This window comes from Pseudomonas sp. MCal1 (genome assembly GCF_026341415.1).
Taxonomy (GTDB): Bacteria; Pseudomonadota; Gammaproteobacteria; order Pseudomonadales; family Pseudomonadaceae; genus Aquipseudomonas.
In genome coordinates this window covers 115344-340795 of the sequence record NZ_JAKUMP010000003.1, presented here as the reverse complement: position 1 = coordinate 340795, position 225452 = coordinate 115344, and the positions used below count along the sequence as shown (strand labels likewise).

General features: G+C 59.6%; 224 protein-coding genes, 1 tRNA gene and 4 pseudogenes (2 of these 229 cut by a window edge). 119 read left to right on the top strand and 110 right to left on the bottom strand.

Going from position 1 to position 225452, the window contains the following annotated elements; translation table 11 throughout:
- Positions 1-3979, top strand: partial view of a trifunctional serine/threonine-protein kinase/ATP-binding protein/sensor histidine kinase gene (locus MKZ87_RS07515; protein ID WP_266200588.1) — the 3' portion only. Its footprint begins 1148 nt before the window's first position; only the last 3979 of its 5127 coding nucleotides appear in the window; its start codon lies off the left edge, out of view; the stop codon is at positions 3977-3979.
- An 84-nt stretch (positions 3980-4063) separates the two neighbouring features.
- Here MKZ87_RS07515 and MKZ87_RS07510 read toward each other — a convergent pair whose 3' ends face one another.
- The 3 genes from MKZ87_RS07510 to MKZ87_RS07500 form a co-directional block, all read right to left on the bottom strand.
- On the bottom strand, positions 4064-5266 hold the full coding sequence (locus MKZ87_RS07510; RefSeq protein ID WP_266200546.1) for an NAD(P)/FAD-dependent oxidoreductase: 1203 nt from the start codon (positions 5264-5266) through the stop codon (positions 4064-4066).
- A 221-nt stretch (positions 5267-5487) separates the two neighbouring features.
- A complete protein-coding gene (locus tag MKZ87_RS07505) occupies positions 5488-5862 on the bottom strand; it encodes a response regulator transcription factor (protein WP_170929793.1) in 375 nt (124 codons plus the stop codon).
- A 148-nt stretch (positions 5863-6010) separates the two neighbouring features.
- Entirely contained in the window at positions 6011-7030 is a 1020-nt protein-coding gene (locus MKZ87_RS07500; protein ID WP_085703865.1) for a GlxA family transcriptional regulator, read from the bottom strand.
- Positions 7031-7296: 266 nt separating this feature from the next.
- Between MKZ87_RS07500 and MKZ87_RS07495 the strand changes: the two genes are divergently transcribed.
- Positions 7297-8247: an MBL fold metallo-hydrolase gene (locus MKZ87_RS07495; RefSeq protein WP_085700783.1), complete on the top strand. Its 951-nt coding sequence runs from the start codon at positions 7297-7299 to the stop codon at positions 8245-8247.
- Between the two features lie 144 nt (positions 8248-8391).
- Here MKZ87_RS07495 and MKZ87_RS07490 read toward each other — a convergent pair whose 3' ends face one another.
- From MKZ87_RS07490 to MKZ87_RS07470, 5 genes are all read right to left on the bottom strand, one after another.
- Positions 8392-8766 carry a response regulator gene (locus tag MKZ87_RS07490; protein WP_227235393.1) on the bottom strand — a complete coding sequence of 125 codons (375 nt, stop codon included), beginning with the start codon at positions 8764-8766 and terminating at the stop codon, positions 8392-8394.
- Positions 8767-8892: 126 nt separating this feature from the next.
- The gene (locus MKZ87_RS07485) at positions 8893-9417 is read right to left on the bottom strand and encodes a hypothetical protein (RefSeq protein ID WP_266200545.1); all 525 of its coding nucleotides are present in this window, start codon (positions 9415-9417) and stop codon (positions 8893-8895) included.
- Positions 9418-9432: 15 nt separating this feature from the next.
- Positions 9433-10143, bottom strand: a complete 711-nt coding sequence (locus tag MKZ87_RS07480) for an AraC family transcriptional regulator (RefSeq protein WP_085700780.1) — start codon at positions 10141-10143, stop codon at positions 9433-9435.
- Positions 10144-10190: 47 nt separating this feature from the next.
- Positions 10191-11651: an ATP-binding protein gene (locus tag MKZ87_RS07475; RefSeq protein ID WP_266200544.1), complete on the bottom strand. Its 1461-nt coding sequence runs from the start codon at positions 11649-11651 to the stop codon at positions 10191-10193.
- Positions 11652-12009: 358 nt separating this feature from the next.
- A complete protein-coding gene (locus MKZ87_RS07470) occupies positions 12010-12657 on the bottom strand; it encodes a response regulator transcription factor (RefSeq protein WP_085700778.1) in 648 nt (215 codons plus the stop codon).
- Between the two features lie 416 nt (positions 12658-13073).
- Here MKZ87_RS07470 and MKZ87_RS07465 point away from each other — a divergent pair, with 416 nt between their 5' ends.
- Entirely contained in the window at positions 13074-14048 is a 975-nt protein-coding gene (locus MKZ87_RS07465; RefSeq protein WP_266200543.1) for a LysR family transcriptional regulator, read from the top strand.
- Positions 14049-14158: 110 nt separating this feature from the next.
- Here MKZ87_RS07465 and MKZ87_RS07460 read toward each other — a convergent pair whose 3' ends face one another.
- From MKZ87_RS07460 to MKZ87_RS07450, 3 genes are all read right to left on the bottom strand, one after another.
- Positions 14159-14977 carry an alpha/beta fold hydrolase gene (locus MKZ87_RS07460; protein ID WP_218191833.1) on the bottom strand — a complete coding sequence of 273 codons (819 nt, stop codon included), beginning with the start codon at positions 14975-14977 and terminating at the stop codon, positions 14159-14161.
- Positions 14978-15322: 345 nt separating this feature from the next.
- The gene (locus MKZ87_RS07455) at positions 15323-17497 is read right to left on the bottom strand and encodes a TonB-dependent siderophore receptor (protein WP_266200542.1); all 2175 of its coding nucleotides are present in this window, start codon (positions 17495-17497) and stop codon (positions 15323-15325) included.
- Between the two features lie 182 nt (positions 17498-17679).
- The gene (locus tag MKZ87_RS07450) at positions 17680-18099 is read right to left on the bottom strand and encodes an organic hydroperoxide resistance protein (protein ID WP_266200541.1); all 420 of its coding nucleotides are present in this window, start codon (positions 18097-18099) and stop codon (positions 17680-17682) included.
- Between the two features lie 142 nt (positions 18100-18241).
- Here MKZ87_RS07450 and MKZ87_RS07445 point away from each other — a divergent pair, with 142 nt between their 5' ends.
- Positions 18242-18526, top strand: coding sequence for a hypothetical protein (locus MKZ87_RS07445; RefSeq protein WP_227235398.1), 285 nt, complete (start codon positions 18242-18244; stop codon positions 18524-18526).
- Between the two features lie 129 nt (positions 18527-18655).
- Here MKZ87_RS07445 and MKZ87_RS07440 read toward each other — a convergent pair whose 3' ends face one another.
- Genes MKZ87_RS07440 through MKZ87_RS07430 form a run of 3 tightly spaced genes read right to left on the bottom strand, consistent with a single transcriptional unit; the run spans position 18656 to position 20358 of the window.
- Positions 18656-19309 (bottom strand): hypothetical protein, encoded by a 654-nt coding sequence (locus MKZ87_RS07440; protein ID WP_266200540.1) that lies wholly within the window; start codon positions 19307-19309, stop codon positions 18656-18658.
- Complete coding sequence (locus MKZ87_RS07435) at positions 19230-19472, bottom strand: chorismate mutase (RefSeq protein ID WP_266200539.1); 243 nt, start codon at positions 19470-19472, stop codon at positions 19230-19232. The genes MKZ87_RS07440 and MKZ87_RS07435 overlap by 80 nt, the downstream gene beginning before the upstream one ends.
- A 34-nt stretch (positions 19473-19506) precedes the next feature.
- Entirely contained in the window at positions 19507-20358 is an 852-nt protein-coding gene (locus MKZ87_RS07430; protein WP_085703870.1) for an NAD(P)-dependent oxidoreductase, read from the bottom strand.
- Positions 20359-20476: 118 nt separating this feature from the next.
- Between MKZ87_RS07430 and MKZ87_RS07425 the strand changes: the two genes are divergently transcribed.
- The gene (locus tag MKZ87_RS07425) at positions 20477-21337 is read left to right on the top strand and encodes a LysR family transcriptional regulator (RefSeq protein ID WP_266200538.1); all 861 of its coding nucleotides are present in this window, start codon (positions 20477-20479) and stop codon (positions 21335-21337) included.
- A 34-nt stretch (positions 21338-21371) separates the two neighbouring features.
- Here the strand turns inward: MKZ87_RS07425 and MKZ87_RS07420 are convergent, their stop codons facing one another.
- A complete protein-coding gene (locus MKZ87_RS07420) occupies positions 21372-22796 on the bottom strand; it encodes an MFS transporter (protein WP_085703872.1) in 1425 nt (474 codons plus the stop codon).
- Between the two features lie 123 nt (positions 22797-22919).
- Between MKZ87_RS07420 and MKZ87_RS07415 the strand changes: the two genes are divergently transcribed.
- Positions 22920-23186: a hypothetical protein gene (locus MKZ87_RS07415; protein WP_085703873.1), complete on the top strand. Its 267-nt coding sequence runs from the start codon at positions 22920-22922 to the stop codon at positions 23184-23186.
- A 214-nt stretch (positions 23187-23400) separates the two neighbouring features.
- Here the strand turns inward: MKZ87_RS07415 and MKZ87_RS07410 are convergent, their stop codons facing one another.
- From MKZ87_RS07410 to MKZ87_RS07400, 3 genes are read right to left on the bottom strand one after another with little or no spacing between them, the layout of a single operon-like run.
- Complete coding sequence (locus MKZ87_RS07410) at positions 23401-24408, bottom strand: NAD(P)H-quinone oxidoreductase (protein ID WP_085703874.1); 1008 nt, start codon at positions 24406-24408, stop codon at positions 23401-23403.
- A complete protein-coding gene (locus tag MKZ87_RS07405) occupies positions 24409-24741 on the bottom strand; it encodes a carboxymuconolactone decarboxylase family protein (RefSeq protein WP_085700766.1) in 333 nt (110 codons plus the stop codon).
- A gap of 11 nt (positions 24742-24752) precedes the next feature.
- Positions 24753-26189: an NAD-dependent succinate-semialdehyde dehydrogenase gene (locus MKZ87_RS07400; RefSeq protein WP_085700765.1), complete on the bottom strand. Its 1437-nt coding sequence runs from the start codon at positions 26187-26189 to the stop codon at positions 24753-24755.
- Between the two features lie 221 nt (positions 26190-26410).
- Here MKZ87_RS07400 and MKZ87_RS07395 point away from each other — a divergent pair, with 221 nt between their 5' ends.
- On the top strand, positions 26411-27337 hold the full coding sequence (locus tag MKZ87_RS07395) for a LysR family transcriptional regulator (protein WP_085700764.1): 927 nt from the start codon (positions 26411-26413) through the stop codon (positions 27335-27337).
- Between the two features lie 294 nt (positions 27338-27631).
- On the opposite strand, the gene MKZ87_RS07390 is transcribed toward MKZ87_RS07395, so the two are convergent.
- Positions 27632-27763 carry a hypothetical protein gene (locus tag MKZ87_RS07390; protein ID WP_256574784.1) on the bottom strand — a complete coding sequence of 44 codons (132 nt, stop codon included), beginning with the start codon at positions 27761-27763 and terminating at the stop codon, positions 27632-27634.
- A 151-nt stretch (positions 27764-27914) separates the two neighbouring features.
- On the opposite strand from MKZ87_RS07390, the gene MKZ87_RS07385 reads away from it, so the two are divergent.
- Both MKZ87_RS07385 and MKZ87_RS07375 read left to right on the top strand, forming a co-directional pair.
- On the top strand, positions 27915-28175 hold the full coding sequence (locus MKZ87_RS07385) for a hypothetical protein (RefSeq protein ID WP_085700763.1): 261 nt from the start codon (positions 27915-27917) through the stop codon (positions 28173-28175).
- A 488-nt stretch (positions 28176-28663) separates the two neighbouring features.
- Positions 28664-28908, top strand: a pseudogene (locus tag MKZ87_RS07375) (hypothetical protein); the annotation flags it as partial.
- 555 nt (positions 28909-29463) lie between these two features.
- On the opposite strand, the gene MKZ87_RS07370 reads toward MKZ87_RS07375, so the two are convergent.
- The 7 genes from MKZ87_RS07370 to MKZ87_RS07340 form a co-directional block, all read right to left on the bottom strand.
- Positions 29464-29913: a carboxymuconolactone decarboxylase family protein gene (locus MKZ87_RS07370; protein WP_039772212.1), complete on the bottom strand. Its 450-nt coding sequence runs from the start codon at positions 29911-29913 to the stop codon at positions 29464-29466.
- 236 nt (positions 29914-30149) lie between these two features.
- Entirely contained in the window at positions 30150-31199 is a 1050-nt protein-coding gene (locus MKZ87_RS07365; RefSeq protein WP_039772213.1) for a tyrosine-type recombinase/integrase, read from the bottom strand.
- 1 nt (position 31200) lies between these two features.
- The gene (locus MKZ87_RS07360; protein ID WP_266200537.1) at positions 31201-31443 is read right to left on the bottom strand and encodes a DUF4224 domain-containing protein; all 243 of its coding nucleotides are present in this window, start codon (positions 31441-31443) and stop codon (positions 31201-31203) included.
- A gap of 49 nt (positions 31444-31492) precedes the next feature.
- Positions 31493-31810: a hypothetical protein gene (locus MKZ87_RS07355; protein WP_266200536.1), complete on the bottom strand. Its 318-nt coding sequence runs from the start codon at positions 31808-31810 to the stop codon at positions 31493-31495.
- Positions 31807-32169 carry a hypothetical protein gene (locus tag MKZ87_RS07350; protein ID WP_266200535.1) on the bottom strand — a complete coding sequence of 121 codons (363 nt, stop codon included), beginning with the start codon at positions 32167-32169 and terminating at the stop codon, positions 31807-31809. Before MKZ87_RS07350 ends, MKZ87_RS07355 begins: the two co-directional genes overlap by 4 nt.
- 49 nt (positions 32170-32218) lie before the next feature.
- Positions 32219-32488 (bottom strand): ead/Ea22-like family protein, encoded by a 270-nt coding sequence (locus MKZ87_RS07345; protein ID WP_266200534.1) that lies wholly within the window; start codon positions 32486-32488, stop codon positions 32219-32221.
- Positions 32489-32561: 73 nt separating this feature from the next.
- A complete protein-coding gene (locus tag MKZ87_RS07340) occupies positions 32562-33221 on the bottom strand; it encodes a hypothetical protein (RefSeq protein WP_266200533.1) in 660 nt (219 codons plus the stop codon).
- A 40-nt stretch (positions 33222-33261) separates the two neighbouring features.
- On the opposite strand from MKZ87_RS07340, the gene MKZ87_RS07335 reads away from it, so the two are divergent.
- On the top strand, positions 33262-33930 hold the full coding sequence (locus MKZ87_RS07335) for a hypothetical protein (protein WP_266200532.1): 669 nt from the start codon (positions 33262-33264) through the stop codon (positions 33928-33930).
- Positions 33931-33936: 6 nt separating this feature from the next.
- Here MKZ87_RS07335 and MKZ87_RS07330 read toward each other — a convergent pair whose 3' ends face one another.
- A complete protein-coding gene (locus MKZ87_RS07330) occupies positions 33937-34521 on the bottom strand; it encodes a hypothetical protein (RefSeq protein WP_266200531.1) in 585 nt (194 codons plus the stop codon).
- Positions 34522-34624: 103 nt separating this feature from the next.
- On the opposite strand from MKZ87_RS07330, the gene MKZ87_RS07325 reads away from it, so the two are divergent.
- The gene (locus MKZ87_RS07325; RefSeq protein ID WP_266200530.1) at positions 34625-35266 is read left to right on the top strand and encodes a hypothetical protein; all 642 of its coding nucleotides are present in this window, start codon (positions 34625-34627) and stop codon (positions 35264-35266) included.
- Positions 35267-35278: 12 nt separating this feature from the next.
- Here MKZ87_RS07325 and MKZ87_RS07320 read toward each other — a convergent pair whose 3' ends face one another.
- Positions 35279-36202, bottom strand: coding sequence for a DNA cytosine methyltransferase (locus MKZ87_RS07320; RefSeq protein ID WP_266200529.1), 924 nt, complete (start codon positions 36200-36202; stop codon positions 35279-35281).
- A gap of 73 nt (positions 36203-36275) precedes the next feature.
- Between MKZ87_RS07320 and MKZ87_RS07315 the strand changes: the two genes are divergently transcribed.
- From MKZ87_RS07315 to MKZ87_RS07305, 3 genes are all read left to right on the top strand, one after another.
- Entirely contained in the window at positions 36276-37019 is a 744-nt protein-coding gene (locus tag MKZ87_RS07315; protein ID WP_266200528.1) for a hypothetical protein, read from the top strand.
- Between the two features lie 114 nt (positions 37020-37133).
- Positions 37134-37322: a hypothetical protein gene (locus MKZ87_RS07310; RefSeq protein ID WP_266200527.1), complete on the top strand. Its 189-nt coding sequence runs from the start codon at positions 37134-37136 to the stop codon at positions 37320-37322.
- A 9-nt stretch (positions 37323-37331) separates the two neighbouring features.
- Entirely contained in the window at positions 37332-37658 is a 327-nt protein-coding gene (locus MKZ87_RS07305) for a hypothetical protein (protein ID WP_266200526.1), read from the top strand.
- A 6-nt stretch (positions 37659-37664) separates the two neighbouring features.
- On the opposite strand, the gene MKZ87_RS07300 is transcribed toward MKZ87_RS07305, so the two are convergent.
- Entirely contained in the window at positions 37665-38066 is a 402-nt protein-coding gene (locus MKZ87_RS07300; RefSeq protein WP_266200525.1) for a hypothetical protein, read from the bottom strand.
- A 121-nt stretch (positions 38067-38187) separates the two neighbouring features.
- Between MKZ87_RS07300 and MKZ87_RS07295 the strand changes: the two genes are divergently transcribed.
- Positions 38188-38625 carry a hypothetical protein gene (locus tag MKZ87_RS07295; RefSeq protein ID WP_266200524.1) on the top strand — a complete coding sequence of 146 codons (438 nt, stop codon included), beginning with the start codon at positions 38188-38190 and terminating at the stop codon, positions 38623-38625.
- A gap of 3 nt (positions 38626-38628) precedes the next feature.
- Here MKZ87_RS07295 and MKZ87_RS07290 read toward each other — a convergent pair whose 3' ends face one another.
- The 9 genes from MKZ87_RS07290 to MKZ87_RS07250 all read right to left on the bottom strand — a co-directional run bounded on the left by MKZ87_RS07290 (position 38629) and on the right by MKZ87_RS07250 (position 44456).
- Positions 38629-38943, bottom strand: coding sequence for a hypothetical protein (locus tag MKZ87_RS07290; protein WP_266200523.1), 315 nt, complete (start codon positions 38941-38943; stop codon positions 38629-38631).
- Between the two features lie 81 nt (positions 38944-39024).
- The gene (locus MKZ87_RS07285) at positions 39025-39546 is read right to left on the bottom strand and encodes a hypothetical protein (protein ID WP_266200522.1); all 522 of its coding nucleotides are present in this window, start codon (positions 39544-39546) and stop codon (positions 39025-39027) included.
- Positions 39543-41171, bottom strand: coding sequence for a YqaJ viral recombinase family protein (locus MKZ87_RS07280; RefSeq protein ID WP_266200521.1), 1629 nt, complete (start codon positions 41169-41171; stop codon positions 39543-39545). The genes MKZ87_RS07285 and MKZ87_RS07280 overlap by 4 nt, the downstream gene beginning before the upstream one ends.
- Complete coding sequence (locus tag MKZ87_RS07275; RefSeq protein ID WP_266200520.1) at positions 41168-42055, bottom strand: RecT family recombinase; 888 nt, start codon at positions 42053-42055, stop codon at positions 41168-41170. The genes MKZ87_RS07280 and MKZ87_RS07275 overlap by 4 nt, the downstream gene beginning before the upstream one ends.
- A 156-nt stretch (positions 42056-42211) precedes the next feature.
- Positions 42212-42406, bottom strand: coding sequence for a hypothetical protein (locus MKZ87_RS07270; RefSeq protein ID WP_266200519.1), 195 nt, complete (start codon positions 42404-42406; stop codon positions 42212-42214).
- Complete coding sequence (locus MKZ87_RS07265) at positions 42403-42594, bottom strand: hypothetical protein (protein WP_266200518.1); 192 nt, start codon at positions 42592-42594, stop codon at positions 42403-42405. Before MKZ87_RS07265 ends, MKZ87_RS07270 begins: the two co-directional genes overlap by 4 nt.
- The gene (locus MKZ87_RS07260; protein WP_039772248.1) at positions 42591-42995 is read right to left on the bottom strand and encodes a hypothetical protein; all 405 of its coding nucleotides are present in this window, start codon (positions 42993-42995) and stop codon (positions 42591-42593) included. Before MKZ87_RS07260 ends, MKZ87_RS07265 begins: the two co-directional genes overlap by 4 nt.
- 190 nt (positions 42996-43185) lie before the next feature.
- The gene (locus MKZ87_RS07255; protein ID WP_266200517.1) at positions 43186-43320 is read right to left on the bottom strand and encodes a hypothetical protein; all 135 of its coding nucleotides are present in this window, start codon (positions 43318-43320) and stop codon (positions 43186-43188) included.
- A 572-nt stretch (positions 43321-43892) separates the two neighbouring features.
- Entirely contained in the window at positions 43893-44456 is a 564-nt protein-coding gene (locus MKZ87_RS07250) for a superinfection immunity protein (protein WP_266200516.1), read from the bottom strand.
- A 163-nt stretch (positions 44457-44619) separates the two neighbouring features.
- Between MKZ87_RS07250 and MKZ87_RS07245 the strand changes: the two genes are divergently transcribed.
- On the top strand, positions 44620-44841 hold the full coding sequence (locus tag MKZ87_RS07245; RefSeq protein ID WP_266200515.1) for a hypothetical protein: 222 nt from the start codon (positions 44620-44622) through the stop codon (positions 44839-44841).
- A 172-nt stretch (positions 44842-45013) separates the two neighbouring features.
- On the opposite strand, the gene MKZ87_RS07240 is transcribed toward MKZ87_RS07245, so the two are convergent.
- From MKZ87_RS07240 to MKZ87_RS07225, 4 genes are all read right to left on the bottom strand, one after another.
- Positions 45014-46237, bottom strand: coding sequence for a hypothetical protein (locus tag MKZ87_RS07240; protein ID WP_266200514.1), 1224 nt, complete (start codon positions 46235-46237; stop codon positions 45014-45016).
- A gap of 3 nt (positions 46238-46240) precedes the next feature.
- On the bottom strand, positions 46241-47368 hold the full coding sequence (locus MKZ87_RS07235; RefSeq protein ID WP_266200513.1) for a nucleoid-associated protein: 1128 nt from the start codon (positions 47366-47368) through the stop codon (positions 46241-46243).
- A 405-nt stretch (positions 47369-47773) separates the two neighbouring features.
- The gene (locus MKZ87_RS07230; protein WP_266200512.1) at positions 47774-48115 is read right to left on the bottom strand and encodes a hypothetical protein; all 342 of its coding nucleotides are present in this window, start codon (positions 48113-48115) and stop codon (positions 47774-47776) included.
- 72 nt (positions 48116-48187) lie between these two features.
- Positions 48188-48976 carry a LexA family transcriptional regulator gene (locus tag MKZ87_RS07225; RefSeq protein WP_266200587.1) on the bottom strand — a complete coding sequence of 263 codons (789 nt, stop codon included), beginning with the start codon at positions 48974-48976 and terminating at the stop codon, positions 48188-48190.
- A gap of 116 nt (positions 48977-49092) precedes the next feature.
- Here MKZ87_RS07225 and MKZ87_RS07220 point away from each other — a divergent pair, with 116 nt between their 5' ends.
- The 13 genes and pseudogenes from MKZ87_RS07220 to MKZ87_RS07165 all read left to right on the top strand — a co-directional run bounded on the left by MKZ87_RS07220 (position 49093) and on the right by MKZ87_RS07165 (position 55732).
- Positions 49093-49296, top strand: a complete 204-nt coding sequence (locus MKZ87_RS07220; protein WP_266200511.1) for a Cro/CI family transcriptional regulator — start codon at positions 49093-49095, stop codon at positions 49294-49296.
- A gap of 81 nt (positions 49297-49377) precedes the next feature.
- Positions 49378-49800 (top strand): phage regulatory CII family protein, encoded by a 423-nt coding sequence (locus MKZ87_RS07215; protein ID WP_266200510.1) that lies wholly within the window; start codon positions 49378-49380, stop codon positions 49798-49800.
- A 179-nt stretch (positions 49801-49979) separates the two neighbouring features.
- Positions 49980-50289, top strand: a pseudogene (locus tag MKZ87_RS07210) (phage replication protein); the annotation flags it as partial.
- Positions 50290-50291: 2 nt separating this feature from the next.
- Positions 50292-50579, top strand: coding sequence for an HNH endonuclease (locus MKZ87_RS07205; RefSeq protein ID WP_266200586.1), 288 nt, complete (start codon positions 50292-50294; stop codon positions 50577-50579).
- Positions 50576-51502 carry a helix-turn-helix domain-containing protein gene (locus MKZ87_RS07200; protein WP_266200509.1) on the top strand — a complete coding sequence of 309 codons (927 nt, stop codon included), beginning with the start codon at positions 50576-50578 and terminating at the stop codon, positions 51500-51502. Before MKZ87_RS07205 ends, MKZ87_RS07200 begins: the two co-directional genes overlap by 4 nt.
- Positions 51489-52286, top strand: coding sequence for a hypothetical protein (locus tag MKZ87_RS07195; RefSeq protein WP_266200508.1), 798 nt, complete (start codon positions 51489-51491; stop codon positions 52284-52286). Before MKZ87_RS07200 ends, MKZ87_RS07195 begins: the two co-directional genes overlap by 14 nt.
- Complete coding sequence (locus MKZ87_RS07190; RefSeq protein WP_266200507.1) at positions 52283-52510, top strand: hypothetical protein; 228 nt, start codon at positions 52283-52285, stop codon at positions 52508-52510. Before MKZ87_RS07195 ends, MKZ87_RS07190 begins: the two co-directional genes overlap by 4 nt.
- On the top strand, positions 52503-52973 hold the full coding sequence (locus tag MKZ87_RS07185) for a hypothetical protein (RefSeq protein ID WP_266200506.1): 471 nt from the start codon (positions 52503-52505) through the stop codon (positions 52971-52973). Before MKZ87_RS07190 ends, MKZ87_RS07185 begins: the two co-directional genes overlap by 8 nt.
- Positions 52970-53575 carry a recombination protein NinG gene (locus MKZ87_RS07180; RefSeq protein WP_266200505.1) on the top strand — a complete coding sequence of 202 codons (606 nt, stop codon included), beginning with the start codon at positions 52970-52972 and terminating at the stop codon, positions 53573-53575. Before MKZ87_RS07185 ends, MKZ87_RS07180 begins: the two co-directional genes overlap by 4 nt.
- The gene (locus MKZ87_RS07175) at positions 53572-54243 is read left to right on the top strand and encodes a hypothetical protein (protein WP_266200504.1); all 672 of its coding nucleotides are present in this window, start codon (positions 53572-53574) and stop codon (positions 54241-54243) included. The genes MKZ87_RS07180 and MKZ87_RS07175 overlap by 4 nt, the downstream gene beginning before the upstream one ends.
- Before the next feature lie 197 nt (positions 54244-54440).
- Entirely contained in the window at positions 54441-54704 is a 264-nt protein-coding gene (locus MKZ87_RS28980) for a DUF2513 domain-containing protein (protein ID WP_416383545.1), read from the top strand.
- 2 nt (positions 54705-54706) lie between these two features.
- Complete coding sequence (locus MKZ87_RS07170) at positions 54707-55405, top strand: DUF1983 domain-containing protein (RefSeq protein ID WP_266200503.1); 699 nt, start codon at positions 54707-54709, stop codon at positions 55403-55405.
- A gap of 117 nt (positions 55406-55522) precedes the next feature.
- Entirely contained in the window at positions 55523-55732 is a 210-nt protein-coding gene (locus tag MKZ87_RS07165) for a hypothetical protein (protein WP_266200502.1), read from the top strand.
- Here MKZ87_RS07165 and MKZ87_RS07160 read toward each other — a convergent pair.
- Entirely contained in the window at positions 55709-56005 is a 297-nt protein-coding gene (locus MKZ87_RS07160) for a hypothetical protein (RefSeq protein ID WP_266200501.1), read from the bottom strand. The genes MKZ87_RS07165 and MKZ87_RS07160 overlap by 24 nt on opposite strands.
- A 108-nt stretch (positions 56006-56113) precedes the next feature.
- Between MKZ87_RS07160 and MKZ87_RS07155 the strand changes: the two genes are divergently transcribed.
- On the top strand, positions 56114-56446 hold the full coding sequence (locus tag MKZ87_RS07155; RefSeq protein WP_266200500.1) for a phage holin, lambda family: 333 nt from the start codon (positions 56114-56116) through the stop codon (positions 56444-56446).
- A gap of 235 nt (positions 56447-56681) precedes the next feature.
- Complete coding sequence (locus MKZ87_RS07150; protein WP_266200499.1) at positions 56682-56936, top strand: hypothetical protein; 255 nt, start codon at positions 56682-56684, stop codon at positions 56934-56936.
- A gap of 48 nt (positions 56937-56984) precedes the next feature.
- Here the strand turns inward: MKZ87_RS07150 and MKZ87_RS07145 are convergent, their stop codons facing one another.
- Positions 56985-57266, bottom strand: coding sequence for a hypothetical protein (locus MKZ87_RS07145; RefSeq protein WP_266200498.1), 282 nt, complete (start codon positions 57264-57266; stop codon positions 56985-56987).
- A gap of 140 nt (positions 57267-57406) precedes the next feature.
- On the opposite strand from MKZ87_RS07145, the gene MKZ87_RS07140 reads away from it, so the two are divergent.
- The 22 genes from MKZ87_RS07140 to MKZ87_RS07035 all read left to right on the top strand — a co-directional run bounded on the left by MKZ87_RS07140 (position 57407) and on the right by MKZ87_RS07035 (position 74526).
- On the top strand, positions 57407-58027 hold the full coding sequence (locus tag MKZ87_RS07140) for a putative metallopeptidase (RefSeq protein ID WP_266200497.1): 621 nt from the start codon (positions 57407-57409) through the stop codon (positions 58025-58027).
- Positions 58028-58057: 30 nt separating this feature from the next.
- On the top strand, positions 58058-58534 hold the full coding sequence (locus tag MKZ87_RS07135; protein ID WP_266200496.1) for a DUF2280 domain-containing protein: 477 nt from the start codon (positions 58058-58060) through the stop codon (positions 58532-58534).
- Positions 58509-59828: a terminase large subunit domain-containing protein gene (locus tag MKZ87_RS07130; protein ID WP_266200495.1), complete on the top strand. Its 1320-nt coding sequence runs from the start codon at positions 58509-58511 to the stop codon at positions 59826-59828. The genes MKZ87_RS07135 and MKZ87_RS07130 overlap by 26 nt, the downstream gene beginning before the upstream one ends.
- Positions 59828-61288 (top strand): DUF4055 domain-containing protein, encoded by a 1461-nt coding sequence (locus MKZ87_RS07125; protein WP_266200494.1) that lies wholly within the window; start codon positions 59828-59830, stop codon positions 61286-61288. The genes MKZ87_RS07130 and MKZ87_RS07125 overlap by 1 nt, the downstream gene beginning before the upstream one ends.
- Positions 61206-62318 (top strand): minor capsid protein, encoded by a 1113-nt coding sequence (locus tag MKZ87_RS07120; RefSeq protein ID WP_266200493.1) that lies wholly within the window; start codon positions 61206-61208, stop codon positions 62316-62318. The genes MKZ87_RS07125 and MKZ87_RS07120 overlap by 83 nt, the downstream gene beginning before the upstream one ends.
- An 8-nt stretch (positions 62319-62326) precedes the next feature.
- The gene (locus MKZ87_RS07115) at positions 62327-62815 is read left to right on the top strand and encodes a DnaT-like ssDNA-binding protein (protein ID WP_266200492.1); all 489 of its coding nucleotides are present in this window, start codon (positions 62327-62329) and stop codon (positions 62813-62815) included.
- A gap of 40 nt (positions 62816-62855) precedes the next feature.
- The gene (locus MKZ87_RS07110; protein WP_162803819.1) at positions 62856-63662 is read left to right on the top strand and encodes a hypothetical protein; all 807 of its coding nucleotides are present in this window, start codon (positions 62856-62858) and stop codon (positions 63660-63662) included.
- 95 nt (positions 63663-63757) lie between these two features.
- Positions 63758-64531, top strand: a complete 774-nt coding sequence (locus MKZ87_RS07105; RefSeq protein ID WP_115077733.1) for a hypothetical protein — start codon at positions 63758-63760, stop codon at positions 64529-64531.
- Positions 64532-64534: 3 nt separating this feature from the next.
- A complete protein-coding gene (locus tag MKZ87_RS07100; RefSeq protein ID WP_103485001.1) occupies positions 64535-65512 on the top strand; it encodes a major capsid protein in 978 nt (325 codons plus the stop codon).
- Positions 65513-65565: 53 nt separating this feature from the next.
- On the top strand, positions 65566-65871 hold the full coding sequence (locus MKZ87_RS07095) for a HeH/LEM domain-containing protein (RefSeq protein WP_234205104.1): 306 nt from the start codon (positions 65566-65568) through the stop codon (positions 65869-65871).
- A gap of 10 nt (positions 65872-65881) precedes the next feature.
- Positions 65882-66259 carry a hypothetical protein gene (locus MKZ87_RS07090; RefSeq protein ID WP_266200491.1) on the top strand — a complete coding sequence of 126 codons (378 nt, stop codon included), beginning with the start codon at positions 65882-65884 and terminating at the stop codon, positions 66257-66259.
- 2 nt (positions 66260-66261) lie between these two features.
- Entirely contained in the window at positions 66262-66651 is a 390-nt protein-coding gene (locus tag MKZ87_RS07085) for a hypothetical protein (protein WP_234206611.1), read from the top strand.
- 1 nt (position 66652) lies between these two features.
- The gene (locus MKZ87_RS07080) at positions 66653-67306 is read left to right on the top strand and encodes a hypothetical protein (protein ID WP_266200490.1); all 654 of its coding nucleotides are present in this window, start codon (positions 66653-66655) and stop codon (positions 67304-67306) included.
- Entirely contained in the window at positions 67303-67719 is a 417-nt protein-coding gene (locus MKZ87_RS07075) for a phage tail terminator-like protein (protein ID WP_266200489.1), read from the top strand. The genes MKZ87_RS07080 and MKZ87_RS07075 overlap by 4 nt, the downstream gene beginning before the upstream one ends.
- A gap of 70 nt (positions 67720-67789) precedes the next feature.
- Positions 67790-68446 carry a phage tail protein gene (locus tag MKZ87_RS07070; RefSeq protein WP_266200488.1) on the top strand — a complete coding sequence of 219 codons (657 nt, stop codon included), beginning with the start codon at positions 67790-67792 and terminating at the stop codon, positions 68444-68446.
- A gap of 9 nt (positions 68447-68455) precedes the next feature.
- Positions 68456-68836 (top strand): phage tail assembly chaperone, encoded by a 381-nt coding sequence (locus MKZ87_RS07065; RefSeq protein WP_266200487.1) that lies wholly within the window; start codon positions 68456-68458, stop codon positions 68834-68836.
- Between the two features lie 14 nt (positions 68837-68850).
- Positions 68851-69153: a DUF1799 domain-containing protein gene (locus MKZ87_RS07060; RefSeq protein ID WP_416383547.1), complete on the top strand. Its 303-nt coding sequence runs from the start codon at positions 68851-68853 to the stop codon at positions 69151-69153.
- On the top strand, positions 69150-72392 hold the full coding sequence (locus tag MKZ87_RS07055; RefSeq protein WP_266200486.1) for a phage tail tape measure protein: 3243 nt from the start codon (positions 69150-69152) through the stop codon (positions 72390-72392). The genes MKZ87_RS07060 and MKZ87_RS07055 overlap by 4 nt, the downstream gene beginning before the upstream one ends.
- Positions 72392-72730 carry a phage tail protein gene (locus tag MKZ87_RS07050; protein ID WP_115077743.1) on the top strand — a complete coding sequence of 113 codons (339 nt, stop codon included), beginning with the start codon at positions 72392-72394 and terminating at the stop codon, positions 72728-72730. Before MKZ87_RS07055 ends, MKZ87_RS07050 begins: the two co-directional genes overlap by 1 nt.
- A gap of 9 nt (positions 72731-72739) precedes the next feature.
- Positions 72740-73489 (top strand): phage minor tail protein L, encoded by a 750-nt coding sequence (locus tag MKZ87_RS07045; protein ID WP_227235427.1) that lies wholly within the window; start codon positions 72740-72742, stop codon positions 73487-73489.
- Position 73490: 1 nt separating this feature from the next.
- A complete protein-coding gene (locus tag MKZ87_RS07040; protein WP_266200485.1) occupies positions 73491-74255 on the top strand; it encodes a C40 family peptidase in 765 nt (254 codons plus the stop codon).
- 25 nt (positions 74256-74280) lie between these two features.
- Positions 74281-74526 carry a hypothetical protein gene (locus MKZ87_RS07035; RefSeq protein ID WP_234205112.1) on the top strand — a complete coding sequence of 82 codons (246 nt, stop codon included), beginning with the start codon at positions 74281-74283 and terminating at the stop codon, positions 74524-74526.
- A gap of 286 nt (positions 74527-74812) precedes the next feature.
- Here MKZ87_RS07035 and MKZ87_RS07030 read toward each other — a convergent pair whose 3' ends face one another.
- On the bottom strand, positions 74813-75349 hold the full coding sequence (locus tag MKZ87_RS07030) for a hypothetical protein (protein WP_266200484.1): 537 nt from the start codon (positions 75347-75349) through the stop codon (positions 74813-74815).
- Between the two features lie 163 nt (positions 75350-75512).
- Between MKZ87_RS07030 and MKZ87_RS07025 the strand changes: the two genes are divergently transcribed.
- From MKZ87_RS07025 to MKZ87_RS06990, 8 genes are all read left to right on the top strand, one after another.
- Complete coding sequence (locus tag MKZ87_RS07025) at positions 75513-76100, top strand: hypothetical protein (protein WP_266200483.1); 588 nt, start codon at positions 75513-75515, stop codon at positions 76098-76100.
- Positions 76101-76199: 99 nt separating this feature from the next.
- Complete coding sequence (locus tag MKZ87_RS07020; RefSeq protein ID WP_266200482.1) at positions 76200-76622, top strand: hypothetical protein; 423 nt, start codon at positions 76200-76202, stop codon at positions 76620-76622.
- A 42-nt stretch (positions 76623-76664) separates the two neighbouring features.
- Positions 76665-77273 (top strand): tail assembly protein, encoded by a 609-nt coding sequence (locus tag MKZ87_RS07015; RefSeq protein WP_266200481.1) that lies wholly within the window; start codon positions 76665-76667, stop codon positions 77271-77273.
- Between the two features lie 58 nt (positions 77274-77331).
- On the top strand, positions 77332-80895 hold the full coding sequence (locus tag MKZ87_RS07010; protein ID WP_266200480.1) for a host specificity protein J: 3564 nt from the start codon (positions 77332-77334) through the stop codon (positions 80893-80895).
- A 15-nt stretch (positions 80896-80910) separates the two neighbouring features.
- Positions 80911-81216: a hypothetical protein gene (locus MKZ87_RS07005; protein WP_234205116.1), complete on the top strand. Its 306-nt coding sequence runs from the start codon at positions 80911-80913 to the stop codon at positions 81214-81216.
- A complete protein-coding gene (locus MKZ87_RS07000) occupies positions 81213-81899 on the top strand; it encodes a hypothetical protein (RefSeq protein WP_234206615.1) in 687 nt (228 codons plus the stop codon). Before MKZ87_RS07005 ends, MKZ87_RS07000 begins: the two co-directional genes overlap by 4 nt.
- A gap of 20 nt (positions 81900-81919) precedes the next feature.
- Positions 81920-83104 carry a hypothetical protein gene (locus MKZ87_RS06995; RefSeq protein ID WP_266200479.1) on the top strand — a complete coding sequence of 395 codons (1185 nt, stop codon included), beginning with the start codon at positions 81920-81922 and terminating at the stop codon, positions 83102-83104.
- Between the two features lie 3 nt (positions 83105-83107).
- Positions 83108-83443: a tail fiber assembly protein gene (locus tag MKZ87_RS06990; protein ID WP_266200478.1), complete on the top strand. Its 336-nt coding sequence runs from the start codon at positions 83108-83110 to the stop codon at positions 83441-83443.
- Here the strand turns inward: MKZ87_RS06990 and MKZ87_RS06985 are convergent.
- Complete coding sequence (locus tag MKZ87_RS06985; protein WP_266200477.1) at positions 83433-84539, bottom strand: acyltransferase family protein; 1107 nt, start codon at positions 84537-84539, stop codon at positions 83433-83435. The genes MKZ87_RS06990 and MKZ87_RS06985 overlap by 11 nt on opposite strands.
- Before the next feature lie 103 nt (positions 84540-84642).
- On the opposite strand from MKZ87_RS06985, the gene MKZ87_RS06980 reads away from it, so the two are divergent.
- From MKZ87_RS06980 to MKZ87_RS06970, 3 genes are all read left to right on the top strand, one after another.
- Positions 84643-85068 carry a cell wall hydrolase gene (locus MKZ87_RS06980; RefSeq protein WP_266200476.1) on the top strand — a complete coding sequence of 142 codons (426 nt, stop codon included), beginning with the start codon at positions 84643-84645 and terminating at the stop codon, positions 85066-85068.
- On the top strand, positions 85068-85604 hold the full coding sequence (locus MKZ87_RS06975) for a lysis system i-spanin subunit Rz (protein ID WP_266200475.1): 537 nt from the start codon (positions 85068-85070) through the stop codon (positions 85602-85604). The genes MKZ87_RS06980 and MKZ87_RS06975 overlap by 1 nt, the downstream gene beginning before the upstream one ends.
- 134 nt (positions 85605-85738) lie before the next feature.
- Positions 85739-85936: a hypothetical protein gene (locus tag MKZ87_RS06970; protein WP_266200474.1), complete on the top strand. Its 198-nt coding sequence runs from the start codon at positions 85739-85741 to the stop codon at positions 85934-85936.
- Positions 85937-85979: 43 nt separating this feature from the next.
- Here MKZ87_RS06970 and MKZ87_RS06965 read toward each other — a convergent pair.
- From MKZ87_RS06965 to MKZ87_RS06950, 4 genes and pseudogenes are all read right to left on the bottom strand, one after another.
- Positions 85980-86660 (bottom strand): annotated as a pseudogene (locus MKZ87_RS06965) (SOS response-associated peptidase family protein).
- A 51-nt stretch (positions 86661-86711) separates the two neighbouring features.
- The gene (locus MKZ87_RS06960; protein ID WP_266200473.1) at positions 86712-87077 is read right to left on the bottom strand and encodes a hypothetical protein; all 366 of its coding nucleotides are present in this window, start codon (positions 87075-87077) and stop codon (positions 86712-86714) included.
- Positions 87078-87443: 366 nt separating this feature from the next.
- Positions 87444-87653, bottom strand: a complete 210-nt coding sequence (locus MKZ87_RS06955) for a hypothetical protein (RefSeq protein ID WP_266200472.1) — start codon at positions 87651-87653, stop codon at positions 87444-87446.
- A gap of 209 nt (positions 87654-87862) precedes the next feature.
- A tRNA-Ser gene (locus MKZ87_RS06950) sits at positions 87863-87950 on the bottom strand.
- Between the two features lie 122 nt (positions 87951-88072).
- On the opposite strand from MKZ87_RS06950, the gene MKZ87_RS06945 reads away from it, so the two are divergent.
- Complete coding sequence (locus MKZ87_RS06945; RefSeq protein WP_007955123.1) at positions 88073-88744, top strand: Bax inhibitor-1/YccA family protein; 672 nt, start codon at positions 88073-88075, stop codon at positions 88742-88744.
- 72 nt (positions 88745-88816) lie between these two features.
- On the opposite strand, the gene MKZ87_RS06940 is transcribed toward MKZ87_RS06945, so the two are convergent.
- Together MKZ87_RS06940 and MKZ87_RS06935 are read right to left on the bottom strand one after the other, a co-directional pair.
- Positions 88817-89143, bottom strand: coding sequence for a YceK/YidQ family lipoprotein (locus MKZ87_RS06940; protein ID WP_085703955.1), 327 nt, complete (start codon positions 89141-89143; stop codon positions 88817-88819).
- A gap of 39 nt (positions 89144-89182) precedes the next feature.
- The gene (locus tag MKZ87_RS06935; RefSeq protein WP_085700731.1) at positions 89183-89620 is read right to left on the bottom strand and encodes an Lrp/AsnC family transcriptional regulator; all 438 of its coding nucleotides are present in this window, start codon (positions 89618-89620) and stop codon (positions 89183-89185) included.
- A 137-nt stretch (positions 89621-89757) separates the two neighbouring features.
- Between MKZ87_RS06935 and MKZ87_RS06930 the strand changes: the two genes are divergently transcribed.
- On the top strand, positions 89758-90651 hold the full coding sequence (locus MKZ87_RS06930) for a DMT family transporter (protein ID WP_266200471.1): 894 nt from the start codon (positions 89758-89760) through the stop codon (positions 90649-90651).
- A gap of 3 nt (positions 90652-90654) precedes the next feature.
- On the opposite strand, the gene MKZ87_RS06925 is transcribed toward MKZ87_RS06930, so the two are convergent.
- Positions 90655-91695: an FUSC family protein gene (locus MKZ87_RS06925; RefSeq protein ID WP_266200584.1), complete on the bottom strand. Its 1041-nt coding sequence runs from the start codon at positions 91693-91695 to the stop codon at positions 90655-90657.
- 46 nt (positions 91696-91741) lie between these two features.
- Positions 91742-93367, bottom strand: a complete 1626-nt coding sequence (locus tag MKZ87_RS06920; protein ID WP_266200470.1) for an NADP-dependent glyceraldehyde-3-phosphate dehydrogenase — start codon at positions 93365-93367, stop codon at positions 91742-91744.
- A gap of 337 nt (positions 93368-93704) precedes the next feature.
- Between MKZ87_RS06920 and MKZ87_RS06915 the strand changes: the two genes are divergently transcribed.
- The 13 genes from MKZ87_RS06915 to MKZ87_RS06855 all read left to right on the top strand — a co-directional run bounded on the left by MKZ87_RS06915 (position 93705) and on the right by MKZ87_RS06855 (position 107143).
- Positions 93705-94058: a c-type cytochrome gene (locus tag MKZ87_RS06915; protein WP_227235443.1), complete on the top strand. Its 354-nt coding sequence runs from the start codon at positions 93705-93707 to the stop codon at positions 94056-94058.
- A 76-nt stretch (positions 94059-94134) separates the two neighbouring features.
- Positions 94135-95463 carry a D-arabinono-1,4-lactone oxidase gene (locus MKZ87_RS06910; protein ID WP_266200583.1) on the top strand — a complete coding sequence of 443 codons (1329 nt, stop codon included), beginning with the start codon at positions 94135-94137 and terminating at the stop codon, positions 95461-95463.
- A gap of 74 nt (positions 95464-95537) precedes the next feature.
- A complete protein-coding gene (locus MKZ87_RS06905) occupies positions 95538-96746 on the top strand; it encodes a DSD1 family PLP-dependent enzyme (RefSeq protein WP_266200582.1) in 1209 nt (402 codons plus the stop codon).
- 186 nt (positions 96747-96932) lie between these two features.
- Positions 96933-97559, top strand: a complete 627-nt coding sequence (locus MKZ87_RS06900) for a transposase (RefSeq protein WP_085703965.1) — start codon at positions 96933-96935, stop codon at positions 97557-97559.
- Positions 97560-97614: 55 nt separating this feature from the next.
- Positions 97615-99210, top strand: a complete 1596-nt coding sequence (locus MKZ87_RS06895; RefSeq protein WP_266200469.1) for a ShlB/FhaC/HecB family hemolysin secretion/activation protein — start codon at positions 97615-97617, stop codon at positions 99208-99210.
- A gap of 14 nt (positions 99211-99224) precedes the next feature.
- The gene (locus tag MKZ87_RS06890) at positions 99225-101024 is read left to right on the top strand and encodes a DUF2341 domain-containing protein (protein WP_234205138.1); all 1800 of its coding nucleotides are present in this window, start codon (positions 99225-99227) and stop codon (positions 101022-101024) included.
- An 11-nt stretch (positions 101025-101035) separates the two neighbouring features.
- Positions 101036-101461: an ExbD/TolR family protein gene (locus MKZ87_RS06885; protein ID WP_007955109.1), complete on the top strand. Its 426-nt coding sequence runs from the start codon at positions 101036-101038 to the stop codon at positions 101459-101461.
- Between the two features lie 3 nt (positions 101462-101464).
- Positions 101465-102169 (top strand): energy transducer TonB family protein, encoded by a 705-nt coding sequence (locus tag MKZ87_RS06880; RefSeq protein WP_234205140.1) that lies wholly within the window; start codon positions 101465-101467, stop codon positions 102167-102169.
- A gap of 39 nt (positions 102170-102208) precedes the next feature.
- Positions 102209-103906: a putative porin gene (locus MKZ87_RS06875; protein ID WP_234205143.1), complete on the top strand. Its 1698-nt coding sequence runs from the start codon at positions 102209-102211 to the stop codon at positions 103904-103906.
- A 17-nt stretch (positions 103907-103923) separates the two neighbouring features.
- Positions 103924-104553 carry a DNA repair protein gene (locus tag MKZ87_RS06870; protein WP_085700719.1) on the top strand — a complete coding sequence of 210 codons (630 nt, stop codon included), beginning with the start codon at positions 103924-103926 and terminating at the stop codon, positions 104551-104553.
- Between the two features lie 29 nt (positions 104554-104582).
- Positions 104583-105050 carry a YbjN domain-containing protein gene (locus MKZ87_RS06865; protein WP_085703970.1) on the top strand — a complete coding sequence of 156 codons (468 nt, stop codon included), beginning with the start codon at positions 104583-104585 and terminating at the stop codon, positions 105048-105050.
- Positions 105051-105061: 11 nt separating this feature from the next.
- Positions 105062-105994, top strand: coding sequence for a peptidylprolyl isomerase (locus MKZ87_RS06860; protein ID WP_416383546.1), 933 nt, complete (start codon positions 105062-105064; stop codon positions 105992-105994).
- 171 nt (positions 105995-106165) lie between these two features.
- Complete coding sequence (locus MKZ87_RS06855; protein WP_234205147.1) at positions 106166-107143, top strand: LysR family transcriptional regulator; 978 nt, start codon at positions 106166-106168, stop codon at positions 107141-107143.
- A 154-nt stretch (positions 107144-107297) separates the two neighbouring features.
- Here the strand turns inward: MKZ87_RS06855 and MKZ87_RS06850 are convergent, their stop codons facing one another.
- Entirely contained in the window at positions 107298-107669 is a 372-nt protein-coding gene (locus MKZ87_RS06850; RefSeq protein WP_234205149.1) for a DUF6124 family protein, read from the bottom strand.
- Between the two features lie 380 nt (positions 107670-108049).
- Here MKZ87_RS06850 and MKZ87_RS06845 point away from each other — a divergent pair, with 380 nt between their 5' ends.
- On the top strand, positions 108050-108568 hold the full coding sequence (locus MKZ87_RS06845) for a GNAT family N-acetyltransferase (RefSeq protein ID WP_085700714.1): 519 nt from the start codon (positions 108050-108052) through the stop codon (positions 108566-108568).
- Between the two features lie 66 nt (positions 108569-108634).
- Here MKZ87_RS06845 and MKZ87_RS06840 read toward each other — a convergent pair whose 3' ends face one another.
- Both MKZ87_RS06840 and ccoN read right to left on the bottom strand, forming a co-directional pair.
- On the bottom strand, positions 108635-108856 hold the full coding sequence (locus MKZ87_RS06840) for a cbb3-type cytochrome c oxidase subunit 3 (RefSeq protein ID WP_266200468.1): 222 nt from the start codon (positions 108854-108856) through the stop codon (positions 108635-108637).
- Positions 108857-108871: 15 nt separating this feature from the next.
- Positions 108872-110299: a cytochrome-c oxidase, cbb3-type subunit I gene (gene ccoN / locus MKZ87_RS06835; protein WP_266200467.1), complete on the bottom strand. Its 1428-nt coding sequence runs from the start codon at positions 110297-110299 to the stop codon at positions 108872-108874.
- A 319-nt stretch (positions 110300-110618) separates the two neighbouring features.
- Between ccoN and MKZ87_RS06830 the strand changes: the two genes are divergently transcribed.
- The 4 genes from MKZ87_RS06830 to MKZ87_RS06815 all read left to right on the top strand — a co-directional run bounded on the left by MKZ87_RS06830 (position 110619) and on the right by MKZ87_RS06815 (position 114700).
- On the top strand, positions 110619-112292 hold the full coding sequence (locus tag MKZ87_RS06830) for a nitrite/sulfite reductase (RefSeq protein WP_266200466.1): 1674 nt from the start codon (positions 110619-110621) through the stop codon (positions 112290-112292).
- Positions 112289-112768, top strand: a complete 480-nt coding sequence (locus MKZ87_RS06825; RefSeq protein ID WP_266200465.1) for a DUF934 domain-containing protein — start codon at positions 112289-112291, stop codon at positions 112766-112768. The genes MKZ87_RS06830 and MKZ87_RS06825 overlap by 4 nt, the downstream gene beginning before the upstream one ends.
- A 129-nt stretch (positions 112769-112897) precedes the next feature.
- Entirely contained in the window at positions 112898-113872 is a 975-nt protein-coding gene (locus tag MKZ87_RS06820; protein ID WP_234205153.1) for a hypothetical protein, read from the top strand.
- Between the two features lie 156 nt (positions 113873-114028).
- Positions 114029-114700 carry a DUF3313 domain-containing protein gene (locus MKZ87_RS06815; RefSeq protein ID WP_207986093.1) on the top strand — a complete coding sequence of 224 codons (672 nt, stop codon included), beginning with the start codon at positions 114029-114031 and terminating at the stop codon, positions 114698-114700.
- Positions 114701-114749: 49 nt separating this feature from the next.
- On the opposite strand, the gene MKZ87_RS06810 is transcribed toward MKZ87_RS06815, so the two are convergent.
- The 3 genes from MKZ87_RS06810 to MKZ87_RS06800 form a co-directional block, all read right to left on the bottom strand.
- Positions 114750-115745, bottom strand: coding sequence for a DUF3829 domain-containing protein (locus MKZ87_RS06810; protein ID WP_266200464.1), 996 nt, complete (start codon positions 115743-115745; stop codon positions 114750-114752).
- Positions 115742-117400 (bottom strand): J domain-containing protein, encoded by a 1659-nt coding sequence (locus tag MKZ87_RS06805; protein WP_266200463.1) that lies wholly within the window; start codon positions 117398-117400, stop codon positions 115742-115744. Before MKZ87_RS06805 ends, MKZ87_RS06810 begins: the two co-directional genes overlap by 4 nt.
- A 148-nt stretch (positions 117401-117548) precedes the next feature.
- Positions 117549-117974, bottom strand: coding sequence for a YciI family protein (locus tag MKZ87_RS06800; protein ID WP_074690904.1), 426 nt, complete (start codon positions 117972-117974; stop codon positions 117549-117551).
- A gap of 270 nt (positions 117975-118244) precedes the next feature.
- Here MKZ87_RS06800 and tpx point away from each other — a divergent pair, with 270 nt between their 5' ends.
- The 7 genes from tpx to MKZ87_RS06765 all read left to right on the top strand — a co-directional run bounded on the left by tpx (position 118245) and on the right by MKZ87_RS06765 (position 131129).
- Entirely contained in the window at positions 118245-118745 is a 501-nt protein-coding gene (gene tpx, locus MKZ87_RS06795) for a thiol peroxidase (protein ID WP_266200462.1), read from the top strand.
- A gap of 187 nt (positions 118746-118932) precedes the next feature.
- Positions 118933-120240 (top strand): MdtA/MuxA family multidrug efflux RND transporter periplasmic adaptor subunit, encoded by a 1308-nt coding sequence (locus MKZ87_RS06790; protein WP_266200461.1) that lies wholly within the window; start codon positions 118933-118935, stop codon positions 120238-120240.
- The gene (locus tag MKZ87_RS06785) at positions 120237-123341 is read left to right on the top strand and encodes an MdtB/MuxB family multidrug efflux RND transporter permease subunit (protein ID WP_266200460.1); all 3105 of its coding nucleotides are present in this window, start codon (positions 120237-120239) and stop codon (positions 123339-123341) included. The genes MKZ87_RS06790 and MKZ87_RS06785 overlap by 4 nt, the downstream gene beginning before the upstream one ends.
- On the top strand, positions 123338-126445 hold the full coding sequence (locus tag MKZ87_RS06780) for an efflux RND transporter permease subunit (protein WP_234205163.1): 3108 nt from the start codon (positions 123338-123340) through the stop codon (positions 126443-126445). The genes MKZ87_RS06785 and MKZ87_RS06780 overlap by 4 nt, the downstream gene beginning before the upstream one ends.
- Entirely contained in the window at positions 126442-127911 is a 1470-nt protein-coding gene (locus MKZ87_RS06775) for an efflux transporter outer membrane subunit (RefSeq protein ID WP_085700701.1), read from the top strand. Before MKZ87_RS06780 ends, MKZ87_RS06775 begins: the two co-directional genes overlap by 4 nt.
- 304 nt (positions 127912-128215) lie before the next feature.
- Complete coding sequence (locus MKZ87_RS06770) at positions 128216-130297, top strand: putative bifunctional diguanylate cyclase/phosphodiesterase (protein ID WP_085700700.1); 2082 nt, start codon at positions 128216-128218, stop codon at positions 130295-130297.
- Positions 130298-130382: 85 nt separating this feature from the next.
- Complete coding sequence (locus MKZ87_RS06765; RefSeq protein ID WP_085700699.1) at positions 130383-131129, top strand: SDR family oxidoreductase; 747 nt, start codon at positions 130383-130385, stop codon at positions 131127-131129.
- Between the two features lie 130 nt (positions 131130-131259).
- Here the strand turns inward: MKZ87_RS06765 and mapR are convergent, their stop codons facing one another.
- The 3 genes from mapR to MKZ87_RS06750 all read right to left on the bottom strand — a co-directional run bounded on the left by mapR (position 131260) and on the right by MKZ87_RS06750 (position 134676).
- A complete protein-coding gene (gene mapR / locus MKZ87_RS06760; protein WP_039772397.1) occupies positions 131260-132669 on the bottom strand; it encodes a GntR family transcriptional regulator MpaR in 1410 nt (469 codons plus the stop codon).
- A 132-nt stretch (positions 132670-132801) separates the two neighbouring features.
- A complete protein-coding gene (gene ccoG / locus MKZ87_RS06755) occupies positions 132802-134232 on the bottom strand; it encodes a cytochrome c oxidase accessory protein CcoG (RefSeq protein ID WP_266200459.1) in 1431 nt (476 codons plus the stop codon).
- Between the two features lie 195 nt (positions 134233-134427).
- Positions 134428-134676: a DUF3203 family protein gene (locus MKZ87_RS06750; RefSeq protein ID WP_085700697.1), complete on the bottom strand. Its 249-nt coding sequence runs from the start codon at positions 134674-134676 to the stop codon at positions 134428-134430.
- Between the two features lie 122 nt (positions 134677-134798).
- On the opposite strand from MKZ87_RS06750, the gene MKZ87_RS06745 reads away from it, so the two are divergent.
- Positions 134799-135335, top strand: a complete 537-nt coding sequence (locus MKZ87_RS06745) for an MgtC/SapB family protein (RefSeq protein WP_085700696.1) — start codon at positions 134799-134801, stop codon at positions 135333-135335.
- On the opposite strand, the gene MKZ87_RS06740 is transcribed toward MKZ87_RS06745, so the two are convergent.
- Positions 135336-135494: a hypothetical protein gene (locus tag MKZ87_RS06740; protein WP_007952133.1), complete on the bottom strand. Its 159-nt coding sequence runs from the start codon at positions 135492-135494 to the stop codon at positions 135336-135338. It abuts the gene before it with no gap.
- A 218-nt stretch (positions 135495-135712) separates the two neighbouring features.
- Between MKZ87_RS06740 and MKZ87_RS06735 the strand changes: the two genes are divergently transcribed.
- From MKZ87_RS06735 to glgB, 3 genes are all read left to right on the top strand, one after another.
- Positions 135713-137710 carry an alpha-1,4-glucan--maltose-1-phosphate maltosyltransferase gene (locus MKZ87_RS06735; protein ID WP_085704001.1) on the top strand — a complete coding sequence of 666 codons (1998 nt, stop codon included), beginning with the start codon at positions 135713-135715 and terminating at the stop codon, positions 137708-137710.
- Between the two features lie 167 nt (positions 137711-137877).
- Positions 137878-141219: a maltose alpha-D-glucosyltransferase gene (gene treS / locus MKZ87_RS06730; RefSeq protein ID WP_085704004.1), complete on the top strand. Its 3342-nt coding sequence runs from the start codon at positions 137878-137880 to the stop codon at positions 141217-141219.
- A gap of 2 nt (positions 141220-141221) precedes the next feature.
- Complete coding sequence (glgB, locus tag MKZ87_RS06725) at positions 141222-143462, top strand: 1,4-alpha-glucan branching protein GlgB (protein ID WP_085704006.1); 2241 nt, start codon at positions 141222-141224, stop codon at positions 143460-143462.
- A 193-nt stretch (positions 143463-143655) separates the two neighbouring features.
- On the opposite strand, the gene MKZ87_RS06720 is transcribed toward glgB, so the two are convergent.
- From MKZ87_RS06720 to glgA, 14 genes are all read right to left on the bottom strand, one after another.
- Positions 143656-144726: an autotransporter outer membrane beta-barrel domain-containing protein gene (locus MKZ87_RS06720; protein WP_085704009.1), complete on the bottom strand. Its 1071-nt coding sequence runs from the start codon at positions 144724-144726 to the stop codon at positions 143656-143658.
- A 323-nt stretch (positions 144727-145049) separates the two neighbouring features.
- Positions 145050-147638: an autotransporter outer membrane beta-barrel domain-containing protein gene (locus MKZ87_RS06715; protein ID WP_266200458.1), complete on the bottom strand. Its 2589-nt coding sequence runs from the start codon at positions 147636-147638 to the stop codon at positions 145050-145052.
- A gap of 127 nt (positions 147639-147765) precedes the next feature.
- Complete coding sequence (locus tag MKZ87_RS06710) at positions 147766-148563, bottom strand: endonuclease/exonuclease/phosphatase family protein (RefSeq protein WP_085704053.1); 798 nt, start codon at positions 148561-148563, stop codon at positions 147766-147768.
- Positions 148564-148654: 91 nt separating this feature from the next.
- Positions 148655-149416 carry a PIG-L deacetylase family protein gene (locus MKZ87_RS06705; protein ID WP_085700689.1) on the bottom strand — a complete coding sequence of 254 codons (762 nt, stop codon included), beginning with the start codon at positions 149414-149416 and terminating at the stop codon, positions 148655-148657.
- A 183-nt stretch (positions 149417-149599) separates the two neighbouring features.
- Positions 149600-150259, bottom strand: coding sequence for a glycosyltransferase (locus MKZ87_RS06700; protein WP_085700688.1), 660 nt, complete (start codon positions 150257-150259; stop codon positions 149600-149602).
- Entirely contained in the window at positions 150256-150855 is a 600-nt protein-coding gene (locus tag MKZ87_RS06695) for an SAM-dependent methyltransferase (RefSeq protein WP_266200457.1), read from the bottom strand. Before MKZ87_RS06695 ends, MKZ87_RS06700 begins: the two co-directional genes overlap by 4 nt.
- Positions 150852-151610: a PIG-L deacetylase family protein gene (locus MKZ87_RS06690; RefSeq protein WP_266200581.1), complete on the bottom strand. Its 759-nt coding sequence runs from the start codon at positions 151608-151610 to the stop codon at positions 150852-150854. The genes MKZ87_RS06695 and MKZ87_RS06690 overlap by 4 nt, the downstream gene beginning before the upstream one ends.
- Entirely contained in the window at positions 151607-152605 is a 999-nt protein-coding gene (locus MKZ87_RS06685) for an acyl-CoA dehydrogenase family protein (RefSeq protein WP_266200456.1), read from the bottom strand. Before MKZ87_RS06685 ends, MKZ87_RS06690 begins: the two co-directional genes overlap by 4 nt.
- Position 152606: 1 nt before the next feature.
- The gene (gene glgX / locus MKZ87_RS06680; protein ID WP_085700684.1) at positions 152607-154766 is read right to left on the bottom strand and encodes a glycogen debranching protein GlgX; all 2160 of its coding nucleotides are present in this window, start codon (positions 154764-154766) and stop codon (positions 152607-152609) included.
- Positions 154767-154874: 108 nt separating this feature from the next.
- On the bottom strand, positions 154875-155207 hold the full coding sequence (locus MKZ87_RS06675) for a DUF2934 domain-containing protein (protein ID WP_085700683.1): 333 nt from the start codon (positions 155205-155207) through the stop codon (positions 154875-154877).
- Positions 155208-155236: 29 nt separating this feature from the next.
- Positions 155237-158011, bottom strand: coding sequence for a malto-oligosyltrehalose synthase (locus MKZ87_RS06670; protein WP_266200455.1), 2775 nt, complete (start codon positions 158009-158011; stop codon positions 155237-155239).
- Positions 158008-160086 (bottom strand): 4-alpha-glucanotransferase, encoded by a 2079-nt coding sequence (gene malQ, locus MKZ87_RS06665; protein ID WP_266200454.1) that lies wholly within the window; start codon positions 160084-160086, stop codon positions 158008-158010. The genes MKZ87_RS06670 and malQ overlap by 4 nt, the downstream gene beginning before the upstream one ends.
- Complete coding sequence (gene treZ, locus MKZ87_RS06660; RefSeq protein WP_266200453.1) at positions 160083-161885, bottom strand: malto-oligosyltrehalose trehalohydrolase; 1803 nt, start codon at positions 161883-161885, stop codon at positions 160083-160085. Before treZ ends, malQ begins: the two co-directional genes overlap by 4 nt.
- Positions 161886-161902: 17 nt before the next feature.
- Positions 161903-163489 carry a glycogen synthase GlgA gene (glgA, locus tag MKZ87_RS06655; protein ID WP_085704028.1) on the bottom strand — a complete coding sequence of 529 codons (1587 nt, stop codon included), beginning with the start codon at positions 163487-163489 and terminating at the stop codon, positions 161903-161905.
- Between the two features lie 636 nt (positions 163490-164125).
- On the opposite strand from glgA, the gene MKZ87_RS06645 reads away from it, so the two are divergent.
- From MKZ87_RS06645 to MKZ87_RS06620, 6 genes are all read left to right on the top strand, one after another.
- Positions 164126-167689: a toxin VasX gene (locus tag MKZ87_RS06645; protein ID WP_323873468.1), complete on the top strand. Its 3564-nt coding sequence runs from the start codon at positions 164126-164128 to the stop codon at positions 167687-167689.
- Complete coding sequence (locus tag MKZ87_RS06640; RefSeq protein ID WP_266200452.1) at positions 167670-168797, top strand: hypothetical protein; 1128 nt, start codon at positions 167670-167672, stop codon at positions 168795-168797. The genes MKZ87_RS06645 and MKZ87_RS06640 overlap by 20 nt, the downstream gene beginning before the upstream one ends.
- A complete protein-coding gene (locus MKZ87_RS06635) occupies positions 168794-169039 on the top strand; it encodes a hypothetical protein (RefSeq protein WP_139834842.1) in 246 nt (81 codons plus the stop codon). The genes MKZ87_RS06640 and MKZ87_RS06635 overlap by 4 nt, the downstream gene beginning before the upstream one ends.
- Positions 169029-170159 carry a hypothetical protein gene (locus MKZ87_RS06630; protein WP_266200451.1) on the top strand — a complete coding sequence of 377 codons (1131 nt, stop codon included), beginning with the start codon at positions 169029-169031 and terminating at the stop codon, positions 170157-170159. Before MKZ87_RS06635 ends, MKZ87_RS06630 begins: the two co-directional genes overlap by 11 nt.
- The gene (locus MKZ87_RS06625) at positions 170156-170401 is read left to right on the top strand and encodes a hypothetical protein (protein WP_139834841.1); all 246 of its coding nucleotides are present in this window, start codon (positions 170156-170158) and stop codon (positions 170399-170401) included. Before MKZ87_RS06630 ends, MKZ87_RS06625 begins: the two co-directional genes overlap by 4 nt.
- 370 nt (positions 170402-170771) lie before the next feature.
- Positions 170772-171521, top strand: a complete 750-nt coding sequence (locus tag MKZ87_RS06620) for a hypothetical protein (protein WP_266200450.1) — start codon at positions 170772-170774, stop codon at positions 171519-171521.
- Positions 171522-171555: 34 nt separating this feature from the next.
- Here the strand turns inward: MKZ87_RS06620 and MKZ87_RS06615 are convergent, their stop codons facing one another.
- From MKZ87_RS06615 to MKZ87_RS06595, 5 genes are all read right to left on the bottom strand, one after another.
- Entirely contained in the window at positions 171556-172536 is a 981-nt protein-coding gene (locus MKZ87_RS06615) for a D-2-hydroxyacid dehydrogenase family protein (protein WP_266200449.1), read from the bottom strand.
- 13 nt (positions 172537-172549) lie between these two features.
- The gene (locus MKZ87_RS06610; protein WP_085703074.1) at positions 172550-173575 is read right to left on the bottom strand and encodes an alpha/beta fold hydrolase; all 1026 of its coding nucleotides are present in this window, start codon (positions 173573-173575) and stop codon (positions 172550-172552) included.
- A gap of 85 nt (positions 173576-173660) precedes the next feature.
- Positions 173661-174095, bottom strand: a complete 435-nt coding sequence (locus MKZ87_RS06605; protein WP_227235473.1) for a YqaA family protein — start codon at positions 174093-174095, stop codon at positions 173661-173663.
- Positions 174095-174541: a DUF411 domain-containing protein gene (locus MKZ87_RS06600; RefSeq protein ID WP_266200448.1), complete on the bottom strand. Its 447-nt coding sequence runs from the start codon at positions 174539-174541 to the stop codon at positions 174095-174097. The genes MKZ87_RS06605 and MKZ87_RS06600 overlap by 1 nt, the downstream gene beginning before the upstream one ends.
- A 164-nt stretch (positions 174542-174705) precedes the next feature.
- Complete coding sequence (locus MKZ87_RS06595) at positions 174706-176697, bottom strand: methyl-accepting chemotaxis protein (protein ID WP_085696421.1); 1992 nt, start codon at positions 176695-176697, stop codon at positions 174706-174708.
- A 382-nt stretch (positions 176698-177079) separates the two neighbouring features.
- Here MKZ87_RS06595 and MKZ87_RS06590 point away from each other — a divergent pair, with 382 nt between their 5' ends.
- The gene (locus tag MKZ87_RS06590) at positions 177080-177613 is read left to right on the top strand and encodes a hypothetical protein (RefSeq protein WP_085696420.1); all 534 of its coding nucleotides are present in this window, start codon (positions 177080-177082) and stop codon (positions 177611-177613) included.
- A 53-nt stretch (positions 177614-177666) separates the two neighbouring features.
- Here MKZ87_RS06590 and MKZ87_RS06585 read toward each other — a convergent pair whose 3' ends face one another.
- The 6 genes from MKZ87_RS06585 to MKZ87_RS06560 all read right to left on the bottom strand — a co-directional run bounded on the left by MKZ87_RS06585 (position 177667) and on the right by MKZ87_RS06560 (position 185128).
- Positions 177667-178611, bottom strand: a complete 945-nt coding sequence (locus tag MKZ87_RS06585) for a GNAT family N-acetyltransferase (protein WP_266200447.1) — start codon at positions 178609-178611, stop codon at positions 177667-177669.
- The gene (locus MKZ87_RS06580) at positions 178611-179900 is read right to left on the bottom strand and encodes a phenylacetate--CoA ligase family protein (RefSeq protein WP_266200446.1); all 1290 of its coding nucleotides are present in this window, start codon (positions 179898-179900) and stop codon (positions 178611-178613) included. The genes MKZ87_RS06585 and MKZ87_RS06580 overlap by 1 nt, the downstream gene beginning before the upstream one ends.
- Positions 179884-182334: an aldehyde dehydrogenase family protein gene (locus MKZ87_RS06575; RefSeq protein ID WP_266200445.1), complete on the bottom strand. Its 2451-nt coding sequence runs from the start codon at positions 182332-182334 to the stop codon at positions 179884-179886. Before MKZ87_RS06575 ends, MKZ87_RS06580 begins: the two co-directional genes overlap by 17 nt.
- Position 182335: 1 nt before the next feature.
- On the bottom strand, positions 182336-183466 hold the full coding sequence (locus MKZ87_RS06570; protein ID WP_085696413.1) for an acyl-protein synthase: 1131 nt from the start codon (positions 183464-183466) through the stop codon (positions 182336-182338).
- 15 nt (positions 183467-183481) lie between these two features.
- A complete protein-coding gene (locus MKZ87_RS06565) occupies positions 183482-184729 on the bottom strand; it encodes an MFS transporter (protein WP_266200444.1) in 1248 nt (415 codons plus the stop codon).
- 261 nt (positions 184730-184990) lie between these two features.
- Entirely contained in the window at positions 184991-185128 is a 138-nt protein-coding gene (locus MKZ87_RS06560; RefSeq protein ID WP_181457857.1) for a hypothetical protein, read from the bottom strand.
- Between the two features lie 157 nt (positions 185129-185285).
- Between MKZ87_RS06560 and MKZ87_RS06555 the strand changes: the two genes are divergently transcribed.
- Positions 185286-185474: a hypothetical protein gene (locus tag MKZ87_RS06555; RefSeq protein WP_007957552.1), complete on the top strand. Its 189-nt coding sequence runs from the start codon at positions 185286-185288 to the stop codon at positions 185472-185474.
- A gap of 18 nt (positions 185475-185492) precedes the next feature.
- On the opposite strand, the gene MKZ87_RS06550 is transcribed toward MKZ87_RS06555, so the two are convergent.
- On the bottom strand, positions 185493-185870 hold the full coding sequence (locus MKZ87_RS06550; protein ID WP_085703067.1) for a fe2+ zn2+ uptake regulation protein: 378 nt from the start codon (positions 185868-185870) through the stop codon (positions 185493-185495).
- A 293-nt stretch (positions 185871-186163) separates the two neighbouring features.
- On the opposite strand from MKZ87_RS06550, the gene MKZ87_RS06545 reads away from it, so the two are divergent.
- Complete coding sequence (locus tag MKZ87_RS06545) at positions 186164-188506, top strand: acylase (protein ID WP_266200443.1); 2343 nt, start codon at positions 186164-186166, stop codon at positions 188504-188506.
- A gap of 61 nt (positions 188507-188567) precedes the next feature.
- On the opposite strand, the gene MKZ87_RS06540 is transcribed toward MKZ87_RS06545, so the two are convergent.
- A complete protein-coding gene (locus tag MKZ87_RS06540) occupies positions 188568-189569 on the bottom strand; it encodes a FecR family protein (RefSeq protein WP_085703065.1) in 1002 nt (333 codons plus the stop codon).
- 154 nt (positions 189570-189723) lie between these two features.
- Between MKZ87_RS06540 and MKZ87_RS06535 the strand changes: the two genes are divergently transcribed.
- The gene (locus MKZ87_RS06535; RefSeq protein WP_007957544.1) at positions 189724-189993 is read left to right on the top strand and encodes a PepSY domain-containing protein; all 270 of its coding nucleotides are present in this window, start codon (positions 189724-189726) and stop codon (positions 189991-189993) included.
- 54 nt (positions 189994-190047) lie between these two features.
- Here the strand turns inward: MKZ87_RS06535 and MKZ87_RS06530 are convergent, their stop codons facing one another.
- Positions 190048-194856, bottom strand: a complete 4809-nt coding sequence (locus MKZ87_RS06530) for a dermonecrotic toxin domain-containing protein (RefSeq protein WP_266200442.1) — start codon at positions 194854-194856, stop codon at positions 190048-190050.
- 191 nt (positions 194857-195047) lie between these two features.
- On the opposite strand from MKZ87_RS06530, the gene MKZ87_RS06525 reads away from it, so the two are divergent.
- Positions 195048-196079 (top strand): Ldh family oxidoreductase, encoded by a 1032-nt coding sequence (locus tag MKZ87_RS06525; protein ID WP_266200441.1) that lies wholly within the window; start codon positions 195048-195050, stop codon positions 196077-196079.
- 57 nt (positions 196080-196136) lie between these two features.
- Here the strand turns inward: MKZ87_RS06525 and MKZ87_RS06520 are convergent, their stop codons facing one another.
- Complete coding sequence (locus MKZ87_RS06520; RefSeq protein WP_085696402.1) at positions 196137-196454, bottom strand: DUF883 family protein; 318 nt, start codon at positions 196452-196454, stop codon at positions 196137-196139.
- 153 nt (positions 196455-196607) lie between these two features.
- Here MKZ87_RS06520 and MKZ87_RS06515 point away from each other — a divergent pair, with 153 nt between their 5' ends.
- Positions 196608-196862: a hypothetical protein gene (locus MKZ87_RS06515; protein ID WP_007957535.1), complete on the top strand. Its 255-nt coding sequence runs from the start codon at positions 196608-196610 to the stop codon at positions 196860-196862.
- On the opposite strand, the gene MKZ87_RS06510 is transcribed toward MKZ87_RS06515, so the two are convergent.
- Complete coding sequence (locus MKZ87_RS06510; RefSeq protein WP_085696400.1) at positions 196863-197777, bottom strand: LysR family transcriptional regulator; 915 nt, start codon at positions 197775-197777, stop codon at positions 196863-196865. It abuts the gene before it with no gap.
- 84 nt (positions 197778-197861) lie between these two features.
- Here MKZ87_RS06510 and MKZ87_RS06505 point away from each other — a divergent pair, with 84 nt between their 5' ends.
- Positions 197862-198785 carry a carbon-nitrogen hydrolase family protein gene (locus tag MKZ87_RS06505; protein ID WP_227235480.1) on the top strand — a complete coding sequence of 308 codons (924 nt, stop codon included), beginning with the start codon at positions 197862-197864 and terminating at the stop codon, positions 198783-198785.
- On the opposite strand, the gene MKZ87_RS06500 is transcribed toward MKZ87_RS06505, so the two are convergent.
- The 4 genes from MKZ87_RS06500 to MKZ87_RS06485 form a co-directional block, all read right to left on the bottom strand.
- Positions 198775-199329 carry a GNAT family N-acetyltransferase gene (locus MKZ87_RS06500; RefSeq protein WP_085703061.1) on the bottom strand — a complete coding sequence of 185 codons (555 nt, stop codon included), beginning with the start codon at positions 199327-199329 and terminating at the stop codon, positions 198775-198777. The genes MKZ87_RS06505 and MKZ87_RS06500 overlap by 11 nt on opposite strands.
- A gap of 52 nt (positions 199330-199381) precedes the next feature.
- The gene (locus MKZ87_RS06495; protein WP_266200440.1) at positions 199382-199855 is read right to left on the bottom strand and encodes an LEA type 2 family protein; all 474 of its coding nucleotides are present in this window, start codon (positions 199853-199855) and stop codon (positions 199382-199384) included.
- Between the two features lie 69 nt (positions 199856-199924).
- Positions 199925-201391: a nucleobase:cation symporter-2 family protein gene (locus tag MKZ87_RS06490; RefSeq protein WP_266200439.1), complete on the bottom strand. Its 1467-nt coding sequence runs from the start codon at positions 201389-201391 to the stop codon at positions 199925-199927.
- Positions 201392-201533: 142 nt separating this feature from the next.
- Positions 201534-202433, bottom strand: coding sequence for a LysR family transcriptional regulator (locus MKZ87_RS06485; RefSeq protein WP_266200438.1), 900 nt, complete (start codon positions 202431-202433; stop codon positions 201534-201536).
- Between the two features lie 99 nt (positions 202434-202532).
- On the opposite strand from MKZ87_RS06485, the gene MKZ87_RS06480 reads away from it, so the two are divergent.
- The 7 genes and pseudogenes from MKZ87_RS06480 to MKZ87_RS06450 all read left to right on the top strand — a co-directional run.
- Positions 202533-203624: a polyamine ABC transporter substrate-binding protein gene (locus MKZ87_RS06480; protein ID WP_085703086.1), complete on the top strand. Its 1092-nt coding sequence runs from the start codon at positions 202533-202535 to the stop codon at positions 203622-203624.
- A gap of 28 nt (positions 203625-203652) precedes the next feature.
- Positions 203653-204612, top strand: coding sequence for an agmatinase (gene speB, locus MKZ87_RS06475; protein ID WP_085696390.1), 960 nt, complete (start codon positions 203653-203655; stop codon positions 204610-204612).
- 88 nt (positions 204613-204700) lie between these two features.
- Positions 204701-205417: a helix-turn-helix transcriptional regulator gene (locus MKZ87_RS06470; RefSeq protein WP_085683779.1), complete on the top strand. Its 717-nt coding sequence runs from the start codon at positions 204701-204703 to the stop codon at positions 205415-205417.
- Positions 205418-205468: 51 nt separating this feature from the next.
- Positions 205469-205810 (top strand): nuclear transport factor 2 family protein, encoded by a 342-nt coding sequence (locus MKZ87_RS06465; protein WP_085696381.1) that lies wholly within the window; start codon positions 205469-205471, stop codon positions 205808-205810.
- Positions 205811-205832: 22 nt separating this feature from the next.
- Positions 205833-206951 (top strand): cell division protein ZapE, encoded by a 1119-nt coding sequence (gene zapE / locus MKZ87_RS06460; protein ID WP_266200437.1) that lies wholly within the window; start codon positions 205833-205835, stop codon positions 206949-206951.
- A gap of 18 nt (positions 206952-206969) precedes the next feature.
- Positions 206970-207551 carry a DinB family protein gene (locus MKZ87_RS06455; RefSeq protein WP_085703056.1) on the top strand — a complete coding sequence of 194 codons (582 nt, stop codon included), beginning with the start codon at positions 206970-206972 and terminating at the stop codon, positions 207549-207551.
- A 26-nt stretch (positions 207552-207577) separates the two neighbouring features.
- Positions 207578-207673: pseudogene (locus MKZ87_RS06450) on the top strand (GNAT family N-acetyltransferase); the annotation flags it as partial.
- An 84-nt stretch (positions 207674-207757) separates the two neighbouring features.
- Here the strand turns inward: MKZ87_RS06450 and MKZ87_RS06445 are convergent.
- The 4 genes from MKZ87_RS06445 to MKZ87_RS06430 all read right to left on the bottom strand — a co-directional run bounded on the left by MKZ87_RS06445 (position 207758) and on the right by MKZ87_RS06430 (position 212686).
- The gene (locus MKZ87_RS06445) at positions 207758-207964 is read right to left on the bottom strand and encodes a hypothetical protein (RefSeq protein WP_085696375.1); all 207 of its coding nucleotides are present in this window, start codon (positions 207962-207964) and stop codon (positions 207758-207760) included.
- 184 nt (positions 207965-208148) lie between these two features.
- The gene (locus tag MKZ87_RS06440; protein WP_227235486.1) at positions 208149-210395 is read right to left on the bottom strand and encodes a TonB-dependent siderophore receptor; all 2247 of its coding nucleotides are present in this window, start codon (positions 210393-210395) and stop codon (positions 208149-208151) included.
- A 146-nt stretch (positions 210396-210541) separates the two neighbouring features.
- Positions 210542-212290 (bottom strand): phosphoethanolamine transferase CptA, encoded by a 1749-nt coding sequence (locus tag MKZ87_RS06435; protein WP_085703054.1) that lies wholly within the window; start codon positions 212288-212290, stop codon positions 210542-210544.
- Positions 212291-212503: 213 nt separating this feature from the next.
- Positions 212504-212686 carry a DUF6026 family protein gene (locus MKZ87_RS06430; RefSeq protein WP_007957508.1) on the bottom strand — a complete coding sequence of 61 codons (183 nt, stop codon included), beginning with the start codon at positions 212684-212686 and terminating at the stop codon, positions 212504-212506.
- 274 nt (positions 212687-212960) lie between these two features.
- On the opposite strand from MKZ87_RS06430, the gene gnd reads away from it, so the two are divergent.
- The 3 genes from gnd to MKZ87_RS06415 are packed head-to-tail and all read left to right on the top strand — an operon-like array spanning position 212961 to position 216267.
- The gene (gnd, locus tag MKZ87_RS06425; protein WP_085696368.1) at positions 212961-213941 is read left to right on the top strand and encodes a phosphogluconate dehydrogenase (NAD(+)-dependent, decarboxylating); all 981 of its coding nucleotides are present in this window, start codon (positions 212961-212963) and stop codon (positions 213939-213941) included.
- Positions 213938-215461 (top strand): glucose-6-phosphate dehydrogenase, encoded by a 1524-nt coding sequence (zwf, locus tag MKZ87_RS06420; RefSeq protein WP_266200436.1) that lies wholly within the window; start codon positions 213938-213940, stop codon positions 215459-215461. The genes gnd and zwf overlap by 4 nt, the downstream gene beginning before the upstream one ends.
- Positions 215458-216267 (top strand): HAD family hydrolase, encoded by an 810-nt coding sequence (locus MKZ87_RS06415; protein WP_266200435.1) that lies wholly within the window; start codon positions 215458-215460, stop codon positions 216265-216267. Before zwf ends, MKZ87_RS06415 begins: the two co-directional genes overlap by 4 nt.
- A 45-nt stretch (positions 216268-216312) precedes the next feature.
- Here MKZ87_RS06415 and nhaB read toward each other — a convergent pair whose 3' ends face one another.
- The 3 genes from nhaB to MKZ87_RS06400 all read right to left on the bottom strand — a co-directional run bounded on the left by nhaB (position 216313) and on the right by MKZ87_RS06400 (position 219731).
- Positions 216313-217815: a sodium/proton antiporter NhaB gene (gene nhaB, locus MKZ87_RS06410; protein WP_085696362.1), complete on the bottom strand. Its 1503-nt coding sequence runs from the start codon at positions 217813-217815 to the stop codon at positions 216313-216315.
- A 74-nt stretch (positions 217816-217889) separates the two neighbouring features.
- The gene (locus MKZ87_RS06405; RefSeq protein WP_085696360.1) at positions 217890-219179 is read right to left on the bottom strand and encodes a hypothetical protein; all 1290 of its coding nucleotides are present in this window, start codon (positions 219177-219179) and stop codon (positions 217890-217892) included.
- A gap of 285 nt (positions 219180-219464) precedes the next feature.
- Entirely contained in the window at positions 219465-219731 is a 267-nt protein-coding gene (locus tag MKZ87_RS06400) for a hypothetical protein (protein ID WP_011334006.1), read from the bottom strand.
- 345 nt (positions 219732-220076) lie between these two features.
- On the opposite strand from MKZ87_RS06400, the gene MKZ87_RS06395 reads away from it, so the two are divergent.
- Positions 220077-221402 (top strand): sigma-54 dependent transcriptional regulator, encoded by a 1326-nt coding sequence (locus MKZ87_RS06395; RefSeq protein WP_085696359.1) that lies wholly within the window; start codon positions 220077-220079, stop codon positions 221400-221402.
- Between the two features lie 80 nt (positions 221403-221482).
- Here the strand turns inward: MKZ87_RS06395 and MKZ87_RS06390 are convergent, their stop codons facing one another.
- The 5 genes from MKZ87_RS06390 to MKZ87_RS06370 form a co-directional block, all read right to left on the bottom strand.
- Positions 221483-222787 (bottom strand): transporter, encoded by a 1305-nt coding sequence (locus MKZ87_RS06390; protein WP_085696358.1) that lies wholly within the window; start codon positions 222785-222787, stop codon positions 221483-221485.
- A gap of 45 nt (positions 222788-222832) precedes the next feature.
- A complete protein-coding gene (locus tag MKZ87_RS06385) occupies positions 222833-223579 on the bottom strand; it encodes a hypothetical protein (RefSeq protein WP_085696357.1) in 747 nt (248 codons plus the stop codon).
- 43 nt (positions 223580-223622) lie between these two features.
- The gene (locus MKZ87_RS06380; protein WP_085696355.1) at positions 223623-224303 is read right to left on the bottom strand and encodes a C39 family peptidase; all 681 of its coding nucleotides are present in this window, start codon (positions 224301-224303) and stop codon (positions 223623-223625) included.
- Between the two features lie 63 nt (positions 224304-224366).
- Positions 224367-225380 (bottom strand): heme utilization protein, encoded by a 1014-nt coding sequence (locus tag MKZ87_RS06375; RefSeq protein WP_085696352.1) that lies wholly within the window; start codon positions 225378-225380, stop codon positions 224367-224369.
- Between the two features lie 71 nt (positions 225381-225451).
- On the bottom strand, position 225452 holds a 1-nt sliver of the coding sequence (locus tag MKZ87_RS06370; RefSeq protein WP_085703049.1) for an adhesin. 572 nt of this gene lie beyond the right edge of the window; only 1 of the gene's 573 nt is visible here; its start codon lies off the right edge, out of view; its stop codon straddles the right edge of the window (only 1 of its three bases is visible, at position 225452).

Sequence of the window (225452 nt, the reverse complement as noted above, 5' to 3'; positions counted from 1 at the left end):
GCGCAACGCGCTGCGACAAGCGCTGGGCGCCGAGGCGCGGCTGGTGAGCGACCTGATTCCGGAGCTGAAACTGATCATCGGCGATACGCCGCCGGTAGCAGACCTGGAGCCGCCACAGGCGCAACGCCGGTTCTTGCAGGTATTGCGACGGTTTATCGGCGTGTTTGCCCGCGCCGAACATCCACTTGTGCTGTTTCTGGATGATTTGCAATGGCTGGATGTCGCGACACTCAATTGGCTGGAGGAACTGCTGACGCATTCCCACTTGCAGCACTTGATGCTGATCGGCGCTTACCGCAGCAATGAGGTGGATGCCTCGCATCCGTTGACCACCCGGTTGAGCGCCATCAAAGCGGCTGGGGGGCGGGTACATGAGATCACCCTGTTGCCGCTGGCCCGATCGCACATCGAGCAGTTGATCGCCGAGTCATCGCGCTCCGAGCCGTCGTACATCGCGCCGCTCGCGCAGCTGATTCTGGACAAGACGCAGGGCAATCCTTTCTTCGTCATTCAGTTCCTGCAAACCCTGGTCGAACAGGATCTGCTGACTTTCGATCATGACCGCCGGCAATGGGTCTGGGACGCACAGCGCATACACACCAGGGGCTACACCGACAATGTGGTCGACCTGATGCTCGACAAGATGGCACGGCTGCCCGCTGAAACGCAGCAGGCGTTGCAGCAACTGGCGTGCCTGGGCAACCTCGCCGATGTCGCCTCCCTGTCTACCGTTCTGGACTTGCCTGTCGCACAGGTTCACGGGGTGTTGTGGCCGGCGGTTCGTCATGAATTGATCACGCGTCAGGACAGCGCCTATGGGTTTGTTCATGATCGTGTCCAGGAAGCGGCGTATCTGCTGATTGATGAGGCTGCCCGAGCGCAGCATCACCTGCGGATCGGACGTTCGCTGGTGGAAAAGACGCCGGCAGACAAGCATGCAGAAAAGATTTTCGAGATGGTCGGCCAACTCAATCGAGGTGCCGCGCTGATGAATCGACAACAGGAGCGCGAACACCTGTCGCAATTGAACCTGCTGGCGGGCGAACGGGCCAGAGCGTCAACGGCCTATGCTTCGGCGCTGACGTACTTCGCCCAGGGCGCAGCGCTGCTGGGCGAGGGCGGCTGGGAACATCAGCGTGAGTTGATGTTTGCGCTGGAGTCCGGCCGGGCCTTTTGCGAATTCCTTACCCGCCAGTTGGGGAGCGCCGAAGCGCGTCTGCGGCAATTGTCACGCCGTGCGCAGACGCTGATCGAACGCACCCGGGTCGCCTGCCTGCAAGCGGATCTCTACCTGGTTCTGAATCAGAGCGACAACGCGGTGACGGTCTGCCTGGCTTTCCTGCGTTATCTGGGGATCGAGTGGTCGCCTCATCCCGATGACGACGAGGTGCGTGACGAATACCGGCAGATCGGGCAAAGGCTCGGCGAGCGTCCTATCGAAGCATTGATCGATCTGCCGCCCATGGTGGATGAAACCGCGCTTGCCACTCTTGAAGCCCTGACCAAGCTGATCGTTGCAGCGGTCCATATGGACGGCAATCTTCCAGGCCTGGCCATGTGCCGGGCGATCAACCTGAGCATTGAATACGGCAACAGCGATGCTTCGTGCGTGGCCTATGCCAACGTGTCGCGGATCGCCGGGCGGCGGTTCGCGGACTATCCGGCCGGCGTGGCGTTCGCCGAGCTGGGCTGTCGACTGGTCGAACGGCGCGATCTGGAACGCTATCAGGCACGTACGCAACTGGCGTTCTGGTTGTTTGCCAAACGCTGGGCTCAACCGATACGAACCTGCCTTGAGCCTTTGGCCCGTATATTTGAAGTGGCGAACCGCACTGGTGATCTGCCGATTGCCGCGTTTACCGGCAACAGCCGGGTCTCCAACCTGTTGGCCACCGGCGAACCCCTGGCCGAATTGCATGAGGAGGCCGAGCGCGGGTTGGCTTACGCCAGAAAAATCGGGTTCGGCGTGGTCATCGACTTCATCGAAACGCAGTTGGCGTTTATCCGGATGCTCCGGGGCCAGACGCCAACTTTCGGCAGCATCGGCCCGGGCGCATTTGCCGAGCGCCACTGCGAGGATCACCAGACCTCATTGGTTGCCATTTGCTGGCACTGGATTCGCACCTTGCAGGCCTGTTATTTCGCCGGCCACTACGAAGCAGCGGCAGAGGCCGGCGCCGCCGCTCGACAATTGCTCAGGTCATCGCACTCGTTTCTTGAGGAAGCCGAATATTGCTTCTACCAGGCCTTGACCCTCGCTGCCCTGTGCAGCACCAGGCCCGCCGGTGAACGGCAGGCGCAACTCGACGTCATCACCGCGCAACACCGGCAATTGCAGGTCTGGGCCGAACTCTGCCCGGACAATTTCGCCAGCCACGCCGCATTGCTGGCGGGTGAAATTGCCCGTCTGGAGGGCCGGCTGCCAGAGGCCGAGCATTGCTTCGAACACGCAATCGAATCAGCTCAGCGCAGCGGCTTCCTGCATATCGAAGCGCTGGCCAACGAGCTCGCCGCGCGTTTCTATGAAAACCGCGGGCTGCACAAGATTGCCCGGGTCTATCTTCAGGATGCGCGCTACGGCTATCAGCGCTGGGGCGCCGAGGGCAAAGTGCGACAACTGGAAGCCGAGCACACGTTCCTGCGGGTCGAAAAACCGCTGCCCGGTCCCACCAGTACCATCGCCACGCCGGTGGAGCACCTGGATCTTGCGACCGTGTTAAAGGTGTCGCAAGCGGCCTCCAGTGAAATCGTCCTCGAAAAGCTGATCGACATGATCATGCGCACCGCAATCGAACAGGCCGGCGCGCAGCGTGGCGTGCTGATCCTGACGGAGCAGGGCGAGCAGCGGATCGTCGCCGAGGCGATCACTCGTGATGACGCGACGCAACTGGATCTGCGCGATGCGCCGGTGGCTGCGAGGCTGTTGCCGGAGTCGGTCCTGAACCAGGTGCTGCGCACTCAGGAAAACCTGGTACTGGCTGATGCCTTGGCCGAACCATCGTTCGCGGCCGACCCGTATGTTCGCCAGCATCGTGTGCGCTCTGTACTCTGCCTGCCGTTGCTCAATCAGGCGAAACTGATTGGCGTGCTGTATCTGGAAAACAACCTGACTTCGCGGGTGTTCAGCCCCTCACGGATCGCCTCGCTGAGGCTGATCGCCTCACAGGCGGCGATCTCGCTGGTCAATGCACGCCTGTACCGCGATGTCGCCGAGCGCGAGGTCAAAAGCCGCGAGAGCGAGCAGCGTTATCGCGAGATACAGGCTGAGCTGGCCCATGCCTGCCGCGTCGCGACCATGGGGCAACTCGCGGCCTCGATTGCCCATGAAGTCAGCCAGCCGCTGGCCTCGACACTCGCCAGCGCCCAGGCAGCGCTGCGCTGGTCGGGTGCGGCGCCACCGAACCTCGAAGAAACCCGCCTGTGCCTGGAGCGGATCGTCAGGGATGCCCATCGGGGCAGTGAGGTGCTGGATCGTATTCGCGGGCTGATTCGCAAGGCCCCTCAGCCAAAGGAGCCGGTCAACCTCAATGAGGTGATTGGCGAAGTCATCGAGATCACCCGGAGCCAGGCGCAGAAGGCCGGGGTTTCGGTCGAGGCGCAGATGGTGGCCGGTTTGCCACGGGTCGATGGCGACCGGGTCGAGCTGCAGCAAGTGGTGCTCAATCTGGTGATGAACGCACTGGAAGCCATGAGCGGTGCAGGTGTCGTCAAAGGGGAGCTGCGCATCCGCACGCAAACCAATGAAGCGGGGCAGGTGTGGGTGTGTGTCAGCGATTCGGGGCCGGGGTTCGGCGCGCATTCGATCGGGCAGCTGTTTACGCCGTTCTACACCACCAAACCCACGGGGCTGGGCATGGGGCTGTCGATCTGCCGTTCGATCATCGAGACCCATGGCGGTCAATTGTGGATCGAGGCCAATCAGCCGTGCGGTGCCGTCGTGCAGTTTGTCTTGCCGGCCGATCCCGTTCTGCTTCCGTGAGCAGAAAAAAAGCGCCCGCCAAAAAAACCGTGGCGGGCGCCTGGGAATGCGCGCAGCAGTAGAGAAGGGTCAAGCGTCGCGGGATCAGGCCACCGGAATCAACGGGTCGGCAGCGGCCAGTGCGGTTGCACGATCGGCGGCCGGCGGGTAGATCCAAACGGTATTGATCTGAGTCTTGAGGTCTTTGGCTTCTTGCCCGACCAGTTTCAATTGACGGTCCCAGCCCTCGGTGAACACGGCGCCCCAGGCGCCGAGGTCAAGGCAGGTCACGTACTTGGGCTGGCTGTAGGTTATCGGCGCGACACCGATCAGGTCAGCCGCCACATTGTTGCCGGCATAACGGCCCAGGCTGATCGCATGCTGGCAGGACATCGCGGCGTAGTTTCCGAGATCATCCGTGGCGGCATAAGCGACGTCGCCGGCAGCGAAGACATCCACATGCCCCAGCACTTTCAAGTGGCCGTCGACGTGCAGGCGCCCTTGCGGATCACGGCTGCCCGGCACCTGTTCGGTGAGCGGGCTGGCGCGGAAACCAACGGTCCAGACGACGGTGCTGGATTCGATACGTTGGCCGTCGGCCAGGGTCACGCCGCCGGCATCGACCGAGGCGACCGAGGCGTCGACTATCCATTCGATGCCCAGCTCCCTGGAAGCTTCCACGATGGAAGGGCGAATGCCTTCACCCAACGTCGCGGCGATTTGCGGCGAACGATCCACTACGATGACTCTGATCGGCGCATCGTCACCCAGAGCGGCACGCAGGCGGGCGGGCATTTCGGTGGCGGTTTCGATCCCGGTAAAACCACCACCGGCGACCACCACGGTATTTCGCGCAGCGCTCGACGGCTGGTTCTTCAAGGATTTGATATGGGCTTCGAGGCGGGCGGCTTCTTCTATCTGGTCGACATCGAAAGCGTGTTCGATCATGCCTTTGAGCGGTGGGCGAATCACGCGACTGCCGGCGGCCAATACCAGCCGGTCATAGTTCAGCTTGCCTTGCGCGCCGAAGGCATCGCTGTAGGTCACCTGCTTGCTTTGGGTGTCGATGTTGTCGGCGATGCCTTTGACGAATCTCACGCCGACCGCATCGAACAGTTCACCCAGCGGCGCCTTCATGTTGTGGACGTCCGGCTCGTAGAAGCGTGGGCGGATACGCAGTTCTGCCTGGGGCGCGAGGACGGTGATCTGCACGTCGTTACGATCATGCTGGTCCAGCAGACGTGCGGCGCTCAAGGCGCTCCAGACTCCACCAAACCCTGCGCCTATCACTAAAATGTGCTGTTTCATCGGATGACTCCTGAGAAATTCTGATCGTTGAACGACTTGACTGTTCACGCGTGACCGTCTCCCGGTCTGCACGAAGCAGGTTGTTGTGAGCAACCGCAGAACCGGTTCGATTCGCTGGAGAAAATGCTATCGAGGAAGGCGCGGCGGAACACTTCTACATAGGGTCAGCGCCGACATGCTTAGGTGTGAGGCGGGTATACACAGGTATAGGAAGAGGGCATTCAAACGGTGCGATTGAACGCGCTTTCGATGCAGGTGATGAGTTCGCCGCAGGGAAAGGGTTTCGGGAAGTAGGCGAGCGGCTCGGGAAATGCTGCGTTGACCTTTGGCGGTGGGCCCTGGTAGCCAGTGATGAAAATGATCGGGATGCGCAGGCCTCGGGCGCACAGTGCGTCGTACATCTGGATGCCGGACAGTCCGGGCATCTGGATATCCGAGATGATGCAGCCGGGGCGGGGCGGTGCGGTCATCGCCAGAAAAGCCTCGGCGTTCGGGTACAGCCGCACGCTGTAGCCGTGAGAGCGCAACAGGCTGTCCAGCGCCATGCGCACGGATTCATCATCATCGACAACCGAAACAACAGCGGTGTGGGACATTGCTTTACCAGGGCTGATCTCGGGTAGCCCGTCGAGGACGCCCGCCATTGCCGCACGATACGCCGCTCGATCCGGCGGCGTACTTATACGTGTGTATAGCGACAGTATTTGAACGCCTGCGAGCCCGATGCCCTTGCGGTGTGTGGCGTCAGCGCGAGAACCGGCTGCGGTATTCCCGAGGCGAGACCGAGAGATGACGGTAGAAGGTGTCGCGCATGCGTTCTTCGTCGCCGAACCCGCACAACTGCGCGATCTGGTCGATGTTGCGCTGGGAGTCTTCGAGCATCCGTCGCGCCGCTTCCAGGCGAAACAGCTCAAGCGCCTTCGCCGGTGTGCGACCGGTCTTGCGTTTGTAGACCCGGGCGAAATTGCGCGGGCTCATCTGTGCCTGTCGGGCCAGGGTTTCGACGTTCAGGCCCGTGTCGCCGAGGTTTTCGCTGATCCACAGGTGCAGTTCGTCGAAGCTGCCGCGGTCGTCGATCTGTGATTGCAGCAACTGGCTGAACTGCGCCTGACCGCCGGGCCGCTTGAGAAAAACCACCAGCTCCCGCGCGACCTGTAGAGCTATGGCCCTGCCGCAATCGGCTTCGACCAGTGCCAGCGCCATGTCGATTCCGGTGGTGACCCCGGCGGAAGTCCAGACCTTGCCTTGCTGGATGTAGATCGCATCAAGATCGACATCGACACTGGGAAAACCACCCTTGAGCATGTCGCACATCCCCCAGTGGGTGGTCGCGCGCAACCCTTCCAGCAGCCCGGCCTGGGCCAGCAGAAAGGTGCCGCTGCACACCGAGGCGGTGCGTCCCGCCTTAACCGACGCCGCGCGCAACCAGTCCACCAGCGCAACGTTGTCGAGCATGGCCTGCCGGATGTTCGGTGCACCGGGCACGATCAGGGTATCTATCGCGGTTTCGTCAAAGGTGTTCAGTGGGACGGTGTTGACCGCCAGCCCTTCGGCGGTGGCAATCAATCCACCGGCGAGGCTTGCGGTGTGCATCGCGTAGCCAGGCAGGCCGCGTTCGGCCCTGGCTTTGGACGCTGCCCAGAACACGGTCTGTGCGCCGGTCAGGTCCAGCAAGCCCATTTGCGGATAGGCCAGGAACACCAGCGTGCGCGGCTGCGCGAGCAGACAGGTGAGTGGGTCGGGGTGATGAAAAATTGAGTTCATGACGGCTTTGAGGGCTTGGTGACCGCCAGTTTTCGACGATCCGGTGTGCCCTAGTGTCCGCGTTTGCGGGCGCCAGCGCGAATATACATTGGTATGGGACGCAGCCACTTCAGCGCCGGCCGTACTCGCTCGATCCGGCGCAATCCCTATACCCGCGTATGGTATTGGTCGTCAGGGTCGCGATGCACACTCGCTTTCAAGGAGCTTTATGCCGCTCTTGCGGCATTGCTCCGAGCAATTTCGACTCAGCCAACAGGAAAGCGACCATGTCTACCTATCTGAATCACTCCCAACAAACCCACTCAGCCACCAGCCTGCCATTCACCTCGAATTTCGGCCAGGCTCAGGAGCTGGTGCCTTCGCGCTACGCACTGCAGGTCGGCGACATCGACGTGGTGGTGATCAGCGATGGCGTTCTGCCGCTGCCGACCTCGACCATGTCGACCAATGCTGACCCGCAGGCTCGTGCCGCCTGGTTCAAGGACATGTTTCTGGGGCCGGACGCGTTCGACTGGGCACTCAACGTGCTGGTGGTGCGCAGCGGCGAGCAGATCATCCTGGTCGACGCCGGACTGGGCGGGCAGTTTCCCGGCTTTCCCCGGGCCGGCCAGCTGCCGAAACGGCTGGAAGCGGCCGGCATTGATCTGGCAGCCGTGACCGACATCGTGATCACGCACATGCACATGGACCATGTCGGCGGCCTGCTGGTCGACGAAGTGAAGAGCCGGCTGCGTCCGGATGTGCGGATCCATGTTTCAGCGAAAGAAGTCGAGTTCTGGGAAACTCCGGACTTCACCCAGACCGAGATGCCGGCGCCGGTGCCTGACGTTCTGCGCGCGACAGCCAATCAGTTCATCAACGATTACCGCAGCCGGGTGCGCACTTTCGACGATGAATACGAGGTGGCGCCGGGCGTGCTGGTGAAGCTGACCGGTGGGCATACGCCGGGCCACAGCATTGTTTACGTCAACTCCGGCGGTGAACGCCTGACCTTTGCCGGCGATGCCTTGTTTCCGGTGGCCTTCGAACACCCGGAATGGCACAACGGCTTCGAGCATGACCCTGAAGAATCGGTGCGGGTGCGCGTGCGTCTGATGCGCGAGGCGGCGGCGAGCGGTGAGTGGTTTGTCGCCACGCACCTGCCGTTCCCTTCGGTGGGCCGAGTAGCGGTCGATGGTGACGCGTTCCGCTGGATTGCAGCGTTCTGGGATTACTGATCGGCTGTTGGCGGCCCGGCTGCATTCGGCCGGCCTCGCTAAAAATCAGGCCCCGCAGGTGATGAGCTTGCGGGGCCTTTTTTTGCTTTGAGGTTTATCGAACGGGCAGCGGCAGCTCTGCATCGCCTTGTTCGAGGGGGCCGCTCAACGTCGGCGCATCAGGGCCTGTTCGATGCAGGCCAGCAGTGCGTCGGTATGGAACGGTTTGGAGAAATAGCCCTCCGGCGTCTTCACACGGCTGCTGAACTCAGGGGGCAGGCCCGGCTTGCCGGTGATGAAGATAGTCGGAATGTGGATCTTCCTGGCCGCCAGCGCCTCGTACATTTCGACCCCGCACATGCCGGGCATCTGAATGTCGGAGATCAGGCACCCGGTCTGCTCTGGCGCGCTTGATTCAAGAAAAGCAAACGCGCTGGTGAACGTCTTGACTGTATAACCGCAAGACCGCAACAAGCTGTCCAGTGAAACCAGAACAAGTTCGTCATCATCGACAACTGAAATAATAGCTGAGTTGAACATGGGGAAACCTTGCGTCTTTGCGGGTGGCTGTAGCGCCCGCCATACTTGCAAGATACGCCTTCAAAAGTTGTGGAATAGTATACGTGGGTATGTTTGGTCGGTTTTTTTGTTAGTTGCGACAGTTAATTAATGTTCAGCAAACAAGTGGTTGTTGATTAACGAAAGAAAGTACCCGTTATGCCGAATGCAGGCTTCAAAAAGTTGTCGGCTGGCGTAGTCGTTATTGGCAATTGCACTGGCGCGACAGTCGCGGAACAAGGCGTCGGCGGCCCCGAGCCGGCGTATGGCGCGATCAATGCCTTTCAGGCAGTCGGCGAAACACAACGGTTCTGCCGCGTCATTGAGGCGGTATAGCGCGTCAGGCTGGGCATGGCCACCCAGATCCGTGATGCCGGTGACGAGAAAGTCGGCGTATCGGGTATTGGCATTCAGCAACCTGCGCAACAGTGTCTGCACCGGTAAGAAGCTGACGGTGCGCAATGTCTGCTGGCTGTGTTTGAGTCGCGCCAGAATATTCAGCGTAGCGCCAAGAGTCTGCGTCAACGCGTCGATGATCTCCACGCGCTCAGCGGTGCATAGCGATGTGTGCTTGCCGTAGCGGCTGACGCAGGGCGGGTGACTGACCAAGAGCAGTTTGTGCGGTGCGTTCATGACCACCGTCTCCAGCTAGCGCTCGAGCGCGATTGAATGTTGTGAGTGCAACAGCGGACTCCACTGTTCCTGGTTGTCCGGGCGCCGGTAGTAAACGACCATACGCCGGGCGACCTGCATGGCCACATCACGGCCGTTGTCGGCCTCGACCAGTGCCAGTGCAAGATCGATTCCCGCGCTGACCCCGGCCGAAGTCCACACCGATGCCTGGCGAACGAAGATGGCTTCGCGATCCAGTTCGACCTTTGGAAACAGCCGCTCGAACGTGTCAGCCATCAGCCAGTGTGTCGCCACGCGCAGGCCGTCGAGCAGTCCCGCCTGAGCCAGGAAAAATGCGCCGCTGCATACCGACGTTGTACGGCTGGCCGTGGCTGACGTGACGCGCAACCAGTCCACCAGCGGCGCGTTGTCGAGCATGGCCTGGCGAATGGATGCCGAGCCCGGAACGATCAGCGTATTGATCGGCTCGCCGCTTAGCTCATCCAGCCGCCGGGTTTGCACCACCAGGCCTTCGCCGGTCTGCACCGGCCCGCCATGCAGGCTTGCGGTGTGCAAGGCGTAACCGGGCAAGCCGAGTTGCGCCAGTCTGCAGCTTGCCGCCCATAAGACGGTCTGGGCACCGGTCAGATCCAGCAGGCCCATTTGCGGATACGCCACGAAAACCACGGTTCGTTCTCGTAGCGGATTTTCGGATTCAGGGTCGGGGTTTGTGCGTTGAGTAGACAATGCGGATCTCCATATCGCCGGCCGGCGACGTCAGGGGTGGATGACAGTCATTGATCGTGTTGGGGCGCCGCCAAGGGAATTGCAAATACGAACTGCGTACCGACGCCCTCGGTACTGTTGACCCAGATGCGCCCGCCGTGGAATTCAATGATCGACCGGCAAATGGAGAGGCCCATTCCGAGGCCGGTCGGTTTGGTCGTGAAGAACGGGTCGAACAGCGAAGGCAGGATGTCTGCGGCAATACCGACGCCGGAATCGGCGATTTCAAGCACAGCCTCGTTGTGCAAAATCGAGGTGTTGATCCGTAGTGTCCGGGCTCGTTCTTGCACGTTGGCCATGGCCTGGCAGGCGTTGATGATCAGATTGATGATGACTTGCTGCAGTTGCACACGATCGCCTTTGATCAGGGCGCCGCGAGTGCCCAGTTGTGCGTGCGGGCGAACCTCGTGAAAGCAGATGTCGTGTTGCATCAGCGTCAGCGAGTCACTGACGATCTCGTCAAACACTTCGACATTGCGCTGCACCTCGCTGTGGCGCGACAAGGCCCGGATACAGGCGATGACGTCGGAGACCCTGACCGAGTTTTGAATGATCCGGTCCAGCGAACGGCGTGCTTCTTCCAGATTGGGCTCGGGACGGTTGATCCAGCGTTTGCAGGATTCGCCGCTGGTAATGACCGCTGCCAGCGGCTGATTGATTTCGTGGGCGATGGAGGCTGCCAGTTCGCCCATGGAGGTCAGGCGTGTGACGTGGGCGAGGGTGGCTTGCGAGTGAAACAGCGCCTCTTCGGACTGTTTGCTGGCGGTGACTTCCATCAGCGCGCCGGCGTATTGCGTGCGCCCGCGATGCCTGGGCAAAGGGCTGGCGATCATCTGCACATGCTTGATCCGACCATCCGGCATGACCAGTCGATGCTCGGCTTCGATGAGCTCCTGGCGGCGCGCAAATTGGTCCAGCACCTGATCGATCACCGGTAGATCATCGGGATGGGTGCGTGACTTGACCAGGGCGAGAGTCGGAGTGACGTTCGGTGGGTACTCGAAAATGCGTGAGGATTCTTCCGACCAGGACAAGGACACGCTGACCTTTTTATCGATGATGAAACCGATGCTGCCGGTGTGGCTGAGTTTCTGTGCGCCGAGAAAGAAGGCTTCCTTGCGCCGCAACGTTTCAGTGGCGCGTTTACTGCGCAGCGCCAACAGGGAAATGGTCGTCAGCGCGATCACGCACCTGACGAATCCGGCGATGCTCCTGTGATCGCGATAGCCTTGGTCGATCAGGAAGTCGGCCGTCAGGAGCGTGAGGCAACCCAGCGCAACGGCCAGGAATACCGGAACCGGGAAGATGTTCGCGGACATGAACACCAGCGTGATATAGAACAACGTCGGCGCAACGTCCAGATCAAGGTAAGCGTTGGTGATATAGATCATGCTGCCGACTGCAATGGCGGCAAGCCAGGCGAAAGCGTCTGAGCAAAGAAGTTGTGCGCGACGTTTGATGATAGACATTTATTCTTCCAGATTTTTGCTATCGGACGGCAGGTCGTGTTCTCTCGATGAAACAGGCAAATGCTATGAAGGGCGTATTAATGAAGAGGTTGAAAAGTCTGAACTTTTTTTCAGGCATGACCGTTGTTGGCGACTGTCTGTCATTCACCAATCGTTGTATTGATTAATATTGATTTGAATAAAGATGTTATTCGAAGACTTATTCTCTGGCATCGCTGCATTGGGTCAATCGAAGTATGACTACGTATGAACGGGATATACCTAAGTGTTAGTTGTGCCGAGTTTTTCGGTGCCTTGCCTGATGGCACAAACATGCGCCATCCCGGCCCCTTGAGCCGTCCCGTTCTGGTTCATGTGGTCACCGATTGACAGGCTGCGCCGCGATGACCTCGGCCATGCGCACCAGATCGGCAAATGAGCGCGCGCCCATCTTGCGCATGGCCTGGCCTCGGTGGATTTTCACGGTGATTTCGCTGAGGCCGATCTCCCCGGCGATCTGCTTGTTCATCAGGCCTGAGGCTGCCAGCGCCATGACCGTCTGCTCACGGGGTGTCAGCGTCCCGTGGCGCGCGCGCAGTTCATCGGCATGTCGCCCGGATTCGCGACGTTGCCTGTCTCGCGAATGTGCGGCGCAGACAGCATCGATCAGGTCCTGCTCGCGAAACGGTTTGGTCAGGAAGTCCACCGCGCCGGCTTTCATGGCGCGCACGGTCATGGCGATATCGCCGTGCCCGGTGATGAACACGATCGGCACGTTGATGCCGGCAGCGGCCAGTTCATTCTGGAAATCCAGCCCGCTGCTGCCTTGCAGGCGCACGTCGAGTACCAGACAACTGACGGTGTCGGGACGTTGATGTTTCATGAACTCGGCGACCGAACCGAACAGTTCGACTTTAAGGCCAATGGAGCGCAACAGGCTGCCGAGGGATTCACGCAGCGCTGCATCGTCGTCGACGATGAATACCACTGGCTCGCTGGGGTTATTGCTGATGGGATTGTTGTTCATTGCTTTTTTCCCAAGAGGTTGTGACGTTGTGGAGCTCGTCGTGGTATCGGTGAAGCCCCATCAAAAATATGCCTATCCCTCGGCCCGGGTACCTGTGTTTGCTCTTTCGAGTGTATGCCCGACCAAAGACACGGTCACGCCGCAGGTTTGGGCGGGGAGCAGATAAACGGTTCAGCATCGTAGAGGGGCAACACTCCGTCAGCTAGGACAAAAAACCCGAAAAAACGGCCATCGCAGCGGTCTATTCGCAGCCCGATGCAGCTGTCAGGTTCAAACGGTTCATACGCAAGTATCAAAACACTCACCTTACGCATGATCTCGCTGTCCCCAAGTACCACAGACGCCCGGCAGGCACGCCCTTAACCTTTACCTGCTCTCCGTCGATCTCAATGGCCGCGTGCCGGGTGGTGAACTTCATGAACAGAAATGATCTCCGTCGTGTCGACATCCATCTGCTGGTGGTCTTCGAGACGCTGATGCATGAGCGCAATGTCAGCCGGGTCGGCGAGAAGCTGTTTCTCGGCCAACCGACCATCAGTGCGGCGCTTGGGCGTTTGCGCGTGCTTTTCGACGATCCCTTGTTCGTGCGCGCGGGGAGGGTGATGGAGCCGACTGCACGGGCCGAGGAAATTTTCGCCAATCTGACGCCGGCGCTGGATGGCGTGGTCGCGGCGTTGAGCCGTTGCCAGCCGTTTGATCCGGGCACCAGCGAAGCGACCTTTCAAGTTGGCCTGTCCGACGATGTCGAATACGCGCTTCTTCCTCGACTGTTACGCCAGCTTCGTATCGAGGCGCCGAACATTGCATTGGTGGTGCTGCGGGTCAATGAGCAGCAGATGGCGCAGCGGCTGTTCAATGGCGAGATCGCTCTGGGGATCAGCCCTACGCTCGATCTGCCAGCCAACGCGCGACGCAAGAGTCTGCGATTGATCCGGCCGATGCTTTTGCGCTCGGACACTCGGCCGGGCATGCTGGCACTCGATGAATTCTGCGAGCGACCGCATGCCATCGTGTCGTCCATGGGCAAGGTCAAGGATGACACCGACCATGCCCTGGATCTGCTGGGGCGTCGGCGCAAAGTGGTGCTGGCGGTGCCGCAGTTCAGCGCCTTGCCAAGACTGTTGGCGCAAAGCGACATGCTGGTCATCGTGCCGGATTATGTGGCGAAGGCCATGGCCTCCGTGGAGGATATCAGGGCCGAACCGGCCCCTCTGTTACTGCCATCGCGGGAGCTTTCCATGGTCTGGCGCGCGGCTGCGCACAACGATTGTGCTCAACGTTGGCTGCGTTCGCGTTGCCAGGCGTTTTTTGGCACACCGCTTGAGTTGCAGGTAGTGCCCAGGTTGCGCCAGGCGTTGCCCCTCGATCAGACGTTGACGATCGCCCGGTAGGAAATGGCAATGGCTGTGTCAATCGCCCAATAAAAAAGCTCCGACTGGGTCGGAGCTTTTCTTTTTAGAGGGTCGTACGTGATTTGTCGTGAGGACGCGGCCCCGGAACATCACGCATTGATAAACGCCAGAAGGTCTGCGTTGATGGTGTCGCCGTTCGTGGTGCACATACCATGGGGCTGGCCGGGATAGGTTTTCAGCGTGCCGTGCTTGAGCAGTTTGATGGACAGATGGGCCGAATTCGCGATGGGCACGATCTGGTCATCTTCGCCGTGCAACACCAGAGTCGGCACCTCGATGTTTTTCAGGTCATCGGTGAAATCGGTTTCGGAGAACGCGCTGATGCAGTCGTACTGCGCCTTGATCCCGCCGTTCATGCCCTGACGCCACCAGTTTTCGACAATCGCTTCAGACACCTTGGCGCCGGGACGATTGAAACCGTAGAAAGGCCCGCTCGGGAAGTCACGATAAAACTGGCTGCGGTTCTGCGCGAGTGCTTTGCGCAATCCGTCAAACACATCCATCGCGAGGCCACCGGGATTTTTTGCGGTGCGCAGCATGATGGGGGGCACGGCACCGATCAGCACGGCCTTGGCCACCCGCCCGCGTCCATGACGCGCCACGTAGCGTGCCACTTCACCGCCGCCGGTGGAGTGGCCGATGTGGACGGCGTTGCGGATGTTCAGGTGCGCCATCAACTCGGCAACGTCGGCGGCGTAGGTGTCCATGTCGTTGCCACTGGCCGTCTGGGAAGATCGCCCATGGCCACGTCGGTCATGGGCGATGACGCGGAAGCCCTTGCCGAGGAAAAACAACATTTGCGCATCCCAGTCATCACTGGAAAGGGGCCAGCCGTGGTGGAACACGATCGGCTGCCCTTGACCCCAGTCCTTGTAGAAAATTTGCGTGCCATCCTTGACGGTGAACATTCCCGAGCCACTGCCGTTGCCGGCGCTTTTGCTGACCCCTGACGCGGAAGTCGGTGTCTGCTGTGTGGCCAGCGCCGGCAATGCCATCGCCAGGGTTGCGGCCATGGCCCCGGTCGTGATCAAGCCACGACGCGTGGTCCCGTTTTTCTCGTCAGTCATTTTGAACACCCATTGAGTTGTTTAAGTCGCACAGGCGGCAAGGGCTGCTGCCTTGGCCGAAGGCAATCTTTGGGCAAAGGAGAGCCGCTGAAAACCAGACATGGGTTTTCGAAATTAACGCTTTGGTATGTAGGGCGTGGCGGGAGGAATCCTGGCGGGGTTGGCGCGTCCCTGCGCCAGAACAAATCAGAAGCTGTACTTGGCCGTCAACATCATGTTGCGCGGGGTGCCGTAGCTGTCGCCGCCGTAACTGACGGAATTGGCGATGGCGGAATAGTACTTGCGGTCGAAGATGTTGTTGGCGTTGAGTTGCAGATCGAGGTTCTCATTGACCCGGTAGCCGGCCATCAGGTCGGTCACGGCGTACGCACCTTGCTTGAGGCGGTAGTTGCCGCCATCGAGCAGTTCGATGTCGTTGTACATGCGGCTCTGCCAGGAAATGTTGCCGCCCACGCGCAGTTTTTCCAGCGGGCCCTGGAAGTCGTAGCGGGTGGTCAGTTTGAACAGGTGTTCCGGCGTGTCAGTGTCGAACTGCTTGTTCACGTTCTGCGGATTCGCTTCGTCCTTGATGGTATGCGTGCGGGCGTAGGTGTAGCCGCCGCCGATCTGCCAGTTGTCGGTGAGCGCGCCTTGCAGTTCCAGGTCGATACCCTGGCTGCGAATTTCGCCGGAGGCTTCATAGCAGGACGACTGCGGGCAGTTCGGCACGAACACCTGCACTGCGCGGTTTTCCTGATCGACCCGGAATACGGCGAGGCTGGCATTCAGCGCGCCGCCCAGGTATTCGCCCTTGATGCCGACCTCGTAGTTCTTGCCCACGATCGGTTTGACCGGGCTGCCGGAGGTGTCCTTGTTGCTTTGCGGCGTGAAGATGTCGCTGTAGCTGGCGTAGATCGAGTGATGGTCGTCCAGTTCGTAGATCAGGCCGGCATAACGGGTTACGTTGCGGGTGACCTTGTAGTCGCCGTCGCCATCACGGTTGTCGTAGTCGTACCAGTCCAGACGTCCGCCGAGGATCAGCTTCAGCGGGTCAGCCAGGCTCAGGCGGGTGGTCAGGTACACGCCGTCCTGAGTCGTGACTTCACGCGTGTTGTTGGTGTGGACGAAGTCCGGCTTGCCGGCGTTGATCGGCCAGTTGGTGTCGTACGGCGAATAGTTGTGGGTGGTCAGGTCGTAGATGCGTTTGCTGGCGCCGACCACCAATTCATGGCTACGTCCGAAGGCCTCGAACGGGCCGCTGAAGAAGGCGTCCAGACCGGCCTGGTTTTCATCGGCCCTTGACTGGTAAACCGTGCGGGCCAGGGTGTTGTTGACCCAGCGCGACTGGTACGAACCGGAGAACAGCGCGTCCTGTTCGGAGTAGTTGGCATTGACCTGCAGCTTCCAGTCATTGGCCAGTTGCTGCCGGATCTCGGCGAAGACGGTGTTGATCTCCTGATCCTTGTTCTCCCAATAGGTGCCGGGGTTGTAGGAGCGCGGCAGATCGAGGTGATGACCGTCGAGACCGATCATCGACGAGCCCCAGAAGTAGTTGGTTTTGTCTTTCTGGTTGGAGAAACCGAAGGTCAGCGTGGTGTCATCGCTCAGGTCGGCTTCGGTGACGGCGTAGAACAGGTTGTGTCGCTCGCCCACGTCATCGATGAAACTGTTGGCGTCGCGATAGGACGTGACCACCCGGCCGCGCAGGGTGCCGCTGTCATTGAGTGGGCTGGAAGCATCGAGTTCGCCGCGATAGTTGTCCCACGTCCCGGCAGCGCCGGTGAGGGTGACACGCTGCTCGGCCAATGGCCGTTTACGGACCAGGTTGATCGCTGCCGAAGGGTTGCCGGAACCGGTGACCAGACCGGTCGCGCCCCGAACGACCTCGACCCGATCAAACATCGCCAGATTCGGCTGGGAGCCGACGTTCACGCCGTTGTAGCCGCTCGGAATGCCGTCGTACATCAGGTTGTCGATGTCGAAACCCCGGGCTTTGTAGGACTGCCGGCCGGGGCCGTCGGAGTAGTTGAGGAACAGCCCCGGCGTGGCGTTGACCACGTCATTGATGCTGGTCATCGCCTGATCGTCCATGCGCTGGCGGGTGATCACGGTGACGGCCTGCGGCGTTTCGCGCAGGGTCAACGGCAGTTTGGTGGCGGTGGCCATAGTGCCGGTGGTATAGGAGTCGGAGCCTTCGGTGGTGCTGCCCAGTTGGGTGGAAGTGATGGCGGTTGCGCCGAGTTCGAGGGTGGCGGGTGGAGCGGTGTCCTGCGTCTCGCGCGTTTCATCGGCCAGCGCCGGCGTCATGACCGCCATGCAGATGGCCATGGACAGAAGGTTGCGTGACGGGGTGAAACGATGCTGCGAGGTAGGACGCGACATGAAATTTCCCTGATTTTAAATAGCAAATAAAGAGCAGTTGAGAATCATTGCCAATAATTGTGTCAGGGTTTTTTACAGCGACAAAGCGATTCGTGAAAAAAATGTGAAATCGCGTTCGCGAAAAAACAAAACGCCCGAGGCACTGCCCCGGGCGTTTGAGGATGAAACCGGCGTGACCTGTTTCAGATCAGGCGCAGGGTGACATCGATATTGCCGTGAGTGGCCTTGGAGTAGGGGCAAGTCTGGTGCGCGGCTTCCATCAGCGCCTGGGCGACCGAAGGCTCCAGCCCCGGCAGGCTGACATTCAAACGGGCCCGCAGGAAAAACGCATCGCCGGTCTTGCCCAGATCGATTTCGGTTTCTACCGCCACATCAACCGGCAGTTTGAGCTTCAGCGAAGTGGCCGCTTTGCCCATGGCGCCGATGAAGCAGGCTGACCAACCTGCCGCCAGCAGTTGTTCCGGGTTGGTGCCGCTGCCGTGCGAACCGGGTGGTGACAGTTTGATGTCCAGATTGCCGTCCGAACTGCGCGAAGCGCCATCGCGGCCGCCGGTTGTGCGGGTCTTGCCGGTGTACAGCACGGTGTCGATTTGATTGATCATGAATTGCTCTGCCTGAGTGAGTGAGGGAGTCGGAACGTCAGGTTCCGATGGCCCACACTTTTGCATCGGCATGTACCTGGGATGTGTCGTGCCAAGGGAGGTTATGTATCGTTGTGTAGCCCCAGGCCCGGCAGCCTGGGAAATGGATTTGCTGGAGTGGTTGCGGGCAGTGTTTCGAGTGCTCGCAGATCCTGGCCCTGAGCACCAGCAACTACTCGAAACCCCGGATAAAACTGCGCTCGTCGAAGCGGAGGTGTATCGATGGTACAACCTCTTTTTTCCGTGGTCGCGCGGCGTGGCTTCCCAATCGGAGGGCGCCATAAAACCTTTGTACGACGCATTGGCCATGCGCCTCGACCCGGCCTCGCCGTCGGGAATCTCGTGGATTTACGTGCATGAAAGCGAGCACGAGAGCTCCTTTGCCTAAGGTGCTCGATTACCCGGTCGCGGTGTTCAGCGCCGCGACCGGCTTGCTTGGCGTTCCCCTGCCGGGCAGCCCCGTCAACTGTCGTCGCGAACCGGGATAAGCGCGAACCCCAGCAGATTTCCTGGCTCGTCAGTTCGTGTCGTCATCACCTTGAAAAATCTCTGCGTAAAGTCGCGCGACTGTAGGGGTAAGGTTATGAGCGGAAGGAATCAGAAAGTCGGCGTGTGGGGCGAGGCGTTTTACATAGATGACTTCGTAAATCCTGCGCACGATTCCGGGCGCTGTTTCTTCCTGATCGAGGCCTGGCATTATCCCAACGGCCTTGTAACCGGCTTGCTCCAGTGCTTGTTGCATATACGGCGTGCGGGTTGTTGCCATGCCATAGATCAGCCCCGCACCGATGAACCTGCCGATTTTTTCTCCCAGGTCCTGGGCGGCAACGGCCAGACTGGCTTGCCTATGCGGTTTGGCTACCGCGCCGACCCTCCCGAAAATAACGTCAGCACCGTCAATTTTTTCCCACGTGGCGATAGCGACAATCTCATCGTTCTGGCGGACGACTATGGCGATTATTCTTGGCTCCGGATCGTCTTCGAGCACCACGTTGTCTGCGTAGAACTGCGGGTCCAGAAATGGGCTTCCCAACCCCACCGAAATGGAGGGAAACCATGCGCGGAAAAAATCTGTCGCGACATTGATCTCCTCACGTTTCAGGTAATCCCAACTGTAGCTGGAGGGTAAATCGGTAAAGCTGCGAATTTGCTCGATCGTTGGCCATTTCATGCGGTTCTGCTCGTCTGATTGCTTCGATAAGTGGCGCCGGGGTCAGGCCCACCTCATCGGTACAGCGAAACCGTTCCGCGAGCAGGTGGATGAGGGCGGCGTCGATATTGTCGATGGTTTTCCTGAATGTTGTGAGTTGACGCGCGATGTCGAAGTTTTCCATGAATGACCTCGTGGCAGGTGTTCGAAAGAGCTTCTCAATGATTCGTCTGCTGAGCGAAAACCGACCAGTCCTTGTCGCCATGCCCCCGGGCTACCGCCGACGTCATTTTCAATCGCACGGCATCCGCCGCTGGCAGTTCCAGCCCCTTAAGACGACCCGCATCGATCGCCAGATTTATATCCTTGAGGCCAAGCGACAGTTTGAAACCCGGTTCAAAATTGCTGCTGACGATGTTCCGCCCGTAGCGTTGATAACTGGGGCAGGCGAACAGGGTCTGGGTCATGAGATTGATGAAAATCGAAGGACTCAGTCCGTGGCGTTGAACGAGTCCGCTGGCTTCGCCCAGCGACTGGATGGCTTGGGTGATCATCATGTTGCCGGCGATTTTCGCGATACAGGCCTGTTCAGGTTGGTCGCCCAGATACCAGGTGTTTTTCCCGAGCAGGTCGAACAGCGGTTGGACGGCCGAGACCGCTGCCTGCGATCCGGCCGCCAGGATATTCAGCTCGCCCTTGGCCGCCACGGCAGGCACCCCGAAGACCGGTGCCGCGATCAATGGCATGCCGACGGCGTCATGTTCGCGCTGCAACTCCAACATCAGCGAAGGCGACAAGGTCGACATCACGACATGCACGCAAGCTTTGTCTGCAGTTTCCAGAGCAGCGCTGGAGAGCAGCACTTGTCTGACGGCGGCATCATCGGCCAGAAGAGTGACGACCACCTCTTGCTGGAACGCCGAGGCCGGCGATTCGAGAACGCTGATGCCTTCAAGATCCTTGATCGCCGCGTAACTGCGGTTCCATGCAGAGACGTGATGGCCAGCGCGGACGAGCAGTGGAATGATCGCTCTGCCCATGCTTCCCACTCCGATAAAACCAATCTTCATTTGCAGTCTCCGGTTGGTATTCGACGACGGTGAATGCAGACAAGTATGTCGGGCACGGGATTGCTACGGCACTGCCATTGCTGCACTCTCACTGTTCATTTTTGTACGGGGGCAGAGCATGGACTGGAGTGATGTGCGGGTCTTTCTCGCGATTGCCCGAAGCGGGTCATTGGGCGCCGCCGCCAAGCTGTTGGGGGGCAGCCATCCGACCGTGGGGCGGCGCTTGCAGGTGTTGGAACAGTCCAGTGGCCAGCCCGTTTTCCTGCGTACCAACCAGGGTCTGGTCCTGACCGAAAGCGGAGAAAAGCTGCTCAGCCTCGCGCAGGAAATGGAGCAAAGTGCGTTGGCCATCGAAAGACGCCTGGCGGGGGACAGCACACAGCCCGAAGGTGTGTTGCGCATTTCCTGCGCGGACTGGTTCGCCTGTTATGTGCTGGCCCCGGTGCTGAGTGAACTGGTCCGGCGCTATCCGTTGATCGTGCCTGAGGTGATCGCCGGGCATCGATTGTTTGACCTGGCTCGCCGCGACGCCGACATCGCGTTTCGAATCGTTCCGTTCACCGAGCCCAATATCGTGCACCGCAAGCTGATCTCCCTGACTTACGGGTTATACGCAGCCGTTGGATCTGCTGACCCTGAGCCACAGGGCGACGGGCTGGGGCTGATCACCATGAGTGTTGCCCAGTCCCATTATCCCGATGTGCAGTGGCTGCAGCAGCGTTACCCTCTGGCGCGTACCGTGTTTACCAGTAGCAGCCGCACAGTCCAGGCGCAAATGTGCGCGCAGGGGCAGGGCGTCGCGGTATTGCCCCGCGCGTTGGGCGACAGGTTGACAGCGTTGCGACTGATCGATTCGGATGAACCACCCCCAGGCCGCGACATTTGGATGGGCTACCACCAGGACATGCGCCAGATGGACAGTCTGCGCGCGCTTGCCGACCTGGCCTCCGTCATGATCGGCACTCAGGCAGGCGGTTGATTCACGCTGCCGGCTGCATGGCCACCGTTTGGGGCTATGCAGCAGGTTGACGTGCCAGCGTCAGGCTCAGTCCTGCGCCTGCCGCCAGACAGGCCGCGATGCACAGTATGGCGACGGTGAAGGCGTGGGTGACGGCCGCCGCATCCGTGTTCGTGCCCAGAAGCGTGTAAAAGATGCCACCGATGATCGCCACGCTCAGCGACGTGCTGATTTGCAAGGTGGAACTGGTGATGCCCGCAATCATGCCGGAATACGCCGGTGCCACGCGTCCCGTGATCATGCGCATCAATGTCGGAACGGCAAGTCCTTGTCCGAAGCCGATCAGAAAGAGAATCACGGCAAGGGACAGCGCAGAGGGCGTGACGGCCGTCGGTGTGTGCGCCACGAGCCAGGCCAACAGCACAAAACCCAGCACTTCGAGCGCCATTCCGAAGGGATTCACATAAGACCCCAGCAAACGCCGGAACTGATGGGTGGCGAGCGGACCCAGCAAGAAACCGGCGCCGAATGGCAGAAAGACCAGGCCTGCACTGAGTGGGCTCGTATGCAGGGCTCCCTGTAAATAAATGGAAAACAACAGGAAGAACACGCCGATCGCGTAGAAGGTCAGCGCGACCAGCAATGCGCGACCCAGCCCGGGCGCACGCAGTGCAGCAGGGCTCAGCAACGGCGCGCCTTGCGCCTGATACAACCGGGTTTCGTAGCGCCAGAACAGCCAGGCCAGCAGTGGCGCCGCTGCCAGCGACAGCCAGGCCCACAACGGCCAGCCTGCTTCACGTCCCTCGATCAGTGGAACGATCAGCGCCGCAAGCGTCACCATCGACAACAGCGTTCCTCCCAGATCCAGCTTGCTGGGCTGGGGGGCGCGGGTTTCCTTGACCACAGGGATGGCGATCAGGATGACCAGCAACGCAATCGGTAGATTCACCAGAAATATCGCCCGCCAGCCCAGGTTCATCAGATTGAGCGAAATCAGAATCCCGCCAAGCGCCTGGCCGATTACCGACGCCAAGCCAAACACCGCGCCATACAGGCTCAGCGCCAAGGCCTTTTCGGACTCCGGAAATATCGCCTGCACTGAGGCGAGTGCCTGAGGCGCCATGATGGCTGCCGTCACGCCTTGCAGCGAGCGTCCGGCGATCAACACCCAGGGTGACTCGGCGACACCGCAGATCAGTGAGGCAACAGCAAAACCAATCAGGCCAACGAAGAACATTTTCATGCGACCAAAGATGTCCCCAAGGCGTCCGCCGGTGATCAGTGTCACGGCATAAAGGGCTGCATACGAAGAGATGATCAACTGTTCAGCGGAGGAGGCTGTGCCCAGCGATTGCTGAATCGAGGGCAGCGCTACGTTGACGATAAAAAAATCCAGCGGCGGCAAGAATGCACCGACCAACAATATGGCGAACATCAGCCAGCGCCGCGGTTCCGCCAGAGCTACTTCTTTGTGAGGCATAAGGTCTCCTTTCTGGAACCCTTCGGTTCCGGAATATTCTCGATTGCGGGTCATGCTTTTAATCAGCTGACCTCAATCTAAACGATCATCCCTTCGCTGACGCCTCACATAAATGAACGGCCAATGTTCATTTATGGCAGTGCCGCTGCGCGCCTGACTCCTCGCAAAATGGCCGCACTTTGGTTCCAGTCGAGCCATACAACCGAGATTGAGGAGTCAGTTATGTCAGGTAAATTCGCTGATCAGGTTGCCGTCGTTACCGGCGCGTCCACCGGGATCGGGTTTGCGATTGCACTCGCACTCGGATGCTCTTTGATAATCTTGCCGCGTGTACCTTCAATGGCGAAAAAAGCGCTATCTGCTCTGATGTTATTGGCACAGGGGGACTGAATGCGTTCGCCATTGCAGTGGCTCTCTCGCCTATAACCACCACTTGGGCACCGACCGAGATTGTTCGAGCGCCACTGCGTTCGCCTGGAATAAGGGCTTTTCGCCGTCGCAATCCCTCTTCAGCCGATTAGGAGCGCACTGCTCAGAGGTGTTCCCCACACCCGTTGAAGGTGCCCATCAAGGGCACCGTTTTTCAGCTATATCCCCCCTGTGGTCATACTTGAATCAAGTCTTCAGGTCGCATCGTCAAAATGATTTTCCCGACGTTCCGGGAAGATTCCATCCGGCGGTGAGCATCGGCAGCCCTTGAGAGCGCAAACGTGCTGTCGACAACCGGCTCAAGGCTTCCGGCACCCTCGAAGCGATCAAGCCAGTGCTCGCGGAAACGCTTGATCATCGCGTGCTTCTCCGGCTGCGTGCGCGACTTCATGACCGTACCGATGATTTGCAAGTGGCGGTAAAGGATGTTCTCCAGTGCCACCGTGACGTTCCCGCCACCGGCGAGAATCCCGACCTGAACCAAGCGACCGCCCCGTGCAAGGGATGCAATATTGCGGGCGAAGTAGGGTTCTCCGATAAAGTCGATGATCACATCGACGCCGCGACCCTGGGTTTTGTCGGCGATCACTTCAGCGAAGTCCTGCGTCTTATAATCGATCGCCACGTCAGCGCCCAAATGCTCGACACGCGCCAACTTGCTGCCTTCGGTTGTCGCATACACCGTGGCGCCGGTGGCGTAAGCCAACTGCACAGCGGCAGACCCGACGCCGCCAGCGGCCGCGTGAATCAACACTGAATCGCCAGCCTTGAGCCGAGCCAGATGCATCATTGCTTCATGGGCCGTGACGAAGACCTCGGGAATGGCTGCCGCGTGTACATAATCAAGCTGCGCGGGGATGTGCATGGCCATGCGGTAATCGACGCGGGCCAACTCGGCGTAGGCACCGCCGCCGACCACGCCCATGACTCGATCTCCTACCTCGAACCCTGTAACCGCACTCCCTTTGCCGATCACTTCGCCGGCGATTTCCAGGCCGATGATCAGGGAGTCACCGAAGTTCGGATGGCCGTACCCACCGGTCCGGTGAGTCAGGTCCGCACGGTTCACCCCGGCGGCATAGACACGCACCAGCAGGTCGTCAGGACGGACTTCAGGATTGGCGACCTCTACTAATTCCAGGACGTCTGGCGCACCAAACTGCTTGATGTTGATGGCTTTCATTCAATTGTTCTCCGTTTCGCTGAACGTGGCGTTGGCGATCGCCGATGCGGTAATGGCGCCAGGCAAGCCCACATAGAAAGCCAGGTGCGTGATCGCTGCTTCCATTTCGTCGCGGGTCACTCCGTTGCCAGCCGCCCGGCGCAAGTGGGCAGGCAACTCTTCCGAGTGACCACCGGCTATCAAGGCCGCCACGGTGATCAGGCTACGGTCGCGCGGGGACAGCGCCGGGTCACTCCAGATCTGCGGATAAAGCGTCGAGTCGACGAATTGCGACAGCTTCGGCGTGAACGCGCGCGCTGCTTCGCGAGGGCTGCTGAAATCGAGCTTGGACATGGGCGAGTTCCTTAAACCTGGCTGATGAATTTGTGGGTGAGATAGTGCTCGATGCCTTCAATGCCGCCTTCGGAGCCGTGACCGCTTTCTTTCATGCCGCCGAACGGGAGCTCGGTTGCGACGATGCGATATTGGTTGATGCCGATCATCCCGGCCTCCAATCCGTCAGCGACATCAATGGCCGTGCGCGCGTTGGAGGTGAACGCGTAGGCCGAGAGTCCGTAGGGCAGGCGGTTGGCTTCCTGCAGCCCATCGGCCAGTTCATCGAACGGCATCAGTACGGCAATGGGGCCGAAGGGTTCTTCGTGCATGACGCGGGCGTTCATCGGCACATCTGCCAGAACCGTGGGTTGGAAGAAGTAGCCTTCGCCTGACAAGGCTTCACCACCGACCAATACCCGTGCACCTTTCTCGACGGCATCGGCGACCAGTTCTTCCATTTTTGCCAATTGCCTTGGGTTGGCCAGGGGGCCGACCTGAGTGTCCGGATGCAGGCCGTCACCGATCCTCAGGGCTTCGGTCGCCGCGACAAAATGATCGACGAAGGCTTGATAGGCGCCACGCTGGATCAGAAACCGAGTGGATGAAATGCACACCTGCCCGGTGCCGCGAAAGCGGTTGGCGACGCCTTCGATAGCGGCTTTTTCAATGTCGGCATCCTCGAACACCAGCACCGGTCCGTGCCCCCCCAGTTCAAGGGTGATGGGCTTGACGCCTTCAGCAGCTCGCGCAGACAGCAAACGACCGATGGGCACCGAACCGGTGAAGGTCACTTTGCGAATGACCGGCGAGGCGATCAGATGGCTGGACACTTGGTCCGGTACGCCAAAGACCACTTGCAACACACCCTTGGGCAATCCTGCATCGTCGAGTGCACGCGCCAGGGCCAACGCTGTGGAGGGACTTTCTTCACCAGGTTTGAGAATGACGCTGCAACCGGCGGCCAGCGCTGCCGAGAGCTTGCGTGCCGGGGTAATGGCCGGAAAATTCCACGGTGTAAATGCGGCCACTGGGCCGATAGCCTGGCGTTTGACCAGTTGCAATACGCCTGGCCGGTTGGCCGGGACCACACGGCCATCGATACGCCGTGCGCTTTCGGCGAACCATTCGAAATACTCTGCCGCGCGGGTCACTTCATCCAGGCTTTCACCCAGCGGTTTACCTTCCTCCAGGGTCATCTGCGCGGCAATCTGCGGTGCACGTTCGAGGATCAGGTCGGCGGCACGCTTGAGGATCCTGGCGCGTTGGTCAGGTACGGTCTGGCGCCACTGCTCGAAGCTCAGGCGAGTCACTTCCAAGGCGTGATCAAGATCGCCTGCGGTGGCAAGTGGGACGCGCCCGATTTCCCGGCCGGTAGCCGGGTTAACGACGGCGGCAGTATCGCGCCCGTCGGCACTGATCCATTCACCCCCGATGAAAAGATAAAGCGGATCGTAGGAAATCTTCATGATGTGCCCTTCAGTTGGTTGTCGGAGATTCGTATCAAACCCGGCGCCTGTTCAGGCGGCCTGTGCAACCAAGTCTATGGAAGGAGCGCCCATCGATTTAGACGGGCCAGAGGGAATGATTGTTGTCGCCAGAGGTAATATCGAGCCTCGGGCCGAACGTGTAGCATCCGGAAAAAATGCGCCTTATCACGGGTGAGCGTCAGATCTACAGGAAGGTCGCGATGGATAAGCTTTCGAACATGTCGGTGTACATAAAGGTTGTCGAGATGGGCAGTTTCACGGCCGTGGCCAATCATCTGGACTCAACGGTCGGTAACGTATCGCGTGCGGTCTCTGCGCTGGAAAACGTGCTCGATACGCGCCTGTTGCAGCGCTCGACCCGACGCCTCTCGGTCACCGATGCGGGGCGACGGTTCTACGAGCGCTGCACGAAAATTCTGGCTGACCTGGAGAGTGCCGAAGCCGAAGCCAGCAATGCCGCGCTGGAGCCTCGGGGAACACTGAGGGTACATTGCGTCCCTGGACTGGCTCGGCATCTGGTCACCGGGGCTGTACTGGAATACCGCCAGCAATTTCCTGAAGTGACCGTGGATTTATTGCTCTCGCAACGCATGCCTAACCTGTTGGAAGACCAACTGGATGTCTCGATTCTGATCGCCCGCGCGCTCCCCGATTCGGCGTATGTCAGCCAGAAGATCGGTGTCAGCCATTGTGTGCTGGTGGCGTCGCCAGATTACCTGGCACGGCATGCGGCCCCGCAGACGCCTGAAGATCTGCGCGATCACCAGTGTCTGTTGTTAAGTACCGTGGACTATGTGCGGGATGAGTGGCAGCTAAAGAGCAAAGCGGGGGACGCGACATTTGTCCCGACAGGGCCAAGTTTCAGCGTCAACGATATGGATGCAATGGCGCATGCCATTCGAGAGGGTGCGGGGATTGGCTTGCTGGCCGGGTTCACGGCCATCGACGATTTGCGTTCCGGCAAGCTCATGCGGGTTTTGCCTGACTACCATACTTATGAGCGCAACGTGTACGCCGTCTATACCTCCCGGCAGTTTGTCGATGCGAAAATCACCCGGTTTATTGAAGCGCTGAAAGATCGTGTTGGCAGTCAGCTGGCAGCCACGGCCAAAGAACTTATCGATTGAAATGCCGCAGGGCAGAAAGTGATTTGCGCCTCGATGAACAACGCTTCGAGGCGCAATGATCGGCGAACAGGTTGCTTTCCTTGGCTGCGTGGCGGCACGACTGCGCATACATCTGGCACCGGGTCTTCAGAGATGACCTTACGGCCCTGTCCTCTACAGACCGCACTCTACAAGGGGCCTGCTTTGAGTTATGGAACGGACGTCGCTCACATCGCTGATCTCTGACGCGCATTTGGGCGAATGTCGCAAAACTGGAATTCCCCGATCCGGTCGGCGAGCGGCTCGTCACCTTTCTCAAGCGCTTCCAGTTTTGCTTTTTCCCGCGCCGCGTCCCGATGCTTCGAAGTCGGGCATGTCGGGGTGCTGGTACATCCCGTTTTCATCGCGCACAACCGGGGCCGGCTGAATCAGTTTTATCGTTTCCATGGGCGAGCTCGTCCTTGACGCTATAACGGCTGACTGTGAAGGAGAGGGGGATTTCTCTTTCGTATCTAACCTATAGGGTTAGTGCCATACTGATTTCATAGGAATAGCGGCTCGTAATTCCGAGCCAGCCCTAATCGGTTAGCGTGTCCTAATGAAGGCTTATGATGATTTTCGCTTCAAATCCCATCAACATCTGATCGATCTGGAAGCCACAACAAATCATCTGATGATGCTGGTCGTGTCAGATGAGATGACCGGCAAAATTTGGGAGGATGCGCTGAGCAGGCAAAAGTGTTCCTACGCAGCCTGGATCGCGTTTGCAGACAGCCTGACGTGTCCAGACGTGCCAGCCATCGACGAAGAACTTATCGATGAGTCTTCCAGCAATAATTTCTTAAAACCCACTCAGTAAGAGTTTTCGCGCTGATGAGTTCATCTTGTTCATAGGATGCGGAATGTAATGTGATGCATACTCGATCACCGAAATTGGAGATCAGAAATGCGCACACGTGGAAGCGTTTATTGGGGTTGGGCCAATCCCGAGATCCATTTTCGAAACAAGGATGAAATACTCCCGGGCGGGAAGCTGGTAAACGTGCAAGTTCGCACGTCCAAAACTGGCGACGTTCAGCTGTTTCTGGGGGTATACGGGCAAGCCGGCACCATGCTCCTGGAGGAGGGTTTCGATTCCCGACCGGGCGAAACGATGACCGGTGCAATGGCATGGGGGTTCGAGCGAGCTAAAGAGTTCGTCGCAATGATGAGCCAAACCGCACCAGCACTTGGATCTGAAAGCCTTCCTCGCAGACGATCGCGTCAAGCCATTTGAACCTCTTACGTCACTGCTGCGGATGCGCCTGATTCAGGCGGCATCCCGCTGCGGTTGCTCTTGACGGAGCGCCTGCTGAAGCGCGAGGACGATTCGCCCAAGGTAGGCGTAGTCGTGGATTCGACGTCAACGTTGCCGGCAGCCTGACGCCTGAATGGCGGGTAATAGGGAAAACGTGCTGCGCTCAGGCTCGCGGCTGATGAACATCCCGAATAACAGCTTCAACCTTCGGAATATCGAAGTGAAAAACCTGTTCGACGCGTTTGGCAACATCTATGGCTGTCCGGGGGCGCCGCGAACCGTGCAAAGACGGTAATACCTACATCTTGTACCGTGCAGCGCTGGTAGACGCCTCACCTGCCGCGTTATTGCAGCAGGTGAGGCAATTTGCGCCGGCTGTAGCGGTCGCATACGCAGCACTGATTTGTGGGCGGATCTGATAAACCGCTGAGCAAGTTGCGGAAACTGGCGAAAAGATGTGGAAATGATCCTTAGACAGAGGAGAATTTTTCCTGAAAGCCAGAAACGACAAAGCCCTGAATAATCAGGGCTTTGTCGTATCAAATATGGCGGAGGCGATGGGATTCGAACTCATGGACCTGTTACAGTCGACGGTTTTCAAGACCGATATAGCGACGTAATCAGACTGCGGCTTGTAGCGATTTTCCGTCCCATTACTTTCACTTTTTAGCATCGCTACAGACCGCATTCTACAAGGGGCCTGCCTCGAGTTATGGAACGGATTTTTTGGCTATTTCGATGGTTTGGTTATGGCATCGATCCGACGGTAAGGCCGGCCAATGATGTCGACTTTGGCATGAAACAGCAGCAAACTTGTCTCACCAGGCAATCGGGATTGTCTGAAGAGTGATTAAGCCTTCGCAGATGGCTTCAGCCTGAAAGTGACACCCATACGGTTGAATGCATTCATGGCGGCAATTGTCGCGGTCAAATCGACTAGATCTTTAGCCGCGAATACGGCGGAGGCAGCCGCATATGCGTCGTCGGATACGTGAGTTTCTCCAACCCGAGTCACTTCTTCAGCCCAAGCCAGCGCAGCACGCTCCTGATCGGAAAATAAATATGCTGCTTCGTGCCAGACTGGAACCATAAGGACTTTATCTACCGACATGTACTCTTTGATTAGATCGCGAGAGTGCAAATCTATGCAATAAGCGCAGCCGTTGAGCTGTGATACCCGAAGAAACACCAAGTGAATTATTGAAGGCGGCAGGTCAGTACCCGTGGTGACGTAATGATGCAAACCGGTCATGGCTTTTGCTGCACCAGGAGATACTTCGAACCAATTTTCGCGAGACATTTGAACTCCTCAAGATTGGGTAAATAGACAAGCTAAGCTTTTGAAAGAGCTTATTTTGTTGACTCTAAAGGCTATGCTCGGCGGGGTGTAGATCCAATTTTATTATTTTTTATTAGTCCATTTTTGAATGGCGGGGGGATCCCCGGGAGTCGCGTGAGTCCGCCACCGATACTTATCAGAGGAACAGACCGAATTCTAAAAGGGGCTTGCTTTGAGCTATGGAGCCGATTTTCGGACTATTTTGATGGTTTCGCGATCGCCCCGACGCGACGGTAAACCCGCTCGGTGATGTCCCCTTTCGTGTGCCCGAGCAACAGGCTTGCGTCGCCGACATCGCTGATCTCCGACGCGGCCTTGGGGCGAATGTCGCGGAACTGGAATTCCACGATCCGGCTGGCGAGCAGCTCGTCACCTTTCTCAAGCGCTTCCATTTTTGCTTTTTCCCGAGCCGCGTCCCAGCGCTTCCTGAGCATCGTGGCCGTCATCCGTTTACCGCTCCGGTTGATGATCAGGTAACTCGAAAGGTGCTGGGCATTTCGCTCTGTGATTGCCGCGATCAGCTTGCCCAGACTGTTTAATTCCCCGCCGGTCGTGATCTGGATTCGAAGCTTCTTTTGAGTCTTGTTTTGCTGAACGGTCAGATACCCGCCTTCAACATCATCCTTCCTCATGACCAGCACGTCTGCCGGCCTCTGACCGGTCAGATATGCCAGGTCCATCGCTTCTTTCAGTTCTTGAGCTGCCTTCTTGTACACCGCCTCCCAAACCACATCATTCGCGTAATAGTCCCTCGGCGTTTCCTTGTTCTTGCGCACGCCCTGACAGGGGTTTTCCTTTGTCGTCAGGCCCCACTCCCGGGCAATGTTGAAAATGTGGGAGAGGGTAGCGATCTCGCGGTTGGCCCTGACCTTTGCCGATCGGGCGTCACGATAGCCGGCAATCGTTGCCGGCGTGATCGAGTCAATCGGCGCGCTATCGAACATCGGCCGCAACTGTTTGATCTCTGCCAGGTTGTCCTTCTGCGTGCGCGGCGCCTTCTTGGGTACCACGTCGCGGATGTACCGATCGAAGATGCCTTTCATGGTGCGCAGATCGATCGGCTTTTCCTTGGCTTCCAGCTCGGCCCATTTCAACCGGGCTTTGTCGAGATCCTTGCCCAGCGGTATGTCTTTTCCGAGCAGGTCGCGGTAGTAGTAGGCCGTCCAGATGGTGCCGTTCTTGCGTTTGCGGGATCGTTTGTACATCCGTGGTGGCAGGTGGTGGTGCTCGGTCTTGCGGGGGCGCATATCAGTTCACTCGCGAGAAGTCTGGCGTCCATGCCGGCGCGGCCGGCGGTGGGTTCGGGTCGGCAATGGTAGGGCTGATCATGCCCAGCTTCATGCGGGCGTACATACGGCCCACCAGCGGGCGCTTGCCCCGGCTTTCGACAAACACCCACTGGCGGTCAATCAGCCAGCGGCGTTGGTAGGCCCTGGCCTTGTAGCCGGTGAGTTCGGCCAGCTCCTCGTCGGAGAGGATTTCAGTTCCCATGGGATTCTCCACGCCGCCGGCGGCGGCAGGCTGTTGAGTAGGGGGGGGATTACTGCTGGATGAGTTCGGCGGGCACCTCCACCGTGGCGCCGCGCTTGGCGAAGATCACGGCGCGGAACACGGCGATAGCTCGGGTTTCGCCGATCTGGCGGTTGAACGGGTCGTTTGTCATGTCGGCCAGCCACAGGTGCCGGTGGCCAGCGTCGACCCAGACGCCGTACTTCTCGATCAGCTGCTCGGCGTCGGGCAGGGCGAAGAGGTCCAACTGTCCCGCCACCGGCTGCTGGTCAGCCTCGATCGCGTTGATTGCCCAGTCCATCGCCGGGCTGGCCAGTTCCTCGGTGCGGATGCTGACTACGCGACTCATCGCGGGCGCCACTTGGCTAGCTCGGCCGCTTCACAGTCGGCCGCCAGCTTCAGCAGATTTCGCGTGGTCGGTCTGAAGTTTCCAGTGTCCGGGCAATCCTCAAAACGGTGTCCGGCCGGGAATAAACCGAAAGGCCCACCCCATTCCCAGTTCATCTTCCAGTCTTCCCACACGGTGTAGGCATCTTGGCCTTCGCCCCAGTAGTCCAGGCCGCCGCCAACGCTTGGGTAGTGGCTGACGCGGACACCCTGCTCGTAAGCGCGTTCTGAAATATCCTCATCAATCCAAGCATCGCGATACAGCGCTGGATGAATCAGTACCAGACGCTTGCTGAGTTTTTTCTCGATTCTAGCTTTCATCGCCACGGCCCCTTGTAGATGAGGTAGGCCATGTAGAGCGGGGCGAAGATCATAGTAGGTGCGCTCCTGCTTCGAGTAGGCCGTCGCGCTCTTCGCGCAATGCTTCGTTTTCGGCGATCAGTGCCAGCACTGCGGCTGGGTTGGCGGCGGCAATGAATGCCGCGTTCTTCAAGTTGTCCGGCCCCTGGCAATCGACAATCACAAAGCCACTGTTCAGCTGGTCGCTTTCTGCCGACATGACCTGTCGCTGGCCATCGGTGCACCACTTGCCTTTTGTGGCAGCCTCGGCCAGTTGTTTCAGTTTTGAATGGACGATCATCCGATCACCGCCTTTATGGTCAGGGCCAATGGAAGCCAGAAGAAGAGTAAGTTGCCGGCGACACAGGAAAGGATCATGGCGTCACCCGCTTGAACTCGACGACCCACACCCACGGGTTGGCGTCCCAGTCGCCGCCGGTGGATTTCCAGAGATTGCGAAAGGCCGAGACTGCGTCGGTTCCGGAAACGCTGAACTGCTGGTGGGAGCCTGGTGGGTATCTGTGGTCGACGTGATTCCAGTAGGTTTTCCCGTCTTTCACTCCTTCCCAGACCAGGCCTTCGTCGACTGCCTGGCCTTCGCTGATGTCCTGCAACCGCTCGACGCGCACGTCGGTGATCTCCAGCAGGATGCGGCAGGCCCAGCGGGGCATGTGGATGCTCGGTTTCCAAACTGGCTGATCGGCCTCATACGGGGTCAGCCCATCGGCGGCGTAAACCAATGTTCCGTCGTCGCGCGCCTCGCTGACATCCAAGTCATCCGGCTTGAGATAAGGGCCGCGCATCACGTCGTCGTGGTCGCAGTACCAGGTCTCGCGCACCCACAGCCGTTCGCCGATATGCCCAAAGGGGCAAAGCCCATTCGCGGTATGCACCACGAACTCCGGCACAAATTCTTCCAGCCATTTCAGGGCTGCCCCTTTCACCGGTCGCCGCGTTACCGTCTTCCTGCCATCCAGAATGGCGCGCACCATCGGCGCCGAGAACAGGATCCGGCGTTCTTTTATTTCAGACATGAGAGTATTCTCCAATGCATTACTGCGGAAGGACGGATATATGGGGAACGTTTTTGGTGAGCGCTGGTTAATATTCTTTTATTGCTTGTTGCTGTTTTTTTCTGGTTGTGTGTTCGGCTTTATCTTCACGAAAGATACTCAGCTTGGCTTCATTGCTTTCCTGAGCGCAATATCAAGTATTGCTACGGTAGGAGCCGCTATAACCGCGGTTTTTGCATTGCGCTCTTGGAAGGCGCAATTCCAGCTTCAAAAAAAATACGATGCGGTTATCGCAGTGAGAGGCTTTTTGCACGGCGCAACTCATCCCCGTATCTATTTGGCTAGCTTGTCGAATCACCTTGCCGAATATCTCCGATCTCGCAATGACAGGGCTTTGGCAGATGATTTTCCTGAAGAAGATCAAAGGAATTGGTTCAACCATGTTTCCGAGTTTGGTAAAGCTTGGGATGTGATGATGGTTCTTCTATCTAAATCCGAGTTAGAACAGTTCGATTGCTCTCCCACTATCCTTGGTGACATGGTGAGGGTCGCCAAGGACGCCATGATCGAAATAACATTTGGTGAGAAAGATATTAATAACTTAGATCGTGAAGACAAGAAATTGATCGGACTTCAAAATATAAATCGTGTGCACTCGATCAAAATCGAAAGCGCTTATTCGGATATGGAAAAGCAAAGCAGGACTCTTCTTGGGAAACTTGCTTCATAAACCGTATCAATCATCTGTCTCTGTGTAGGTGCGCCAAGGCACCTTCACGCCGTTTACGAGGAATCCCCAGTCACCGCGCCACTTGCTGGTGATGAAGAGGGTGAAGACGCCGCCGGGGGATACCTGGTCGATGCGGTGATATTCGCCGTGGTTGAGGCGGGCGGTGTCGCCTGGCTGGCGTTCGATGTACTCGGTGGCCTGGAAGGCAGCGTCGGACGACTGGCGCAGCTCGGAGGCTTTCATCAGCAGCTGGTGAAGTACCGGATCATCTGGCTGAAGCAGGCGCTGCTCCGTGTACCAGCCGCGCAGGATGATCGTGCGGGCGTTCCACGGGTGATCGTGCAGATCCCGGTCGTTGCCCTCGCGCAGGATGTGGTGGATCCGGAACGACCACGGGCACCACCAGTTCGCCGGCTTGTGCGTCTCCAGGCTGTACGGGTTGAAAAGCCACCAGCGGCCCATGTACATCTCGGTGCCATCGGCGGACATGATGTGCTGGTACGGGGTCAGCTTGGCGCGGGCGATGAGCCAGTCGGCGATTGCGGGGCGCGCGAGTAACTTGGCGAGCATTCGCCAGAAGAGGTTCAGCATAGATGGCGTCCTATGCCGGGGCATGCCCGGGCGGTGGAGGGGGGGTGGCTATTTGCTATGAAGGTGGGTAGGGTCTTTAACTAAACTTTATAAGGAGAGAGTGTTGGATAAAAGGCTTTTAAATCGAATAGTTCACAACTCAATTTGGGCACTGTGGACTATTTTTATCGTGGGAGCTTCACTTTGGTTGCTCGTAGGTTCGGTCGCATATTGGGTTCGAAAAGGATGGCTGCCCGCTGACTCGGCTGGCTGGGCGCAAGCAATCGGCGCTTTTGTTGCGATCGTTGTAGCTTTAGCCCTTCCTTATTTTCAGAATCGACAACAGCAAAGAGAGCGTCGTGAATCGAATCGCAGTGCTCGATTAGAAAGCTTCAATGCAACCTACGCACTTATGGATCATATGGAAGGGTTGTACAAGCGGCTAGAGGCATATACAGAAGTTCGACATTCTGCGTTCGGCAATCGTATCCGGGGAGAAAAAACGGATTCCTTGCTGCACGAGCTAAATCAAGCTGCAGCCATGCTTAGAGAGATACCGGTCACGGCCATTTCGAATCAGATGGTTATATTTGTCATAGGTCTACGGGAGGTAGCAAATTTTGGTGAGTTTGTAAGTGGGACTATTCATAATCCAATGTTAGACCCTCTCGACATTCATGGCATTCGCAATAAGGTATTAGCTAACCGTCAGTTAATAATGCGTTGGATGAATGAGCTGGATGAACTTGAAGAAGACGTGAGATGAATTCTCCACTCCTTAAGCGGCCGCCTTTAACGCCTCGATGATCCGCTGCCCGGCGAGCGGCGGTACGGCGTTTCCTGTCATGTGCATGGTCAGCTTGTGGTTGTCCGGACGGAGCGTGTCCTTCGGGAACGACTGTGCGGCCATAGCTTCGTCAGCGCTGATCATCCGCATCATGTCGCCGTTGACTACGGCCCATCGATCCAGCGTCGTGATGGTTCCGATCGGGCGATCAAGGCTGCGGCCGGTGAGGCCGGAGCCAGAACCGTAATAGGGCATCACGAAACGATCCCCGAATCGCTCGCGACCATTCTTCACTCGGGTCAATGTTGACGCGGCGCGGCCTGGCTTGTTGATCGGTGACCACTTGCCTGCGTCGAAGTCGATAATCTCGCGAGCGGGCACGTGCTGGTGTCGCGGTAGTTGCAGGTGCAGAGGCGCCTTGCTGCGCGAGCAGACCATGAACAGCCGCACCCGGTGCTGTGGGACGCCGAGATCTGCGCAGTCCACAATGTGCGGAGCGAGTGAGTAGCCCAAACGCTGCATTGCGTCAGCCCATGCCGGGTACAGAATCCAGTCCATGAACTCCGGTACGTTCTCGATCACCGCGAACTCCGGCCGGTTGACCTCGGCGTTCTGCACCGGTGCCCAGGCTGTCGAGCGCGAGTTGTCGTGCTGAGGATTGCCGGCAGCCTTGCCGCGTGCCTTCGTGTGGCCTTGGCAGCACGGCGAGGCGAGCATCACATCGTGCTTCGGCACGTCCGCCCAGTTCGCCTGATGCAGATCCTGACAGGCGTGGATGGTGTCCGGGTTATTCCGCGTGTGCCATTCGACAGCCTCGGGCCAGTGATTTGCAGCCCAGAGAACGTTCAGGCCGGCGTTGCGGCCGCCCTTTGTCCATCCTCCAAACCCGGCGAACAAGTCGATTGCTGATTGCATAGGGGATCCTCGTCGGCTGGCGTGAGTGGTAGAAGTGAGATAGCTTTGCGCGATTATCTTGGACGGAACCGATATGAAGCGATTGTGCGCCTGGTGGGAAGAAACAGTTTGTTGGTGGAAATCTAAAAAAGTCGAATGGTATGCGGGTTATGGAACCATCATTTATATCGGCATCATAGTTTTGGTGATTGCTGCGAATCTCGATGAATTGTTTAAGTTAAAGTTAAATGAATTGGGGGACTTTTTGGCTGGAGCTTTTGGCCCAGTTGGATTTCTCTGGTTGGTTCTCGGCTTTCTACAGCAGGGGCGTGAGCTAAAGCTAAGCTCTGATGCGCTTCGGCTGCAAGCCGAGGAACTTAAGAATTCTGTAGAGCAACAATCAATAATGGCTTCTGCGGCTTTAAAGCAGATTGAGTCACAATCGTTAGCTTTCGATCTTCAGTTGCAAGAGCGTGAAAGATCAATGTCTGCGTATTTTTCGTTTGATTTTGTCGATGATCCACATGGCAATTTTCCGAATATGGCTCACCTGAAAATGACAAACTACGGTGGCTGGGCACATCATGTTTATCTACAATTTTCGCCAGCGATTGGTCCATCTGGGCGATCGTACTATCCTTTTTTTCGACCGGAGCAAAGCAGAACCATCAGCGTTTATTTTGAAGGGGTAGAGCCTGGGCATAAGCAGGGTGAGTGTAAGATCGAGTATGTAGGAAACGATAGAAAAGCAAGGACGGCTATATTCAGTTATGAGGCGATTCCTGAGAAGCGTTGGATTTTCGTTAAGACTCCTTACGAAACCAATAACGACTGGTAGGGTTTTTTGGCGCCAACTCCCCAGGTTTTATTTTTTTGTGTAGATCCTCGCCGGCTGGCGTGATTCGTAGAAGTGGTTTATTTATCTGCAATCTCACACTGGCAGGAGGCCGACATGAGACTGCAGAGCGATGTAGATGCGCTGGCGGCGATCGAAGAGGACGCCAAGGCAATGCTGAAACGGATAGGACTGCCAGACGACGCAGTGAAGCTGGAGATGGCCGTGTTCCTTCGGGAGGTGATCGACCTGGCCAGCTACATGGAGTCGGCGCATCGAGTCGTTGAGCCGCCGAATTTCGTCTGAGCTGGCGCATTGACTGCCATTGCGGTATTTGTGTTCGGCCCAGCATGGGGCCATATCAAGGAGATTTCCGTGGACTGCGCACAAGTAGCAAATGTCGCGTCGCTTTTCGTTGGACTGGCTTCCGCAGGATTCTGGGTGATTGCGGCGATCGTAAAAGCACCTGTACCGCCAGAGTTCAAGGGGATGCCAGATGGCGACTACTGGAAGTGCGCGGTGATTGACGGTGGTGAGCTTTTTGGGACGCTACGCTTACAGTCAAAGTGGAACAGTAGAGCGGCATTTGCAGCGGCGGCAACAGTCTTGCTCCAGATTGCAGCCAGCGTGCTCAGTACTTGAGTGCCGTCAGGCGCGCCGAACTTTGAAATGAAGCATCGCCCTGATGCTATGGCAGTAATCTTGAAGCCTCTCATAGGCCTTGTATTTGGCCTGGCTTCGAGTGGCCGCCCAAACCCTGACCAGATCTTCACGGGCTTCCCGGCTCCAGTCGAGGTCATCCCAATCATGATTGAACGCTAGGACCAACCACTCCTTGAGCGGCAGCGATTCCGCCATCTCGCCATACTGCATTTCATGGGTTGGGTGATAGTTGCTGATTCGCTTCTTCGGATCTTCGTCCAGCACCACGCCGATGTAATGGCCGCGATCGGCCAGGATGACGCCGGGCTTCCCGTAGGCGCTGACGCGGCGGCGGACTTCGGCGGGCACCTGATAGTGCTGCCGGACGTATGCGCAGTTGTGGGTCATGGTGCTCTCCAATGCAGGCGCCGCCCTCCGTGACCGGATACGCGGCATGGTGGCAAATTAGTGGTGCATAAGTTAAAAAGTCATCTTCTCGTCCGACAGCGGACTTATTCGGAGCAGTGCTATGGACTTCACGCGAGACCCAGAAAACTTCATCACTTACATCGCGCAAGTAAAACGAGACTGGACTCGTGCATCTTCCGAATTCTTAGGCCTTGTAGATCATTGGCAGGATCTGTCTTTGAATCATTTTGCGGGCATGACAGCTATATCTGCGAAGGAACGCAGTATTGAAGGAGAGGTACTCGGCAAGCAGTTTTCTATTGAGCTAAGCCCGATCTCTGTTGATAAAGCTGGTTTCGCTGAGGCGGTCCTGTTTTTGCACAAAAATGGAGGGGCGAAATCAGAACTGGGTCGATTCAATGTCCGACGTGACGGATCAATTTTCAACAGCGACGGTTCTCTTCTGCTTGACTCGGATATAAACGGTTACAGCTACAGAATATTTTCTACTGTTCTGCAAGCGGTAATCGAGGCACCTGTCCCTGTTGACTCGAAGTAGTCATCAACTTTCCTCAATAGGCTTACGAATTGCCTCACGTTGGTAAGCGAGTTTCAATTTCCGCGATACGTTTTCAGGAATCACGTATTCGTGTCGCGGCGGGGTGAGCAGGGGAAGGGCGCCGCCCGGGCCAAGGCCGTGCAGGTGGTGAATCATCAACGTCATCGCCTCGCCCGGCTCCTCGATGCCGCTCCAAGCCATCAGATCAGCAAGTGCTTGGCGCGTAGCTGGCAGGGTGTGGAACCGAACCTCTACTTCGCCGCGGCTCTTCCTCTTCGCCGCGGCTTTCTCTGAGCGTTCCGCATTGCTCTTGGCCATGGCCTACCTCTTCAATTCCGCTGGCCGGCAAGTCCAGCCAGGTCTGTCGGCAGCGCGTGGCCGCCCGGATGGTGGTTCGTTTCATCGAAATGCGGACTTCAGCTTCGGATAGTCGATCTTGTGATCCCGGACAATCCGGTCGAGCATGTTGTAACTGATTGCCAGAGCCTTGCAGCACTGGCTCCGGTTCATGCCGCCGGCGATGCAATCCTTGATCTGTACGACCAGTCGAGCCTCCAGTTCAGGCGTGGTTTTGTTCGGCACGGTGCCGATCTTCTGCCGCACCTGGAACTTGATGGCGTGCTTCGAGGCGATCGCTTTCAGCGTGGCCAGGGCGATTCCCTCCCGCTCGCAAATCTCGTTTCGGGTCAGCGTCTTGGCCATTTCGCGGATCCGCGCAACGCGTGCAGTCGTTTCATCCTTCACCTTCGGTCGCTGAAAGCTTGGCGGATGCTTTCGCTCAGAGGTGCTGGTGAACTTGATCGGGGCGGGTTTTGGCACATCGATCTTTCCGCCGGCCGCTAGGAACTGGGCGATTTGCTCGGAGAGCTCGCTGGCGTCCTGGCGCCGCTGTTCGACGTCGTTGAGGTGGTTGCTGATCATGCGGCCACCTTGACCAGCTTCACGCCGGCCATGCTGAACTTGGCGCCCTGAGCGGCCACCAGAGCATCAAGCTTTTCCCAATCCACGGTCAGCACCGAAATCGGAGCGTGGCCACCAGCGACGGCATGGATTAGCGCTTCCAGATCGAAGACTTCAGCCTGCAGGTTTACCAGCGCCGCAGTGGTGGTTGCTGGCTTCGCGGCAGACTGAACCGGCGCAGCGACTGTCACCGGTGCCGGGCTTGCGACCGGCGCGGGTTCGACCGGTGGCTTGGCTTTCGACTTGGCTTCAATTCGTTGAAGCTCCTGTTGGCGGATCTGCTCGCGCTGGGCTTCGGCTTTCTGCTCCTCGGCCTTCTGATGCTCAGAGATGCGCACCTTGATCAACGCGACCAGGTCGTCGTTCGCCTTCATCACCAGCTGTTGCACATCGTTGAAGAGGAACATGTAATCGGCGGCAAGCTCAGCCAGGCTGGCCAAGTTACTCCGGATGCCGTCACCGATCTGGCTGGCGGATACCTTCGCCCTGGCCAGTTCGGAGTCGGCAGAGTCACGCAGGCTGCTGATCGTTTTCTTGCCCTTGATGGCTCCGGCTAAATCCGCAGGCACCGCCGGCATTCGCGCCTTGCCGCTCAGTGAAGCGTTGATCTGGTCTATGTGGGCCTGCAGCGCTTTCGCTGCATCCATGACGATGTCTTCACGGATGCTCAGCTTGCGGGCCTTCACCAGCTTGTCGAGCATCAGGCGCTTGGCGCGGGCTTCAGCGCTGATCTCGTCGATGGTGCGGAACAGTGCGTCAATGCTTTCGGTTTGGCTCAGGGCGTGCTGCTTGGCCGCTTCCAGGCGCTCTTCGACATCGCCGCACCACTTGACCGCTTTCTCTGCGTCGGCAAAGTGCTGATCCGTTTCCAGCTCGGTGTTGATCGAGCCAAAGACAGCGAGCGAGTGAGCCTTGAACTGCTCAAGGTTGCTCGCCGTCACCATGCCGGTCACTTCGATGCGCAGCGCTGGCAAGGATTCCGGCGTTTTACCAACGGCCTCCGGCACAACCTCGGCGGGAGTAAAGTCCTGCAAATCGGCTTGAAACTGTTTCCAGCCTGCGACGAGTGTTGCGGCACGACCCGGGACCGGCGTGTACTCCGTCGAGACGAAGTTTTCTTCGGTGCCGTCGGAGCAGACGAAGATTACTTTCTCGGCGCCGCTCACCAGCAGTTGCTGTTCGAGCTGCCAGTAGTAGTGCGGGTCGAGGCTGCCGGCGCGAACGTCAGCAGCGAGCTGCTCATTCCACATCTTGTGTTCGAAAAGCACGTCGCCAAGGATCGTGCAGCCATCGAGGGATGCGAGCAGATCATCTTCGGTGCCGACCACCGGAAACAGATCTTCGCCGATACGCGCCTCGAGTATGGGGCGGGCCAGAGCTTCCGCTTCGTGGCCTTTATCGAACAGGTTTTTCTGCACCCACCACGATATGTCTCGGTCGAGACCGGTCTTCTTCGCGTGCAGCAGCTCGGTGCGCTTCATCTGTTTCGATGCACCCATCATTGCCGGCGCTTCGGAGGCGGTGAAGTAGTTGGCGCGGAGCGCATGCCAGGCTTCGGAGCCCTGAGCGACATTGTGGATTTTCATTCTTTGTCTCCTTCAATTGGCGCGAGCGCTTTGATCTTGGCGATCTGCTCTTCGCTCAGGGTGAATTTGCTGCTGACGGTTGCGATCAGGTGATCAGGAGCGGAGCGTCCGGCGTCGACCGCGGTTTGCCATTTGGGCAGGTTTTCCGCGAGCTTCTCGTCGGGGTAGGGCGGAAGTTCAGCTGGTGCCGCGCCACGCGCCGGTGACACGTCACGAATGGTTGGTGCGGTTTCTTCCAGCTCATCCGGGCTGTACACGCCGAGGATTACGTCCGGGCAATAGAGGCGCGACCAGCGCTTGGTAGCGAGGTACGCCAGTTGCTGGCGAGGGTCATCAGCCCAAAGTGTGCTGTTACGGGTGCGAGCTTGGGCAAGCAGCAGCTCAAGTACCCGAGGCTCGTCTTCTCCCCGGAAAGTTGCCCAAACTTTCACGCCCAGGCCTTGCTCGTCCTCCAGCTTCCAGCCAGGAACGCGGTACTCGCCTTTGTCGCCGTTCTTGATGGTGAACTGGCCGATCACCTTCTCCCACGCGCCGAACCACTCGTAGTGCAGGCGATCCAGCACCGGTGCGCAGGTGGTGATCACTGCATTCACCAGTTGCGCCTCGTAGCCCAGCACGCCATTGACCAAATGCGTTTTCTGCGCCACGGCGAACGGGTTCATCTTCCACTGCATCGATTGCATGACGACCGCCAGACAATCCGCCGGGTTGCCGTTGAAGTGCTTCGGCAGCGTGGCGCGGCCGGTGGCCATGACTTCGGCCAGGCGCATCATCTTGTCCAGGCTGTCGCCGTCCAACACCAGAGCGCTGGTGCTGGTTGCAGCGTGCGGAAGAACGTGGAGGTTTCGGTCGTGCGCCACCGGCGACACACTTTGAGCGGACATGACTGTTCCTTGCCGCGCTGGGCGCAGCGATTGAATGCTTGGTTTATTGAGTGATGCGATCGGCGAGGGCGCTGAGCAGCATCAGGAAGGTGAAAACGCCAATGGCGGAGAAAGAACCGCGCCGAATTAGCACGCGACGGGCAAGCTGGCGACCGGTCACGGCCGAACCTTCACAGCGATCCGTTTGCCCTTCATGGACGGCGCCAAGCGTTGCGGGAGATTCGAAACCAACTCATCGCGCTTGCGACCGATCACCTCGTTGAAAGGAAGACCGAAGCCGAGCAGGGCGATCTTGTGTTCGATGTCCTCCAGTTGCTCATCAATCAGCGATTTAACCGGTGCCGTACTCATGTCGTCTCCTTGCGCTGCTGACAGACGTCGCGCAGCCGTTCGCAGTAGTGGTTGAACTCGTCAATGGTGATGGCGCCGTCGGTGAAGAGGCGGGTGATCAGCTCCTGTACGAGCAGCCCTGTCTCCTCATGGGCGAAGGGAGCGGTGACACCATCAAGTGCTTTGTCGATCAGAATGTGCGGGCTCAAAAGCCACACTCCTGCTCGACGCGATCGCTTTCGCGCTTGGCATCGCGGTACTCGTTGGCGTGCACCGCGACCAGGTCGCCAGCCAATGTTCGAATGATCAGCGGATCACCGCCGACGGCTTCGACGGCCCAGGTGTGCAAGATCCCGCCATCGCCGCGCCGGACCAGCTCGATAAGGATTTTCTCGATACAGCGGTCTGGGTCTGGATTAGCAGCCATGTGATCCGCCAGCGCTTCCGGCAGGTGATCAGCGTTGACCAGAACCTTGCTTCGTCCCACCGGATTCGGCGCTTCGATATGGCGCCGGCGCAGCAGATCGTCGACCGACTCGGTCAACCATTCCTGGCCAGCCTCTGTATCGAGAAAATCGTCTTCCGGGATGAGCTTGCGTAGAGCTGACATGGTCGCCTCCAGGGTGGCGGAGTGTTGATCCAACAAAACTCGGATGCACTCATCCGCTCCGCTGGTTGCCGTTGGGCGCGGAGGAGAGTGCATTCGGGTGGGTGTCGTAGGGGATGGGGAGAAAAACGGTGTAGCGGGGCAGTGGGGCCGACGGTGGAGTCTTAGTCCGAGCCGCCGGCAAAGAGCATGGTCACTCTACGGTGCAGATCCAGCGGTGGTTATGCCGGTATGGTGCGCGGGTAAAGTGGACATCTGAAACCAGGTTCATGCCTCGCTCTTGCAGCGCTTCGGTCAGTTGTACGAGTGTCTCTGCTTGGATAGTCATTGCTGTCACCTCGTCAGATTTACTGCGTTCATAATTCTTGACCGAGCGGGCAAGTTGCTAATTCATTTTTTCTACTTCGGCGATTGTTCAATCCATACCGCAGAGCGCTCCCTGACTGTCCCCTTCATCTGATATTTAGGGCAAGGAGAGCTCTGCGCTATGGATTGATGCCGCTTCAGAAAAGCGGCATCAATAACTCTTTGGGAATTGCTCGCGCCTCCTACCAGGTCATTCGCCAGTTCGGTCAACACCTCGTCCGCCGTCGCAGTTCTGCGCGTTGGTAGCCTTTCGGGGCTATCGGATCGCCGGTCGCCAGTAGTGGCAGCGCGATTTTGTTCACCTGACTTCTTCTCGCCCCACAGGTGTGGCCGGGGCTGACCTCCCAGCGTGAGCCGGGTAATCGTTTATGGCGCGGATTGTTAAAGAGCGGCGCGGCTTTCGCTGCTGGGCCGTTGCTGTCTCGGCTTGCGAATAAAAGTAGCAGTGCTGCTATTTAAAGTAAATAGCGCTGCTAATAATAAATTCTGCGGGCGTAAAAAAGCCCGCGCATGGCGGGCTTGGGAAAAGCGGGTTCAGTCGAGAATTGGCGGGTATTTCCCGCTTACGGAATCGCGGTACATGATTTCACTGAAAAGCCTTGGCTCATTCCGTAGGAGCGCTGAGGCTTGTTTGGCTTCGTCCTTCGTTTCAAAAGGGCCGGCTCCAATTGCCGCGCCAATCATTGGAACCACAGGAAGTCCGAGCGCCTTGATCGCCTCGATGGTGCTTAGCTGCTCTGCACCTGCCTTGCAGGGTACGGATGCGACCCATCCGTTCCGGAGACGCGGAGCCTGAATAGCTTCAACATCTGCACCGCAGTGCTTGCACTTGATGGCTGCGCTCTTGATCGTTTCGGCGCAGAAAGGGCAGGCTCGCTCGGCGGTAGCACCGACTCCTAGAGCCAAACTGTTTTTCGGTTTTTCTGTGTTTGCGGAGGAAGCCCAAACCAATGCGACAACCCATCCTAGAAACGTCCAGCCAAGGAAAAGATTGACCAGGAAAATCGACGTTCCGTTGAGGTGCTTCCGACTTGAGGCAACAAACGTGGGCAGGAAATAGATGACGAAGCCAACCATCAGAAACAGAAAGCCAGCCATAGGACTTCCACTATCCATATCGTAAAACCTGATCCATTGAGGGAGACGCGGATTTTACCATTCGTGGCCGAGCGCCACCATCTTCTGCACCGTCAGTCGCCGACATCGAACCGCCACGTAACGTGCGGCCTCTACCGACTCACAGATCATTAGGTGAATCGCCATGAGAGTCGAAGAGAAACAGAAAGCACTGTCTGCCTGGCGCAAGTTGCTGGAGGAGCCCGAGCTCAGGATGGATGTAGAAGAGCAGTATGATGAGCTGCTCAAGATGGCAGACGCGATGGAGCAGGAAGGGCTGATTACTGCAGGAGAGTGGCGTCAGCTGGTCAGAGAGGCTGGTACGAGGTTCGCTCAAGCCACTGAAGGGCTTGAACGCGGAACGTAGGAGGGGGGGGCGCAGGAAGCTCTTGCCCCGGGCTGGACTATATGTTGGCGGGCTCCGAAGGATATTTGATGCCAGACCACAATATTAGATCAAGTGGTTGATGTGGGAGAAAAGTTAGCGGGTCGAGATTGCGAACCGCGGGTGAAAAGCGAAAGTATCCGCCAGTTGCAGGTTAGCTCGAATGGAAATTGAGCAGTAGCCACTCGTGCCAATACTGAGCGTAATGTTCCATGAGAAATATTAAGGCACCCATAAATGGTGCTAGCGAAAGGACAGCGAAAACGACGATTGTTGATGACACAACAAATTTCTGACGATTAATATTTTTCTGTGCGCTTTTTATAAGGTTTTGTAGATTTCGTGGGTAGGTTGTTATTGATTTTGTAAGGTTTTCGAAAGATATCGAAAGGCTGCTATTCAGTCGCTGAATATTTAAGAGTTGATTTACAAGAATTCCAATTAGAATGATCGAAGCCGTCATTAGTCCTAATACTGTTACAGTTATTTCGACTAGACTCGTAGCTTTGTATAAAGTGACGAGTGCTATCAGTGACACTGGGAGGGCTAGCATTTTTCCTGCGATGTCACTAAAAGCAGAGCTAAGTTTTGTGCCGTAATCGAGCTCGGCTTGTGCAAATTCTTTTCTGACTTTTTCGAACGAAAATGAATGTATGTAGATCTGAAAATTTTGCCAGTAACTATCCAGTATAAAATCCCATCGCTCCAGCAGAGACATGAATCTGCTCGTTTGGCCCTCTGGTAGCGCATCTAGCGCTTCGCATATCGCGCCATTTAGTATGGCGCGCCGCTCCTCCAGATGAATTCTCCCCTTGTTTTCTTCGCTGGCCAGGCTGCCAATCAAGGAGGTTTTCTTGATATCGATTTCAAGTATTTCGGGCGAAATCTTGGTGTCCAGGACTGTCGTTTTTGGCGGTTTATTATTCCCGGTTGAAGTTGAAAAAACCAAGCTATAGGATGATGTCTGTATATGCTCTGATACTGCGACCTTTGTGAGGTCTTTTATGAGCTTGCACACCTTAAGTATTTGTTCATTCTTCGTGTTAATAACACCTTCACTGGACGACCAGTCATCTGATATTATGTAAAAGTTAGTAAGAGGGTTCCCACAGCCGAGCGAAGGTGTTTTCTGGACTAGTGCAGTAAAATCGATGAAAAAAGAGTTTTCACCGGAAGATATCGGTGTGAATTCGAAGCTCGTAAGTCCGGGCCTAACTCGATGATAGTTCATCTCGCCATAATGCGAAGGTAAGTCCATGACCCGACTAATTAAAGCTTGAAGTTGTTCGTTAGGCGAGCCTGAATAATCAAAGGACCCAGCGCTGGAAAGGGCTGGGCGTCCAATCATCCTGTAAAGTTCAACTACGTAATTGAACATGGCTTACCTGTCTAGGCTACGACTTGTTATTTCAGCTTCAATATGTTTTTTCATGTCATCTGGTATGTCTGAGAATGTAAGCTTGCCGTCGGTCTGATTGTAGCATATGACGCTATCAATGCTAGTTCCTAATGCGCTTCTATCGAATTGTGCTGACCAACGATTAGACTTGCCCTTTATTTTTGTTTTCTTGTCAAGTATGGTTTTGCTCACTGAAAACTCTTCAGGAACTTTTGAGTCTTCCGAATTCAGCACTTCTGACAGCGTTTCTAATTGCTCTACTAGATCTGATAATTCTGGAGGTATAGCAGATGAGGCTGCGGTCTGAAGTCCTTGAATGGTTGCCTTTTCATTGTCCTTATGTTTTTTAGTTAAGTAAGCGATAACATTGTCTTTGGCTTGGGCGCTGAATGGCGCCAAGTCAGTGTTGTCTCGAAAAAAATCTTCGATTACATCGATGGCATTACCGGTCGCCCTGGTTGATGCGATGCCGGGCGTACAACCCAGAGCTTTGATGAAGTAAGCAGATGCTTCACTGTCTCTGCCTTTACTTATAAAGCACAGATAAGTCTTGTCAGCTTCGCAAGCTTCCTCTTCGTCATTATTGTTTTCAAGAATAGATTCAGAATACCGAGCTAAATTTATCCTGCAAGCTTGGTGGACTTTGCTCATGTCTATATCGACGCTTGTTATAGGTATGTAATCTGCCCCTAAACGCAGTCCGTCACGTTGTTTGATGTTCGCTATTAAAACGAATGGTATTGCGTCGCTCATGTAATACGCGAAGAGCGTATGACCTCCAGTAGCGAAAATTTCGTCCGAGGCTTGCTTGACGAGCTCGTTAATTGCCACGTGAGTTAATAACTCAAAATTGGCGGCGTTAATATTTTTTGTGAATTTTTGGTTTTCTTCAGGAAATGATCCTTGTCTGTTGTCAGAGCTAAATTGTCCCCAAACAACATTGTTTCCCTTTTTGCCTAATAGGCTATTGATTCCTTCTGTGAGAGACGTGAGCGTGTCTATTTTGGGGTCGAAAAGAGGTTTGATGACTGTTTTTGACTTGTCGATGGCTGTAACGCCCTTCTCTTTTTCGAAGGAGTGAATTACAACGTGGATTAGCTCAAATGCCATGAAAAATCCCTTTTATTTTGCGAGTGGTGTGTAGCTGTTTTGTTATATATTTTTACTTTTTCTGCCTGATTTGGCATATAACATGAGCATTTTTCAAAACTTGCAGCAAGCCCGCCCAGTCAAAAGTGATCAGCGCCCATAAAAATAATTAGCGCTACCAGCTCTCACATAACCACAAAAACGCACAGCGCGATAAAGACAGGACGGAAATGTGCTTACGGCCTTGCGAGCCTTCACCCATCCACCTCACACCCGATTCGCTGGCGGCCAGCACCAAGAAGGATAGCCTAACAAACGCCCAGACCTTGCTACGAACGCCAAGATAGTTACATCCGGTTATCTCTGTTCTTCCGAACTCCATATCCAAGGTGTCCGTTCGTTTGCAGTATGACCTGGTAACTGCAGCTAGGAATCGTGGTACAGAAACATTCCTTCCTCGCCGCATTCGTTTGAAGCCGTCAGGGCTCGAGCGGCAAGTGCCGTGGTTTCATGATGGTCGAAATCGTAGCGCGGAGGCATAACTAACACGCTAGTCCACCAAGGCTCTCCGTCGATCAGCAGGGGAAGCTCGTGACACTGCAGATCATCCTCATCAGATCTCGGACCGAGCGCAATTCGAAGTGAACTTGTGAGGATGGAAGCCCCAGGGCGATTGTGATGATTCGCCACCACACATCCATAAGCCTTTAAAACGCTGACAATCCGACCTAAATCTGACTCATCGTTCAAAACGGCCACAACTGGCATATTGCTCTCCTTTGCAATGCTAATAAAAGTTCCTCGCCCGACGTCGCAGCGGCTTTAATAGAGAAGCTCAGCCTATCTGGAATACATGGCCCACCAAAACACATGCCCAAGAATCGATATCTGCTGCTCCTGGATCTGCTGGAACGTGTAGTCCTCGTCCGGATGCTCATCACGGTTGAAACTGCGCAAGCGTAGCCCGGTAGGGATCCGATAAACCTGCTTCACGCGAAGCTGACCATTGTGGTTGATGGCGTACATCTCACCGTCGACGATATCGCTCAGTGAGTTCTTGCCGACGTTCACACCAACCGTGGCGCCGTCGCGCAGCACAGGCATCATGCTGTTGCCGCCGACCTTCACGCACCTCGCGTTGCTGAATTGAACGCCATTTTGGCGCAAATCCTTTTTGTTGAAGCGCAGACGGGAGTTGGCGTTTTCTTCGATCGCGAACCTGCCTGATCCTGCCGCAAGCTCGACTTCGTGAAGGAAGGGGACGTAGACCTCATCGTCATCGAGCGGGGTCTCGTCGTCCCAGGTTTCGATATTTCCTAATTTGACACTAGGTTGGATGCGCTCTTGCTGAACATTGGCGACGGTAGAGACCAGTCGAGAACTGACCTCGCTCGCGTCGAAATTCAATGCCTTTGCGAGCTTCAGCAGCGCTTCTACATTCAGCGGTACCTTGCCGGTTGCGTATTGACTGAAAGCACTCTGGCCAGACCAGCCACAAGCCTCGGCCACATCCGCCTGAGTCAGGCTACGCCCGGCAGCTTTTGCAGCTGATTTCCGCTGTTCGTAGATGGCCTTGAGCCTGGTGCTCTCGGCGATTTCTTCGGGGGTAAGGGGGCGGCGTATTTTCATACGGACAAGAGTATTAGCAGAGCTGATATCCAAGCAAACAGCGCTGCTAGTATTTTGTTGCTGATAAAAAGCAGCGCTGCTACTATCCATGGCAGATATCAAGCCGTGGAATTTCCATGAAAAAGATCCCTTTGAGCAAATACCTAGAAGAGCACGGCACCCAAGCCGTACTCGCTGCTGCTCTCGGCGTGAACCAGAGCGCGATCTCGCAAATGGTTCGAGCCGGCAGAAGCATCGAAATCACCATTTATGACGATGGGCGCATCGAGGCGAATGAGATTCGCCCGATCCCAGCGCGCCCCAAGCGCACAGCAGCCTGAGGCATTCACCGCTAGCTGCCTGAACAAATAATCGCCCAGGCAATGGCAGGGCGCCACGGAAACAAATTTGAGGTTTTACGAATGGAAGATTTTCTGCGGGCCTGCCAGAGCGCTGTGCTGGATAACGAAGCCAAGACCCTCGCTGCAAAGATGGGCGTTCCGCACGTTGGCCTACTTCAGCGCGCAAATCCGGACAACGACGCACACCGCCTGACGGTGGAGCACTTGTTCGGGATCTTGCTACATACCGGAGACATGCGTCCTCTGGCGGCACTGGCGAGTGAATTTGGTTTCGACCTCGTAGCGAAAGCTGCGCCGGAGCCACAAGCGCTGACCAAATCACTGATCAACGTCGGCAAAGAGGTCGCCGATCTGACTATCGCGGTGCACCAAGCGCTGGATGACAACCACGTCAGTACTTTCGAGAAAAACTTGATCCGTCAGGAGATCAACCACGTTCGGCAGAGCCTGGACGTGATGGATGCCTCCGTGAAGGCTGCCTGAATCCAGGGCACAAAAAAGCCGACGGAGAAGGTCGGCTGATTCGCAAAACTAGAGAGGCCCGATTATGCAGGACCAACCCAATTCCAGCAATACCACGAACAGTGCTGCGACACGTTTTCAGAATTCTCAAAACGTGTCGCGAGCTTTTATCTTTTCCGTTCACGTCAGGAACACCTGACATGCAGTTCACCGTTACGATCAATCAGGTGAAGGCGCTAGAGTGGGGGCTGAATTCTCAGCAGGCCCTGCTGTTCGCCTTCGTCTACGGCTGCCCGAGCTGGACGAAGCCAATCAAGACTGACGACGGGATCTTCTTCGCGTTGAGCAAGGCCAAGATCATCGAGGAGCTGCCGCTGCTCACGGATAAGCCAGACACCGCTTACCGCATGCTGAAAGCCCTGGAAGAGGCCGGTTTGATCGAGCTTTCTAGTACTTCGAACATCACGCTGTTCCGACTGACTGAGAAGGCGATCGAGTGGAATCCCGATCGCATGGGGCACTTCAGTGCATACCAGCCTCCGGTGCAGCCACCTCGCCGTCGAACGAAGAAAAAGCCCATCCCTTCAGAATTGCGAACTCTCGTTTTTGCTCGAGATGGGCATGTCTGCCTGCGCTGTGGCTGTTCGGTGCGACTCCGCTTGAGAGCTGACCATGTCATTCCAGAGAGCCTGGGTGGCGAAGCATCCATGGAAAATCTTCAAACACTGTGCATGTCCTGCAATAGCTGGAAGGGTGTGCAGACCATCGATTTTCGCGGTATCACCGGAGGTGCCGCATGAGCATGGGCCTTATGGTCGCCGCTATGAAGCTTCGCGTCGGTAACCCACTGCGTAAGCTGGTCCTCATCAAGCTCGCAGACAATGCCAGTGATATGGGGGAATGCTGGCCGTCCTATCAACACATTGCCGATCAGTGCGAGATCAGCAAGCGTTCCGTTATGAACCACATCACCGCGTTGTGTGAGTCAGGGCTGCTGCGCAAGGAAATCAGGAAGGGTGGGCCGAAGGGCAATTCGTCGAATGTTTACTTCCTGACTCTTGATGGTGGTGCACCTCCTGCACCAGGGGTAGTGCAGCAGATTCACCAGGGTAGTGCAGCTGGTTCACCCCCTAGTGAATCTCCTGCACTAGGGGGTAGTGCAGGAGCTGCACCCAGAACCAGTCACTCTTCTGAACCAGTCAATGAACCGGTCATTGAACCAATTGAACCCCCGGCTTCCGCCGAGGTTGTGCCGGCTCAGTCTCGCAACCTAGTGCTGGTGGTTGATCGCGCCGACGCTCCACGGGTTGAGATTCCTGCTGACATGCCGGGCCCCAAAGATCAGTCCTGCAAAACCTTCAAGGTCTGGGCGAACTACGCCATGGCCTACCGCAAACGCTACAGCACTTGGCCCGTCTGGAACGCCAAGGTCGGCGGACAGCTCGGCCAACTGGTCGACCGGCTCGGTGCCGATGTTGCCCACCACGTCGCGGCTCACTACCTGAAGACCAGCGACGCTGGCGTCCTGCGCAAGTGCCACAGCCTCAACGAGCTGTTGGCCAACGCTGAGAGCTACCACACCCAGTGGGTCACTGGTCAGCGCATCAACGGGACCACCGCCCGCCAGATGGAGCGAACCGAGGCAAACGTCTCCGCCGCCGAGCAGGCCGCGCAAATGGTCTTGGCCAAACGCCAAGGGGGAGAGCGCAATGAGTACCTTTGAAATGAATGATCAGCAGGTTGCCGGACTGGCCGCAGCGATCTGCGCCACCGCCGAGGCCATGGGTCAGGAAATGAACCCAGGTACTGCGGCAATGATGGCTGAAGACCTCTGCGCTTACTCGGTGCCCACTGTGAAGGCTGCCCTGAAGGCCTGCCGCTTCGAGGTGAAGGGCAAGCTGGCCATGGCCGACATTCTCCAACGGGTGCAGGCCGCCGACGGTCGTCCCGGCAAGGACGAAGCTTGGGCGATCGCCATGACCACGAACGACGAGTTCGAAACCGTGGTGCTGACCGACGAAATCCAGCTCGCGCTGGCTGCTGCAAAACCTGTCCTCGACGCCGGCGACAAGGTAGGCGCCCGGATGGCGTTCATCAGCGCTTACGAGCGGCTGGTGGGGCAGGCCCGAGAAGACAACAAGAATGTGAACTGGCATGTCTCTGTCGGCTTCGACGCCAACCGCCGCACGCAGGCGATCACCAAGGCTGTGCAGATGCAGCGGATACCGCAGGAGCGCGCCCAGCAGTACCTGGCCGACTTGAGTGTCGCGCCGGTCACTGAAGACGGGCGGGCGGTTGTGGCTCTGCTCACCGGCGAAGTCGCGCGTCCATCTTCGAAGCTTCGGGAAAAACTCGCAGCCGTGAAGGACTCGATGCTCGCCATGCGAAAAGCCTCGGCCGCGGAAAAAACAGAACTGCGAATTCTGGCAGCCAATGAACTGGCGGATCGCCGGGCGCGGCTTATTCAGCAGGCCGAACAATTGAAAGCAAGGAGCGCGGCTCAATGAACATCGATAAACAAACACTCCAGAAATTGCTCTGGGCTGAAGCCGCGTCATACCGCGCAGATTGCGCGAACTGGAAGCGTAATACTGAGGCTCTTCAGGACTTCCTTGGCGAGAAGACCGTGGAGGAGGTGGCACTGGAGTTGTTGGCCGAGAACGAACGACTTACACAGCAACTCGGTGTGTTGATCGAAGGGTTGCCCAACAAGGTGGCCGCCCATGGCTGACAGAATCTCCGTGAACTGCCAAGCGCGGCTCTCCGAGGCCATCACCAAACTGAGCACCATGTACCGCGACAAGAAGTTCGTCGTGGTGTCGCTGCGCCCGGGCAAGGACCGCACACTCGACCAGAACCGGTTGTGGTTCGCGATGTACAAGCGCATCGCCGAGATGACCCAGATCGGCGATGAAGCCGACGCCCGTCGTTACTGCAAGCTGCACGTCGGTGTGCAGATCCTGCTGAACGAGGATACCGGGTTTCAGGCCGAGTGGTACCGGGTGATGCGTCACCTTCCGTACGAGACGAAGCTGGCCATGATGGGCGGTTGCCATCTATTCGGACCGGACGGTTTCCCGGTGACCAGCCTGTTCAATCGCGCCCAGGGCGTGGCGTACACCGACCGCATCGTCGCGCGCTTCGCTCCAGAGGGAGTGTATTTCGATGACCTGCTGAGCCAGGAGGCCGCATGACACTTGAAAGGAAGCAGCCCAAACTGAAGAAATGCCGCGTTGCTACTTGCAGGGCCTCATTCGTCCCATCGCGGATGGGGCAGGCGGTATGCAGCCCGGCATGCGCACTGATCGATGCGCCGAAGAATCACGACAAGGCCCGCAAAGCCATCGCCCAGCGCGACCGCCGCGAGATCAAGGTCCGAAAGGAGAAGCTGAAGAGCAGGGCAGATCACCTGCGCGAGGCCCAGGCCGCCGTGAACGAATACGTCCGCCTGCGTGACGCGCACCTGCCGTGCATCAGCTGCGACTCGATGCCGAATGACAACGGCCTCATGACCGGCAGCCGCTGGGACGCAGGGCACTATCGATCCGTCGGCGCCTGCCCGGAACTGCGCTTTGAGCCGCTGAACATCCACCGCCAGTGCGTGAAGTGCAATCGAAACCTTTCCGGTAACGCGGTCGAGTACCGGATCCGGCTGGTGCTGCGCATCGGCGCCGAAACTGTTGCTTGGCTCGAAGGGCCTCATGAGTCCCGCAAGTACACCGTGGAAGAAATCAAAACCATCAAGGCTGAGTACCGGGCCAAGACCCGCGAACTGAAGAAGGGGCAGGCAGCATGATCTACCACAACGTAATTTCGGCGGTCGTTCGTGCTTTGGCGGCCGAGACCATCAACAGCGCTGGCGGCTGCGACTTCGAGCCCAAGGTGCAGACCAGCAAGCTCAAGGGCGAGATCACCGGCAAGGATGCCGCGCTGCTGATCGACTGCATGGTTCACAAGGTGCTGCACGCCCAGCTCTCGCCGCGACACTGGAACGCGCTTACCGCGAAGTACAGCACTCATAAGGGGCGCAAGGTCGAGTCAATCGGCCGGCTGATCTCGGTGCTGGTCAGCCCTGCGCCGATGCTGTTCACGCAGAAGGCCGTGACTGTGTGGGCAATTCCGCAGGTGAAGGGTGTGCGGCGAGAGGCTGTGAAGGCTCCTGTGCCTGAGCGCCGTGACGACGAGGAGAAGTGGGGCTGGCGCAATGACGCGGCGCAGTTGGCCGTGGCCAGGGCAAACCAGCACTCACAGCAGAAAGCGGAGACGCGATCGAGCGACATGATCGTCCTCGCCGACTCGAACTACGACATGAACACCTGGGACAATCAGGGCCTGACCGAACGCACTTACCGCCGCTGGAACCAGGCGATCAAAGGGGCGCTGGAGAAGCTGGTTGACGAGGCTTTGGTGGAGGCTCAATCGCTTCTGGAAGAGGCTGAGGTGCTGACCAGCGAAGCGGCCTGAAAAGAGTCCCTCAAAAGGGCTTGCAATTGATGTCCGTATGTCCGATTATTTCTCCATCCTGTCATTTCTGCGTGTGTAGGAGTGAAGCAAAAAGCCCGGCCTTTAGAGTCGGGCTTTCTTGTTTTTGATATTTACTTTTCCCTCCTTGCTCGATAGCTTTCTGAGTTTGGATAAGCCATTTGAGTTAGGTAGGACTAATGAAAAGAGATCGTGCAGTTTTGCGCATCGTTCTTGAGGCGTGCGAGAGCATCACATATGGTTCTTCTCTTTCTTTTGGGCAGATTTTTCCGCATCTCATGAAAGACGGACAATACGTTCGTAGTGAGGAGTCGACATCGGTCAGGTTTCATTTGGATCTGTTGTCCGAAAGCGGCTACGTGAAGAGGAATTTTGATAAGGAACGACCGATCTATAGCGGCTTGACTTGGTCTGGTCACGATCTTCTAGATAACCTTAGATAGAGTTGATCTTTATTCTCCGCAAAGCCCAGCCATCGCGCTGGGCTTTTTCGTTTCTGGAGCATTCGCTGCAAAACCACGACTCTGTGCCGGGTGTCTCCGGCTGGAAACTTGACCCGTTGAAGGGCGAATTCGAAATCAACTCATGCACCATCGGCAGTGTGAGCAAGACGCCTGAGCGCCAGATGGTTTCGGTAGAGGTCGCCAGCTATGGCAAGTACGACTTGCCCAAGAATGCCGCCAAACTGCTCCAGTTCATGCAGGCCGAGCTGCAAAAAGTGCCCGAGGAATACCGGCACGCTGCAGAGTTTGAGGATTTCGATGCAAGTTACGGCGATGACTCGTTCAGCCCGCGCCTATTCCTCAGCTACTGGCGCCTTGAAACAGAAGATGAATTGGCGGATCGCCTCCAGAAGGCCAAGGGCGCTGGGATTCAGATCAAGAGCGATGGCGGTGTGACAACCTTCAGTCACGACGGGGTGCTTCGCATCCGTATCGGCAATCTCGCCGCACTAGAGCCTGAGCATTGCAAGAGCGCGGATATTTGGTCGGTCAAGATGCAGCTCAACGCCCAGGGGCAGTACGTTGCTGCTGGTATCGGCGTCGGCTCGGATCTTGTTCGGAGGCCAGACATCATAGTCAAACCTGCCAACATCGAGTTCCTCTCCGACGGCACGATCAAGATAAAACAGTCTGCGGACTGATCCACCAAATTAAATGGTTCGCCATCGGGCCTTACCGTTTTCGGCTCCCCACACCCATTGTTCCGAGCTGGGAGTGCAGTTGGAGCTGATTCAAATCCGAACGTTCTGGAGTTGTGTATGAAGAGCGAATATCGCCAGGCCGTTGAGTCGGTCATTGCGCAAGAAATGAAGCTGGGAGAGGTGACCAAGCTGCATGCTGAGGCTGTTGCTCGTGTTGCTCAGACCGCTGAGTGGGTCAGCCGAAATGAGGCCAGTCTGAATGCTTGCGAAGACAGACTGGCAAAGCTTGAGGCGGACCTGGGGTTAGAACCCCAAGCAAGCACCTAAAGTGTTCGGGTACATATCGGGGCCTCGCAGTGCTTTTTCATTCCTCTCTAAATCGATAACAAGCATCTGGTCTTTCGACTCTGTGAAATCGGTTTCGAAGTACAACTGATCGCATACGCTTTGCGCCGTGCCCGTGGATTTGATCGCGTAGAAGGAGGAGGTTTCTTCCCAGAATTTTTCCGAAATCTCTCTCACTTTTTTTGTAAAAGATTCATATCGATCCTGATAGGTCTCATCACTTTTGATGCGAAACGTGATTACAAAGTGTCCCATGGTTCCGTCCATCGTTTTGCTGTAGGGGCTTTGACGATAGCACGGAGCCATATGCCCGCCACCGAGCGGGCTTTTTTATTACTGACTCCCTGACGGGGAGGAACCGAGATGCCAAACATGCCAGACAAACCAGACACATGGGCGATAGCGCTTGCGTGGTTGAGCCAGCATTCGCCAATCCTCTGTGCGGCTGCGCTGTCCTGCGCCATGGCCGTCTTGAGGATCACTTACGGTGGCGGAACACGTCGTCAGATGCTGGTGGAGGGCGCCATTTGCGGCGGGCTCACACTGACCATCATTAGCGGCCTGGACTTCTTCGGCCTGCCCCAGAGCATGGCCACCTTCGCCGGCGGCTGGGTTGGCTTCCTGGGGGTGGAGAAGATCCGGAACATCGCTGACCGGGTGACCGACTTCAAGCTACCGACCCGCAAGGCCGAGTAAGTCGCGACACGTTTCGCCAATCAGCAAATTGTGTCGCGACACTGGAGTGAGCATGACCGCAGAAATCCACGACATCGCGGATCAGCGACCACACCTGACGATTACTGCTGATGACGGTGTCCACGTGCTGCCTTTTGACCTGGTGGCTCAGTGATCGCCGGCGACAAGCCATCGACCATCCTGACCGAGCCGGTTCCGCGCCGGATTATTGAAGAGTGGTTCCAGAGGGTGCTGCATGACCGCAAAGCTCGTTGAGCTCAAGCGTGAAGGCTGGCGTGATGCCGCCAAAACGCTGCGCAAGATTGCGGATGACCTCGATGCCGGTGTGCATCCGGAATGCACGGTAGGGGCGCTGACACTCATGGGGCCGAAAGGCGAAGTGACGGTTTTCGGCCTCGGTCCAAAGTGCGACGACCTGCAATGCCTGGGTGCGATGCGTCTGGGTGAGCAGAAGCTGATTGATGTGCTGCTTGATGGCGGGGAAGGGTAGGTATGCCGCAGGTGACTGCGGCACGGATGGAGCTTTCTTCTCAGCAGTTTAGCCAGCAGTTGGGCTCGCTATTCCGGCTAGGCTAGCCATTCCTCCTAAGAAAATACCGACGATCAACAAGAGTAGTCCAAATCGCGCCCAGTTGAGCCACTTGGTATCCACGGAAACATGAGTGATCCCTTTGCCCTTTTCGAAAACTTTGTCACTTGTCTCGATTTTGAGCCCACAGAAAGAAAATAGCCCAAGAATGAGGGTGCCTATTACTTGGAAAGCAGAGGAGAAAAATACCGTGAGGTACATGTGTTCTTTAACAAAGATGGCGAAGCCCATTGGAATTTCCTTTTAATTGGGAGTGACCTGGGAGCAGAGCATCTGCACCAACGTGTCATTACTGCGTGCAGGCAACTAGCCATCATTTCATATTCAACGAATCTATTCAATTTATCGCTGCGCTGAGGGAGATATGGCGGATGCGTCCAAGCCCACCATCCTCACTTCTGCAATTGTCAGAGCTGTCCGAACTCGGCATTCGCCTGATCCCTGCACCTGAGGTCTGGGATTGGCTCCAATCCGAGATCCTTGCCGAAACAGGCAGCATCCACAACGAGGAGCATGCCCATCTGATCGATGCGGACATTCGTGTGATGTGGGCGTCTGCTGCCTTCGCGAAGAAGGGGCGCACAGTCGTGGGTCAGGCCGAGCAGGTAGCGTTCCGCGCCGGCGGTTGGCAGAAGGCCCGAATGGAACAGCAGATGCGTGATTGGTTCGGCGATGTGCCGGCCTACATCATCACCTTGGCTGCCGATTACTGTGCTGACTGCTCCGACGCTGACTTCTGCGCACTGGTCGAGCATGAGCTTTACCACATCGCCCATGCGAAGGATCAGTACGGCGCACCCAAGTTCACCCAAGACGGCTTACCCAAGCTTGAGATGCGCGGACACGACGTTGAAGAGTTCGTCGGTGTTGTCCGCCGCTACGGTGCGAGCCCGGCGGTTCAAGAGCTGGTGGACGCTGCAAACAATCCTGCTGAGGTAGGGAAATTGAACATATCGAGGGCCTGCGGAACCTGTCTGCTCAAGTCGGCCTGACTTTGACAGCACTTTGACGGATGCCCATCTATGGCCGCACTCAGAGACGAGGTGAAAGCCTTTGTTGTACAGGCGCTGGCCTGCTTTGACACGCCATCTCAAGTGGTGGCTTCGGTCAAAGAAACCTTCGGGATCGATGTCACCCGCCAGCAGTGCGAGGCATACGACCCCACCAAATACGTCGGGCGGAGCCTGAACCAGAAGTGGAAAACGCTGTTTGAAGACACGCGCGCCCGCTTCCGGGAGGAGACCGCCGAGATCCCGATCGCCAACCGAGCTTATCGCCTGCGCGCCATGAACCGGTTCGTGGAGAAGGCCGAGTCGATGAAGAACATCGGTCTGGCCATGCAGATCCTCGAGCAGGCCGCGAAGGAAGTCGGAGACGTTTACGTGAATCGTCGCCTCGAACCTGAAAAACCTCTGGGCTCTCAAGCGGACCAGCAGCACGCCGTTGCTGAGTACACCCTGGAGCCTGATGAGAATGTCCCCGCTACCCCGTACCTATGACCCGCCCGTAAAGCTGACGCCGAAACAGGCGAACATTTACTGCTGGGGCTTTCAGCCAGAGGCGCGCTTCCGCGATGCGGTGTGTGGTCGACGGTTCGGCAAAACGTTCCTGGGCAAGGCCGAGATGCGGCGGGCCGCGCGACTTGCTGCTGAGTGGGGAGTTAGCGTTGAGGATGAGATCTGGTATGGCGCACCCACGTTCAAACAAGCAAAGCGCGTTTTCTGGCGTCGCTTGAAACAGGCGATCCCCGAAGCATGGCGCGCACACCGCCCGAACGAGACTGAGTGCTCGATCACGCTCAAGTCCGGCCACGTCATGCGCGTTGTTGGCCTCGACAACTACGACAACCTGCGCGGCTCTGGACTGTTCTTCGTCCTAGTGGATGAGTGGGCGGACTGCCCATGGGAGGCTTGGGAAGAAGTCCTGCGGCCGATGCTTTCGACCTGTCAGTACACGATTCCTGGAGTAGGAGCCCGGAAGGGTGGCCATGCGCTGCGAATTGGTACGCCCAAAGGTTTCAACCACTGCTACGACACGTTCCAAGATGGTCGTCCAGGTCATGAGCCTGATCACAAGAGCTGGCTATACACCTCGCTCGATGGCGGTAACGTCCCAGCTGAAGAGCTTGAAGCAGCCCGTCGCAAGATGGACCCTCGAACCTTTCGACAGGAATACGAGGCCAGCTTCGAGAACTACGCGGGTGTCGTCTATTACACGTTCAATCGTGAGGCGAATCGGACCAGCGAAACCATCAAGCGCGGCGAGGCCTTGCACATCGGCATGGACTTCAACGTCATGAAGATGGCGGCCGTCGTGCACGTGATTCGCGATGACTTGCCACTGGCGCTCAGCGAATTCTCAGATGTGCGGGACACGCCCGAGATGATCGAGAAGATCAAGCTGCGCTTCCCCGACCACAGCATTGCGATCTACCCAGACGCCAGCGGCCAGAACACCAGCAGCAAAAGTGCGAGCGAATCGGATCTGTCGCTGCTCAGGAAGGCCGGCTTCACCGTGGTGGTGGACTCGACCAACCCGGCAGTGAAAGACCGGGTCAACGCCATGTGCGCGATGTTCGCCAACACGTACGGCGAGCACCGGTACCTGGTCAACGTCGACCAGTGTCCGAAATACACGCAGTGCCTGGAACGACAGATCTACACGGATAAGGGCGAGCCTGACAAGAAGGCCGGATATGACCACTTGGTGGATGCGCCCGGTTATTTCATTGCCAAGCGGTACCCGATCAAAACACGCACAGGCGGAACACGCCGAATTGGAGGCTTGGCCTGATGCCAGTGCAATCGACAAACCCAGACTACGACGCGCACATTGCCGAGTGGGAGATGATGGACGACGCCCTTGAGGGTGAGTGCGCCGTCAAGCGCAACGAGCGCAACCTGCCCAAACCGAGCGGCATGGTCGAAGCTGAGAAACTCGACGCCGCCGGCAACAAGTACCTTTACGCGAACTACACGGCACGCGCTCAGTACGAACACTGGGTGCGTGACTCGCTTCGCTCGATGATGGGCCTGGTGTCTCGGTTGATCCCGGAGATTGAACTGCCTACCGGTTTGAAAGGGCTGGAGGACAACGCTACGGTGGACGGCTTCGGCCTGAAGCAGCTGTTCTTCCGTATGGTGCGCCAGGCGATCTCGCACGGTCGGGTGCCGCTGGTGGTGAACATCGACGAGCGAGGCGAGCCGTATTTCTCGACGTATGCCACGCGCAACGCCATCAACTGGGACACCGCTGATCAGGGCGGCCGGCAGGATCTGGTCCTCTCAGTGTTCCGCGAGTTTCGAAAGAAGGGCGGCGATCGTTACAGCCACGACTGCGACACGGTTTTTCGTGAGTTCTTCATGCAAGGCGATACCTGTTACACCGCAGTGCGTAACGAGGGTGGTGAGCTCGTCGAGGAAGAGAAGCCTCTCGGAACCACCGGTACCGACAACCGTCTGGTGAAGGGGCTGACATACCTGCCGGTGATTTACTGCGGCTCTACCGACAACTCGCCAGACGTCGACGAGGTGCCACTGTTGACCATGGCGCGGGCCGCTTTGAAGTCGTACCAGCTGAGCGCTGACTACTTCACTGCACTGCACCAAACCAGCCATCCGCAGCCTTGGGTGTCCGGTCTCGATGACTCCGTAGAGCTTAGCGTCACGGGGCCATCGGCGGCATGGGATCTTGGTCCGAACGGACAGTGTGGCTATCTGGAATTCCAGGGTGCCGGCGTCGAGGCTGTTCGCAAGGCCATGGATGCCCAGAAGAACGCCGCGCTTGAAGCGGGTGCCAAGGTCATGGATATCGGCGGCACCGAGTCAGGTGAGGCACGTAAGACACGCCAGAACGATCAGCACGCCACGCTGCACAGCATTGTTATTACGGTGGCAGAGGCGGTGGAGCAGGGACTGCGATATGCCGCCGAGTGGAAGGGCTACGACCCCAAGCAGGTCAAGTTCAAGGTAAGCCCTGAGTTCGTCACCCCGGTGGTCGACGCCCAGGTGCTCGCCGAGCTGCTGAAAGGTGTGATGGCCGGAACGATCAGCGCCGACACCTACTGGCAGTACCTCACCACCGGCAAGCTGCCGGACCGCGCATATGAAGATGAAGCCGACCTGATCAGCGATGAGCGCGAGTCCGCCGGCATCAACCTGGACAAAGAAGATGCCAACGACAAGCCAGGCGCAGACGGACAGCCAACTGCTGGAGCAGACGACCCGTCACTCGGTAATGCTGGAGCGACTTAAGGCCGGCGAGGTCAAGAAGTTCGAGAAGTACCTGCGCCAGATCGACAAGCTGGTGCGCGAGCAGTTGACCCGTAAGGAGCTGACCACCTACAGCCGGGTTCGCCTTGAGCAGTTCCTGGCCCGGGTAGACAGCAAGCTGCTGGAGATCTACACGGCCTATGGCGATCTGGTGCAGGCCGATCTGGTCGATATCGCGCTGTATGAGTCGACCTTTGAAGCCAAAAGCCTAAGCAACGCGCTGTCGATTGACGCGGTCGTGCCGACCAACGCCGTGATCCGGGCAGCGGTGTTCTCCTATCCGCTGCAAGTGAAGGGCATCGACGGCGGCAAGTTGCTGAAGAGTTTCGTCAGTGGCTGGACGCGCACGGAGACGATGCGGATCACGAACACCATCCGCCTCGGCTTCGGCCAAGGCCAGACCAACGCCCAAATCATCCAGGCCATTCGCGGCACCGCAGCTCAGAACTTCACGGACGGCGTCTTGGCGGTGAGCAATCGCAACGCTGCGTCCGTGGTGCAGACGGCTATCCAGCACGTGGCCACGACGGCGCGAATGGAGACGCTGAAGGCCAACAGTGACGTGGTTCTGGGCTACCGCTGGGTGTCGACGCTCGACCGCAAGACCTCGCAGCAGTGCAAGGGCCTGGACGGCATGCGCTTCGACTTGGGTAAAGGGCCGTTGCCGCCGGCGCACATCAACTGCCGGTCGACTACGGTGCCGACCACCAGGCTTTCGGAGGCGTTTGCCAAGGACGCCACGCGCGCCTCGGTGGGCGAGAGTGGCGGGGCGCAGGTCGATGCCAGCCTGAACTATTACGAGTGGCTGGCAACGCAGCCGGCGAGCTTTCAGGATCATGCGCTTGGCCCGGTCCGGGGCAAGCTGTTCCGCGATGGTGGGCTGACGCCGGAGAAGTTCTCCAAGCTGCAGCTCGATAAATCGTTCAAGCCGCTGACGCTAGTGCAACTGAAAGACATTGAGCCTGACATGTTCGCCCGAGCAGGCGTTACACTCGGCGCTCAACCAATCTGAGATCACGCATGCAGATCATCGTTGAGGACGGGAAGGGCAGGCCAGACGCGAATAGCTTCGTGCCGCTGGAGAAGCTGACCTTCTACCGCGACTACTACGGGTTCCGGATTCCTGAAGCCGAGGCCGATCAGGTCGAACTGCTGCTGCGCGCCGCAGCCGACATCAACGCTCTTCAATGGAAGGGCGGCAAGGCCAATCCCGATCAGGCTATGGCCTGGCCGCGGCGCGACTGCAAGATCGAATACCAGACGCTTTCCGAGACGTTCGTGCCCTTTGAACTTGAATGGGGCCAGGTACGGCTGGCAGTTGAGCTGTACGCTGCCGAGCAGGGATTTCAGATCGAAGAGCCAACGCATTGCACGGAGCCAAACGGGCGACGAACTCGGCTCAATCGCGATACGCCGGGCTTTCGCACGCGCCCGCCGCCATATGCATCGAGTAGGACGCAATTTGCCGATTATCTAGTGATGCGCGGGTTGCGGCTTGTATCCGAGTGAGTGTTGAATGTGCGCCTTTCTCGAAAGAAGGGGGTCTCGTTTGGAAGAGTCAGAAATAGAAAAACTGCTTGATATCGATGATCTGGATAAGCCGATTTATCGAATTTTTCCCCAATGGGCGCTCGCGGAAGCTCTTCGATTGAAGGAATTGACTTTGGTGCCTCCCCATTTTTGGGAGGATCCTTACGAGATTATTGAACGCAAAATTGCTGTGACCGTAATGGACGGTGATATAGCTCGTCGGCAGGTAATCCTTGGTGGTGGGCTTACTCCTATTTTTGCTCAAAGCTGGTCTTCTACAGCGGAATCAGACACGCTTTTGCGAGCGTATTCGAGGGTCGTGAAACACCCTCATCATGGGCGGAACACTTGCCCTGGAGAAGAGGGCGTAAAAGTCAGAACCACTCCAAGGAAACTGATTAGGGCAGTTTTGGATGGCACCAACGGAACAGACGCCTCTCCGTTTATAGGGGATGTGCTCTATTTGTCGACCGAAGAGTTGCATAGTTGTTTAAGCAGCTTGGTTGCTACAGCGGGGCCTCACGTCTTCGATGATCCGGCCAACAGGATTCGTTTGTTGATGCTGAAGCGAGACGGTTTTTCCCATGAAAGAGAAGTCCGAGTGGGGGTGATCGCTCCTCAGCCCAATGGGAGTTCGGTTTTTAAAGTAAAAATCGACCCTAATTCGATCTTTGAGGAGATCACTTTCGATCCAAGGCTTATTGAATTCGAAAGAAAAGAACGCATTAGAGACTTCGAGGAGCTGGGTTTTACCGGCACATTTGGAGAGTCAAATCTTTATCAGTCTGTGATCTTGGACATCAGAGTCCGCGTTGAAGGGACGTAAGCCCACACTCCGCATTTTGTTGTATTTCCAACCTCGGCTATGCCGGGGTTTTTTTATGCCCGTCAGGCGGGCCAACCAATCCCCAGGGGATACCCATGCCATTTGAATTCGACCCGGCCGCCGCTGGCCTCACCCTCGACGCAACTCAGACCGCAGCCCTCCAGGAGGCGCTTGGCGGAAAGGTTCAGGAGTATCTGGACAAGGAAGTAAATGGACTCAAGTCCAAGAATCAGGAATTGCTGGGCTCCAATCGGACCATCAAAACCGAACTGGACAAGCTGAAAGGTCAGTTTGAAGGCCTGGACATCGACGCGGTGAAAGGCTTGCTCGCCAAGGTCGGTCAGGACGAAGAAACGAAGCTGATCGCCGAGGGCAAGCTCGACGAGGTTATCAACCGCCGTACCGAGCGCCTGCGCACCGACTCCGAGAAGCAAATCAAGGCCGCCAACGAGCGCGCCGACAAGGCAGAAGCATTCGCTGCCAAGTACAGCGACAAGGTGCTGGCCGACTCCATCCGCGCTGCCGCCATCAAGGCCGGTGCGCTCCCAGAGGCTGCCGAGGACATCATCTTGCGCGCACGGGGCACTTTCAAACTCAGTGAAGACGGCGAGGCAATTGCCACCGACCGTGACGGCGAGGTCGTTTACGGGAAGGACGGCAAAACCCCGCTGTCGCCGCTCGAATGGGCGGAATCGCTGCGTGAAACAGCAACACACCTGTGGCCAAGGGCTCAGGGTGCCGGTCCGACCGGCGATCAAGGTGGTAAGGCCACGAAGAAATGGGGTGAGTACACCGAGCAAGAGCGCGCCGCGCTGGCCCGTGACAACCCCGAAGCATTCAAAAAACTCCAGGCCACCAAAGGAACCTAATCCATGGCAACTACCCAACTGACCGACATCTTCGTCGGTGACTACTACGCCTCCTTGGCGCCGGTTAACAGCCCGGAAAAGACCGCTGTTTACGAGTCGGGCATCGTGACTCGCTCGCCTGTACTGGATGCGATCGCTTCCGGTAGCCAAGGCACCGCGGAGATCAGCTACTGGCAGGACCTCAACGCTGATGAAGCTCCGAACATCAGTAACGATGACCCGAACGATCAGGGCGAAGTCGGTAAGGTCGAGCAGGACAGCATGCGTGCCCGCGTCCTGTACCTCAACAAAGGCTACGGCGTAACCGATTTGACTGCGGAGCTGGCCAACACCGAACCACAACAGCAGATCCGCAACCGCTTCGGCACCTACTGGACCCGCCAATGGCAGCGCTACACCCTCGGTGCCGCTCGCGGCATTATCGCCTCGAACATCGCCAATAACGGCGGTGACATGGTCATCGACGCGGGCGCGACTATCAACGCCAATGCCTTTCAGGATGCCGCGTTTACCGCCGGCGACGCTGCTGATCAGTTCGGCGCGATCGGCGTGCACTCGGTCGTGATGAATCAGATGGTCAAGCAAGACCTGATCGAGTACCTGCGCGACTCCGACGGAAAGATCATTTTGGCCACCTACCTGGGTAAACCGGTGTTCATGGATGACGGTCTGGTCTATGGCGCTGGCAAATACCTGTCCGTGTTCTTCGGCCAGGGTGCTTTCGGCTACGGCGAAGGTGCCCCGAAGGTGCCGGTCGAGCTGGAGCGTAAGCCGGGTGGCGGCAACGGCGGCGGTGCGGAAGTGCTGTGGGAGCGGAAGACCTACATCCTCCAGCCTGCCGGTTTCAGCTGGAAGGGTTCTGAAGCCCAGAACGCCAGTCCGACCGCGACCCAATACGCCGCCGCAGCCAACTGGCAGCGCGTGTTCAGCCGCAAGCAGGTCCCATTCGCCGCCGTGATCAGCGGTACCACTACGCCGTAACTCGGCCATACGACCTGGCGCCCATATGGCGCCGGATGCTTTTGAGGTGACTTATGAAAGTGATCTACACGGACACGCCGGGCAAAGAACGCGGTGTGTGCTACCGGCTGCTGAGCGAATTCTTCGGTGTCATCGGCTCCGCTACCGAGGTGGTCGTCGATGGCGATGCCCCGGATATCGTCGATGCCTATCAAGCGGTTGGCATCAAGGTATCCGACGGCAATGAGCAGGAAGTCACGGAAACTGACCCTCTGAAAATGAAGGTTCCCCAGTTGAAAGAATGGCTGACAGAGAAGGGCATCGCCTTCGATCCGACCGCCAAGAAAGAAGACCTGCAGGCCTTGGTGCCTGCGGAATAAGGACAAGCACATGACTGACTTCATCACCGTTGCCGATGTTGACGCCCAGCTCGGTCTTGGCTGGGCCGGCACCGGTGATCCGATCCTTGCCGTGACCATGGCCAATGCCTGGCTCACGACCAAGATTAAGCGGGCTGTTCCAGATCCGGTTCCGGCCGAGATCAAAACAGCCGGCGCTCAGGTCGCCAAAGAGGCGGCGGCGGGCAAGCTGTACACGTCCACGCAGAAGGAAGTGCAGAGCAAGACCGTGTCGGCTCAGTCCGGCACGTCTGTAAGCAAGACCTACGTGGCGGGCTCTACCGATCAGTCAGCGGGCTTGAATTTTGCCTTGGCGCTGCTCGATCCATGGGTCAAGCGATCCGGCGTAATGATGCTCAAGAGGACCTGATCATGGGCATGCGCGAAGAGATTCAGGCTGAAATGGCTGAAGCGTTCGACGATCCTGATGGCCTTGCCGACGCAGTCAAGCCGGTCACAGGCGTGCGCAAGGTTGCGGGCGAGTATGACCCTGAGCTGGGCGGTGCGCCCGAAGTGACCACCACCTACGGCGGTCGTGGAGTATTTGGCAACTACCTTGCCAAAGAAATCGACGGCTCCTTGATCCAGACCACCGACGAAAAGCTGCTGGTACTGCAAAGCGAGCTATTCATCACCGTGATGGGAGAGCCAACAAGAGAGGCTGCCATTCCAAAAATTGGCGACATCATTGGCGGCAAGCGCGCGCTCAACGTCGCTCAGGATCCTGCAGGTGCCACTTGGACTGTTCAGTTGAGGGGCTGACGTGACTAAATACACAGGCCTCAACGGCAGTTTCGCTGAGAACATTCGCCAGTTTGCCGAGCAGGCCCAGGCTGAGCTCGACGCCACCTTCCGCGAAATCGTGATCGAGATCGGCAGTAGCGTTATCCGGATGTCGCCGGTGGGTAACCCCGAGATCTGGGCCGCGAACGTGGCGCATCGTGCCACCAACGTCCGTGCCGCCGATAACTACGATTTCAAGGTCGCTGTGCGCAATACCCTCATCAATCTCAATGAGAACAACTTCACCAAGGCCGGCAAGCTCAAGCGCGGCGTGAAGTACGCCAAGCCGCTGACGAAGGCAGAGCGCGACCAGAACTTCAACGTGAATGGACTGGTTGCCGGCAAGGGCTACGTCGGCGGGCGGTTCCGAGGAAATTGGCAGTTCTTGATCGGGGCGCCTGCGGATGGAGTGCTTGATCAAGTCGATCCGGGTGGCAATGTCACTCTGGCGAAGCTGAAGCTTCAGGTTGAGCAGCTGACCATTGGGCAAACGGCATACATCGTGAACAACCTGCCATACGCGGTGCCGCTCGAGTACGGCCATTCCAAACAGGCACCGGGCGGTATGGTGCGGATCACGCTCGCACGGTTCCAGCAGATCGTCGACGAAGCCATCAGGAACAACCAGGTATGAGCCACAACACCATTGCCTCGATCTACGAGGCCAAGTTGATCGCTTGGGCGAGGGCGCTACCAACACCGTTGAAGGTGGCCGTTGAGAACGAGGAATACACGCCCGTCGACGGGGCGACCTACCTAAAAGCGATCACGTTGCCGGGCGATACCGTGAGCAACACGCTTGCCGGCGATCACAAACTCTTCACCGGTGTGTTTCAGATCAGCATCGTGACACCTGCGGGCAAGTATCGCGGCGCGGCCGGCGCGTTGGCTGACCAGATCGCCGCGCTGTTTCCGCTGTACGAGCGAAACACGAAGGGCGCGCTGACCGTGGTGACCATGACACCGGCTGACCAAGGGCCAGGTATTCCCGACGACACAACCTACACCGTTCCGGTTTCGTTCGCGTACCGGGCCGACACCAACTAATCCGCCCATTGGGCAAACCCAGAACCCGCCATCGAGCGGGTTTTGTCATTTCTGAAGAGAGGAAAACCCCATGGCCGGCATTCAAATGCCCAACGGCGCAACGTTCGAAATTGCTTCCGCCTATGGCACTGCAATCCCATTCACTGCCCTGACCAATGCCAACCCGGCAGTGGCTTCTGCCGCAGCGCACGGCCTGGCCGAAGGCGACATCATCGCCGTCAGTTCTGGTTGGACCCGCCTTGACGGCCGCGCCGTGCAAGTCGGCGAGATTGCCAGTGGCACCTTCGCGCTCGATGGCGTGAACACCACGAGCATTCAGCAGTATCCGGCCGGTTCGGGCGTCGGTACCGCGCGCGAGGTGACCACCTTCACTGAAATCTCGAAAATCACCGAGCTCGGGTCGAGCGGCGGCGACCAGCAGTTTCTGACGTTCGGCTTCCTGGCTGACGATGATGACCGCCAGATGCCGACCACCAAGAACCCGATCACGCTGACCATTACCGTCGCGGACGATCCTTCGCAGCCCTATGTCGATGTCTGTGAGGCGGCGGACGACGACAAGCAGGCTCGCGTTCTGCGCCTGAACCTGCCGGGCGGTAGCCGCATCATCTACAACGGCTACGTCTCGATCACTTCGACCCCGACCATGTCGCGCAACAACCTGATGACTCGCGTGATCAGCATCGCGCTGACCGGCCGACCAACCCGTTACAGCGCCTCGGCGTAAGGAAGGCTCATGGCAAAGTTCACACTCGCCCAGAACCCAACGTTCAAGCACATGGTTATGTTGCCAATAGTCGGCGGCGACCCGGTCAGCGTCGTGTTCGAGTTCAAGTATCGCGATCGGACCGAACTGGCTGGCCTCTACGCGGAGTGGGGCGAGCGTCATAAGACCCTAAAAGAACAAGCGGAAGAGGCCGGCATTGAGCAGTTCACGACTTTGCTGATTGATCTGCAGGTTGAGCAGTTGAAGGCGATCGTCGCCGGCTGGGATATAGCCGAAGAGTTTACGGACGAAAACCTGCGCATCCTCGTCAGCTCCATCGCCGCCACTCCGGGCGCAGTGTTGGCCGCTTATTCCGATGCATTCAGCAACGCACGCCTGGGAAACTCCTAAGCGTCTCCCGCAAGCTGTACGAGCCGGGGCCGTCAGCCGAATCGCTGGCGGCCTTCGGCCTTTCTCTTCGTGACATACCCAACGAAGTCTGTGAGGTCTGGCCTGATGTTTGGCAAGCCTTCAAGGTCTTTGAGGCCATGGGCACCCAGTGGCGTACAGGCGCGTGCGGCGCTACCGGACTCGATTACACGTCAATTCGCCATGTCGCGGGCTTCCTTGGGCTTACCCGGTCGGAGGTCGCCGACGTCTTTCCAGATATCCGCGTCATGGAAGCCGAAGCCCTGCGGGTGATGGCAGAACAGAGGGACAGTAAATGAGCACCACCTTCGCGTCCCTCGGTATCGAGGTGAACTCCTCGTCGGCATCGAAGGCGGCTGACGATCTCGACAAGCTTGTCGACTCGGCAGTTGATGCCGAAAAGGCGATTGATGATCTCGGCAAGTCGGGCGAAGGCTTGGCCAACACCGGCAAGAAGATCAGCCAGGCCGAGAACGAGGCTGCTCAGGGCATCGACAAGGCCACGGGCGCCAAAGAGCGTCAGGTTGATGCCAGCCGCAAGGCAGGTGCCATCGCGGCCAGTGAAATCGCGATCATCAGCCAGCTCGACAAGGCGATGTCCGGCAACCTCAGCAGCATGGAGCAACTGATCCAAGCTGAAGGCTTGCTGGAGCGAGCCAGGAAGGGCGGTCTCGTCACGATTGAACAGCAGGAGGCGTACCAGGATCGGCTCGGAAAATCCTTCGATAAGATCGAGAAAGCTGAAACCAAGGAGGTGGCTCAGAAGCAACGGCTGATCGAGGCTGAAAACCGCCGGATCGAAGCGCTGAAACGGACTGTAAATGGCATTGATCCGGTCACGGACAAGCTGGCCAAGCTTGAGGCTCGTGAGCGGGCTCTCAACGAGCTGCATAAGATCGGTGAGTATGACGCTGTTCGCTACAACGAAGCATTGGCAAAAATAGGAAAGGAGCGCTCCGGTCTCACCGCGACAGAAACTGCATTCGACAAGCTGAAGCTAGGCACCCGCCAGGCTCAAGAAAACGTGATGCAGCTGACAAATGCTCTGCAGTCTGGGGATTGGGGGAGTGGTGCGCGGGCGATTGCGCAGCTTGGTGCGGGAGCTGGCGCAAGTGCTGTTGGATTCCTGGCTATGGCAGCCCCTATTGCTTTGGCGGCAGCCGCAATCGGGGGACTCGTTTATGCGTACTACAAAGGCTGCGCAGAGCAAGATGAGTTCAACAAGTCGATCGTCTCGACGGGTAACTTTGCAGGAACAACTGCAGGTCAGCTTGCAGATATGGCTCGACAAATCAGCTCTACCGTGGGCACTACTGGCGCAGCGGCTGATGTACTGGCAGCGCTGGCCGGAACCGGAAAACTCGCCAGTGGCAGCTTTTCAGAAATTGCCGAAGCTGCGCTGGAGATGGAAAAGGCGACAGGCAAATCAGTTGACGCAACGGTAGCTGAGTTCGTCAAGATTGCGGATGACCCAGTCGCTGCCGCGAAGACGCTGAATGATCAGTACCATTTCCTGACAGCATCGGTTTACTCACAGATTGTCGCCCTGAAGGAGCAGGGTAACGAGATTGGCGCAACCAAGTTGCTCACCGATACCTATGCAGATACGGTCAAAACCCGCGCAACAGAAATCACGAATAACCTTGGCTATGTCGAGCGCGCCTGGAAAGGCATCACCGAAGAAGCCAAGAAGTCGCTTGATGCACTCAATAACGTCGGCAGACAGGCTAGTACGGCTCAGAGAATTACTGAGCTTTCGCAGAAAGTGGCCTATGCACAAAGCGCGGTAAATGCGGATCCCACTGATACCGATGCCGCGGCGAAGTTGAAGTCGTCGAAGCAGGAGCTTTACCATCTCCAGCTTTTATCGTTCGTCGATCAGCAGCGAGCAACAGCCCAGCAGGAGCAAGCCGAAGCTCAGCAGAAAGGCATTGAGGCGGAACTGAAGCTTAAAGCCATCAATGACGCCAATCTCAGCAATGCCGAGAAACGCGACAAACTCATAAAGGACTACAAGCGGACTGTAGAGGAACTGCGTAAGGCAAATCCTGATAGCCCTCTGGTCAAGGATGATTACGTTGCGAAGCAGATTGAAAGCATCAAGGAGAAAAACAAGGATCCAGCAAATTCCGCCGGTACGGTCGACGTAACCGGTTTCAATGACGCCAAAAACCAGCTCACGACAATTCTGGCCGAGTACAGCAACGCCCAGAAGCAACTGGATGCAGCGCAGAAGGCTGGTCTCATCTCCCAAGCCGAATATGTGCAAAAGCGTGACGGCCTGATCGGCAATGAGCGAGATGAGATCACGGCAGCCTACGAGGCCGAGATTGCGGCGTTGGAGGCAGTGAAGAACAAGTCCAGCACCACGGGAGCTCAGCGCATCCAGCTGGACCAAAAGATTGCCGATGCTCGCACGGCGATGGTCAAGGCCCAGAAGGACGCCGACAGCCAGCTCGAAATTCTGGCCACGAACGAGACCGGCCGCCTTGATCGACAAGAGCGATCGATCACGACCTACGTTCAGGCCTTGGCTCAGCAGCAGCGGGCTTTGGAGCTGGCGGGGCAGCGCGCCGTTCTCGGCGTCGGCCAGGGCGATCGCCAGAACGCGCTCAACAACGAACTGAACAGCCAGCAAGACCGGTTCGCTCAGCAATCGCTGGAGCTCGCCAATCAGAAATCCGATCCCTCGCGGAACATGTCGGAGGAAGAGTTCGTCCGTAAGTCGCAGGCGCTCGCCGACGCGAACAAGGCGACCACCGACCAGATCCGGCAGAACTACGCGGACGTGGAGGCGGCGCAGGGGGATTGGACCAAAGGCGCAACCTCGGCCTGGGCCAATTATCTGGATTCAGCCAGCAACATTGCCGGCCAGACGAAAACCTTGTTCGGCAACGCCTTCAGTTCGATGGAAGACGCGGTCGTCAACTTCGCCATGACCGGGAAGCTGTCGTTTGCTGACTTCACCAAGTCGATTCTGGCGGACATGGCGCGGATCGCGACTCGGCAAGCCAGCTCGGCGTTGCTGAGCAGCTTGGTCGGTGCCGCAACCAGCTATTTCACTGGCAGTGGCGCAACCAATGGCTTGGCGGCGGGCTCTGCCGGTGCTGCTTCGTCGGCTGCCGGTGCATCGCAGGCCGGATATACCGGTGTCGACTTCTCTGGCTACAGAGCAACCGGCGGCCCGGTTGCACCGAACTCCTTGTACGAGGTGAACGAACTGGGACCGGAGCTCTACAACGAGGGTGGCCGGTCGTTTCTGATGACTGGTGCCAACGGCGGTAGCGTCACGCCGCTGACCACCGGTGGCGGGCCTGCACTGGCCGCGATGTCTGATGGTGGGGGTAACACGTACAACTTTCCGGTTGCGGTCTCGGTGCAGACGTCCGGGAGCGACGGAGCGGGTGTTTCGCAAGAGACAACCAACCAGCTCGGCAAGAGCATTCAACAGGCAGCAAAAACCGAGGCTGAAACTGCGATTGCCAGAGCGCTGCAGCCAGGCGGATCAATCTGGCGCCTGACAAATGGGAGGGCCTGATGGCCATCGAGAAATTCACCTGGCCAACCGAGCGCGGGGAAACGCCCGATATCAACTATCGGGTGCGTTCCTCGAAGTTCGGCAATGGCTACGCGCAGAACGTCGGAGACGGGCCGAACAACAAAGAGGACTCCTACCCGATCACCTTTGCCGGCCAGAAGGCCAAGGTGCTGGAGATTATGGCGTTCCTCGACCGGCACGCCGGTGCGAAAGCGTTTCTCTGGACAACGCCGCTCGGGGAGCTAGGCCTGTTCACCTGCAAAAATCCCGCTCCCACACCAATGGGCGGCGGCGTCTTCAAACTCACCGCCACCTTCGAGCGTGCATTCCAACCATAAGGGGCAATCATGCCGCTGATCAGTGACATCCAGGTGCTTGAGCCTGGCAGTGAAGTGCTGCTCTTTGAATTGGACGGCACGGACTACGGGGCGGACGTGCTGCGCTTCCACGGGCACGCGATCCCGCACACGGCGGCCGAGCTGATCGCTGCCGGCGACAACGCGGACCAGATTCCGGCGAAGGCGATCTACTGGCAGGGCAACGAGTACAGCGCCTGGCCGATGCAGATTGACGGCATTGAAGCAAACGGCGACGGAACAGCTGTTCGGCCCACGCTGTCGGTCGGCAACGTCAACGGGCGCATCACGGCGCTCTGTCTGGCGTTCGAGGATCTGCTCGAGTTCAAGCTGACGATGCGTCACACGCTGGGCACGTACCTGGACGCGGTGAACTTCCCGGCCGGCAATCCAACGGCAGATCCGACCCAAGAGACGATCGAGGTCTGGTACATCGACCAGAAAACGAACGAGGACGGGGAAACGGTCAGTTGGGAGTTGGCCAGCCCGGGCGACGTCGGTAACGAGTCCATCGGCCGGCAGGCGACGACGCTGTGCCACTGGTGCCTCACCGGTGGATACCGAGGGCCGAACTGTGGCTACACAGGCCCGTACGTGACCAAGGACGGCGTCGTCACGGACAACCCTGAACTGGACGAGTGCGATGCCACGCTGGGCAAGGGATGCATCCCACGCTTCGGCGAGGGAAACCCGCTGTCATTCGGTGGGATGCCCGCTGTTTCACTGATCGCACGGAGCTGACATGCGCAAACACATTCTCAACGCGATCCAGGTGCACGCGGCGGCCGAGTACCCGAAGGAGTGCTGCGGGCTGCTGCTGGCTGTGGGCCGCAAACAGCAGTACTACCCGTGCCGCAATGTATCGACTGAGCCAAACGAAGAGTTCCGAATCGACCCAGAGGAATACGCGGCGGCCGAAGACGTAGGCGAGGTGATCGGCGTGGTGCACTCGCATCCGGACGCCACCAGCCGACCTTCTCCTCGCGACTTGGCCATGTGCGAGGCAACGGCCATGCCCTGGCACATCATCAGTTGGCCCGAGGGCGACCTGCGTACTGTCATGCCTACCGGTGAGGTGCCGCTGCTCAAGCGCCCATTCGTACACGGTGCCTGGGACTGCTGGCAAGTCTGTGCAGATTGGTACAAGCGCGAATGGGGTTTGGAGTTCGAAGTCTTCAAGCGCACCGAGGGCTGGTGGGAGAGCAAGGACAACACCAGCCTGTACGAGGCGAACTATGAGGCCGCCGGCTTCTACCGAGTCGATCAGCCTCAGCGCGGCGACATGATCGTAATGGAAGTGGGGCGGACGGCTTACCCGAACCACGCCGGGATCTTCCTCGGCGCCGATCCGGTACTGCCTGGGGAGGATGCCGCGACGTTCGGCCCTGGCCCGTTCCTGCTGCACCACCTGTACGGCAGGCCGTCCGAGGTCATCGTTTTCGGTGGGCCGTGGTTGGACAAAACACGCCTGATTCTCAGGCACAAAGACGCACAACCAATGACATGATGCGGTAGCACCGCTGGAGCAGGGAATGGAAAACGCTCAGAAATACATGCTGAACATTCGAAATTTATTTGGCACCTCCAGCGGCGTGGTATGCGGCGTGGAGGTTGTTGTCGCTCTTCTCGACGGGGGCACCGAGATCGATCGTTTGAACTTCAAGGGCAAAGTTGGTCCCGGTGGTGATGGCTTCAGTCTCAGCTATACCGGGAAGCCAGGGCTGAGTGCCGAAATCATCTCGGGCCCCGGATCCGTTATGCTGACGAATCTTGCTTAAGAGGACCAGACGAAGTCATCTGTACCTGGCCTGTGCGATCCGTGACGTACTAGATAGCCTTCACCAGCATCAGCTGCTACAGACTCAGCTTCCTCTTCGCTTGGGTATATGCCGAGGAAACTCCACGGCGAGTTTCTAACAACACCCCAGCCAAGCACCCACCCGGCGTTATCTGGGTCCTTCGGAAATTCTCTGCTCATTTCACTTTCCTTGCGTTATCCGCGCCGAAATTGGCGCAATCCCAGTCCTTGGGCTTGCAGGCAAAGGACTGATTATTTTTAGCCAATCAGCATTGTTTGATTTGCTTCCAGGTGGTCTTCGTTTTCTTCACGATCCTGATTTGTTCTTGCCTAACTTCACGATCCTTTGCTCGTCTGGGCGAGCGATATCTGGAGGGGATAGTCCTCATGAAACCATGTCCAAGGCGACCCGCTTCTTGAAGGAGCGTCTCAACAAACGTTTTCTGAGATAACCACCATACTTCTAGTGCCAGCGGTGGACCCATGTAAACAAGTTGGTAAATAATTCGACTTGTTGACGTAGTAGTTTGAACCGCTATTAACATGATTCCCATCGATATGATTGCTGACAACATGAAAGCTACAAAAAGCGCGCCTTCTTTCTGAAGCTGTCGCTGTACTGCGAAGGCATCTACACGAATCGCCTTCGCCTTTCTCAGCTCTTTACTACGGGATTTTCGTAGGACTTTCCCGACGAAGCGTTGCGCAGGAACGAAAGCTTTTTTGAAGCCCCAAAAAGCCAGAGCGACCAGAACCGGGAGATATAAATCTTTGTAGCTAGGCAGATCAGTTGCGAGATCCATCCCGAATCCTTCGAAAGAGTTAAGGCACAACGCTACTATGAAGGGATCCAATTTTGCCACTGGCCTTTCGTCCACACTGGATGGACAGACAGGTTCGAGTTATGTTGCTTGCAACAGAATTGGGTGTGGAGGCACTGTGACAACCAGAAACAATGAAGAAGTCATGGCCCATTACGTGCAAACCATGGGCGAGCCACTTGGAACGGCGTTTGGGCACCTCAATCAGCGAGTGCTTGAGCTGCATCTTGTTTGGGAGCAATACACGCAGCTTTTCGGTGAAAGCGAGGAAACGGTTCATCTGTTGAACAGGACTGCAGGGCTTTTCTTCATGGTTGTGCAAGATGGGCTGTGGGATAGCGTGCTTCTGGGAGTGTCAAAGCTAACCGACCCTGCGCAGACTGGAAAAAACAAAAATCTTTCCATCCGCTCTCTGCCCGACTTGATTGCAGATTGCACGCTACGAGGTCGTGTATCCGACCTGTGCGACGAGGCGTTGATAAAGGCGGAGCGTGCGAGGGATCACCGTAATAAGCGCATAGCACATCAAGATCAGCAGTATTTCTATGACCGAGAGGCGCAGCCATTGGGCGGAGTCAGTAGAACTTTAGTCAAGGAGATGCTTCAATCTATCACTGCGGTGATGAATGAGATAAACGTCTTCTACTGCGACACGACGATGTTCTACGACAGCATCAGCGCTGGTGGAGATGCTGCTTGGTTAGTGCACAAGCTCAAGACGATTGCTAAATAATAAGTTGAATCCAGCTAGCAAAGCCCAGCTAACCCGCTGGGCTTTTTTGTTTTTGACGCCCAATGCTACATTGCCCACCTTTCCACAGGAGTGACCTGCATGAAATTGATCGTAGGGGCGCTGGCGTTAGCGCTGTTGGCGGGGTGTGCGACTTCGCCAACGCCTTCCAGTGAGGCCAAGCAGGCGCCGGCTAGTCAGCTTTCGGCATACCAGGCCAAGCCAACAGGGGCATTTGGGACACTGCAAGTGATCCGTGACTCTGGGCAGACCGGGAGCCTTTGCGCGATGGCGGTTTTTATCGATGGCAAACAGGCCGCCAAGCTCGAGCCGGGCCAGAAAGCATCGTTCTACCTGCCGCCGGATTCGGTTTCAGTCGGCGCGGCTTACACCGGCTCTGGCATCTGCTCGATGGGGGCTGCGCGAGTGGAGCGGGAAGCGATCGTGAAAGACGGAGCGGTCAAGAAATACCGAGTTTTCACCGGGGGAGATGGGCAGATCGACATACTGCCCACGACCCTCTGAACAGACCGCCTCCGGGCGGTTTTTTATTGCCTGGAGAATGGCATGTGCTCAGCAATTACCTACACACCGATGACGAAAGTGATGCTGTCCGGTTCGCTCGCCAAGAAGTTTTTTCGAAGCAAGCAATTCCTTCTCGACGGCGGATCCGCCGTGGAAGTGTTCCGAGCGCTCAATGCAACCATCGACGGTTTCGCTGAAGAAATTAAACGGCTGGAGCGCCTTGGGCTGAAGTTTGCGATCTTTCGAAATCGCGCAAACATCGGGATGGATGGATTCGATCTCGGCGGTACGCGCGAAATTCGCATTGTTCCGGTGATTGCCGGGAGCAAGCGCGCCGGTGGACTGCAGACCATCATCGGCACGGTGATGATCGCCGCTGCCTACGTACTGTCGTTTACTCCGTTTGCAGCCGCATCGCCGTTTTTGTATGCGGCCGGCGCGTCGATGGCGATCGGCGGCGTAATCCAGATGCTCAGCCCCCAAGCCTCAGGCCTGAAGCAAAGCGCATCCCCAGAAAACGCCCCGTCCTATGCCTTCGGCAGCGCCAAGAACACCACGGCCAGCGGCAACCCCGTGCCGATCTGCATCGGCGAAAGGCGGTGGGGCGGGATGATCATTTCGGCCTCGATCCTGGCCGAAGACAAAGTGTAAGCAGGACAGCATCACACCGACCGCCCGCGAGGCGGTTTTTTTATGTCTGGAGGAAAGCATGGGCGCAGAGGAACAGATCGAGATCTACGGCGAAAAGGGCGGCAGCAGCAAGCCGAAGTCGCCGGTTGAAGCCAGCGACAGCCTGCGCTCGACCAACCTGGCAAAGCTGCTGATCGCCGTGGGTGAGGGCGAGTTCGACGCGGTACCGACCGAATACGACATCTACCTAGACAACACGCCGATCCGCGATGCCAGCGGCAACTACAATTTCCCGGGCGTGAAGTGGGACTGGCGCCCGGGATCCGTGGATCAGACATACATTCCGGGCATTCCGTCCGTTGAGAACGAGACGTCGCTGAACATTGAGCTGCGCAGCGACTCGCCGTGGGTGCGCTCGATCACCAACACCCAGCTGTCGGCCGTGCGCATGCGCTTGGCTTGGCCAGCGCTTCAGCAGTCTGACGATCAGGGCAACATCGGCGGCTATCGGATCGAATATGCCATCGACGTGGCCACCGATGGCGGTGCCTATCAGCAGGTGCTGACGGACGCGGTCGACGGCAAGACCACAACACGCTACGAGCGCTCGCGCCGCATCGATCTGCCGGACGCCACCACCGGTTGGCAGATCCGCGTGCGCCGCCTGACGCCGAACCAGAACAGTAACAAGATCGCCGACACCATGCTGGTGGCCGGGTACACCGAAGTGATCGACGCCAAGCTGCGCTACCCGAACACCGCTTTGCTCTACATCGAATTCGACGCCGAGCAGTTCACCAACATTCCGGCCGTGACCGTGAAGTGCAAGGCCCGGCGCTGGATGGTGCCGAGCAACTACGACCCGATTCTGCGCACTTACACCGGGACGTGGGATGGCTCGATGAAGTCGGCCTGGACCAACAACCCGGCGTGGATCACCTACGGGATCTGCACCGAAGAGCGTTTCGGCCTGGGCAAGCGCATCAAGCCTTTCATGGTCGACAAGTGGGAGCTGTACCGGATTGCCCAGTACTGCGATCAGCTGGTGCCTAACGGGCTTGGCGGTCAGGAACCGCGCTTCCTCTGCGATATGAACCTGCAGGGCAAGGCTGATGCCTGGTCGCTGCTGCGCGATATCTCGGCGATTTACCGAGGCATGACCTACTGGGCTCAGGGCCAGCTGGTGATGCAAGCCGACATGCCGCGCGCGCAGGACTTTGACTACGTGTTTACCCGGGCCAACGTGATCGACGGGAAATTCTCGTACGGCAGCGCCTCGGCGAAGACCCGTTACACCCGGGCCCTGGTCAGCTACGACAACCCGGCCAACAACTACGACACCGACGTCATTCCGTTCGCTGATCTAGATCTTCAACGCCGTTACGGCGACCGGCCGACCGAGCTCAGCGCGATTGGCTGTACCCGCGCATCCGAGGCGCAGCGCCGAGGCAAGTGGGCGATCCTCAGCAACAACCAAGACCGCACCGTGTCGTTCAAGACGGGCATGGAAGGCGTGATCCCGTTGCCGGGGCACATCATCCCGGTGGCTGATTCGTTGCTGGCGGGCCGGGAGGTCGGTGGACGGATCTCGTCGGCTGCTGGCCGCGTGGTGACGCTTGATCGGGATACCCAGGCCAAGGCCGGTGATCGATTGATCATCAACCTGCCCGGCGGGCGTGCTGAAGGCCGCACGGTGCAGAGCGTCAACGGCCGCGCAGTAACCGTCACGACCAACTACAGCGAGCCGCCGGTGGCACAACTGCAATGGGCGCTCGACGCGGATGACCTGGCAATCCCGCTATACCGCGTCCTTCGCACCAAGCGTACGACCGAAGGCGACTTCGAAATCAGCGCGTTGCGGTTCGAGCCGAGCAAGTTCGCACACATCGACACCGGTGCGCGCCTGGAAGAGCGGCCGATCAGCGTGATTCCGATCACCGTTGTTCCGCAACCTGCCAGCGTGACCATCACGTCGACGTCGTCGGTGGTTCAGGGCTTGTCCGTTGCCACCATGACCATCAGCTGGCCCGCCGTGGATGGCGCAGTCGGTTATGACGTGGAATGGCGAAAGGACAGCGGCAACTGGATCAAGCTCCAGCGCACTGGTATGACCAACGTGGATGTGGTCGGCATTTACGCCGGCGCCTACGTGGCCCGAGTGCGTGCGGTGAGCGCGTATGACATCACGTCAATCTGGCGCAACTCGATCCTGACCAACCTCAGCGGCAAGCAGGGGTTGCCGCCGGCGCTGAGCTATCTGACCGCCACGCCGCTGCTGTTCGGCATCTATCTGAAGTGGGGATTCCCGGCCGGCGCCGAGGACAGCCAGCGGACGGAGATCTGGTACGGCCCGACCACGGAGCTGGACGCCGCTACCAAGTTGACTGACCTCGCGTACCCGCAGAGCGATTTCTCGATGCTCGGTCTTCGCGCCGGCGTGACGTTCTATTTCTGGGGGCGGATCGTCGACAAGATCGGCAACATCGGTCCGTGGTTTCCGATCGGCACCGGGGTTCAAGGGCAGTCGAGTGCGGATGCGGCGGCGATTCTGGAAATGATCGCTGGGGAGATTGGCAGAACTGAACTGGGCCAGGACATCCTTGACGAAATCGACAAAATCCCGGGTTTGCAGGCTCAGATCGATGCGCTGGATGGCCTGAAAGGCTACAACCCGGAGGCCACCTACGAGGAATACGACCTGGTGGTGCAGGGCAAGCGGATCTATCAGGCCACCGGCCCCGTGCCAGTCGACACTCCTCCGCCGAATCCTGCGTATTGGCTCGATGTAGGCCAGACCGTGGAAACGGCAAACGGACTTGCCCAGCAGGTGGCGACCAACACCGCCGATATCACCGAACTCGACGGCGTGGTCACCGCGCAGGCCACTGCGTTCGAGGCGCTGCGGGCATCCTCTCGGGACGATGGAGGGGAGGGTGATCTCAATGATGCTTTGCAGGGCTGGAGTAGCACGGCGAGCATCGCGACCGAGAAAAAGGTTCGGGCATCGGAAAACGCAGCCACTGCGCGGACGGTAACCGAACTGACGGCCACGGTCGGCGAGAACCAGGCGTCGGTCATTGATCTTCGCGAAACGGTTGCCACAGACAAGGCTGCCACCGCGCAGGCTATCACCCAGGTCAATGTGAAGGTCGGCGAGAACACCGCCGCCATTCAGGAAACCTCGACTGCCTACTCGGATACCAGCGGCAAGCTCTCGACGATGTGGTCGGTGAAGATGCAGGTCACCCAGAATGGGCAGTACGTCGCGGCGGGCATTGGCCTTGGCATTGAAAACACGGGCGCCGGCTTGCAAAGCCAGTTTCTGGTTGCGGCTGATCGGTTCGCGATCGTGAACACCATTGCCGGCGGTGCCATCTCGGTGCCGTTCGCGGTGCAGGGTGGGCAGGTTTTCATGAACTCGGCGTTCATCGCTGACGGCACGATCACCAACGCCAAGATTGGCAGCTATATCAGCTCGACCAACTACATCGCCGGCCAGCAAGGCTGGATTCTCAACAAAGACGGAACGCTGGAAATCAACGGAATCGTGCCCGGTCAGGGCCGGCTGGTGATCAACTCGCTGAACGTCTCGGTCTACGACGCCAATAACGTGTTGCGGGTCCGGCTCGGCTATCTGGGGTGATCAATGGCACATGGAATGCGGATCTGGGGCGCCGACGGCGCCCTTCAGGTCGATGAGAACTCATTCACCATTCGGGTGGTGCTGTCGACGCTGGTGACTTTCAGTAATGCCGCGAAGACCAACCAGGACTTTTCGGTGCCTGGCGTTGGACCTGGGAACGGCGTAGCGATTGTTGTGCCCATCGGTCCTTACACCGACCAGCAACAGCAGTTCGAAACCGAGCTCGTCGACAACGTGGCGAGGGTCTATAACCACACGCGCGGGTACGCCAGTACGATCGCGTCAGGGACGATGCGACTGATCGTAATGAGGTTCAACTGATGGCGGGATACGGCCTTCAATTCACAAACAACAGCAACGTGGTCACTATCGACTCGGAGTTTGCCCGGTTGATGGTGATCTCCAGCGGAAGGTATGCGCCGACTGAAGAAGCAGGCATGGGTTCAACAACCTACTTCGAGAGGCCAGTGACTTCCCAGGAGCCGCCACTGGTCTTTGTACGCCCGGACAACAGCGCTTTGATCGCAGGCCTGAGCAATATGCGGTTAATCGGCTCGGCCGGTAACTGGACCGGCTTCTACGTCAGGACGTACAGCAACGCCACCGCTCAGCCGAACGGCCGATATTTCGTGGCAGCGTTTGCTGCACAAGCGGTCGCTCAGTACGGCATGCGGCTTTGGGACGGGGCCGGGAAGTTGCTTTTCGACTCCGGAACGCCAAACGCAACGTTCACGCGAGCTTTCCAGAACTGGACATACGTGAAGTCGGATCAGACCGATCAAGGCTTATACCGCAATTACTATTCGGTGCCTTTCAGCTTCCCCCAGAACGAATTCATGCTGATCAATAACTTCGGCATGACGATGGTTTCGGGAGGGACGATCCCTCGGCAGCTGTATTGCACTTGGGATTTTTCCGCTGGCACGCTCTATGCGGTAACTGTTGCAGCAAACAACCCATTCGCCTTTTTCTTGCCTGCGGTCTTTGCGAAGCAGGCTGTCTAACTTCCCAATAGGAACACGCCATGCCCTGGTACAAAACCGGGACGGTTTCTGTCGTCCAAAATTCCAATGCGGTGATCGGCACCAATACTGCGTTCATCGCCAACGCCCGAGTCGGTGATGCGTTCCGCGGCCCGGATGGTGGCTGGTACGAGGTGACCAACATCGCCAGCGATACAGCGCTTTCGATTTCGCCGAACTACCAAGGCGCGACCGACAACGCTGGTGCATACGCGTTGGCTCCCATGCAGGGTTATGTCAAAGACTCGGCAGACGCCTTGCGCGCACTCGTCAATCAATGGGGCGCCAAGCTGGCGGAACTCGGGACGACTGGGAATTACGACATCTTGCCGGTTGAAAAGGGAGGGACGGGCGCCATCACCGGCTCGGCAGCGCTCACCAACTTAGGATTTTCCAATTTCGCCAAGACCTTGGTTGATGATACGGATGCCGCTGCGGCCCGGACAACGTTGGTGGCGGCGAAGTCTGGCGCAAACTCGGACATTACTGAACTGAATGGGCTGACGAAACCGATCACCCCGTTACAGGGTGGCGTGTCGGACGGGTACATCGATGGCCTCAACCCGATCTGGAACTCTTCAAACTCCATCAGCGTGGACTCCGGTGCTGCATTCATTCCTGGATTGGCCAAAACACTGAAGGTATCGGCACCGCTGACACTTTCTGGCCTCACGCTGGCGGCAAACACCTGGTACTACCTTTACCTTTTTGAGAGCGCGGGCGCAGCGGCAATCGAGTTGGTAACGACCGCACCGGCGGCAACTTACTTCGGTACTGCAAGAACCAAAACTGGCGATACCAACCGGCGTTTCATTGCCGCCGTGCGCTCCGGCGCGAGCGGCTTACGACCATTTCTGTTATCCGGTGGCGCGCTTATTTACACCGAAGGCACATCGACCACTCTGGCATTATCAGGAGGCACAGCCACAACCTCTACATCAGTTAGCTGTTCTTCCTTTATCCCTCCTACAACGCAAAGGTGCATTTTGATGCTTTATGCCGCGCCGAGCGGCGGCACACTAATTGTCGGGTACGCGAATACGATCGAATTGTTGTCCTGCCCTGCTGGAAATCGTTATCAGGCTGATACCTTGTGCAGCACGGTTCAGACGATCAACTACAGGAATAATGCTGCTGTTACGACAGGTAGCTCTATTGGCGTGCACGGTTACGGACTGGAGCGATAAATCATGTCTTATGCGATTACGAATACTGGCTGGAGAGCTATCGGCGAGGGATGGGAGTTGGCCGAAGGCGAAACCTATACTGAGGAAATACCTAAGTGGCTGCTCATGGTTGCCGAGGGGCAGCGAATCGAAACGGCTGCTAGGATCACACTGGGTACTCTGATGACTGAAGCTGACAACGTAATCCAGCCACTGCAGGATGATTACGACGTGGGAGATATCACGGAAGTAAATCTTGCGAAGTGGAAAGCTTGGAAGAGATATCGCAGTGCTCTAATCAAGACGCCGGATCGGGCTGGGTGGCCGCTCGACCCGGATTGGCCAGCAATTATACCTTGATATTTAAATCTTGGTTCATCGCCTGTTTTTTCTTGCGGAACAATAGGTTAAGTGTTTTTGTCCAAGGCTCATCTACGATATAGGTGAAACAAATCGACAATGCAACAGTTGATGCTACATAACATATAAATGTTATTGGGGCCGACTCTGTGGCAATGTATACTGATGATGCTACGCTGTTTAACGTTAGGAAGTGGGCTAGATATAACCCGAAAGATATCTCGCCAAGTTTCAGAAAAAAGCTATTGGAGAACGCAAGTTTCAATGCTTCGTTTATACTAACAGATATAATTAGCAGTGCCGCACCTACAGGATAGAAGAAATCGCTAGCAAAACCAGATATGGCATTCGGTAAAGCAAGTGAGGATAGTGAGAGCGCGAGTGCTAGGGTTATAATTGATGCTCGTAGAGAGGTGCTTGATTTTCTTTCTGAAACCACTATGGCTAGCACTGCTCCTATTATGAATTCGAAATAGTGCGTTCCGTAGGAGGTTGCTGCTAAGCAAATTAATATCGCTATTCGAATAGAATTTTTGATATTTTTAGTAATGATCGCAATAAATATTACTCCGATTACGGCAAATAGTTCGTATGATATAGTCCATAAGTTCGAATTGTATGTGCGGTTTGGGTTGAATGATACATAGTCGAACCATAAGGATTCAAAAATTGCCAAGCTAAGACTTGGTTCGAATACGTACCAGCGCCCGAGCCAGTCAGATCCACTTAGCTTTGCCGCCGCTTGATTTTTGAAAAATCCGGTTTTATGCATGACGTATGCTAGAAGGCATATAGATAATATGGGGATGCTTAGTCTTAGAAAACGTTTGACTGATGCCTTTACGCCATTTAAAAAACTCTCAGACTTAAATTTATCAAAAAAAAGATACCCGCTTAGAACAAAGAACAGTGAGACTGCAAAGTGCCCGTTCCATAATGCGCTTATTAATGTGTGATTTATGAAATGGTTTCCAGAGATAAGCGAGTTATCGAACGACCTGAAAAAATGAAAGAGTGCAACCGACAATGCTGCTACACCTCGAATACCATCAAGGTGAAGTGTTCGATTTTTTTTAGTTGATAGATTCGTACTCATAGGCTCTTGATTCATCGTTCGGAATATTTGCGGTTCTGAAAATTAGCCTCATTCTACCTTTGGCCCGCCATCGTGCGGGTTTCTTTTTGCCAGGAGAAAAATGATGACTGCGACCGAAACAGACCGCGACATCCTCGCCCGCACGATTTGGGGCGAGGCCCGCGGCGAAGGAATCGCCGGCCAGATCGCCGTGGCCTGGACGATCCGCAACCGCGTGTTCGATGGAAAGGAAAAGTCGTGGTGGGGAGAAGGGTACGCCGGCGTCTGCCAAAAGCCTTACCAGTTCAGCTGCTGGAACAAGACCGATCCGAACTATCAGTTCCTGATCGGCGTGAAGCAGATCCCGTTCCGCGAGCTGGCGCAGTGCCGGATTGCTGCTGACCAGGTAATCGACGGCAAGGTGCCTGATCCCACGGGCGGAGCCACGCACTACTACGCGCTCAGCATGAAGACTCCGCCCGCCTGGGCGGCCAAGGCGAAGCAGACGCTGTTGCTCGGTGGCCACGTTTTTTTCCGGGATGTGCCGTGATGGTGGTGCCGTGGAAGGCCGTCTGCGCGGTGGCGCTGGTGCTGATCGGCGCCGGTAGCGCGTGGCAGTTTCAGGACTGGCGCTACGGCAAGCAGTTGGCAAATCAAGCCCGACTGCACACCGAAACCCTGAATCAGATGACCATGGCAGCCGCTACCGCGCAACAGGCCGAGCAGGACAAGCGGCTGGCGCTTGAGCAGCGGCTGGCGGCCAGCGATAAAACCCACACCGAGAAAATGACCAATGCTCAAAAAGCCCAGGCTCTTCTGCGCGATCGCCTTGCCACTTCTGATCTGCGGCTGTCAGTCCTCCTCGACGCGGGTTCAACCGGTGGCTGTTCAGTGCCTGCCACCTCCGGCGCCGGCGGCGTGGTTCATGACCCCGTACGAGCCGAACTTGACCCAGCGCATGCTCAACGAATTGTCGCCATCACCAGTGAAGGCGACCGGGGACTGATTGCGCTACAGGCGTGCCAGGCCTATATCCGCGCGTTGACTGATGGCTCAGAGCTATTGTTGCGGGGTGAGCGACCTTGACCCATCATTCAGTTTCAGGTTGATGAAGCGGTGGCATGGATAAGCAACTGGCTGGATATTCGATTGTGTTGACGATCATCTGGGTTTCAGCGGTGGTTGCCGTGATGTATTGGATGTCGCACTGAAGGTAATGGATGGTCGATGTGGAAGGCGTGGTGCTGGGCGCCAAGGCACGAAAAGTTGCGGATCGGCTGCTGGCGCAGATTGTCCGGGTCGATTCGATGATCATCGCTGTGAAGGCTGGCGCACGTGCGGATGGCTTCGTGCTCGGGTTGGAAACCGGCGGGGCTCGGCGCGCTGGCGATTCTGAAAGGCTGTACATCATTTTTTAAGCGGCTCTGTTGGAGCGCTTGAAAACATTGTCGCGCAGCTGAATCATTCGACCGGCTTGATCAAGCTCGGACCTTGATTACGAACGTTCCCCACCGCCCGGTCGACTTTGAACCACTCAAAAACCTCTGTTGGCTCGCCCTAGTGCAGCACGATTTGCTCGGCGCGCTCTTTCGGTGTGGCCGGGTCCAACCATTCTCTGGCCAACTCCGGCGAAAGGGCGACTGGCCGCCGGTCATGAATGTCGACCATGCCGCCAGCACTATCGGCAGTGATGATGACAAAGCCATCATGCTCGCCCGGGTCATGTTCTTCGTTAGGATACTGGCCGATCGCGGCGCAGAGAATTGGCGACTGGTCCCGATGCCGGATCAGATACGGCTGCTTCTTCGGGCCACCTTCGTCAACCCACTCGAACCAGTTGTTGATCGCAATGATCGCCCGGTGCGGCCATAACGCGCGGAAGAATGGGCCGTGGGCGACTTTCTCGACACGGGCATTGATCGGTGCGGCGCGGTCTTTCGCCCAGTGCGGGCGCCATCCCCAGCGAACCATGTCCGCATGCAGGAACTGACCTTCTTGGTGGAATAGCGCAAGCTGGGCGGTCGGGGCGGCGTTGTATCGCTCGAAAGGCTGTTCGCCGGTGGAATTGATCAGGGCGTTCGGCATGCTGAGCGCTGCCACGAAGTCGTGAATGCCGCTGTACTGGGAGAGTCGTCCGCACATTGTCAGATCCTCACATGAGCCTTCAGCGTAGACCAGCGGGCGTCGGCTTCGTCACAAACGTCTTTCGTCGCAGTTTTCGCAAAAATACGACGACTCTTCTCGCTCTCGAGCATCCCTGAGTAAGCGCTGGTTTTCATTGAATAGGAAGTTTCTATTGTGCTCGACGTCGGCGAGTCTTCGCCTTTCGCTCAGCAAATCTCCTTCGGTGTACTGAAGCTTCGCTCTGAGAGAATCCCTCTCCTGCCTGAGCGCATCATTGTCTCGGACCAGGCCATGAACATTTTCCAGCGCGCGCTTGAGGTTAAGGTTGAGCGCTTCGAATTCGTTCTCATACATCCGGAGCTGATGCCGGCAGGTTTCGAGCGGCGTCGGGCAGCCGAGCCAGTCGTCGGTGTTTTCGATATCGGAGAGATCCACGGGAAGTGCCTTGCTTTGTACTGTTTGGATATACAGTAAGCGAGGGAAGGCTGGTGGGCGAGGGTGAGGCGACGAGCAGTAGAAGAGTTTAAGTTTCTTGAATGGCATAAGTTGTACATATACAGTGCATCTGTATAGGTTCTTGGTTCAGTGACATGACTCCGCTGGAAAAGCTACTTAAATGGCATGCGCACTGGTCAATTTCAAATGCAACCGTGAGGTGCAAATGCTGCGGCGCTACGCAACCAGAAAAGGCTAAATCCGAGCGATTTGAGCATTTTTCGTTTTGCTTTCTTCAAAACCCAAGCACCGATCCCTGGCAAGCGCTGGACGAGGTGATATCAGCATTTGACCTGGTATAAAAGGTCAATCCGGCGTCATTAACACGGCCAAGGTCATCTTGATGAACTCCTCATTTCGATCGATTGCGCCCAGTGACACGCGAACGTTTTCCCCGACTTCGGCGAATCCGCGCTGCTCAACCCAAAGGGTGAGCTCCATGATGGCGGCTTCGAGGGCCAGTTGATTCTCGTTAATCTTGTAGAGCAGGGAAGGGAGCAGATCAGAGTTAGACATCGCGTGTTCCTCCGTGAAAGAGCCCAGCGTAGCACCGTGTTACATGAAGAGTGTTTTATGTTCGGCAGGACGCCGGAGAAGGGAGTGAAAAGCTGCTAGTTATGGAACACGTCCAGAATAGTTATGGAACACATCTCGATGACCGCATATTTTTCAGAACGCCAGAAACGACAAAGCCCTGAATAATCAGGGCTTTGTCACATCAAATATGGCGGAGGCGATGGGATTCGAACTCATGGACCTGTTACAGTCGACGGTTTTCAAGACCGTTGCCTTAAACCACTCGGCCACACCTCCGTTGCGTTGCGGGCGCCATAATACCTGAATGAAACACACTGTCAAACTCTGTGCATGGCTTGTTACAGAGCGTCTGTTATGATCTTTGCGACTGAACGTTTCAAACCAACAGGAGTGTCGCCATGCGCGAACAGGATTACGCAGTTCACAACAGCGTGCAGGCTGAGCAGCTAGAGGTTAGCCGCGTCCTGCGCAACACTTACGGTCTACTGGCGCTCACCCTCGCATTCAGCGGTGTGATGGCGTTCGTAGCCCAGCAGATGCGGGTCGGCTACCCGAACATTTTCGTGGTGCTGATCGGTTTCTACGGGCTGTTCTTCCTCACCAACAAGCTTCGTGATTCCGCCTGGGGCCTGGTGTCGGCGTTTGCCCTGACCGGTTTCATGGGTTTCCTGCTCGGCCCGATCCTCAACCGTTACCTGGGCATGCAGGGCGGCGCTGAAGTCGTAAGCTCCGCGTTCGCGATGACCGCACTGGTGTTTGGTGGTCTGTCGGCCTACGTGCTGATCACCCGCAAGGACATGAGCTTCCTCGGTGGTTTCATCACCGCCGGTTTCTTCGTCCTGCTGGGCGCGACGCTGGCGAGCATGTTCTTCCAGATCAGCGGTCTGCAACTGGCGATCAGCGCAGGTTTCGTACTGTTCTCGTCGGTCTGCATCCTGTTCCAGACCAGCGCCATCATCCATGGCGGCGAGCGCAACTACATCATGGCGACCATCAGCCTGTATGTATCGATCTACAACCTGTTCGTCAGCCTGTTGCAGATCTTCGGCATCATGAGCCGCGACGACTGATCGCTGCACCGCTATAAACAGAAAACCCGCGAAAGCGGGTTTTTTGTTGCCTGCGAAAAAGAGAGCAGGCGATCAATTGATCACGATGCTGCCATCAGCCTGTTGCTTATAGATCGTGTAGGGCAACAGCAATGTATCGAGCACTCCCGACACGGCCGCATCGACCAGCAGGCCCGGCGTCGCGTTCTTGTAGTTGAACGCATCGACGTCATCCGGCTTTTCGGCGTGCAGCAGGCAGAAGTCGTACGTCACGCCACTGTAGATGCGCGGTACGGCGCCGCAGTAGGATTTGTTAGCCTTCAACTGCTCGGTGGAATGCTTGTCACTGAATGCTACGGTCTGCACCGTCCCGCACCCAGCCAGCATCAACGCCGCCAGCATCATTGCCTGAATTTTCATGCCGCCAATCCTTCGCCGGAAAAACTCAATCTTCGCCGCTTATCCCATCGGCGGCAATCGACGTTTCACCGGGGTCTTCTTGACGATCGCGGTATTGGTTTCCGCCAGGGTATTCAGCCGATCGAGCAGGGTATCGAGCTGCTCCATCGAACGCACATGCAGACGAGCGATAAAACAATCCTCGCCAGTAACCTTGTCGCATTCGGTGAATTCGGGAATCGACAGGATCTGCCGCTCGACTTCCTGCAATTGCCCCGGCAATGGCCGTACCCGGACAATCGCCTGTAACTGATAACCGAAGCACTTCGGGTCGATCTCCACGGTGTAGCCCTTGAGCACACCGCGTTCTTCCAGGCGGCGCAAGCGCTCGGCCACGCTGGGCGAGGACAGCCCGCTGATCTGCGCCAGCGCCTTGAGCGAGCGCCGTGAATCCTCCATCAAGGCCCCGATCAGGATCTGGTCGATATCGTCGGTCATACAAAACTCCTGCATTAGGCGAATGGCTCAAACCACCCTTGATAAAAAAGGCAGAAATCGAGTTTAGCCTGCTTTTTGCGCTGGAGAAGCCTCGGTCTCGCTTGGCATACTTTTGCCACACATTAAGGAGATTGATGATGGACAAAACAATCCGTCGCGGCTCATTCGAAATGACCGCCGCCATGCTGATATCCGGGACGATCGGCTGGTTCGTGCTGGTGTCCGGGCAACCGGTGCTGGACGTGGTGTTCTGGCGCTGCGTGTTCGGCGCCGGGACTTTGTTGCTGATCTGCGCCGCTTTCGGCTTCCTGCGGTCAGGCATTCTGACCCGCGCCACATTCCTGCTTGCTGTGCTCAGTGGGGGGGCGATTGTCGGTAACTGGGTATTGCTGTTCGCTTCTTATTCACGGGCTTCGATTGCCATCGGTACGGCGGTGTACAACGTGCAGCCGTTCATGTTGGTGGGGCTGGCGGCGCTGTTTCTCGGCGAAAAGATCACCCTGCAGAAGCTGTTCTGGCTGGCGATTTCCTTCATGGGGATGCTGGCCATCGTCAGTGCCCACGGCGTGCAGGGCGAGGGCGGCAGTGACTACCTGACCGGGATCGCGCTGGCGCTGGGGGCGGCGTTTCTGTACGCCATCGCTGCGTTGATCATCAAGCGCCTGAGCGGCACGCCGCCGCATCTGATTGCGCTGATCCAGGTCTGCACCGGTGTGTTGCTGCTCGCGCCGTTCGCCCATTTCTCGGCAATGCCCGAGGCACCAAGCGCTTGGGCCAGTCTGGTGACGCTAGGCATTGTCCATACCGGCCTGATGTACGTTCTGCTCTACGGTGCGATCCAGAAACTACCGACCGCATTGACCGGCGCGCTGTCGTTCATCTACCCGATCGCGGCGATTTTCGTCGACTGGTTTGCTTTCGGTCATCAACTGCAAACCCTGCAATGGATCGGCGTGGCGGCGATCCTGTTGGCCGCTGCCGGCATGCAACAGGGCTGGGGCCTGAAGGCGCGGCGCCTGGCCGCGCAGTAAACCTCAGATATTCCAGCGCGGCGCAGTCTTCGCCAGACGCTGGCGCATCTCGCTGATGTTGGCTGCCAGTTGCCGGGTCAACAGACGGTAACCGTCCAGCGGGCTGTAGACCGGCGTGTCGAGGCTGGCGTCCGGCAATTCCACCGGGCGTCCCAACCGCTGGGATGCGCCGGTTTTCAACGCCCGGGCCATGCCGATCAATTGCACGCGAATATGCCGGTGCTCGGCCCTGAGCGCCGCTTGCAGGTGCGCCATGGCGTCGGGATCGTTGGCGTCCGGGCGGATGTTGCCAAGGATTTCCAGAGTGCTGATGCACATGCGCAGGTTACGCTGGATCGCGTCCAGTTCGGTCATCGAGACTTTGACTTCCTTGGACACCGACGGCATCAGCGAACGCAGTTGCACCATCACCGCGTTCAGCCGGCTCATCAACTTCAAGTGTTCGTCGGCCGTCACCGGTTGGCCACCGATGATCCGCCCGTACACCGTGGCGCAATCACGCAACGCATCGGCCAGGTTGTAGCGCCACGAGTACACCGCGTACAGCGGCAGGGCGAAAGAAAAGGCCAGGGCCAGGGCGATACCGATCAGGATATCGACCCCGCGCCACAGCCCGTCGGTGATCGGGTTGTCGCCATGCCCGGCGACGATGAAAACGGTGATGGCCGAGAGCAGGGCGGTGTAGCCGCCCTTGCCGATGGCGTGATACGAAAAGAATCCGCACACCACCGCCATTGCAAAATAGGTCAGCCACGGCATGCCCAGCCACGCATGCTGCGCCACCAATAACAGGCCGACGCCGGCGCCGATCAAGGTGCCGGTGGCGCGTTCGGCGGCTTTCTTGCCGATGTTGCCGTGGTGTTGCAAGCCGCCGATTACCACCAGCATGGTCACCGACGCCCATTCGCCGTGGGGCAGATTGATGCCGGTGGTCAGCAGGATCGTCGCCAACAACCCCAGTGCGACCCGCACCGCGTGAATGGTTCGTGCATGGCGATAGCGTCGATACGGATCAAGCAATGGCCGCAGGATCCGCCGAAACAGCGGCGGCCAGCGATGGGAGCTGAAAGTACTCAGCGCTGATTCCTCCTCAGAAGATGTAGTCGGTGGCGATGAAGTTCGAATCGCGCCCGCGAATGATTTCGCTGATCAGATCCTTGTTGGGTTCCTGGAACTTGGTTGCCACCAGCGTACGGATCGAAAACACCCGCAGTGCATCGTGTACCGACAGCGTGCCCTCGGCGGAGTTCTTGCGCCCGTTGAACGGGTAAGTGTCCGGACCGCGCTGGCACTGGGCGTTGAGATTGATCCGACCGACCTGGTTGGCAAAGGTGTCGACCAGTCGACCGACCGCCACCGGGTTGGTGCCGAAGATGCTCAGTTGCTGGCCGAAGTCCGACTCCAGGACGTAGTCGATGACGGTGTCGAGGTGACGGTACGGCACGATCGGCACCACCGGGCCGAATTGCTCTTCCTGATACACGCGCATCTGCGGCGTCACCGGGTACAGCACCGCCGGATAGAAGAACGAGGCCCGCGCTTCGCCACCATCAGGGTTGACCACCTGGGCGCCCTTGCTCTGCGCATCGGCCACCAGACCATGCAGATAATCGACCTTGCCCGACTCCGGCAGCGGCGTCAGCGAAACCCCGCTGTCCCACGGCATGCCCGGTTTGAGGCTGGCCAGTTTGGCGTTGAATTTCTCGATGAAGTTTTCGACCACGTCTTCATGCACGAACAGGATTTTCAACGCGGTGCAGCGCTGGCCGTTGAACGACAGAGAGCCGGTAACCGCTTCGCTGACGGCATTGTCCAGATCCACCTCGGGCAGAACGATGCCGGGGTTCTTCGCATCCAGCCCCAGCGCGGCGCGCAAACGGTGTGGTTTCGGGTGCAGTTTTTTCAGGTCGCTGGCGGCCTTGTTGGTGCCGATGAAGGCGAAGATGTCGATCTTGCCGCTGGCCATCAGCGCACTGACGGTCTCACGGCCGCTGCCGTAAATCACGTTGATCACGCCGGTCGGGAAGCTGTCGCGGAAGGCTTCAAGCAATGGGCGGATCAGCAGCACGCCGAGCTTGGCCGGTTTGAACACCACGGTGTTGCCCATGATCAGCGCCGGAATCAGCGTGGTGAAGGTCTCGTTCAGCGGATAGTTGTAGGGGCCCATGCACAGCGCCACGCCAAGCGGGACGCGGCGGATCTGGCCGAGGGTGTCCTGTTCCAGCTCGAAGCGGCTGGAGCGGCGGTCGAGTTCTTTCAGTGCATTGATGGTGTCGACGATATAGTCGCAGGTGCGGTCGAACTCTTTTTCCGAGTCCTTGAGGTTTTTGCCGATTTCCCACATCAGCAGTTTCACCACGGCATCGCGCTGTTGGCGCATGCGCCCGAGGAAGGCCTCGACGTGCTGGATGCGTTCGGCCACGCGCAGGGTCGGCCACAGGCCCTGGCCCCGGTCGTAGGCGCGCACGGCGGCGTCGAGGGCGGTGAGGGCGGTGTCGGCGTCCAGCAGCGGCGTGCTGCCGAGGATCACTTGTTCGTCGCCGTTGTCGCCCTGCAGATAGACCGGGCTGCGCACGGTGGCGAGCGGGCCGTCCCAGCGGCGCAACTCGCCATCGACCAGGTATTCGCGTTGCTCGACCTGACCGTCGAGGCGGTATTTTTCCGGGATGTCGCTGACAGAAGGGAACAGGTTGCCAAGGATGTTTGCTGTGGTCATGTCGCTACCCCGCGTCATTGAAAAAGTCTGTAACGGTTATACGCCTGAACGCGCCGAAATTTAAACCCGCAAATGTCACGCGAATGTCACGCGAAACCGCACAGCAGAGAGGGCATCCACACATGATCATTCCATGCTCTGCGTGGTAATGCCTCAAGGGACGCTCCGCGTTCCAAGCGGACGCAGAGCGTCCAGGGCTGCATTCCCACGCGGAGCGTGGGAACGATCGTCTTCGGTAATGGGCTGGCCCCGTTTGCCCCCCTCAATGTCCCGCAATGCCCTCAACCCGCCGACCTGCCTGCCTTAAGGTGTGAGCACAACAATAAGCGAGGCCGTTATGCGGGCAATCCGACTCACATTATTACTGGCATTGGCCATGACGCTGCCTGGCTGTGGCGAAGACCCCAAGCCCCCGGCCAGCACCAACAACGCCATTCCCAAAGACCCGGCGCTGGCGCAGATCTACGCCAACAGCTGCCAGCTCTGCCACGCCAACCCTGCCGCGAATGCGCCGTTGACCGGTGACCGCCAGGCCTGGGAACCGCGCATCCAGCAGGGCGCCGACACGCTGCTCGACCACGCCATCAACGGCTACAACGGCATGCCGCCGATGGGCCAGTGCGTCGAGTGCTCGGAAGAACAATTCCTTCAGTTGATCGGCTTCATGGCCGACCAGCCGCTCCCACAATAAGGATCCTGGCATGCCGATAGATCTGACACGCCGGCAGTTGTTGCAACGGGCAAGCATCGTCGGGGCGTTCAGCGCGCTGGCTTCCAATCCGGCGCTGGGCCAGTTGATGCGCGCGCCTCGACTGATTCCCTGGCGCAACTGGTCGGGCGGGCAGAGCTGCCTGCCGGCGGCGCGGGTGGCGCCGAAGAATCTCGATGAGTTGACGACGATCATTCAGCAGGCACCGGGCAAGATCCGCCCGGTCGGCTCGGCGCATTCCTTCAGCGCGCTGGTGCCAACCGACGGTACGCTGTTGTCGCTCAGCTACTTCAACGGCCTGCTCGATCACGACCCGAAAACCCTGCAAGCCGAATTCGCGGCCGGCACGCCGATGTCGCGCATGGGCGTACCGCTCAAGGACGTCGGTCAGGCCCTGCAAAACATGGCCGACATCGATTACCAGACCCTGGCCGGGGCCATTTCCACCTCGACTCACGGCACCGGCAAAACCTTCCAGTCCTATTCCGCCCACGTCTGCGGGATGCAACTGGTAACCGCCAGCGGCGAGGTGCTGGATTGCGACCGCCAGCATCACCCCGAGGTATTCAACGCCGCCCGTGTATCCCTGGGCGCGCTGGGCGTAGCGACCAAAATCCGCCTGCAAAACCGCCCGGCCTATCGCCTGCGCGAGCGACAGTGGATCGCCAGGACCGAAGAGTTGCTGGAAGACATCGACAAGAACACAAGCGAAAACCAGCACTGGGAAATGCTCGTCGTCACCCATTCCGACTACGCCTTGTCGATCGCCCTCAACGAAACCACCGACCCGCCCACGCCGCCGATCCCGCCTGAAGAGGAGGGCGGCAACGAGTTCGTGACCCTGATCGAGAAGATCGACAAGTACGGCAGCGATTTCCCGGGCTTGCGCAGCTCGCTGCTCAACAGCCTGCGGCATCTGGCGAGCTTTGATGACCGGGTTGGTGACTCGTTCGACATCTACGCCAACGTGCGCACCGTGCGCTTCAATGAAATGGAATATTCGGTGCCCGCTGAACATGGCCCGGCGTGTCTGCGGGAGATTCTCAAGCTGATCCGCGACAAGGACCTGCGCACCTGGTTTCCCATCGAGTACCGCTACGTCAAGGCCGACGACATTCCGCTGAGCATGTTCGAGGGCCGCGACAGCTGCTCGATCTCGGTCCACCAGCATTACCAGATGGACCACCACAACTTCTTCGCCGCGATCGAGCCGATCTTCTGGAAGTACAACGGCCGGCCGCACTGGGGCAAATTGCACACGCTCAACGCCCGCACGTTGCAAACGCTCTATCCGCGCTGGCAGGAATTCATTCAGGTACGCCAGGCGCTGGACCCGAGCGGCAAGTTTCTCAACGGGCATCTGTCGTCGATTCTGGGGGTGAGCTGATGGCGGTCAATCGACGTAATTTCGTGCTCGGGACTTTGGGTGTCGGCGCTTTGCTGGTGGGGGTTGGCGCATGGCTGCGGCCGGGGGATCGCGGCGGGCCTTACAGCGACTATTTCCGGGCGCTGAACAATGAACTCAAGAGCAAAGGCCCGATGCGCCCGGTGTTGCTGATTGATCTGGATCGCCTCGACCACAACATCGACGTGGTGATGCGTTCGGTCAATCGTGCGGGCAAGCAGTTGCGGCTGGTGGAGAAATCCCTGCCGTCACCGGGCCTGCTCAGCTACATCGGCCAACGGGCAGGGACGCAGCGACTGATGTCGTTTCATCAGCCGTTTCTCAATCATGATGCGGTGATGTTTCCGCATTCGGACATCCTGCTCGGCAAGCCGCTACCGGTGCGTTCGGCGGAGATTTTCTACCAGACCCACAAAGGCCCGTTCGCCCCGGCGAAACAACTGCAATGGCTGATCGACAACCCCGAACGCTTGCAGCAATACCTCGCGCTGGCCCAGGGCTTGGGCACTCGCATGCTGATCAACATCGAACTGGACGTCGGCCTGCACCGGGGCGGCGTCAGCGATCTGAACGTGCTCGGGCAAATGCTCGCGCTGATCGCCGCCAACCCGCAGCATCTGGAATTCGCCGGGTTCATGGGCTACGACCCGTTCGTGGGTATGGGTGTGCCGGGGATTCTCGGTTCGCCCGAGGAACTGTTCGCCAGGGTGATGGTGATTTATCAGCGCTGCGTCGACTTTATCCGGCAGCAATACCCGGCGCTGTGGCACGACGGCTTGTGCCTGAACACTGCCGGCAGCCCGAGTTACCGCATGCATGAAAACGAGCACCTGAGCACTGAGGTGTCGGTGGGCACGGCGATGCTCAAGCCGACTCATTACGACTTGCCTTCTCTGGTTGAACACGAACCCGCCGCGTACATCGCCACGCCGGTGTTGAAAAGCACCGGAGCAGTAAACATCCCGGCGCTGGATGACAAGTCGAAACTGTTTTCGTGGTGGGACACCAACCAGCGCCAGACTTTCTTCATCTACGGCGGTAACTGGATGGCCGAGTTCGAATCGCCGCCGGGGCTTCAAAGCAATGGCGTTTACGGCCGTAGCTCGAATCAGGAGATGGTCAATGGTTCGAATGCCGTGGGGCTGACGGTGGAGGATCAAGTCTTTCTGCGACCGACCCAGACCGAAGCCGTCCTCCTGCAATTCGGTGATTTGCTGGCGGTACGTGGCGGCAAGATCGTCGATACCTGGCCGGTTTATTCCTGACCAATAAAACAAGCTCGCTCCCACAGGTTTTTATGGTGCCTGATCGATCTCATTCGATTTCTGTAATGAAGCTTTTATGACAAAAGTTCGGTAGCACATCGCCAGTCCGGTCATGCCTATGTAACGCGCTTGAGGGGCCCTTTGGGCGCTTTTCACAAGCCGAGGCGGGACGCCGGGAGTGAGGCAATGGGGACTATGGAACGCTACTCGAAAGTAGGCATGCAGGAACTCGATCAACGCCTGTCGAAGATCGTTGAAGCCGCGCGCAAGAAGCCGGTTTCGGTGTATCGCTACGGTGCGCCGTGGGTCTGGATCGTGTCGCAGGATGACTGGCAGGGCGCCTTGAAAGAGGTCTCCAGTTATATTCCGCCGGGTCATTCGCTGGTGCTGCTGCGCCCGCAGATCGATGACCTGCTCGACGCCCATCGCGACCTCCTGCACGACCTCGATGCCCAACCCGGCATGCTGATCGCCCCGCAGACGGTCATGCACATCCTGCTGCTGCAACTGCTGTATTCGGTGCCCAGCGAGCAGCAGCTCTATGAACAGCTCAATTACAACCTGCTGTTCCGCTGGTTTGTCGGCCTCGGCCTGAACCAGAAAGTCTGGAGCTTCAACGTCCTCAGTCGCGACATCGCCACGTTGCTCAACGAGCCGCGTGCGGTGCAGCTCATCCAGAAAATCATCGGTGAAGTGTTCTGCGGCGCGCTGCTGCAAATGCCCGAGTTCTCGCTGAACTTCGCGCTGCTGCACACCTGGCTGGGCAAACACACCGGGCCCCGCACGTCAGCAATTAACAACGCCAGTAATTGACGCACACGCAAGACGCATGAGCGCCAACAGGTCATCGCGAATTTCAGGGGGTAGTGTGGAGCAGATTTTCACGTCACGGCTGGCGCTGTGGGGCTGGCTGCTGGTGACGGCCGGCGTGCAGCCGGCGCTCGCCGATGAGGCCGCAAACGCAGGTGCGCAACGTCTGGTGGACGTCAACGAATACTTCGTGCGCGGCAACACCGTGCTCGATGCCCGGGCCATCGAAGAAGCGGTGTACCCGTTCCTCGGCCCGCAAAAAGCCTTGAGCGACATCGAAGGCGCGCGAGACGCCTTGCAGAAGGCTTATCAGGAACGCGGCTACCAATCGGTGTTCGTCGAACTGCCGGAGCAAGCCGTGGCCGACGGCATCGTGTATCTGCAAGTCAGCGAAACCAAGGTCGGCCGGGTGCGTGTGGTCGGCGCCAAACACTATTCGCCGCTGGACATCCGCGACAACGTCCCGGCCCTGAAGGAAGGCGAGGTGCCGGACTTCGCCAAGGTCCAGGGCGAACTGGCGCAACTCAACAAAACCCCGGGCCGGCAGGTAATGCCGCTGGTGCGCGAAGGGCAGCGCCCCGGCACCATGGACGTGGATTTGCAGGTCGAAGACCAGAACCCGTGGACCGCCAGCGTCGGCCTGAACAACGACTACAGTGCCGACACCGAAAAACTGCGTACTGTCACCAGCCTCGGTTACAACAATCTTTGGCAGTTGGGGCACAGCGTCAACCTGACGTTCTTCACCGCGCCCCAGGAAACCGACAATGCCAAGGTCTGGTCGGGCTCCTACACCGCGCCGCTGACCGAGCGCTGGAGCGTGCAGTTCTCCGGCTACCAGTCCGACAGCAACGTCGCCACCCTCGGCGGCAGCAACGTGCTCGGCAAGGGCCATTCCTACGGGTTAGCGGCGATCTACACGATCCCGTCCAGCGGCAACTGGTCGAACTCGCTGTCGGCCGGCATCGACTTCAAGGACTTCGACGAGCGCCTGACCCTGTCCGGCGAAAGCGACAAGGTGCCGCTCAAATACGCGCCGTTCACCTTCGCCTACAACGGCTATCGCTACAGCGAAAAGAGCCAGCTCGGCCTCGGCCTGAGCCTGGTCGCGGCCACTCGAAGCTTCTTCGGTTACGGCAGCTCCGACGAAGACTTCGACTACAAACGCTACCGCGCCAACCCGAGTTTCGCCGTGCTCAAGGGCGATACCAACTTCACCTGGACCTTCGACAGCGACTGGCAGAGCGCAAGCAAAGCGGCGTTCCAACTGGCGTCGGGGCCACTGGTTTCCAACGAACAATTCTCCGCCGGCGGCGCGACTTCGGTGCGCGGCTATCTGGCCGCTGAACGTACCGCCGATGACGGCTTTCTGCTGAGCGAAGAACTGCGCACACCGTCGCTGGCCAAGTACGTCGGCGGCTGGATGCAGGACTGGCGCTTCTACGCCTTCGCCGAGGGCGCGCAACTCTACCTGCGCGACGAACTGCCGGACCAGGATGCCAATTACGCCCTGGCCAGTGTCGGCCTCGGCACCCGCGCCAGCCTCAGCAAGTGGCTGTCCGGCAGCCTCGACTGGGGCTACCCGCTACTCGAAGGGCCGAACACCTCGAAACAGGAATCGCGCCTGCACTTCAACCTTCAGGCCACTTTCTAACAAGGAGCACCTCCATGCAGCGCCTTTTCCTTTCGTTGTTGATCTGCCTGGGCTTTGTGCTCCCGGCCACGGCTCAGGCCTGGTGGCAGGACGACTGGCACTACCGCAAACAGATCGCCGTCGACACCACGCCGCAAGGCGCCGCGATCAATCAAACCCTTGGCCGCACCGCGCTGCTGGTGCGCCTGCACACCGGCAACTTCACGTTTGACGGCGTGAAAGAGGACGGCTCGGACCTGCGTTTCGTCGCCGCCGATGACAAGACCGTGCTCAACCACCAGATCGAAAGCTTCGACGCGCTGATGGGCATGGCGCTGATCTGGGTCGACGTGCCGAATGTCGAGGGCGGTCAGCGTCAGGACATCTGGATGTACTACGGCAACCAGAAAGCCCCGGCCACCGGCAACGGCCAACTCACGTTCGATCCGAATTACACCGCGCTCTATCACTTCGAGGGCGCCACCGGTACCCCGGCGAAAGACACCACCGCCTACGGCAACACCGCGCAGAGCGCCACTGGCAGCGCGATTGACGGCGTAGTAGGGCGGGCCTTGCAGTTCAGCGGCCAGCCGTTGCTGTTGCCGGCCAGTCCGTCGCTGCAGCACAACGCCGGCAGCGCGTTCACCTTCAGTGCCTGGTTGCGACTGGATCAGGCTAACGGCGAGCAACTGATTCTGGCCCGTCGCGAAGGCGCCCACAGCCTGCTGGTCGGTGTGAATCAGGGCGTACCGTTCGTGGAAATCGACGGCCAGCGCGCCGTCGCCACGCAACCGCTGAATCCAGGTCAATGGCAGCACGTTGCACTGACCGCTGAAGGCGCCAAAGTGACGCTGTACATCAACGGTCGCGAAGGCGCATCGCTCGCTCAAGCGATGCCGGCGTTCAACTCGGTCATGGCCATCGGCGCTGATCTGCATGAAGGTCCTTTCCAGCCGTTCGTGGGTGCCATCGATGAACTGCGTCTGTCGAAAGTCGCCCGTCCGGCGCCGCTGTTGCTGGCTGACGCCACTTCCCAGGGCGCCGAGTCGAAACTGGTCGCCTATGGCGTCGATGAAGAACAGTCCGGCTTCGGTTTCGGCAGCCTCGGTTTCCTGCTCAACGCCGTGCCGGTCGATGCCTGGGTGATCATCGCGGTGCTGGTGCTGATGATGTTCCAGTCGTGGATCATCATGCTGCGCAAGAACCGCACCCTCAGCCGCGTCACCGCCGCCAACGAAGACTTCCGCGTGCAATTCGCCAAGGTCGGCACTCGCCTGGAAATGTTCGCCGACGACACCCAGCTCGCCCAGCGCTTGCAGCATTCGCCGCTGTGGCGCCTGTATCAGGTGGCGGTGAAAGAGATCCGCACCCGCCGCGAGCAGGGCGCCGATACCTCGTCGGTTTCGGCGGCGACCATCGAAGCGATCCGCTGCTCCATGGACGGCGTGCGCACCCGGGAAAACCAGCAACTGAGTTCGAAACTCTCGACCCTGTCCAACGCCATCGCCGGCGGCCCGTACATCGGCCTGCTCGGCACCGTGCTGGGGATCATGGTGGTGTTCCTCGGCACGGCCATGGCCGGTGACGTAAACATCAACGCCATCGCGCCAGGCATGGCGGCAGCATTGCTCGCTACCGCCATGGGCCTGTTCGTCGCGATCCCGGCGCTGTTTGGCTACAACCGCCTGATCACTCGCAACAAGGAAGTCAGCGCCGACATGCGTGTGTTTGTCGACGAGTTCATCACCCGTCTGGCGGAGATGCACGGCGAAGGCCAGTCCAGTGAGGCGGCGCATCAGCGCGGTCATCACGCCAATCACTCCGTACCGGCCTGAGGAGCACTGACATGGCGTCCGTAAATGCCTCCCACGACGATGACGAAGATGCAGCGGTGGACAGCATCAACATCACGCCACTGGTGGACGTGCTGATGGTGGTGCTGGTGATGTTCATCCTCACTGCCACCGCGCAGGTCTCCGGGATCCAGATCAACCTGCCCAAGGCCAGCGCCGCCGTGTCGCTGTCCGAGGCCAAGACCAAGGCGATTTCGGTCAACGATGGCGGCCAGGTGTTCCTCGACGCCTACCCGGTGACGCTGCCGGAGCTGGAAGAACGCCTGCGCATCGAGAAGGCGCAGAACCCGGACTTCCCGGTGATCGTGCGCGGCGATGCCACGGTGCAATACCAAAAGGTCATCGAAGTGCTGGATCTGTTGCGCCGGCTCGAACTGTCCCAGGTCGGTCTCGTTACCGGCAAACCGACGCAGGGCTGAGTGATGACTGCACAACTGCCAATCGAGCCTCTACCGGTGAAGAAGTCGCCACTGCGCTACGTGAAGTGGGGCGCCGGGCTGATCCTCGGTGCGCTCGCCGCGTGGTTCCTGTGGCAGTGGGCCAACGACATGAGCGGTATCCGTCGGGAAGCGCCGAAGGTGCCGACGATCATTCCCTTGCCGCCACCGCCACCTCCGCCGCCGGAAAAACCGCCGGAGCCGGAAACCCCGGTCGAGGAAAAAGTCGTCGAGCCCGAGCCAACGCCAGAGCCGCAAGAGGTCAAGCCTGAAGAGGAAGCACCGCCATCGCCGGCCGACGACCTCGCCAACCCGATGCAGATCGACGGCGACGCCCAGAGCGGCAGCGACGCGTTCAACATCGGCGCGGGCAAGGGCGGCGGCATGGCCGGCGCCGGCGGTGGGCGACTGGGCAACGGCACCTACAGCCAGTTCCTAGCGTTCACCTTCCAGAAGCTGCTGCGCGAAAAACCCGACCTGCGCAACCTGGCGTTTTCGCTGCAGGCCGATGTGTGGCTGAGCAGTGTCGGCGAGATCACCCGGGTCGAGCTGATCAAGTCCAGCGGCAACCCCGAGATCGATACGCAAGTGCTCGCCGCGCTGCGCAACGCGCCCGCTTTAAGCGAACGGCCACCGGCCTCCATCACCTTGCCTGTGCGCATGTCCCTGCAAGGGCGGCGTCCGGGTTAACCGAATTCATAAAGCTGTATGAAAAGGAGTTGTGTGCAGATGATTTCCAACGTGAATCGATTGTCCCTGGCGGTCGGCATGGTCATCGCGACCCTGGTCGGTCAGGCCGCGGCAGCGCCAGCGCCCTCGGAGAACGCCACGATCAATCTGATCCGCTTGCTGGTCGAGCAGGGCATTCTGAAACAGGACAAGGCCGACGCGCTGATCGCCCAGGCCCAGAACGAAGCGGCCCAGGCCAAGCAGGCTGCGGCGTCCACCGCTGTGGCAGCCGGGCCGGTCGCGGCGCCGGGCGATGTGCGGGTGCAATACGTGCCGGCTGCGGTGCGCGACCAGATCCGTGATCAGGTCAAGGCCGAAGTCATGGCCACCGCCAAACAGGAAAACTGGGCCGCGCCCAACACTTTCCCGGACTGGGCGTCACGCATCAGCTTTGACGGTGACATTCGTCTGCGTGACGAATCGCGCTACTACTCGGGCAGCAACAGCAACGAAATCGTCGACTTTGCCAAGCTCAACAACAACGGCCCTTACGACGTGAATCCCAACAGCAGCACCGCGTTGCCGCCGTTGCTCAACACCCGCGAAGACCGCGAAAACCTGTTCCGCCTGCGCGCACGGCTGGGCATGAAAGCGGAGATTTCACCGCAATGGACCGCCGGCATCCGCATCGGCACCGGCTCGGACAACAACCCGGTGTCGACCACCCAGAACCTCGGCGGTGGCTTCTCGAAAAAGGACATCTGGCTCGATCAGGGTTACCTGACCTGGAAGCCGTCGGATGAGCTGACCCTGACCGGTGGCCGCTTCGCCAACCCGTTCATGTCCACCGACATGCTGTATTCCAACGACCTGAACTTCGACGGTGTGGCAGCCATTTTCGACCATAAGCTCAGCCGCGACTGGGGCCTGTTCGGCACCGTCGGCGCGTTCCCGGTGGATTACACCAACGACACCACCACCAGCAACGGCTTCGACAAGGAAGAAAGCGATAACAAATGGCTGTACGGCGCGCAAATCGGCGCCAAATGGGCGATCAACAGCAACAACCGCTTGAAAGGCGCGCTGGCCTACTACCGCTTCGACGACATCGAAGGCCAGCGCTCCAGTCCTTGCGAACCGTGGGCCGGCGCACCGGGCTGCGACAGCGACGGCACCCGCGCAGCGTTCATGCAGAAGGGCAACAGCGTGTTTCTGCTGCGTGACATCACGCCGAACCCGCTCAACCCGAGCACCACGCCGCAACCTCAGTTCGTTGGCCTGGCGTCCGAGTTCAACCTGCTGGACCTCAACGTGGTGTGGGACGCCGACCTGCCGGAAGACTTCAAACTGCGCAGCCAGGGCAACTACATCCACAATCTCGGCTACGACGAAGGCGACATGCGCAAGCGTTCGGCCGGGCAACTGGTCAACAACCTCGACAGCAGCGGCAACATCGAAAGCGGCGCCAATGCGTGGATGGTCCAGTTCACCCTCGGCAACGCGCTGGAGCTGAAGAAGCAGGGCGACTGGAACCTGTTCGCCGGCTACAAGTACATCCAGCCAGATGCCTTGCCGGATGGCTTCAACGACTCGTCGTTCCACCTGGGCGGCACCAACGCCAAGGGCTATATCCTCGGCGGCAACTACGGCCTGGCAAAGAACGTTTACGCCACCGGCCGCTGGATGAGCACCGAGGCGGTGTACGGTGCGCCGTTCGACATCGACGTCATGCAGCTTGAGATCAACACGCGCTTCTAGAGCGCCGGGAGAGGGTTATGAAAATCCGCTTTTTATGGCTTGGGCTCGGCATGTTGATCGCCACCGGGGCGAGCGCCGAAGGCATGGAAGAACGCCTGCGCACCCAGTTGCGCAGCACTACCCAGCAGCTGCAAACCCTGCAAAGCCAGCAGGCCCAGGCCAGCGCCGCGCAACTGGCGGCGCAGAACGAAGCCAAGGCTGCCCAGGCGCAAATCAAGCAATTGACCGCCGAACTGGCCAAGGCCAAAGGCCTTGCCGAGCAACTGGCCGGGCAGCAGCAAACCTTGCACAGCCAGGCCCAGGCGCAAGTCGCGGCCAGCAACGAGCAGACCGGCAAGTTCAAGAAGGCCTACGAAGAGCTGTTGGTCCTGGCCCGTGCCAAAGAGGCAGAACGGTCTAAGCTTCAAGCGCAATTGACTGAGCGTGACACACAAGTGCAGCAATGTTCGGTCAAGAATCAGCAGATGTACGGCGTGGCCAAGCAGATTCTCAGCGCCTACGAAAACATCGATGTGGCCGAGGTGATGAAGATCCGCCAGCCCTTCGCCGGCAGCGCCCGGGTCAAGTTCGATGAACTGGCTCAGGGTTTTGGCGATGAACTGTACAAGACTCAATTCGATGCGCCGCAAGCCGCGATTGCGCACTGATTAAAAGACTCATGGACAAGGAAGACGTAATGACTCAATTGATCTCCCACGTATCCCCGCAATCCCTGACCGACGTGCTGCAAGCCGCCGGTTATCGTGTCAACCAGACCGAACAGAACGGCATCGTCCAGTTGCTCAGCGCCAGCCAGGGCATCGGTTACGCCTTGCGTTTCGGCAACCCGGCGGTGGCGGAACAGGGCAGCTACGTCGACTTCACCTTCAGCTGCGCCTTGCGCGTGCAGGGTGAGCTGCCGGCCGGTGTGGCGGAGCAGTGGAACGCGACCCGCCGCTTTGCCCGGTTGTCGTTGCAGGGCGAGTTCCTGGTGATGGAAATGGACGTGGTGGTGGCCGCTGGCGTCAGCAACGATCACCTGCGCGGCAACCTGGAATTGTGGGATCGCCTGTTGCAGGAATTCATCGTTTACCTGCGTGATTTCACCCAGAACGCCGCTGCCGCTCAGGCTCCAAAGGTTGAGCAAGAGGAAGTTGCGCTGTGACGAAACCTGCCATGGTAATCAGCGCCGCTGCGGTGGCGCTGTTGGTGGTGGCCGTGGCGCTGGTGGTGCGGCCGGGCAATGACCCGGTCGCCGCCCAGCAACCGGCGCCGGTGATTGCGGCGAACAATGGACCGGCAGTGGCCAGATTAGGCAATCAGCAGGTTTCGCCGGAAGAATTGCAGGCGCTGCTGGCCGCCGTACCGCCCCAGACCCGCGAACAACTGCGCGGCAATCGTGAGGCGCTGGAGCGCTGGATACGTTCACGCCTGGCCGAAAAAGCCGTGCTGGAACAGGCCGACGCCCAAGGCTGGGCGCAACGTCCGGACGTGGTTCGGCAAACCCGTGCCGCCACTGAGCAGATCGTGTTCCGCGACTATTTGCAGTCGGTGAGCCAGGTGCCGGCGGATTACCCGAGCGACGCCGAGTTGCAGCAGGCGTATGACGCGGGCAAGGCCAACTGGCAGACGCCGGCGCTGTATCGGGTCAGCCAGATTTTCCTCGGGGTGAACGAGCCGCAGAATCTTGAAACCGTGCGCAAGCAGGCTACGGAATTGAGCAAGAAAGCCCAGGCGGCCCCGGCGGAGTTTGCAGCGCTGGCCAAGGAATTTTCCCAGGACCGCCTGACCGCTGAACGTGGCGGTGACACCGGCCTGCAACCGTTGCAGCAACTGGTGCCGCAAGTGCGTGGTGCCGTGGCGCGACTCAAGGTTGGCGCGGTGTCCGATCCCGTTCAAAGCAGCGCCGGTTTCCACGTCATCAAACTCACCGAACAGCAACCGGCCCGTACCGCGACCCTCGACGAACTGCGCGATCAACTGACCCAGGCCTTGCGGGCTCAACGTCAGGAGCAGATCGCCCAGGCGTATCTGGACGGCATGCTCAACACCGCGACGCTGAGCATCGACGGAGCCGAGCTCAACAAGGTGCTGGAGGAAAAACTGTAATTCAGATCCACCACTGAACTCTGTGGGAGCGAGCTTGCTCCGGGCGGCGTTCCGACGAAAGCGGTGTATCTGGCAATGAGATGTTGCGTGTGCCGATGCCTTCGCGAGCAAGCTCGCTCCCACAATGGATTTATGCAAAGGCAAACAACAAAGATCGACAGGGAGTCATCGATGTCATTCACCGAACCCGCAGCACGACAAAGCAGCGCCGAATTTCGCTGGCCCAAGGACAAGGATGAACCCTGGCTTGCGCAAGCCGCGACGCTCGACAGTGATGTTGCGCAATACTTTCTGGTCAGCGCACGTTGCGGCTGCTTCATGCAGGCCGCCCGCAGCCTCAACGTGCGCTCGACCCTGCTGCGCAAACAACTGGCGCAACTCGAACAACAACTGCAATGCGCGCTGTTCAGCTTCCAGGGCAGCGCTCTCAGCCTGACCCGCGAAGGCCAGCAATTGCAGGCGCAACTGGTGGCCCTGGCCCACGAACGCAAACTCCCGGTGATCGAGCAGCCCCTGATCAGGCTGGCGGTCGCCGAATCGATCCTGCACGACATCCTCGGACGCGACCTCATCGCACTGCTGCGCCGCAACGCCAGCGTGCGCCTTGAGATCATCGCCCTCGACAGCGAACTGGCCCTGCGCGCCGTCAGCGCCGACATCGTGCTGTGGCTCGCCCACGGCGAAACCCCGCACCCCGGCCCGACCTTCGCCACCAGCGAACCGCAACGCCTGGCGCAACTGGAATACCAGCCGCACATCGCCAAACGCTATTCCCGCGTGACTGCACGCCCGGAAAGCCCGGATGATCTTGCCGATTTCATGTTGGTGCAATGGCAGCATGACCGGCAGATCGACAGCTTCCGGCCCTGGAACAATCTGGTCGAACAGCGCCTGGCCGGAGTGGTGCAGATGCAGTCCTACGAGCTGATGCTGGAGATGATCCGGTGCAGCGCATGCATTGGTTTGTTGCCGATGTACATGAGCCGGTTTGATCGCGGGCTGGTGGCGTTGCCGGGGTTGTTTGACGAGGCGATGCGGTTGCAGGCGTGGTTGGCGGTGAACAGTGAATCGCAGGAGGTCGGGGAGGTGCAGACCTTGGTGGAGTTGATTCAACGCACGTTCAATGAGCGACAGGAGTGGTTTGAGTAGTTTTTCTCAGATCGTAGATCGTTCCCACGTCGAGGCGTCGAACCGTCCGCGTGGGAATGCCTCAAGGGACGCTCCGCGTTCCAGCTCCGGAAGGGACGCGGAGCGTCCCGGGCTGCATTCCCACGCGGAGCGTGGGAACGATCAGGCGATCAGGTTACAGAGGCGCCTCAGTCTTCAACTCCAGATTATCCAGCGCCCGGTTCACCGCCAGTTCCCCCAGCATGATCAATTGCGCAATCCCCAGCAGCACATGCCGATGCGAGCCGTCCACCAGCCCGGCGAAGTCGGTGGCCATGGTTTTGGCCGAGGTCAGGGTTTCGCAGGCGTCGGCCAGCAGTTCTTCGCTGTCGACGCCGGGGGCGATGAGGTAGCGGGTGTTGGGTTTGAGCAGCGGTTTTCTGGGGTGGAACGGATTGAGGTAGTGATCGAGGGCGCGTTCGGCGGCTTCGTGGAATTTCTTGGAATCGAGGGTTTCGTAGGGCGAGGTCGGGTCGGTTTCGGGTGGATTGGGTGTTGGTTTGATCATGATTGAATCTCCAGAGTCATGGAGCCGCCACGATTCGCTGCGATACGAAGGGGTGGCAGCTATACGCGGGTCGCAGACCGGGACTCTAGAACCGGCAGACCCGAGGGTCTCCCACGTACAGCCGCCATAAAACTGGAGGGTGTTGTGCGTCTAGAGATCGCGGGCTGCGAGACCCGATCACTGATTCATCAGCGACCCGGAAACGATAGAGTCGGCCCCCAAGGCACACAAGCCGGCGGATTCTGGCGGATGCGTAGGCAATGGCGCAAGGCGTTGTGGCTTGCTGGAAGTTTCGGTCAACGGCTTTAAACAGGCATGGCGAATCCGTGAGGAAGCGGTTTACATTGACCGGCCACGCACTGATCCAGGAGGGATCGTTCATGCTTGAGCACAACCCCGCGATTGATCTCGAACGCTTCAACGAATGCCATCTTGAAGGCGTCACCGCGCTCTACAACGACCCGGCGTTAGCGCGGCAAGTGTTGCAGATGCCGTTTCAATCCTCCGAGATCTGGCGCCAGCGCCTGATGCCGGACAGCGAGCGGGTGTTGAAACTGGTGGCACTGCACCAAGGGGTGGTGATCGGTTATCTGGGGCTGGAGGCTTTTTCCCGGATTCGTCGCAGTCATGCCGGCAGCATCGGGCTGAGTGTTGCGGTGGCCTGGCAAGGCAAGGGGGTGGGGACGAAACTGATGGCGGCGGCGCTGGATGTTGCCGACAACTGGATGAACCTGCACCGGGTCGAGCTTTCGGTGTACGCCGACAACGAGGCGGCCATCGGCCTCTATCGCAAGTTCGGCTTCGAAACCGAAGGGCTGTTCCGCGATTACGCCGTGCGTGACGGGCAATGGGTCGACACCCTGAGCATGGCGCGTCTGCGCCAGACGCCAAAGGTTTGAAAGATCGTTCCCACGCAGACGGTTCGACGCCTCGACGTGGGAACGATCAACATCAACGGAAGTAGCTCACATTTCGAGATTGACCCACCCCGGCTTCGCCACCTCCGGCGCCACCGCCTTCACGGTTTTACCCGTAGCCATCTCAACCCGCCGCGCCACCTCCGGATCATCCGCAAACGGCGTCAGACTCGCCTCATCCAGGCTTTCAGCCGTTTCATGGCGCAAGCAATACTCCACCGACAACCACAAAAACAGCACGCCCAACACATTCAAGAAAACATCGAACATGACCGGCTCCCTTTATCAGGCGATCTGCGCTTCACGGTGGGCAATTGCAACATCCGCCACCCGCACCGTGCGCCACACGTTGTAGGCCATCAGCAGCATGCCGCTGAGGAAGAACACCCCGCCTGCAAACCGCACCACAAACCCGGGATGGCTGGCCTGCAGCGCCTCGACGAACGAATAAGTCAGCGTGCCGTCCTCGTTGATCGCTCGCCACATCAGGCCCTGGGTAATCCCGTTGACCCACATCGAAGCGATGTACAAAACGGTACCGATGGTCGCCAGCCAGAAGTGCAGGTTGATCAGCGGCGTGCTGTGCATCCGCTCGCGGCCAAAGACTTTCGGCACCATGTGATAGGTCGCGCCGAAGGTGATCATCGCCACCCAGCCGAGGGCGCCGGCGTGGACGTGGCCGATGGTCCAGTCGGTGTAGTGGGAGAGGGCGTTGACGGTCTTGATCGCCATCATCGGGCCTTCGAAGGTCGACATGCCGTAGAACGCCAGCGACAGGACGAGGAAACGCAGGATCGGGTCGGTGCGCAACTGATGCCAGGCGCCGGACAGCGTCATCATCCCGTTGATCATGCCGCCCCAGCTCGGCGCGAGCAGGATCAGCGACATCGCCATCCCCAACGACTGCGCCCAGTCCGGCAGCGCGGTGTAATGCAAGTGGTGGGGACCTGCCCAGATGTACAGGGTGATCAACGCCCAGAAGTGCACGATTGACAGGCGGTACGAATACACCGGCCGATTGACCTGTTTCGGCACGAAGTAATACATCATCCCGAGGAACCCGGTGGTCAGAAAGAAGCCCACCGCGTTGTGCCCGTACCACCACTGCACCATGGCGTCGGTGGCGCCGGAATACACCGGATAGGACTTGAACCAGTCCACCGGGATCGACAGGTGATTGACCACGTGCAGCATGGCGATCACCAGAATGAACGCGCCGAAGAACCAGTTGCCGACGTAGATGTGTTTGGTCTTGCGCTGCACCACGGTGGTGAAAAACGCGATGGCGTATGCAACCCAGACCACGGCCATCCAGACCGCGCCGGAGAATTCGATTTCGGCGTATTCCTTGGTGGTGGTGTAGCCCATCGGCAGGCTGACCAGCATGATCACGATCACTGACTGCCAGCCCCAGAAAGTGAACGCGGCAAGTTTGTCCGAGTACAGCCGCACCTGGCAGGTCCGCTGCACCGCGTAATAACTGGCGGCAAATTGCGCGCTGCCGGCGAAACCGAAAATCACCAGGCTGGTGTGCAACGGTCGCAAGCGGCCGAAGGTGGTCCACGGCAAGTCCAGACTCATGTCCGGCCATACCAGTTGCGAGGCGATCCATACCCCCATCGCCATGCCCACGACACCCCAGAAAACAGTGGCGATGACGAATTGGCGGACGACCTTGTAGTTATAAGCCTGTCCGATTGTTGCTGTGCTCATGGTCAATTCTTCCACGGTTGCAAAGTCTTGCCAGGCCACCCGGTCTGGCACGAGCTGCACTGTAGAAACCCCGCCGGAAACAAAACAGGCTCAGGAATTGTTCATTTATGCGGATCAGATCCAGGCGCTGCCTGCGGCCATCTGCCGCGCCCTGATACGGTTTTTATGCGTTCAGCTGAATCTGTAACGGGCTGCGCTGCAACGTCATAGTGCTTTCAGGAATCTGTGGGAACGAGGCATCTAGAGATTGCGCCAGATCGCGCAATCTCTAGATGCCTCGTTCCCACAGGAGTTGTGCTGAGTGCTGATGAGGTAGCCGATGTATCAATACGACGATTACGACCGGGCGCTGGTGTTCGAGCGCGTTGCGCAGTTTCGCGATCAGGTCGAGCGCTTCATGGCCGGGGAGTTGAGCGAAGAAGAATTCCTGCCGCTGCGCCTGCAGAACGGCCTGTACATGCAAAAGCACGCTTACATGCTGCGGGTGGCGATTCCCTATGGCACGCTGAGCGCCGAGCAGATGCGCACATTGGCGAGCATCGCCAGTGACTACGACCGAGGTTACGGCCACTTCACCACGCGGCAGAACATGCAGTTCAACTGGATCGAGCTGCACCAGGTGCCGGACATCCTTCAACGTCTGGCGCAGGTCAACATGCATGCGATCCAGACCTCGGGCAACTGCGTGCGCAACATCACCACCGAAGCTTTCGCCGGCGTCGCGGCGGACGAGTTGATCGACCCGCGCCCGCTGGCGGAGATCCTGCGGCAATGGTCGACGATAAACCCGGAGTTCCTGTTCCTGCCACGCAAATTCAAGATCGCCATCTGCTCGGCGAAGCAGGACCGCGCGGCGATCATGATGCATGACATCGGCCTCTATCTTTACCCCGGCCATGACGGGCAGATGCTCTTGCGAGTGATCGTCGGCGGCGGTCTGGGGCGCACGCCGATCCTCGGTTTGCAGATTCGCGACGGCTTGCCGTGGCAGCATTTGCTGTCCTATGTCGAGGCGGTGTTGCGGGTCTACAACCGCCACGGCCGTCGCGACAACAAGTACAAGGCGCGGATCAAGATTCTGGTCAAGGCGCTGGGCATCGAGGCGTTCGCCAAAGAGGTCGAGGAAGAGTGGCAACACCTCAAGGACGGCCCGGCGCAACTGACGGAGGATGAATACCAGCGAGTCGCCAGTGCTTTCGTGCCGCCGAGCTATCGCACGCTGGCGGATACGGATCTGGATTTCGGCACGCACCTGGCCGAGAACGCGGCGTTCGCCCGCTGGGTCGCGCGCAACGTGCAGCCGCACAAGGTGCCGGGCTACACCAGCGTGGTGCTGTCGACCAAACCGGGCCTGGCTTCGCCACCGGGGGATGTGACCGGTTTGCAGATGCTGGCCGTGGCCGACTGGTCGGAGCGCTTCGGTTTTGGCGAAATTCGCATCGCCCACGAGCAGAACATCGTCCTGCCGGACGTGCCCAAATCCGAGCTTTTTGCGTTGTGGCAACTGGCGAAAGAGCAGGGCCTGGGGGCCGCCAACGTCGGTCTGCTGACCGACATCATTGCCTGCCCCGGCGGGGATTTCTGTGCGCTGGCCAACGCCAAATCGATCCCGATTGCCCAGGCGATTCAGGCACGCTTTGACAACCTCGACTACCTGCACGATCTGGGCGACATCAGCCTGAACATTTCCGGCTGCATGAACGCCTGCGGCCATCATCACATCGGCAACATCGGGATCCTCGGCGTCGATAAAAACGGCAGCGAGTGGTACCAGATCACCCTCGGCGGTGCTCAGGGCAAGAACAGCGCACTGGGCAAAGTCATCGGTCCGTCGTTCAGCGCCGCTGAAGTGCCGCAGGTGATCGAGCGGATCATCGGCACCTTCGTCCGTTATCGCGAGGCCGAAGAGTTGTTCGTCGATACCGTGGCGCGCATCGGACTGGAGCCGTTCAAGGAACGGATCTACCCGAAATCGCTGGAGGTGCCGGCATGAACAATCTGCTGCGCATGGAGGCGGGCGGGGCGCGGATCGTGCTCGACGATCCATGGACGCTGATCCGCTCGCCTGAAACGGAGGCCGGCGTCGGGATGTTGATTCTGCCGCTGGCCCACTGGCTTGAATCGCCCTCGACCCATGCGGTCTGGCTCGGCCCGGACGATGGCGTCGAAAGCCTGCTGCCATGGCTGACCTCGCTGCCGTTGATCGCCCTCGACTTCCCGAGCTTTCGCGATGGCCGCGCCTACAGTCAGGCCTATCTGCTGCGCAGCCGTTTCGGCTGGAAAGGCGAGTTGCGCGCCATTGGCGATGTGCTGCGCGACCAGCTCAGCCATATGCGCCAATGCGGTTTCGACAGCTTCGCGGTGCGCGAGGATAAATCCGCCGAGGATGCGCTCAAGGGCCTGGCCGGGATGAGCGTGTTGTACGGGCGCTCGGTGATCGAACCGCGACCGCTGTTCCGGCGCAGGTGATGCAGGGGAAACCCCTAGAACCCTGATGAATCGGGGATTTTCCCTTGGGTCGATGGTGGCCTTTTGGTAGAGTCCCCGTCGCCAGCGGGTTTTCGGCTGGACGACGGAACGAAGAAGGGAGTCTGATCAGTGAGTCCGGGCAAAAAAATTCTGGGCATCACCGCGTTGCTGCTGATGGTGACGCTGTGGGCCGGTTACATCTATGTGTTCAACGAAAACCGTGGCGGTCAGCTCGGTGGCGTCGGCGAAAGCACCGCCTGGTGCGGCACGCCGCCGAACACACAAGCGGCGCTGCAGGGCAAGGATCAATTGACCTTGCGCATCACCAACAACCTGCGTGGCGAGTTCATGCTCAGCGGCGCGGTGGTGGTCTCCGAACGTACTTTCAACCGCTATGACCTGGGCCGCAACGAACTGCGTCTGCGCCTGGAACCGTTGCAGTGGTCGTTTGGCGTCACGCCGATCTTCCTTGAACAGGTGAAAGTCCTGCCCCTGAGCCGCAACCTCGCCTCGACCGACAAGAGCGCCTTCGCCGAACTCGAATCGCGCCCGATCAGCGTTCAGGGCCGGGTCACCGAGTTTCCCTTCGACACCTATCGCTACGGCTACAAACCGGTGCTGTATTACCTCAAGGGCAGCGAGCGTATCGACCTGCGCTTCAAGAACATCACCACGCTGATGGAGATGTCCAACACCTTCACGCCGATCCAGAAGTACAACCGCGCTGACTACATCAACGAGAAAAACTCGATGATCCGCGACGAAGACTACAAGGCCTACGGCCCCCACGAATGCGCGTTCAGCGTCGAGCGCAAAGGCTCGTTCAAGGTCGTGGTGCTGTTGATGCTGCTGGTGCTCTGCCTGCCGTTGCTGCTGGTGTTCTACCGCGATGAACCGGGGATCGACTTCCTCGCCACGCTGGTGGGAATCGGCGTGGTACGCACTGTGCTGGTGGGGCCGGTGCAGGATTTCCAGCTGTACAACATCGATTTTCTGTTCGGAGCGGCAATTTTGCTGGTGGGCACGGTGTCGCTGATCAAGGCGATGCGGGCAAACAGCCGGCGGGAGATGGCGTTGAGGAGCGGGGAGACTTCGAGCTGGTAGCAGGAAGCTTCAAGTACCGGTGATGGCCCGGGCCCTTCAAATGTCCGGGCCCGGCATTGCCCAGTGTCGGCGTTTCTGATCGCAAACGACGCGGATTCAGCTATACCTGTAACTCCCCCGACGCAATAAATTCGGCCTTCCGACAGGAGTTACAGCATGAAGCTAGCCGTAATGATGAGCACCCTGTGCATTGCCACGCTGGGCGTAGTGGGCTGCTCCAGCAAAACCGTCGCACCCGACGAATACTCAGGCTTCCTCAAGGACTACAGTCAGCTCAGGGAGGCCAAATCTCCGTCGGGGGCCGAAGTGATGCGCTGGATCGACCCGAAAATCGACATCGGCAAATTCACCAGCGTCTACGTCGAACCGACCCAGCTCTATCCCAAACCGCAACCCACCGTGAAGATTCCGCAGCAGACCCTCAACGGCATCACCAGCTACTACGATCAGGCACTCAAGCGTGAATTGGGCAAATCCCTGCCGCTGGCCTCAGGCCCCGGACCGGGTGTGATCGTGGTGCGCGCGGCCATCACCGCCGTGAGCAGCAAGACCGAAGGCCTGCATGCCTATGAAGTGATTCCGATTGCTCTGGTCGCCGCAGCGGTCAGTACCGCCAGCGGGATTCGTGATCAGGAAACCACCCTGGCGACCGAAGCGGTGTTCCTCGACGGCGGCACCAATAAGGTGGCGGCGCAGGTGGTGCGCAAGGGCACCGGCAAACCACTGGAAAACGATTCGCAGGTGATGAAGGCCGATGACGTGAAAAGCGTGATCGACGGCTGGGCGGCGGATCTGCATCAGTCCTACCTCAAGCTCAAGGCCAAGTAAGACCGGCGCGCCGGGTTGCCCCAACGGACGACCCGGCGGGGTCACTGCGTCAGAAGTTGGCGCGTGCCAGTCGGTTGTAATGGCTGAGCAAGCCGTCGTAACTGCGGGTCACGGCGTAATAGTCCTCGCTCAGGCGCTGAGGCTGTGCATGGTTCTGCCAGTCTGCCTGCAGGGTGTTCAACGCCTCGAGATAGTTTTGCCCCGGCTCGCCAATGCGCAGCCACAGATCACGCGCGGCATCGGTCTTGTTCTGGAACCCACCGGTGCGCGGCGCGAGCCAGGGTTCGCGACGGTTCCAGGCCTGTTGCAGCTTTGCGATGGTCTCGGCCAGCAATTTCGGGGTCAGGGTGCGGTTTTTCATCGCTTCGTCGAGCACATCGACGGTCTCCCGCGCCTGAATCATGTACGCCAGCAAGTCCCAGTGAATGTCCCTGCCCAGACGCGCTTCGATCAGCTTGAGCTGTTCGGGACGCTGCGCGGCGTCGAGCGGCAGCAGGCTTTGCCGCAGAGCCGTCGAAGTGCCGATGTACTCCTGTGACACGCGCTCGATCGCCGCGAGTTCGCCAGGGGAGGGCTGTTGCGATCCGGAGATGAAACTCGCCTCTCGATAAAAGCGCGCTGGAGCAATGGTCGTCGTGACGTGATTCAGCGCCCGGACATACTCGTTGGCCTGTCGCGCCAGCTCTGGTTGCCAGGTCAGCAATTCGAGTTTTTCCGTGAGGCCCTGACCGCAGACATCACGCTGTATGTCGCGCACGTTGAACGCGTCACTGTCGTCGAAATCCTTGAGGCTCTTCAACCAGCGCTGGTCGCGAGGCAAGGGCGGTTGAGGGTTCTTGTAGCGATCGTAGGCCGCTCGCCATTGCACGTCGATCCGGTTGACGCACGCGATCAGCGGGCTCAGGGCATTGGCCTGAGCGGTGACCGGCGCATCGCGTCCATCCAGCCAGAGATCGAGCTGGAGGAAAGGTCGGGTCGCACTGGTCAGCGCCATCACCACCAGCGCGAAGAAAATACCGACGCAAAACATCACTCTGCTGCTCATGGTCGCGCCTCCTTGCCGTACCACTGTTCAACGGTGGCCGGTGCGCTGCATTCGGCGGTGGTGGCCGGCAAGCGGCTGCACAGGCGTTCGGTCCAGGGTTGCAGGCCCTGATTGCGATTGACTGTGCCTTGGCTGGCGACCACCTTGAACACGCCGAGCACAAGGGCCAGCACTACAATCCCGAGGATCGTCACGCCGACTTTCACGGCAGGTCGGCTCTCTTCCCAGGACACCCGTGGCCGGGACTGCCAGCGCCGCACCAGTCCGAACGATGCAAGGGTTGCGGCATACACCACGCCGGCAATCGGGCCGAAAAACCAGCCAAGCCCGGCCACCATCAGCGCGCCGGGCACGAAGTCGCGCAGCACGCCGAACGGCGGCGAGTCTTTGAGGGATCCGGGGCAAAGACTTGCGCTGAGCCGGTCATCCAGCCGCCATACGCGATGTGCAACGTTGTGCACCAGCCAATTGAGCCCCGCCACGATCACGCCAAACACCACGGTCGAGATCATGACGATATTGATCAGTCCACTGAGGCGCGCGCCCAACGGAATGTAATGGGTGAACGCGCCGATCAGGCAGGCCAACACCACGCCCACGTAGGTTGGCCAGTCGTTGAAACTCAGTTCCCAGTCGCGCCAGAAAAACGCCGTGCCGCCGGGCATCTGCGCGCAGACATTGGGGTGATTGGCGTACAGCTCGGAACTCAATTTGCGGCACTGCGCCCAGTCTTCTTCGCGCAAGCGTCGGGCCAGCGCACGGCGGGCGCTGAACGAGCCGGTACCCAGCAGCAGGCGGGCGGCGCGGTGTTCGGGGGTGGCGGGTGGTTCCAGGGCGAGCTGTTGCTGGCGTGCCACAAAAAACGGCGCATTTTGTCGAGCCAGCAGACGTTGCCATTCGCCGTCAGGGCAGGGATTTCCTGTGCCGCCGTGCCAACCCTGACCGGTGCGCACCCGTTCGAATACCTCGGGAGACCAGAAAGACGAATCCAGCAGCATCTGGCTCAGGGCACGGTTGAACCATTGCTGATGTTGTTCAATCGCCAGCCAGTTGAAATCCGCACGGCGGGCGTAGGCCTGGAGGAATTCGTCAACGTCTTCGCGTTCGAGGGCATCACGCATCGGTTGCGTGATACGCGTGCGCTGCCGGGCCAGCAACAGCTCGATCGATTCCTCATCCAGCTCCAGCCGTTGCCAGGCGCTGAACCAGAAAAAGGTCGGCACTGCCCAGTCCACCAGAGTGTCGGAGGATTGCGGGTGTTCGATGCAGTGATGCAGTAGCGTGTCCTCGAAGATGTGCGCACAGCCTTGTTCGAGGGCGATGGTGTGGCGACGTTCGAGCTCTTCAACGCTGAGCCCGTCCAGCGAGCGGGTTGCCAGTTGCAGGGCGTCGACCTCGACCACGGTCAGGCCGCTCAAGTCCCAGGATTCCTCAATGCGCTGGTCCTGCGCTTGTTCCTGCACTTCGTCCTGATCCTGCGCGTGATACTGCTGCCATTCCTTGTAGGCCAGCGCCTGCTCATAGGCATCGCGCAGTCGCTGGAAACCCTCGGGGTCGTCGTCGGGGCGGGTCTGTTTGAGCAGGACGGCATATTGGCGTTTGATAGTGCGCACATCGGCGTCGGCCGACAGGCCAAGGACGGTCCAGCAACTCATTGCGATGACAACTCCATAAAAACCGCGACGCGATCCAGTGGTGGCATTGTGATGTTGCGCACCCTACCTGTTTCGCGTCGAAAAGTCCTCGTGTCTCGTTCAGTCGCCACCGGCCTTACAGAAAATGCTGATGTTCTCCATCCGGGCTTCAGTGTTTTTTGGCTTGTTCGCGTATGCGTTCTTCCTGCTCGCGCAGTTCCGGGGTGAACTCGGCACCGAAATCTTCCGCGCTGAACACCTGGCGAATCTCGATTTCCGATTCAGTGCCCGGCATGGGGTTCGGGCAGCGCTTGACCCATTCGATGGCTTCTTCTTTGGACTTCACGTCCCAGATCCAGTAGCCGGCGATCAGCTCCTTGGTTTCAGCGAACGGGCCGTCGATCACGCTACGGTTTTCGCCGCTGAAGCGCACACGGGCGCCTTTGCTGCTGGGGTGCAGGCCGTCGGCGGAAACCAGAATGCCGGCCTTGGCCAGTTCCTCGTTGTAATTGCCCATGTCGGTCAGCAGTTGCTCGCTGGGCATCACGCCGGCTTCGGAGTCGTGGCTGGCTTTGACAATGATCATGAAGCGCATGGTGTTTCTCCACAGTCAGGTAGGGGATTCATGGCTTAGTCGAACGGCTCGGGTCGGAATCGACAGGTCGTTAAAGAAAAGATGCAGACTTGCGTTTTAACAAGCAGCACCTTCTTTGAGAGCAGGGATATGGGAAGCCTGGAGAATGTGTATCCAGTTTTGGGCGCCAGCACATGACAATTTCAGTTCAGGCATAGGTCGTCGGACAATTTCGTGGTTAACTTCCGCCTCTTGCATGCTTTCCCAACAACGTTAAGAAGGACTCCGTTCATGGCTCAAGTCACGCTCAAAGGCAACCCGGTTCAAGTCAACGGCCAACTGCCACAAGCCGGTTCCAAGGCGCCAGCCTTTTCCCTGGTAGCCGGCAATCTGTCCGACGTCACCCTGAAAGACTTCGCCGGCAAGCGCAAAGTGCTGAACATCTTCCCAAGCGTCGACACCCCGACCTGCGCCACTTCCGTTCGCAAGTTCAACGCTCAGGCCAACGACATCAGCAACACCGTGGTGCTGTGCATCTCGGCTGACCTGCCGTTCGCCCAGGCTCGCTTCTGCGGCGCCGAAGGCCTGGAAAACGTACAAAACCTGTCGACCCTGCGCGGCGCCGAGTTCATCGAGAACTACGGTGTGGCCATCGCTGACGGCCCGCTGAAAGGTCTGACCGCCCGTGCGGTGGTTGTTCTGGACGAAAACGACAACGTCCTGTACAGCGAACTGGTCAAGGAAATTGCAGAAGAGCCTAACTACGAAGCGGCACTCTCGGTTTTGAAATAAGTGTTCTGAACAGCGCTTTTACAATTGTTAACGGCCTGGCCCTGTCCAGGCCGTTTTCATTTGTGTATCAGTGTTTTGCCTCACACCTTGAAACGTAAGTGGAAGGTAAATTGCCGGTAAAGCTGCTTTGCTAAATCCCGGCCAGTGCTTATCGTTCAGCCTCCCGTAAAAGAAGCCCACGCGCCCAATGGTTAATCACTCCATGCAATCGTCTTCCCGAAACTCCCGTCGCTGGCTGTTGAGCCTGCTTGTATTGCTGGTCATTGCCGGTCTGTGCTGGAAATTCTGGCCCGCCGGTTCGACCCAAAAGGAGGGCGGCGAGAAGGCGCAGGCCGGTCACACGGGGCGTTCGGGGATGATGCGGCCGGGCTTCGGCGGCGCGGCGGGGCCGATTCCGGTGCGCGTGGCGCCGGCGGTCACCGGGGACTTCCCGCTGTATTACAAGGCACTGGGCACGGTCACGGCGCTTAACACCATCAATGTGCGCAGCCGGGTCGGTGGCGAGCTGGTTAAGATCTATTTCGAGGAAGGGCAGATGGTCAAGGCCGGCGACCTGCTGGCGGAGATCGACCCGCGTCCGTACCAGAACGCTTTGCTCCAGGCTGAAGGCACCTTGCTGCAGAATCAGGCGCAGTTGAAGAACGCCCAGGTCGATGTCGAGCGTTATCGCGGTCTTTACAAGGAAGACAGTATCGCCAAGCAGACCCTGGATACCGCCGAAGCGCTGGTCGGCCAGTACCTCGGGACCGTGAAAACCAATCAGGCGGCGGTCAACGACGCCAAGCTCAATCTTGAATTCACCAAAATCCGCGCACCGATTGCCGGTCGCGTCGGCCTGCGTCAGCTCGACGTCGGCAACCTGGTGGCGGCGAACGACACGACTTCCCTGGCGGTGATCACCCAGACCCAGCCGATCAGCGTCGCCTTCACCCTGCCGGAAAACAGCCTGGAAACCGTGCTTGCCCGCTACCGCAGCGGCGCCAAGCTGCCCGCCGAAGCCTGGGATCGCGGCGACACCAAACTGCAAGCCACCGGTGTGCTGCAAAGCCTCGACAACCAGATCGACGTGACCACCGGCACCCTGAAATTCAAGGCTCGCTACGAGAACCGCGATCAGTCGCTGTTCCCCAACCAGTTCGTCAACATCCACCTGCTGGCAGACACCTTGAAAGGTGTGGTGCTGGCGCCCTCGGCGGCCATTCAGTTCGGCACCAATGGCACCTTCGTCTACGCGCTGGACGGCGACAAGAAAGTCACTATCCGCCAGTTGAAGATCGGTGCCAGCGACGGCGAAAACACCGTGATCACCGAAGGCCTCGCCGCTGGCGATCGCGTGGTGCTGGAAGGCACTGACCGCCTGAAGGAAGGCAGCGAAGTGGAAGTGGTCAACGACAGCAAGGACGTACCGACCACTCCGACCGAGCATCTGCAAGGCAAGTCGGCCGCGACCGCGCCTGACGCCACCGTCACCGACAAGGCCAAGAAGGGCGCATGAACATTTCGCGCCTGTTCATCCTCCGCCCGGTCGCCACCACGCTGAGCATGCTGGCCATCGTGCTGGCCGGTCTGATTGCCTATCGCCTGCTGCCGGTGTCGGCGTTGCCGCAGGTCGATTACCCGACTATCCGGGTCATGACTCTTTATCCCGGCGCCAGTCCGGACGTAATGACCAGTGCCGTCACCGCGCCGCTGGAACGTCAGTTCGGGCAGATGCCGGGTCTCACGCAAATGGCTTCGACCAGCTCCGGCGGTGCCTCGGTGCTGACCCTGCGTTTCAGCCTCGACATCAACATGGACGTCGCCGAACAGCAGGTGCAGGCCGCGATCAACGCTGCGACCAACCTGCTGCCGACCGACTTGCCGGCGCCGCCGGTGTACAACAAGGTCAACCCGGCGGACACCCCGGTGCTGACCCTGGCCATCACTTCGAAAACCATGTTGCTGCCCAAACTCAATGATCTGGTCGATACGCGCATGGCGCAGAAGATCGCCCAGATCAGCGGCGTCGGCATGGTCAGCATTGCCGGCGGTCAGCGTCAGGCGGTACGGATCAAGGTCAACCCCGAGGCGCTCGCCGCCAACGGCCTGAACCTGTCGGACGTGCGCACGCTGATCGGCGCGTCCAACGTCAACCAGCCCAAGGGCAACTTCGACGGCCCGACCCGGGTGTCGATGCTCGATGCCAACGACCAGCTGACCTCGCCCAAGGATTACGCCAACCTGATCCTGGCCTACGCCAACGGCGCGCCATTGCGGCTCAAGGATGTCGCGCAGATCGTCGACGGCGCCGAAAACGAGCGTCTGGCGGCGTGGGCCAACCAGAATCAGGCGGTTCTGCTGAACATCCAGCGTCAGCCGGGCGCCAACGTGATCGAGGTGGTCGACCGGATCAAGGCGCTGCTGCCAAGCATCACCGACAACCTGCCGGCCGGTCTCGACGTTGTCGTGCTGACCGACCGCACCCAGACCATCCGCGCCTCCGTGACCGACGTGCAGCACGAATTGCTGATCGCCATCGCGCTGGTCGTGATGGTGACGTTCCTGTTCCTGCGACGGGCCAGCGCCACGATCATTCCGTCGGTGGCCGTGCCGTTGTCGCTGATCGGTACGTTCGGCGTGATGTATTTGGCCGGTTTCTCGGTCAATAACCTGACCTTGATGGCGCTGACCATCGCCACCGGTTTTGTGGTCGACGATGCGATCGTGATGCTGGAAAACATCGCGCGCTTCATCGAGGAGGGCGACAGCCCGATGCAGGCCGCGCTCAAGGGCGCGAAGCAGATCGGCTTCACCCTGATTTCCCTGACTCTGTCGCTGATCGCGGTACTGATTCCGCTGCTGTTCATGGGCGATGTAGTGGGGCGGTTGTTCCGCGAATTCGCCATCACCCTGGCGGTGGCGATCCTGATTTCCCTGGTGGTTTCGCTGACCCTGACGCCGATGATGTGTGCGCGTCTGCTCAAGCGTGAGCCGGAAGAACATGAACAGGGCCGCTTCTACCGTGCCAGCGGTGCGTTTATCGACTGGATGATTGCCGCTTACGGGCGCAAGTTGCAGTGGGTGCTCAAGCACCAGCCGCTGACCCTGTTGGTGGCCATCGGTACGCTGGCGCTGACCGTGTTCCTTTATATGGTGGTGCCCAAGGGCTTCTTCCCGGTGCAGGACACCGGGGTGATCCAGGGGATTTCCGAAGCGCCACAGTCGATTTCCTTTGCCGCCATGGGCGAGCGTCAGCAGGCGCTGGCCAAGGTGATTCTGGAAGATCCGGCGGTGGAAAGCCTGTCGTCCTACATCGGTGTCGACGGTGACAATGCCACGCTCAACAGCGGTCGGCTGCTGATCAACCTCAAGCCTCATGGCCAGCGTGATCTGACCGCCACCGAAGTGATTGCCCGCCTGCAACCGCAACTGGACAAACTGGTGGGCATCCGCCTGTTCATGCAGCCGGTGCAGGACCTGACCATCGAAGACCGTGTCAGCCGTACCCAGTATCAGTTCAGCATGTCCTCGCCGGATTCCGAACTGCTCAGCCTGTGGAGCGGGCGCCTGGTCGAGGCGCTGGCCCAGCGTCCGGAACTGACCGACGTTGCCAGTGACTTGCAGGACAAGGGCTTGCAGGTGTTCCTGGTGATCGACCGCGACGCCGCTTCCCGGCTGGGCGTGTCGGTATCGAACATCACCGATGCGTTGTACGACGCGTTTGGCCAGCGGCAGATTTCGACCATCTACACCCAGGCCAGCCAGTACCGTGTGGTGCTGCAGGCTCAGGCTGGAGAGAAGATCGGCCCGCAGGCGCTTGACCAGATTCACGTCAAGACCACCGATGGCGGGCAGGTGCGGTTGTCGAGTCTGGCCCACGTCGAGGAACGGCAGGCGCAACTGGCGATCACCCACATCGGCCAGTTCCCGGCGGTGATGATGTCGTTCAACCTCGCGCCGGGCGTGGCGCTGGGGCATGCGGTGGACATCATCGAGCAGGTGCAAAAGGACATCGGCATGCCGCTCGGCGTGCAGACCCAGTTCCAGGGCGCAGCCGAAGCGTTCCAGGCCTCGTTGTCGAGCACCTTGCTGCTGATTCTGGCGGCGGTGGTGACCATGTACATCGTGCTCGGGGTGCTTTACGAGAGCTACATTCACCCGATCACCATCCTGTCGACCTTGCCGTCGGCAGCGGTGGGGGCCTTGCTGGCGTTGCTGCTCAGTGGCAACGATCTGGGCATGATCGCGATCATCGGCATCATCCTGCTGATCGGGATCGTGAAGAAGAACGCGATCATGATGATCGACTTCGCCCTCGACGCCGAACGCACCCAGGGCATGGCGCCGGAGCAGGCGATCTATCAGGCGGCGCTGTTGCGCTTCCGGCCGATTCTGATGACTACGCTGGCGGCGCTGTTCGGTGCAGTGCCGTTGATGCTGGCCACTGGTTCCGGCGCTGAATTGCGTCAACCGCTGGGTCTGGTGATGGTCGGCGGGTTGCTGGTGAGTCAGGTACTGACGCTGTTCACCACCCCGGTGATCTACCTGTACTTCGATCGTCTCGGTCGGCGCTGGGGCCGTGCACCGTCGGCCGTGGAGCCGGTGGAACAGCCATGAACCTGTCCGGCCCTTTCATCAAGCGTCCGGTGGCGACCATGCTCCTGAGCCTGGCGATCATGCTGCTGGGCGGTGTGAGCTTCGGCCTGCTGCCGGTGTCGCCGCTGCCGCAAATGGACTTCCCGGTGATCGTCGTGCAGGCGAGCCTGCCCGGCGCCAGTCCGGAAGTCATGGCCTCCACGGTGGCCACGCCGCTGGAGCGCTCGTTCGGCGCCATCGCTGGCGTCAACACCATGAGCAGTCGCTCCAGCCAGGGCTCGACCCGGGTGATTCTGCAATTCGACCTCGACCGCGACATCAACGGCGCGGCGCGGGAAGTGCAGGCGGCGATCAACGCTTCGCGCAACCTGCTGCCGAGCGGGATGCGCAGCATGCCGACCTACAAGAAGGTCAACCCGTCGCAGGCACCGATCATGGTGTTGTCGCTGACCTCGGACGTGCTGGAAAAGGGTCAGCTCTACGACCTGGCCTCGACCATCCTGTCCCAGAGCCTGTCCCAGGTGCAGGGCGTCGGTGAAGTGCAGATCGGCGGCAGCTCGCTGCCGGCGGTGCGCATCGAACTCGAACCCCAGGCGCTGAACCAGTACGGCGTAGCGCTCGACGATGTGCGCAAGACCATCGCCGAATCCAACGTACGCAGGCCCAAGGGCTCGGTCGAGGATGACCAGCGCCTGTGGCAGATTCAGGCCAACGACCAGTTGGAGAAAGCCAAGGATTACGAATCGCTGATCATCCACTACAACGGCGGCGCGGCCCTGCGTCTGAAAGACGTGGCCAAGGTCAGCGACGGCGTGGAAGACCGCTACAACAGCGGTTTCTTCAACGATGACGCGGCGGTGCTGCTGGTGATCAACCGCCAGGCCGGCGCCAACATCATCGAGACGGTCAACGAGATCAAGGCGCAGTTGCCGGCGTTGCAAGCGGTCTTGCCGGCCAGCGTCAAACTGAACCTGGCGATGGACCGTTCGCCGGTGATCAAGGCTACCCTGCATGAAGCGGAGATGACCCTGCTGATCGCCGTGGCACTGGTGATTCTGGTGGTGTTCCTGTTCCTCGGTAACTTCCGCGCGTCCCTGATTCCGACCTTGGCGGTGCCGGTGTCGCTGGTCGGCACCTTTGCAGTGATGTACCTCTACGGATTCTCGCTGAACAACCTGTCGCTGATGGCGCTGATTCTCGCCACCGGGCTGGTGGTGGACGACGCCATCGTGGTGCTGGAGAACATTTCCCGGCACATCGACGAAGGCGTAAAACCGATGAAGGCCGCCTACCTCGGGGCCAGGGAAGTCGGTTTTACCTTGCTGTCGATGAACGTCTCGCTGGTGGCGGTGTTCCTGTCGATCCTGTTCATGGGCGGGATCATCGAAAGCCTGTTCCGCGAATTCTCCATCACCCTGGCGGCGGCTATCGTGGTGTCGCTGGTGGTTTCCCTGACGCTGACCCCGATGCTCTGCGCCCGCTGGCTCAAACCCCACAAGCCGGGCGAGGAAAACCGCCTGCAACGCTGGAGCCGGCGCACCAACGACTGGATGGTCGGCAAATACGCCACCAGCCTCGACTGGGTGTTGCGTCACCGTCGCCTGACGTTGCTGAGCCTGATCATCACGGTCGGGGTGAACGTCGCCCTCTATGTCGTCGTGCCGAAAACCTTCATGCCGCAGCAGGACACCGGCCAGTTGATCGGTTTCGTGCGCGGTGACGATGGTCTGTCGTTCAGTGTGATGCAGCCGAAAATGGAGACCTTCCGCCGAGCGGTGCTCAAGGACGACGCGGTCGAGAGTGTTGCCGGGTTCATCGGTGGTACCAACGGCACCAACAACGCGTTCATGCTGGTACGCCTGAAGCCGATCAAGGAACGCAATATCTCGGCGCAAAAGGTCATCGAGCGCCTGCGCAAGGAAATGCCCAAAGTGCCCGGCGCACAACTGATGCTGATGGCCGACCAGGATCTGCAATTCGGCGGCGGCCGCGAGCAGACCACGTCGCAGTACAGCTACATCCTGCAAAGTGGTGATCTGGGCGCCTTGCGCGAGTGGTACCCGAAAGTGGTCACCGCGCTGCGAGCCTTGCCGGAACTGACGGCCATCGACGCCCGTGAAGGGCGCGGTGCGCAGCAGGTGACGTTGATCGTCGACCGCGATCAGGCCAAGCGCCTGGGCGTGGACATGAACATGGTCACCGCCGTGCTCAACAACGCCTACAGTCAGCGGCAGATTTCCACGATCTACGACAGCCTCAACCAGTATCAGGTGGTGATGGAGGTCAATCCGAAATATGCCCAGGATCCGGTGACGCTCAAGCAGGTTCAGGTGATCACTGCCGACGGTGCGCGGATTCCGTTGTCGACGTTCGCCCATTATGAAAACAGCCTGGAAGACGACCGGGTCAGCCACGAAGGCCAGTTCGCCTCCGAGAGCATTGCCTTCGACATGGCCGAAGGCGTGACGGTGGAGCAGGGCAGCGCCGCCATCGAGCGGGCGATTGCCAAGGTCGGCCTGCCGGAAGACGTGATCGCGAAAATGGCCGGCACCGCTGACGCTTTCGCCGCGACTCAGAAGAGTCAGCCGTTCATGATCCTCGGTGCGTTGCTGGCTGTGTACCTGGTGCTGGGCGTTTTGTATGAAAGCTACATTCACCCGCTGACAATCCTCTCGACGTTGCCGTCGGCCGGCGTCGGTGCCTTGCTGTCGATCTATGCGCTGGGCGGCGAGTTCAGCCTGATCTCGCTGCTCGGGTTGTTCCTGCTGATCGGCGTGGTGAAGAAGAATGCGATCCTGATGATCGACCTGGCGTTGCAACTGGAGCGTCATCAAGGCATGGCGCCGCTGGAATCGATCCGCAGCGCCTGTCTGCAACGTTTGCGGCCGATCCTGATGACCACGCTGGCGGCGATCCTCGGCGCCTTGCCGTTGTTGCTCGGCCGGGCTGAAGGTGCCGAAATGCGCCAGCCGCTGGGCCTGACCATCATCGGCGGGCTGGTCTTCAGCCAGGTGCTGACCCTTTACACCACGCCTGTGGTTTACCTCTATCTCGACAAGCTGCGCCATCGTTTCAACAAATGGCGTGGCGTGCGCACCGATGCCGCTCTGGAAATTCCGCTATGACTGACCGTTCGCTTATCAATCTGGCTACCGTTCGCGGCTCGCGCCTGCTGAGCTTGTCTCTGTGCGTGGCGATGCTCAGTGCCTGCGCCGTCGGCCCGGACTACCAGCGCCCGCAGACCGCCGAAATCGCCCAGTACAAGGAAGCCGAAGGCTGGCGTCAGGCCAACCCGAGCGATTCCCTGGCGCGCGGTGCCTGGTGGGAGCTGTATGGCGACCGTCAGCTCAACGAGCTGATCGAGAAACTCAACAGCTCCAACCAGACCGTCGCCCAGTCCGAAGCCCAGTACCGTCAGGCCCAGGCCCTGGTGCGCAGCGCGCGGGGGGCGTTTTACCCGAGCGTCGATCTGAGCGCCGGCAAGACACGCTCCAGTCAGGGCACCGGCAGCAGCAGTTCGAGCCTTAGCAGTTCCGCCAGCGGGATTCGTGACACCTACAACGCGCAACTGGGCGTGAGTTGGGAAGCGGATGTCTGGGGCAAATTGCGTCGTGGCCTCGAAGCCAATGAAGCCAGTGCCCAGGCGAGCTACGCCGATCTGGCGGCGATGCGTTTGAGCCAGCAGTCGGAACTGGTGCAGAACTACCTGCAATTGCGGGTGATCGATCAGCAGAAACGCCTGCTCGAATCGACAGTCGCGGCTTACGAGCGCTCGCTGAAAATGACCATGAACCAGTACAACGCCGGGGTTTCCGGGCGCGATGCGGTGGCGCAGGCGCAGACCCAGCTGAAAACGGCCCAGGGCGATCTGGTGGACCTGGTCTGGCAACGGGCGCAGTTCGAAAACGCCATCGCGGTACTGACCGGCCAGCCGCCCGCCGAATTCAATATTGCCGAAACCCAGGACATTCCCAAGCTGCCGCAGATCCCGCTGAGCCTGCCGTCGCAATTGCTCGAACGCCGCCCGGACATTGCTTCGGCCGAGCGTTCAGTGATCGCCGCCAATGCCAACATCGGTGTGGCCAAGGCTGCGTACTACCCGGATTTCAGCCTGAGCTTGAGCGGCGGCTACAGCAGCAGTACCTCGCAGAACCTGATCAGCCTGCCGAACCGCTTCTGGTCGGTGGGGCCGAAAATGACCCTGCCGCTGTTCGACGGCGGCATCCGTTCGGCCGAAGTCGACCGCACCGAAGCGGTGTACGACCAGACCGTGGCCAAATACCGCCAGACCGTGCTCGACGGCTTCCGTGAAGTGGAAAACTACCTGGTGCAGTTGAAGGTGTACGAGGACGAAGCGGCGGTGCGCCAGGAAGCCCTTGACGCGGCACGAGACTCGTTGCGTCTGACCGAAAACCAGTACAAGGCTGGCGTAATCGCTTATCTGGATGTGGTGGTGGTGCAGGCGACTGCCCTGAGTAATGAGCGCACTGTCCTGAATATTCTGCAGAACCGCTTGATCGCCAGCGTGCAGTTGATCGCGGCGCTGGGCGGTGGTTGGGACGGCCAGTTGGAAACCACTGATAACCGCTAGTCTCATTGATCGTTGATCGTTGATCGTTGATCGTTCCCACGCTCTGCGTGGGAATGCCTCCACGGACGCTCTGCGTCCTGCCTTGGAAGGGACGCGGAGCGTCCCGGGCTGCATTCCCACGCAAAGCGTTGGAACGATCAGAACCCTGAATCAGAGGCTTGTCAGACGATCAAACAAGCGTTTCATCGGGTTGATGGCTATTTGATAACTTTGTCAGTGAATTCTTTTACGCAATCAGTACAATCGGCGCATTTGACCCCGCCGAGAACGGACGCAGTACAGCGGGGTGGTCACGAGAATTTTCATGCTCATCGGTAGCTATTCCTTCACGCTGGTTTTCATTTCGCTGTGTGTGGCGATCCTTGCTTCCTATACCGCGCTCGATCTCACCGGGCGCATTGCCACTGCCAAGGGCCGCGCCGTGCATTTATGGACGGCCGGCGGGGCGTTTGCCATGGGCATCGGCGTCTGGTCGATGCACTTCATTGGCATGCTGGCGTTCAAGCTGCCGATCAGTCTCGGTTACGACATTTCGATCACGGCGCTTTCATTGCTGATCGCCGTGCTGTCCTGCGGATTCGCCCTGTGGCTGGTCAGCCAGCCGAAACTGCCGGCCTGGCAACTGGCCTTTGGTGCGCTGATCATGGGCGCCGGCATCAGCGCCATGCATTACACCGGCATGGCCGCGATGCGCATGCAACCGGGCATCGACTACGATCCGACGCTGTTCGGCGCCTCGTTGCTGATCGCGGTCGGTGCGTCGGCCGCAGCGCTGTGGATCGCCTTTCGTCTGCGTCAGCATTCGCCTTACGTGCGACTGTTCCGTGCCGGGGCGGCGATTGTCATGGGCGTGGCGATTGTCGGCATGCATTACACCGGCATGGCAGCGGCGCGGTTTCCTGACGGCAGTTTCTGCGGTGCGGCACTCAGCGGCCTGAACGGCAATGGCCTCGACAATCTGGTGTTGATCACCACGCTGGCGGTGCTGGCCATCGCGCTGCTGACCTCGATTCTCGACGCTCGCCTTGAAGCCCGCACCGCCGATCTGGCCCATTCGTTGACCGTGGCCAACCGCGAACTCACCCAGCTGGCGCTGCACGACACCCTGACCGGCCTGCCCAACCGCATGCTGCTGGATGACCGGATCAATCAGGCGATGAAAAAGGTCAACGAGCAGGGCGGTTGCTTTGCTTTGATGTTCATCGATCTGGACGGCTTCAAACCGGTCAACGACGCTTTTGGCCACCACATGGGCGACCAGTTGCTGCGCGAAGTGGCGGTGCGTCTGCGTGAAGACTTGCGCAGCCTGGATACCCTGGCGCGGATCGGCGGCGATGAATTTGTCCTGCTGGTGCGCCTGACCGAACCCAATGATGCGCTGGGGCTGGCGGCCCGTCAGGTCGGCCTGATCGCGCAATCGTTCCGGGTCGCCGAACATGACCTGCAGATTTCCGCCAGCGTCGGCATCGCGCTGTACCCGGGCAACGGCCAGAACGCCCAGGAACTGCTGATGAACGCCGACGCCGCGATGTACCACGCCAAGGGCGGCGGCAAGAACGGTTACAGCTTCTTCGACGCCTCGATGAACAGCAACGCGCGCAAGCAATTGCAACTGCTGCAGGATCTGCGCGCTGCACTGGAACACGGCGAGTTCAGCCTGCATTACCAACCCAAATTCCATGCGGCAGACGGTCGTCCGGTCGGTGCCGAGGCGCTGTTGCGCTGGGAACATCCGACCCACGGCATGCTGATGCCGGACAAGTTCATCGATCTGGCAGAGAAGACCGGGCTGATCATTCCGATTGGCGAATGGGTGCTCAACGAAGCCTGCCGGCAGATGCGCGAGTGGTACGTGCTGGGCTACACCGACTGGCGGATCGCGGTGAACCTGTCGGCTTTGCAGTTCTGCCACTCAGGGCTGGTGCGCAGCGTGGCCAAGGCCTTGGCCACTCATCATTTGCCGGCCAACAGCCTGACCCTGGAAATCACCGAAACCACTGCCATGAGCGACGCCGACGCGAGCATGACGGTGTTGCAGGAGCTGGCCGATATGGGCGTCGACCTGTCCATCGACGACTTTGGCACCGGTTATTCAAGCCTGATGTACCTCAAGCGTTTGCCGGCCAATGAGCTGAAGATTGATCGCGGTTTCGTCCGCGATCTGGAGCACGACAGTGATGACGCGGCCATCGTTTCGGCGATCGTCGCCCTCGGTCAGGCGCTGGGCCTGCGCATCGTTGCTGAAGGTGTAGAAACCGATTCGCAACAGGACTTCCTGACGCAACTGGGCTGCGATTCGCTGCAAGGTTATCTGCTCGGTCACCCGATGCCGGCGGATCGCTTCCTGCAGGACATCGTGCGCGGCAAACAATTGGCGGTGAGTTGAGCCGCTAATCGCAGGTCATGCAAAAGCCGGCAATGGCGGTTATTCTTGCCCCGACTGTTACGTGTGCATCGGGGGAAAGGCCAGCATGGATAAAGTCATTGTGATCACTGGCGGCGGTCGTGGAATCGGCGCCGCCACTGCGTTGTTGGCTGCCGAGCAAGGCTATCGGATCTGCATCAATTACCAGACTGACGAACAGGCGGCCCACCAGGTGCTCGACCAGGTACGCGAGCGCGGCGCCACGGCCATCGCCGTGCGCGCCGATGTCAGTATCGAAGACGAAGTGGTCGCGCTGTTCAACCGGGTCGACAGCGAACTGGGCCGCGTCACCGCCCTGGTGAACAATGCCGGCACCGTGGGACACAAGTCCCGGGTCGACGAAATGTCCGAATTCCGCATCCTCAAAATCATGAAAACCAATGTGCTGGCGCCGATCCTCTGCGCCAAGCACGCAATCCTGCGCATGTCGCCCAAACACGGCGGGCAGGGCGGCAGCATCGTCAACGTCTCCTCGGTCGCCGCCCGGCTGGGTTCTCCTAACGAATACGTCGATTACGCAGCGTCCAAAGGTGCGCTGGATACGTTCACCATCGGCCTGTCCAAGGAAGTGGCGGGCGAGGGGATTAGGGTCAATGCGGTGCGTCCGGGCTACATCTATACCGATTTCCACGCCTTGAGCGGCGACCCGGATCGGGTCAGCAAGCTGGAGTCGGCGATTCCGATGGCGCGGGGCGGGCGGCCGGATGAAGTGGCGGAAGCGATTGTGTGGTTGCTGTCGGACAAGGCTTCGTATGCCACCGGGACCTTTGTCGACCTCGGCGGCGGGCGCTAAAACCCTACCGATCGTTCCCACGCTCTGCGTGGGAATGTAGCCCGGGACGCTCCGCGTCCCTTCCAGAGCTGGAACGCGGAGTGTCCCTTGAGGCATTCCTACGCAGAGCGTGGGAACGATCACCGGTAACTCAAAACGACCGCACAATCCGCCCCAGTGTTTCCATCGCCTTCTCCGCATCCTCGGTCCACGGGCTGCCGTAGTTCAATCGAATGCAATTGCGAAAGCGCTGAGTCGGCGAAAATATCGGCCCCGGCGCGATGCTGATCCCCTGCGCCAACGCCATCTGAAACAACTTCAACGAATCCATCTGCGGTGGCAGTTCCAGCCACAGGAAGTAGCCGCCAGCCGGTTGGCTCACGCGCGTCTGCGCCGGGAAGTAGCGGGCAATGGCCGCGAGCATCGCGCTTTGCTGTTCTTCCAGGGCGTAGCGCAGTTTGCGCAGGTGGCGGTCGTAGCCGCCGTGTTGCAGGTAGTCGGCGATAGCCGCTTGCGCGGGCATCGAGGCGCATAGCGAGGTCATCAGCTTCAGTCGTTCGATTTTCTGTGCGTAGCGCCCGGCGGCGACCCAGCCGATGCGGTAGCCGGGAGCCAGGCTCTTGGCGAACGAGCCGCAATGCATCACCAGACCTTCGGTGTCGAAGGCCTTGGCCGGTTTCGGCGCCTGCTGGCCGTAATAGAGTTCGGCGTAGACGTCGTCTTCGATCAGTGGCACCTGATGCTGCTTCAACAGCTCCACCAGTTCCTGTTTCTTGGCCTCGGGCATGGTTGCGCCCATCGGGTTCTGGAAACTGGTCATGCACCAGCAGGCCTTGATCGGGTGCCGCTCCAGCGTTTGGGCGAGCACGCCGAGGTCGATGCCGTCGCGCGGGTGCACGGGGATTTCCACGGCTTTGAGTTTCAGCCGCTCCAGCACTTGCAGGCTGGCATAAAACGCCGGGGCTTCGATGGCCACCAGATCGCCGGGTTCGGTGACCGCTTGCAGGCACAGGTTCAGCGCTTCGAGGGCGCCGTTGGTGATCAGCAATTCTTCCATCGGCAGCATCAGGCCGCCGACCATGTAGCGCAGGGCAATCTGCCGACGCAATTGCGGATTACCCGGCGACATGTCGGTGACCACCATGCGCGGGTCCATTTCCCGCGCAGCACTGGCCAGTGAACGGGACAGGCGTTGCAGCGGGAACAGGGTCGGGCTGGGGAACGCCGAGCCGAACGGCACGGTGCTGGGGTCCTTGATCGACTCAAGCACCGAGAACACCAGTTCGCTCACGTCGACCTTGGTGGATTCGTTGACCTGGCTGCTGATCACCGGCTCCGAGAACGGGCTCGGGGCGTGGGTGTTGACGAAGTAGCCGGAACGCGGGCGGGCACGGATCAGGCCGCGGCGCTCCAGCAGGTAATAGGCCTGGAACACGGTGGACGGACTGACGCCGTAGGTCTGACTTGCGTAGCGCACCGACGGCACCCGCTGGCCGGGGCCGAGGACGCCGGAGCGGATCAGTTCAGCGATGTCGTCGGCGAATTTTTCGTAGCGTTTCATCTTGGGTCCGGATTGATTTCTTTCTGGAAGACCGTGTCGCCTTCGTTCGCGAGCAAGCTCGCTCCCACAGTTGACCGTATTCCTCTGTGGGAGCGAGCTTGCTCGCGAATGGCCGCGCCGCAGTCTAAGGGATCATCGATTCATCGGCGCAACAAACCGGCTCTTCGCCACGCTATAAATCTCTGGCTCATTACTGTCGGCAATCCTGAAGCTCAAGGTCTGCGAGCTGCTGGCCGCACGTTCGGCAGTCATCGCCACCGACACCGGCACATCGACAATCTCGCCCGGCGCCAGGCTCAGTTGGGTCTTGCCTTGCAGCTGGAAGCCATCACCGTCCACCAGGCTCAGGTTGTAGTCCTGGCGCTGCTGGGTCTTGTTGATGACCTTTAGTGTGTAGATGTTTTCGATCTGCCCCTGACCATTCTCGCGGAACAGGCCACGGTCCTTGGTCACGTCCAGCGACACCATTGGCCGTTCGACCAATGCCAGGGCGAGTGTGCCGATCATCACGACCAGTACTGCAACGTAGCCGATCAGTCGCGGACGCAGCAGATGCGTCTTGCCACCCTGCAATTCGCGTTCGGAGGTATAGCGGATCAAGCCACGGGCGTAATTCATTTTGTCCATGATCGAATCGCAGGCGTCGATGCACGCCGCGCAGCCGATGCATTCCATTTGCAGGCCGTCGCGGATGTCGATGCCGGTCGGGCAGACCTGTACGCACAGCTGGCAATCGATGCAATCGCCGAGCCCGGCTTCGGCGGGTTTCACGTCGCGTTTGCGCGGGCCGCGGTTTTCGCCTCGGGCGGCGTCGTAGGAAATCGCCAGAGTGTCCTTGTCGAACATCACGCTCTGAAACCGCGCATACGGGCACATGTGCATGCATACCGCTTCGCGCAGCCAGCCGGCATTGATGTAGGTGGCGGCGGTGAAGAACAGCACCCAGAACAGGCTGACACCGCCGATCCGCAGGGTCAGCAATTCTTCGGCCAGTGGCCGGATCGGGGTGAAATAGCCGACAAAGGTCAGGCCGGTCAGCACACTGATCGCCAGCCACAACGTGTGCTTGGCCGCGCGCCGGGCGAGTTTGTTCAGGCTCCAGGGCGCTGCTTGCAGCTTGATGCGCTGGTTGCGTTCGCCTTCGGTGATTTTTTCGCACCACATGAAGATCCATGTCCACGAACTCTGCGGGCAGGTGTAACCACACCAGACCCGGCCGGCGAACACAGTAATGGCGAACAGGCCGAACGCGGCGATGATCAGCAGCGCCGACAGCAGAATGAAATCCTGTGGCCAGAAGGTTGCGCCAAAGATGTGGAATTTGCTTTCGGAAAGGTCCCAGAGCACTGCCTGACGACCGCCCCAGTTCAGCCATACGGTGCCGAAGAACAGCAGGAACAGAAATCCCGCACCGCTCATGCGCAAGGTGCGGAACAGGCCGGTGAAGCTGCGGGTGAAAATCTGGTTATCGCTGGTGGCGTGCTTCGCCTTCATTGGGCGCGCCGGTACTGTTTTTATCTGGGGAGATGCTTCTACGGTTCGGACGGGGATTCGTTCGCTCATGGTCGTTTGCTCATCAGCCTCCATCAGGCCGGGGAACTATGAGCGCCGATCTGTTTGCATAACAGACTCAGGTATTTCAATAAAAAGCGTATCAGATGGCTTTTTCAGGCATGCCTGCGACAACTTGAAGCAGCACGCCGGCCAGGGCGCAGATGCCTATCCCAGACGTCTGCGCCGGTCGTTGATCAAGGTCAGTCAAATCACCGAATCACTGTCGTCGGCCTTCAGGTGTTTGCGTCCATCGCTGGCACCTGCCACGGTCAATGCATCCGCTTCGGCTTCGGTGACGTAGATGCGCCGGCCGTCCACTTCGACGAACGACATGGATTTTTCGCTATCTGTCCTGACTTCCAAGGTGTCGCAGATCCGGATTTCCTCACCATTTTCAACGGTGAAAAAACACACTTTCGATTCCGGATTGCTGTCATCGATACGCAGGGGCATGGGCCAGTCCTTTTTCACAGGGGATCTGAAGGGTTAGGGCCTACGCTGCGCCGATCGTTCTACGCAACCGATTAATGGTCGCTGCTGTCCACCTTTTATCGCCTCTTTACAAGGACTGCAGGATGAACGCCTGGTGGCATGAAGTGTGGGAAACCCTGCAAGCGGAATTCGCCGACATCGGCGATGCATCGCAGCTGACGCGGATCACCGTGCGCCTGCTCATGGCGGCGCTATTGGGCGGGATTCTCGGGTTCGAGCGCGAGCACAAGGGCAAGGCTGCCGGGGTGCGAACGCACATGCTGGTGGCCCTCGGCGCGGCGTTGTTTGTGCTGGTGCCGCAATTGTCCGGGTCTCAGGCCGATGCCATGAGCCGGGTGGTGCAAGGGGTAATCGCCGGCATCGGCTTTCTCGGCGCCGGGACCATCCTGAAGAATCACGAAGGCGACGAAGGCCACGTCAAGGGTCTGACCACCGCCGCGGGTTTGTGGATGACCGCCGCCATCGGCGTCGCGGCCGGGTTGGGCCGTGAGGCGACGGCGGTGTTCAGTACGTTGCTGGCGCTGGGGATCTTCAGTGTCATGCCGCGGATCGTCAGCGTGTTCGAGAAGGATCAGCCGGATAAGGACCGCATCGAGAAGGATCACAGCGATCCTCGCTGATCAGACAATCACCGGCGGCATGGTCGTCGGCGGTTCCTCCTTGGGCGGTGGTGTGGTGCCAGGGGGTTCCTGTTCGGGGATCGGTTGCGGTTCGGTCTCGGGCAGGACCGGTTTGTCGATATTCGGGTCAGGTGTTTCGGCCGGAATCGGAATAGTCATCGGGTAAACCTCCGTGTGGCACTTGGCGTAGGAAGTGCTTAAGTGGATTGACCACTGCACTGCGAAATCGATCCGATTTTGTGGCGGGGCAAATCCCTGTGAACTTTTCCCGGCGATGGCCGCTCGGAACCTGAGAGATTTCATCACCGGGCGCAGGCCCGGCCGTGACCGCCAAACAGGCAAACGAGCGTCCTTGGGGCGTTAAGGAGAGATGCTCAATGACTGCTGAAAAACCCTCCGAACTGAGCTACAACCCGCACATCCCGCTGTCGCAGGCGCTGTTGCTGCCGCGCATCGTTATTGAAAACACCGCACCGACCCTCGACGGTGGACAGTTTGCCGTCAAGGCGATCGCCGGTCGCGAGATCGTGGTCACCAGCAAGGTGTTCGCCGACGGTCACGACAAACTCGCAGTGCGCATCCGCTGGCGCGAAGAGGGCGATGAGACCTGGCAGACCGAAGTTATGAGCGATCAGGGCAATAACGGCTGGCGCGGTGTGTTTCAGCCGCAGCGCATGGGCCGTTATCTGTTCCTGATCGAAGCGTGGATCGACCAGTTCGCCAGTTTTCAGTACGAACTGGAGAAAAAACACACCGCCGCCGTCCCGGTCAGTCTCGAGTTGCAAGAGGGGCGGAACATGGTGCAGCAGGCCGCCGAGCGCAGCGAAGGGCAGCTCAGCGAACAGCTGGCCGGCCTGCACCACGAATTGTCCGGCCTGCTCGAAACCGAGCAGGTCGCGTTGTTTCTGCACTCGCGCAGTGCGCAACTGATGGCCGAGGCCGATCATCGCGCCTACTTGAGCCTCAGCCCGGAATTTCCGGTGGACGTCGAGCGCGAACTGGCGGAATTCGCCAGTTGGTATGAACTGTTTCCCCGCTCGATCACCGACGATCCCGCTCGCCACGGCACTTTCAATGACGTGCACTCGCGGTTGCCGATGATTCAGGACATGGGCTTCGACGTGCTGTACTTCACGCCGATTCACCCGATTGGCCGCAGTCATCGCAAGGGCCGCAACAATTCCCTGACCGCCGGCCCGGATGATCCCGGCAGCCCGTATGCGATCGGCAGCGAGGAGGGCGGCCACGAAGCGATTCACTCGCAACTCGGTACCCGCGAAGACTTCCGTCGGCTGGTGGCTGCTGCTGCTGATCATGGTCTGGAGATCGCCCTGGATTTCGCCATCCAGTGTTCCCAGGATCACCCGTGGCTCAAACAGCATCCGGGCTGGTTCAACTGGCGGCCGGACGGCACGATCAAATACGCGGAGAACCCGCCAAAGAAATATCAGGACATCGTCAACGTCGACTTTTATGCGCCGGAAGCGATTCCGAGCCTGTGGGTCGAGTTGCGCGACATCGTGGTCGGCTGGGTGCAGGAGGGCGTGAAGATCTTTCGCGTGGACAACCCGCACACCAAACCGCTGCCGTTCTGGCAATGGTTGATCGCCGATGTGCGCACGCTGTACCCGGAAGTGATCTTCCTCGCTGAAGCCTTCACCACCCCGGCGATGATGGCGCGGCTGGGCAAGGTCGGTTACACCCAGAGCTACACCTATTTCACCTGGCGCAACACCAAGACCGAACTGGCGACCTACTTCAGCGAACTCAATGAATCGCCGTGGCGCGAGTGCTACCGGCCGAACTTCTTCGTCAATACTCCGGACATCAACCCGGCGTTCCTGCATGAATCGGGGCGCCCCGGATTTTTGATTCGCGCGGCGCTGGCGACCATGGGCTCAGGTCTGTGGGGCATGTATTCGGGGTTTGAGCTGTGTGAATCGGCGCCGGTGCCCGGCAAAGAGGAATACCTCGATTCCGAGAAGTACGAGATCCGCGTCCGCGACTTCAACCAGCCCGGCAACATCATTGCCGAGATCGCCCAGCTCAACCGCATCCGCCGCCAGAACCCGGCGTTGCACAGCCATCTGGGCCTGAAGATCTACAACGCCTGGAACGACAACATTCTGTATTTCGGCAAGCGCAGCGCGGACGGCAGCAACTTCATTCTGGTGGCCGTCAGCCTCGATCCGCATAACGTTCAGGAAGCGAATTTCGAGTTGCCGCTGTGGGAAATGGGCCTGCCGGACGATGCCACCACCCACGGCGAAGACCTGATGAACGGCCATCGCTGGGACTGGTACGGCAAATACCAGTTCATGCGGATCGACCCGGCGTATCAACCGTTCGGAATCTGGCGCATTACTTCTTCCTGATGATGATCGTTCCCACGTCGAGGCGTCGAACCGTCCGCGTGGGAATGCATCCCGGGACGCTCCGCGTCCCAGCGGTGGACGCAGAGCGTCCAAGGCGGCATTCCCACGCAGAGCGTGGGAACGATCAGTAGCAGCTTCGGCTTCAATGAATTCAACAGGAGTTTCACATGGCGAAGAAACCCAAGGCAGCCACCTTCATCAAGGACCCGCTCTGGTACAAGGACGCGGTGATTTATCAAGTTCACGTCAAATCCTTTTTCGATTCGAATAACGACGGAATCGGCGACTTTCCCGGCCTGATCGCCAAACTCGATTACATCGCCGAACTCGGCGTCAACACCATCTGGCTATTGCCGTTCTATCCCTCGCCACGCCGTGACGACGGTTACGACATTGCCGAATACCGTGGCGTGCACAGCGATTACGGGACGATGGCCGATGCCAAACGGTTCATTGCCGAGGCGCACAAGCGTGGCTTGCGGGTGATTACCGAGCTGGTCATCAACCACACCTCCGATCAGCACCCATGGTTCCAGCGGGCGCGCAAGGCCAAGCCCGGATCGGCGGCGCGCGACTTCTATGTGTGGTCGGATGACGACCAGAAGTACGATGGCACGCGGATTATTTTTCTCGACACCGAAAAGTCCAACTGGACCTGGGACCCGGTCGCCGGCCAGTACTTCTGGCACCGTTTCTATTCGCACCAGCCGGACCTGAACTTCGACAACCCGCAAGTCATGAAAGCCGTGCTCTCGGTGATGCGTTACTGGCTGGACATGGGCATCGACGGCCTGCGCCTGGACGCGATTCCGTACCTGATCGAACGCGACGGCACCAACAACGAAAACCTCCCGGAAACCCACGACGTCCTCAAGCAGATCCGCGCCGAAATCGACGCCAATTATCCGGATCGCATGCTGCTGGCCGAGGCCAATCAATGGCCGGAAGATACCCAGCTGTACTTCGGTGATACCGACGCCGAGGGCGTGAATGGCGATGAATGCCACATGGCGTTTCACTTCCCGCTGATGCCGCGCATGTACATGGCGCTGGCCCAGGAAGATCGCTTTCCGATCACCGACATCCTGCGCCAGACTCCGGAAATCCCGGCCAACTGCCAATGGGCGATCTTCCTGCGCAACCACGATGAACTGACGCTGGAGATGGTCACCGACAAGGAACGCGACTACCTCTGGAACTACTACGCCGCCGACCGCCGTGCGCGGATCAACCTCGGCATTCGCCGGCGCCTGGCGCCGCTGATGGAGCGCGACCGTCGTCGCATCGAGCTGCTCAACAGCCTGCTGCTGTCGATGCCCGGCACGCCGACCCTGTATTACGGCGATGAAATCGGCATGGGCGACAACATCTATCTGGGCGATCGCGACGGCGTGCGCACGCCGATGCAATGGTCGATCGACCGCAATGGCGGCTTCTCCCGCGCCGATCCGGCCAGCCTGGTGCTGCCGCCGATCATGGACCCGCAATACGGTTACCAGTCGGTCAACGTCGAAACCCAGGCCGGCGATCCGCACTCGTTGCTGAACTGGACCCGGCGTCTGCTGGCCGTTCGCAAGCAGTCGAAGGCGTTCGGTCGCGGCACGCTGAAAATGCTCTCGCCGGCCAATCGTCGCGTCCTGGCCTACACCCGCGAATACACCGGGCCGGACGGCAAGCATGAAATCATCCTGTGCGTGGCCAACGTGTCGCGCAGCGCGCAAGCGGTGGAGCTGGACTTGTCGGCCTACGTCGGCATGGTGCCGGTGGAAATGCTGGGTGGTAACGCATTTCCGCCCATCGGCCAGCTCAACTTTCTGCTGACCCTGGCGCCTTACGGCTTCTACTGGTTTGGCCTGGCGGCGGAAAACCAGATGCCGAGCTGGCACGTTGAGCCCGCGCAGAGCCTGCCGGACTTCACCACGCTGGTGCTGAAAAAACGCATGGAGGAACTGCTGGAGGCGCCGTCCCGCGCCACCCTCGAACAGGGCATCCTGCCAAACTGGCTGCAAAACCGCCGCTGGTTCGCCGGCAAGGACGCCGCCATCGACCAGGTGAAACTGGCCTACGGCGTGCGTTTCGGCGACGCACAGCATCCGGTGTTGCTCAGCGAAATCGAAGTGCACAGTGACGGGCAGACCAGCCGTTATCAGCTGCCTTTCGGGTTCATTTCGGAAGATCAGGTCGGGCCGGCGTTGCCCCAGCAACTGGCCTTGGCGCGAGTGCGCCGGGTGCGTCAGGTCGGGTTGATCACTGACGCCTTCAGCCTTGAAGCGTTTATTCGCGCGGTTCTGCAAGGCATGCAGAGCGGCACGGTGCTGGAATCCAGCGATGGCGAGATCCGTTTCGAAGCAACGCCGCAACTGGAAAAACTCGGCCTGGGCGCGGAATCCGAAGTGCGCTATCTGTCCGCCGAGCAATCCAACAGTTCGGTGGTGATCGGCGGCAGTCTGGTACTGAAGCTGATCCGCAAAGTCGCTTCCGGCGTACACCCGGAACTGGAGATGAGCGCTTACCTGACCGATGCCGGATTTGCCAATATCTCCCCGCTGCTCGGTTCGGTGATTCGCCGCGGCGCCGGTGGTGAAGACAACCTGCTGATGATTGCGCAAGGCTATTTGAGCAATCAGGGCGATGCCTGGGAATGGACGCAGAACAACCTCGAACGGGCGCTGCGCGATGAGCTGGCGGATGCCGTGTCCGAGCAGGCGCAGCATTACAACGCCTTGGGTGAACTGAAGGATTTCGCCGGCATGCTCGGCCAGCGTCTGGGGGAAATGCATCAGGTGCTGGCGGCGCCGAGCGACAATCAGGACTTCGCACCGCAACTCAGTTCGGCCAAGGATGCACAGGCGACCGGCAAGGATGTCGGAGCTCAGGTCGAGCGCGCGTTGCAGCTGCTCAAACAGCATCAGGGCGAACTCGACGGGGCGGATCAGAAGCTTGTTGCCCGGTTGCTCGACAACAAGAAAACCATTCTTGCCCACGTGCAGGAACTGGCGAAGCAATCTGCCGGCGGCTTGCGCATTCGTGTGCACGGCGACCTGCATTTGGGGCAAGTGCTGGTGATCAAGGGCGACGCGTACCTGATCGATTTCGAAGGCGAACCGGCGCGACCACTGGCCGAACGCCGAGGCAAGCACAGTCCGTACAAGGACGTCAGTGGTGTGCTGCGCTCCTTCGATTACGCCGCCGCCATGGCGTTGAATGTGCACAACGTCGACAACAGCCCCGAGGCCGAAGCCGCGCGTCGGCGGGTCACGGAGCGTTACCTGCGTGAAGCCCGGGAAGCATTTCTCCAGGCATATCGCCAAGCGGCAGCTAGTCTTGATCATGCCTGGCAAGATCCTGAAGGTGCCAACGCCGCACTGGCGTTGTTCGGTCTGGAGAAAGCGGCCTACGAAGTGGCCTATGAAGCCGAAAATCGCCCCACCTGGCTGCCCGTGCCGCTGCACGGTCTGTATGGGTTATTGACGGGGCTCAAACCCTTTTCCGATCTTGGTGGAGAGTAGTCATGAGTTTCTCGAACAAGGAACAGGGTCACGTTAACGAACGATTGCTGCCCAGGGCGAAGGACATCGATGCCCTGGTGCGTGCAGAACATCACGACCCGTTTTCCATTCTTGGCCCCCACGGCGATGGTGCCGGCGGGCAATTCATCCGGGCGTATCTGCCCGGCGCGTTAAGCGTTTCGGTACTGGACAAACACAGTGGCGAAGAGCGTGGCCCGCTGGAGGCTACCGAAACACCGGGGCTGTTCGTCGGCCATTTCGAGGACGCGCGGCCCTACCTGTTGCGTACCCGTTGGGCCGGCGGTGAGCAGGTCGCGGAAGATCCCTACAGCTTTGGCCAGTTGCTCGGTGAAATGGACTTGTATCTGTTCGCCGAAGGCAACCATCGCGACCTCAGCAGTTGCCTCGGTGCGCAGCTGAAAACCGTCGATGGCGTCGACGGTGTGCGCTTTGCCGTGTGGGCACCGAATGCCCGACGGGTATCGGTGGTCGGCGACTTCAACGTCTGGGACGGGCGCCGGCACCCGATGCGCTTGCGGCATCCGTCCGGCGTGTGGGAGTTGTTCATTCCGCGCCTGCAAGCGGGGGAGCTGTACAAGTACGAAATCCTCGGGCCCCACGGCATCCTGCCGCTCAAGGCCGACCCGATGGCGCTGGCCACCAGTCTGCCGCCGGACACTGCGTCGAAAGTCGCCTCGCCGCTGCAGATCGACTGGCAGGATCAGGACTGGATGACTGGCCGTCGCGAGCGCCAGCAGCACAATGCGCCGCTGTCGATCTATGAGCTGCATGCCGGATCCTGGCAATGCGAACTCGACGATCTCGGCGAAGTGGCGCGTCAGTACACTTGGCCGGAGCTGGCCGAGCGACTGATTCCCTACGTGAGGGAACTGGGTTTCACCCACATTGAACTGATGCCGATCATGGAGCACCCGTTCGGCGGTTCCTGGGGTTATCAGTTGCTGTCGCAGTTCGCCCCGAGCGCCCGTTACGGCACGCCGGACGAGTTCGCGGCGTTCGTCAACGCCTGCCATCAGGCCGGTATCGGGGTGATTCTCGACTGGGTGCCGGCACATTTCCCGACCGATGCTCACGGTCTGGCGCAGTTCGACGGCACCGCGCTGTACGAATATGGCAACCCGCTGGAAGGCTTCCACCAGGACTGGGACACGCTGATCTATAACCTCGGTCGCACCGAAGTGCACGGTTACATGCTGGCCTCGGCGCTGCACTGGTTGAAGCATTTCCACATTGACGGCCTGCGGGTCGATGCGGTGGCGTCGATGCTCTATCGCGACTACTCGCGCAAGGCGGGGGAGTGGGTGCCCAATCGCCATGGCGGTCGCGAGAATCTGGAAGCCATCGATTTCCTTCGCCACCTGAACGACGTGGTGGCGCTGGAAGCTCCGGGCGCGCTGGTGATCGCCGAGGAATCCACGGCGTGGCCGGGTGTCAGCCAGAGTACCCAGCAGGGCGGGCTCGGTTTCGCCTACAAATGGAACATGGGCTGGATGCACGATTCGCTGCACTACATTCAGCAGGACCCGGTTTACCGCGCCCATCACCACAACGAGCTGAGCTTTGGCCTGGTGTACGCCTGGTCCGAGCGTTTCATCCTGCCGATTTCCCACGACGAAGTGGTACACGGCAAGCATTCGCTGATCGACAAGATGCCCGGCGACCGCTGGCAGAAATTCGCCAACCTGCGCGCTTACCTGAGCTTCATGTGGACCCATCCGGGCAAGAAACTGCTGTTCATGGGTTGCGAGTTCGGCCAGTGGCGCGAGTGGAATCACGACCAGCAGCTGGACTGGTATCTGCTGCAATATTCGGAGCACAAAGGAGTGCAGAAACTGGTCGGCGACCTCAACCGGCTCTACCGCGAAGAGCCGGCGCTGCACGAGCAGGACGATGCGCCGCAAGGCTTTCAGTGGTTGATCGGTGACGATGCGATCAACAGCGTTTACGCGTGGTTGCGCTGGAGCAAGGACGGCACGCCGGTGCTGGTGGTAGCCAACTTCACCCCGGTGCCGCGCCAGTCGTACCGCGTGGGCGTGCCGTTTGCCGGGCGCTGGAAGGAATTGCTCAACAGTGACGCCGACACCTACGCCGGTTCCAATTATGGCAACGGCGGCGGTGCGTTCACCGATGAGGTCGCGAGCCATGGGCAGGCGTTGTCGCTGGAACTGAACCTGCCGCCATTGGCGGTGTTGATCCTTAAGCCCGAGGGCCCAAGCGAGTAACGGGACGCCTCCACGCGAGATCGCTCCCTCGCGGATTACTGATCGTTCCCACGTCGAGGCGTCGAACCGTCTGCGTGGGAATGCCTCTAGGGACGCTCCGCGTTCCAGCTCTGGAAGGGGCGCGGAGCATCCCGGGCTGCATTCCCACGCGTACGGTTCGACGCCTCGACGTGGGAACGGTCAATAGAAGAGCTCACCAGCGCATCCGGACTCCCAGGCTACCAATCAACCCGTTCAGGTCGTTGTCGTCGACATCGCTGCTGTAATCGGCGCTGACGTACAGGCTCACCGTCGGCGTCATTTTCGCCACCAGCCCCAGGCCGAGTTCCACGGTCGAGGATTTTCGGCTGCTGCTGATCTTGTCCACCTGATCCAGCGTCACCGTATTGCCGGTGTACACCGTGTGCCACAAGTTCGTGCGCACGTAGGGTTCGACCGGCAGACCGTTCAGGTCGTAGCTACCTTTCAAACGCGCACCGACCCGGCCGCTCCACGACGAAATATCACTGGAAGATGCTTTGCCCGAACCGGCATAGGGCGTGTCCAGGGTGATGCGCTGGTTGATCAATTGCGCCTGCGGTTCAACCACCCAGTTTTCACTGAGGCCGATCGGGAATCCGCCTTCCACCGACAAGGTCATCGCGCTGCCTTCTGTGGCCAGGCGTGCGCCTTGCTCGTTTCGGCTGAACCCGCTGACCCGGCCGCCACTGGCTGACAGATCGACGTGCCAGCCCTGGGGACCGATCAAACTGTAGTAAGCGCCCAGGCTCTGGCCTTGCAGGTTGAGGGTGTCGGTGGTCGGGTCGGCGAGGGCGCGGCTGGTGATCAGGCCGTTGCCATTGGCCTGGATCCGGTTGATCCCGCCGATCAGGCCGACCTGCTGGGTATGGCCGCTGCTGCTTTTCAGGGTCAGTACGGCCGGGCCTTTGAAGTCACCGGTGCCGGGCGTGGCGAAGCCCGGGCTGAGGACGTCGGTTTGTGCCTGGCGGGACGTCTGGCCGTAGAGTTGATCCCAGGCGGAGGGCGCAAGGTCTTCGGTGATCAGGTCGGCGCCGCGCAGATCCGGTTGCGGGCTCAGGCGTTGCGGGCCCGGGGTCACGATCGTGGCGGGGAGGGTCATGACGGGGATGTTCTGGCGATACCAGGGCGTGGCCTCGTCCGTCGCAGGTCCCGCCTGCGCCTCCATGGACGAGCACAGCAAGATAGAACTTGAAACAGTGCAGAACGTGACTTTGATCTCTTGTGAGGTGAGTGAGGTTTTCATGGAGTTCTACCTTGCTAGCGCATGTGGTATCTCGCCTTGGCGTCTCTCCTACCCCGAACGAGGGGCGACCGAATGGAGCGTGGCGAACCCGTGGCCGCCCGTTTTGACGAATGACCTGAGGTTCGCCCCGAGTAGTACTTCCGGGGGTAGTAAGGTACAGCTAAGAAGACCGGAGCCCATGCGTCAAGAAAATGGACGATGAGTGGTATGGCTGAATCAGAGATTGCAAGCGTTTGTTTTTATGCACATATCTAAGTTGTTGTTTGCTGGGGAAAACACGCTTCGAGCCGCGAAACAGAGCGCTTGCTTAGCCTGCTATCGACTTACCAACTGATGCGAATACCCATATTTGCCGCCAGGCCACGCAGGTCGTTACTGTCAATATTGCTGCTGTAGTCGGTGCTGGCGTAGATACTCACGGCGCGGTCGAGGGTCAGTACGACGCCGAGACCGACATCCGCCGTCGACGATTTCTGATCACTGTCGATGGTCGTGGTGCCGTCGAATGTCACCGAATCGGTGCCGGAAAACGTGTGCCACAGATTGGCCCGAAGGTATGGCTCCAATGGTAGTCCGTTGAGCTGATAACGCCCTTTGAGCCGGGCACCGAGGCGACCGGTCCATGCACTGTCGGAATCGAACGATACCCGCGAGATGCCATCGTTTTGACTGTCGAGCGAGATCTTTTGGTGGATCACCTGCGCTTGCGGCTCGATCACCCAAGTGTCGTTCAGGGCGAACGGGTAACCGGTTTCTGCCGAGAGCGTCAGGGCGTGGCCGCGATTATCCAGTTTCAGCCCACGGTCGGAGCGGCTGTCGCCGTCGAAACGCGTGCCCATCACTACCGTGTCGATGTACCCGCCGTGCGGATCGGTCAGCGTCCAGTACAGGCCATAGCTGTCGCCCTCCAGTTTGATCTTGCCCGCGCTGTTGTGTTCGAAGCCTTCGTTGAAGCCGTCCACATCGCCCCTGATCCGGCTATGGCCGACGAACAGGCCGAGGCGTTGGGTTCGCCCGCCCGAGGTCTGTGAGCTGTACAAATCGTTGCCGACCTGAAACCCATTGAGTGAACCGTCCAGTCGTGGCGTGACGGTGCCGGCCCAGGTCTGGTCGAGGTTCTTGCCGTAGACCCGGCCCCAACCGGCGCTGAAAGCTCCCGTTTCGCTTAACAGACGTTGCTCGCCCTGACGGTCGTGGAAAGTGCCAAGTGCGCTGAGGGTCAATTGGGCGGCCGCGGGTGGCAGGACCGACCAGGTGGGGACTTCCGGACGATAGATCGGAATCGGCGCTTTACCTGCCACGGCGACGGGAAGCACCGGCTGAACGGCCAATGACAGATCCGGTTGCCCGGATGCCGGAATGATCGCGGCCGCCACCGGCACAGGCACTACCGGCACCAGAATCGGCGGCAGTGTCGGGTCGGGATTGGGCACGCTCAGCACTTGAGGGGCGACCACAGCCGAGCGCAAATACCAGCTGTTTTCGGTGCCGGCGGTGACACCACCCTTGAACAGATAGTAGTCATAGGCCCCCGCCGAAATCGGGCCGTTGAGGACGAAGGCGGAATTGTTGCTCACGGCAGTGCCTTGGGCCTGCACCAGTTGAATGCCGTTTTCCAGCGTCAGTCCGCCCGGCCCGCCGAGGTTGCTCACCGTGATGGCGGTTGCGCCGCTCAAGCTGCCGTTGTTGACCACCAGTCTGTCACTGGGTGCGCCGTCGCCGTCGAGTACGCTTTGCAATAACAGTTGCCCGCTATTGCCGACGTAGTTGCCGTTGATCGTCAGCGTGTCATTGGTGCGGCTGTTGTTGTGGGTCAGGTCGATGATGCCGGCGTTGTTGAACGTCACCGCTTGTCCGGCCACGGCGGGCGACACCGCGCCCTGGGTGGAAAACACGCTGCTGCCGGCGTCCACGTTCAGCGCACCGGTGCCGCTGACAGTGTCGCCGAGCAGCAAGGCGCCCGAGCCCAGGTCCAGCTGCGAGGCGTTGTTCAGGTTCACCGTTTCCCAATTGCTGAAACGCGCCGGCAGCGCAGTGCGAGTATTGTCGAACGTCAGCACATCGTTGCCTGCACCGCCATCAAGGTTCGGCGTCAGTGCCAGCACGCTGTCATCAAGGTTGCGCAGCGTGGCGTTGTCATTGCCGCCACCCATAAGAATCGCCGATCGGACAATGCCGCCGCCGTCCCACAGCAAACGGTCTTCACCGGTACTGGCGCGAATTTCACCGACAATTTCTCCGCCAGTGATCGTGATGGCGTCATTGCCTCCACTGACACTCAGATTGCCGCCTATCAGCCCGCCGGAGATCCGAATCGTGTCATCGTCGAAACCTGTCACCAGATTATTGATGATCCGCCCACCGGATAATTCGAAGACGTTTTTATCGAGCTTCATGTCGACGCGTCCGATCGTGCCCCCGCTCATTTGCGCAAAGTCGCCGTCCTCAAAGGCCCCGGTGATAGTGCCACCGGTCATCTGGAAACTGTCGAAGCCATCGCCTTGTGCCAGTGAGCCGATAGTGCCCGCGTGCATGATGAACGTGTCGACAGCGTTGCGCTGATGAACCTCACCTGCGATAACGCCGCCGTCGATCTGCAACACATTGGCGCCGTTGCCCATATCGAGATCGCCGGTGATTGTCCCGGACTGCATGAGCACGCGATCAGCCCCGGTGCCGAACGTGACGTTGCCGGGAATATTGCCGGTGCCATTGGCGGGAAAACTCAAGCTGTTGTTGCCCGACAGATCGGAAAGAGGCGCGCTGCCAGGACTGTCACAGGTGTATTGATCGTCACCCGCTGTCGGGCTGAAGGCGCACTGGGCCAGCGCCGATTCCGAGGAGTCCAGTAGCAGCCAGATTGAAAAGGCCAGCAAATGATGGCGGGCAAGGAAAGTGCCGCAGGCGTTCATAAGGTCACCACGCATTGGCGCCGGTGTTCGGCGCAACGGTTTCAACCTAACAAGGGCATGAGGAGCTGCCTACTGTCAGAACTGACAGGGGAAGCGGGCGAATCGGCAGACAAATGGCGTCTACGCCCTAAATGTGCACTTCTACTGCCAGCGGTAAATGATCCGACAGATGCGTCCACGGTTTGTTGCCAAGGATCTGCGGGTCGTGGCTGCTGGCATTGCGCAGGTATATCCGGTCCAGTCGCAGCAACGGGAAACGCGCAGGGTAAGTCTTGGCCGGACGGCCGTGATGACGTTCGAAGGCTTCGTGCAGGTAGTCGCGGCGGGCGAGGGCGACGTTGCCCTGCAACTGCCAGTCGTTGAAGTCGCCGGCGATGATCACCGGGGCATCGTCGGGCAGGGATTCGAGCAACTGGCAGAGCAGCTGCAACTGCAATTGCCGATGGCTTTCGAGCAAGCTCAGGTGCACGCAGATGGCATGCACTTCGGCATGCCCCGGCACATCCAGGACGCAATGCAGCAGCCCGCGCCGTTCCGGGCCGGTGATCGAGACGTCAAGGTTGCGGTATTCGCGGATCGGGTATTTCGACAACAGAGCGTTGCCGTGATGGCCATCGGGATACACCGCATTGCGGCCGTAGGCAAAGTCGCTCCACATGCTGTCGGCGAGAAATTCGTACTGCGAGGTCTGCGGCCACTCGTTGTAGCGGCTGGAATGCCGCTCGTGTTCACCCACCACTTCCTGCAGAAACACCAGATCGGCCGAGGTGCTGCGTACCGCTTCACGCAGTTCCGGAAGGATGAAACGTCGATTGAGCGCGGTGAAACCCTTGTGCGTATTGACCGTCAGCACCCGCAGGCGATGGATGGCGGACGGGGTCGAGGTCTGTGCGTCGACGGCATGACGCTTCGGATCACTGGACACGTTCACTCCTCTGAATCATGACTGCCTGTTCATGCGACTGATCCGGACGCGGGCAGTTCACTTTGAGTGGCTGACCGCGCCCGACGGATCATCAGTCGACGAAGACGATTTCGTAAGGCAGGCGCATGCGTTCCAGAATCGACTTGGGCAGCAGCGGTGCGATACCGATCGCCGGTTCGCCAATGAGCTGGCTGGCGTAGGCATGGGTGGCGTGGCTCTTGCGCGCGACGGTCCAGGTATCGAGTCGCAGTTTGCGTGCGCGATGCCACGGTATCTGAGCCTGGTCCCGCTCCGGCCAGTGCCAGGCCCAGACCGGCACGTCGTGAAAAGTGGCGCCGACCTGTCTTGCGGCTTTGGCGCTGGCCCGGCCGACCGCTTCATGATCGGCGGTGCCGTCCTGGCACCAGGTGCTGAAGACCACGTCGCCGGGGCGCAGGTAGCGGGCGATGAACTCGGTCAGTTGGGTTTCCTGGTCGAGCAGGGCGTTGTCGGTGAAACCGCCGCGTACCCATTTCAGGCTGTGCATCGGCATGCCCAGACGGCGCAGGGCTTCGACGCTTTCCTGCGGGCGGAACACGCTCAGGCGTTTTTCCGACCACTGACGCGAGCCCGGATGACTGGCGCTGCCATCGGTGATCGACAGCAGTTGCAAGGGATGCCCGAGGCTGGAAAGCAGTTGCAGCAGGCCGCCGCAGGTCACCACTTCATCGCCGGGGTGCGGGGCGATGACCACGGCGCGAACGCCGGGTGGCACCAAAGTGTGAGTATTGATGACGGGAATGTTGTCGAGCTGCGGGGCGCTGTTCCAGATCTGCGCCGGCAGGCCGCTCTCGCTGAGGGATAACGATTTCATCAGTGATACGTCCTTGTTGAGTCTCGCCCTCAGTCGTACAAGCGCTGGTCATTCCAGGCGTGTTCGACCCGTGAAGGCTGGTGGAAAGCCCTGCAGCGCTCCGAACCCTGGATTGCTGCGCAGCAGAGTATTGCTCAAGACGGGCGGTTCGTCGCGTCACAGATCAACCTGATCCGCTTTTTTTTATTCAGTCTGTGCCAACTGTCGCAGATAGTCGCCAAAACCGCCCCGTGCGCGACTGTCCAGACGGGCGCTGGTGATGACTTGCGGACGATGGCTCCAGGCGATGCTGGCTCCTGAACGCTCGAGTTGACGCACCAGCTGCACGTCCTCATCTCGGGGCAACGGCTCGAAGCCGCCGGCGCGGACATAGGCTTGCGCGCTGACACCCAGATTGGCGCCATGGATGTGCCGGTGGCCATCGCAGGCCCGGTAATCACGGTGATAGCGAATCTGTGCCGCCTCATCGAACCCGTCTTGCCAGCGGTCAACGGTCACCGTGCCGCACACCGCATCGGTGCCCAGCCCCAGCTGTGCCACCAACCAATCCTCGGCGACGCGGCTGTCGGCGTCCGAGCAGGAAATCCAGCGCGCACCGCGCTCAAGCAGGTGTTGTGCGCCAACGGCACGGGCCTGACCGACATTGCGCGCTTCGATGCTCAATGCTTGCACCGGGTATTGGCTGACGATGTGTGCCGAGCGATCGGTACAACTGTCGAGCACTACGAGGATTTCCACCGGTTCACCGGCCAGCAGGGAGTTTTCGGCGGCTCGCAAGGCCGCGCGCAGGCATTCATCGAGCCATTGCTCTTCGTTGTGCGCAGGAATCAGGATGCCGATCATCGCAACCCCTCCAGCGCGGCCACCGAACGGGGTTCGCGGCTCCAGACTTCCAGCAGAAAGTCCGCTTCCTGATGCAGAACCAGTCGCGGCAGGTGCAACTGTTCGTGAATCAGGTCGTGAACCTGTCGCGCATTGAGCGGGCAACCTTCGATGGGCGGGCGCCAGTGACAGGCCAGCAGTTGCCCGTCCGCCGTCAATGAATCGCTGATGCGCCGGATGACTTCCGTCAGATCCTGCCGGTCGAGGTAGTAGCCGATTTCGCTAAATACAACCAGGTCGAATTTTTCCTCAGGCCAGTCGCTCGGCAAGCGCCCGTGCCGCACCTCGGCGTGGTCAAACAGGCTCAGCCGAGTACGCGCCAGATTGGCAGCGGCGGCGCTGGTGTCGCAGCACAACAGCCGATCGCAGCGCCCGGCCAGCGCCGCACTCAGTTCACCATTGGCGCACCCCGGTTCGAAGATGGCCCGATAGTGCGGACGGGGCAGGGCCGCCAGCGTCACGAGGCGTTTGCGTTGTTCGTACCAGCGCTGGCGAAATCCCCAGGGGTCGTTGTTGCCCGTGAACAGGCCTTCGAAGTAGCGGTCCTCGACACTCATAGAAAGACCACCTCGAACGGTTGCAGCAATCGATCGATGACATAGGGCGCGAGCACCGGAGCGAGTCCGGCTTGCGGATCGCCTTCCAGCTGGCTGGCGAACGCATGCACCGCGTGGCGTTTGCGCGCGACCTGTGCGGGGCTGAGCAAAATCTTGCGCGCCCGCTCCCACGGCACGACGGCGTCTTCGGGGGTTGCCCAGTGCCAGGTCCAGACCGGCAGTTCGTGGCAGATCGCGCCCACGGGCCGGGCCGCCTCGACACTGGCACGGCCGACAGCTTCGTGGTCGCTGTGGCCGTCTTCGCGCCAGGTGGTGAAGATCACATCGTCGGGATGCAGGTAGCGGGTCAGGTATTCGCACAGCATCGACTCGCTCGCGGCGACCTGGGTGTCGGGGAAGCCGCCGCGCAGCCATTGCAACTGGTGCATGGGCAGGCCGAGGCGGCGCAGGGCTTCGGCGGACTCCTGCGGGCGCACCACGCTCAGGCGCTCCACCGGCCAGCGATCCGATCCCGGATGACTGGCGCTGCCATCGGTGACCGAGATCAATTGCAGGGTTCGGCCCGCCGCCGCGAGCCGTTGCAGCAGTCCGCCGCAACCGAGCACTTCATCATCCGGATGCGGCGCGATCACCACCGCCCGCGATCCCGGCGGTACCAGCTCGAGAATGTCGATGCTGTTCACCGCCGCCAGATGACGTGAGCCCTGCCATTCGTGCAGTGAGGTTCCCTCGCCGACGATCGGATTGCGCTTCATAAGGCCCAACCCTCGCGCGGTTGCTGAGCGATCAGTTGGCCCAATGCCGCCAGATCACGTTCGGCGTGGCTCTGGCGCAGATACACCGGCAAGTCCGCCGCCAGGCGGGCAAAGTGTGGATCCTTGCAGAACGGCCCGGCGCCGAGTGCCCGACCGGTCTCGCGAATGACCTGTTCGGCGGCATCCTCGATCACGGCGCGCACGCGGCGGGCCAGCAACTCGGCGTTGCGGTGAGGATTGCTGTCGATGTTCAGGGCACTGACCCGCAGCACCTCAGCGGCCCCGTGCAAGGCGCTGCCGACGGCGCCGAGACTGGCCAGCGCGTGGGGCTCTTCACGTCGCGCACATTGCTGGCGCAAGCGCTCGCCGATCTCCCTCGCGGCGCCGTACCAGCACGCGGCGATCCCGATCCCGCCGTGCCAGAAACCCGGACGTTGCAGATAGTCGCCAGGGTCGCCGATCGCCTGGGCCTCGACATCGTCGAACAGCACTTCGACGCTGCCGGTGGCCGCCATACCGACCGCTTGCCAGCCCTGATCGGTCACGGTCACACCCGGTTGATCGAGGGCCACGGCCACCAGTTGCTGACGATCGTCCTCATCCCATGCGGTGAGCAGGGTGTGACTGAGCACCGCCGCCCCGGAGCACCAGGCCTTGCGCCCGTTCAACCGCACCATTTGCCCCGACCGGCTGACCCGAACCCGCGCCTGCGGTGGTTCGGCCGCCCACATACCCCATGTGCTGCCGGGCGTCGGCGAGCCACCCAGTTGCTCGATGATCGCCAACGCGTCGGTATGGCCTTCGTAGAGTTTGCACAGCCCCAGATCATGCCCGCCGACCTCGGACAGCCGTTGCCAGCGCTCCAGCGTGCGGCCGCTGCCGGGCAGTGGCAGACGGTCGAGACCGGCCTCGACCATTTCCCGCAGACACAGCCCGAGAGCGGTGGTATCGCGGTAATCCGGCGCGTGCCGTGAGAGATAGCCGGGCAAGTCCATGTCAGTCCTCTTCTTCGCGTTGCAGTTCAAACAGCAGCAGCGAACGCCCGGTGACCGAATACTCGTGACCGAACGTGAAGCGCTCCTGACCCCGGATCGATGGTTGGTTGGTGTCGATCATGCAGGTCCAGAAGCTGCCTTCAGGCACTTCCGGCAAGGTGAAGTTGACGATGTCGTGATGGGCGTTGAACACCAGCAGCAACGTGGCGTCGGCGCCCTTGCGGCGGATCCCGGTTTCCTGCGCGCGACCGTCGAGCAACATACCCATGCAGCGGTTGTGCGCGTCATGCCAGTGTTCGGTGGTCATCTCCGTGGCATCCGGCGCGAGCCAGGTCACGTCCTTGACGCCGATGTCCTCGTTGTATTCGCCCACCAGAAAACGCCCGCGTCGCAGGATCGGGTAGGCCAGGCGCAACTTGATCAGGCGTTTGACGAATTTCAGCAGCGCCTTGCCGTCCTCGCTCAGGTCCCAGTTGACCCAGCCGATTTCGCTGTCCTGGCAATAGGCATTGTTGTTGCCGTCCTGGGTGCGGGCGAATTCGTCGCCGGCCACCAGCATCGGCGTGCCCTGGGACAGCAGCAAGGTGGCGAAGAAGTTGCGCATCTGCCGGTGGCGCAGCGCATTGATTTCCGGATCGTCGGTGGGGCCTTCGACGCCGTGGTTCCATGACAGGTTGTTGTTACTGCCGTCCTGATTGTTTTCGTCGTTGGCCTCATTGTGCTTGTCGTTGTAGGAGACCAGATCGTTGAGGGTAAAACCGTCGTGGGCAGTGACGAAATTCACCGACGAATAAGGCCGGCGGCCGCGCTGGTTGAACATTTCCCCGGAGGCGGTCATGCGACTGGCGAAGTCGGCGAGCTGGCCGTCGTCGCCTTTCCAGAACGCGCGTACGGTGTCGCGGAACTTGTCGTTCCACTCGACCCAGCCCGGCGGGAAGTTGCCGACCTGATAACCGCCGGGGCCACAGTCCCAAGGCTCGGCGATCATTTTCACCTGGCGCAGTACCGGGTCCTGGCGGCAAGCGACAAGGAAACTGTGGCGCTCGTCGAAACCGTCGTGATAACGGCCGAGGATGGTCGCCAGGTCGAAACGGAAGCCGTCGACGTGCATTTCGCTGGCCCAATAGCGCAGCGAGTCGGTGACCATTTGCAGCACGCATGGGTGGCTCAGGTCGAGGGTGTTGCCGGTGCCGGAATCGTTGATGTAGAAGCGCTTGTCGTCCGGCATCAAGCGGTAGTACGAGGCATTGTCGATCCCGCGCATCGACAGGGTCGGGCCTTGCTCGTTGCCCTCGGCGGTGTGGTTGTAGACCACGTCGAGAATCACTTCGAGATTGGCATCGTGCAGGTGCGCGACCATTTCCTTGAACTCGGCAATCTTGCCGCTGGCCAGGTAGCGCGGGTCCGGAGCGAAGAACGCGATGCTGTTGTAGCCCCAGTAATTGGTCATGCCTTTGTGCAACAGATGCTGATCGTTAACGAAGGCGTGGATCGGTAACAGTTCGACGGTCGACACACCCAGTTTGCGGATGTGTTCAAGCACATCTTCGACCATCAGCCCGGCAAACGTCCCGCGTACGTTCTCCGGCACGGACGGGTGGCGCATGCTGATGCCGCGCACGTGGGTCTCATAAATGATGGTCTTGTCCCACGGCACGCTGACGCGATGGTCGTGTCCCCAGGTGTGTGCCGGGTCGATGACTTTGCACTTGGGGACGAAGGGCGCGCTGTCGCGCTCGTCGAAACTGAGGTCGGCGTCCGGGTGACCGATGGTGTAGCCGAACAGCGCCTCTGACCATTTCAACTCGCCGACCAGTTGTTTGGCGTACGGATCGATCAGCAATTTGTTGTGGTTGAAGCGGTGGCCGTTGGCCGGGTCGTACGGGCCGTAAACCCGGTAACCGTAAATCAGCCCGGGATGCGCATCGGGCAGATAGCCGTGGTAGATCTCGTCGGTGTATTCCGGGAGTTCGATGCGTTCGAGTTCGACTTCGCCGGCATCGTCGAAAATGCACAGCTCAACCTTGGTGGCGTTGGCGGAAAACAGCGCGAAGTTGACCCCCAGACCATCCCAGGTCGCACCGAGCGGGAAGGGCAAGCCTTCACGGATGCGCGAGGGTTCGGCGTGCGCGGCGGGCTCGGCTTTCTTTGGACGGGTCATAGGTGCTCCTGCAAAAAATCGGGGGTGGGTATTTTTTCGAGGACGAGTGCGCCCTCGGTGGCGAGCGAACCCGCCACACGGTCATTCAATTCAATGGTTGGGGACGCGTCAGACCGCTGGCGGCTTGCGCGGTGCGCGAGGTTTTTTCTCTGAGGCTTTTTCGCCCGGGGGAATAACTTTGGCGGCACTGGCTGGCTTGGCCTTGGCCGCGGTCGCTTTGGGTTTGGCTACGGGCGCCTTGCCGTCGGCGGCTTTGCTGGTGGCGGTCTTGCCGGCAGTTTTACTGCCGGCGGCCTTGGGCGATTTCTTCGGTGCCAGCGCTTCGGCTTCGGCCAGTTTGCGCGCCATCTCCCAGTGGCGAGCTTCCTGGCCTTCGGGTTTTCCTTCTGATTCCCAGATCTGATAGGCGAATTCGCGGATGCGTTTATCGTCGGTACTCATCGCAATGCTCCTGAACTGAACTCATGCTGCTAGACGTGTTGAATAAGCAGATTGACCGGGAAATCCCCCAGCGCGGCGCTGACGTGCAGCTCCCTGTTTTTTGTGACTGCGCTGCTTGAAAAAAGTCCCTTCAGATTTTCGTCAGAGGCGTCGAACGGTAAAACCACCCGCGTATCGCCCCAGCGCAGCGCATCGACCTTCGGTATGGCACTGTTTTCCAGCAGTGTTGCGCAACGGATCGGCACGACTACGATGACCCGTTGCCCCCCATGCTCGCGGGCAAACGCGAGCACGTTGTGCGCCTGGCTGCCCAGCACCTCGAGGGCCTGGTACGAACCGCGGCGGAACAATTCGCTGTGTTCGGTGCGCAACTGCAGCACCTGAGCGATCAAGGCCTGCTTGATGCGCCCGTCACGCCAACCCGATAACAGCTCCTGGGCGGGCGTCGCCTTCAGGGTCTGTTCGCGCAGGCCGTAGTCCACCGGCCGGCGGTTGTCGGGATCGACCAGACTGAAATCCCAATACTCGTTGCCCTGATACAGATCCGGCACCCCCGGCACCGTCATGCGCAGCAAGGTTTGCGCCAGCCCGTTAAGGGCGCCGGCCGCGGCGATGCTGTTGACGGTCTTGGCCAGCGCCCCGCGCAGCAGTTCGCCTTCGGGGGCCAGCAGCAATTGTTCGGTGAACGCTTGGGCTGCGTTTTCGTAAGCCTCGTTCGGCGCACTCCAGCTGCTTTGCAGCTTGGCTTCGCGCAGGGCTTTCTGCTGCCACTGCCAGACACGCTTGGCGTAGTCGGCGAAACCGGCCTGATCGTCGTCGCGCAGGTCCAGCGGCCAACTGCCGAGCAGCGCCTGATAGAGGATCAATTCGTCTGCCGACGACGGCAGTTGATCGTCATGGCGCAGCGGCCGGGCGAGGGCGCGCCACAACTCGACCTGTTCGGCGTACCAGTGGCTGCGTTCGCTGAGCACGGCCAGCCGCGCGCGGGTGTCTTCGCCGCGCTTGTGATCATGGGTGGCGGTGGCCAGCAGGTTGTCCGGGAAGCTCGCCAGCCGTTGCTGGTTCACCGCGTGAAAGTCGCTGACCGGCGCGCTGAACTGTTCGGTGTTGTAGCCGACGTCATTGCGCGACAGCAGCACCGCCGAGCGATACAGCGCGGTGTCTTCCACCGCTTTGGCGGCGGCTGGCGAGGTGAGTTGCTGAAAGCGCACGCAGGCGTGTTTCAGAATCTTGCGCGAACGGCCACGGGGCTTGCGTCGCCACGGCTGGCCGCCGAGCCAGCCGGCTACGGAGTCCAGCACTGGCCAATCGGCTTCGCTCAATGCCTGCCGCGCCCCGTCCATGGCCTGTTGGAAAAACACCTCGTCCCGCGCGGAGCGGCCCATCGGAGTGATGTAAGTGCGATAGACCGGGAAGTGCACGATCAGCGCCTGCAACACCCGGCGGATCGAGCCGAGCGTGAGGTCGCGGGTCATCAGGTCATCGCGCGCCACTTGCAGCAGGGCCTGGGCGACGCTTTCGCAATCGCTGGCCAGCGAACCGTTGAGGATCTGCTGGCGCGCCAGTTGCGCCTCTTCGATAAACGCAGAGGGACGTTCGGTGCGACGTTTCCACAAATCGCCCAGCACATGTTCGCCGTCCGGGTCGTGTTGCAGCAGCGACAACTGATTCATGAATTCGTAACCGGTGCTGCCGTCCACGGACCAGTCGGTGGGCAGGGTTTCACCGTCGCCAAGAATCTTCTCGACGTAGATCGGCAAGTGTCGGCCCGGTGCCAGGTGGTCGAGGCGCCGGCGCAGTTTGCGGCAGTAACTGCGCGGATCGGCGAGGCCGTCGATGTGGTCGATGCGCAGGCCGTCGATCAGGCCTTCGCCGATCAACTGGAAAATCTTGCCGTGGGTGGCCTCGAACACCGCCGGACGCTCGACGCGCAAACCGCCAAGTTCGTTGATGTCGAAGAAGCGCCGCCAGTTGATGTCATCCGCCGCCGTGCGCCAGCTCGCCAGACGATAGCTTTGCCGCTCGAGCAATTGGTGCAGGCGCTGAAACCCGTCTTCGGTCTTCGAATCATAGCGGGTCAGGTTGCGCTGGATGGCCTGCAGAACGTCGGGGTCGCTGGCCAGTTGCTGAAGTTCTTCCTTGAGCGGGAGGGCCAGCGAGCGGGCGTCGGTCTGATAACTGAGCGCGCTGAAGCGGTCGGCGAGGGCTTTGAGCGCTTCGTTCGAGGTGTCATCGGCTTTGAGCAGTTCGCCGTAATCGCCGGGGCAGATCGGGAAGTGGTGTTCGTAGTGCTCGACATGGAAGGTACCGCTCTCGGCGTTGAACACCAGCGGCAGGGTCGCGTCCTGTAGCGCGACGCCGTAATCGCTGCCAAGAAACGGCAGCAGCAACTGGCCTTCCATCAAGGGGTCAGGCGAGTGCCACTGAATGTCGAAGAACTCGCCGTAGGGGCTGAGCCGTCCCCATTCCAGCAGATCGAGCCACCACGGGTTGTCGCCGCCACCGACGGCCATGTGATTGGAGACGATGTCGAGGATCAGCCCCATGCCATGCTCGCGCAGGCTGGCGACCAGGCGACGCAAGGCCGGCTCGCCGCCGAGTTCCGGATTGACGCGGGTCGGGTCGACCACATCGTAGCCGTGCATCGAGCCCGCGCGGGCGGCGAGCAACGGCGAGGCATAAATGTGGCTGATGCCGAGCCGGGCGAAGTACGGCACCAGCGGTACTGCTTGATCAAGGGTAAAGCCGCGATGAAACTGCAGGCGGACCGTGGCCCGCGTTGTCTGGATAGGCAATGTACTCATCGGTCACGCTCGGCTGCCTGAAGACGCGCGCAAGCCAACAGTTCCAGGCGCCTCGCGGCGTCGACGCCATCAAGCAGCGCTTCACTGGTGCCGGGCAGGCGGCGCGACCAGTTGGGGTGGGTGTCGATGGTGCCGGGCAGGTTGGCCTGTTCGTCGAGGCCCAATGCATCTTCCAGTGGCAGCAGCACCAACGGCGCTCGGGTGTGGCCGAGGAAACGTACAGCGGCGTCGACCACCTGATCGGCCTCGTGGGATTCCTCGCGAAAGTTTTGCGGATCCTGGCTCAGTGCACCGCGCAGGCCCTCGCGCTCGCGTTCGCGATAGCGGCGCCAATCGATTTCGCCATTGGCATCGATGAGCCCGAGCCGCGCGTTCCAGTCTATGTCGCGACCATGCCACCAGCCATTGAGTGTCGGTAGATCGTGGGTGCTGGTGGTCGCGAGGGCGTTGTCCGGCCAGTCGAGTATCGGCTTGAAAAAAGTGTTGTCCTGTTCGAACAACAGCACGCGCATGCCGAGCATGGCGCGGGCGATGAGTTTTTCCCGCAGGCCATCGGGCACGGTGCCGAGGTCTTCACCGAGCACGATCGCTTGATGGCGATGGGACTCGAGGGTCAGCAGACGCAGCAGGTCGTCCACCGGGTAATACAGGTAGGCGCCGTCCGCCGGGGCTGCACCGTTGGGAATCACCCATAACCGTTGCAGACCCATGACATGGTCGATGCGCAGCCCGCCGGCATGGGCGAAGTTCGCGCGCAGCATGTCGATGAACGCGCGAAAACCGTTGCGCACCAGACCTTCCGGGGAAAACGCGGAAATGCCCCAGCCCTGTCCGGATCGATTGAGAATGTCCGGTGGCGCGCCGACGGTCAGCGAGGCCAGCAGTTCATCCTGAAAACTCCAGGCCTGGCTGCCGGCACCGTCGGCACCCACCGCCAGGTCGGCGATCAGGCCGATGCCCATGCCGGCGCTGCGGGCGGCGGTCTGTGCGCGTTCCAGGCAGCGGTGGATCAGCCATTGGCAGAATGCGAAGTAGCTGATGCGCTCGGCGTACTCCTCGGCAAACGCGCCGAGGGCGGCGCCGCGCGGGTCCTGCCAGTGTTCCGGCCATTGGCGCCAGTCGAGGCTTTCGCCTTGGGCGGCGCGCATTTCCTGGATGGCTTCGAAGCGGCAATGGTTTTCCAACGCTTCGCCACCGGCATCGCGGAAGCTGGAGAAGTCTGCATGTAACGGGTGTTCGCCACTGATGAAACCGTCGTACAAGGCTTGCAGCAGTTTCAGTTTGGCCTCGGCGGCTTTTGGCCAGTCGATCAGTTTCAGGTTTTCCAGTTGTTCGAACTGATCGGTCAGGCCGGCTGCGGCAATCGCATCGCGCAGCGCGCGCTCGCCAAGAATTGCGCCGGGCGCGGCGTACAGCGCATTGAGAAACAGCCGACTGGACGGCGAGTAGGGGCTATAGCGCCCGGTGTCGGCGCTGAACATCGCATGCAGCGGGCTGATCGCCAGCGCATCGGCACCACGCTCACCGGCCACCCGGGCCAGTTCTTCCAGGGCCTGGGTGTCGCCGAAGCCGCCATCGCCGGGGCGGCGCAAGCCATAAAGCTGCACGCTCAGGCCCCACACGCGGGGGATCGGACTGTCCACCGCGTCTCCGACGCTGAAGCAGCGTTCCGGTGCCACGGCGAGAGTGAATTGTTGATCGGCGATGTGCACTTGCTGGTAGCCGACCGGAATCTCGCCCGGCAACACGGCCTTGGCGTCCAGCTTGAGGCTCAGGCGCGAGCCGTCTTCAAGGTGAATCTCGCAAGGGGTTTCGGGTTGGAAATAGCGGGCCAGGTCCAGGCCAACGCCGACGTCTGCGGTGAGCAGTGGAGGCAGCTGGCGGTTTTCCTGTACTTGTTGCAGTTCGAGCAGGCTGGCGTCGATTTCCTGGGCCGTTCCGGCCGGGTGACCGAGGCCGGTCAAAACATTGCGCAGCACCGCCGGGGCGACTTTTTGCTGGCGGCCATTGGCGTCGATCCAGTCGACGGCAAGGCCGGCCCGGCTGGCGAGAATTTCCAGTTGCGCATCGCTCATAGGCGCTCTCCATCCAAGGGTGGCAAAGGGGTTGCGGCCGTGAGGCTGACGAGCGCGCAATACGGGGGCAGTTGCCCCTCATCCGTGAGACCGGCGGTGGAGGGCTGGCGGAACAGCCACACCGATTCGGTCTGTGGAAGGTTGACCACTGGCGTGTCGCCGAGGTTCAGGTCGATTCGCAGCTCGCTGCCATCGCCCAGCCGCCAGCGTGCGCTGACGGCGCCACGGCCCAGTACGTGGGCGCCTAGCGCCTGCGTACCGGGCAAATGCGCAATGATGTGCTGGTGGCGCAACTGCAACAGTTGCCGATACAGCGCCAGTGTCGCCTGCTGTGCCGGCGTACCGCAGCCGGTCAGGCGCGGTTGCGAGGCATGGAAAGTCTGCGCGGCGTTGGGATCGGGAATCTGCTCCCGTCGCTGTGGGTCGGCGAAGGCGCTGAATGCTGCGAATTCGTTGCGTCGGCCTTCGCGCACGAGCTTGGCCAATTCGCCGTGATGGCTGGTGAAGAACAGGAACGGTTGTTCGGCAGCGTATTCGTCGCCCATGAACATCAGCGGAATCATCGGCGATAGCAGCAACAGCACCGTGGCGGCTTGAAGCGCGCGCGGGTCGGCCAATTGATGCAGGCGTTCGCCAAAGGCGCGGTTGCCGATCTGGTCATGGTTCTGCAGGAACAGCACGAACGCGGTGGAGGGCAGATGCTCGCTGGGCTCGCCACGGGGCGTGCCATGTCGGGTGGTATGCCCCTGAAACACGAAGCCCTGGCTCAGGCAGCGGGCCAGTTGTTCGGTGGGTTGCTCGGCGTAGTCGGCGTAATAGGCGTCGGTCTCGCCGGTCAGCAGCACATGCAAAGCGTTGTGGCCGTCATCGTTCCACTGAGCATCGTAGGCGTCTTCCAGCAGGCTGGCCTGATTGTGTTCATTCTCCACGGTCAGCCAGACGTGGCGGGTCGGGTCGATCTGCTGACGTACGCGCCGGGCGAGTTCCTGAAGGAAATCCGGGTCCTCGATGGCGTGCACCGCGTCCAGGCGCAGGCCGTCGAAACGGTATTCCAGCAGCCACATCAATGCGTTTTCGATGAAGAAGTCCCGCACTTCGCGACGACGAAAATCGATGGCCGCGCCCCACGGCGTATGTTTGTCTTCGCGAAAAAAGCCTTTGGCGTAGCGATGCAGATAATTGCCGTCGGGACCGAAATGGTTGTAAACCACGTCGAGAATCACCGCCAGGCCATAACCGTGGGCGCTGTCGATCAGGTGTTTGAGTTGTTCCGGCGTGCCGTAACTCGCTTGCGGCGCGTAATGCAGCACACCGTCGTAGCCCCAGTTGCGATCACCGGGAAATTGCGCAATCGGCATCAGTTCAATGGCCGTGATGCCGAGCCCGGCCAGACGCGCCAGATGCTGCTCGACTTCGGCAAACCCGCCGAGTGCACCGACATGCAGTTCGTAGATCACCGCCTCATTCCACGGCCTGCCGTGCCAGGTGGTGTTGCGCCAGGAATAAAGATGAGGATCGACCACCACGCTGTGACGGTCGAGGTCTCCGTCCTGCGCCCTGGAGGCGGGGTCGGGCACCTCCAGTTCGCCATCGATATTGAAACGGTAGCGGCTGCCGGCCGGGCAACGGCTCTTGATCACGAACCAGCCATCGCCTTGAGGCAGCATGGGCAGGGACTGACCGTCGTCCAGCTCGACGCTGACGTAAAACGCATCCGGCGCCCACAACGCGAACTGCGTGTGGTCGGCATCCAGCATGATCGCGCCGTGTGGCCAGCTTTCAGGTGTCCGTGACGCCATCGTTGAAACCTCCCTGGTTATTTGTGGTGCGTTTTGCCCAGCGCCTTGGTCACCAGTTGTTCGTAGAGTTCGGCGTAGGGTTCGACGGCTTTGCACCAGTTGAACGGCGCGGCCATCGCCCGGCAGCGCATCGCGTGCAGCAGTTCCGGGAAAGCAAACACCTTGAACGCGCGGCTCAGGGCTTCGCGGTAGCTGTCCGGTGTCGATTCGTTGAAGAGGAAACCGGTGACGCCGTTTTCGATGGTGTCGGCCAGCCCGCCGGTATTGCGTGCCACCGGCAGCGAGCCGAAACGCTGGGCGTACATCTGGCTCAGGCCGCAAGGCTCGTAACGCGATGGCATCAGCAGGAAATCGCTGCCGGCAAACATGCGCCGGGCGTCGGTTTCATTGAAGCCGATGCGCACGCCGATCTGGCCGGGGAAACGCAGCGCCAGCTCGCGCATGGCCTGTTCTTCTTCCGGTTCGCCACGACCGATGATCGCGATCTGGCCACCGTTCTGGACGATGTATTCCGACACCGCTTCGGTCAGGTCCAGGCCTTTTTGATAGACCAGACGCGAAACCACGGCAAACAGCGGGCCTTCGGAGTCATGCAGACCGAACAGTTCGCGCACGTGGGCGGCGTTGATTGCCTTGCCTTCCCAGTCGCCGATGGCGAACGGCGCGAACAGGTGCGGATCGGTGGCGGCGTCCCAGCTTTCATCGATGCCGTTGGGGATGCCGCTGAGCAAACCTTGCTGGGTCTTGGCGGCGAGAAAGCCGTCCAGACCACAGCCGAAATCCGGGGTGGTGATTTCTTGCGCATAGGTGGCGCTGACCGTGGTGATGTGGCTCGAATAGGCCATGCCGGCCTTGAGGAACGACATCTTGCCGTAGAACTCCATGCCTTCCTGTTGCAGGGCATGGGCGGGAATCCCGAGTTCCGGGCACGAGCCCAGACTGGTCACGCCTTGATAGGCGAGGTTGTGAATAGTGAACAGAGTCGGCGTGCGCTGCCCGCGCCAGTGCATGTAGGCAGGCGCCAGCCCGGCCGGCCAGTCGTGGGCGTGCACCAGATCCGGGCACCAGTGGATTTGGGCGAGGTTGGCGGCGATATCGGCAGCTGCCAGGCCCAGACGGGCGAAGCGAATGTGGTTGTCCGGCCAGTCGCGACCGTTGTTGGCGCCATAAGGGCCGCCGTCGCGGGCATAGAGTTCAGGGCAGATCAGGACATAAATCACCAGACCATCGGGCATGTCCATGCGCCCGATCTTGCAGGGCGGCAGTGCGGCGTGGCCACCCAGTTCGCCGATGATATGGATCGGATTCTCGCTGTTCATCACTTGCGGGTAACCGGGGATCAACACCCGGACGTCATGCAGATGCGCCATGGCGCGGGGCAGGGCGGCAGAAACGTCTCCCAGACCACCGGTCTTCACCAGATCGGCGATTTCCGAGGTCACGAACAACACTTTCTTCTTGTTGGGGTTCTGACTGGCCACTGGCGTCAGTGTCTTGGTGCCCGGGACGTTGATCGACCGGCTGCCGGGAACGCTTACGGTGCTCGATTCACCCATCGGCTGATGAGCCCGTTCTCCCTGAATTTCCAATGCCGCACTGATCATATGAATCTCCCGTTTTGTTTGATCTGATTCTTGTCTTGAACAAGCGATGTCCATGGCCAAGTCCTGTGGCCGGGCGCAAACGCGCCACGCATCGGTGAGCAAACGCTACCCAACACGCGCAAGCAGAATGGGTGAAGAGGCCGTTGCAAGGAACGAACCAAACGCTTTGGCCCAGTTGTTCAGATGACCCGGTGCGATCAGCAAAAGTTTCGATTAATTTTCGGCTTTGTGACCGCTCGGTTTAGCTCCGCGAAAACCAGTCTAGGTCAGATCCTAGAGCGGGCCAGGGCAATCGGATGAATTGTTCGACAATCGGTGGGAAGACCTCGAATCTTGCGGGCTGCACGGTGTAACGCACCGACGAAGTGCATGTTTGCCCGTACGAGTGGATCACAACAGTGACTTGTTGGTCGCGATTTAGAGCGCTTCGTGTGGGCGGCTGCACTGTTGCGGTGCGCAGTTTGTTGCCGTGTAGTTCATTTTTCAGAGACGCATCCTACAAGAAGCCTGGAAGTATCTGACTGCGCCTGAGCGCGAAGCCCAGCAAAGTCCTGTGTTTGGATATCACCAGGACCTGTGAATGTTTACCGTCGCTCACTCAGTCACCATCAGGTTCGTCACCGGGATGGCGCGCCCATGACCCATCCCGCCATCCTCGACGCTGCCGCCGCCTCGAAAGCCCCCATCGTTGCGCCCGCAGCTTGCCCGCTGGAACAAACCCATGTGCAACTGCTGCCGTTGAGCTACGGCCTGGTGGAAAGAGCGTTCGATCCGGGCACCGAATTGAAATTGCCGTACACCTTGACCGCGCGCCCGCTGGGCATCCGTCGTCTGCGTGATGGCTGGCTGTACATCATCGACAGCCTCAGCGGCGAGTTGTACGAATACCGAATGCTCGACGGTATCGTCACGGCGCTGCTGCATCAGGGCAAACAGGTCAGCGAGGATCAGCGCACAGCAATTGAAGAGCGTCCGGCGCTGATCTTTCCCCGGCAAAGTACGTTGTACGTGACCTTTGCCGAGGTGCAGTGGACGGCAAGCAAATGCCATCAGGTGCTGGACAGCCGCGAAGAGCGCAACCATTTCATGCAGGCGGTCGATCTTGCACCGGTGAATTGTTTGACCGGTGGGGAGCATTTGCTCACCGTCGAGCAGACCCGGCAGTGGCTGGCGGAAGTGGCGGCGGGGGCCGAGCCGGTTGCCGATGCGGACGCGACGCGGATGCCCACCGTGCAGGTCAGCGACGCCCCCGAGCACGAGCGTGAACCTTATCTGTGGGAGCAACCCCGGCGCTTTCGCGAGGCGCACATCGGCGAATTCCTCGGCCGGGTGCGCGGGCCCTATCAGGACGACACGCTGTTTCTGCTGGTCAACGACGATCTGGGGGTGATGCGCGATCTGGCCGAGTACCAGGACACCGTGGTCGGCTGGGTCGATGAGTGGAGCAACACCGGCAACAACGCGCGCGATTATCTGCTCGCCAGTTACATCGAGTCGCTGAGCCAACTGAGCGGCGCCGATGTCGACGGATTGGCCAAGGCCAGCGAACAGCCGCAGGCCAAAGCCCTGTTTGCCGATCTGGAGCAGTTGCCCGAGCCGGATCGCGAAAATACGCGCAAGGCGTTGCTCGATTACTTGAACAAGGGCGGGGATGTCCAGGCCGATGGGCCGGCGCCGCCCGAACTGCAAAAACTGCGCGCTCAGGGTTTTGATGACGGCATGGGACAGAATCGTCTGGCCCCTACGGCTGAGGTGGATCGGCGTTTTTATACCCGCCAGTACTTCGAAGCCGTCGCCCCCGAGGAATTTGTCGAACAGCATCTGGAGACGCTGATCCGCCTCGGCAAGGATCAGGATCGGCGCATCAAGGACGTGCTCGACGGCCCGCTGCTCAGCGGCAAACGCGGGGTCAACGACCTGATCGACCGCCCGGCGATGGACGAGCGACTGAACCTGCTGCGTGACGACCTCGGTCGCTGGAACCGCCTGCTCGAACGCATCACCGCCGACCGCACGCAACTGTTGGTCGCCGGACGCTTCCATCGTTCGGCCTGGTACTACGACGCGCAAGTGGCGGCGCAACTCCATCAAGCCCTCAGCGCCGAATACGCCTGCCTCAAGGACCTGTGCCGCAGCGATGAAGCGAGCGAAAAAGTGCTCGGTTATCTGGAGGAACACCCGGAACTGACCCGAACCGTCTTCTACACCTTGCCGCTGCGCCTGCAATCGGAGCAGAGCGGGCAATACTCGACACTGTTCAACGCTCTCATGGCCACGTTCAACAACCTGCCGGACTGGCTGGCCAAACTGAAAATGATCGAACAACCGCAACTGCCGGCCCTCGACGACATGCCCGAACACACCCGCGTCGTCGCGGCGGCGGTGCAGGACACTTACAGCCCGGCACTGAACCTGGGCCTGAACCGCGTGCTGGAAGGCTTCGACCTGTCGGGCGAGAAAATCCCCGACCTCGACGAACTGTTCCAGCGCCTGCCCAAAGCACTGCGCCTGCGCCTGTTCGACGCGGCGAAAACCAGCGGCGTGACCTTCACCGTCGCCAGCCCCGCAGAGCAGTCCGCGCTGCAAACGGCGATCAAGGAAGTTCTGCGCGAACGCGAATACCTCAAGACCCTCAACCGTGAGCGCAACCAGATCACCCACAACAAGAATCGCCAAGGACACAAAACCCCAAGGGCGATGGAGTTGCAGGAAGAAATCGTCCGGGTGCGGGCGCAGTTGACCCGGATCGAAGCGCAACTGGCGGGGGCGCTGAGCCCGATTGCCGAACTGCCGGACCAATCGGCCCGGTTGTACGGCGCGACGCCTGCAAGAGCAGGGGTGACGGTGGTGTTTCCGCCGGCACAGCAACAGGAACTGCGCGGGTTGTTGGGGAATATTCGGATGGGGTTGGGTGGGGTGTCGGCGGGGAGTCTGGTGAAGACGGAAGGGATGGGGTTGGTGGTGGTTTTGGTGCAGGTGGTGAATTTGGTGGGGGCAGCAAAGGAGCTGAAACAGCAGTCCAAGAACGAAAGGAGTTGGGGGCCGGTTTTGAATGCCTTGATGGCCACTGGTGCTGCTGGGTTCACGGCGGCACAAAGTCTGGCTGATACGGCATTGAAAGCTCGGGGCACGGCGCTTGTTGCTGGGCTTCAGCATCATGCCTTGCAGCACGTGCATGTGCAGATGGGGAAATTACATATTGGGTTGGGAGGTTTTACATACTTTCTAGGATTTTTAGCTTCGTTCTCCAACCTAAAGAATCAGCTTAAAAGTTGGCAGCAGGCAATTCGTAGTGGAAATGTTGCAGCCGAGAGAAGCGCGGCTTTAGCCACAATCGGTGCAACTGGTATGACAGCGGTTAACTCTTACGGGTTGGGTCATACAGTTCACGCTGGGTACAACGTGCTGGCTGCGGAAAACACTGCGGCACGAAGAGCTGCTTGGGCGGCAGCCGGCACACGCCTTTCTACCGTGTTTTTCCGCTTCAACTTGGCGGGCGCGTTATTCACAGTTTTGGAATTCAGCGGCACTTGGCTGTTCAACCGCTACAACCTTAGCGCCCACGACAAGTGGCTAAAGATCACGCCTTGGAGCCGGGACACGGAAATGCGCGGTGATCACACACTGGATGACTATCAAAGCTATCTGGCCTTTCTGATCCACGCGCCTTATGCGCAACTTGGCCCAAATCCATACGACTCCTGGCTGAAAAAACTGTTGTTCAAAGCCAAACCCAGCGATATCCATCTGGTGCTGCCAAGACTGACGTTGAGTGATCTCTTGCCTCCTTGGGGAGGCAAACCGAAATATCGATTAGGTATTGGCGCGCACCGTATTTCCATTCCCTTGCATAGCCGAGGAGCGCCGCGAGAACGCAAGGACGTGATCAGCGATCAGATTTTAAGTAGCCTGCGCATCGTCAACTCAACGCCCGAGGGACTGGTGCTTTGTCTTCACTACCCGGTGGATCCTGATTCGGAGTTCACTCCCGCGAAAGAAACGTTGGAACTGGCAGTTTGCATTCAAAAAATGGGTGACAAAGGCGAGTGGACGTCGCGGACTCGCGTCATACATCTAGACCCAAAGGGTGAAGGGCATTTCGCTGTTGTCACGGCTCAACTAGTCAAGGGGAACCCGCCCATGCTACTGGTTGAAACACAATTTCTGGAGCAGGCCGATCATGCTGAATTATCTCGATAAGTTAGATATGCCGCCGCCTGAAAAGCCCAGAAGAGCAGGCGATATCGAGCCCTTCCCGAGCGGAAAAATTACCTCTCTCGCTCCACTGCCATTACCAACACTAATGCCACCTTACGGTCCGCATATTGGTGAGCTGAATGATGGGTACATGGACTTTGGATTAGGAACTCCTCAAGTTTTCATGTGGCAAGTGACTGTTGGATTGCCGTTCAGTGGGATGTTCTTGGTCGCATTCTTATTTCCGCTTATTGGCGGTTTCATGTTCCTTTTATTTGGCATGGGCTGGGATGATATTTCTCACGCAATCAAGGGTATTTTCGATGAATCTTTTGGACTCGCTTTGTTAGGCGGCTTTTGGGCTCTTTCCATTTGTATTGGAGTCTGGCACCACAACCACAAAAAACGCGCCTCAATCATCCCGACCCGCTTCAACCGCCAACGCTGCGAAGTCTGCTTCATGCCCGAGGGCGCCACCGAGCCAGTGTTCGTCCCCTGGGAATCCCTCTCCGCCTGGATCATCGAAGCCCAGGGCGCCACCCAATACGGCATCCATCGCCAATACGGCATGGGCATCGGCTTCTACGAAGGCGAAACCCTCACCAGCCTCGAATTCCAATGCGCCGGCCTGCCCCTCGCGATCAGCCATTGGGAAGCCATTCGCGGCTACATGGAATACGAGGTCAACGACCTCAAATCGATCCAGGATCTGCAAGACCTGCAAGGCCCCGACGACCCGCCTCACGAAGGCCTGCACACCTTCCGCAACGCCCGAGCGCGCATGCACCAGCAGATCCACGACGGTTCACGTTCTCGGCTGTCGGGTTTCTTCTGGTACCTCTATCACGTCATGACCTTGTGGACGATTCCCAACCACCTCGTCGAATGGGAAGTGCGGCGTCTCGAACGGATCGGCAAACAGGCCCTGCCCGAGGCCATGCGCCAATGGTCGGAGCCTCTGCCGAAAGAGCAGTGGGCCAAACCGAGTGAAGAGTTGCTGCGGCTGAGCGAGCAGGTACGTCAACTGCAAAAGCGCCAGCCGCATCGGCCGATCACCGAGATCTTTGCCGAGGTGCAGCGCACGGCATCTACGGGTAAGCGCCGCGCATGAATTGTTTTCCCAAACAGCGAACGGGGGCCGAATTCACGCCAGCGAGGGAAACACTGGAGTTGGCCGTTTGTATTCAGAACTTGAACGACAAAGGTGAATGGACATCGCGCACCCGTGTCATTCATATCGACCCAAGGGGAGAAGGGCATTTTGCAGTGGTTGCTCCACAACTGGTCGAAGAGAAACCACCGGTTCTAATGGTTGAAACGCAGTTTCTGGAGCAGGCCGACCATGCTGAATAATCACATTGAACCTGTAGTTATCTCGCAAATTGAGACACCTCGAAAAGCAGGAGATGTCGAGCCAATTCCGAGCGGTAAGGTCACTTATCTCGCACCGTTGCCATTGCCAACCTCTATACCTGCTTATGGACCTCATGTCGGGGAGATGAATGATGGTTTCCTGGATTTTGGTTTGGGATCACCGCAAGTATTTATGTGGCAAATGACTTTAGGTGGACCATTCAGCGTGACCTGTACGGTTTTATTTCTCTTCCCGCTGATTACAGGATTTCTTGGGGTCATTTTTGGATATGGACAGGAAGCCATATGGGATTCGATGGCCGCAATCTTTGAAGAGGCATGGGAAAACATAATGTTCACAGGCCCTCTCATGCTCCCAATAACCTTGGGAGTCTGGCACCACAACCACAAAAAACGCGCCTCAATCATCCCAACCCGCTTCAACCGCCAACGCCGCGAAGTCTGCTTCATGCCCGAGGGCGCCACTGAGCCGGTCTTCGTCCCCTGGGAATCCCTCTCCGCCTGGATCATCGAAGCCCAGGGCGCCACCCAATACGGCATTCACCGCCAGTACGGCATGGGCATCGGTTTCTACGAAGGCGAAACCCTCACCAGCCTCGAATTCCAATGCGCCGGCCTGCCACTCGCGATCAGCCATTGGGAAGCCATTCGCGGCTACATGGAATACGAAATCCACGACCTCAAACCGATCCAGGATCTGCAAGACTTGCAAGGCCCCGACGACCCACCTCACGAAGGCCTGCACACCTTCCGTAATGCCCGAGCGCGCATGCATCAGCAGATCCGCGACGGCTCTCGTTCGCAGCTGTCGGGTTTCTTCTGGTACCTCTATCACGTCATGACCTTGTGGACGATTCCCAACCGCCTCGTCGAATGGGAAGTGCGCCGCCTCGAACGGATCGGCAAACAGGCCCTGCCCGAGGCCATGCGCCAATGGTCGGAGCCGCTGCCGAAAGAGCAGTGGGCCAAGCCGAGTGAAGAGCTGCTGCGGCTGAGTGAGCAAGTACGCCAACTGCAAAAGCGCCAGCCGCATCGACCGATCACCGAGATATTTGCCGAGGTGCAGCGCATGGGATCTACGGGTAAGCGCCGCGCATGAATTGTTTTCCCAAACAGCGAACGGGGGCCGAATTCACACCAGCGAAGGAAACTCTGGAGTTGGCTGTTTGTGTTCAGAGCCTGGACGACAAAGGTGAATGGACATCCCGCACCCGTGTCATTCATATCGATCCTCGGGGTGATGGTCATTTTTCAGTGGTTGCTCCTGAACTCGTCAAAGAGAAACCGCCGATTTTGCTTGTCGAAACCCAGTTTTTAGAGCAGGCCGATCATGCCGAATAATCTCGTCGAGCCATTGGTTGTGCAGCAGCTTGAACAACCCAGAAAGGCAGGAGATACGGAGCCGTTTCCGAGTGGGCAAATTACTTATGTCTCTCCGCTGCCATTACCAACACTAATGCCACCTTACGGCCCACATATCGGTGAGTTGAATAATGAGTACATGGACTTTGGGTTGGGGTCGCCACAAGTCTTTTCTTGGCAGGTCGTATTGGGTGGACCATTGAGCGTGTCTTTCACAGTAGTTTTCTTATTCCCACTGATTACCGGGTTTTTGGGAGTTATTTTTGGGTACGGGCAGGAAGCCATTTGGGACTCGATGGTCGGTATCTTTGAAATAGCCTGCGAGAACATATCGTTCACTGGCCCATTCATGCTGCTCATCACCCTCGGCGTCTGGCACCACAACCACAAAAAACGCGCCTCAATCATCCCGACCCGCTTCAACCGCCAACGCCGCGAAGTCTGCTTCATGCCCGAGGGCGCCACTGAGCCGGTCTTCGTCCCCTGGGAATCCCTCTCCGCCTGGATCATCGAAGCCCAGGGCGCCACCCAATACGGCATCCACCGCCAATACGGCATGGGCATCGGCTTCTACCACGGCGAAACCCTTACCAGCCTCGAATTCCAATGCGCCGGCCTGCCGCTTGCCATTAGCCATTGGGAAGCCATTCGCGGCTACATGGAATACGAAATCCACGACCTCAAATCGATCCAGGATCTGCAAGACCTGCAAGGCCCCGACGACCCGCCCCACGAAGGCCTGCACACCTTCCGCAATGCCCGCGCACGCATGCACCAGCAGATCCACGACGGTTCACGTTCTCGGCTGTCGGGTTTCTTCTGGTACCTCTATCACGTCATGACCTTGTGGACGATTCCCAATCGACTCGTCGAATGGGAAGTGCGGCGTCTCGAAAGGATCGGCAAGCAAGCGCTGCCCGAGGCCATGCGCCAATGGTCGGAGCCGCTGCCGAAAGAGCAGTGGGCCAAACCGAGTGAAGAGCTGCTGCGGCTGAGCGAGCAGGTACGTCAACTGCAAAAGCGCCAGCCGCATCGGCCGATCACCGAGATTTTTGCCGAGGTGCAGCGTATGGCATCGACCAACGGTCGCCGAGCATGAGTGGATGTTATCGATGGCGAGGTTGCCCGGTGGCTTAGCCACCACCGGTCAAGGCGTCCGATCTGTTCAACAGCCGGATGGGGTTTCCCGCCGACCAGGCCTGAATGTCCTCGATCATCTGCGAAAAGAACAACTCATAGTTCTGGCGGCTGACATACCCGACATGGGGCGTGGCCAGCACGTTGTCGAGGGTGCGAAACGGGTGCAGGGCCGGCAGCGGTTCCTGATCGAACACGTCCAGGGCCGCACCGGCGATGCGCTGTTTCTGCAAGGCCTTGATCAGCGCCGCTTCGTCGACAATCGGCCCGCGCGCGGTGTTCACCAGCAGCGCGGTCGGCTTCATCCAGCCCAGTGCCTGGGCATCGACGAGACCCCGGCTGCGGTCGCTGAGCACCAGGTGCACCGACAGCACGTCAGCCTGTTCGAACAGCTGTTGCTTGCTGACATAGGTGACGCCGGCCTGTTCGGCGCGCTCGGCGGTGAGGTTTTCGCTCCAGGCGATGACGCGCATGCCGAACACCTGACCGAACTGCGCCACCCGCTGGCCGATGCTGCCGAGCCCGAGAATGCCGAGGGTCTTGCCGTGCAGGTCGCCACCCAGCCCTTGCTGCCACTGGCCGGCGCGCAAGGCGTTGGCTTCGTTCACCAGATTGCGGGTGGCGGCCATGATCAGCGCCCAGGTCAGTTCCGGCGCCGCGTGCTTATAGCTGTCGGTGCCGCAGACCTTGATCCCGAGCCGGGCGGCGGCCGGCATGTCCAGCGCCGCGTTGCGCATGCCGCCGGTGACCAGCAGCTTCAGGTTCGGCAAGCGCTTGAGCAGGTCCTCATCGAAGCGCGTGCGTTCACGCATCACGCAGATCACTTCGTATGGGCCCAGACGCTCGGCCAGTGTGGCGTTGTCCGCCGGGTAGTCATGGACAAAGGTCACTTTGCCGAGACTGTCGAGCACCAACCAGTCGACTACGCCCCGCGCGACGTCCTGCCAGTCATCGATCACCGCAATCTGCACCGCCATCAGCGTTACCTCTTCAACGAACGGGATTGGTTTTGTCCAGCCAGCCCAGCAGTGCCTGGTGGAACTTCGCCGGCTCTTCCATCTGCGGGGCGTGGCCCATGCCGGGGAACTCCACCAGCGTGGACTGAGGAATCAGTTTGGCAACCTGCTTGCCCAGCACCTCGTAGTGACCGATTTTGGCCTTCACTTCCGGCGGCGCGATGTCCTTGCCGATGGCGGTTGTGTCGGAAGTGCCGATCAGCAGCAGGGTCGGCATCTTCAGGTCCTTGAACTCGTAGTACACCGGCTGGGTGAAGATCATGTCGTAGATCAGCGCCGAGTTCCATGCGACCTGAGTCTTGCCCGGGCCGTTACTCAGCCCGGCGAGCATGTCGACCCAGCGGTCGAATTCGGGTTTCCAGCGCCCGTCGTAATAGGTCGTGCGTTCATAGTCACGAATGCCTTGGGCGGTGACTTTCAATTCGCGCTGATACCACTGATCGACGCTGCGATAGGGAACGCCGAGGGCTTTCCAGTCTTCCAGGCCGATCGGATTGACCAGCGCCAGTTGCTCGACCTGATCCGGGTATTGCAGCGCATAACGGGTGGCAAGCATGCCGCCGGTGGAGTGGCCGAGCAGGGTGGCTTTCTGGATGCCCAGGGCCTTGAGCAGTTGCTGGGTGTTGGCCGCCAGTTGCTGGAAGGTGTACTGGTAGTGATCGGGTTTGCTGGAGGTGCAGAAACCGATCTGGTCCGGGGCAACCACCCGGTAGCCGGCTTCGCTCAAGGCCTGGATCGAACTGTCCCAGGTCGCGCCGCAGAAATTCTTGCCGTGCATCAGGACCACGGTGCGCCCGTTGGCCTTGCCGTGGGCGGCGACGTCCATGTAACCCATTTGCAGCGACTTGCCCTGGGACTGAAAGGCAAAGTGCTTGAGGGTGTAGGGATAATCGAAACCTTGCAGTTCCGGGCCGTATTGCGGGCCTTCGGCGTGAGCAAGCAGGGGCAGGGCGGCGGTCAGCAACAGGCCGGGCAGCCAGCGGGTCAGCGACACAGACATAAGACAACTCCACAAGAAATCGGCCGAGGCTGGAACGGCCGGATTAGGGCGACGTTAAACACAGGCAATGTCCGGGCCCGATCGTTCAACCGAGCCAGCCCAGGGTGAGTATCGCCAGCACCCCGTAACGGGCGCCTTTGGCGATAGTGACGATTAACAGGAATCGTCCAAGAGGTTCGCGCATGACCCCGGCGATCAACGTCAGTGGATCGCCGATGACCGGCAACCAGCTGAACAGTAGCGACCAGTGACCATAGCGCTGATAGTGAACCCGGGCGCGTTCCATATGTTTGCGGCTGACAGGAAACCAGCGCCGGTCCTGAAACCGTTCCAGCCCGCGCCCCAGCCACCAGTTCACCAGCGAACCGAGGACGTTGCCCAGCGTCGCCACCGCCAGCAGGCCCCAAAGCCAGTAACGATCGCTGACCAGCAACCCGACCAGCACGGCTTCCGATTGCAGCGGCAACAGGGTTGCTGCACCAAACGCGGCCAGGAACAGCCCGAGATAACCCGCCGTCATCAACGGGCCGGGTAATCCGCCACCACCACATCGCCGCCGTCTTTCTTCAGGCCGATCACTTGATACGCATCGCTCATGCCGTCCATTTCCATGCCGGGCGAGCCCATCGGCATACCCGGTGCAGCAACGCCAAGCAGGTCGTCGCGCTTGCTCAGGGCCAGCACCTGTTCCGCCGGAACATGGCCTTCGACGAATTTGCCGTTGATGATCGCCGTGTGGCAGGACGCCAGACGCGGCGGTACGCCGTGTTGTTGCTTGAAGCTGCTCATGTCGGATTCGACGTGGTCTTCGACCTTGAAGCCATTGGCTTCCAGGTGGCTGATCCACTTCTTGCAGCAGCCGCAGTTGGCGTCGCGGTGGACTTCGATCGGGATGAGGTCGGCGGCTTGCGCCAGGGAGGAGATAAACAATGCGCTCAGGGCGGCCAGACGCAGATGGTTTCGCATGGAGGGCTCTCGGCTCAAAGGAGATACGGTCAAAAAAGGAAGGCATTTTGACCGGTTTTTCCTGCCGGGCATCAACGGAGTGTTTCCAAGTGATACGAGGCAGGCCTACCAACATGATCGTAGATCAAAGCTGACAGGCCGCTGAGCACAAGATGACAAAACTGTCAGCGCACCTTGAAACGCCCCATGATCGCGCTTACCCGGCTGTTGGCTTCCAGCAGCTGGCGGGTGTTGAGTTCGCTGGCCTGGCCGCTTTCTACCAGTTCATCAACCATGTGGCGGATCTGCACCATGCTGCGGTTGATCTCTTCGGTGACCGCACTTTGCTGTTCGGCGGCGGTGGCGATCTGAGTGCTGAGGCTGTTGATGTGGCTGACTGCACCGGCCATTTCGTCCAGCCCGCTGTTGACCCGGGTGGTGGCATCGGCGGCCGACTGGCAGCTGGCCTGGGTGTTTTCCATGGCGCTGACCGACGAGCTCACGCCTTGGGTCAGGCGGGTCAACATCTCGTTGATTTCCGAGGTACTGGCCTGCGTGCGGGCGGCGAGGGCACGGACTTCGTCCGCCACCACCGCAAAACCGCGACCCTGTTCACCAGCCCGTGCCGCTTCGATCGCAGCGTTGAGCGCCAGCAGGTTGGTCTGGCCGGCGATGGCGCCAATCACACCAAGGATTTCGGTGATGCGCTGGGCGTCCTGCTGCATGCTTTCTACCTTGTGGGTGGCGCTGGCCACCTCGTCGATCAACGCCACCACGCTGCCGGACGCTTCACCGACCACGATGCGCGAACGGTCGGCGTTTTCGTTGGCGCGCTGGGTGAAGGCGGCGGTTTCGGCGGCATTTTGCGCGACACTTTCGGCGGTCGAGCTCATTTCGTTGATCGCGGTAACCGTCTGATCGGTTTCCGAAGCGTGACGCAGCAGAATCTGGCTGGTGTGCGCCGAGGTGCGTTGCAGGTTGTCGAGGCTCGAAGCCATGGCGCCGGTAGCCTGGGTGACTTCGCCGATCATGTTTTGCAGGTAGGCGATGAAGGTGTTGACCGAATGCCCGATGGCGCCGAGTTCGTCTTCAGCGCGGATGGTGATGCGCCGGGTCAGGTCGGCATCGCCGCTGGACAGCGAATCGATATTGGCTTTCAGCGCTTTCATGCGCGAAACCAGTTGGCGGATCGCGTAGACCTGCAACAGCACCAGCAGAATCACCAGCGGAATCTGCAACAGGCTCAGACTGCTGAGCACGTCGTCACGCTGGGCGGTGAGCATTTTGGTGGGCAGCGCGGTGGCGAGGAACCACGGGGTGCCTTCGATCGGACGCATGAAGAACGTGCTGGCTTCACCGTGGTTGTCGAATTCGACGCGCTGCGCCTGCTCGCGGTTTTGCAATCCGGCCTTGACTTGGCTGGCGAAGGTGGAGCCGCCGGCCAGTTCGCTGATGTTTTTCAGCACGATCGGCCCGCTGATGCGCGAACTGTTGCTGATGATCTTGCCGTCGGCCTCGACAATCAGCATTTCGGCGTTGAGGTCTTTTTCCTTGCGCGCCACCAGATCGTTGAAGAAGCCCAGGGTCACGTCGATGGTCGAGACGCCCCAGGCGCTGCCGTTTTTCTGAATGGCCATGGCGCAGTTGGTGCGTGGTTCGGCGCTGGCGTCATCTTTATAGGCAGCAGCCCAGGCACACTGGCCGCGCGGGGTCTGCATGCCGCCCTTGTACCAGCTCTGGTCGTAATAGTTGGGGGCCGCGTCGCTGTTCCAGAAGGTGTTCACCGCCAGTTTGCCGGAGGCATCACGGTGCCAGAACGTACTGAACTTGTTGCGTCCGGCCTCACGCTGACCGGGCAACGGCCAGATGCCGCCGCCGAATACTTTCAGTTCACCGTATTGATCCACCAGCCCAGGCAACACGGTGTCGATGGCTGCGCTGTCGAGCAACGGAATGGTCTGGGTGATGCTGCGCTGTTGCGCCTGGACCTTGTTCAATTCGCCCTGGATCTGCTCGGCCACTTCCGCAATGCGGTTGAGCACGACTTGTTCTTCGGTATGGCGCAGCTTGGGCGCGACCAGTTGGCTGATGCCAACCACCGTCAGAACTGACAACAGCAGAATGAACAGAACCAGAAACAGCGTGTAGCGAGCCTGAATGGTACGGAATGCGGGCATGGAAACCGGTCCTTGAGCAGGGATTCTTATTGTGGGCAGGGAAAAAAACAGCGCGGGTTTCCTAACGTATCGTCGGGTCCTCGGGAAGCTTTAGGTACTTTCGTCCTAAAAAAAGCGATCCCGACCAAAGGAACATATCGGGCCTGATACACAAGAACTAACCGGGCCGAACATTAGAGCAATAAACCCACTTTAATCACCTTGTCATGATCGCTCTCGTCCCGTATTTCCGGGCGGTTTACGGTTTGTATCGTGAATGTACAAAAATTGTAAAAAAGTGCAGAAAGGAGTTGGTGCCACTAGTTTGCCGGCCGATACTCCGGGCAACTCAAAAGTGGTTCAACAAGGAATTTTTCATGTTTTCTTCGCAAGGAGCCTGCGCATGACTATCGGATATACCGGTGCCTGGCAACCCAAGGCGGGTTTGCTGGTTCGAGATACAGCAAGCTCGAGCAAACCGGTTTCTCAAAGCGTGAAGGTCAAGCAGATGCTGGCCCTGGTCGGCAACGATCCCACCGTGATCAATACGGCGGAAATGGACAAGCAGGGTCTGCACAAGAACATCAAGGGTTTCGATCCGACCAATGTTTCGGCCAAGCAACTGGGCAGCCTGAGCGCAATGCTGCGTAGCCGCGGCCTGATTTCCGAAATCACGTCCATGACCTTGCTCAATGCAGGCGACAAGTTCGATCGCTTCGGCATCCAGAAAGACCCGGATGCCAAGTTCAATGCGCTGGAGTATTTCGCCACGCAACTCGATACCATCCAGAACAACAATCTCAAGGGCAACAAGTACGCGAATACGTTGATCCCCGAGTACAAGAAAGCCATTTATGTACTGCAGAGCCTGCAGACTTACGGTCAGGGCGGGGAGCGCAAGCCTCCTACCGATCAAGGTGTAAAAGCCAAGGCCTGAAAGACAGGGCCCACTCCGGTAACGGGGTGGGCCCTTTCGTTTATATGCGGCGTTTATGGGCGGCTGCCACTTCTGCGATGACAGGCCGGCGGTGCGATCTGCCGCTGCATATCGTCATGCAATCGCTGCATTTGCGGGCAATGCAAGGTCAGGGATTTGGGCTGGAATCCCCGATGAAACAACGCCAGCCATCCTGCTCCTCTGTCATCGGGCGCCAGTCCGCTGAACACGAAGCCTATCGTCGTCAGCCGGTGCCAGGCCTTGTCGAAACCCTGCGCCAGCCTGAGTCTGATCGATATCAGCCAATGGTCGGGCAGTTGCTGCAATTCTTTGAGCAAACTGTCGTCCACTTCTTTGAAAACCCCGTCATATCGCCCCCAGCGCGGCTCCAGCTGCGCCGGCGCGCCGATCCACGGCGACACGTTCAACCGCGTTCCGAACACGTCGCACAGCTGTTGCATGAACTCACGGCATTCATCCGGCCAGGTCAATGCCGGCAGCGGGCGCTGATAACCATCGACGGGGGCGTAACCCAATACCAGCGATTCCGTCACGGCGTCGCCAAAGGGCGACGGCGCATGATCGGGCAATAAGCCGGTGTTGTGAAACCCAAGACCGGCGGCCATTTTCTGCGTGTAGGGGTGATGGGTCATTTGCTTGATCGTGACGCCCTGATAACCCAACGCTTGCGCATGGATCAGCAAGTGCCGGCCCAGTTCAGTGGCGACGTTCTGCCCACGGATCTGCGGATCCACCACGCTCAGCGCCAGCTCGGCGATGGACGATTCCTTGTCGAGAATCAGCGTGGAGTGGCCCGCCACCCGATTGTCGGACACCGCCACCAACGAATGCCAGCGGCCGTCGGCGTGGTTCTGGCTGATCAACCGGGGCAGGTAAACATGCGGCTGAGCGTAATGGTCGCCATAGATCTTCCTGAACAGGCGACTGACCGCCGCAGCGTCGCTGGTGCGATAACTTCGCAGGGTGATGGAATCCATCAGCAACGCTCCTGGTTATGGCCGTTGTAGACACGACGGTCCAGCACACGCTGACGTTTGCCGGAGCGTGGATGACGTTCCAGTTCCTGCGTCGTGCAGCAGCGAATCCGCAGCGCAAGCTGGTGATCGGCGCTCAGTTGCTCGATCAACGGATAGTCTTCGAGCAAGGCGCGATGCAGCGTCTGGTCGGCTTCAGCGATTGCCGGTGACAGAGCGTCCGGTGCCCAGTGCAGACGCAGAATATCCGTCGCACCCTCCTGCTCGATCACCAGTTGCCATTCGTCGCTGCCGGTGATGCGCCACACTGTCTCGCCGATCGATTGCGGCAGCAGGGTCAGGATACCCACGCGCACCCGCTGGCTGTCGGCGCAGCGGCCCATCAATGCGAATTTGCGCCGGGGCGTGCCGGACGGTTCGCACCAGCATGCACGGTCACCGACCGGGTAGCGGATCAACGGCATCAACCGGCGTGTGAGGTTGGTCATCACCAGTCGCCCGGACCGGCCGCATTCTTCGATCACTTCGCCGCTGTTCTCGTCGAGGATTTCCAGCAGTGCGTGACCTTCAGGAACCCGATGTTCACCCAGGGCACAGTCGCGATGACTGGCACCGATGAAGCCGGCGTCGACGCTGGCGTAGCCGATGGACGCCACTCGGGCTTTGGGAAACACTCGCTCAAGCCGTCGCAACTGGGCGTCAAACAGGCTTTCACCGGCGTAAAGCAGGGCGGTGATGTGCTCGAGAGTCCGGCCCTGTTGTTCGAGCCAGGCTGCGAAGGTCAGCAGATGGGCGGGCAGGCCCGCCAGCACGTTGATCCGGTGCCGGGTAATTGCATCGGTCAGCAGGATCGAGTCGACATGGCCGGTAAAGGGAAACTCGACAACCTCGGTTTGCACATGCGCCAGGGCATCGTGGGTAAAGATGAAACTGGCATACAGGTCACCGACAAAAAACAGGTTGGCGACCCGGTCCCCGGCGTTCAATTGCGCACCGAGGCTGCGACCGAAGTCTGTTACCAGCGTCCGCCATTCCTCGCGCCGGAACAGTGAAAACTTGCCGGCGCTGGTGGTGCCTCCGGTCTTGAACACCAGCGCGTCAGTCAGCGGCGCTGTCAGGGCAGGCCAATGGTCGAGGTCATGACTGCCTTTCCAGTATTCCCCTGGGTCAATCACCGGCAGTTGTTCCAGTGATGTGACCGGCCGGGAAAGTTCGGCGAAGTGACGCGCATAAAAGCCGGAATACTGTCGAGCAAAGGTGACCAGCTCTTGCCATTCAAACCGTGTGTTCATGTTCGGTTCCTTGCGTGTCTGTGCAGGGACCAACGCCCCGATTGTCGATCAGCAACGGCGTCTTGCCGCTGTGTTTGTTGCGGGTGAACCGGTCGCTGCCGCAAACCTCTACCTCGACGGTCAGCAGCCCGGTCTGGATGAGCGTGGCCAGCGTCGGGTAATCCAGCAGGCGACGCTGAACATCATCGGATAGCCTCGGGCTGCGAAAACGCATGCGCTCCAGTCCGTCCGGGGCATGCTCGAGGATCAGCTGGAACTCGGTCTCCAGGTGCTCTGCCAGTTGCGACAGACAGATGAAGTCGGTGCCGATGCGGATCAACTTGCCGTGACGTTGCAGCAGCTCGAAGCGCGGCGTAGGCAGCCCGCAGTCACACATGCCGGGGAGCCAGCGACCGCTGTCACCGACGTCGTAGCGCTGAACGTCCTGGCCTTCGCGCTCAATGGAGGTAAACACCAGGCGCCCGGTTTCATTACCGGTCACCGCACGATCCGACTCGAAATCGACGATCTCCAGGTGCTGGATATCGCTCATCAGATGGAACACCCCATCGCCGGTGGCCGGGCAGGCATGGCCGAGCGGTCCGGCGTCGACGCTGCCGTAAATGGCCGAGCGGATCAGCCTGACGCCGCAGCTGCGCATCAGGGCGAGGCTTTGTTCACCGGGATGTTCGCCGCCGAGGAAGACTTTTTCGATCCCGCCATAGGTACGCAGTCGTGCCTGCTCGTTGAGGAACAGACGGTGCAGGGTGCTGGGCATGCCGACCAGTACGGTGACGCGCTGATCGATGATGACCTGCGCGATCTCGCGGTAATCGTCATCGGCCGGAGCCCCCATCGGCAGGTGCGTGGCACCCAGCAGTTCCAGCACTTTGGAGAAACTGAAGAAACCGCCATACAGCCCCCCACTGAAGAACAGGTTCATTACCCGGTCGCAACTCGGGTCGAGCCCCGCCGCGAACAACCCGTCAGCGCTGGCGCGCATCTGTCGATCGAAATCGCGGTAGCTGTAACCGGCCAGCGCCGGGGTGCCGCTGCTGCCACCCGAGCGGAAATACAAGCGGGCCGCCGGATGGATAGGACGGCTGACGAAGGTCTCCTTGCTCATGATCGGCAGATTGGCCACGCGGGGTGGCGCCGGCAGCGGATCGAGCGTGGCGCAGGTCGTCAGTGCCGTCGTCGACAGGCTGACCGACACGCGCCGGCTCAAGCGTTGCAGGGCATACACGCCGTCGTGGGGCTCGCCTTCGTAACCATCGTGAATCGCCTGCACCGGGGTAATCCGTGTGACGCCGGCGGCAATCAGCGTCCGGGCCAGTCCGGCCATTTCGTGATCGGCACACATCAGTCCGGCGCTTTGCAATACGTTTCGCCAAGGCAGTAGCGCCTCGGTGACCCGCGGACGTGGCACAGGCTTGAGCAGCAGACTGCGAAACAGCGGCGAGGGGCCCAGTTGCCGGTCGTGGTTCCAGATGACGCGCCAGTCCGGCGCCTGCCAGACCTGTCCGCTGGCCCCGCCAAAGCTCTGAGCCAGTCGCGCCATCGCGGTTCGGGTGGTGATTTGCGAAGCCTCCTGAATTGAAGGTTGCAAGGCCGGCCAGTGTCGGGATCGACGTTCGAATGCCTCGGCCATGCCATTGCCGATCGAGCGCAAGACGTTCTCGTCGTCACTGTCCACCAGCAGCCATTGCGGACTGGAACAAGCCTGCTGGTCGAGGCGGCAGACTTCATCGGCCACGGCGTCCAGCGCTTGTGGCGAGACCGCTGCCGGTGTCAGGTAGATGAAACTGATGCGGTGGCCCCAGTCGATCCAGCGACATCCAGGCGCGAGTTGCTGGCGGATGGCTTGCAGCGCGGACTCGCCGCCCCACACCGACACTCCGTTGGCCTGTTGGCACAATTCACCGATCCGCGCCGTGCTGGCCGGAACGACTGCAACATGCCCGGCGATTTGGCCGGTGGCATCGCACTGCGCCAATCCATGCAGCAATTGCGCGGTCATTCCCTGATCGCTGCTGCTGGGCCGCAACCAGTTGACGTTGCCGGCCAGCAGTCCCTCGATCACCGCGCAGAACGCCAGCAACGGCGAGTTGCCGGGAGTGATGTGGACCACCAGGCCCAGCGGACTCCAGCGTTCAAAGCGCGGCTGGCGATAATCGAGGCGACGCAGGCTGGCCGGTTGTGCGCCGAGTTCGCGCTCAAGCTTGCAGCGCAGCGCAGCGGGTTGGCAGAACCCGATCAGTAACTGACGTTGTTCAGCGTCGAGCGGAAAGGGCAGATCCGGGTCTTGCAGGCGTCTGGCAAAGGTAGCCGCCGTGTCAAGGACCGTCGCCGTGTCCAGCGGCGTGACCAGCCGTTGTGGCAAGTCCGGATAAAGCTTTTCCAATGCGAGGTCGAAGGTGTAGTCGTCGTGAAGTTGTCCGTTGATCAGGTACATATCAGTGCTTCCCCAGCAGTTCAGACGCGGCCATGGCGCAGCTTCGGCCGGCGGTGGTGGCCGCCCGGCCATGCAGTTCGAACCAGTCCACTGGCAGCCCGCAGCCGCAACTGTCGCCGGGATGCAGGGTGGCGAGGTCACTCATGACCACCGCGTGCGCCGGGCTCGACGAAATGTAAGGCGAGACAAAACTCAGCAAGCCTTGACGGCCATACGGCAGCAGCGAGAAGTCGGCGGGATCACGTACCAAGACCTTCGAATAGACCGGTACGTGGAAGTGGTGGTCAGCGCACTCGAGGTACGGCACTGCATGCTCGACCGCGCCGTAACCGTCACGGCAGCGGGACACCTCGATGCCCAATTGGCGGTGGATCCGCTCGTACAGTTGCCGGCGGGGAATCTCTTGCGCCGCCTGGGTTTTCCAGCCGCCGCCAAACAGCGCCAGCGAACCTTCTGCCAGTTGCAGATCGGCCACCCCGGTGGCCTGCATGCGTTGCAGGGTCTGCCAGAGAAATGCGGGGAAACCGAAGATTCGTACCGGCAAGCCTTCCTCGGCGAAGGACTGCAAGGCGGCGATTACGCCAAAGCTGTCGAATTCATGGCCGTTGCCCGTACGGCGCAGTGCATAGGCCACGCGGTTGACGGGGGCGAAGCGGCACAGGAACTGATCGGTGAAGGACGTTCCCAGGCTGATGCGTCCTTCGGGTTCATAGCTCAGCAGCAGGTAGTTGCACGGCGTGTCCGGGGTGTCCCAGGCATAGTGCCGGAAGATTCGTTCGACCATGTTCTGGGCCGCGCTCAGGCTGCGTTCGTCATAACGCATGCGGCTTTTCTCGCCGCTTGTGCCGGAGGAGGTGAGCTCCCGAGCGTCCGCTGCGGTGGAGCTGAGCAAAGCCTGGCGCTTGAAGTAACTGGCGAAAACCGGCGGGAGTCGCGACCAGTCATCGAGGTGATCCAGATCGCCCACGGTCAGGCCATTGGCGTTCAGCCAGTGTTCGTAGCCGGGTGTGTGCTGGCAGTGAAACCGGCTGATCTCGGCCATGGCCTGGCTGAACAGTCCGTCCGGCACGGAATCCGGGCAATAGGGTTGCGTCAACGCGCAGAGCGCGTCGCTGTGGGGGAGGTGGTTCATCAGGCGTCCTTTTCTTTATGTTGAAGAGGCGGAGTCTGTCGGGGCATGTGGCAGAAACCGGTACAGCAGAGGCAGGCTGAGCAAACCGCCCAGCGCCGCCAGAATGGCGAAGGATTCCAGACGGTTGCCGCCGCCGGTGGCAGCAATCAGCGAGCCACCGACACCCATCACGGCAATCGAAATCATGCCGATCGCAGCGGAGACCAGTCCTTTGCTGTCATCGCTGGAAAACAGAGCCAGCCGGTACAGCGCGGCGTTGCTCATGCCAAGCCCGACGGCATACAGCGCAAGACCGGTCATCAATCCGGCAAGGGAAAGGCCGGTCAGTGCGGTGGCTATCAAGGTCAGCAACCCCAGGCAGAACGGCCAGAGCGCCAGACGAATCAATTGCGGCAGATCCCGCGAATTGAGCAGTCTGTCGAGGATCAGATTGCCGACGATCACCGCCGAGAACACCGGAATTTGCCACAGCGCATATTCGCGGGTCGTCAGGCCCAGCAACTGAACCAGCAACAGCGGCGCGAGACCGATCCAGGCAATCAGCGGCAGGCTCATCAGACCCAGGGCAAGGCAGATGCCGACGAACCGGTGATTGCGCAGCAGCGCCACGTAACGGGTCCTGATCTGGCGGAAGGAGAAGGGGATCGGCGCTTGTTGACCGCCATCGTGGCGGACAACGCCGATCGTCTCCGGCATGCAGGCATACAGTCCGATCCAGGTCAGTGTCGCGATCAGGCCCAGGCCGAGAAACAGCTCGCGCCAGCTCAGCCACTCCAGCAGCAGACTGCCGAGCAGCGGACCGAGCAGGGGCGAAAGCAGGGCGACGTTGCCCAGCAGTGCCATCAGTCGCACGGCATCGGCCTCGCAGAAGACTTCCTGAAGGGCGGGATAACTGACCGCCACGACAAATCCCAGGCCCATGCCTTGCAACAGTCGCAGGGCGTTGAACACTTCGATGCCGGGCGTGGCGACGGCCGCCGCACAGGTCATGCCGAACAGCGCACAACCGGCGAGCAACAGCGGGCGCCGGCCAAACCGGTCGGACAAAGGCCCGATCAGCCATTGCAGGCAGACGCCGCCGATCAGATAGAGATTGAACGCATTGGGAATGTGAGCCGCATCGGCTTCCAGATCCCGGGTGACGGTCAGCATGGCCGGCATGACCATGTCGCTGGCCATGTAGGTCAGCCATTCGAACAGCGTGATGGCGAGACAGAAGCCGAGCGCCTGGAGTGGCGGGAGGGGAATGAGAGTTCGTTGCATGCGCTTTCACGATCGTCGAGAGGTAGCGCAAGAGTAGGGAGGAGCGGGGAATGTCCCTAAGCCATTGGTGTGACGGTATATGACGAGGTTGTGCGTAATGTTACGGAGGGCAGCATTCCTACTTGAGGAGGCGAAGACTCCTATACCGGTAATCGCCGATCCATAAAAAACGCCCACATTCCTGCGGGCAATTCTCCTGACGCTTAAATCCGTTGTTGCATTTGAACGGATGGACGCTGGCATCCTTTCCGCGAGATTGACTTAACGATGGTAGTAATAGCCCGGGCCAGGCGCGTAGTGGCGATGATCGCCATGCCAGCCGCCGTGGGGAAAGATGATGCAGCCGCTCAGGGTGAGCAGTGCAAGGACAGGAATCAGCCAGGTGATTCGACGCAGCATTTCAAAGATCCTCATGGTTGACGCCGCTTGAAGCCAAAGCTCTTCATCGGCTGTAACATGAGACCCCGTTAACGGCGGCGCATCCCCGTCAAAAGGTATGCGCATGGCATCAACGCCGATACAAACCCGATACATTCCAACGGTTCAGGAACCTGTAATGACCCATAAGCAACGCTTGATATATTCGATTCTGATCGCTGTCGCCGTACTGCTGATCATGCTCGGCCTGTCCTGGCTGCAAAACGCCGGCAAGCTCAGCGAGCAAACGTTCCAGTACATCGCCATCGGTGTGGCGGTAGTGGTCGTGGTGATCAACGGCGTGATGCGCCGCAAGGTCAAGCCCTGACGGCGTCTGCCGCGTGCATCAATCGCTGTTGAGCACGGCGGCAGCCTGGGGATGGAGGCTGTAGCTCTTGTCGTCGTTGAACGTGATCACGCCTTCGGCGCACAGGCGCTTGAGTACTTCGCGCACGCTGAGAAAGGACAACGGAATGTCCAGATCCAGCAGTTGGCTATGCACGCCACGCACACCCAGGCGACGGTCGTCCTCGGCGGCGACCAGCAAGGTGTCGATGACCTTGAGGCGAATCAGGCTGGTGCGCAGGCCGAAGCTTTTAAGCAGCAAACGGATGCGTTCATTGCCGTGACGCTCGACCCGTTGCCCGAATACGTCGGCGTGCGAACCCATGGGCGCTCCTTTGGGGGTCTGGCTACCTTCCGATGGTAGTGGCGGGTTGTACATGCGATTACTCCTTTCAGAGCCTGATCAGGAAAGGTTTCTTGTGCTCTCTCTAAACAAGACGTTTCAGCTCGACAAATCATGAAGCGAAAAATGTAGAAATTTTGTCGTCGTTTCGTCTTTTCCCCGTGATCACGGCGCCAAACGGGTGTGTGACCGACTAAATTTTTTTCCGCGGCTTCGTTTTCTGAACAGGCTCATTGCGCGTGACGCGTGGGTGATTTCAGAGCGAGCCGGGCCCGACGTGTTCACGGTGGCGGGTGGTTCGCTCTTCGGCATTTCGATCAGGAGCGAGCGTGACTATTTCCAGGCAATTCACCGGACTGACCCTTGCCGGCCTGTTTCTCGGGCTGAGTCTGTCGGCGCAGGCGTTCAGCCCTTCCGCTTCCGGGCAGGCCGGCGCCGATATCCGTCGCACAGGTTATGGCGTACCGCACATCCGCGCGGAAAACGAACGCGGACTCGGTTTCGGCATCGGTTATGCCTATGCGCAGGACAACCTGTGCCTGCTGGCCAACGAGATCGTGACGGTCAACGGCGAGCGGTCACGGTACTTCGGGCCGGAGCAACTGACGGTCGAGGAGCGCGAGAACCGCGTCAGCGATCTGTTTTTCCAATGGCTCAACACGCCCCAGGCAGTGAATGCCTTCTGGCAGGCGCAGCCGGTCGAAGTGCGTGATCTGGTGGAAGGATATGCCGCCGGCTACAACCGTTATCTGGCCGAGCGCCGCCAGCAGGGGCTGCCGCAACAGTGCCAGGGTGAATGGGTGCGCGATATCGCCGCCGAAGACCTCGTGAAGCTGACCCGTCGTCTGCTGGTCGAGGGCGGTGTCGGGCAGTTCGCCGAAGCTTTGGCGGGTGCAACACCGCCGCAATCCACAGCGCAGATCGAAAACGATGCACGGGCTTACCAACTGGCGGACACGCGGTTGCAACGCTTCGCCCTGGACCGCGGCAGCAACGCCGTGGCGGTGGGCAGCGAGCGCTCGTTCAATGGTCGCGGGATGCTGCTGGCCAACCCGCATTTCCCGTGGGTCGGCGGCATGCGTTTTTATCAGATGCACCTGACCATCCCCGGCAAACTGGATGTGATGGGCGCGGCGCTGCCGGGCCTGCCGATGATCAACATCGGCTTCAACCAGCACCTGGCGTGGACCCATACCGTCGACTCGTCCAAGCACTTCACCCTGTATCGCCTGCAACTCGATCCGAAGGATCCGACCCGTTACCTGCTCGACGGCCAGTCCCTGCCGATGAACAAGCAGACCGTCACGGTGCAGGTCAAACAGGCAGACGGCCAGGTCGTGCCGGTCTCGCGGGATGTGTACAGTTCGCAGTTCGGGCCGATCGTACAGTGGCCCGGCAAACTCGACTGGAACAATCAGTTCGCCTACAGCCTGCGCGATGCCAACCTCGAAAATGACCGGGTGCTGAAGCAGTGGTACGCCATGAACCGCGCCGGCAATCTCAAGGATCTGCAGGATTCGGTGCACACGATCCAGGGCATCCCGTGGGTCAATACGCTGGCCGTTGATGACAAGGGCCAGACGCTGTACATGAACCTGTCGGTGGTGCCGAACGTCAGTGCCGACAAACTGGCCAAGTGCAGCGACCCGCGCATCGGCCTGCAAATGATCGTGCTCGACGGCTCCAACAGCGCCTGCGCCTGGGACATCGACCCGCAAGCCGCGCAAAAGGGCATTTACGCCTCCAGCCAGTTGCCGCAGCTGTTGCGCAAGGACTTCGTCCAGCACTCCAACGACTCGGCCTGGCTGGCCAACCCGGCGCAACCGCTGACCGGTTTCTCGCCGCTGATCAGTCAGGACGGGCAGCCTCTGGGCCTGCGCTCGCGCTTTGCGCTGGATCGTCTGGCGACGCTGGACAAGAAAGGCCCGCTGTCGGTGCAGGACCTGCAACACATGGTGATGGACGATCAGGTGTTCCTGGCAACTCAGGTGATGCCGGATCTGTTCAAGTTCTGTGCCTCGCAGTCTGAGGCGGCGTTGAAATCGGTGTGCAGCAGTCTGAAAGCGTGGGACGGGCGGGCGAATCTGGACTCGGGCATCGGCCTGGTGCATTTCCAGAGCATCATGCAAGCGATGCAGGAATCGCCGCAGGCCTGGCGCGTGGCGTTCGATCCGAAGGACGCGCAGCACACACCGCGCGGACTGGCCGTCGAAAATCCCGACGTGGCCAAGGCGTTGCGCGAGGCCATGCTGGCGTCGGCCGAGTCGGCGACAAAAATGGGTCTGACCGAGAAAACCCGTTGGGGCGACGTGCAGGTGGTCAGCAGTGGTGGCCAGCAAACCCCGATTCACGGTGGCCCGGGCACGCTGGGCATCTACAACGCCATCCAGAGCGTGCCCCGTGAAGACGGCAAGCTGGAAGTGGTCAGTGGCACCAGTTATCTGCAAGTTGTGACGTTCGATGACAAGGGGCCGCATGCCCAGGGCCTGCTCGCGTTCTCGCTGTCCAGCGATCCGGCATCGAAATACGCCCGTGACCAGACCGAGGCGTTCTCGAAGAAACAGTGGAGCGTGTTGCCGTTCACCGAACAGCAGATCAAGGCCGATCCGCAGTATCAGGTACAGACCGTACGCGATGATCTGGAAAAAGCAGGGAAAGTCGCGGCGCAGTAATCAGCCGTCCGAGGGACTGACACCGTAAAAGCAGAAGGCCGCTCCCTCACGGGAACGGCCTTCAGTTTTTTCGCGGTTGTTGCGGCATCGGATTGATCACCGGGTTGCCTTCCTTGTTGCGGGTCAGGAACACCGGCAACACCTTTGGCATCGAGCTGGCGAAACTGTTCAGCTCCTTGATGTTGTAAATGCCGCCCACCCGGATCGCGCCGGTTGCGCTGTCGGCGAGCATCAAGGGTTTGTCCAGGTAGCGGTTGATCATCGGCAGCGCTTCGTTCAGCGACAGGTTGTCGAGAATCAGTTTGCCGCTGCGCCAGGCCAGAGAAGTGTCATTGGCATAGGTCTGGCTGATTTGCGGCGTGAAGTCGCCGTGCCTGTAGCGGGCCTGCATGGAAGGGCCGAGGCGCAAGCCATCGCCCGACAGTTGAGTATTGCTGGTGACCAGTACGGAACCCTCGATCAGGTTCACCTTTACCTGATCTTCGTACATCCAGACGTTGAAACGGGTGCCGGTGACGCGGATCTTGCCTTCTGCGGCCCTGACGACAAACGGATGGCTCAGGTCATGGCTGACTTCGAAGAAGGCTTCACCCTTTTTCAGGGTGACGCGACGCTCGTCCTTGTAATTGCTGTAGGTCAGCTCGGTGTTGAGGTTCAGCTCGACCTGACTGCCGTCAGCCAGCGTGACATGGCGCACATTATCGGTGGCAGCGAAGTGTTGATAGCTGTCGGGCAGCCAACCCAGATTCCATCCGGTCCAGGCCGCCAGCGGCAGCGCCAGAGCGCAAACGGCGGCGGCTACTGCGTATTGGCGCCACGTCCGGGCCGGCGCAGTCTTCGGTACAACCACCGCAGGCTCGGGGCGCGGCAAATGCTCGGCGACATCCCAGATCTCCAGCATCGCCTCATACTCGAATGCGTGAAGCGGATGTGCATCGCGCCACTGTTCGAACGCCTGCCGCTCTTCAGCGGTGCAGTCAACGGCGTGCAGACGCATGCACCAATGCGCGGCGGCATCGGTGATGGCATCGTATTCGGCTTCCGAGAGGGTGTTCTGGGTCATTGACTCTTCCTGATTTCGCGCATTCTAACCTTGAGGGGAAGGCGCCGAGAACAACCGTCATGGCATTTACCCATCAAACGTTGAACTTTTTTCCGCTCAGGCGCCCCAAAAACCAGGACGTCCCATGAACCCTATCCATGAATGGAGTGAAAAAATGATCAAAAGAACCTTGGCCGCTTTCGTCGCAACCGCCAGTCTCCTGAGTGCAGGCGCGGCGCTGGCCGACCGTCCGGGCGCTGGATGGATCACTATCGAAAAGGCTATCGAAATCGTTAAAACCAAGGCCGGTTATGTCGAGGTCTACGAGATCGAGGCCGACAACAACGGCTATTGGAAAGGGGAAGGGCGCAAGGCGGACGGCGTGGTGTACGAGTTCCGTATCGATGGCGCGTCGGGCAATGTCTTGCGTGATCAGAAAGACTGATCCTGAGGCCGTTGCCGGAATGCGCAGGTGATGAGCCTGCGCATTTTTTTTGGATCAAGGGGACGGCACAACCTCCAGCTGCCGGCCGACTTCGCAGATCAGCTGCGCGATCGAATCGGCGTTGTGCAAGATGACACCGACGCGGGCGTCTGAAGACTGCCGATCCAGGAACGCATTGCGCGCCTCGCTCATGGTGGCGCTGCCTGTCTGCCTGAAAATCTCCGCCGCCGTGGTCTGTTTCTCCGCAATTCTGTCCAGGTCGATCCAGGCCGCTTGATTCGGGCTCCACTCTGCAAACAGTTGTGCACGGGGCGTGGCCAGTGACAGCGCGGTTCTTCGTTCGTCCTGCAGATGATTGAGCAATCTTTCACCGTCGGGGGTAGCGGAAGATATCAGGTCACAGAAAGGCTCACGCGCCCTGACCGTCGCGATGTCCCACGCATTGCTCAGTTGATGGGCCAACTCATGTATCAGGGTTGCGGCTTGTGCATGGCCGTCAATATCAAAACCAGATGCAGTGACGGGAACATAGTCCCCCAGATCCTGATTGAAAAAATGCTGGGTGAAATGGACTTTGTTCTTCAGGTCGCCATCGAGGACAAACGCAATCACGTCGTGAAACCATCTGGTTGAGCCGACGATGAAGCGGTCAGTGTTGAGCAGGTCGTCTGCCGGATCTACCAGAGCCTTGCAGATGGGCAGGATCGCGGCGTTTATCCTGGACAGGATCTGCGTCGTGACGCGTGGGACATCAAAGAACTCCATGAGAAACCGGTTGACCCGCCCACCGGGCACGACGTTGATGTCCAGAATGGCCAGATTGTGCAGGCAGTTGAATGCGTAATCCCGCGCCACCGCCACTGCATGTCCCAGTATCCGGGCTTTTTCAGGGTATCTTCGACTGATCTCTTCCATGCCGTGCGCTTCGATGTTGAGCATCATGCGGCGCAGGTGCGTGTACTGTTTGTGCACGATCATTCTGGAATAGGCCTTGCCGTAATGAACGGTCTGACCCTCGGTGATCCGGACTGTCCGTGAGTCGGTCTTGCGCAGCAATGGGCCGCGAACGTCATCCTTTGCCAATTGCCAGTCCGCTCCGTTTTTGACGACCCGGTACACCTTGCCGTCCACTGCGGCATAGCTACGGTTGTTGGATGTCTTCTGGTACACGCCCTGAGTCGCGCTGTAGGTCAGATCCTTGAGTGCGACGTCCATTGCTTCGAAAGGCTGCAGGAGGGTGCGTTGAGGTGACGTCGTTTCGATTTCCGACAGATTCGGAACCACAGGTTTTTCGATCTTCTGCGTGCCGGAGGCGATCGTCTGCTGACCGACATCGGCGCCAACCGCCTGTTCAGCGGACGTTTCGGACAGCATCCCGACGGTCACCATATGTTCGGCGCCATCGATAAACGACTTCAGAGCCTTCTTCCAGTGATGATTCTGCAAGGCCTCGGCCGAATCCTTGAAGGCATCGTAGGCTTGCCAGAGAAAGCGTCCGCAGGCGAGTTTGCCCGGCAGCACGTCCGCGACCTGTCGGATGCCGTCGCTGAACAGGGCTTTGGCGTTTTCCCAGTCAGACTGCCCGTCGCTGTCGTTCTGCGAGTCGAGCATCTGTTTCAACAGATCGAGATTGTCCTGATACAGACGTTCCAGCAGGTTGCCGGCAATCGGGTGGTAGTCCAGCGTCATTTCGCTGATCTGTCCCAGAGTGCTGGCAAACAGACTGCGGAAAATCGCTCGCTGGGGTTGCGGCAGGCGACGAAGCAGCAGGTTTTGCAGCAAACCCGGCATGTTCAGCGCGCTGATCAGACTTTCTTCATCGGGAAATTCGTGAAAGGCCTGCTCGGTGTAGGGGCTGTAAAGCAGCCGAGGCCCCTTGTGCCCGGTGCCGGGGGCCAACACATACAGTCCGCATGCTTCGACTGCGGCGGCTCCGACTGTCTTTATCAGCGACAGCGGGCACACCATGGCTTGTGCACCGGACACGGCAGCACGGGCGATGGCATCTGGCATGTCCAGGGCCTGGCGGATGTAACTGAATGCCGTTTCTGACAAATGCTGCTGCAGTTTCAGCGCGTGAGCATGCTGCAACAACTGCCAGGGCAATTGACGGAAGAAAGTCTGCTGCCGCGCGAGGCCGGCAGTCGTATTCGTCGCCAGTGCCTGCCTGACCGTTTCGCTGTAGGTGGCAGGAATCTCGAGCGATAGCAGCAGTTGCGTCACTGCACTTTGATCGAGCCCCTTGGGCAACGCGTTGGCGGTTGTCGATGCCACCTTGAAACCGGTGCCTTGGGCGATATTGATGTGATTGAGGGCAAACTCGAGAAGATTGCGGGCCGGTCCGGCCAGGGCCAGGTTCGGCGTTATCCGGATGTGGCGAGGGTTGAGCCCGGTATCCGGGAATCGTCCTTCGAGCAATGACGTCAACGTCTTTTCGACATGGCTGACCAGAGTCGGCACACCGCTCAGGTAATCCTTGTCGTCGACGACGCTCTGGCGCCACTGCTCCAGGAGTTCGACGTGCAGTTTCTGTTCGGCGAGCGACGCCATGCCGAGCCAGGCAGGATAAGTTTGCCGGGAGACGATTGCCCGGGCATGAGCCGTTGCGAGCTTCAGGTTGGTGTGAAAAGTCGACTCACCCAGCGTTGTCAGCGCCTTGTCGCGCTTTGCCGGATCCTTCACGCGGGTGCGCACCTGCTCGCAGCGCCCGAGAAAATGCTCGGTCGCCGATTGCATGCGGTTATGCAGCACGTTGTGTTCGATGAACTGAAAAGGCCCCAGGGTATAACGCTGATGCAGCTGAAACTGTGCAGGCAGAATATTTTCCAGCAGCGACAGGCGTTGCACCTTGTGCAGCAAGCGTTGCTCGAGCTTTTGCCGGGCAATTGCAACGGAGTCGAATACTTCAAGCCCGAGTGCAGGTGTCCACAACACTGCACGACCGGAGTGCTGGACGTCGAGACCGCCACGCTCGGTCATCAGCAGGCAGTGGGCGAGTGGCAGCAGCTTCTGCTGGTCGCCAGACCGTAGGGTGAGCCCATAGGCATCGGGGCGAAAACCCTGCAGCGCCTGGCGTTGCGCGCGGGTCGGCTGGTCTGGATTGCACACGGCATCGACGATCGCCCGTACCGAGGCTGGCAGTGTGCCGTTCAATGCTCGCAGCCGGGCTTCGCCAGTTACCCCGATAGACCAGGCATGCGCCAGGGTTGCCTTCAGGTTTTCGAGAAACGACCGCTGAGCCTCCTGAGTGGCCATGGGTTGGGTCTTGAGTGTCTGGCGAAGCGGCGCTTCAACGCTGCTGAACGTCTTGATCGCGGCGCGCGCCTTTTCCGCCAGAACCATGGACGGCTGTTGATTGCCCGAAAGTACCGGGTGCGTGCTCCAGCGTCCTGCGCTGTCGAGCTCGAGCAAACGCGCATGAATCATCGAGCGGATGTCCAGGCTCTTGTCGAACAGGGCGTGCAGATTCACCGCGCCATCGCTGTGGCGAAACACTTGCAGGGCGTATTCGATGTTTTGCCGCTGCTTGGTGATGATCCATTCGAAGAGGATCTTGAAGACTTCTCCGACGATCCGCTCTCCCGATACCTGCGGCTGGTCGAAACCGAGAAACCGGTTGCGCTCTTCCAGGCTGAGCAGGCCGTAAAGCTCGTCTTCATGGCCCTTGGCAATGAACTTGCTCTGCAATGTCTGTTTCAGGTCGTTGTAATCGGCGAGCACTTGCAGGCCCTGCACCGGGGTGTAAAGAAAGGCCTGGCTGGCGCTGATCATCAGTGACCCCGCCAGTTCGACGTAATTGGCTTCGTGCTCCCAAAGACGCACGGTTTCGGTGACGGGGCGCTGCGGGCCTTGTGCATCGTGCGACATCAACTGATGCAGTGCGCTGAACTGAGTTGCATCGAGAATGCCGTTTTCGCGTTTGATCATCCATTCGCTGAGCGCCTGGTTCTCCAGAACGTTGGCGAAGAACGCGCGTCGCGTCGAACCGTCGGCAGAAGCCGCGTCCCAATAGTGTTCCAGTTGCCGGAAAAGCAGCGCCGGCAACTTTCCGGACGCGCTGGTGACAGCCTCTTCCCATTGCGCCTGATCGCCTGTGGCGGCCGATCTGTCGGGGTGGGAGAACTCTCGCAACGCAGTGGTCGGCCATTGTTGATGCCGGTAATGCAACAGCACTGCATCGCTCAGGCTCATGGAGTCGAGCCAGTGTCTTGTCAGCGCGGTGTCATCGTCCTGGGTGTAGAAACCGACGCGGGTACGGTTTTGCTGCAAGCTGCCGAAATGCGGTTTGAGCAATTCATCAAGGATGTTTTCCAGCAGGTGACTGAGCGTCGGCAGCTTTTCCAGCTCCGCCCGCATGGCCTGTGCATTCAGAATCTGCGCCTGCTGGATGGCCGTGGTGTTTTCATCAAATACATCGCCATCGATGATGCTGAAGGTCACCGTGATGTTGTCGGCATCGAACAGCCGCTTGCGTTGCGGCAAAGACAGGAACGCAAACAGACTGGCCTGGTCATCGGCATTGTTCAGGCGCCGCTCGAGCTGTTGTCTCAATTCGGCGCGGTCACGGTATTTTTTCAGGCCGTCGAACACGGTGTAGAGGATCAGGGCGTTATCGACGGGCGTCTCGCCAAGAACGAACGCACCCGGCAACGGCAGAGGTATTTCACTGCCAACATTGAGCAGGATGCGCTCGGCGCGCATCGGCGGGGTCTGCTGGCTGCGCAAACTGCTGGAGGAGAGCCTGGCATGGGCGAGCCATTTGAATTCGGATTCGGACAGACCGTGGGCCTTGCCCAGTTCGGTCCATCGTCCGGGGGCGTCGAAGACTTCGGGGAACAACAACGGCTGAATGAGGGCTGACATGATTGAGTCTCGATGAGGGGCGCATGCTGGCGGGCGCCGGTGGGTCGAGACGCAAGGCTAGGGCGGGTGAAGGCGACGAGGGTGGTAGATAAATATTGCGGGGTTGACAGGCAACCGGCCAGCCGTGGTTAATCCTCAGGCGGGTTGTTTGTTCGCTGTTGTTCCCTCCAATAATTACTCTGGAGCTTCAGATGTCTGCGCCACACGATCATGCGGTCTCGTCCACGGTTTCGCTGGACGAGCTGACTCAATTGCTGGAAACGATTTTCACCCGTCACGGCACCTCGGCCGAAGTCGCCAGAACGCTGGCCGCCAATTGCGCCAACGCCGAGCGGGACGGTGCTCACAGTCACGGCGTATTCCGGATTCCCGGATATGTCTCTACGCTCAACAGCGGCTGGGTCAACGGCAAGGCTGTGCCAAAGGTCGAGGATGTGGCTTCAGGTTTCGTCAGCGTCGATGCCGGCAACGGTTTTGCTCAACCTGCGCTGGCGGCGGCCCGTACATTGCTGGTGGAAAAGGCCCGCAGTGCCGGGATCGCCCTATTGGCGATCCGCAATTCCCATCACTTTGCCGCGCTGTGGCCGGACGTCGAGCCTTTTGCCGACGAGGGCCTGGTGGCGCTGAGCGTGGTCAACAGCATGACCTGCGTGGTACCCCACGGCGCCGACCGGCCACTGTTCGGCACCAACCCGATTGCCTTTGCCGCTCCACGGGCCGACGGCGCGCCGATCGTCTTCGATCTGGCCACCAGCGCCATCGCCCATGGCGACGTGCAGATCGCCGCGCGCAAGGGCGAGAAACTGCCCGCGGGCATGGGCGTCGACAGCCTCGGTCAGCCGACCTGCGACCCGAAAGCGATTCTGGAAGGCGGCGCATTGCTGCCGTTCGGCGGGCACAAGGGCTCGGCGCTGTCGATGATGGTGGAGTTGCTCGCCGCCGCGCTGACCGGCGGCAATTTCTCGTTCGAATTCGACTGGAAGAACCATCCGGGCGCCAAGACGCCATGGACTGGCCAACTGCTGATCGTGATCGACCCGAGCAAGACCTCCGGGCAAAGCTTCGCCGAACGCAGTCAGGAACTCGTGCGGCAGATGCACGGGGTAGGGCTCAAGCGCTTGCCGGGAGATCGGCGGCATTTGCAGCGGGCCAAGTCATTGGCCAAAGGAATCGAGCTGGATCAGCAGACCCTGTCACAGTTGCGAGAACTGGCCGGCGAATGAGTGTTTGCCGGACATGAAAAAGGCGAGCCACCGAGGGCTCGCCTTTTTTGATCGCGCTCAGCGGCGACCGAGCAGCAATCCGACCACCAGACCGAAACCGGCGGAAATCGCCACGGTCTGCCACGGGTGCCCGCCGATGTAACTCTCGGTGGCGTCTACCGCGGGTTTGGTGCGGTCACGCACGTTGGTGACCGAATCCAGGGCCAGCTGCAACTTCTGGGCGATTTGACCGCGCAGGGTCTCCGCTTCTTCGCCGACCAGCGAGGCACTGCTCTTGAGCAGTTTTTCCGACTCTTCGATCAGCGCCTGAAGTTCGCTGAAGGCCTGGTCCTTGATTTGGTCTTCGGCGGCTTGAACGGCGGTTTTCCGGGCCATTGGGTGACTCCTTGCAGGTGAATGGACAGTGAACAATGGAGTGTGGCGTGTCTTGAAAAGTTGCAGCGATTTTCCATTCGGAGCAAAAACCTGCGTCAGAGGTTTCCGCCCAGCGTGTAAGATGTCGCCATTTCATGCAGCAGGTAATTCCCGATGAGTTTCAATCTGGCCGACAAATCCCTCGCAGAGCGCGCTGCGCTGGAAGACGAGAAATCCCGACTGTTCGAACTCTGGCAGAACAATCTGGGCAAAGCCAAGGGCGAAGCCGCGCGGTTGTTCGGCGAGCGCTCCAAGCGCAAGGGCAAATGGGCTGAATTCGTGCGCGCAGAACTGGACGGCATGTCGCCGCCAGAGTTCGCCAACATGGTGCGCAGTGAAGTCAATCGCCTGATGGCGGCCAACAAGTAATCACTCGGCCCCGAAACTGGTGGCAATCGCTTCACGTACCGTCAGCACCACCGGATCGATCTGGGTGCTGGTGCGCCAGCCCAGTTCGATCGGATAACGCGGCAACGCCAATGGGCAGGGCAGCAACGCCAGCCCGCTCAGCGAGGCAATGGCCTGCGCCGCGTGAGTGGGAATGGTCGCCACGGCATCGCTGCCCTTGAGCAGGTGCGGCAACGCCGCGAAGTGCGTGGTCGAGGCGCAGACCCGGCGACTGCGGCCCAGCGCCGCCAGCCCTTCATCGGTGATCCCGATAAAACCGCCCGACGACACCAGAAGATGCTCGCGGGTGACGAATTCCTCCAGATCGATCTGCTGCTGGCCCGGCGTCAGACTCGCCGGATCCACCAGACACGCGTAACCCCCTTCGCCCAGCACCTGACGACTGAGCAGCCGCTCGGCAAACCCGCCGGCGGTGATCGCCAGATCGATGCTGCGCTCCATCAGCGCCCGGGCGACGATCTGGCTGTGGGTCTGGCGGAAGATCAGCCGCAGTTTCGGTGCGCGGCGGGCGATTTCCTCGATCAGACGGCGGCCGTAAGCGATTTCGAAATCGTCGGAGAGGCCCACGGTGACCGAGCGTCCGTCGTAGTGATTGGCGGTCGGATCGACCATTGCCAGGCTTTGCCGGCATTTGTTCAGGGCATCGCTGACGACTGGTTTCAACTGATTGGCCTTGAGGGTTGGCGCCAGACCCCGGCCAGTGCGCACGAACAACTGATCGCCATACACCTCACGCAACCGCCGCAACGCTGCGCTGACCGCTGACTGGGTCACGCCCAGACGTAACGCTGCGCGGCTGGCGCTGGACTCTTCATGTAGCGCTTCGAAAACTTTCAGCAGGTTGAGGTCGACGGTCGCGATATTCATATGGTTCATATCAATCAGCAGTGGATCGGTCTTTATTCATGATCCCGTGGCGCTGGAGAATGAGCAACACCTGAACTTCACGGAGTGACCGCCATGCCCAAATCAATCGTTGCCGCCCTGCAGATCGGCGCCTTGCCCGGTGGCAAGGCTGAAACCCTGGAACAGATCCTGAGCTGGGAAAGCGCAATCATCGAATCCGGCGCCGCGCTGGTGGTGATGCCCGAAGCGTTGCTTGGCGGTTACCCGAAAGGCGAGGGCTTCGGCACCCAGCTGGGTTATCGCTTGCCGGAAGGCCGCGAAGCCTTCGCCCGTTATTTCGCCAACGCCATTGATGTGCCGGGCGCGGAAACCGAAGCGCTGGCCGGGCTGTCGGCGCGCACCGGGGCCAACCTGGTGATCGGCGTGATCGAACGGGCCGGCAGCACCTTGCATTGCACTGCGCTGTATTTCGACCCGCAGGCCGGTCTGGTGGCCAAGCACCGCAAACTGATGCCGACCGGCACCGAACGGCTGATCTGGGGCAAGGGCGACGGTTCGACGCTGCCGGTGCTCGATACACAGGTCGGCAAGCTCGGTGCGGTGATTTGCTGGGAAAACATGATGCCGCTGCTGCGCACGGCGATGTACGCCAAGGGCATCGAGGTCTGGTGTGCGCCGACTGTGGACGAGCGCGAGATGTGGCAGGTCAGCATGCGCCACATTGCCCATGAAGGGCGCTGCTTTGTGGTCAGCGCTTGTCAGGTGCAGGCCTCGCCGAATGAACTGGGCGTAGAAATCGCCAACTGGCCGGGGGATCGACCGCTGATCGCCGGCGGCAGCGTGATCGTCGGGCCGATGGGCGACGTATTGGCCGGGCCGTTACGCGGCGAGGCCGGCTTGCTCACCGCCGAGATCGATACCGATGAACTGGTGCGGGCCCGCTATGACTACGACGTGGTCGGCCACTATGCACGACCGGATGTGTTCGAGCTGAGCGTGGATGAGCGCGCCAAACCCGGTGTTCGCTTCACCGCTTGAGGCGTTGCCGTTGCCACTCCTCACGGGTGATTTCCCAGATTTCCCGTGGGAAGCGGCCGCTGACGAAGTCATCCTCGTCGGTGCGGATCAAGCGCATGCCGGTGCGCTCCGAGAGCTTGCGCGAACCAAGGTTCGGCGCGGCTTTCGGCACGCGCATCAACGGTTGATCGAGGGTTTCGAACCAGTAGCGGGTCACGGCTTCGCTGGCTTCGGTCATCAAACCCTGGCCCTGCCAGGCCGGGGCGAGCCAGAACCCGCGATGGTTGTCCGGCTCGTCCATCAGGCTGATGTTGCCGATCAATTGCTCAGGTGCCGACTTGAGACGAATCGTCCAGTGCCACTCTTTGCCCGCCGCAATGGCAGGCAGCGCAATGTCGCGCAGATAGGTGAGGGCGCCGTCGTCCGGATACGGCCAGGGCACGAAGACGTTCAGATAACGCACCACTTCCCAATGGGGAAATTGCTGCTGGATGGCCTCGGCATCCGCGAGTTCAAGCGGGCGCAGAATCAGCCGTTCGGTGTACAGCGTGGGCGTATCTTGCATAAACCAGCGACTTCCATGTTGTTGACGGTGAGCGCTGCAGGCTACCGCATCTTTACCATGTTGCGGCACTGGCTCGCGGCAGGCTGAGTTTGCCGCTGTCGACAAAACGCATGGTGCCGAAAACGCCGCCCGCCAGTTTGCCGCGCAGCACGTAAGGCAGGTTGTCGAGGGATTGCGTCTGGCTCAGGCCCAGGGTCTGGCGCAATACCGAGAACGCCGAAATGCTCACCGGGACGCTGACAATGGTTTCGGAAAACCGTGGAATCGAACCGCTCTGATTGCTCACACCCGACGCCAGGGAATGCCCGTTCACGTCAAGATCCAGCGCGATGCCGTTGTAGTCGATGGCGGTTTCATTGGGATTCTGCACCCGCAGCTTGATCGCGAAGCGCACTTCCAGATCCTGGCTCGGCAGCGGTTCGAGGCCGACCACGTTGATGTTCACCGGGTCGCGGTTGGGAAACAGCGCACAGGCGCTGAGGGAGAGCAGAAGCAGGGACAGGATGACGGCTTGGATACGGCGCATTGATGCTCTCTCATTGAAAAAGGGCTGAACCGCTGCCGGTATCAGCCCTTTTTCATCGAGCGGACAAGGTCAACGGTTCAACTGTGCGACAGCGGCCTTTGATGCGGGTTCAGCTTTGGCCGGCAGGTCGGGGTTTTCCATGACCTGAAGGATAGAGGCTTCCGGGTCGAAGTCATCTTCTTCCAGTTCGATGAATTCTTCCGGCAGGAAAATGTTCAGCACGATCGCACACAGCGCGCCAACGGTGATCGGCGATTCGAAGATGTTGCGCAGCGCCTGCGGCAGTTCACGCAGCACTTCCGGCACGGCGGCAATGCCAAGGCCCATGCCGACGGAAATTGCCACAATCAGCATGTTGCGCCGATGCAGGCCGGCTTCGGCGAGGATCTTGATCCCGGCCACGGCCACGGTGCCGAACATCACCAGTTCGGCGCCGCCGAGCACCGGTTTCGGCATCAGTTGCAGCACCGCGCCGATCATCGGGAACAGCCCCAGCACCACCAACAGCCCGGCGATGAAGAACGCCACGTAACGGCTGGCAACGCCGGTGAGCTGAATCACCCCGTTGTTCTGGGCGAAGGTCACCATCGGCATGCTGTTGAACACCGCGGCCATGGCCGAGTTGAGGCCGTCGGCCAGCAGCCCGGACTTGATCCGGCGGATGTACAGCGGGCCTTTGACCGGTTGCCGGGAAATCATTGAGTTGGCAGTCAGGTCACCGGCGGCTTCCAGCGGCGACACCAGGAAAATCACCGCTACCGGCACGAACGCCACCCAGTCGAAGTTGAAACCGTACTTGAACGGCACCGGCACGCTGACCACTGGCACTTCCGGCAGGTTGGCAAAATCCACGGCGCCCATCAGCCACGCCACCACATAGCCGAGGGTCAGACCGATGACGATCGCACCCAGGCGCAGGAATGGCACGTCGACCCTGTTCAACACCACGATGGTGGCAAGTACCAGCGCCGCCAGGAACACATGGCTGGCCGCGCCCAGATCCGCTGCGCCGAAGCCGCCGGCAATGTCGGTCATCGCCACTTTGATCAGCGACAGGCCCATCAGGGTGATGATGGTGCCGGTCACCACCGGGGTGATCAGCATGCGCAGCTTGCCGATGAACTGGCTCAGCACCACTTCAATGAAGGCAGCGAAGAAGCACACGCCGAAGATCGTCGACAGGATCTCATCGGTGCCGCCGCCCCGGGCCTTGACCATGAAACCGGCGCTGAGAATCACGCTGATAAAGGAAAAACTCGTGCCTTGCAGGCACAACAGTCCCGAACCAACCGGGCCGAAGCGTTTGGCCTGAACGAAGGTGCCGAGGCCCGAGACAAACAGCGCCATGCTGATCAGGTACGGAATTTCGCTTTGCAGACCGAGGGCGCCGCCCATGATCAGGGTCGGGGTGATGATGCCGACGAAGCTGGCCAGCACATGTTGCAGGGCGGCAAACACCGTTGCGGTGAAGTGCGGACGGTCGTTGAGGCCGTAGATCAGATCGTTGTTGCGCGGGACTTTTTCAGAGACGGTCATGGTGGTTTGCGTGCCGCAATGCGGGGCCGGGTCGGAAAATGGGTGCGCAGGATGCCGCAAGCGAGGGGCGAGGGCAACGCATGATCGTTCCCACGCTCTGCGTGGGAATGCAGCCGGAGACGCTCAGCGTTCCAAAAAATGATCAGGTTCGACCAAAGGCTGACAGCAGATCTTCTTCAAAAGCCTTCTGCGCATCTCCCGGCACCTGCGCCCGATGCCGGGCCAGATGGAACGCCACGTCAAAGCTCAACTCGCCTTCGCGCACCGTGCGCAACAGGCCTTTGTCCTGCCATTGGCGGCCGTAATGGTTCGGCAGATAACCGACGTGTTTGCCGGACAAAATGAAGGCGAGGGTGCCTTCGACCTGTTCCGAACGCGCCGAACAGACCTTGCCCTGAAACGGCTCGTCACTGCGCAGAAACCGGTAGGGGTGATCGACCCGGTCGCAGGCCTGCAAAACCGCGTCATCGGGAGCATCGTTGGTGAACAGCGGATGGCCCGGCGCGCAGTACAGATGCTGTGTTTCGCTGAACAGTTCGCGGTAGTCGAACGCGCTCTGCACCTGGGAGAAGTAACCGATGGCCAGGTCCAGCCGCTGTTGCAGCAACAGACGCTCCATTTCGCCGGGCATGGCGCTGATCAGCTCGATGCGCACCGATTCGTCCCGCTCGCGAAAGCGCCGGATCGCCTCGGCCACCCGTTGCAGCACCGAGTGATCGACCGCCTCCGAGAGGCCCAGCCGCACTTCACCGATCAGGCGCCCGGCGACGCCGTTGGATTGATGACGGAAGGTTTCGATCGAGTCGAACAGGCTGCGAGCGGCAATCAGCAGTTGCTCGCCTTTGGGAGTGAGGCTGAAACCGCCCTTGCCCCGGTTGCATACCCGATAGCCAAGGCGCGTCTCTAGTTTGGCCATTTGCTGGCTGATGCTCGACTGGCTCAGGCCCAGCTCACCCTGCGCGGCGCTGAAACCGTTGGATTCGACCACTCCCAGAAACAGCCGCAGAAGCTGAAGATCGACATCGTGGAGCTGGCCGAGCATCACATTACTCCTGGATAAAGTCAGGTTAACAAACTTGATATTTCTCGAATGTATCCGACGGCGCATCCTGCCACCACTTCCTTCGGTCAGGTGTTCGTCATGGCTCCCGTCTTCAAGCTGTGTTTGCCCGCTTTGTTGCTAACCGTCTCCATCGCCGTCCAGGCGGAAGAAAAAACGCTCAATCTTTACAGTTGGGCCGATTACGTGGCGCCGGAAACCCTGCAGCGCTTCGAAAAGGAAACCGGCATTCACGTGCGCTACGACACTTTCGATACCTCCGAGGTGCTCGAGACCAAACTGCTGACTGGCGGCAGCGGTTATGACGTGGTGGTGCCTTCGTCCAGCGTACTGGCCCGTGGTCTCGCGGCGGGAGCGCTCAAGGAAATCCCCCATGAAGGGCTCAAGGGTTACGCCAATCTCGATCCGGATCTGCTGGAAAAACTGGCGGCGGTCGATCCCGGCAACCGCTACGGCGTGCCTTACACCTGGGGCACGCTGGGGCTGGGCATGAACGTCGAGGCGGTCAAACAGCGGCTGCCGGATGCGCCGCTCAACAGCCTTGATCTGCTGTTCAAACCCGAATACGCCAGCAAACTCAAGGATTGCGGGATCGCGATTCTCGACTCGCCGCAGGAGGTGATCGGCCTCGCGCTGCACTACCTCGGTAAAGATCCCTACAGCACCGACAAGACCGATCTGGCCGCCGCCGAAGCCTTGTTGCAGAAGTTGCAGCCTTCTGTTCTGTACGTCGCCACTGGCCGGCAGATCAACGATCTGGCCAACGGTAGCGTCTGCCTGGCGCTGACCTACAACGGTGACGCGAGCATGGCCGCCGATCAGGCCCGCAAGGCCAACAAGCCGTTTGAGGTGGCTTACCGGATTCCCAGGGAAGGCACGCTGGTGTGGCAGGACAACCTCGCGATCCCCAAAGACGCGCCGCACCCCGAAGCTGCGCGCACCTTCATCGAGTTCATGTTGCGCCCCGAATCCGTGGCGGCGCTGACCAATACGCTGTTCTTCGCCACCGCCAACCAGGCCGCCACGCCGTTGGTGGATGAAGCGGTGCGCAACGATCCGGACATTTACCCGAAACCCGAAGTGCGCGAGCGGCTGTACGCCGATCGCAGCATGAGCCTCAAGGACATGCGCCAGCGCACACGGCTGTGGACCACTTTCCGCAGCCGCCAATAACACCGTTCATAAAAACAGGAGCACACCGATGGACGTGCCAATGCAAAACGATCAGGCCCTGACCCGTGACAGCCTTTTCGGCACCGCAGCCGAAAGCACCTACGCCGGTATCACCAGTTTCATGCGCCGGCGCTACAGCCGCGACCTGCGCGGCGTTGACGTGGCAGTCAGCGGTGTGCCGTTCGACACCGCCACTAGCAATCGCCCCGGCGCACGGTTCGGGCCGCGCGGGATTCGTGCAGCGTCCACCGGGATTGCCTGGGAACGGCACTGGCCATGGGCGTTCGATCCGTTCGATCATCTGGCGGTGATCGATTACGGCGATTGCGACTTCGATTACGGTTCGCCGCACAGCATCCCGGAAAGCATTGAAGCCCACGCCGAACACATTCTGAGCTCCGGCAGCGCCATGCTCACCTTTGGCGGCGATCACTTCATCAGCTATCCGTTGCTCAAGGCCCACGCGCGCAAGCACGGCGCGCTGTCGCTGATCCACTTCGATGCCCACAGCGACACCTGGCCTGACGAGGGCGGCAAACGGGTCGATCACGGCACCATGTTCTGGCACGCAGCGCGGGAAGGGCTGGTGGATCCGGCGCGTTCGGTGCAGATCGGTTTGCGTACCACCAACGACGATCATCAGGGCTTTCAGGTGCTGGACGCGCGGCAGGTGCATCGTCGGGGCTGCGAGGCGATTGTCGAGGCCATTCGCGCGCGGGTCGGAGATAACCCGGTGTACCTGACGTTCGACATCGATTGCCTGGATCCGGCCTTTGCGCCGGGCACCGGTACGCCGGTCTGCGGCGGCCTGAGCACGGTGCAGGCGCTGGAGATTCTGGGCGGCCTGCGCGGGATCAATCTGGTGGGCATGGACGTGGTGGAAGTGGCCCCGGCCTATGATCATGCGGACGTGACGTCGCTGGCGGCGGCAACCCTGGCCATGGAGATGCTTTGCCTGTACGCGGCCAGGCACAAAGTCGACGCGTGATCCCCTTTGAGCCTGGTGAAAGCTCCTGACAATTTCTGACACCAGGCTCTGCTAAGCTCCGCCAAATTTTTGCCCGGAGCCTCACACCGTGTCGCGAACCACTCGATTGTTGACCCTGCTGCAAGTGCTGCGCGGCAAGAAACGTCCGGTGACCGCCGCGACGCTGGCGTCCGAGCTGGAAATCTCCGAACGCACCCTTTATCGCGACATCGCCGAACTGACCGCACTGGGTGCGCCGATCCACGGTGAGGCGGGCATCGGTTACGTGTTGCGCAGCGGTCTGTTTCTGCCACCGCTGATGCTCAACGCTGACGAGACCGAAGCCATCGTGCTGGGCCTGCGTTATGTCGATCAGCGTGGTGACGAGGTACTGAGCAAGGCAGCGGCGGATGCACTGGCGAAAATCGCGGCAGTGCTGGACCCGCAGGCTCAGGAAGCGCTGCGCAATCCGACCGTCATGCCCGGGCCACCGGGTTACGGTTTTCCGCAAAACGCAGTGCCCTTGAACGTTTTCCGCCACGCGATTCGCGATCAGGCCAAGTTGCACATCGATTACGCCGATGCGCAGCAGGTCCAGAGCCAGCGCTTGATCTGGCCGCTGGCGCTGGGCTTTCTCAACGAGGTGCGAATCATCGTCGCGTGGTGTGAGTTGCGCGGCGCCTATCGCACCTTTCGCACCGACCGGATCGCTGCCGCCAGCCTGCAGGGCGAGCGCTATCCGGGGCGTCGCAGCGACCTGTTGCGCACCTGGCAGCGGCAGATGCAACTGGACGAAAACGGCCGCTTCACTCCTGACAAGAATTGACGCAGGGCTGTTCTAGGATGGCGACAGAACCCGAAAAAAGGAGCTGTAATCATGTTCCATCCCACCTCGATACTCGCCCCGGCCATCGTTGAATACATCAACGCCGCCAATGCTCGCGATACGTCCCGGGTCGGCAGTTTTTTTGCCGAGGATGCCCATGTGTTCGACGAAGGCCATCATCAGGTCGGCCCGCAGGCCATTGCCGACTGGATGCAAGACACCGCCCGGCGCTATCAGCCACGGGTCGAAGTGCTCGGTGTCCAGCAGCGCACCGGCAAAGTGCTGGTGCAAGGGCTGATTTCCGGGACCTTTCCCGGCAGCCCGCTGGAGCTGCGCTACACCTTTCGCCTGAACGAGCAGGGCAAAATCGCACGGCTGGATATTTCCGCGTAGCCATCGTGGCATACTGCCGCGCATGACTTTCGACTCTCCCCTGAGCGCCTGGCAATACGCCGTCGACCATAAGGGTTTCATCCAGGATGAAGCCCAGGAACACGCGGTCTGGGCCTTGCAAAAATGCCATGAAGCCCTGCACGCCGGTGCCCGTTCAGTCACCGGCGTTTACCTGTGGGGCCCGGTCGGGCGCGGCAAGACCTGGCTGATGGATCAGTTCTACCAAAGCCTGCGGGTGCCGGCGCGGCGACAGCACTTTCATCACTTCATGGGCTGGGTCCATCAGCGTTCGTTTCAGTTGACCGGGATCGCCGATCCATTGCGGGCCCTGGCCCATGAGCTGGCGGCCGAGGTGCGGGTGCTGTGTTTCGATGAGCTGTTCGTCAATGACATCGGTGACGCGATCATTCTCGGGCGGCTGTTTCAGGTGATGTTCGATGAAGGCGTGGTGGTGGTCTGCACCTCCAACCTGCCGCCGGATCAGCTGTATGCCGACGGCTTCAACCGCGACCGCTTTTTGCCGGCGATCACCGCGATCAAGCAGCACATGCAAGTGGTCGCGGTGAATGGTGCCGAAGATCACCGATTGCATCCCGGCGCCACCGAGCAGCGCTACTGGGTCGCCACTTCGGGGAAGGAGAGCGCGCTGAGCCAGGTCTTCGACGCCCTGGCCGCCGGGCACACCGTCAGTACCGAACCGGTGCCGGTCGGTTACCGCGCCCTGAACGTGGTGCAGGCCAGCGATTCGGTGCTGTGGTGCCGTTACGCCGAGCTGTGCGAGCAACCGTTCGCCGCCATGGATTTCATCGCGCTGTGCGACACCTACCGGGCTATCCTGTTGAGCGAGGTGCCTAACCTCAGCGCGAAAAAACGCGAAGGGCGGATCGCCCGTGGCACTGAGGACGGCGCGGAACGGGTGGTGGCCGGCGATCGCCAATTGCCGCAGCTGTCGGTGCATGACGACGGCGTGCGCCGCTTTATCGCGCTGGTCGACGAGTGCTACGACCGCAAGGTGCCGCTGTACATCGAGGCCGAAGTGCCGATGGACGCGCTGTACACCGAGGGTTATCTGGAATTCCCGTTTCGCCGGACCCTCAGCCGCTTGCAGGAGATGCAGCTGCAACGCTTCGCCGAGACCTGAAAACAAGGAGGGCGCGACATGACTCAGCCACTGTCCCACCATTTGCTGACCATGGCTTATCAGAATGCCTGGGCCAACCATCGACTGGCCAAGGCCTGGAGCCAGCTCGACGACGCCGAGCTGGCAGCGCCACGGGTGAGTTTCTTCCCGAGCATCCGCCTGACCCTCAACCACATCCTCACCTGCGACTGGTTCTACGTCGACGCGCTGGAGCGCGAGTTGCGCGCAGATGAGCCACATCCCGATTGTTACGTGTTCTTCAACACTGACGAGCCCTTCACCGAGGCGCAGGCCTTGCGCCGTGAACAGGCACATGTCGACCGCCGCTTGATCGCCTACTGCGAGCAACAGCGCGATGCCGATCTGGGGCGTCTCGTCACCATCGCTCGCGACACGCCGCAACACGACAGCCGCCTGCGGATGATTTCCCACCTGTTCGAGCATCAGATCCACCACCGTGGGCAGGTCCACGCGATGCTCAGCGGTACGTCGGTAAAACCGCCGCAACTGGACGAGTTTTTCTGTGCCGGTGAGTCAAGTTTGCGAGCCGAGGATTTCGCCGAACTGGGCTGGACCGAAGAACTCATCTGGGGTCACTGAAAACGCCGGGTTGTGGCCGGGGCCTTGCGCAAAACGCCTATGTCAAATTCGGCTTCGCGCCGGGCATGTTCGACCCTGATCACGGGCGCATGCTGTTCTGGATCAAGGACCTTCAGGCATAAAAAAGGGCGCCCGGAATGGGCGCCCAAACTGTCGTCTGCGAGGCCAGAGCGGAGCCATCGCAGGTCCATCGGTAAAGTGTTCGCTCAAGGGCGATAGGACTCGGTGACCTGGGCGGTCTGGTCGTCCGGAACCCGAAGCTCGTTGGTCTTCGTGTCAGCCTGCTGGCTTTGTGCGGAGTGAACCGGGAAATTGGCCCAGTAATGTCTCATGCGCTCGGCGCCGCCTTCGGCGAATGCGCTGGCGGATGCGAGGGTGAGTAGAGCAGCAAGGATTGCAGTGGTGGTTTTCATGGTGCCTCCTTCGAAAAATGTCGGAGCCGTTCATCCATGAATCAGGTCCTCGGGCGCAGTGTCGGCCGAGGGCATTAACAAGCGGTTAACGCTTGTTCAGTCCAGGTTTTACAGGGTGTTTCCGCTGCGTATCGGACGAACGCTGCACGCGTGAATGACGCGTGCAGGTTGCAAGGGAAGGGCGTCAGAGTTTCCAGTCGAGGCTCAGCGTCACGGTGCGAGGATCGCCCCAGAACACGCCGTTGTAGAAGCCGACGTTGTCGTAATACTTCTTGTCGAACAGGTTGTCGACGTTGAGGGATGCCGACAGGTGTTTGTCGAACTCGTAGCGCGACATCAGCTTGACCACGGTGTACGCCTCCTGACGAATGCGCGCCGGTTCAGTGATGATCCGGCCGTTCGCGCCGCGCCCGATCGGCCGTTTGGAATTGCCGTACACATCGCTCTGCCAGTTCACGGCACCGCCTACGGTCAGGGCGTTCCAGTTACCCGGCAGGCGATAGGTCGTGGACAGGCGGAACAGGTTCAGCGGCTGATTGGTGTTGCTGCGCTGTTTTTCGCCGTTGAGCGAGTGGGTGTAGGTGTAACCGGCGGTCATGTTCCAGCCGTCGAGGACTTCACCGGAGACTTCGGCTTCGAAGCCATTGACCTTGTTGCCCTTGCCGCCTGATTTGTAGAACTGCTCGCCGGTGTCCGGATCGGGCAGCGCGGACTCATCGAGCTCGGCGACGTTGTCCTGCTTGCTCCAGAATACGGCGGTGGAGACGTTCAGGCGTTCCTCCAGCAAGCTGCCTTTGAGCCCCACTTCATAGTTGCTGCCAACCACCGGATCGATGTAATTGCGGCTGGCGTCACGCACGCCCTGTGGTTTGAAAATGTCTGTGTAGCTGACGTACGCGGTGTATTCCGGCGTCAGGTCATACAGCAGGCCGGCGTACGGCGTCCACATGTCGTTGTGTCGCTGGCTGCTGGCATCGACGCCAGTCAGTTGCAGGCTCTGATCGTAGGCGTAGGTCTTGCTCGAGGCCTCCCAGCTGCCGTAGCGACTGCCCAACACCGCGTGCAATTCATCGGTCAGGCTCAGGCGCGTCGCAAGGTAGCCTGCCTTTTGCCGAGTGCTGTCCTTGAAGCTCGGCAGGCTGGTAGTGGTGTCGGGGAATTTGTTGATGCCGCCCATGTATTTCCAGTCGCGCACGCTTTCGTAATCGGATGCGCGCGGGCCATCAACGTTGTACGGGTCGTTCGAGCGGCGCTCGGCTTCGCCGTAGCCGAACATCAATTCGTGTTCACGGCCAAACAGCGAGTAAGGGCCGGCCAGGTTGAGGTCGTAGGCGCGCATGCTCTGGTCGCCGATCATGTGGCCGATGGTCGCGGTCATGCCGCTGCGGTCGGGTTCCGGGTAACCGGAGCCGGCATAGTAGACCTTGCCGTCACCGTCGCTCTTGCGGTGGGTATAGGCCGCCTTCAGATGCCAACCGGCCGCCAGTTGCTGATCGAGGGTGGCGAACGCGGTCTTGTCGCGCAATGGCCAGGAGCTCCATGAGGTCGCCATGTTGGTCGAGCGACCGAGGCCGGCCTTGCTGCCATCGGCATTCCAGTACGGCGTGGTCCCCCACGAGGTGCCTTGCACCTGCTTGTCCTGATAGTCGTAACCGACGGCCAGCACGGTCGAGTCGGTCAGATCCGCTTCGAGGATGCCGTAGCCGACTTCCCGTTGCAGGGCGTACTTGTCGCGAAACGAACCGCTGTCGCGATAGGCCAGCACACTGCGACCGCGCAGGCGTCCGTCAAACGCCAGAGGGCCGCCGACATCGACGTAACTGTAGTAATCGTCATAGCTGCCGCCACTGACGCCGGCCTGAGCCTGCCATTGTGCGGTGGGACGTTTGCGCACCATGTTGATGGTGGCAGACGGGTCGCCTGCGCCGGTCGTCAGGCCGGTCGCGCCGCGAACCACTTCGATACGATCGTAGATGATGGTGTCGGCATCGCTCTTCATGTAGCTGAAGGTGTTGAGCATGCCGTCGATCTGGAAATTGTTGATCGAATAGCCGCGGGACGAATAGCTGACCCGATCCGAATCGTTGTGCTGCACCACGATGCCGGTGGTCTGGCTCATGGCTTCGGACAATGTCCCGAGCTTGAAATCATCCATCTGCTGGCGGGTGACCACGGACACCGATTGCGGGGTTTCCTTGATCGACAGGTTCAGCTTGGTCGCGGTGCTCATCGCGCCGGTGGTGTAGGAGCCAGTGTTTTCGGTGTTGCTGCCCAGGCCTTGGGCGGTGACGCTGGTGGAGGCCAGTTCGAGTGTCGTGCCGGCGGGCTCCGGCGCCTGTCCGGCGGAGGTTTCAGCCAGCAGGTCCGGGCTCAGTGCCACACTGCACAGACCGAGGGTGAGGGTCATGGAACGGGTGATGGGCGCGAGCATCGCAGCCGACTCCTTGTCTTCGAGGGAAAAATTCCGTTTGCTCAAAGACGAAGGTGAGCGGTGCGATTTAGTGTCAAACGAGAAATATTGTTATTTGAAGATGTTTCATCTGTATGAAGAAAGGGCCGTTTCCGGCCCTTTCTTGATTATTGCTTTACCACCTCTGCCACATTGGCGACGGGTTTTTTCGGCTTCATCAGGCTGAAGTCGATCAGGGCTCGCTGTTCGCGTTCGTAAGGGTTGCCGATCAACAGCGGACGCGGCTTGAAGCTGTCGCTGACCAGGCTCTTGCTGCGATCCAGTTCATCGAAACTCAAACCGGCCAGATCCGCCCAGGTGTGGATCAGGTGCGAGCTGCTGTACGGCCGGCTCAGATCCCCGGCAAAGTTCCAGTCGTGGTTTTCGCGCCATTTTGGCGACGCCCAGGCCATGAACGGAATGGTGTACATCGGCGCCGTCGGCTTGTTTTCGTTGCGGCCCAGGGTGCCGTGGCCCACCGAGTCGAACACGTCTTCACCGTGGTCGGAGAGGTACAGCAGGAAGCCGTTCGGATCGGATTTGGCGTAGTCCTTGATCAGGCTCGAGACCACGAAATCGTTGTACAGCACCGCGTTGTCGTAGCTGTTGTAAGTCGGCACCTGATCGTCCCGCACGCCGGCCGGAACGCCGTTGCGATCCTGGAACTTGTCGAAGCTCGGCGGATAACGGTACTGGTAGCTCATATGCGTACCGAGCAAGTGCACGACGATCAGCTTGCGCGGTGCTGCATCGGCCAGGGCCTTATTGAACGGCTCGATCACGTCGCCATCGTACTGGGCGGCGTTCTGGTTGCGGTTGTTGTTCAGGTACACCTGCTCGTCGGCCTGTTCGGAGAAGGTCGTGAGCATGGTGTTGCGCTTGGTCATGGTCTGCTGGTTGGTGATCCAGAAGGTCTTGTAGCCGGCCTGTTTCATCATGCTGACCAGCGAGGGCGTGGACAGGTACAGATCCGGATTTTCTTCGTCGGCGAAGGTCAGCACCTGTTGCAGCGCCTCGATGGTGTAAGGGCGCGGGGTGATGACATTGTCGAAGATCGACAGCTGATCCTTGAGCTTGTCCAGCTCTGGCGTGGTTTTACGCGGGTAACCGTACAGGCTCATGCGCTGGCGGTTGGTGGATTCGCCGATCACCAGCACCAGGGTAGCCGGCTGGTTGGCGCCCGAGTCCTTGAGGTTATGCAGCGGCGGGATTTTGCTCGCGCTGTGCAACATGCTCTGCATTTCGCCCAAGGTGTCGAGATAACGGTGATACGCCACTGCCATCTGCCAAGGCACCGCCGGCTCGATACGGGTTTCGAATTTCTCGAATCCGCCGGCGAAGCTGCCGGTGCGCATCGTCTGCTTGACCAGCGGATAACCGATCACGGCCACCAGGATCGCCATGGCGGCCACGAACGCCCGGCCACGGGGCAGGTACACCGGACGCAGTCGGGTCCACAGGAAGTACGCGAACGCGGTGTGTGCGAGGAACGCCGGAATCATCCACCAGGCAAAGTACTGGGTCATGTACTCGCCGGCTTCGGACACGTTCGACTCGAACATGATGAAAATCACGCTCTGCGAGAATTCCTGCTGGTAGATGAAGAAGTAGCCCAGGCTGGCCATCGAACAGGCCCACAGCACGACGCCAATCAGCGCGGCGAGCAGACGGGTGCGCTTGGGGAACAGGAGCATCGGCGCGAGCCATACGGCGCTCATCACGAAGGCCTGGCGGAACCCGGTGAACCCTGAGGTGCCCGTCAGCTGGATCAGCAGTTGGGTGATACCGGAGAAGTACCAGAAAAACACGAACAGCCAGATCAAACCGGCCCAGTCGAAACCTGTCGCAGTCGTATTGCTGCGTTTGAACACCGCCATTCAGCACTCCAGCTCTGTCGTTACATCCAACGCCGGGCGCCACATGAAAACGGCGCATGAAACCGACGAACGGAGGCCATGCGCAGACACGCACGGCCAGAATGCGCGCGAGTATCAACAAGGGTCTGTGAAAACTTTGTTAATTGCCGAAATCGGTGGGGGGAGCAGTATGTCGGGAACAGCTGAGGCCGTTCCCGAATCGGGCAGGGGAGATCAGGCGTGCGGCGAGCGTTGTACGCGCGGCAGGGGCTGTGGCTCGGCGCCCTGGGTCAGCAGGCGCAATTGCGCGAGTTCCTGCTTGAGCTGGTCGCGTTCATCTTTCAACTGACGCAATTCATCGCGACGGATGGTGACGTACAGGGTTTGTGGCGGCATTGCTGTGTGTACTGTGCCCATTGCTCACCTCGCAAATGGCGTGTCTCAACTGCAGATCAGCCCCCGGTCTGGAGCCTTGATCTGCTATCGGCGCCGATTTTGATTTCTTTTGCTCGTGAATGGAACTTTTTTATTTTTCATGGTCGTTGTGTCTTCGGCACGTTTCCCGACGTTATCACTCTGGATCGGGCACAATGCCCGGAAACTTCACAACGACGCTCTGGACTAAGCTCCATGAGTCACGTTGGGCTATAACCTTTGACACACTTTTATTTGTAGTAAGGAGCATCAGCACATGCAACTCGGGATTATTGGACTGGGCCGCATGGGCGGCAATATTGCGCGACGTCTGATGCTCAACGGTCACACCACCGTTGTTTACGACCGCAATACCGCCTTTGTCGACACCCTGGCCGCCGAGGGCTCTACCGGCGTCGCCGATCTGCCTGCACTGGTCGCAGGCCTGGCCAAGCCGCGTGCGGTGTGGGTCATGTTGCCGGCGGGCGCACCGACTGAAGACACCATCGAAACCTTGAGCAATCTGCTCGAAGCGGGCGACACCATTATCGATGGCGGCAACACCAACTATAAGGACGACATCCGTCGGGCCAAGACTCTGGCCGAGAAGGGCCTGCACTACATCGACGTCGGCACCTCCGGCGGCGTCTGGGGCCTGGAACGCGGTTACTGCATGATGATTGGCGGCGATGCCGAGACCGTTAAGCGTCTGGACCCGCTGTTCGCCGCGCTGGCGCCGGGCATGGGCGATATTCCGCGCACCAAGGACCGCAAGTCCGATGACCACCGTGCCGAGCACGGCTACATTCACGCCGGTCCTGCCGGTGCCGGTCACTTCGTGAAGATGATCCACAACGGGATCGAGTACGGCATGATGGCGGCCTTCGCCGAAGGTTTCGACATCCTCAAGACCAAGTCCAGCGAACTTCTGCCGGAGGATCAGCGTTTCGACCTGAACGTGGCCGACATCGCCGAAGTCTGGCGTCGTGGCAGTGTGGTGTCGTCCTGGTTGCTCGACCTGACCGCCGATGCCCTGGCGGTCGACCCGAAACTCGACGGTTTCTCCGGCTCCGTGGCCGACAGCGGCGAAGGCCAATGGACCATCGAAGCGGCAATGGAACAAAAGGTGCCGGTACCGGTGCTGTCCAACTCGCTGTTCTCGCGCTACCGCTCCCGCGGCCAGGGCACTTTCGGCGACAAGATCCTCTCGGCCCAGCGCTTCGGCTTCGGCGGCCACGTAGAGACTCCGAAGAAATGACCCATACGATCCGCAGAAAATCCAAGGCAGAACCCGCACCACCGACCACGCTGTTTTTGTTCGGTGCCCACGGCGACCTGGTCAAGCGCTTGCTGATGCCGGCGCTGTACAACCTCAGTCGCGACGGCTTGCTTGACGAAAATCTGCGGATCGTCGGCGTTGACCATAACGCCATCACCGATGAAGCCTTCGCGCATAAGCTCGAAGACTTCATCCGTACCGAAGTGGCAGCCAAGGTCGGCAAGGGCGATCAGATCCTTGATCCAGCCTTGTGGGCCAAGCTCGCCAAAGGCATCAGCTACGTCCAGGGTGACTTCCTGGACGACAGCACCTATTCAGCCCTGGCGGCGAAAATCGCCGACAGCGGCACCGGCAATGCGGTGTTCTACCTGGCCACCGCGCCACGTTTTTTCAGCGAAGTGGTGCGCCGTCTCGGCAGCGCCGGGTTGCTCGAGGAAAACCCGGAAGCGTTCAGAAGGGTGGTGATCGAAAAACCGTTCGGCTCCGACCTGCAAACCGCCGAGGCTTTGAACGCCTGCCTGCTCAAGGTCATGTCGGAAAAGCAGATCTACCGGATCGATCACTATCTGGGCAAGGAAACCGTGCAGAACATTCTGGTCAGCCGGTTCTCCAACAGCCTGTTCGAAGCGTTCTGGAACAATCACTACATCGACCACGTACAGATCACCGCCGCCGAAACCGTCGGCGTTGAAACCCGTGGCAGTTTTTACGAACACACCGGCGCCCTGCGGGACATGGTGCCCAATCACCTGTTCCAGTTGCTGGCCATGGTGGCGATGGAGCCGCCGGCTGCGTTCGGCGCCGATGCGGTGCGGGGCGAGAAGGCCAAGGTAGTCGGTGCGATCCGGCCCTGGACCACCGAGCAAGCACGGGAAAACTCGGTGCGCGGTCAGTACGGCGCCGGTGAAGTCGCGGGCAAACCGGTGGCCGGTTATCGCGATGAAAAAAACGTCTCCCCTGAAAGCACCACGGAAACCTACGTGGCGCTCAAGGTGATGATCGACAACTGGCGTTGGGTCGGCGTGCCGTTCTACCTGCGCACCGGCAAGCGCATGAGCGTGCGCGATACCGAGATCGTCATCTGCTTCAAACCGGCGCCGTATGCGCAGTTCCGGGATACCGAAGTCGACGAATTGCAGCCGACCTACCTGCGTATCCAGATCCAGCCCAACGAAGGCATGTGGTTCGACCTGCTGGCCAAGCGGCCGGGGCCGGCGCTGAACATGGCCAACATCGAGCTGGGGTTCGCCTACAAGGACTTCTTTGAAATGCAGCCGTCCACCGGCTACGAAACCCTGATCTACGACTGTCTGACCGGTGACCAGACGCTGTTCCAGCGCGCTGACAACATCGAGAACGGCTGGCGCGCGGTGCAGCCGTTCCTCGACGCCTGGCAGCAGGATGCCAGTGTGCAGGGTTATGCCGCCGGCGAAGACGGGCCGAAAGCCGCCGATGATCTGCTGATTCGCGATGGTCGCGTCTGGCATGGTCTGGGATGAGCGAACCGATCCGTTTTCTGTTGAGCGACATGGACGGCACGCTGTTGCTGCCCGATCACAGCCTGAGTCAGCGCACGATTGATGCGGTCCGTTCGTTGCGCGAGGCGGGCGTGCTGTTCAGCCTCGCCACCGGGCGTCCGCCCAAAGCCATGCTGCAACAGATCGAGGCCTTGGGCGTGGACCTGCCGACAGCAGCGTTCAACGGCGGCACGATCGTCAATCCGGACGGCAGCATTCTGGTGGCTCATTTCCTGCCCGCGACGGCAGCGTTGACCGCATTGGCATTGTTCGCCGATCAACCGGATGTCGAAATCTGGGTGTTCAGCGGCGGCGACTGGTTGCTCAAGGATCCTCACGGGCCGATGGTGCCGCGTGAGCAGCACGGGCTCGGATATCCGCCAGTGGTGGTGGAGAGTTTCGAGCCGTATCTGGAGCGTATCGACAAGATCGTGGCAACCAGCAGCGATACGGAACTGCTGATCGAGCTGGAGGCGCGGTTGCTGCCGAAAGTCGAGGGCATGGCACAGGTGTCGCGCTCGCAACCGGTATATCTGGACGTGACGGCGCTGGAGGCCAACAAGGGCTCGGCGCTGGTGACGCTGGCTGAACATCTGGGCGTATCAATGGCGCAGACGGTGGCAATTGGCGACGGCGGCAATGATCCGGCGATGTTCCATGTCGCCGGTTTGGCGATTGCCATGGGGCAGGCCGAGGACGCGGTGAAGCGTCAGGCCGATGTGGTCACCGGGCCGAACACCGAGGACGGGGTGGCACAGGCGATCGAGAAATACATTTTGCCGCGTTGATCGATGCATAAAAAAACGGGAGCCCGATGGCTCCCGTTGTTGTTTTTACAGCCAGTAGCTAACGGCATACCAGCCCAGCAATCCCATCACGATGGTGTAGGGCAATGCCATCCACACCATTCGCCCGTAGGACAACCGCACCAGCGGTGCAATCGCCGACGTCAGCAGAAACAGGAACGCCGCCTGGCCATTGGGTGTGGCCACGCTCGGCAGGTTGGTGCCGGTGTTGATCGCAATCGCCAGTGTCTCGAAATGCTCGCGGCTCATGTGTCCGGACAGGAACGCCTGTTTCACCTCGGTGATGTAGATCGTGGCGACGAACACGTTGTCACTGATGGCCGATAACAGGCCGTTGGCGATGAACAGCATCCCCGGCTGCTGATCGGCCGGCAATGTCAGTACCCACTGAATCAACGGCGCGAACAGTTGTTGATCGTGAATCACCGCCACCACGGCGAAGAACACCACAAGCAGCGAAGTGAACGGCATCGCATCCTTGAAGGCATTGCCCAGACGATGCTCGTCGGTAATGCCGCTGAAAGCCGTGATCAGCACAATCACCATCAGGCCTATCAAGCCGACTTCGGCGATATGGAACGCCAGCCCGGCAATCAGGATCAGCGCAGCGCAGCCTTGCACCAGCAGAGCGGCACGTTGGCGCGGGGTGCGTTCGGCATTGTCTTCGGCGGCGTAGTTGGCCAGCACGGCACGTACGTTGTCCGGCAGCAACGTGCCGTAGCCGAACCAGCGCAGTTTCTCCAGCAGCAGGCAGGTCACCAGTCCCGCAACCAGAACCGGCAGCGACACGGGGGCGACCTTCACGAAAAACTCGGCGAAGTGCCAGCCCATTTCGTGGCCGATCAGAAGATTCTGCGGCTCGCCGACCAGGGTGCAGACGCCGCCCAGTGCGGTGCCGACAGCGCCGTGCATCAACAGGCTGCGCAGGAACGCGCGGAACTGTTCCAGGTCATCATGATGCAACTGGGGCAGATGGCGGTCATCGCTGAACTCGCTGTCCTGGCGCGGGTCGTTGCCGGAGGCCACTCGGTGGTAAACCGAATAGAAGCCCACAGCGGCACTGATGATCACCGCGGTCACGGTCAACGCGTCAAGAAACGCCGAAAGAAACGCCGATAAAAAGCAGAACATCAGGGCCAACAGCGCCTTCGAACGCACGCCGAGCAACAGGCGCGAGAACAGGAACAGCAGCAGGTCTTTCATGAAGTAGATGCCGGCGACCATGAACATAAGCAGCAGAATCACCGGGAAATTGTGCTGCAACTCTTCGTACAGCGCCTGGGGCGTGGTCATTTTCAGCAGCAGCGCTTCGATCAGCAGCAAGCCACCTGGCATCAGCGGGTAGCACTTGAGCGCCATGGCCAGAGTGAAAATGAACTCGATTACCAGCAACCAGCCGGCCGCGACCGGGCCGACGGTCCACAGCACCAGTGCGTTGAGAATCAGAAACCCGACGATGCACGCCTTGTACCAGCGGGGCGAATGCCCGAGAAAGTTGTGCGCGAACGCCTGAGCCATCGAACCGGACATCGGTTGCTCCTTGTTTTAAGAAGCACGCAAGTTGCCGTAAGCGATGGGCAAGATCAAGTGTGAGAAGGTTCGCATCAGTGATTCAGATAACGCGCGACCAGTGCGCGGTAGTTGCCATCCAGTGAATAGCCGCCTACCAGAATGCCGCCGTCAGGCTGTATCGCCAGCGAGGTGGCGGTATCGAGGCTGCGCCCCAGTCGTGTGCGCAACCAGCCATTACCTGATCCGAAACCTCGATCAAGGCTGCCGTTCGCCAGATAGCGGGCGACGATGAAGTCGGCTTCGACCCCGCCGATCGTTGCGCCGACCGCGATGATGCGCCCGTCCGGCATCACCTGCGCGGCACTCCATTGGCAGCCGCTGAAGGCGATTTCCAGCAGGTGCGGCTGACCACCGTTGCAATGCAGGTCGGGGCGGCCGTTGCCATGGACGGACAGCGCCATGCATCGAATCGGATCGCGGCTGCTGCCAAAACAATGCAAATGCTCCGCCGATTCGATGACCTGGGTAACCAGCGCGCTGTGCCCCTGGGCTTTGAAGGCCATGAAACCGTCCACCGCAAAACGCTCATCGAGCCGCCCGTCCGGCAGATAGCGGGTGAGCAGGCCTTCCTGAGGAAAGTCGATGGAGCCGGCCACCACGATTCTGCCGTCTTCTTGCAACAGCAGAGCGCCGAGCCAGGTATTGAGCAGCAAGTGGCGAACCATGACGAAACCGCGCCCGTTGAACGACGGATCAAGGTTGCCATCGGGTTTGAGGCGGATCAGCATGCCGACGTGATCGGCGAGCTCGAAGTGATGGTTGGCGATCAGCAGGATATGCCCGTCGGGCTGCACTGCAAAATCGCAGGCTTCGGCGCCTGGAACGCCTGGCGGCAACCAGGCATCGCGGGTGCCCATGGACAGGTCGCCGGGCAGGCGGACAATTTGCTGGCCATTGTCACCGAAGTCCGGGTCAGGCCGACCTTGGGTATCGAACAGGGCCAGGGCAGGCAGAGTGCGATGCTCTGATTCGTAGTGCAGGCCCGCCAGCAGGATTCGTCCGTCGGGCAAGACCTGAACCTTGCTGCCGGTGGCCTCGAAGCCGGCGGCGAACTGGCCGATCACGCTGCCTTGAAAACCAAAGCCCAGATCCGCCGAGCCGTCTTCGAGCAGGCGCGCCAGGCCGAAACGGCTGCCTTGTGCAGTAGCTACCTTGGCGGCGACCAGAATTCGGCCTTGCGCATCGAGCGCCACACTTTGAGTCAGGCTGGACATACTTCCGACGAAGTAAACCTGCGCCACACCGTTGCTGGAAAAGTTCTTGTCGAGTTGTCCGGCGTTATTCGCTAGCGTCGGCAGCGCGATGGCTGTCTGGGTTGACATGCATGCTTCTCCTTGCGAGTCGACCGGTTTCCGGGAAGCGGAACGGGTAACTGCATGAGCGAAACATTCAATCCCTGAATACTCGCTAGTACAACTGTAAGAACTAACAGGTGGAGGGTCGCACTGTGCCAGAACAGTGTCTTTTTGAACCAGTCGCAAGCCTGCCAAGTATCGAGGCGCGAAAGTATTGGGGAAAGTTGTACAAAAAGACTGAAGTTGGAAAAGGATCCGCAACTAACAGAAGAGGGCGGATGACTTGAACGTCATCCGCATTGCCCGCCAATATCAGTGTGGCATCGACCAGGATTGCAGCGCATAGCCTTCTTCGCTCAGTTCGGCGCGGGCCTGTTGCAGCAGGTGTTCAAGTTGCGCCGGATCGGAGTAGGCGCTGCTCGGGATCTGGGTGCGACCGATGTGGGAATTGGTCCGGTCGATAACGGTCAGGCTCAGTTCGCCATTGCCGTCTTGTGGGGCCCAGGCGACGCATTGAAAAGGTTCAAATGCGCGGTTGGCAATCAAAAGAGCTTCGTTGATACGGAGCGGGGCGGTCATGGGATCTTCTCTCTATTAGTGCCCAATCAAGTGATCGGCCGTCAGTTGGGCTTACCGTACGGCGAGTTACTTGTACTGATGCACGCAACCCGCTGGCGGGTCACACAGAATCTGAAGAAATTTCGACTTTCTTTCATACACTCAATCTTCAGACAGGTTTTGAAAGCCTGGCGAAAGATTTAAGTCGATAGCTAACTAATAAACTGGCTTCTTATAACTGGTTCACTTGTACATCTATAAGCAATCGATACAAGACGCCGTCAAATTCTTGCTAATGTAACAGTCAGGCCTGCCAAATGACTGTTTTTACGATCATTTCCTGAAATTTGGCGCCAAGGAACAGTCATGAACGAAGCGCCTGCCTTAAGACGTTTGTTGGTCGTCGACCCCTGCGACGATTGTCACCGATTGTTGCCGGGTTTACGTGCCGTGGGCTGGGACGTCGACAGTTGCAGCCTGGAAAATGCCGCCGACCGAAGCTGCGACGTCGGCTTGTTGCGGTTGCAGCCTTTTCACCTGGAACGTCCCGAAGCCGTCAAGGAGCTGATCAGCCGCAGCGGCACCGAATGGATCGCCGTGCTGAATCAGGAAGTGTTGCGCTTGCAGAACGTCGGCGATTTCGTCTGCGAGTGGTTTTTCGATTTCCACACCTTGCCGTTCGACGTATCACGGGTGCAAGTTACCCTCGGTCGGGCGTTCGGCATGGCGCGTCTGCGCGGTCAGGGCACGATTCACGTCGACCAGCCCGAACATGAGCTGCTGGGCGACAGCAAACCGATTCGCGAGCTGCGCAAACTGTTGAGCAAACTGGCGCCCACCGAGTCGCCAGTGCTGATTCGCGGCGAAAGCGGTACCGGTAAAGAACTCGTCGCCCGCACGCTGCACCGGCAGTCGCAACGCCACAGCAAACCCTTCGTGGCGATCAACTGCGGTGCGATTCCCGAGCACTTGATCCAGTCCGAACTGTTCGGCCATGAGAAAGGCGCTTTCACCGGCGCCCATCAGCGCAAGATCGGCCGAATCGAAGCAGCTAACGGCGGCACGTTGTTTCTCGATGAAATCGGTGATCTGCCGCTGGAGCTGCAAGCCAATCTGCTGCGTTTCCTTCAGGAAAAACACATTGAACGGGTCGGTGGCAGTCAACCGATCCCGGTGGATGTGCGGGTATTGGCGGCGACCCACGTCGACCTCGAAGCCGCGATCGAGAAAAAACGTTTCCGCGAGGACTTGTACTACCGGCTCAATGTGCTGCAAGTCGTCACCGCACCGTTACGCGAGCGTCACGGCGACCTGTCGATGCTGGCCAACCATTTCTCCCACTTCTACAGTCACGAAACCGGCCGTCGTCCGCGCAGCTTCAGCGAAGACGCGCTGATCGCCATGGGCAAGCACGACTGGCCGGGTAATGTCCGTGAGCTGGCCAACCGCGTGCGTCGGGGTCTGGTGCTGGCCGAAGGGCGACAGATCGAGGCCCGAGACCTGGGGCTGATCAGCCAGCAGTCGATCGCGGCACCGATGGGTACGCTTGAAGATTACAAGATCCGCGCTGAACGCCAGGCGCTGTGCGATGTATTGAACCGGCACAGCGACAATCTCAGCGTTGCCGCCAAAGTGCTGGGGGTTTCCCGGCCAACTTTCTACCGTTTGCTGCACAAGCATCAGATCCGCTAGGGCGCGGCGCTTCCTGAGCCCGGGAAGCTGAAAAGGCCCGCTGCGATGCAAATCGCAGCGGGCCTTTTCATGTGTGGTGATTAGAAGTAGTACGGGAATTTCAGGCTGAAGGAGAAGTCCGGGGCATCGTCCGTCATGCCGATGGACAGGTTGGGCACGATGGTCAGGTTGTCGGTGGCCGCGATGGTCATGCCGACGTTGAAGTAACCGGCGTTGGCGTCGCTGGACACCACCGATTCCCAATCGCCGCCATCCTGTTTCAGCTTGCTCTTGCGTTGCACCAAGTCCGAGACGGAGAACGACATACTCATCTTCTCGTTCAGTGCGAAGGCAACACCTGCGCCAATCTGGAAGCTGTCGCCGATGCGTACCTTACCCGGGGTTTTCTGGTTGACGGTCGAACTGATGTCGTCGAACGATTCCTCGAAGTTATGGGTGTAGGACAGGCTGCCGAACAACACGGCCGGGTCAAACGTCTTGACCAGCGAGATGCCCGGGGTGATCGACCAGACGCCGTTGCCGGTAGGCAGGGTGTCAGGCACGAACAGGTTCGAGTTGGCATCGGTCTGGCGCAGCTTGATCCCGAACGGATCCTTGCCCGTTGGCGCCTTGACCCGCAAGGAAACCACGGCGTCCGGGGTGTTGACCGATTCGTCCAGGAACTTGTAGGCGATGCCGAAGTTGACGTCGCCGATGGTCGGGTCGCGGCTTACGTCCTGTTCGGTGGTGACATTGGAGGCGCCTCCGTTGCCGCCGCCTGACTGATAGGTCGATTCACGGTAGACCACCGGCACGTTCAGGTCGAACTGCCAGCGATTGTCAAAGTTGTAGCGTCCCGTCAGGTCGAGAGTCCAGGTATCGGCCTTGATCCGGTCGAGGTTGATGTTGCCCAGAAAGATCGAGTCCAGGGCGAGGAAGCCGTTGAGGATCAGTTGGCGGGTGTCGTAGCGTGAATAGGTCACGCCGGTTTCAAAGCTGAACTTGCCGCCGCCAAAGAAGCCGCTGGCTTCGTCGTACAGGTTGGACACACTCTGTGCCGGTTGCGAATCATCGGCCAGCGACTGGCCATAAGATGCGCCACTTCCCCCGGCGGCGCCCCCCGACGCTGCTGCAGCCCCGGTGCCGGCGGCGACCCGGTTGCCTTTCATGTCCGAAGGCGATTTGGCCAGGCGTTTTGGGGGAGGGGACGCGGGCTGGTCTTCGACCTGGCGGACCCGTTGTTCGAGCACCGCCAGGGCTTTCTGTTGTACTTCGTATCGTTGCTTAAGCTCCAAAAGTTCCTGTTTCAGGGCTTCCACATCTGCGTCGGGTGCTGCTTGCAGCATCGCCGCAGGTAGAAGAGTACTCAAACATACAGCGGCACGCAGTGATACTGATCGATACATGAATAAGCCGTCCCTTTAAGCCCAATGATCGAGACTCAGCGTAGTTCAATATCCGATATTGCGTAGTGCCCTGAGTTGAGTCAGGTTGCAGTCCAGTGCGCCGGCACTCATGCCGTTATTGTTAAGGACAACGTTGAGTTGAGTCAGGTTGTTGACTACGTTTGCGCTACCCAGCAAACGGGTGTTTTGCAGCAGTCCGCCCTGGGCGACCTGTTGCAAGGCTGTACCCTGATTGCCGGAGGCCTGAATGGCCATTTGAACACCGCCGCCTGTGGCCGATACCGCGACGCTGCCGGCGCCGTTGCTGCCGGAAATGGTCTGGCCGGCCATCAAGGCCTGGCCCTGGGCAGGCATCAGTGCAGGTGCCTGACTGGCTTCTTTGACGTTGATCGCAACGTTGTTGTAGGCGGAGTTGCCGTCGCCGGCGGCGCGCACACTCTGCGTCACGCCCTGGCTGGAGTTGAGTCCCGCACCACCCACGATCGAGCCCGTCCCCAGTTCCGGGGTACTGCCATTGCCGTGTTCCTTGATGGTCGAGACGTAGAATTCGGGTTTTACCGAAGCTGCCTGCAATTGCATCGTGGCCGAGGCCCCGATCAGATCTCCACTGGCGTTGCGCCAGGTACTGCTCATGACGACACCGAAGCTGATGATCCGGCCCGGCATGACGTAGCGACCGCGTAGCTCAGCGAGCTCCTGGTCCTTGATTTCAATGGGTTTGAATCCTGCATTGGCATAGCCTGATGCGCTCGCTGCCAGGCAGGCGGCGGCCAGCCAGTATGAGGTTTTCATCTGCTGCTCCCGGGACATCCAGCCCCACTCTTGTAATCGGCGATTAAAAGAAGTCGCTCTGTATGAACCCGAAGTCCATCAATTCAGCATCTTTGACCGGGTTGAAAGCATCCAGCTTGTTTTTGGCCGTCAGCGGTACCGGAGGGCTGCGCAAGGCATTGGCCTTGTCATATCCGGGGCCGACGATGGCAAATACAATGCCGTTCCAACCTTTGACAAAGTCATCATGGGAGTAGCGTTTGTGTCCCAGGACCGGGTCTGCGATGTAAACCCAATCCTTGTCCGCCCGCTGCATCACCACGAAATGCTTGTAGCCGCGAATTTCCATCAGTACCACCACCGGGATCGTGACAGCGTCGAGTTTTTCCCGGGGAATCTTGTAGCCTCTGGCGCGCATGCCGATGCTTTCTATGTAGCGCTTCATGTCCAGCATGGAGAAACCCTGAGTACGGACAAGGTCCTGGTCTGCATTGACCAGCATGCCTTTGATGATGTGCTCCTCATCGACGTCGAGCCAATAAGCCTGGCGCAATACCGTAGCCAGTGCGGCGGCGCCGCAGCTGAAGTCGGTTTTCTGTTCGACGATGTCGGCAAACTTGCGCTCACGAATGCTTTGCACGTTTTTGTAGACAAGCGTGCCGCCGGGCAGGGCAGCAACGGGCATCTGGGCAGCCTGGGTCAGGCCACAGAAGCAAAGCACAGCGAGGAGGGCAGTCTTACGCATGATCGATACGCCTTTGCGGACTGAGGAAAAGCCCCGTTTCCGGGGCTTTCGTTTCGATCGCGATTACATGCAGGCTTTGCAACCTGCGGCGATGGACAGCGAGTTGCTTTGTTGGTTGCCAACACCTGCCGATACGTTGGCTCCGCCGTTGCCGGAGAAGTTGTTCATCGAACCGGTCATGGTTGCGGTGTTGGTTACAGGGTTTTTCCAGCCATCTTTGGTCAGCACTTGTTGAGTGGTGACGCCAGCCAGACCGAAGACACCCACGGCTTCGAATTTGGCTTTTTGATCGTCATCACGACCACCGCCGCGGTTGTTGTTGCCATAGCCGCCGTGACCGCCACCGCCGTGGTGATCATCGTCTTCGATGGTTGCAGTACCTTTGGCGGCGAAGACGCCAGCGGCTGCGAAGGTGCCGGTGAGGGTGTCTTTTTTGTAGGTTTGCACGCCTTTGTTTTCTACGACCAGGCCAGTGGAAGACTGGTTGGCGGCAGCAGCGGCAGTGGCTACACGGCCACCCGATACGGCGATTGCCAGGTTGTTTTTCTGTTGGTTGAAGTTGCCGGAAGTCACGTTGATGCCGATGTTCCCGGATCCGTTGTTGCCAGCGTTGTTAAGTGTAGCGGTGTTGAGGGTCGACGAGTTTTTCACATAGTTGTTGTTGTTGACTTGAGTTGCACTCGAGGCAGCAACAGCAGTACCGAAGATGAAGCTTTCGTCGGCGGTGGCCAGGGCTGCGGCATTGTCTTGTTGGTTGCCGTCGCCGGCTGCAACGTTGGCGCCCATGTTGCCGTTGGAGCCGTTCAGCGAGTTGTCAGCCTTCGCATCGTTTTTAGTGCCCTGGTTTTTTACCACGTTGCCATCGCTGTTTTGTGCATCAAGCACAGCAGCACCGGCACCGGCGGTGATTTGCAGAAGTTGTTCCAGGGTTGGGCCTTTTGGATCATGGTTGCCATGACCATTGCCGTGCCCGTTACCATGACCGTGATTATCATCACGACCGCCTGCCTGTGCTGCGATTGCCATCACTGCTGCGAGTGCGAAAACCAGTGGTTTGAGGGCCATTGTAGGTTTCATGGTGTTTCTCCGTCGTGCTTATTAGTTGGTTAAGTGTTGGTACTTTCTAATTGCACTGCTTCTTGTTTGGGT

Bases quoted from the DNA above. Each gene is read 5' to 3' on its own strand.
- MKZ87_RS06885 (WP_007955109.1), top strand. From the start codon at position 101,036: ATGGCGTCCGTAAATGCCTCCCACGACGATGACGAAGATGCAGCGGTG.
- MKZ87_RS06685 (WP_266200456.1), bottom strand. From the start codon at position 152,605: ATGGACTTGCCCGGCTATCTCTCACGGCACGCGCCGGATTACCGCGAT.
- MKZ87_RS06515 (WP_007957535.1), top strand. From the start codon at position 196,608: ATGAGTTTCAATCTGGCCGACAAATCCCTCGCAGAGCGCGCTGCGCTG.
- MKZ87_RS07275 (WP_266200520.1), bottom strand. From the start codon at position 42,055: ATGTCCGCTCAAAGTGTGTCGCCGGTGGCGCACGACCGAAACCTCCAC.
- MKZ87_RS07430 (WP_085703870.1), bottom strand. From the start codon at position 20,358: ATGAAGATTGGTTTTATCGGAGTGGGAAGCATGGGCAGAGCGATCATT.
- MKZ87_RS06600 (WP_266200448.1), bottom strand. From the start codon at position 174,541: ATGCGAAACCATCTGCGTCTGGCCGCCCTGAGCGCATTGTTTATCTCC.
- MKZ87_RS06610 (WP_085703074.1), bottom strand. From the start codon at position 173,575: ATGTCTGTGTCGCTGACCCGCTGGCTGCCCGGCCTGTTGCTGACCGCC.
- MKZ87_RS07465 (WP_266200543.1), top strand. From the start codon at position 13,074: ATGAACAGAAATGATCTCCGTCGTGTCGACATCCATCTGCTGGTGGTC.
- MKZ87_RS06865 (WP_085703970.1), top strand. From the start codon at position 104,583: ATGACTCAATTGATCTCCCACGTATCCCCGCAATCCCTGACCGACGTG.
- MKZ87_RS06695 (WP_266200457.1), bottom strand. From the start codon at position 150,855: ATGAGTGTCGAGGACCGCTACTTCGAAGGCCTGTTCACGGGCAACAAC.
- MKZ87_RS07320 (WP_266200529.1), bottom strand. From the start codon at position 36,202: ATGCAATCAGCAATCGACTTGTTCGCCGGGTTTGGAGGATGGACAAAG.
- MKZ87_RS07295 (WP_266200524.1), top strand. From the start codon at position 38,188: ATGGACTTCACGCGAGACCCAGAAAACTTCATCACTTACATCGCGCAA.
- MKZ87_RS07115 (WP_266200492.1), top strand. From the start codon at position 62,327: ATGCAGATCATCGTTGAGGACGGGAAGGGCAGGCCAGACGCGAATAGC.
- MKZ87_RS06380 (WP_085696355.1), bottom strand. From the start codon at position 224,303: ATGCGTAAGACTGCCCTCCTCGCTGTGCTTTGCTTCTGTGGCCTGACC.
- MKZ87_RS06740 (WP_007952133.1), bottom strand. From the start codon at position 135,494: ATGACTATTCCGATTCCGGCCGAAACACCTGACCCGAATATCGACAAA.
- MKZ87_RS07460 (WP_218191833.1), bottom strand. From the start codon at position 14,977: ATGTTCACCGTCAAGGATGGCACGCAAATTTTCTACAAGGACTGGGGT.
- MKZ87_RS06580 (WP_266200446.1), bottom strand. From the start codon at position 179,900: ATGAACACACGGTTTGAATGGCAAGAGCTGGTCACCTTTGCTCGACAG.
- MKZ87_RS06435 (WP_085703054.1), bottom strand. From the start codon at position 212,290: ATGGCGGTGTTCAAACGCAGCAATACGACTGCGACAGGTTTCGACTGG.
- MKZ87_RS06390 (WP_085696358.1), bottom strand. From the start codon at position 222,787: ATGTATCGATCAGTATCACTGCGTGCCGCTGTATGTTTGAGTACTCTT.
- MKZ87_RS07475 (WP_266200544.1), bottom strand. From the start codon at position 11,651: ATGTCTATCATCAAACGTCGCGCACAACTTCTTTGCTCAGACGCTTTC.
- MKZ87_RS06765 (WP_085700699.1), top strand. From the start codon at position 130,383: ATGGATAAAGTCATTGTGATCACTGGCGGCGGTCGTGGAATCGGCGCC.
- ccoG (WP_266200459.1), bottom strand. From the start codon at position 134,232: ATGAGCGAACGAATCCCCGTCCGAACCGTAGAAGCATCTCCCCAGATA.
- malQ (WP_266200454.1), bottom strand. From the start codon at position 160,086: ATGAGCGATGCGCAACTGGAAATTCTCGCCAGCCGGGCCGGCCTTGCC.
- MKZ87_RS06570 (WP_085696413.1), bottom strand. From the start codon at position 183,466: ATGAACCACCTCCCCCACAGCGACGCGCTCTGCGCGTTGACGCAACCC.
- MKZ87_RS06495 (WP_266200440.1), bottom strand. From the start codon at position 199,855: ATGCGCCGTATCCAAGCCGTCATCCTGTCCCTGCTTCTGCTCTCCCTC.
- MKZ87_RS06780 (WP_234205163.1), top strand. From the start codon at position 123,338: ATGAACCTGTCCGGCCCTTTCATCAAGCGTCCGGTGGCGACCATGCTC.
- MKZ87_RS07085 (WP_234206611.1), top strand. From the start codon at position 66,262: ATGGGCATGCGCGAAGAGATTCAGGCTGAAATGGCTGAAGCGTTCGAC.
- MKZ87_RS07045 (WP_227235427.1), top strand. From the start codon at position 72,740: ATGCCGCTGATCAGTGACATCCAGGTGCTTGAGCCTGGCAGTGAAGTG.
- MKZ87_RS06555 (WP_007957552.1), top strand. From the start codon at position 185,286: ATGACCCATAAGCAACGCTTGATATATTCGATTCTGATCGCTGTCGCC.
- MKZ87_RS07010 (WP_266200480.1), top strand. From the start codon at position 77,332: ATGGGCGCAGAGGAACAGATCGAGATCTACGGCGAAAAGGGCGGCAGC.
- MKZ87_RS07335 (WP_266200532.1), top strand. From the start codon at position 33,262: ATGGGGAACGTTTTTGGTGAGCGCTGGTTAATATTCTTTTATTGCTTG.
- MKZ87_RS06480 (WP_085703086.1), top strand. From the start codon at position 202,533: ATGGCTCCCGTCTTCAAGCTGTGTTTGCCCGCTTTGTTGCTAACCGTC.
- MKZ87_RS06860 (WP_416383546.1), top strand. From the start codon at position 105,062: ATGGTAATCAGCGCCGCTGCGGTGGCGCTGTTGGTGGTGGCCGTGGCG.
- MKZ87_RS06915 (WP_227235443.1), top strand. From the start codon at position 93,705: ATGCGGGCAATCCGACTCACATTATTACTGGCATTGGCCATGACGCTG.
- MKZ87_RS07470 (WP_085700778.1), bottom strand. From the start codon at position 12,657: ATGAACAACAATCCCATCAGCAATAACCCCAGCGAGCCAGTGGTATTC.
- MKZ87_RS06675 (WP_085700683.1), bottom strand. From the start codon at position 155,207: ATGAGTACCGACGATAAACGCATCCGCGAATTCGCCTATCAGATCTGG.
- MKZ87_RS07165 (WP_266200502.1), top strand. From the start codon at position 55,523: ATGAAGAGCGAATATCGCCAGGCCGTTGAGTCGGTCATTGCGCAAGAA.
- MKZ87_RS07195 (WP_266200508.1), top strand. From the start codon at position 51,489: ATGAGTACCTTTGAAATGAATGATCAGCAGGTTGCCGGACTGGCCGCA.
- MKZ87_RS07185 (WP_266200506.1), top strand. From the start codon at position 52,503: ATGGCTGACAGAATCTCCGTGAACTGCCAAGCGCGGCTCTCCGAGGCC.
- treZ (WP_266200453.1), bottom strand. From the start codon at position 161,885: ATGGCGTCACGGACACCTGAAAGCTGGCCACACGGCGCGATCATGCTG.
- MKZ87_RS07050 (WP_115077743.1), top strand. From the start codon at position 72,392: ATGGCCATCGAGAAATTCACCTGGCCAACCGAGCGCGGGGAAACGCCC.
- MKZ87_RS07420 (WP_085703872.1), bottom strand. From the start codon at position 22,796: ATGCCTCACAAAGAAGTAGCTCTGGCGGAACCGCGGCGCTGGCTGATG.
- MKZ87_RS06840 (WP_266200468.1), bottom strand. From the start codon at position 108,856: ATGTTCGATGTTTTCTTGAATGTGTTGGGCGTGCTGTTTTTGTGGTTG.
- MKZ87_RS06445 (WP_085696375.1), bottom strand. From the start codon at position 207,964: ATGAAAACCACCACTGCAATCCTTGCTGCTCTACTCACCCTCGCATCC.
- MKZ87_RS07205 (WP_266200586.1), top strand. From the start codon at position 50,292: ATGGGGCACTTCAGTGCATACCAGCCTCCGGTGCAGCCACCTCGCCGT.
- MKZ87_RS07395 (WP_085700764.1), top strand. From the start codon at position 26,411: ATGGATAAGCTTTCGAACATGTCGGTGTACATAAAGGTTGTCGAGATG.
- MKZ87_RS07315 (WP_266200528.1), top strand. From the start codon at position 36,276: ATGAAGCGATTGTGCGCCTGGTGGGAAGAAACAGTTTGTTGGTGGAAA.
- MKZ87_RS06440 (WP_227235486.1), bottom strand. From the start codon at position 210,395: ATGCTCGCGCCCATCACCCGTTCCATGACCCTCACCCTCGGTCTGTGC.
- MKZ87_RS28980 (WP_416383545.1), top strand. From the start codon at position 54,441: ATGAAAAGAGATCGTGCAGTTTTGCGCATCGTTCTTGAGGCGTGCGAG.
- MKZ87_RS06500 (WP_085703061.1), bottom strand. From the start codon at position 199,329: ATGCAAGATACGCCCACGCTGTACACCGAACGGCTGATTCTGCGCCCG.
- MKZ87_RS07215 (WP_266200510.1), top strand. From the start codon at position 49,378: ATGGAAGATTTTCTGCGGGCCTGCCAGAGCGCTGTGCTGGATAACGAA.
- MKZ87_RS06985 (WP_266200477.1), bottom strand. From the start codon at position 84,539: ATGAGTACGAATCTATCAACTAAAAAAAATCGAACACTTCACCTTGAT.
- MKZ87_RS06875 (WP_234205143.1), top strand. From the start codon at position 102,209: ATGATTTCCAACGTGAATCGATTGTCCCTGGCGGTCGGCATGGTCATC.
- MKZ87_RS07240 (WP_266200514.1), bottom strand. From the start codon at position 46,237: ATGTTCAATTACGTAGTTGAACTTTACAGGATGATTGGACGCCCAGCC.
- MKZ87_RS06540 (WP_085703065.1), bottom strand. From the start codon at position 189,569: ATGACCCAGAACACCCTCTCGGAAGCCGAATACGATGCCATCACCGAT.
- MKZ87_RS06880 (WP_234205140.1), top strand. From the start codon at position 101,465: ATGACTGCACAACTGCCAATCGAGCCTCTACCGGTGAAGAAGTCGCCA.
- MKZ87_RS06810 (WP_266200464.1), bottom strand. From the start codon at position 115,745: ATGAGCAGCAGAGTGATGTTTTGCGTCGGTATTTTCTTCGCGCTGGTG.
- MKZ87_RS06930 (WP_266200471.1), top strand. From the start codon at position 89,758: ATGGACAAAACAATCCGTCGCGGCTCATTCGAAATGACCGCCGCCATG.
- MKZ87_RS07405 (WP_085700766.1), bottom strand. From the start codon at position 24,741: ATGTCCAAGCTCGATTTCAGCAGCCCTCGCGAAGCAGCGCGCGCGTTC.
- MKZ87_RS06630 (WP_266200451.1), top strand. From the start codon at position 169,029: ATGCTGAATAATCACATTGAACCTGTAGTTATCTCGCAAATTGAGACA.
- MKZ87_RS06620 (WP_266200450.1), top strand. From the start codon at position 170,772: ATGCTGCTCATCACCCTCGGCGTCTGGCACCACAACCACAAAAAACGC.
- MKZ87_RS07005 (WP_234205116.1), top strand. From the start codon at position 80,911: ATGCGGATCTGGGGCGCCGACGGCGCCCTTCAGGTCGATGAGAACTCA.
- MKZ87_RS06520 (WP_085696402.1), bottom strand. From the start codon at position 196,454: ATGGCCCGGAAAACCGCCGTTCAAGCCGCCGAAGACCAAATCAAGGAC.
- MKZ87_RS06585 (WP_266200447.1), bottom strand. From the start codon at position 178,611: ATGGATTCCATCACCCTGCGAAGTTATCGCACCAGCGACGCTGCGGCG.
- MKZ87_RS07345 (WP_266200534.1), bottom strand. From the start codon at position 32,488: ATGATCGTCCATTCAAAACTGAAACAACTGGCCGAGGCTGCCACAAAA.
- speB (WP_085696390.1), top strand. From the start codon at position 203,653: ATGGACGTGCCAATGCAAAACGATCAGGCCCTGACCCGTGACAGCCTT.
- MKZ87_RS07180 (WP_266200505.1), top strand. From the start codon at position 52,970: ATGACACTTGAAAGGAAGCAGCCCAAACTGAAGAAATGCCGCGTTGCT.
- MKZ87_RS06640 (WP_266200452.1), top strand. From the start codon at position 167,670: ATGCTGAATTATCTCGATAAGTTAGATATGCCGCCGCCTGAAAAGCCC.
- MKZ87_RS07150 (WP_266200499.1), top strand. From the start codon at position 56,682: ATGACCGCAAAGCTCGTTGAGCTCAAGCGTGAAGGCTGGCGTGATGCC.
- MKZ87_RS06595 (WP_085696421.1), bottom strand. From the start codon at position 176,697: ATGCCCGCATTCCGTACCATTCAGGCTCGCTACACGCTGTTTCTGGTT.
- MKZ87_RS07155 (WP_266200500.1), top strand. From the start codon at position 56,114: ATGCCAAACATGCCAGACAAACCAGACACATGGGCGATAGCGCTTGCG.
- MKZ87_RS06790 (WP_266200461.1), top strand. From the start codon at position 118,933: ATGGTTAATCACTCCATGCAATCGTCTTCCCGAAACTCCCGTCGCTGG.
- MKZ87_RS06935 (WP_085700731.1), bottom strand. From the start codon at position 89,620: ATGACCGACGATATCGACCAGATCCTGATCGGGGCCTTGATGGAGGAT.
- glgA (WP_085704028.1), bottom strand. From the start codon at position 163,489: ATGATCAGTGCGGCATTGGAAATTCAGGGAGAACGGGCTCATCAGCCG.
- MKZ87_RS07220 (WP_266200511.1), top strand. From the start codon at position 49,093: ATGAAAAAGATCCCTTTGAGCAAATACCTAGAAGAGCACGGCACCCAA.
- MKZ87_RS07350 (WP_266200535.1), bottom strand. From the start codon at position 32,169: ATGAAAGCTAGAATCGAGAAAAAACTCAGCAAGCGTCTGGTACTGATT.
- MKZ87_RS06455 (WP_085703056.1), top strand. From the start codon at position 206,970: ATGACTCAGCCACTGTCCCACCATTTGCTGACCATGGCTTATCAGAAT.
- MKZ87_RS07200 (WP_266200509.1), top strand. From the start codon at position 50,576: ATGAGCATGGGCCTTATGGTCGCCGCTATGAAGCTTCGCGTCGGTAAC.
- MKZ87_RS06385 (WP_085696357.1), bottom strand. From the start codon at position 223,579: ATGAAAACCTCATACTGGCTGGCCGCCGCCTGCCTGGCAGCGAGCGCA.
- MKZ87_RS07385 (WP_085700763.1), top strand. From the start codon at position 27,915: ATGAAGGCTTATGATGATTTTCGCTTCAAATCCCATCAACATCTGATC.
- gnd (WP_085696368.1), top strand. From the start codon at position 212,961: ATGCAACTCGGGATTATTGGACTGGGCCGCATGGGCGGCAATATTGCG.
- MKZ87_RS06510 (WP_085696400.1), bottom strand. From the start codon at position 197,777: ATGAACCATATGAATATCGCGACCGTCGACCTCAACCTGCTGAAAGTT.
- MKZ87_RS07300 (WP_266200525.1), bottom strand. From the start codon at position 38,066: ATGACCCACAACTGCGCATACGTCCGGCAGCACTATCAGGTGCCCGCC.
- MKZ87_RS07260 (WP_039772248.1), bottom strand. From the start codon at position 42,995: ATGTCAGCTCTACGCAAGCTCATCCCGGAAGACGATTTTCTCGATACA.
- MKZ87_RS06690 (WP_266200581.1), bottom strand. From the start codon at position 151,610: ATGAAGCGCAATCCGATCGTCGGCGAGGGAACCTCACTGCACGAATGG.
- MKZ87_RS07095 (WP_234205104.1), top strand. From the start codon at position 65,566: ATGAAAGTGATCTACACGGACACGCCGGGCAAAGAACGCGGTGTGTGC.
- MKZ87_RS06715 (WP_266200458.1), bottom strand. From the start codon at position 147,638: ATGAACGCCTGCGGCACTTTCCTTGCCCGCCATCATTTGCTGGCCTTT.
- MKZ87_RS06465 (WP_085696381.1), top strand. From the start codon at position 205,469: ATGTTCCATCCCACCTCGATACTCGCCCCGGCCATCGTTGAATACATC.
- glgX (WP_085700684.1), bottom strand. From the start codon at position 154,766: ATGACCCGTCCAAAGAAAGCCGAGCCCGCCGCGCACGCCGAACCCTCG.
- MKZ87_RS07130 (WP_266200495.1), top strand. From the start codon at position 58,509: ATGTCCCCGCTACCCCGTACCTATGACCCGCCCGTAAAGCTGACGCCG.
- MKZ87_RS06970 (WP_266200474.1), top strand. From the start codon at position 85,739: ATGGTCGATGTGGAAGGCGTGGTGCTGGGCGCCAAGGCACGAAAAGTT.
- MKZ87_RS06605 (WP_227235473.1), bottom strand. From the start codon at position 174,095: ATGACGGCGGGTTATCTCGGGCTGTTCCTGGCCGCGTTTGGTGCAGCA.
- MKZ87_RS07190 (WP_266200507.1), top strand. From the start codon at position 52,283: ATGAACATCGATAAACAAACACTCCAGAAATTGCTCTGGGCTGAAGCC.
- MKZ87_RS06645 (WP_323873468.1), top strand. From the start codon at position 164,126: ATGACCCATCCCGCCATCCTCGACGCTGCCGCCGCCTCGAAAGCCCCC.
- MKZ87_RS06770 (WP_085700700.1), top strand. From the start codon at position 128,216: ATGCTCATCGGTAGCTATTCCTTCACGCTGGTTTTCATTTCGCTGTGT.
- MKZ87_RS07120 (WP_266200493.1), top strand. From the start codon at position 61,206: ATGCCAACGACAAGCCAGGCGCAGACGGACAGCCAACTGCTGGAGCAG.
- MKZ87_RS07100 (WP_103485001.1), top strand. From the start codon at position 64,535: ATGGCAACTACCCAACTGACCGACATCTTCGTCGGTGACTACTACGCC.
- MKZ87_RS07255 (WP_266200517.1), bottom strand. From the start codon at position 43,320: ATGACTATCCAAGCAGAGACACTCGTACAACTGACCGAAGCGCTGCAA.
- MKZ87_RS07175 (WP_266200504.1), top strand. From the start codon at position 53,572: ATGATCTACCACAACGTAATTTCGGCGGTCGTTCGTGCTTTGGCGGCC.
- MKZ87_RS06850 (WP_234205149.1), bottom strand. From the start codon at position 107,669: ATGATCAAACCAACACCCAATCCACCCGAAACCGACCCGACCTCGCCC.
- MKZ87_RS07145 (WP_266200498.1), bottom strand. From the start codon at position 57,266: ATGGGCTTCGCCATCTTTGTTAAAGAACACATGTACCTCACGGTATTT.
- ccoN (WP_266200467.1), bottom strand. From the start codon at position 110,299: ATGAGCACAGCAACAATCGGACAGGCTTATAACTACAAGGTCGTCCGC.
- MKZ87_RS07270 (WP_266200519.1), bottom strand. From the start codon at position 42,406: ATGAGTACGGCACCGGTTAAATCGCTGATTGATGAGCAACTGGAGGAC.
- treS (WP_085704004.1), top strand. From the start codon at position 137,878: ATGGCGAAGAAACCCAAGGCAGCCACCTTCATCAAGGACCCGCTCTGG.
- MKZ87_RS06405 (WP_085696360.1), bottom strand. From the start codon at position 219,179: ATGTCAACCCAGACAGCCATCGCGCTGCCGACGCTAGCGAATAACGCC.
- MKZ87_RS06590 (WP_085696420.1), top strand. From the start codon at position 177,080: ATGACTATCGGATATACCGGTGCCTGGCAACCCAAGGCGGGTTTGCTG.
- MKZ87_RS06560 (WP_181457857.1), bottom strand. From the start codon at position 185,128: ATGCTGCGTCGAATCACCTGGCTGATTCCTGTCCTTGCACTGCTCACC.
- MKZ87_RS06945 (WP_007955123.1), top strand. From the start codon at position 88,073: ATGCGCGAACAGGATTACGCAGTTCACAACAGCGTGCAGGCTGAGCAG.
- MKZ87_RS07125 (WP_266200494.1), top strand. From the start codon at position 59,828: ATGCCAGTGCAATCGACAAACCCAGACTACGACGCGCACATTGCCGAG.
- MKZ87_RS06955 (WP_266200472.1), bottom strand. From the start codon at position 87,653: ATGTCTAACTCTGATCTGCTCCCTTCCCTGCTCTACAAGATTAACGAG.
- MKZ87_RS07410 (WP_085703874.1), bottom strand. From the start codon at position 24,408: ATGAAAGCCATCAACATCAAGCAGTTTGGTGCGCCAGACGTCCTGGAA.
- MKZ87_RS07505 (WP_170929793.1), bottom strand. From the start codon at position 5,862: ATGTCCCACACCGCTGTTGTTTCGGTTGTCGATGATGATGAATCCGTG.
- MKZ87_RS07055 (WP_266200486.1), top strand. From the start codon at position 69,150: ATGAGCACCACCTTCGCGTCCCTCGGTATCGAGGTGAACTCCTCGTCG.
- MKZ87_RS07070 (WP_266200488.1), top strand. From the start codon at position 67,790: ATGGCCGGCATTCAAATGCCCAACGGCGCAACGTTCGAAATTGCTTCC.
- MKZ87_RS07340 (WP_266200533.1), bottom strand. From the start codon at position 33,221: ATGTCTGAAATAAAAGAACGCCGGATCCTGTTCTCGGCGCCGATGGTG.
- MKZ87_RS07290 (WP_266200523.1), bottom strand. From the start codon at position 38,943: ATGGCCAAGAGCAATGCGGAACGCTCAGAGAAAGCCGCGGCGAAGAGG.
- MKZ87_RS07435 (WP_266200539.1), bottom strand. From the start codon at position 19,472: ATGGAAAACTTCGACATCGCGCGTCAACTCACAACATTCAGGAAAACC.
- MKZ87_RS07065 (WP_266200487.1), top strand. From the start codon at position 68,456: ATGGCAAAGTTCACACTCGCCCAGAACCCAACGTTCAAGCACATGGTT.
- MKZ87_RS07225 (WP_266200587.1), bottom strand. From the start codon at position 48,976: ATGAAAATACGCCGCCCCCTTACCCCCGAAGAAATCGCCGAGAGCACC.
- MKZ87_RS06855 (WP_234205147.1), top strand. From the start codon at position 106,166: ATGTCATTCACCGAACCCGCAGCACGACAAAGCAGCGCCGAATTTCGC.
- MKZ87_RS06575 (WP_266200445.1), bottom strand. From the start codon at position 182,334: ATGTACCTGATCAACGGACAACTTCACGACGACTACACCTTCGACCTC.
- MKZ87_RS06990 (WP_266200478.1), top strand. From the start codon at position 83,108: ATGTCTTATGCGATTACGAATACTGGCTGGAGAGCTATCGGCGAGGGA.
- MKZ87_RS07455 (WP_266200542.1), bottom strand. From the start codon at position 17,497: ATGTCGCGTCCTACCTCGCAGCATCGTTTCACCCCGTCACGCAACCTT.
- MKZ87_RS06825 (WP_266200465.1), top strand. From the start codon at position 112,289: ATGAACAATCTGCTGCGCATGGAGGCGGGCGGGGCGCGGATCGTGCTC.
- MKZ87_RS06735 (WP_085704001.1), top strand. From the start codon at position 135,713: ATGACTGCTGAAAAACCCTCCGAACTGAGCTACAACCCGCACATCCCG.
- MKZ87_RS07500 (WP_085703865.1), bottom strand. From the start codon at position 7,030: ATGAACTCAATTTTTCATCACCCCGACCCACTCACCTGTCTGCTCGCG.
- MKZ87_RS07030 (WP_266200484.1), bottom strand. From the start codon at position 75,349: ATGGATCTCGCAACTGATCTGCCTAGCTACAAAGATTTATATCTCCCG.
- MKZ87_RS06550 (WP_085703067.1), bottom strand. From the start codon at position 185,870: ATGTACAACCCGCCACTACCATCGGAAGGTAGCCAGACCCCCAAAGGA.
- MKZ87_RS06375 (WP_085696352.1), bottom strand. From the start codon at position 225,380: ATGAAACCTACAATGGCCCTCAAACCACTGGTTTTCGCACTCGCAGCA.
- MKZ87_RS07035 (WP_234205112.1), top strand. From the start codon at position 74,281: ATGGAAAACGCTCAGAAATACATGCTGAACATTCGAAATTTATTTGGC.
- MKZ87_RS07485 (WP_266200545.1), bottom strand. From the start codon at position 9,417: ATGAACGCACCGCACAAACTGCTCTTGGTCAGTCACCCGCCCTGCGTC.
- MKZ87_RS06785 (WP_266200460.1), top strand. From the start codon at position 120,237: ATGAACATTTCGCGCCTGTTCATCCTCCGCCCGGTCGCCACCACGCTG.
- MKZ87_RS06900 (WP_085703965.1), top strand. From the start codon at position 96,933: ATGGGGACTATGGAACGCTACTCGAAAGTAGGCATGCAGGAACTCGAT.
- MKZ87_RS06805 (WP_266200463.1), bottom strand. From the start codon at position 117,400: ATGAGTTGCTGGACCGTCCTTGGCCTGTCGGCCGACGCCGATGTGCGC.
- tpx (WP_266200462.1), top strand. From the start codon at position 118,245: ATGGCTCAAGTCACGCTCAAAGGCAACCCGGTTCAAGTCAACGGCCAA.
- MKZ87_RS06975 (WP_266200475.1), top strand. From the start codon at position 85,068: ATGGTGGTGCCGTGGAAGGCCGTCTGCGCGGTGGCGCTGGTGCTGATC.
- MKZ87_RS06395 (WP_085696359.1), top strand. From the start codon at position 220,077: ATGAACGAAGCGCCTGCCTTAAGACGTTTGTTGGTCGTCGACCCCTGC.
- MKZ87_RS06845 (WP_085700714.1), top strand. From the start codon at position 108,050: ATGCTTGAGCACAACCCCGCGATTGATCTCGAACGCTTCAACGAATGC.
- mapR (WP_039772397.1), bottom strand. From the start codon at position 132,669: ATGAAACGCTACGAAAAATTCGCCGACGACATCGCTGAACTGATCCGC.
- MKZ87_RS06980 (WP_266200476.1), top strand. From the start codon at position 84,643: ATGACTGCGACCGAAACAGACCGCGACATCCTCGCCCGCACGATTTGG.
- MKZ87_RS06815 (WP_207986093.1), top strand. From the start codon at position 114,029: ATGAAGCTAGCCGTAATGATGAGCACCCTGTGCATTGCCACGCTGGGC.
- MKZ87_RS06505 (WP_227235480.1), top strand. From the start codon at position 197,862: ATGCCCAAATCAATCGTTGCCGCCCTGCAGATCGGCGCCTTGCCCGGT.
- MKZ87_RS07235 (WP_266200513.1), bottom strand. From the start codon at position 47,368: ATGGCATTTGAGCTAATCCACGTTGTAATTCACTCCTTCGAAAAAGAG.
- MKZ87_RS06625 (WP_139834841.1), top strand. From the start codon at position 170,156: ATGAATTGTTTTCCCAAACAGCGAACGGGGGCCGAATTCACACCAGCG.
- MKZ87_RS06800 (WP_074690904.1), bottom strand. From the start codon at position 117,974: ATGCGCTTCATGATCATTGTCAAAGCCAGCCACGACTCCGAAGCCGGC.
- MKZ87_RS07495 (WP_085700783.1), top strand. From the start codon at position 7,297: ATGTCTACCTATCTGAATCACTCCCAACAAACCCACTCAGCCACCAGC.
- MKZ87_RS07400 (WP_085700765.1), bottom strand. From the start codon at position 26,189: ATGAAGATTTCCTACGATCCGCTTTATCTTTTCATCGGGGGTGAATGG.
- MKZ87_RS06940 (WP_085703955.1), bottom strand. From the start codon at position 89,143: ATGAAAATTCAGGCAATGATGCTGGCGGCGTTGATGCTGGCTGGGTGC.
- MKZ87_RS06830 (WP_266200466.1), top strand. From the start codon at position 110,619: ATGTATCAATACGACGATTACGACCGGGCGCTGGTGTTCGAGCGCGTT.
- MKZ87_RS07445 (WP_227235398.1), top strand. From the start codon at position 18,242: ATGGATTTGCTGGAGTGGTTGCGGGCAGTGTTTCGAGTGCTCGCAGAT.
- MKZ87_RS06995 (WP_266200479.1), top strand. From the start codon at position 81,920: ATGCCCTGGTACAAAACCGGGACGGTTTCTGTCGTCCAAAATTCCAAT.
- MKZ87_RS06890 (WP_234205138.1), top strand. From the start codon at position 99,225: ATGCAGCGCCTTTTCCTTTCGTTGTTGATCTGCCTGGGCTTTGTGCTC.
- MKZ87_RS06535 (WP_007957544.1), top strand. From the start codon at position 189,724: ATGATCAAAAGAACCTTGGCCGCTTTCGTCGCAACCGCCAGTCTCCTG.
- MKZ87_RS07075 (WP_266200489.1), top strand. From the start codon at position 67,303: ATGAGCCACAACACCATTGCCTCGATCTACGAGGCCAAGTTGATCGCT.
- MKZ87_RS06615 (WP_266200449.1), bottom strand. From the start codon at position 172,536: ATGGCGGTGCAGATTGCGGTGATCGATGACTGGCAGGACGTCGCGCGG.
- MKZ87_RS07015 (WP_266200481.1), top strand. From the start codon at position 76,665: ATGTGCTCAGCAATTACCTACACACCGATGACGAAAGTGATGCTGTCC.
- MKZ87_RS07250 (WP_266200516.1), bottom strand. From the start codon at position 44,456: ATGGCTGGCTTTCTGTTTCTGATGGTTGGCTTCGTCATCTATTTCCTG.
- glgB (WP_085704006.1), top strand. From the start codon at position 141,222: ATGAGTTTCTCGAACAAGGAACAGGGTCACGTTAACGAACGATTGCTG.
- MKZ87_RS07040 (WP_266200485.1), top strand. From the start codon at position 73,491: ATGCGCAAACACATTCTCAACGCGATCCAGGTGCACGCGGCGGCCGAG.
- MKZ87_RS07310 (WP_266200527.1), top strand. From the start codon at position 37,134: ATGAGACTGCAGAGCGATGTAGATGCGCTGGCGGCGATCGAAGAGGAC.
- MKZ87_RS07135 (WP_266200496.1), top strand. From the start codon at position 58,058: ATGGCCGCACTCAGAGACGAGGTGAAAGCCTTTGTTGTACAGGCGCTG.
- MKZ87_RS06415 (WP_266200435.1), top strand. From the start codon at position 215,458: ATGAGCGAACCGATCCGTTTTCTGTTGAGCGACATGGACGGCACGCTG.
- MKZ87_RS07370 (WP_039772212.1), bottom strand. From the start codon at position 29,913: ATGTCTCGCGAAAATTGGTTCGAAGTATCTCCTGGTGCAGCAAAAGCC.
- MKZ87_RS06705 (WP_085700689.1), bottom strand. From the start codon at position 149,416: ATGAAATCGTTATCCCTCAGCGAGAGCGGCCTGCCGGCGCAGATCTGG.
- MKZ87_RS06565 (WP_266200444.1), bottom strand. From the start codon at position 184,729: ATGCAACGAACTCTCATTCCCCTCCCGCCACTCCAGGCGCTCGGCTTC.
- MKZ87_RS07020 (WP_266200482.1), top strand. From the start codon at position 76,200: ATGAAATTGATCGTAGGGGCGCTGGCGTTAGCGCTGTTGGCGGGGTGT.
- MKZ87_RS06400 (WP_011334006.1), bottom strand. From the start codon at position 219,731: ATGACCGCCCCGCTCCGTATCAACGAAGCTCTTTTGATTGCCAACCGC.
- MKZ87_RS07245 (WP_266200515.1), top strand. From the start codon at position 44,620: ATGAGAGTCGAAGAGAAACAGAAAGCACTGTCTGCCTGGCGCAAGTTG.
- MKZ87_RS06635 (WP_139834842.1), top strand. From the start codon at position 168,794: ATGAATTGTTTTCCCAAACAGCGAACGGGGGCCGAATTCACGCCAGCG.
- MKZ87_RS07140 (WP_266200497.1), top strand. From the start codon at position 57,407: ATGCGTCCAAGCCCACCATCCTCACTTCTGCAATTGTCAGAGCTGTCC.
- MKZ87_RS07510 (WP_266200546.1), bottom strand. From the start codon at position 5,266: ATGAAACAGCACATTTTAGTGATAGGCGCAGGGTTTGGTGGAGTCTGG.
- MKZ87_RS06720 (WP_085704009.1), bottom strand. From the start codon at position 144,726: ATGAAAACCTCACTCACCTCACAAGAGATCAAAGTCACGTTCTGCACT.
- zwf (WP_266200436.1), top strand. From the start codon at position 213,938: ATGACCCATACGATCCGCAGAAAATCCAAGGCAGAACCCGCACCACCG.
- MKZ87_RS07025 (WP_266200483.1), top strand. From the start codon at position 75,513: ATGGCCCATTACGTGCAAACCATGGGCGAGCCACTTGGAACGGCGTTT.
- MKZ87_RS07415 (WP_085703873.1), top strand. From the start codon at position 22,920: ATGTTCATTTATGGCAGTGCCGCTGCGCGCCTGACTCCTCGCAAAATG.
- MKZ87_RS06490 (WP_266200439.1), bottom strand. From the start codon at position 201,391: ATGACCGTCTCTGAAAAAGTCCCGCGCAACAACGATCTGATCTACGGC.
- MKZ87_RS06775 (WP_085700701.1), top strand. From the start codon at position 126,442: ATGACTGACCGTTCGCTTATCAATCTGGCTACCGTTCGCGGCTCGCGC.
- MKZ87_RS07365 (WP_039772213.1), bottom strand. From the start codon at position 31,199: ATGCGCCCCCGCAAGACCGAGCACCACCACCTGCCACCACGGATGTAC.
- MKZ87_RS06485 (WP_266200438.1), bottom strand. From the start codon at position 202,433: ATGCTCGGCCAGCTCCACGATGTCGATCTTCAGCTTCTGCGGCTGTTT.
- MKZ87_RS06530 (WP_266200442.1), bottom strand. From the start codon at position 194,856: ATGTCAGCCCTCATTCAGCCGTTGTTGTTCCCCGAAGTCTTCGACGCC.
- MKZ87_RS07440 (WP_266200540.1), bottom strand. From the start codon at position 19,309: ATGAAATGGCCAACGATCGAGCAAATTCGCAGCTTTACCGATTTACCC.
- MKZ87_RS07160 (WP_266200501.1), bottom strand. From the start codon at position 56,005: ATGGGACACTTTGTAATCACGTTTCGCATCAAAAGTGATGAGACCTAT.
- MKZ87_RS06525 (WP_266200441.1), top strand. From the start codon at position 195,048: ATGTCTGCGCCACACGATCATGCGGTCTCGTCCACGGTTTCGCTGGAC.
- MKZ87_RS06750 (WP_085700697.1), bottom strand. From the start codon at position 134,676: ATGCCCCTGCGTATCGATGACAGCAATCCGGAATCGAAAGTGTGTTTT.
- MKZ87_RS06920 (WP_266200470.1), bottom strand. From the start codon at position 93,367: ATGACCACAGCAAACATCCTTGGCAACCTGTTCCCTTCTGTCAGCGAC.
- MKZ87_RS07280 (WP_266200521.1), bottom strand. From the start codon at position 41,171: ATGAAAATCCACAATGTCGCTCAGGGCTCCGAAGCCTGGCATGCGCTC.
- nhaB (WP_085696362.1), bottom strand. From the start codon at position 217,815: ATGTCCGGTTCGATGGCTCAGGCGTTCGCGCACAACTTTCTCGGGCAT.
- MKZ87_RS07090 (WP_266200491.1), top strand. From the start codon at position 65,882: ATGACTGACTTCATCACCGTTGCCGATGTTGACGCCCAGCTCGGTCTT.
- MKZ87_RS07105 (WP_115077733.1), top strand. From the start codon at position 63,758: ATGCCATTTGAATTCGACCCGGCCGCCGCTGGCCTCACCCTCGACGCA.
- MKZ87_RS07360 (WP_266200537.1), bottom strand. From the start codon at position 31,443: ATGGGAACTGAAATCCTCTCCGACGAGGAGCTGGCCGAACTCACCGGC.
- MKZ87_RS07285 (WP_266200522.1), bottom strand. From the start codon at position 39,546: ATGATCAGCAACCACCTCAACGACGTCGAACAGCGGCGCCAGGACGCC.
- zapE (WP_266200437.1), top strand. From the start codon at position 205,833: ATGACTTTCGACTCTCCCCTGAGCGCCTGGCAATACGCCGTCGACCAT.
- MKZ87_RS07425 (WP_266200538.1), top strand. From the start codon at position 20,477: ATGGACTGGAGTGATGTGCGGGTCTTTCTCGCGATTGCCCGAAGCGGG.
- MKZ87_RS06745 (WP_085700696.1), top strand. From the start codon at position 134,799: ATGAACGCCTGGTGGCATGAAGTGTGGGAAACCCTGCAAGCGGAATTC.
- MKZ87_RS06430 (WP_007957508.1), bottom strand. From the start codon at position 212,686: ATGGGCACAGTACACACAGCAATGCCGCCACAAACCCTGTACGTCACC.
- MKZ87_RS07230 (WP_266200512.1), bottom strand. From the start codon at position 48,115: ATGCCAGTTGTGGCCGTTTTGAACGATGAGTCAGATTTAGGTCGGATT.
- MKZ87_RS07450 (WP_266200541.1), bottom strand. From the start codon at position 18,099: ATGATCAATCAAATCGACACCGTGCTGTACACCGGCAAGACCCGCACA.
- MKZ87_RS06670 (WP_266200455.1), bottom strand. From the start codon at position 158,011: ATGAGTACATTGCCTATCCAGACAACGCGGGCCACGGTCCGCCTGCAG.
- MKZ87_RS07330 (WP_266200531.1), bottom strand. From the start codon at position 34,521: ATGCTGAACCTCTTCTGGCGAATGCTCGCCAAGTTACTCGCGCGCCCC.
- MKZ87_RS06870 (WP_085700719.1), top strand. From the start codon at position 103,924: ATGAAAATCCGCTTTTTATGGCTTGGGCTCGGCATGTTGATCGCCACC.
- MKZ87_RS07355 (WP_266200536.1), bottom strand. From the start codon at position 31,810: ATGAGTCGCGTAGTCAGCATCCGCACCGAGGAACTGGCCAGCCCGGCG.
- MKZ87_RS07490 (WP_227235393.1), bottom strand. From the start codon at position 8,766: ATGTTCAACTCAGCTATTATTTCAGTTGTCGATGATGACGAACTTGTT.
- MKZ87_RS07390 (WP_256574784.1), bottom strand. From the start codon at position 27,763: ATGGAAACGATAAAACTGATTCAGCCGGCCCCGGTTGTGCGCGATGAA.
- MKZ87_RS06700 (WP_085700688.1), bottom strand. From the start codon at position 150,259: ATGATCGGCATCCTGATTCCTGCGCACAACGAAGAGCAATGGCTCGAT.